This window comes from Erythrobacter sp. S259 (assembly GCF_057364965.1).
In genome coordinates, this window is the sequence record NZ_CP200286.1 from 2483187 (window position 1) to 2710704 (window position 227518).

The 227518-nt window shown below is 56.8% G+C and carries 221 protein-coding genes, 2 tRNA genes and 6 pseudogenes (2 of these 229 only partly in view); 106 read left to right on the plus strand and 123 right to left on the minus strand.

Features of this window, described 5'->3' with window-relative positions; translation table 11 throughout:
* Window positions 1–216: the start of a CaiB/BaiF CoA transferase family protein gene (locus AC0V60_RS11705; RefSeq protein ID WP_486178634.1), read on the minus strand. Its footprint begins 864 nt before the window's first position; 216 of the gene's 1080 nt are visible here — the first part of the coding sequence; it begins with the start codon at window positions 214–216; the stop codon falls past the left edge of the window.
* Between the two features lie 187 nt (window positions 217–403).
* Here AC0V60_RS11705 and AC0V60_RS11710 point away from each other — a divergent pair, with 187 nt between their 5' ends.
* A complete protein-coding gene (locus AC0V60_RS11710) occupies window positions 404–862 on the plus strand; it encodes a glucuronosyltransferase (RefSeq protein ID WP_486178635.1) in 459 nt (152 codons plus the stop codon).
* Window positions 844–1341 carry a glycosyltransferase gene (locus AC0V60_RS11715; RefSeq protein WP_486178636.1) on the plus strand — a complete coding sequence of 166 codons (498 nt, stop codon included), beginning with the start codon at window positions 844–846 and terminating at the stop codon, window positions 1339–1341. Before AC0V60_RS11710 ends, AC0V60_RS11715 begins: the two co-directional genes overlap by 19 nt.
* 10 nt (window positions 1342–1351) lie before the next feature.
* Here the strand turns inward: AC0V60_RS11715 and AC0V60_RS11720 are convergent, their stop codons facing one another.
* Window positions 1352–1924: a hypothetical protein gene (locus AC0V60_RS11720; protein ID WP_486178637.1), complete on the minus strand. Its 573-nt coding sequence runs from the start codon at window positions 1922–1924 to the stop codon at window positions 1352–1354.
* Between the two features lie 252 nt (window positions 1925–2176).
* Here AC0V60_RS11720 and AC0V60_RS11725 point away from each other — a divergent pair, with 252 nt between their 5' ends.
* The 3 genes from AC0V60_RS11725 to AC0V60_RS11735 all read left to right on the plus strand — a co-directional run bounded on the left by AC0V60_RS11725 (window position 2177) and on the right by AC0V60_RS11735 (window position 6362).
* Window positions 2177–2899: a polysaccharide biosynthesis/export family protein gene (locus tag AC0V60_RS11725; protein WP_486178638.1), complete on the plus strand. Its 723-nt coding sequence runs from the start codon at window positions 2177–2179 to the stop codon at window positions 2897–2899.
* Between the two features lie 6 nt (window positions 2900–2905).
* A complete protein-coding gene (locus AC0V60_RS11730; protein ID WP_486178639.1) occupies window positions 2906–5107 on the plus strand; it encodes a GumC family protein in 2202 nt (733 codons plus the stop codon).
* A gap of 82 nt (window positions 5108–5189) precedes the next feature.
* Complete coding sequence (locus tag AC0V60_RS11735; protein WP_486178640.1) at window positions 5190–6362, plus strand: glycosyltransferase family 4 protein; 1173 nt, start codon at window positions 5190–5192, stop codon at window positions 6360–6362.
* Here the strand turns inward: AC0V60_RS11735 and AC0V60_RS11740 are convergent.
* The gene (locus AC0V60_RS11740) at window positions 6356–7300 is read right to left on the minus strand and encodes a glycosyltransferase family 2 protein (RefSeq protein ID WP_486178641.1); all 945 of its coding nucleotides are present in this window, start codon (window positions 7298–7300) and stop codon (window positions 6356–6358) included. The genes AC0V60_RS11735 and AC0V60_RS11740 overlap by 7 nt on opposite strands.
* Window positions 7301–7496: 196 nt before the next feature.
* Here AC0V60_RS11740 and AC0V60_RS11745 point away from each other — a divergent pair, with 196 nt between their 5' ends.
* Together AC0V60_RS11745 and AC0V60_RS11750 are read left to right on the plus strand one after the other, a co-directional pair.
* Window positions 7497–7763 (plus strand): spike base protein, RCAP_Rcc01079 family, encoded by a 267-nt coding sequence (locus AC0V60_RS11745; protein WP_486178642.1) that lies wholly within the window; start codon window positions 7497–7499, stop codon window positions 7761–7763.
* A complete protein-coding gene (locus tag AC0V60_RS11750; protein ID WP_486178643.1) occupies window positions 7763–10717 on the plus strand; it encodes a hypothetical protein in 2955 nt (984 codons plus the stop codon). The genes AC0V60_RS11745 and AC0V60_RS11750 overlap by 1 nt, the downstream gene beginning before the upstream one ends.
* A gap of 28 nt (window positions 10718–10745) precedes the next feature.
* On the opposite strand, the gene AC0V60_RS11755 is transcribed toward AC0V60_RS11750, so the two are convergent.
* The 9 genes from AC0V60_RS11755 to rfbA all read right to left on the minus strand — a co-directional run bounded on the left by AC0V60_RS11755 (window position 10746) and on the right by rfbA (window position 20338).
* Window positions 10746–12212, minus strand: a complete 1467-nt coding sequence (locus AC0V60_RS11755) for an oligosaccharide flippase family protein (RefSeq protein ID WP_486178644.1) — start codon at window positions 12210–12212, stop codon at window positions 10746–10748.
* Between the two features lie 22 nt (window positions 12213–12234).
* On the minus strand, window positions 12235–13542 hold the full coding sequence (locus AC0V60_RS11760; protein WP_486178645.1) for an O-antigen ligase family protein: 1308 nt from the start codon (window positions 13540–13542) through the stop codon (window positions 12235–12237).
* A 155-nt stretch (window positions 13543–13697) separates the two neighbouring features.
* Window positions 13698–15026, minus strand: coding sequence for a polysaccharide pyruvyl transferase family protein (locus tag AC0V60_RS11765; RefSeq protein ID WP_486178646.1), 1329 nt, complete (start codon window positions 15024–15026; stop codon window positions 13698–13700).
* A gap of 53 nt (window positions 15027–15079) precedes the next feature.
* Window positions 15080–16060 carry a hypothetical protein gene (locus AC0V60_RS11770; protein WP_486178647.1) on the minus strand — a complete coding sequence of 327 codons (981 nt, stop codon included), beginning with the start codon at window positions 16058–16060 and terminating at the stop codon, window positions 15080–15082.
* A gap of 91 nt (window positions 16061–16151) precedes the next feature.
* On the minus strand, window positions 16152–16955 hold the full coding sequence (locus AC0V60_RS11775; protein WP_486178648.1) for a hypothetical protein: 804 nt from the start codon (window positions 16953–16955) through the stop codon (window positions 16152–16154).
* A gap of 24 nt (window positions 16956–16979) precedes the next feature.
* Complete coding sequence (gene rfbB, locus AC0V60_RS11780) at window positions 16980–18035, minus strand: dTDP-glucose 4,6-dehydratase (protein WP_486178649.1); 1056 nt, start codon at window positions 18033–18035, stop codon at window positions 16980–16982.
* The gene (gene rfbD, locus AC0V60_RS11785) at window positions 18028–18885 is read right to left on the minus strand and encodes a dTDP-4-dehydrorhamnose reductase (RefSeq protein ID WP_486178650.1); all 858 of its coding nucleotides are present in this window, start codon (window positions 18883–18885) and stop codon (window positions 18028–18030) included. The genes rfbB and rfbD overlap by 8 nt, the downstream gene beginning before the upstream one ends.
* Window positions 18885–19427 carry a dTDP-4-dehydrorhamnose 3,5-epimerase gene (gene rfbC / locus AC0V60_RS11790; RefSeq protein ID WP_486178651.1) on the minus strand — a complete coding sequence of 181 codons (543 nt, stop codon included), beginning with the start codon at window positions 19425–19427 and terminating at the stop codon, window positions 18885–18887. The genes rfbD and rfbC overlap by 1 nt, the downstream gene beginning before the upstream one ends.
* Window positions 19424–20338 (minus strand): glucose-1-phosphate thymidylyltransferase RfbA, encoded by a 915-nt coding sequence (gene rfbA / locus AC0V60_RS11795; RefSeq protein WP_486178652.1) that lies wholly within the window; start codon window positions 20336–20338, stop codon window positions 19424–19426. Before rfbA ends, rfbC begins: the two co-directional genes overlap by 4 nt.
* Before the next feature lie 248 nt (window positions 20339–20586).
* On the opposite strand from rfbA, the gene AC0V60_RS11800 reads away from it, so the two are divergent.
* Genes AC0V60_RS11800 through AC0V60_RS11810 form a run of 3 tightly spaced genes read left to right on the plus strand, consistent with a single transcriptional unit; the run spans window position 20587 to window position 23404 of the window.
* A complete protein-coding gene (locus AC0V60_RS11800) occupies window positions 20587–21246 on the plus strand; it encodes a nucleotidyltransferase family protein (RefSeq protein WP_486178653.1) in 660 nt (219 codons plus the stop codon).
* Entirely contained in the window at window positions 21243–21752 is a 510-nt protein-coding gene (locus AC0V60_RS11805; protein WP_486178654.1) for a hypothetical protein, read from the plus strand. The genes AC0V60_RS11800 and AC0V60_RS11805 overlap by 4 nt, the downstream gene beginning before the upstream one ends.
* Window positions 21749–23404: an ABC transporter ATP-binding protein gene (locus AC0V60_RS11810; protein ID WP_486178655.1), complete on the plus strand. Its 1656-nt coding sequence runs from the start codon at window positions 21749–21751 to the stop codon at window positions 23402–23404. The genes AC0V60_RS11805 and AC0V60_RS11810 overlap by 4 nt, the downstream gene beginning before the upstream one ends.
* Here the strand turns inward: AC0V60_RS11810 and AC0V60_RS11815 are convergent.
* The 3 genes from AC0V60_RS11815 to AC0V60_RS11825 all read right to left on the minus strand — a co-directional run bounded on the left by AC0V60_RS11815 (window position 23401) and on the right by AC0V60_RS11825 (window position 27118).
* Window positions 23401–23682, minus strand: coding sequence for a PqqD family protein (locus AC0V60_RS11815; RefSeq protein ID WP_486178656.1), 282 nt, complete (start codon window positions 23680–23682; stop codon window positions 23401–23403). The two genes, AC0V60_RS11810 and AC0V60_RS11815, sit on opposite strands and share 4 nt — an antisense overlap.
* 23 nt (window positions 23683–23705) lie before the next feature.
* The gene (locus tag AC0V60_RS11820) at window positions 23706–24584 is read right to left on the minus strand and encodes a hypothetical protein (RefSeq protein ID WP_486178657.1); all 879 of its coding nucleotides are present in this window, start codon (window positions 24582–24584) and stop codon (window positions 23706–23708) included.
* Window positions 24585–25189: 605 nt separating this feature from the next.
* Window positions 25190–27118 (minus strand): asparagine synthetase B family protein, encoded by a 1929-nt coding sequence (locus AC0V60_RS11825; protein ID WP_486178658.1) that lies wholly within the window; start codon window positions 27116–27118, stop codon window positions 25190–25192.
* Between AC0V60_RS11825 and AC0V60_RS11830 the strand changes: the two genes are divergently transcribed.
* The 6 genes from AC0V60_RS11830 (at window position 27099) to AC0V60_RS11855 (ending at window position 31604) form a co-directional block, all read left to right on the plus strand.
* A complete protein-coding gene (locus AC0V60_RS11830; protein ID WP_486178659.1) occupies window positions 27099–27680 on the plus strand; it encodes a lasso peptide biosynthesis B2 protein in 582 nt (193 codons plus the stop codon). The genes AC0V60_RS11825 and AC0V60_RS11830 overlap by 20 nt on opposite strands.
* Before the next feature lie 164 nt (window positions 27681–27844).
* Entirely contained in the window at window positions 27845–28153 is a 309-nt protein-coding gene (locus tag AC0V60_RS11835) for a hypothetical protein (protein WP_486178660.1), read from the plus strand.
* Window positions 28154–28362: 209 nt separating this feature from the next.
* Window positions 28363–28812, plus strand: a complete 450-nt coding sequence (locus AC0V60_RS11840; RefSeq protein WP_486178661.1) for a hypothetical protein — start codon at window positions 28363–28365, stop codon at window positions 28810–28812.
* Between the two features lie 20 nt (window positions 28813–28832).
* Window positions 28833–29753 carry an O-antigen ligase family protein gene (locus tag AC0V60_RS11845; protein ID WP_486178662.1) on the plus strand — a complete coding sequence of 307 codons (921 nt, stop codon included), beginning with the start codon at window positions 28833–28835 and terminating at the stop codon, window positions 29751–29753.
* Complete coding sequence (locus AC0V60_RS11850; RefSeq protein WP_486178663.1) at window positions 29750–30469, plus strand: hypothetical protein; 720 nt, start codon at window positions 29750–29752, stop codon at window positions 30467–30469. The genes AC0V60_RS11845 and AC0V60_RS11850 overlap by 4 nt, the downstream gene beginning before the upstream one ends.
* 166 nt (window positions 30470–30635) lie before the next feature.
* Window positions 30636–31604, plus strand: a complete 969-nt coding sequence (locus tag AC0V60_RS11855; RefSeq protein WP_486178664.1) for a complex I NDUFA9 subunit family protein — start codon at window positions 30636–30638, stop codon at window positions 31602–31604.
* Between the two features lie 171 nt (window positions 31605–31775).
* Here AC0V60_RS11855 and AC0V60_RS11860 read toward each other — a convergent pair whose 3' ends face one another.
* Window positions 31776–32657: a dienelactone hydrolase family protein gene (locus tag AC0V60_RS11860; protein ID WP_486178665.1), complete on the minus strand. Its 882-nt coding sequence runs from the start codon at window positions 32655–32657 to the stop codon at window positions 31776–31778.
* Between the two features lie 137 nt (window positions 32658–32794).
* Between AC0V60_RS11860 and AC0V60_RS11865 the strand changes: the two genes are divergently transcribed.
* Window positions 32795–34975 (plus strand): PQQ-dependent dehydrogenase, methanol/ethanol family, encoded by a 2181-nt coding sequence (locus tag AC0V60_RS11865; RefSeq protein WP_486178666.1) that lies wholly within the window; start codon window positions 32795–32797, stop codon window positions 34973–34975.
* Window positions 34976–34978: 3 nt separating this feature from the next.
* Window positions 34979–35437 (plus strand): protein tyrosine phosphatase family protein, encoded by a 459-nt coding sequence (locus AC0V60_RS11870; protein ID WP_486178667.1) that lies wholly within the window; start codon window positions 34979–34981, stop codon window positions 35435–35437.
* On the opposite strand, the gene AC0V60_RS11875 is transcribed toward AC0V60_RS11870, so the two are convergent.
* A complete protein-coding gene (locus AC0V60_RS11875; protein ID WP_486178668.1) occupies window positions 35434–35946 on the minus strand; it encodes a DUF2306 domain-containing protein in 513 nt (170 codons plus the stop codon). The genes AC0V60_RS11870 and AC0V60_RS11875 overlap by 4 nt on opposite strands.
* A 159-nt stretch (window positions 35947–36105) precedes the next feature.
* Between AC0V60_RS11875 and AC0V60_RS11880 the strand changes: the two genes are divergently transcribed.
* Window positions 36106–36873, plus strand: a complete 768-nt coding sequence (locus AC0V60_RS11880) for a LytTR family DNA-binding domain-containing protein (RefSeq protein ID WP_486178669.1) — start codon at window positions 36106–36108, stop codon at window positions 36871–36873.
* Here AC0V60_RS11880 and AC0V60_RS11885 read toward each other — a convergent pair.
* From AC0V60_RS11885 to AC0V60_RS11920, 8 genes are all read right to left on the minus strand, one after another.
* Window positions 36870–37274, minus strand: coding sequence for a VOC family protein (locus tag AC0V60_RS11885; RefSeq protein WP_486178670.1), 405 nt, complete (start codon window positions 37272–37274; stop codon window positions 36870–36872). The two genes, AC0V60_RS11880 and AC0V60_RS11885, sit on opposite strands and share 4 nt — an antisense overlap.
* Before the next feature lies 1 nt (window position 37275).
* Entirely contained in the window at window positions 37276–38130 is an 855-nt protein-coding gene (purU, locus tag AC0V60_RS11890; protein WP_486178671.1) for a formyltetrahydrofolate deformylase, read from the minus strand.
* A gap of 11 nt (window positions 38131–38141) precedes the next feature.
* The gene (locus AC0V60_RS11895) at window positions 38142–38942 is read right to left on the minus strand and encodes an SDR family NAD(P)-dependent oxidoreductase (protein ID WP_486178672.1); all 801 of its coding nucleotides are present in this window, start codon (window positions 38940–38942) and stop codon (window positions 38142–38144) included.
* A 9-nt stretch (window positions 38943–38951) separates the two neighbouring features.
* A complete protein-coding gene (locus tag AC0V60_RS11900; protein WP_486178673.1) occupies window positions 38952–39962 on the minus strand; it encodes an NAD(P)H-dependent flavin oxidoreductase in 1011 nt (336 codons plus the stop codon).
* Window positions 39963–40000: 38 nt separating this feature from the next.
* Complete coding sequence (gene purT, locus AC0V60_RS11905) at window positions 40001–41176, minus strand: formate-dependent phosphoribosylglycinamide formyltransferase (protein ID WP_486178674.1); 1176 nt, start codon at window positions 41174–41176, stop codon at window positions 40001–40003.
* A 71-nt stretch (window positions 41177–41247) separates the two neighbouring features.
* Window positions 41248–42246, minus strand: a complete 999-nt coding sequence (locus AC0V60_RS11910) for a GGDEF domain-containing protein (RefSeq protein WP_486178675.1) — start codon at window positions 42244–42246, stop codon at window positions 41248–41250.
* Between the two features lie 241 nt (window positions 42247–42487).
* Complete coding sequence (locus tag AC0V60_RS11915) at window positions 42488–43207, minus strand: helix-turn-helix domain-containing protein (protein WP_486178676.1); 720 nt, start codon at window positions 43205–43207, stop codon at window positions 42488–42490.
* Between the two features lie 142 nt (window positions 43208–43349).
* Window positions 43350–44603: an aspartate kinase gene (locus tag AC0V60_RS11920; protein WP_486178677.1), complete on the minus strand. Its 1254-nt coding sequence runs from the start codon at window positions 44601–44603 to the stop codon at window positions 43350–43352.
* A gap of 119 nt (window positions 44604–44722) precedes the next feature.
* On the opposite strand from AC0V60_RS11920, the gene ubiG reads away from it, so the two are divergent.
* Window positions 44723–45472, plus strand: coding sequence for a bifunctional 2-polyprenyl-6-hydroxyphenol methylase/3-demethylubiquinol 3-O-methyltransferase UbiG (ubiG, locus tag AC0V60_RS11925; protein WP_486178678.1), 750 nt, complete (start codon window positions 44723–44725; stop codon window positions 45470–45472).
* On the opposite strand, the gene AC0V60_RS11930 is transcribed toward ubiG, so the two are convergent.
* The 6 genes from AC0V60_RS11930 to AC0V60_RS11955 form a co-directional block, all read right to left on the minus strand.
* Complete coding sequence (locus AC0V60_RS11930; RefSeq protein WP_486178679.1) at window positions 45469–45774, minus strand: hypothetical protein; 306 nt, start codon at window positions 45772–45774, stop codon at window positions 45469–45471. The two genes, ubiG and AC0V60_RS11930, sit on opposite strands and share 4 nt — an antisense overlap.
* A 176-nt stretch (window positions 45775–45950) precedes the next feature.
* On the minus strand, window positions 45951–46394 hold the full coding sequence (locus AC0V60_RS11935; RefSeq protein ID WP_486178680.1) for a thiol-disulfide oxidoreductase DCC family protein: 444 nt from the start codon (window positions 46392–46394) through the stop codon (window positions 45951–45953).
* Entirely contained in the window at window positions 46384–47433 is a 1050-nt protein-coding gene (locus AC0V60_RS11940) for a glycerophosphodiester phosphodiesterase family protein (protein WP_486178681.1), read from the minus strand. Before AC0V60_RS11940 ends, AC0V60_RS11935 begins: the two co-directional genes overlap by 11 nt.
* On the minus strand, window positions 47412–47774 hold the full coding sequence (locus AC0V60_RS11945) for an ArsC family reductase (RefSeq protein ID WP_486178682.1): 363 nt from the start codon (window positions 47772–47774) through the stop codon (window positions 47412–47414). The genes AC0V60_RS11940 and AC0V60_RS11945 overlap by 22 nt, the downstream gene beginning before the upstream one ends.
* A 342-nt stretch (window positions 47775–48116) precedes the next feature.
* Window positions 48117–48587: a crossover junction endodeoxyribonuclease RuvC gene (gene ruvC, locus AC0V60_RS11950; RefSeq protein WP_486179490.1), complete on the minus strand. Its 471-nt coding sequence runs from the start codon at window positions 48585–48587 to the stop codon at window positions 48117–48119.
* A 103-nt stretch (window positions 48588–48690) separates the two neighbouring features.
* Complete coding sequence (locus AC0V60_RS11955; protein WP_486178683.1) at window positions 48691–49437, minus strand: YebC/PmpR family DNA-binding transcriptional regulator; 747 nt, start codon at window positions 49435–49437, stop codon at window positions 48691–48693.
* Window positions 49438–49507: 70 nt separating this feature from the next.
* Here AC0V60_RS11955 and AC0V60_RS11960 point away from each other — a divergent pair, with 70 nt between their 5' ends.
* Window positions 49508–50344, plus strand: a complete 837-nt coding sequence (locus tag AC0V60_RS11960) for a CPBP family glutamic-type intramembrane protease (protein WP_486178684.1) — start codon at window positions 49508–49510, stop codon at window positions 50342–50344.
* Here the strand turns inward: AC0V60_RS11960 and AC0V60_RS11965 are convergent.
* Together AC0V60_RS11965 and AC0V60_RS11970 are read right to left on the minus strand one after the other, a co-directional pair.
* Complete coding sequence (locus AC0V60_RS11965; RefSeq protein ID WP_486179491.1) at window positions 50341–50658, minus strand: heavy metal-binding domain-containing protein; 318 nt, start codon at window positions 50656–50658, stop codon at window positions 50341–50343. The two genes, AC0V60_RS11960 and AC0V60_RS11965, sit on opposite strands and share 4 nt — an antisense overlap.
* A gap of 103 nt (window positions 50659–50761) precedes the next feature.
* Window positions 50762–50998: a DUF2312 domain-containing protein gene (locus AC0V60_RS11970; protein WP_223073326.1), complete on the minus strand. Its 237-nt coding sequence runs from the start codon at window positions 50996–50998 to the stop codon at window positions 50762–50764.
* A gap of 192 nt (window positions 50999–51190) precedes the next feature.
* Between AC0V60_RS11970 and AC0V60_RS11975 the strand changes: the two genes are divergently transcribed.
* On the plus strand, window positions 51191–52363 hold the full coding sequence (locus AC0V60_RS11975; protein ID WP_486178685.1) for an adenylate/guanylate cyclase domain-containing protein: 1173 nt from the start codon (window positions 51191–51193) through the stop codon (window positions 52361–52363).
* Here the strand turns inward: AC0V60_RS11975 and AC0V60_RS11980 are convergent.
* Entirely contained in the window at window positions 52360–52671 is a 312-nt protein-coding gene (locus AC0V60_RS11980) for a DUF1244 domain-containing protein (protein WP_486178686.1), read from the minus strand. The genes AC0V60_RS11975 and AC0V60_RS11980 overlap by 4 nt on opposite strands.
* 78 nt (window positions 52672–52749) lie before the next feature.
* On the opposite strand from AC0V60_RS11980, the gene pyk reads away from it, so the two are divergent.
* On the plus strand, window positions 52750–54231 hold the full coding sequence (gene pyk / locus AC0V60_RS11985) for a pyruvate kinase (protein ID WP_486178687.1): 1482 nt from the start codon (window positions 52750–52752) through the stop codon (window positions 54229–54231).
* A gap of 154 nt (window positions 54232–54385) precedes the next feature.
* Here pyk and gltX read toward each other — a convergent pair whose 3' ends face one another.
* The gene (gltX, locus tag AC0V60_RS11990) at window positions 54386–55711 is read right to left on the minus strand and encodes a glutamate--tRNA ligase (protein ID WP_486178688.1); all 1326 of its coding nucleotides are present in this window, start codon (window positions 55709–55711) and stop codon (window positions 54386–54388) included.
* A gap of 63 nt (window positions 55712–55774) precedes the next feature.
* Here gltX and AC0V60_RS11995 point away from each other — a divergent pair, with 63 nt between their 5' ends.
* Window positions 55775–56905: a serine hydrolase domain-containing protein gene (locus AC0V60_RS11995; protein ID WP_486178689.1), complete on the plus strand. Its 1131-nt coding sequence runs from the start codon at window positions 55775–55777 to the stop codon at window positions 56903–56905.
* Here AC0V60_RS11995 and AC0V60_RS12000 read toward each other — a convergent pair.
* From AC0V60_RS12000 to rpoB, 5 genes and pseudogenes are all read right to left on the minus strand, one after another.
* Window positions 56902–57342 carry a DNA-directed RNA polymerase subunit beta' gene (locus tag AC0V60_RS12000; protein ID WP_486178690.1) on the minus strand — a complete coding sequence of 147 codons (441 nt, stop codon included), beginning with the start codon at window positions 57340–57342 and terminating at the stop codon, window positions 56902–56904. The two genes, AC0V60_RS11995 and AC0V60_RS12000, sit on opposite strands and share 4 nt — an antisense overlap.
* An 80-nt stretch (window positions 57343–57422) precedes the next feature.
* On the minus strand, window positions 57423–58148 hold the full coding sequence (locus AC0V60_RS12005) for a hypothetical protein (RefSeq protein ID WP_486178691.1): 726 nt from the start codon (window positions 58146–58148) through the stop codon (window positions 57423–57425).
* A gap of 131 nt (window positions 58149–58279) precedes the next feature.
* Window positions 58280–62588 (minus strand): annotated as a pseudogene (gene rpoC / locus AC0V60_RS12010) (DNA-directed RNA polymerase subunit beta').
* Between the two features lie 69 nt (window positions 62589–62657).
* Entirely contained in the window at window positions 62658–62870 is a 213-nt protein-coding gene (locus AC0V60_RS12015) for a hypothetical protein (RefSeq protein WP_486178692.1), read from the minus strand.
* The gene (gene rpoB / locus AC0V60_RS12020; RefSeq protein WP_486178693.1) at window positions 62867–67054 is read right to left on the minus strand and encodes a DNA-directed RNA polymerase subunit beta; all 4188 of its coding nucleotides are present in this window, start codon (window positions 67052–67054) and stop codon (window positions 62867–62869) included. The genes AC0V60_RS12015 and rpoB overlap by 4 nt, the downstream gene beginning before the upstream one ends.
* 506 nt (window positions 67055–67560) lie before the next feature.
* Here rpoB and AC0V60_RS12025 point away from each other — a divergent pair.
* The 5 genes from AC0V60_RS12025 (at window position 67561) to rplL (ending at window position 69844) form a co-directional block, all read left to right on the plus strand.
* Window positions 67561–67692 (plus strand): hypothetical protein, encoded by a 132-nt coding sequence (locus tag AC0V60_RS12025; RefSeq protein WP_486178694.1) that lies wholly within the window; start codon window positions 67561–67563, stop codon window positions 67690–67692.
* A 26-nt stretch (window positions 67693–67718) separates the two neighbouring features.
* The gene (locus tag AC0V60_RS12030; protein WP_486178695.1) at window positions 67719–68258 is read left to right on the plus strand and encodes a DUF2975 domain-containing protein; all 540 of its coding nucleotides are present in this window, start codon (window positions 67719–67721) and stop codon (window positions 68256–68258) included.
* The gene (locus AC0V60_RS12035) at window positions 68258–68485 is read left to right on the plus strand and encodes a helix-turn-helix domain-containing protein (protein ID WP_486178696.1); all 228 of its coding nucleotides are present in this window, start codon (window positions 68258–68260) and stop codon (window positions 68483–68485) included. The genes AC0V60_RS12030 and AC0V60_RS12035 overlap by 1 nt, the downstream gene beginning before the upstream one ends.
* Before the next feature lie 386 nt (window positions 68486–68871).
* Window positions 68872–69387: a 50S ribosomal protein L10 gene (gene rplJ, locus AC0V60_RS12040; protein WP_486178697.1), complete on the plus strand. Its 516-nt coding sequence runs from the start codon at window positions 68872–68874 to the stop codon at window positions 69385–69387.
* A gap of 79 nt (window positions 69388–69466) precedes the next feature.
* Window positions 69467–69844 carry a 50S ribosomal protein L7/L12 gene (gene rplL / locus AC0V60_RS12045; RefSeq protein WP_486178698.1) on the plus strand — a complete coding sequence of 126 codons (378 nt, stop codon included), beginning with the start codon at window positions 69467–69469 and terminating at the stop codon, window positions 69842–69844.
* A 102-nt stretch (window positions 69845–69946) separates the two neighbouring features.
* Here rplL and AC0V60_RS12050 read toward each other — a convergent pair whose 3' ends face one another.
* Both AC0V60_RS12050 and AC0V60_RS12055 read right to left on the minus strand, forming a co-directional pair.
* On the minus strand, window positions 69947–71308 hold the full coding sequence (locus tag AC0V60_RS12050) for a serpin family protein (protein ID WP_486178699.1): 1362 nt from the start codon (window positions 71306–71308) through the stop codon (window positions 69947–69949).
* A gap of 97 nt (window positions 71309–71405) precedes the next feature.
* Complete coding sequence (locus AC0V60_RS12055) at window positions 71406–72791, minus strand: hypothetical protein (protein WP_486178700.1); 1386 nt, start codon at window positions 72789–72791, stop codon at window positions 71406–71408.
* 249 nt (window positions 72792–73040) lie between these two features.
* Between AC0V60_RS12055 and AC0V60_RS12060 the strand changes: the two genes are divergently transcribed.
* Window positions 73041–74432 (plus strand): MATE family efflux transporter, encoded by a 1392-nt coding sequence (locus tag AC0V60_RS12060; RefSeq protein WP_486178701.1) that lies wholly within the window; start codon window positions 73041–73043, stop codon window positions 74430–74432.
* A gap of 8 nt (window positions 74433–74440) precedes the next feature.
* On the opposite strand, the gene AC0V60_RS12065 is transcribed toward AC0V60_RS12060, so the two are convergent.
* Window positions 74441–75274: a mechanosensitive ion channel family protein gene (locus tag AC0V60_RS12065; protein WP_486178702.1), complete on the minus strand. Its 834-nt coding sequence runs from the start codon at window positions 75272–75274 to the stop codon at window positions 74441–74443.
* A 239-nt stretch (window positions 75275–75513) separates the two neighbouring features.
* Between AC0V60_RS12065 and AC0V60_RS12070 the strand changes: the two genes are divergently transcribed.
* The 4 genes from AC0V60_RS12070 to AC0V60_RS12085 all read left to right on the plus strand — a co-directional run bounded on the left by AC0V60_RS12070 (window position 75514) and on the right by AC0V60_RS12085 (window position 81017).
* The gene (locus AC0V60_RS12070; protein WP_486178703.1) at window positions 75514–75801 is read left to right on the plus strand and encodes a co-chaperone GroES; all 288 of its coding nucleotides are present in this window, start codon (window positions 75514–75516) and stop codon (window positions 75799–75801) included.
* 70 nt (window positions 75802–75871) lie between these two features.
* Window positions 75872–77527: a chaperonin GroEL gene (groL, locus tag AC0V60_RS12075; RefSeq protein WP_486178704.1), complete on the plus strand. Its 1656-nt coding sequence runs from the start codon at window positions 75872–75874 to the stop codon at window positions 77525–77527.
* 471 nt (window positions 77528–77998) lie between these two features.
* Window positions 77999–79057, plus strand: a complete 1059-nt coding sequence (locus tag AC0V60_RS12080) for a BLUF domain-containing protein (protein WP_486178705.1) — start codon at window positions 77999–78001, stop codon at window positions 79055–79057.
* A 121-nt stretch (window positions 79058–79178) separates the two neighbouring features.
* The gene (locus AC0V60_RS12085; protein ID WP_486178706.1) at window positions 79179–81017 is read left to right on the plus strand and encodes a DUF885 domain-containing protein; all 1839 of its coding nucleotides are present in this window, start codon (window positions 79179–79181) and stop codon (window positions 81015–81017) included.
* A gap of 81 nt (window positions 81018–81098) precedes the next feature.
* Here AC0V60_RS12085 and AC0V60_RS12090 read toward each other — a convergent pair whose 3' ends face one another.
* Window positions 81099–83465: a DUF305 domain-containing protein gene (locus AC0V60_RS12090; RefSeq protein WP_486178707.1), complete on the minus strand. Its 2367-nt coding sequence runs from the start codon at window positions 83463–83465 to the stop codon at window positions 81099–81101.
* 281 nt (window positions 83466–83746) lie between these two features.
* On the opposite strand from AC0V60_RS12090, the gene AC0V60_RS12095 reads away from it, so the two are divergent.
* Window positions 83747–84802 (plus strand): serine hydrolase, encoded by a 1056-nt coding sequence (locus tag AC0V60_RS12095; RefSeq protein WP_486178708.1) that lies wholly within the window; start codon window positions 83747–83749, stop codon window positions 84800–84802.
* A gap of 103 nt (window positions 84803–84905) precedes the next feature.
* Here AC0V60_RS12095 and AC0V60_RS12100 read toward each other — a convergent pair whose 3' ends face one another.
* Window positions 84906–85229: a hypothetical protein gene (locus AC0V60_RS12100; protein WP_486178709.1), complete on the minus strand. Its 324-nt coding sequence runs from the start codon at window positions 85227–85229 to the stop codon at window positions 84906–84908.
* Between the two features lie 267 nt (window positions 85230–85496).
* Between AC0V60_RS12100 and polA the strand changes: the two genes are divergently transcribed.
* On the plus strand, window positions 85497–88364 hold the full coding sequence (gene polA / locus AC0V60_RS12105) for a DNA polymerase I (RefSeq protein ID WP_486178710.1): 2868 nt from the start codon (window positions 85497–85499) through the stop codon (window positions 88362–88364).
* A 54-nt stretch (window positions 88365–88418) separates the two neighbouring features.
* Window positions 88419–88595, plus strand: a complete 177-nt coding sequence (locus AC0V60_RS12110; RefSeq protein WP_486178711.1) for a hypothetical protein — start codon at window positions 88419–88421, stop codon at window positions 88593–88595.
* A gap of 4 nt (window positions 88596–88599) precedes the next feature.
* Here the strand turns inward: AC0V60_RS12110 and AC0V60_RS12115 are convergent.
* Window positions 88600–90914: pseudogene (locus tag AC0V60_RS12115) on the minus strand (CDC48 family AAA ATPase).
* A gap of 614 nt (window positions 90915–91528) precedes the next feature.
* Between AC0V60_RS12115 and AC0V60_RS12120 the strand changes: the two are divergent.
* The 5 genes from AC0V60_RS12120 to AC0V60_RS12140 are packed head-to-tail and all read left to right on the plus strand — an operon-like array spanning window position 91529 to window position 95227.
* Entirely contained in the window at window positions 91529–92251 is a 723-nt protein-coding gene (locus AC0V60_RS12120; RefSeq protein ID WP_486178712.1) for a CoA transferase subunit A, read from the plus strand.
* Window positions 92252–92686, plus strand: a complete 435-nt coding sequence (locus tag AC0V60_RS12125; protein ID WP_486178713.1) for a hypothetical protein — start codon at window positions 92252–92254, stop codon at window positions 92684–92686.
* Window positions 92686–93369: a hypothetical protein gene (locus AC0V60_RS12130; protein WP_486178714.1), complete on the plus strand. Its 684-nt coding sequence runs from the start codon at window positions 92686–92688 to the stop codon at window positions 93367–93369. Before AC0V60_RS12125 ends, AC0V60_RS12130 begins: the two co-directional genes overlap by 1 nt.
* Window positions 93370–93403: 34 nt before the next feature.
* A complete protein-coding gene (locus AC0V60_RS12135; RefSeq protein WP_486178715.1) occupies window positions 93404–94069 on the plus strand; it encodes a CoA transferase subunit B in 666 nt (221 codons plus the stop codon).
* Window positions 94070–94075: 6 nt separating this feature from the next.
* On the plus strand, window positions 94076–95227 hold the full coding sequence (locus AC0V60_RS12140) for a CaiB/BaiF CoA transferase family protein (protein WP_486178716.1): 1152 nt from the start codon (window positions 94076–94078) through the stop codon (window positions 95225–95227).
* On the opposite strand, the gene AC0V60_RS12145 is transcribed toward AC0V60_RS12140, so the two are convergent.
* From AC0V60_RS12145 to hisS, 7 genes are all read right to left on the minus strand, one after another.
* A complete protein-coding gene (locus AC0V60_RS12145) occupies window positions 95224–96465 on the minus strand; it encodes a DUF418 domain-containing protein (protein WP_486178717.1) in 1242 nt (413 codons plus the stop codon). The genes AC0V60_RS12140 and AC0V60_RS12145 overlap by 4 nt on opposite strands.
* Window positions 96466–96483: 18 nt before the next feature.
* A complete protein-coding gene (gene metK, locus AC0V60_RS12150) occupies window positions 96484–97731 on the minus strand; it encodes a methionine adenosyltransferase (RefSeq protein WP_486178718.1) in 1248 nt (415 codons plus the stop codon).
* Between the two features lie 96 nt (window positions 97732–97827).
* Window positions 97828–99498 carry an apolipoprotein N-acyltransferase gene (gene lnt / locus AC0V60_RS12155; protein WP_486178719.1) on the minus strand — a complete coding sequence of 557 codons (1671 nt, stop codon included), beginning with the start codon at window positions 99496–99498 and terminating at the stop codon, window positions 97828–97830.
* A gap of 31 nt (window positions 99499–99529) precedes the next feature.
* Window positions 99530–100171 carry a DUF4167 domain-containing protein gene (locus AC0V60_RS12160; protein ID WP_486178720.1) on the minus strand — a complete coding sequence of 214 codons (642 nt, stop codon included), beginning with the start codon at window positions 100169–100171 and terminating at the stop codon, window positions 99530–99532.
* Window positions 100172–100426: 255 nt separating this feature from the next.
* The gene (gene prmC, locus AC0V60_RS12165) at window positions 100427–101251 is read right to left on the minus strand and encodes a peptide chain release factor N(5)-glutamine methyltransferase (protein WP_486178721.1); all 825 of its coding nucleotides are present in this window, start codon (window positions 101249–101251) and stop codon (window positions 100427–100429) included.
* Window positions 101252–101332: 81 nt separating this feature from the next.
* Entirely contained in the window at window positions 101333–102400 is a 1068-nt protein-coding gene (gene prfA / locus AC0V60_RS12170; protein ID WP_486178722.1) for a peptide chain release factor 1, read from the minus strand.
* Complete coding sequence (hisS, locus tag AC0V60_RS12175; RefSeq protein ID WP_486178723.1) at window positions 102397–103761, minus strand: histidine--tRNA ligase; 1365 nt, start codon at window positions 103759–103761, stop codon at window positions 102397–102399. Before hisS ends, prfA begins: the two co-directional genes overlap by 4 nt.
* Before the next feature lie 144 nt (window positions 103762–103905).
* On the opposite strand from hisS, the gene ppa reads away from it, so the two are divergent.
* The gene (gene ppa, locus AC0V60_RS12180; protein ID WP_486178724.1) at window positions 103906–104433 is read left to right on the plus strand and encodes an inorganic diphosphatase; all 528 of its coding nucleotides are present in this window, start codon (window positions 103906–103908) and stop codon (window positions 104431–104433) included.
* A 30-nt stretch (window positions 104434–104463) separates the two neighbouring features.
* On the opposite strand, the gene AC0V60_RS12185 is transcribed toward ppa, so the two are convergent.
* Window positions 104464–104841 carry a hypothetical protein gene (locus AC0V60_RS12185; protein ID WP_486178725.1) on the minus strand — a complete coding sequence of 126 codons (378 nt, stop codon included), beginning with the start codon at window positions 104839–104841 and terminating at the stop codon, window positions 104464–104466.
* Window positions 104842–105100: 259 nt separating this feature from the next.
* Between AC0V60_RS12185 and lptB the strand changes: the two genes are divergently transcribed.
* On the plus strand, window positions 105101–105886 hold the full coding sequence (lptB, locus tag AC0V60_RS12190) for an LPS export ABC transporter ATP-binding protein (RefSeq protein WP_486179492.1): 786 nt from the start codon (window positions 105101–105103) through the stop codon (window positions 105884–105886).
* A gap of 11 nt (window positions 105887–105897) precedes the next feature.
* Window positions 105898–107421, plus strand: coding sequence for an RNA polymerase factor sigma-54 (gene rpoN, locus AC0V60_RS12195; RefSeq protein WP_486178726.1), 1524 nt, complete (start codon window positions 105898–105900; stop codon window positions 107419–107421).
* A gap of 112 nt (window positions 107422–107533) precedes the next feature.
* Here rpoN and AC0V60_RS12200 read toward each other — a convergent pair whose 3' ends face one another.
* Complete coding sequence (locus AC0V60_RS12200; RefSeq protein ID WP_486178727.1) at window positions 107534–109963, minus strand: tetratricopeptide repeat protein; 2430 nt, start codon at window positions 109961–109963, stop codon at window positions 107534–107536.
* Window positions 109964–110357: 394 nt separating this feature from the next.
* Between AC0V60_RS12200 and AC0V60_RS12205 the strand changes: the two genes are divergently transcribed.
* The 4 genes from AC0V60_RS12205 (at window position 110358) to ctrA (ending at window position 113602) form a co-directional block, all read left to right on the plus strand.
* Entirely contained in the window at window positions 110358–111074 is a 717-nt protein-coding gene (locus tag AC0V60_RS12205; RefSeq protein ID WP_486178728.1) for an RHS repeat-associated core domain-containing protein, read from the plus strand.
* Window positions 111075–111083: 9 nt separating this feature from the next.
* Window positions 111084–111617, plus strand: coding sequence for a hypothetical protein (locus tag AC0V60_RS12210; protein WP_486178729.1), 534 nt, complete (start codon window positions 111084–111086; stop codon window positions 111615–111617).
* A 257-nt stretch (window positions 111618–111874) separates the two neighbouring features.
* On the plus strand, window positions 111875–112567 hold the full coding sequence (locus AC0V60_RS12215; protein WP_486178730.1) for a transglutaminase family protein: 693 nt from the start codon (window positions 111875–111877) through the stop codon (window positions 112565–112567).
* 339 nt (window positions 112568–112906) lie between these two features.
* Window positions 112907–113602 carry a response regulator transcription factor CtrA gene (gene ctrA, locus AC0V60_RS12220; protein ID WP_247270830.1) on the plus strand — a complete coding sequence of 232 codons (696 nt, stop codon included), beginning with the start codon at window positions 112907–112909 and terminating at the stop codon, window positions 113600–113602.
* Window positions 113603–113678: 76 nt separating this feature from the next.
* Here the strand turns inward: ctrA and AC0V60_RS12225 are convergent, their stop codons facing one another.
* A complete protein-coding gene (locus tag AC0V60_RS12225; RefSeq protein WP_486178731.1) occupies window positions 113679–114890 on the minus strand; it encodes a mechanosensitive ion channel family protein in 1212 nt (403 codons plus the stop codon).
* 95 nt (window positions 114891–114985) lie between these two features.
* Here AC0V60_RS12225 and trmB point away from each other — a divergent pair, with 95 nt between their 5' ends.
* Window positions 114986–115690, plus strand: a complete 705-nt coding sequence (gene trmB / locus AC0V60_RS12230) for a tRNA (guanine(46)-N(7))-methyltransferase TrmB (protein WP_486178732.1) — start codon at window positions 114986–114988, stop codon at window positions 115688–115690.
* Between the two features lie 46 nt (window positions 115691–115736).
* Here the strand turns inward: trmB and AC0V60_RS12235 are convergent, their stop codons facing one another.
* Window positions 115737–117998: an NADP-dependent malic enzyme gene (locus AC0V60_RS12235; protein ID WP_486178733.1), complete on the minus strand. Its 2262-nt coding sequence runs from the start codon at window positions 117996–117998 to the stop codon at window positions 115737–115739.
* 180 nt (window positions 117999–118178) lie between these two features.
* On the opposite strand from AC0V60_RS12235, the gene mutS reads away from it, so the two are divergent.
* On the plus strand, window positions 118179–120818 hold the full coding sequence (mutS, locus tag AC0V60_RS12240; RefSeq protein WP_486178734.1) for a DNA mismatch repair protein MutS: 2640 nt from the start codon (window positions 118179–118181) through the stop codon (window positions 120816–120818).
* A 58-nt stretch (window positions 120819–120876) separates the two neighbouring features.
* Entirely contained in the window at window positions 120877–121344 is a 468-nt protein-coding gene (locus AC0V60_RS12245) for a hypothetical protein (RefSeq protein ID WP_486178735.1), read from the plus strand.
* 65 nt (window positions 121345–121409) lie between these two features.
* On the opposite strand, the gene AC0V60_RS12250 is transcribed toward AC0V60_RS12245, so the two are convergent.
* The 4 genes from AC0V60_RS12250 to gluQRS form a co-directional block, all read right to left on the minus strand.
* Window positions 121410–122279, minus strand: coding sequence for a 3-hydroxyacyl-CoA dehydrogenase NAD-binding domain-containing protein (locus tag AC0V60_RS12250; protein WP_486178736.1), 870 nt, complete (start codon window positions 122277–122279; stop codon window positions 121410–121412).
* 67 nt (window positions 122280–122346) lie between these two features.
* Window positions 122347–122922 (minus strand): cob(I)yrinic acid a,c-diamide adenosyltransferase, encoded by a 576-nt coding sequence (locus AC0V60_RS12255; RefSeq protein ID WP_486178737.1) that lies wholly within the window; start codon window positions 122920–122922, stop codon window positions 122347–122349.
* A gap of 13 nt (window positions 122923–122935) precedes the next feature.
* Window positions 122936–123175: a hypothetical protein gene (locus tag AC0V60_RS12260; RefSeq protein ID WP_486178738.1), complete on the minus strand. Its 240-nt coding sequence runs from the start codon at window positions 123173–123175 to the stop codon at window positions 122936–122938.
* Between the two features lie 22 nt (window positions 123176–123197).
* The gene (gluQRS, locus tag AC0V60_RS12265; protein WP_486178739.1) at window positions 123198–124040 is read right to left on the minus strand and encodes a tRNA glutamyl-Q(34) synthetase GluQRS; all 843 of its coding nucleotides are present in this window, start codon (window positions 124038–124040) and stop codon (window positions 123198–123200) included.
* A 180-nt stretch (window positions 124041–124220) separates the two neighbouring features.
* On the opposite strand from gluQRS, the gene AC0V60_RS12270 reads away from it, so the two are divergent.
* On the plus strand, window positions 124221–124829 hold the full coding sequence (locus tag AC0V60_RS12270; RefSeq protein WP_486178740.1) for an HNH endonuclease: 609 nt from the start codon (window positions 124221–124223) through the stop codon (window positions 124827–124829).
* An 84-nt stretch (window positions 124830–124913) separates the two neighbouring features.
* Here the strand turns inward: AC0V60_RS12270 and AC0V60_RS12275 are convergent.
* The 4 genes and pseudogenes from AC0V60_RS12275 to dksA all read right to left on the minus strand — a co-directional run bounded on the left by AC0V60_RS12275 (window position 124914) and on the right by dksA (window position 128018).
* Window positions 124914–125385, minus strand: a pseudogene (locus AC0V60_RS12275) (DUF4112 domain-containing protein).
* A gap of 19 nt (window positions 125386–125404) precedes the next feature.
* Window positions 125405–126862 (minus strand): ABC transporter substrate-binding protein, encoded by a 1458-nt coding sequence (locus AC0V60_RS12280; RefSeq protein ID WP_486178741.1) that lies wholly within the window; start codon window positions 126860–126862, stop codon window positions 125405–125407.
* A gap of 100 nt (window positions 126863–126962) precedes the next feature.
* Window positions 126963–127340: a PilZ domain-containing protein gene (locus AC0V60_RS12285; protein WP_486178742.1), complete on the minus strand. Its 378-nt coding sequence runs from the start codon at window positions 127338–127340 to the stop codon at window positions 126963–126965.
* Between the two features lie 219 nt (window positions 127341–127559).
* Window positions 127560–128018: an RNA polymerase-binding protein DksA gene (gene dksA / locus AC0V60_RS12290; protein ID WP_486178743.1), complete on the minus strand. Its 459-nt coding sequence runs from the start codon at window positions 128016–128018 to the stop codon at window positions 127560–127562.
* Between the two features lie 315 nt (window positions 128019–128333).
* Here dksA and AC0V60_RS12295 point away from each other — a divergent pair, with 315 nt between their 5' ends.
* Window positions 128334–128660: an SEL1-like repeat protein gene (locus tag AC0V60_RS12295; protein WP_486178744.1), complete on the plus strand. Its 327-nt coding sequence runs from the start codon at window positions 128334–128336 to the stop codon at window positions 128658–128660.
* Window positions 128661–128673: 13 nt separating this feature from the next.
* Here the strand turns inward: AC0V60_RS12295 and AC0V60_RS12300 are convergent, their stop codons facing one another.
* The 5 genes from AC0V60_RS12300 to AC0V60_RS12320 are packed head-to-tail and all read right to left on the minus strand — an operon-like array spanning window position 128674 to window position 131931.
* Entirely contained in the window at window positions 128674–129810 is a 1137-nt protein-coding gene (locus AC0V60_RS12300) for a GNAT family N-acetyltransferase (RefSeq protein WP_486178745.1), read from the minus strand.
* Complete coding sequence (locus AC0V60_RS12305; protein ID WP_486178746.1) at window positions 129807–130535, minus strand: glycerophosphodiester phosphodiesterase family protein; 729 nt, start codon at window positions 130533–130535, stop codon at window positions 129807–129809. The genes AC0V60_RS12300 and AC0V60_RS12305 overlap by 4 nt, the downstream gene beginning before the upstream one ends.
* Window positions 130536–130547: 12 nt before the next feature.
* Window positions 130548–131003 (minus strand): RidA family protein, encoded by a 456-nt coding sequence (locus tag AC0V60_RS12310; protein ID WP_486178747.1) that lies wholly within the window; start codon window positions 131001–131003, stop codon window positions 130548–130550.
* The gene (locus AC0V60_RS12315; RefSeq protein ID WP_486178748.1) at window positions 131000–131629 is read right to left on the minus strand and encodes an HAD family hydrolase; all 630 of its coding nucleotides are present in this window, start codon (window positions 131627–131629) and stop codon (window positions 131000–131002) included. Before AC0V60_RS12315 ends, AC0V60_RS12310 begins: the two co-directional genes overlap by 4 nt.
* A complete protein-coding gene (locus tag AC0V60_RS12320) occupies window positions 131629–131931 on the minus strand; it encodes a DUF3572 domain-containing protein (RefSeq protein ID WP_486179493.1) in 303 nt (100 codons plus the stop codon). Before AC0V60_RS12320 ends, AC0V60_RS12315 begins: the two co-directional genes overlap by 1 nt.
* A 62-nt stretch (window positions 131932–131993) precedes the next feature.
* Here AC0V60_RS12320 and AC0V60_RS12325 point away from each other — a divergent pair, with 62 nt between their 5' ends.
* Window positions 131994–132362, plus strand: coding sequence for a response regulator (locus AC0V60_RS12325; RefSeq protein ID WP_486178749.1), 369 nt, complete (start codon window positions 131994–131996; stop codon window positions 132360–132362).
* Between the two features lie 10 nt (window positions 132363–132372).
* On the opposite strand, the gene AC0V60_RS12330 is transcribed toward AC0V60_RS12325, so the two are convergent.
* Window positions 132373–132984 carry a Pycsar system effector family protein gene (locus tag AC0V60_RS12330; protein ID WP_486178750.1) on the minus strand — a complete coding sequence of 204 codons (612 nt, stop codon included), beginning with the start codon at window positions 132982–132984 and terminating at the stop codon, window positions 132373–132375.
* A 170-nt stretch (window positions 132985–133154) separates the two neighbouring features.
* Between AC0V60_RS12330 and AC0V60_RS12335 the strand changes: the two genes are divergently transcribed.
* From AC0V60_RS12335 to AC0V60_RS12345, 3 genes are read left to right on the plus strand one after another with little or no spacing between them, the layout of a single operon-like run.
* The gene (locus AC0V60_RS12335; RefSeq protein ID WP_486178751.1) at window positions 133155–133397 is read left to right on the plus strand and encodes an acyl carrier protein; all 243 of its coding nucleotides are present in this window, start codon (window positions 133155–133157) and stop codon (window positions 133395–133397) included.
* 14 nt (window positions 133398–133411) lie between these two features.
* Window positions 133412–134644 (plus strand): serine palmitoyltransferase, encoded by a 1233-nt coding sequence (gene spt, locus AC0V60_RS12340; protein WP_486178752.1) that lies wholly within the window; start codon window positions 133412–133414, stop codon window positions 134642–134644.
* Window positions 134645–134655: 11 nt separating this feature from the next.
* Window positions 134656–135450: an enoyl-CoA hydratase/isomerase family protein gene (locus tag AC0V60_RS12345; RefSeq protein WP_486178753.1), complete on the plus strand. Its 795-nt coding sequence runs from the start codon at window positions 134656–134658 to the stop codon at window positions 135448–135450.
* A gap of 56 nt (window positions 135451–135506) precedes the next feature.
* On the opposite strand, the pseudogene AC0V60_RS12350 reads toward AC0V60_RS12345, so the two are convergent.
* Window positions 135507–136128, minus strand: a pseudogene (locus tag AC0V60_RS12350) (YqaA family protein).
* 316 nt (window positions 136129–136444) lie between these two features.
* Between AC0V60_RS12350 and AC0V60_RS12355 the strand changes: the two are divergent.
* The 18 genes and pseudogenes from AC0V60_RS12355 to AC0V60_RS12440 all read left to right on the plus strand — a co-directional run bounded on the left by AC0V60_RS12355 (window position 136445) and on the right by AC0V60_RS12440 (window position 151764).
* On the plus strand, window positions 136445–136918 hold the full coding sequence (locus AC0V60_RS12355; RefSeq protein ID WP_486178754.1) for a hypothetical protein: 474 nt from the start codon (window positions 136445–136447) through the stop codon (window positions 136916–136918).
* Window positions 136915–138257, plus strand: a pseudogene (locus tag AC0V60_RS12360) (DNA-packaging protein). The gene AC0V60_RS12355 and the pseudogene AC0V60_RS12360 overlap by 4 nt, the downstream one beginning before the upstream one ends.
* A 30-nt stretch (window positions 138258–138287) precedes the next feature.
* A complete protein-coding gene (locus AC0V60_RS12365; protein ID WP_486178755.1) occupies window positions 138288–139445 on the plus strand; it encodes a phage portal protein in 1158 nt (385 codons plus the stop codon).
* Window positions 139442–139747: a DUF6127 family protein gene (locus AC0V60_RS12370; protein ID WP_486178756.1), complete on the plus strand. Its 306-nt coding sequence runs from the start codon at window positions 139442–139444 to the stop codon at window positions 139745–139747. The genes AC0V60_RS12365 and AC0V60_RS12370 overlap by 4 nt, the downstream gene beginning before the upstream one ends.
* Entirely contained in the window at window positions 139747–140166 is a 420-nt protein-coding gene (locus AC0V60_RS12375; protein WP_486178757.1) for an HK97 family phage prohead protease, read from the plus strand. The genes AC0V60_RS12370 and AC0V60_RS12375 overlap by 1 nt, the downstream gene beginning before the upstream one ends.
* Before the next feature lie 75 nt (window positions 140167–140241).
* Window positions 140242–141402: a phage major capsid protein gene (locus AC0V60_RS12380; RefSeq protein ID WP_486178758.1), complete on the plus strand. Its 1161-nt coding sequence runs from the start codon at window positions 140242–140244 to the stop codon at window positions 141400–141402.
* A gap of 174 nt (window positions 141403–141576) precedes the next feature.
* Window positions 141577–142134: a head-tail connector protein gene (locus AC0V60_RS12385; protein ID WP_486178759.1), complete on the plus strand. Its 558-nt coding sequence runs from the start codon at window positions 141577–141579 to the stop codon at window positions 142132–142134.
* A gap of 165 nt (window positions 142135–142299) precedes the next feature.
* Window positions 142300–142692 carry a DUF3168 domain-containing protein gene (locus AC0V60_RS12390; protein ID WP_486178760.1) on the plus strand — a complete coding sequence of 131 codons (393 nt, stop codon included), beginning with the start codon at window positions 142300–142302 and terminating at the stop codon, window positions 142690–142692.
* A gap of 23 nt (window positions 142693–142715) precedes the next feature.
* Entirely contained in the window at window positions 142716–143123 is a 408-nt protein-coding gene (locus AC0V60_RS12395) for a phage tail tube protein (RefSeq protein WP_486178761.1), read from the plus strand.
* Complete coding sequence (locus AC0V60_RS12400; protein WP_486178762.1) at window positions 143120–143434, plus strand: gene transfer agent family protein; 315 nt, start codon at window positions 143120–143122, stop codon at window positions 143432–143434. The genes AC0V60_RS12395 and AC0V60_RS12400 overlap by 4 nt, the downstream gene beginning before the upstream one ends.
* Window positions 143431–143643 carry a phage tail assembly chaperone gene (locus AC0V60_RS12405; RefSeq protein WP_486178763.1) on the plus strand — a complete coding sequence of 71 codons (213 nt, stop codon included), beginning with the start codon at window positions 143431–143433 and terminating at the stop codon, window positions 143641–143643. The genes AC0V60_RS12400 and AC0V60_RS12405 overlap by 4 nt, the downstream gene beginning before the upstream one ends.
* A complete protein-coding gene (locus AC0V60_RS12410; protein ID WP_486178764.1) occupies window positions 143636–144223 on the plus strand; it encodes a tail tape measure protein in 588 nt (195 codons plus the stop codon). Before AC0V60_RS12405 ends, AC0V60_RS12410 begins: the two co-directional genes overlap by 8 nt.
* 19 nt (window positions 144224–144242) lie before the next feature.
* Window positions 144243–146564, plus strand: a complete 2322-nt coding sequence (locus AC0V60_RS12415) for a DUF2460 domain-containing protein (protein WP_486178765.1) — start codon at window positions 144243–144245, stop codon at window positions 146562–146564.
* On the plus strand, window positions 146561–147379 hold the full coding sequence (locus tag AC0V60_RS12420; protein ID WP_486178766.1) for a DUF2163 domain-containing protein: 819 nt from the start codon (window positions 146561–146563) through the stop codon (window positions 147377–147379). The genes AC0V60_RS12415 and AC0V60_RS12420 overlap by 4 nt, the downstream gene beginning before the upstream one ends.
* Complete coding sequence (locus tag AC0V60_RS12425) at window positions 147376–147789, plus strand: hypothetical protein (protein ID WP_486178767.1); 414 nt, start codon at window positions 147376–147378, stop codon at window positions 147787–147789. The genes AC0V60_RS12420 and AC0V60_RS12425 overlap by 4 nt, the downstream gene beginning before the upstream one ends.
* A gap of 20 nt (window positions 147790–147809) precedes the next feature.
* Window positions 147810–149987, plus strand: a complete 2178-nt coding sequence (locus tag AC0V60_RS12430) for a GTA baseplate fiber-binding domain-containing protein (RefSeq protein ID WP_486178768.1) — start codon at window positions 147810–147812, stop codon at window positions 149985–149987.
* Between the two features lie 17 nt (window positions 149988–150004).
* Window positions 150005–150466: a DUF2793 domain-containing protein gene (locus AC0V60_RS12435; RefSeq protein ID WP_486178769.1), complete on the plus strand. Its 462-nt coding sequence runs from the start codon at window positions 150005–150007 to the stop codon at window positions 150464–150466.
* Window positions 150467–150642: 176 nt separating this feature from the next.
* On the plus strand, window positions 150643–151764 hold the full coding sequence (locus AC0V60_RS12440) for an OmpA family protein (RefSeq protein WP_486178770.1): 1122 nt from the start codon (window positions 150643–150645) through the stop codon (window positions 151762–151764).
* 230 nt (window positions 151765–151994) lie between these two features.
* Here the strand turns inward: AC0V60_RS12440 and AC0V60_RS12445 are convergent, their stop codons facing one another.
* The 7 genes from AC0V60_RS12445 to AC0V60_RS12475 all read right to left on the minus strand — a co-directional run bounded on the left by AC0V60_RS12445 (window position 151995) and on the right by AC0V60_RS12475 (window position 158948).
* Window positions 151995–153644, minus strand: a complete 1650-nt coding sequence (locus tag AC0V60_RS12445; protein ID WP_486178771.1) for an MFS transporter — start codon at window positions 153642–153644, stop codon at window positions 151995–151997.
* 47 nt (window positions 153645–153691) lie between these two features.
* Window positions 153692–154375, minus strand: a complete 684-nt coding sequence (queC, locus tag AC0V60_RS12450) for a 7-cyano-7-deazaguanine synthase QueC (protein WP_486178772.1) — start codon at window positions 154373–154375, stop codon at window positions 153692–153694.
* A gap of 60 nt (window positions 154376–154435) precedes the next feature.
* The gene (locus AC0V60_RS12455; protein WP_486178773.1) at window positions 154436–154849 is read right to left on the minus strand and encodes a hypothetical protein; all 414 of its coding nucleotides are present in this window, start codon (window positions 154847–154849) and stop codon (window positions 154436–154438) included.
* A gap of 85 nt (window positions 154850–154934) precedes the next feature.
* Window positions 154935–155831 (minus strand): Hsp33 family molecular chaperone HslO, encoded by an 897-nt coding sequence (gene hslO, locus AC0V60_RS12460; RefSeq protein WP_486178774.1) that lies wholly within the window; start codon window positions 155829–155831, stop codon window positions 154935–154937.
* 67 nt (window positions 155832–155898) lie between these two features.
* Entirely contained in the window at window positions 155899–156837 is a 939-nt protein-coding gene (argF, locus tag AC0V60_RS12465; protein WP_486178775.1) for an ornithine carbamoyltransferase, read from the minus strand.
* A complete protein-coding gene (locus AC0V60_RS12470) occupies window positions 156837–158036 on the minus strand; it encodes an acetylornithine transaminase (RefSeq protein WP_486178776.1) in 1200 nt (399 codons plus the stop codon). The genes argF and AC0V60_RS12470 overlap by 1 nt, the downstream gene beginning before the upstream one ends.
* A 123-nt stretch (window positions 158037–158159) precedes the next feature.
* Window positions 158160–158948, minus strand: a complete 789-nt coding sequence (locus AC0V60_RS12475; RefSeq protein ID WP_486178777.1) for a cold-shock protein — start codon at window positions 158946–158948, stop codon at window positions 158160–158162.
* Window positions 158949–159253: 305 nt separating this feature from the next.
* On the opposite strand from AC0V60_RS12475, the gene AC0V60_RS12480 reads away from it, so the two are divergent.
* From AC0V60_RS12480 to AC0V60_RS12495, 4 genes and pseudogenes are all read left to right on the plus strand, one after another.
* Window positions 159254–159685, plus strand: a complete 432-nt coding sequence (locus AC0V60_RS12480) for a protein tyrosine phosphatase family protein (RefSeq protein ID WP_486178778.1) — start codon at window positions 159254–159256, stop codon at window positions 159683–159685.
* Window positions 159686–159719: 34 nt separating this feature from the next.
* A complete protein-coding gene (locus AC0V60_RS12485; protein WP_486178779.1) occupies window positions 159720–160118 on the plus strand; it encodes a hypothetical protein in 399 nt (132 codons plus the stop codon).
* An 11-nt stretch (window positions 160119–160129) separates the two neighbouring features.
* Entirely contained in the window at window positions 160130–161116 is a 987-nt protein-coding gene (locus tag AC0V60_RS12490; RefSeq protein ID WP_486178780.1) for a sterol desaturase family protein, read from the plus strand.
* Window positions 161117–161126: 10 nt separating this feature from the next.
* Window positions 161127–162714: pseudogene (locus AC0V60_RS12495) on the plus strand (GMC family oxidoreductase).
* A gap of 151 nt (window positions 162715–162865) precedes the next feature.
* On the opposite strand, the gene AC0V60_RS12500 reads toward AC0V60_RS12495, so the two are convergent.
* From AC0V60_RS12500 to glpX, 18 genes are all read right to left on the minus strand, one after another.
* A complete protein-coding gene (locus AC0V60_RS12500; RefSeq protein ID WP_486178781.1) occupies window positions 162866–164188 on the minus strand; it encodes an ammonium transporter family protein in 1323 nt (440 codons plus the stop codon).
* A gap of 19 nt (window positions 164189–164207) precedes the next feature.
* Window positions 164208–164546, minus strand: a complete 339-nt coding sequence (locus AC0V60_RS12505; RefSeq protein ID WP_223072075.1) for a P-II family nitrogen regulator — start codon at window positions 164544–164546, stop codon at window positions 164208–164210.
* A 243-nt stretch (window positions 164547–164789) separates the two neighbouring features.
* Entirely contained in the window at window positions 164790–165362 is a 573-nt protein-coding gene (locus AC0V60_RS12510; protein WP_486178782.1) for a pyridoxamine 5'-phosphate oxidase family protein, read from the minus strand.
* A gap of 19 nt (window positions 165363–165381) precedes the next feature.
* Window positions 165382–166251: an alpha/beta fold hydrolase gene (locus tag AC0V60_RS12515; RefSeq protein ID WP_486178783.1), complete on the minus strand. Its 870-nt coding sequence runs from the start codon at window positions 166249–166251 to the stop codon at window positions 165382–165384.
* Window positions 166252–166287: 36 nt separating this feature from the next.
* Window positions 166288–167808 carry a peptide chain release factor 3 gene (locus AC0V60_RS12520; protein ID WP_486178784.1) on the minus strand — a complete coding sequence of 507 codons (1521 nt, stop codon included), beginning with the start codon at window positions 167806–167808 and terminating at the stop codon, window positions 166288–166290.
* Between the two features lie 21 nt (window positions 167809–167829).
* Complete coding sequence (pheT, locus tag AC0V60_RS12525) at window positions 167830–170208, minus strand: phenylalanine--tRNA ligase subunit beta (protein WP_486178785.1); 2379 nt, start codon at window positions 170206–170208, stop codon at window positions 167830–167832.
* Window positions 170205–171305 carry a phenylalanine--tRNA ligase subunit alpha gene (pheS, locus tag AC0V60_RS12530; RefSeq protein WP_486178786.1) on the minus strand — a complete coding sequence of 367 codons (1101 nt, stop codon included), beginning with the start codon at window positions 171303–171305 and terminating at the stop codon, window positions 170205–170207. The genes pheT and pheS overlap by 4 nt, the downstream gene beginning before the upstream one ends.
* A gap of 78 nt (window positions 171306–171383) precedes the next feature.
* Window positions 171384–172283, minus strand: coding sequence for a helix-turn-helix domain-containing protein (locus AC0V60_RS12535; RefSeq protein WP_486178787.1), 900 nt, complete (start codon window positions 172281–172283; stop codon window positions 171384–171386).
* Entirely contained in the window at window positions 172274–173230 is a 957-nt protein-coding gene (locus AC0V60_RS12540) for a helix-turn-helix domain-containing protein (RefSeq protein WP_486178788.1), read from the minus strand. The genes AC0V60_RS12535 and AC0V60_RS12540 overlap by 10 nt, the downstream gene beginning before the upstream one ends.
* A 169-nt stretch (window positions 173231–173399) precedes the next feature.
* Complete coding sequence (gene rplT, locus AC0V60_RS12545; protein ID WP_486178789.1) at window positions 173400–173759, minus strand: 50S ribosomal protein L20; 360 nt, start codon at window positions 173757–173759, stop codon at window positions 173400–173402.
* Between the two features lie 24 nt (window positions 173760–173783).
* Window positions 173784–173987: a 50S ribosomal protein L35 gene (rpmI, locus tag AC0V60_RS12550; RefSeq protein WP_486178790.1), complete on the minus strand. Its 204-nt coding sequence runs from the start codon at window positions 173985–173987 to the stop codon at window positions 173784–173786.
* A 280-nt stretch (window positions 173988–174267) separates the two neighbouring features.
* Window positions 174268–174699, minus strand: coding sequence for a gamma-glutamylcyclotransferase family protein (locus tag AC0V60_RS12555; protein WP_486178791.1), 432 nt, complete (start codon window positions 174697–174699; stop codon window positions 174268–174270).
* Window positions 174696–175526, minus strand: coding sequence for an inositol monophosphatase family protein (locus AC0V60_RS12560; RefSeq protein WP_486178792.1), 831 nt, complete (start codon window positions 175524–175526; stop codon window positions 174696–174698). The genes AC0V60_RS12555 and AC0V60_RS12560 overlap by 4 nt, the downstream gene beginning before the upstream one ends.
* Before the next feature lie 9 nt (window positions 175527–175535).
* Window positions 175536–175895: a ribose-phosphate pyrophosphokinase gene (locus AC0V60_RS12565; RefSeq protein ID WP_486178793.1), complete on the minus strand. Its 360-nt coding sequence runs from the start codon at window positions 175893–175895 to the stop codon at window positions 175536–175538.
* Window positions 175895–176830, minus strand: a complete 936-nt coding sequence (locus tag AC0V60_RS12570; protein WP_486178794.1) for a ribose-phosphate pyrophosphokinase — start codon at window positions 176828–176830, stop codon at window positions 175895–175897. The genes AC0V60_RS12565 and AC0V60_RS12570 overlap by 1 nt, the downstream gene beginning before the upstream one ends.
* A 110-nt stretch (window positions 176831–176940) precedes the next feature.
* Complete coding sequence (locus tag AC0V60_RS12575) at window positions 176941–177612, minus strand: hypothetical protein (protein ID WP_486178795.1); 672 nt, start codon at window positions 177610–177612, stop codon at window positions 176941–176943.
* A 106-nt stretch (window positions 177613–177718) separates the two neighbouring features.
* Entirely contained in the window at window positions 177719–178240 is a 522-nt protein-coding gene (locus tag AC0V60_RS12580) for a hypothetical protein (RefSeq protein ID WP_486178796.1), read from the minus strand.
* A gap of 3 nt (window positions 178241–178243) precedes the next feature.
* Entirely contained in the window at window positions 178244–179293 is a 1050-nt protein-coding gene (gene glpX, locus AC0V60_RS12585) for a class II fructose-bisphosphatase (protein ID WP_486178797.1), read from the minus strand.
* A gap of 78 nt (window positions 179294–179371) precedes the next feature.
* On the opposite strand from glpX, the gene AC0V60_RS12590 reads away from it, so the two are divergent.
* A complete protein-coding gene (locus AC0V60_RS12590; RefSeq protein WP_486178798.1) occupies window positions 179372–180028 on the plus strand; it encodes a hypothetical protein in 657 nt (218 codons plus the stop codon).
* Window positions 180025–180330: a hypothetical protein gene (locus AC0V60_RS12595; RefSeq protein ID WP_486178799.1), complete on the plus strand. Its 306-nt coding sequence runs from the start codon at window positions 180025–180027 to the stop codon at window positions 180328–180330. The genes AC0V60_RS12590 and AC0V60_RS12595 overlap by 4 nt, the downstream gene beginning before the upstream one ends.
* A 7-nt stretch (window positions 180331–180337) precedes the next feature.
* Here AC0V60_RS12595 and AC0V60_RS12600 read toward each other — a convergent pair whose 3' ends face one another.
* Together AC0V60_RS12600 and AC0V60_RS12605 are read right to left on the minus strand one after the other, a co-directional pair.
* Window positions 180338–181711 (minus strand): homoserine dehydrogenase, encoded by a 1374-nt coding sequence (locus AC0V60_RS12600; protein WP_486178800.1) that lies wholly within the window; start codon window positions 181709–181711, stop codon window positions 180338–180340.
* Window positions 181712–181819: 108 nt separating this feature from the next.
* A complete protein-coding gene (locus AC0V60_RS12605; RefSeq protein WP_486178801.1) occupies window positions 181820–182656 on the minus strand; it encodes a hypothetical protein in 837 nt (278 codons plus the stop codon).
* Between the two features lie 702 nt (window positions 182657–183358).
* Here AC0V60_RS12605 and AC0V60_RS12610 point away from each other — a divergent pair.
* The 5 genes from AC0V60_RS12610 to AC0V60_RS12630 all read left to right on the plus strand — a co-directional run bounded on the left by AC0V60_RS12610 (window position 183359) and on the right by AC0V60_RS12630 (window position 186396).
* Complete coding sequence (locus tag AC0V60_RS12610; protein ID WP_486178802.1) at window positions 183359–183814, plus strand: energy transducer TonB; 456 nt, start codon at window positions 183359–183361, stop codon at window positions 183812–183814.
* A 71-nt stretch (window positions 183815–183885) separates the two neighbouring features.
* Window positions 183886–184665, plus strand: coding sequence for a MotA/TolQ/ExbB proton channel family protein (locus AC0V60_RS12615; protein ID WP_486178803.1), 780 nt, complete (start codon window positions 183886–183888; stop codon window positions 184663–184665).
* Window positions 184666–184795: 130 nt separating this feature from the next.
* Entirely contained in the window at window positions 184796–185332 is a 537-nt protein-coding gene (locus AC0V60_RS12620; RefSeq protein ID WP_486178804.1) for an ExbD/TolR family protein, read from the plus strand.
* Between the two features lie 25 nt (window positions 185333–185357).
* Complete coding sequence (locus AC0V60_RS12625; RefSeq protein WP_486178805.1) at window positions 185358–185795, plus strand: ExbD/TolR family protein; 438 nt, start codon at window positions 185358–185360, stop codon at window positions 185793–185795.
* Between the two features lie 175 nt (window positions 185796–185970).
* Window positions 185971–186396, plus strand: coding sequence for an ExbD/TolR family protein (locus AC0V60_RS12630; RefSeq protein WP_486178806.1), 426 nt, complete (start codon window positions 185971–185973; stop codon window positions 186394–186396).
* On the opposite strand, the gene AC0V60_RS12635 is transcribed toward AC0V60_RS12630, so the two are convergent.
* The 7 genes from AC0V60_RS12635 to AC0V60_RS12665 form a co-directional block, all read right to left on the minus strand.
* Window positions 186393–188873, minus strand: coding sequence for a ligase-associated DNA damage response DEXH box helicase (locus AC0V60_RS12635; protein WP_486178807.1), 2481 nt, complete (start codon window positions 188871–188873; stop codon window positions 186393–186395). The genes AC0V60_RS12630 and AC0V60_RS12635 overlap by 4 nt on opposite strands.
* Window positions 188873–189379, minus strand: coding sequence for a DUF2059 domain-containing protein (locus tag AC0V60_RS12640; protein ID WP_486178808.1), 507 nt, complete (start codon window positions 189377–189379; stop codon window positions 188873–188875). The genes AC0V60_RS12635 and AC0V60_RS12640 overlap by 1 nt, the downstream gene beginning before the upstream one ends.
* The gene (locus tag AC0V60_RS12645; RefSeq protein WP_486178809.1) at window positions 189376–189696 is read right to left on the minus strand and encodes a hypothetical protein; all 321 of its coding nucleotides are present in this window, start codon (window positions 189694–189696) and stop codon (window positions 189376–189378) included. Before AC0V60_RS12645 ends, AC0V60_RS12640 begins: the two co-directional genes overlap by 4 nt.
* An 83-nt stretch (window positions 189697–189779) precedes the next feature.
* Complete coding sequence (locus AC0V60_RS12650) at window positions 189780–190580, minus strand: hypothetical protein (RefSeq protein ID WP_486178810.1); 801 nt, start codon at window positions 190578–190580, stop codon at window positions 189780–189782.
* On the minus strand, window positions 190528–191964 hold the full coding sequence (gene pgmG, locus AC0V60_RS12655; protein WP_486178811.1) for a phosphoglucomutase/phosphomannomutase PgmG: 1437 nt from the start codon (window positions 191962–191964) through the stop codon (window positions 190528–190530). The genes AC0V60_RS12650 and pgmG overlap by 53 nt, the downstream gene beginning before the upstream one ends.
* A 134-nt stretch (window positions 191965–192098) precedes the next feature.
* Window positions 192099–192419: a J domain-containing protein gene (locus tag AC0V60_RS12660; protein WP_486178812.1), complete on the minus strand. Its 321-nt coding sequence runs from the start codon at window positions 192417–192419 to the stop codon at window positions 192099–192101.
* 3 nt (window positions 192420–192422) lie between these two features.
* Window positions 192423–193247: a division plane positioning ATPase MipZ gene (locus AC0V60_RS12665; protein WP_486178813.1), complete on the minus strand. Its 825-nt coding sequence runs from the start codon at window positions 193245–193247 to the stop codon at window positions 192423–192425.
* 116 nt (window positions 193248–193363) lie between these two features.
* Here AC0V60_RS12665 and panC point away from each other — a divergent pair, with 116 nt between their 5' ends.
* From panC to AC0V60_RS12695, 6 genes are all read left to right on the plus strand, one after another.
* Window positions 193364–194230, plus strand: a complete 867-nt coding sequence (gene panC / locus AC0V60_RS12670; protein ID WP_486178814.1) for a pantoate--beta-alanine ligase — start codon at window positions 193364–193366, stop codon at window positions 194228–194230.
* A gap of 25 nt (window positions 194231–194255) precedes the next feature.
* Window positions 194256–195296, plus strand: a complete 1041-nt coding sequence (locus AC0V60_RS12675) for a DUF475 domain-containing protein (protein ID WP_486178815.1) — start codon at window positions 194256–194258, stop codon at window positions 195294–195296.
* Window positions 195297–195356: 60 nt separating this feature from the next.
* Window positions 195357–195430, plus strand: a tRNA-Gly gene (locus AC0V60_RS12680).
* A gap of 108 nt (window positions 195431–195538) precedes the next feature.
* Window positions 195539–196450 carry a sulfate adenylyltransferase subunit CysD gene (gene cysD / locus AC0V60_RS12685; RefSeq protein ID WP_486178816.1) on the plus strand — a complete coding sequence of 304 codons (912 nt, stop codon included), beginning with the start codon at window positions 195539–195541 and terminating at the stop codon, window positions 196448–196450.
* A complete protein-coding gene (cysN, locus tag AC0V60_RS12690; protein ID WP_486178817.1) occupies window positions 196450–198366 on the plus strand; it encodes a sulfate adenylyltransferase subunit CysN in 1917 nt (638 codons plus the stop codon). Before cysD ends, cysN begins: the two co-directional genes overlap by 1 nt.
* A complete protein-coding gene (locus AC0V60_RS12695; protein WP_486178818.1) occupies window positions 198363–199139 on the plus strand; it encodes a 3'(2'),5'-bisphosphate nucleotidase CysQ in 777 nt (258 codons plus the stop codon). The genes cysN and AC0V60_RS12695 overlap by 4 nt, the downstream gene beginning before the upstream one ends.
* Here the strand turns inward: AC0V60_RS12695 and AC0V60_RS12700 are convergent.
* From AC0V60_RS12700 to pepN, 8 genes are all read right to left on the minus strand, one after another.
* Window positions 199113–199700 (minus strand): OmpA family protein, encoded by a 588-nt coding sequence (locus tag AC0V60_RS12700; protein WP_486178819.1) that lies wholly within the window; start codon window positions 199698–199700, stop codon window positions 199113–199115. The two genes, AC0V60_RS12695 and AC0V60_RS12700, sit on opposite strands and share 27 nt — an antisense overlap.
* Before the next feature lie 14 nt (window positions 199701–199714).
* The gene (locus AC0V60_RS12705) at window positions 199715–201523 is read right to left on the minus strand and encodes a cation:proton antiporter (RefSeq protein WP_486179494.1); all 1809 of its coding nucleotides are present in this window, start codon (window positions 201521–201523) and stop codon (window positions 199715–199717) included.
* Between the two features lie 39 nt (window positions 201524–201562).
* Window positions 201563–202114, minus strand: coding sequence for an adenine phosphoribosyltransferase (locus AC0V60_RS12710; protein ID WP_486178820.1), 552 nt, complete (start codon window positions 202112–202114; stop codon window positions 201563–201565).
* A gap of 89 nt (window positions 202115–202203) precedes the next feature.
* Window positions 202204–203067 carry a cytochrome c1 gene (locus AC0V60_RS12715; protein ID WP_486178821.1) on the minus strand — a complete coding sequence of 288 codons (864 nt, stop codon included), beginning with the start codon at window positions 203065–203067 and terminating at the stop codon, window positions 202204–202206.
* 38 nt (window positions 203068–203105) lie between these two features.
* On the minus strand, window positions 203106–204404 hold the full coding sequence (locus AC0V60_RS12720; protein WP_486178822.1) for a cytochrome b: 1299 nt from the start codon (window positions 204402–204404) through the stop codon (window positions 203106–203108).
* 56 nt (window positions 204405–204460) lie between these two features.
* Entirely contained in the window at window positions 204461–205015 is a 555-nt protein-coding gene (gene petA / locus AC0V60_RS12725; RefSeq protein WP_486178823.1) for a ubiquinol-cytochrome c reductase iron-sulfur subunit, read from the minus strand.
* A gap of 248 nt (window positions 205016–205263) precedes the next feature.
* Window positions 205264–206037, minus strand: a complete 774-nt coding sequence (locus AC0V60_RS12730) for a purine nucleoside phosphorylase YfiH/LACC1 family protein (protein ID WP_486178824.1) — start codon at window positions 206035–206037, stop codon at window positions 205264–205266.
* The gene (gene pepN / locus AC0V60_RS12735; protein ID WP_486178825.1) at window positions 206027–208675 is read right to left on the minus strand and encodes an aminopeptidase N; all 2649 of its coding nucleotides are present in this window, start codon (window positions 208673–208675) and stop codon (window positions 206027–206029) included. Before pepN ends, AC0V60_RS12730 begins: the two co-directional genes overlap by 11 nt.
* 53 nt (window positions 208676–208728) lie before the next feature.
* On the opposite strand from pepN, the gene AC0V60_RS12740 reads away from it, so the two are divergent.
* Window positions 208729–209523 carry an NAD-dependent epimerase/dehydratase family protein gene (locus AC0V60_RS12740; protein WP_486178826.1) on the plus strand — a complete coding sequence of 265 codons (795 nt, stop codon included), beginning with the start codon at window positions 208729–208731 and terminating at the stop codon, window positions 209521–209523.
* Here AC0V60_RS12740 and AC0V60_RS12745 read toward each other — a convergent pair.
* Window positions 209506–210417 (minus strand): DMT family transporter, encoded by a 912-nt coding sequence (locus AC0V60_RS12745; RefSeq protein ID WP_486178827.1) that lies wholly within the window; start codon window positions 210415–210417, stop codon window positions 209506–209508. The two genes, AC0V60_RS12740 and AC0V60_RS12745, sit on opposite strands and share 18 nt — an antisense overlap.
* 31 nt (window positions 210418–210448) lie before the next feature.
* Complete coding sequence (locus tag AC0V60_RS12750) at window positions 210449–211456, minus strand: threonine aldolase family protein (protein ID WP_486178828.1); 1008 nt, start codon at window positions 211454–211456, stop codon at window positions 210449–210451.
* Window positions 211457–211529: 73 nt separating this feature from the next.
* Between AC0V60_RS12750 and AC0V60_RS12755 the strand changes: the two genes are divergently transcribed.
* Entirely contained in the window at window positions 211530–211823 is a 294-nt protein-coding gene (locus tag AC0V60_RS12755) for a GNAT family N-acetyltransferase (protein WP_486178829.1), read from the plus strand.
* Here AC0V60_RS12755 and AC0V60_RS12760 read toward each other — a convergent pair.
* The 5 genes from AC0V60_RS12760 to AC0V60_RS12780 form a co-directional block, all read right to left on the minus strand.
* A complete protein-coding gene (locus tag AC0V60_RS12760) occupies window positions 211820–213358 on the minus strand; it encodes a PH domain-containing protein (RefSeq protein ID WP_486178830.1) in 1539 nt (512 codons plus the stop codon). The genes AC0V60_RS12755 and AC0V60_RS12760 overlap by 4 nt on opposite strands.
* The gene (locus AC0V60_RS12765) at window positions 213355–214122 is read right to left on the minus strand and encodes a PH domain-containing protein (protein WP_486178831.1); all 768 of its coding nucleotides are present in this window, start codon (window positions 214120–214122) and stop codon (window positions 213355–213357) included. The genes AC0V60_RS12760 and AC0V60_RS12765 overlap by 4 nt, the downstream gene beginning before the upstream one ends.
* Window positions 214123–214193: 71 nt before the next feature.
* Window positions 214194–215333 (minus strand): acyl-CoA dehydrogenase family protein, encoded by a 1140-nt coding sequence (locus AC0V60_RS12770; RefSeq protein ID WP_486178832.1) that lies wholly within the window; start codon window positions 215331–215333, stop codon window positions 214194–214196.
* A 108-nt stretch (window positions 215334–215441) separates the two neighbouring features.
* Entirely contained in the window at window positions 215442–215921 is a 480-nt protein-coding gene (locus AC0V60_RS12775) for a VOC family protein (RefSeq protein ID WP_486178833.1), read from the minus strand.
* A gap of 56 nt (window positions 215922–215977) precedes the next feature.
* A tRNA-Thr gene (locus AC0V60_RS12780) sits at window positions 215978–216052 on the minus strand.
* A 133-nt stretch (window positions 216053–216185) separates the two neighbouring features.
* Here AC0V60_RS12780 and AC0V60_RS12785 point away from each other — a divergent pair.
* Genes AC0V60_RS12785 through AC0V60_RS12830 form a run of 10 tightly spaced genes read left to right on the plus strand, consistent with a single transcriptional unit; the run spans window position 216186 to window position 225059 of the window.
* Window positions 216186–216344 carry a hypothetical protein gene (locus AC0V60_RS12785; protein WP_486178834.1) on the plus strand — a complete coding sequence of 53 codons (159 nt, stop codon included), beginning with the start codon at window positions 216186–216188 and terminating at the stop codon, window positions 216342–216344.
* A 51-nt stretch (window positions 216345–216395) separates the two neighbouring features.
* Window positions 216396–217082: a 2,3-diphosphoglycerate-dependent phosphoglycerate mutase gene (gene gpmA / locus AC0V60_RS12790; protein WP_486178835.1), complete on the plus strand. Its 687-nt coding sequence runs from the start codon at window positions 216396–216398 to the stop codon at window positions 217080–217082.
* Complete coding sequence (gene purE / locus AC0V60_RS12795) at window positions 217082–217564, plus strand: 5-(carboxyamino)imidazole ribonucleotide mutase (protein ID WP_486178836.1); 483 nt, start codon at window positions 217082–217084, stop codon at window positions 217562–217564. Before gpmA ends, purE begins: the two co-directional genes overlap by 1 nt.
* Window positions 217561–218634 (plus strand): 5-(carboxyamino)imidazole ribonucleotide synthase, encoded by a 1074-nt coding sequence (locus AC0V60_RS12800; RefSeq protein ID WP_486178837.1) that lies wholly within the window; start codon window positions 217561–217563, stop codon window positions 218632–218634. The genes purE and AC0V60_RS12800 overlap by 4 nt, the downstream gene beginning before the upstream one ends.
* A complete protein-coding gene (locus AC0V60_RS12805; RefSeq protein WP_486178838.1) occupies window positions 218631–219149 on the plus strand; it encodes a dihydrofolate reductase in 519 nt (172 codons plus the stop codon). The genes AC0V60_RS12800 and AC0V60_RS12805 overlap by 4 nt, the downstream gene beginning before the upstream one ends.
* Window positions 219146–220075, plus strand: coding sequence for a bifunctional riboflavin kinase/FAD synthetase (locus AC0V60_RS12810; RefSeq protein WP_486179495.1), 930 nt, complete (start codon window positions 219146–219148; stop codon window positions 220073–220075). Before AC0V60_RS12805 ends, AC0V60_RS12810 begins: the two co-directional genes overlap by 4 nt.
* The gene (locus AC0V60_RS12815; protein ID WP_486178839.1) at window positions 220072–221124 is read left to right on the plus strand and encodes a glycerophosphodiester phosphodiesterase family protein; all 1053 of its coding nucleotides are present in this window, start codon (window positions 220072–220074) and stop codon (window positions 221122–221124) included. Before AC0V60_RS12810 ends, AC0V60_RS12815 begins: the two co-directional genes overlap by 4 nt.
* Before the next feature lie 41 nt (window positions 221125–221165).
* Window positions 221166–224114 carry an isoleucine--tRNA ligase gene (ileS, locus tag AC0V60_RS12820; RefSeq protein WP_486178840.1) on the plus strand — a complete coding sequence of 983 codons (2949 nt, stop codon included), beginning with the start codon at window positions 221166–221168 and terminating at the stop codon, window positions 224112–224114.
* On the plus strand, window positions 224107–224649 hold the full coding sequence (gene lspA / locus AC0V60_RS12825; protein WP_486178841.1) for a signal peptidase II: 543 nt from the start codon (window positions 224107–224109) through the stop codon (window positions 224647–224649). The genes ileS and lspA overlap by 8 nt, the downstream gene beginning before the upstream one ends.
* Complete coding sequence (locus AC0V60_RS12830; RefSeq protein WP_486178842.1) at window positions 224649–225059, plus strand: DUF3035 domain-containing protein; 411 nt, start codon at window positions 224649–224651, stop codon at window positions 225057–225059. Before lspA ends, AC0V60_RS12830 begins: the two co-directional genes overlap by 1 nt.
* 130 nt (window positions 225060–225189) lie before the next feature.
* Here the strand turns inward: AC0V60_RS12830 and AC0V60_RS12835 are convergent, their stop codons facing one another.
* Window positions 225190–226497 carry a hemolysin family protein gene (locus AC0V60_RS12835; protein ID WP_486178843.1) on the minus strand — a complete coding sequence of 436 codons (1308 nt, stop codon included), beginning with the start codon at window positions 226495–226497 and terminating at the stop codon, window positions 225190–225192.
* Between the two features lie 204 nt (window positions 226498–226701).
* Here AC0V60_RS12835 and AC0V60_RS12840 point away from each other — a divergent pair, with 204 nt between their 5' ends.
* The gene (locus tag AC0V60_RS12840; protein ID WP_486178844.1) at window positions 226702–227397 is read left to right on the plus strand and encodes a YiaD family glycine zipper/OmpA-like lipoprotein; all 696 of its coding nucleotides are present in this window, start codon (window positions 226702–226704) and stop codon (window positions 227395–227397) included.
* 57 nt (window positions 227398–227454) lie between these two features.
* On the opposite strand, the gene AC0V60_RS12845 is transcribed toward AC0V60_RS12840, so the two are convergent.
* Window positions 227455–227518 carry the 3' end of a 3'(2'),5'-bisphosphate nucleotidase CysQ gene (locus AC0V60_RS12845; protein WP_486178845.1) on the minus strand. Its footprint extends 722 nt past the window's final position, so only the last 64 of its 786 coding nucleotides appear in the window; its start codon lies off the right edge, out of view; it ends in the stop codon at window positions 227455–227457.

Below are 227518 nucleotides of genomic sequence, written 5' to 3' on the forward strand. Positions count from 1 at the left end.
GCGGCAAAAGGCAAGGCCCTCTTCGCTTTTCAGATCGACCATAACGCGGTGACGCGCACGTTCGACTACAGGGTTGGACACGCCGCCTCCGGGACGGTCGATGCGCACCACATCAGCGCCAAGATCGGCAAGCAGCATGCCGACGTGCGGGCCCGGCCCAATTCCTGCAAATTCCAGTACCTTGAGACCGGTCAGCGGCCCTTGCGAGCTGGCCATATGCCTCTCTCCCTCTTGCGTTGGTCGTTTGGGCGCTGTGTGGCGCGAAGCGGAGGTAAGAGCAAGCCTTCCTACTCTATTTGGGCTGGTCATCAATGCTAGGATGCTGGATATCGTTCGCGTTGTGAAGCGCGCTGAAGGCGATTAAAACGGTGAAACATCACTTCGTACAAATGGTAAAACAAACATGAGAAATTCCAGCTGCACGGTGCTAGCGGTTGCTTCTGGCGGAGGGCATTGGGAGCAGATGATGCTGCTTCGCGAGACGTTAGAAAATTACGATGTGCGGTTTGCAACGACCGATACCAAAATCGCTCAGCAACGCGGGATTGAAAATGCTGAGGTCCTGCCTGACTGCAATCAAAATACACCGTTCAAAGCGCTATTGTGCGCATTGATAGCGGTCAAAGTCATCCTCAAACACCGCCCAGATATTGTGCTCTCAACCGGCGCTGCACCGGGGTATCTTTGCCTGTTAGCTGGCCGTCTTCTTGGCGCAAAAACGCTTTGGATTGATAGCGTTGCCAACAGCGAAGAATTGTCGATGTGCGGCAAGCTTTCCCGGCACACTGCTCATCAATGCCTTACCCAATGGGAGCATCTGTCAGATGGGCAGTCGGTGAAATATTGCGGAGCGATACTTTGATCCTCGTGACTGTTGGCATGCAGCTCGGGTTTGATCGCTTGGTTGAGGCAATGGATAGGCTGGCCCCTGACCTTGGCATGGAAGTCGTCGCGCAGGTTGGCCGCGGCGAATATCTGCCAAAGAACATGGATACTCGCATCAGCATCGCGCCTAATGAGTTTGAAAGCTTGGTTGAGCGATGCAAACTGATCGTCAGCCATGCAGGCATCGGTACTGTGCTGACTGCTCAGCGTTTTCGAAAGCCGATTGTGCTGATGCCAAGGCGCTTTGATCACGGCGAGCACCGCAATGACCATCAGGTGGCAACAGTGCACCATTTACAGGGTCGCTCGGGGCTCTTGATCGCGATGGATGCAACCGAGCTGAAAGGACGAATTCGGGAAGGATTGACGCTATCTTACGAACAGCCGGAGGTCTCAGCAACAGCGCAGCAACTGCGGACTGCCATTGCCAGCTTTATCGAGGAAGGCAGGCTCTAAAGCCGCATTATCATTGGCCTCGGTAGGCTTTGCCGCCGAGAACGCGGATGTAGAAGATTGCCGCGACCAGCACCGCCAAACTCGCACCGATATCTCCCACCCAATTAAGTTTGAGGGGGCCAAACAAAAGTCTGTCGAAGGCATGCAGAGAAATTGCGCGCATGGCGATTGTCGCAATCATAACACCGCAAGCTACAAGGGCGACCGCAAGTGCGATGTTGCGCCGTCCGCGTACATTCTGGGCTATCCAATAGACAGCAAACATCGCCGTTCCAGCAAAGGTGACGATAACTGCCGCTATGACGGGCCTTTGGATCGAACGGCGCTCGGCAACCAAATCGCGGGCTTCGAGAAGCGCGCGGAGGTGCTCCTGGACCAAGTTTTCTGCCTCGGTCAGGCGCAAGATAATGAGGAGCATGAAGAAAGCGGCAATCAACCACCAATTTCTGCTGTGAGAGGACGATTGGCCGGCGACGCCCGCTTGCTTACCAGCGGCCCACGCCGCGCCCGCAACGATCGCATAGAGGATGCACGCAGCGAAACTCAGTGTTGAGATTTGGAGCGTGGAAATCTGCTCAAGCACCGTGGTGATCCTGATTGGTTCGCTAGTAATCTATGCGTAAAATCTTCGCGAACTGGCCTTAGCGGCAAGGTTTGTTCAGTGGCAACAATCGGCTCCTGAATTGGTGTAAAGCGGCCTCATAGAAGCAGGCCGAAATGCGCCCGCCCCGACATAGGACTGAGCGGTTTGGCAGGGGTATACGCCCCCCGCAAACCGGTTGCGCTGTAATCATGCCGCCTTTAAGAGGGGCAAATGGGGGACGAAGATTAGCGTATGACTATCTCAAGACAATATGGCGCGATGCTGGCTATGAGTGCATTTGGTCTCTCAGCCTGTGCCTCAACACCCGCTCCGATCATTGGGCCAGCGGTTGCACAGCCGCGAGCAGATTTGGGACAAGGCATTTATTCGCAAGCCCGTCCATCGACTTACTCACTGCGTCCATCTGATCAAATTTCCGTGAATGTTTTTCGTGAGCCCGATCTGTCCCTTGAAGAAGTGATGCTGGGCGTTGATGGTTCGGTTTCTCTGCCGCTTTTAGGCACAATCCCGGCCGCTGGCCTTACAACGCGCGAGCTTGAACAGGATATTTCCAAACGCCTGCTTGCCGCTGGTTTGCGTACACCTATGGTCAGCGTCAACATCGCCAACTACGCATCGCACCTTGTGACCGTCGAAGGTTCTGTCGAAGATCCGGGCGTTTACACGTTCCAGCCAGGTTCGCGTCTCTCGGCTGCGATTGCGATGGGCGGCGGCCCAACCCGAACTGCTAACACTCAACAAGTCGCTGTCTTCCGCGAAAGCGCAAATGGCGTGATGATTGCACTGTTTGACTATGGTCAAATGCGTCAGGGGACCATGCTTGACCCGGTTCTGGCGCCGGGTGACAGAGTTGTTATGGGCACAGACGGCCTGTCAGTTTTTTATCAAGACGTCTTGAAAACCCTTCCCGCTCTTGGCGTCTTCGCCACGGTCGCGGTGCAGAGTGGCAACTAAACCGTCATGAACGACCGTTCGCTAATGCAGGCCCCGGGCCACGACCCGCGACAAGGTTGGGTCGATGCCTATATGCCGGAAGGCCAACTCGGCCCGGTGGAAGCACCGCGGCCGCTGCTCGATCTTTCCACCATCAGAGGCATGCTCTATCGCCAACGCTGGCTTCTTGCTGGCGTCGTGGTCGCATCGCTTATCGCTGGCCTGGTTATCACCCTGCTCTCGACCCCGATGTATGCGGCAAGCTCGACTGTCCAGGTCGAACCTTACGGCCAATATATTGTCGAGGGTCAGGACATCGAGGCCGGTATCGCAAGCAACCAGGTCTACGATTTCCTGCAAACCCAGATCGCTGTGATCGAATCGCGCAACCTTGCAGGGACAGTTGCACAAAACCTCAATCTGGGTGAGCGCTCCGCATTGCTCGGGCCGGATTTTGACGAATCGCGCCCGCCCAATATGAGCGATGAAGAGTGGCTGCAAACCAAGACAGACGCAGCCGCAGGCCTTCTGCAAAGCCAGGTTTCTGCCACTATTCCAGACGACAACTGGATCATCACAATCAGCTATCGCTCCTCTGACCCGGTGCTCGCAGCGGAACTTGCCAATGGCTTCGCCGACGCCTTTGCGGCCTCTGATACCCGCAGCTCGATTGAGACCAATGAATATGCGCAGGAGTATCTGCTCGAACAGATCACACAAATTCGCGGACGCCTTGAGGAAGCCGAATCAGCTGCCAATGACTATGCCCGAGGCGCGCAGATCATTTTGCAGCCTGGCGAAGGCGAAGGCGCTGCACCAACGACATTGACCAGCACAAATCTCGGCTCCGCCAATGCGCGTTACTCGGCGGCACGCGCCGATCGCATTGCTGCTGAGCAAAAGTGGCGCGCGATTGAAGACGCGCCTGCTGACCAATTGCCTGCGGTGCAGACAAACTCGGTCCTTCAAAGCCTGGTCTCAGACAAGATTTCCAAAGAGAGCGAACTGATTGAGCTGCGTCAGCGCTACAACGACGAATTCCCGCAGATCCAAAATTTGCTGCAACAAATCGCTGTCCTAGATCGGCAAATCGAACAGCGCGGGAATGCAATCAAAGCTTCGGTGCGCAATGACTATGTGGTTGCCCGCAATCAAGAGCGGGCCCTGCAAGCCGAGCTCAACAGCCTGACCGGCGAGACTTTGAGCGAGCAGGACGATAAAGTGCAACTGAGCGTCCTTGAACGCGAGGCTGAGGCCCTCCGAGGCCAATTGGAAGCATTACTGACGCGGTACAACCAAGTCAGCAGCGCAGCGAATGTGGACGCAGGCTCATTCAACAAATTGGATAGCGCAGTTGTACCTTCCAATCCTTATGCCCCCAGCCTTTCAGTAAATTTGACGATGGCCTTAGTGGCGGGAATTGCCCTTGCTGGCGGTCTTGCCCTCCTGCGCGAGACGTTCGATGACCGTATTCGTTCGCTCGAAGAGGTTGAAGACAAACTCGGCCTGCCATTGTTTGGGCAAACACCTTACGTGGATGAGCGCGATATCGAAGTTTTTGGCAATGACTTCAGCACGCTGATGGAATCCTATGCCTCGATCCGTTCGAGCATCGACTTCTCTCTCGCGCGCGACCGCAATGTGCTTCAGTTTACCAGCACCGAGGCATCGGAAGGTAAATCAACAACCGCTGTAATCTTGGCGGAGCTTTTCGCCCGCATGGGCCGTAAGACCTTGCTCATAGACGCCGATTTGCGCCGTCCGACCATTGCTAAGCTGCTCGATATTGAGAAACCAAAAGTGGGCCTCGTTGAGGTGCTTCTTGGACACACCGAACTTGAGAATGCAGTTATCAAAGGCGTGCATGAGAACCTCGATATTCTCGCAATCGCTGAAATACCTGCCAGCCCGACCGAGCTGCTGGCTGAATCATACGTCGGCGAACTCATTGCAAAGCACCGCCACGACTACTCGCTCATCATCTTCGATTCGAGCCCAGTCATGGGTCTAGCAGATGCCCCTATGTTGTCCCGTGTAGTCGATGGAACGATCTTCGTTATGGAAGCCAACCGCATCCAGTTCGGTAAAGCGAAAGCTGCAAAACGGCGATTGCAGGCAAGCGGAGCGAAGATGCTAGGCGTTATTTTGACCAAGTATCGTGCTTTGGAAGCGGGGCAGGACTACAGCTATCAATACAGCTATTATCAGTACGGCGATACCAAGGAATAACGCATCTGCGCTTTGTTTTGCAATTGTAGCGAAACTGGCTTTGGTATCAGCGAGCAGAGGCGACTAAGGGCAAGCGGGCACTATGACCAGCCGAATTCTGCACCTGAGCGGCGATTTTCCTGACCCTATTGAGCCTTTCAAAACGCCGGTCATCAAAAGCTTGCTGGAGCTGACCAGCGCTGCGTTTGACCATCAGGTGGTGTCGATCAACCGAGTATCACCTGGCTTTATTGGGACTGCCGCAAGCCTGACCCGCTCGTCTGAGTTGGTGCGAAACGAACAAAGCTTTGAGCACGGCACTGCCCTTGAATATCTCGCACCGGGCAGGGGCATTTTTCACCGCACGATGCTCGAGCGGCTTGGGGACGATCTTGCCCGCCTGATTGAGGAGGACAGCCAGGCGATTGACCTGATTGTCGGTCACAAGCTCACCATTGAAGGCATCGCGGTTGCAAGAGCGGCCAAGCTCACCGGCATCCCTTATGCTCTGACGATCCAAGGGAATACGGACAGGCGGATATTGAAGGCCCGGCCCGATCTTATGAGCTTGTTTGAAGAGATTTACCTGAATGCAAGCTCGGTCTGTACGTTCACGCCGGTCGCGCGAATTGCGGCCGAAAATCAGCTTGGCAAGCGCAAAGAACGCATTCATCTCATCCCCTGCCCCACAGACCTCGATGAAGTCGTTGCGCCCCGTGTGACAGGCGGCGATATCATCTCTGTTTTTCACCTCAAGAACCATGCCCTGAAGAATCTCGGTGGGCTGGCCAAAGCCGCAAGCCAGATCGGCGGAGCAGAGGGTGAACGCCCCATTGCTATTATTGGCGGCGGGGATGACGCCGCGCTTGAACACTGCCGCGCGCTCACTGCGAGTGCGCCGCAAATTTATTTTGCCGGGCCAGCCGAGCGCAGCTCCATGCAGCAACGCTTGAATGACGCTTGCGTGCTCGTGGTGCCTTCACACGCCGAATCCTTCGGTTTGGTGTTTATCGAGGCGCTGTTCGCAGGGCTGCCGGTCATCTACCCCAAGGGCACTGCGATCGACGGCTATTTCTGCGGCCTTCCTTTTGCCCAAGGTGTCGATGCGAGCTCGCCTGAGGCAATCGCAATAGCGATAAGAGACGCCGTGCGAGAGGAAAGCGAGCGCAAGGAAGCGCTGGCGACGTGGCAGATATCCGGAGCCGCTAATGCCTTTACGCGCGAAGCAATTTCAAAGAAATATGAAACGGCCCTGCGCAGCGCTCTTGCTCAATAGCCCTTAAGCCATTCCTCGCGGGCGTCCCATATCTTTGACCATTCCGCTGCAGCGTCTGAGTTTCCTTTAAGCAGCGACCGAATGGCAGAGGCAAACCTGCGGTTTGCAATCCAAAACCACATCAGCGTCCGGCCCAGCGGCACTAGCGCTGATGGCCAGTGGTCTTGGATAAGGCTGACTTTGGCACGCATCAATTTGATCTGCTTTTGGCTGCGCAAAGTGGTGGAGGCGCCAACCAAATGCATGATCTGTGCATCGGGGGTGATCATTGGTTTATAGCCCATTTTGGCCGCCCTAAGGCACATGTCCGCCTCTTCACCATACATGAAATACTTACTGTCAAACCCGCCCAGTTCATTCCACAATTCTCGCCTGAGCAAAAAGAAGCAGCCAACAACGATATCAACCTCGCGCACACTGTCCCGCTTCCATCCTCCGATTGCCTCAGCATTCCAGATGGGTGAATTGGGAAACATCCGGCTCAGACCGAAAGCGCTGCAGAACAAGCTCCACGGCGACGACTTTTTCCAGCACGATGCCGGGTTCAACGAACCATCAGGATAGACCGTCCGGCCGCCCACAATGCCCGCCCCAGGGTTCGCTTTCCCAAAGGAGAGGAGATTTTCAACAGCCTTGGGCTGCGTCTCAGTGTCGGGATTGAGCAAAAGGAGCCAGTCGGTCTTCGCAGCGGCTGCGACACGGTTATTTGCCTCTGCAAATCCGAGGTTCTTGTCATGGGCGACAAGCTCAATTTCGGGGAACCGTTCAGCCACAGCTTTTGCTGAACCGTCAGCAGACGCATTATCCCACAACACCACGTGCATCCGCACATCGCCAGCGTTCTCAAGCAAGGTCTCAATCGCCTTTAGGGTCAGTTTCCGCGTGTTCCAGCTCACGATGATAACCGTGACATCTGCGCTTTCGGGTGGAACTAACATGCGGGAGGTTGAGCCTATTGTGTTAAATGCAGTGCCAAGCTTTAGCGCACACGACCGGCCAATCAACTTCTATCAGAACAACGCTTCTCAAGTCGCGGAACCTATTCTTTTGATTTGCGGTTTTGGTCTGAAAACAAAGACTTTCCTACATCATATGTTCTACTTATGTTCGCACTCGAATCTAAGGAGAAAACGAATGCCTGAAGACCCCTTTTCAAGCTCAGACAGTGTAACTTCGCCGTCGCGTGATTGGTTTGACATTGTTCCAAGCGACAATACCGACCTCAGCTTCATCCCGAAAGCGATCTATGTTGGCACCGGCGGCGATCTTGTCGTCTCGAGCGCGCGCACCAACACCCAAATCGTTTTCCGCAATGTCCCGAGCGGTGCCGTGCTTGATATTCGGCCCGCTTCCGTTCTGGAAACAGGGACCACTGCAGCGGATTTGGTGGGGCTGGTCTAATGGTTGGGTTCGGTTTCGGAACTGGCTTTGGCAATGAATTCTCGCGCTTTGCCCAGTTTGGGCCGGGCCAGCCGAACAATCATAGCCTAAAGCCATCAAGCAGCTGGGATGGCACACCTTCAAGCGGATTTGCAAATGTGCCAGAGGACCCAGTCCGCACAACCGCAAAACCTGTTTGCCGGCTGCTCACCCCGCCCAATCAAACGGTACGAATTGCCAGCACAATCGGCGCATTTGCTGCGGCCAATGATAGCGGTTCGCTGCTTACAAACCTCGGCCTCTCGCATGTGAACTTTCACTGTGAGGGCAATTTCGTCAAAGTCGATGAGCCCACGTTCAGGACTTTCGAGCGACCAGACGGAACAAGCTATCAAGTGCTTGGATGGTGGGTGACCCTGAGCCGCCCTTCCGCCAAAGACGGGATCGCCGACGTCTATGTGGAAGCGGTCCCAAACGATGCGTCAATGCAACCGCGCATCTCCGGCCCGTTCAGCTTTATCATGGCGCCGAATGATTTTGATCATGACGTCTCGGTAGCTGCAAGCGGCGGTGCTAACTTCCTCACAATGGAAGCGGCATTCACCTATCTTCGATTGCAAGACGCCCAGCATCCGCGCATTCGTGTGCTCGAGGCGGGCGACTACGAACTTGGCAATGCCCCTCGCCATTCACCTGCTGGATGGTGCCGTATTGAGGCGTCGGAGCCCGTCACCTTCCTCCAAGTTCCTCCGGCGATAGAGGGCGACTTCACGCGCATGCGTCCGGGCATGGACAGCCTGCACTTTAAGGGCTCTGAGATCACCATCGACTTTGTCGAAACATTGGAATTCTATACCGAACTGGAAGGCGGCGAACACTGGCTTGATGGCATCAATCTGGCACAAAGCCGTGGGCGAGAGGACTTATGGCGAAAAGTTCCCCGCAACATCATCCCCGGACTGTTCCGATTTGGCGGTTGGTTCACAGATTGCAACGTCAGCAATGTGAACGACGTCTTTGATAAAGCGTCGCTCGTCCGTGGTTGCAGAACAAGCTCGACTTGGGCTGATTTGGCGCAGGATACGGTGTGTTTTGTTGCCAATGAAGTGCAAGATCACTCGAGTGCATCCTATTACAATAATGTTGATGCCTTAAGCCTTGCGTATTCCGGGTCAGGCATTCCCACAGTTTCGATCCGCAATTCGCCCCGCAGTCTCGTGCTTCGCGTGGATGGCAGTGATGTGGCCAGCTTTGCATTTGATGGCAGCCAGCAGGGCTTTATTGATGACACGAATTACCGTGTCGCCAGCGCTGCTGATTGGGTGAATTCGCAGGCTGATTGGTCAGCGCAAGTCATCGATGACACCCGCTCAGGATTAGCGCTTTCTTCTCCAGACACCGCGACCGGCGGACCAGCCGAAGACATTGCGGTTCCAACCACGTTGCCAACCCACTTTGATATCCACTCGGATATTTATCAGCTGCCAATTTTGCCCGACTTTCGGGAAAACATAGTCTTCGCGTTTAATCGCCTCTGGCAAATTGATGCACAGAATATCTTTATTCAAAATCGCCCTGGTGTGCTTGATAGCATGGTCATCGGCAATGCTCTTTACAACAATCTGGGCACGGCTGATGAGGGCCTCCAATCTGATTTGGGAGGTATGATCAGTCACGGCGTGTTTGCTCACAACACAATGGCGACGCAGCGAACCTTGATCCCTACCGATGGCCAAGGCGGCGATGCCTATTCGTTGATTGCAAACAATGTCGTGCAGCGGATGACTGTGAGAAACGGCGATCCGATCCCAGCTACACTTACAGTCAAAGATAACCACGTCATTCAAGACGTCGGATTGCCCGCTGGATTGGAGGGGACGTCTAGCGGAGGCGACAGTTCGGCACTGTTTCTTGACGCTCCCAATGGTGATTTCACACCCACAGGTGCGCTGCTCAACAAGGGAGCTGCGCCTTCAATTGCACATGATTTGCTTGCGGAGGAATTTCCCGAAATCGCAAGTAAGGGCGCGATATCGGCCTTTGCATCGCCGGATTCTGGCGATCCTTCGCCAAGCTGGAGCGTCGCACCATCAATCACAGGCACACCCGAAGTTGGCCAAACCCTGCTGGGCGATGATGGCGTTGTCGAAAACGGTGCCGTCAACGATCGAGTGTGGCTGCGTGATGGCTTGGCGATTCCCGGGACATTCGACAATTCTTACACTTTGGTCGGCGATGATGAAGGCGCACTTGTCGCCTATGAGGTCGAAGCAACTGGTCCTGGCGGTGTAAACTTGGCCGATAGTCCATCGGTTGGTCCTATCGCTGCGGGGCCTTCTCCGAGCCTGTTGCCTTCTCTCATCGACAGCATCCAAGCTGGCAACAGCGGTGATACTGTCAGCGCTAGCGCTCTGATTGCAACCGGCAGCAACCGCCAAATCATCGCAATGGTGGGTGCAGGCACGAGCGTGTCGGTGGATGACATCAGCTGCTCGGTCACAGGTACTGACGGCACCGTGTCTATGGCGCGGGTCGTGTTTTCAGGCACACAGGCCGAAGATCCGGCCAACTCGCTCGAAGCCTTTGCTGCATTCCTTATCGAAGAAGATGAACTGCCAGGTGATGGACCTTATGAGCTGACCGCGGCGGCATCAGGCTCAAACGCTCCGACCAAGATCGGAATTGTCGCGGGCTCCGTCGCAAATGCTCCGAACTCGGCTGTAGTGACATTCGAGCGCGGCCTCACGGTATCCGGGACGGCGCTCTCCGATGGAAGCTTAGCCCTCGTGACACTTGGCAACAGCACAGCATCCAGTAACGCGTCTATGACTGGAGCCACGCAGGCCGAGAACCTCTTCTCATATGGGGATGGTATACAGCTTGGCCAGACGATTGCGGACACCGGGCCGATTTCGGTCACGAGCAATGCGATTGGCAGACCGGTGAGCGCGATGTTTGTCTTTGCACCCGCGTAATCCAGCGGCAACTGACTCAGGCTGAGTTTCAGTCAATAGAACCATGGTTCTTGGGCGGTGAGCGTCTGCGCACTTGCTCAAGGATCATGGTTCTCAGCTCGCGCGGCGCAACAATAGTGGCACCCAGAAGCACTAAACCCGCGACAAAACAACCAGCGATCAGCAAGGCGATCGGGTCTTGCAATAGGCTGGCGGCCATTATTGCCACCAGCAATCCTGCCACGGCGGGCAGCTGTGTGATCCAGAAGTTTCGATTGCCAAATTCGGACTTGGCCACAAGGAACAGCGCCTCGACTGTCCGCCTTGTCAGAAAGGCCGCAACGACCCCCATCAAACCATAATGTTGCGCGCTAAAAAGCAGCAGCGCCAAATAGGGCAAAATCAACGCAATCTGGAACTTTGCAACGAGGTCTCCGCGCGATTGTGATTGCAGGAAGACCGCCACTGTTTGCCCGATTGCCGTGACATAAAATGCACACAGCAACCAAGTCCCAATCGCGACCGAACGGGGGTCGAGATTTTCACCCAACCAAGCCTGCAAGAGAGGCTCCATCAAAAAGATAAAGCCTACGATCATCGGTGCAGAACAAGCAGACATCACAATCGCATAGAAAAGGGCCATACGCCGCGCCTCTGCTCCTTCGGAAATCGAGAAACGCGGGAAGAACACCTTTACCAGCGATTGGGGAATGAGCTGAAGGCGGCTGATGATCTGGAATGGGATGGTATAGGCGGCAACCGCAATCGCGCCCAATTGTGCACCAATGACCATGCGGTCCATGGTAAGAAGAAGGGGAGCAATGACTGCTGCGGCAATAATCCAAAAGCCGAACTGCAAAAGCATTCTGGAGCGATCCCAGCTCACGCTAGCGCCTTTACCGCGAAATTGTGAGCGCCAAAGGTCGAGCAAAAGCAGCGAGAAACCCAGACAATAGGAAATTAAGCTTGCCCACATGAGGACCGTCATACTCACGCCAAATTGGCATGCGAAAATCAGCGATAGGAGTGGCAGTCCCCCATTGCTTACCATCATCGCAACCGAAGCGCTCGGAAAGCGCTCTTTCCCGATTAATGCGCCATAAACCGCGCGCGATAGGCCGCTCACAAAACTGCACGCACCGATAAGCCATAGCGATGCGAGAAGTTCCTCGCGAACAGTCTCGCTTACGTCGAAGAACTGCCCAAAAAACACAAAGGCAATTGCGCCTGCCAAGATTGCTGTCGCAGGGCTGACCACCATTGCCGTGGCAAGGCCAGAGATCATTGTATCACGGGCTGCTTGCTGATCGGAGGTCAAGCGCGCGACTGCGTGAGTGATAGCAGTTCCAACGCCGTCAAGAATATGCGCTGAATAGATCAGGATAAGCCAGCACAAGGCGAGGGCTCCATATCTTTCTGCACCGATTAGGCCCAGCAAGAATGGCAAGGTCGCAACCGTCACCAGCACAGGGACGATGCTTGCCGAGATTGAGAAGAGGCTATTTCTGGCTAACATGACAAGCAGCTATGGCGCAGCCCTAACGGCTATCCGGCATGCGCTGTACCGCTCGCGGGGCAGCTTCAGGATGTGTCATGGTGCCCGGCCGCATCTGCGGGCGTCCGCGCATCCGCATAGAGCCAGGCTGGGCCACAGCAATCATGCAGCTTGTTGTAACACCCATCGCAATCATGAAAAAGACGTTGGCTTCCGAAAAGAACGTCACGGTCATCGAAATTAAGATCAGTACCGCCAGCATGATGTTCAATCCAACAACAAAGTTCCGGTCTGCTCGATGCAGCAAAGGGGCGCTGCGACCGAGAGAAACCATCACGATGAGCAGCCCGGTTGCGAACAGGACCGGTGTGACAAGACCGTGACGCAGAGCCAATGCCAAAAAATGTGCATCAATCGCATCGGTTAGCCAGGATGGCTTATCATAAACCGCAAATCCAATCCCAAATAAAGGATTGTCCATAACCGTTTCGCCGCCATACTTCCATTGCATGCGCCTGATGTAAGCGGTCGCAGGGTTCAGCGTGAAACGACCGACAACACTGACAATGCCTCCTTGCAATGCAATCTCAGCCAGAACTCCATAGAAGGCAATGCCAGCTACGATAAATGGCCAACGCAGTGGGCGCAGATAAGGCATAAATCGATCTGCAACGACCAACCCAATGGCCAACGCCAAACCAATCAGGGCGGCAGAAGACAGCGAAAAGAACCCTGCAGCCGATGCAGCTACCCCTATATAAAGTGCGCGCGATCGAAGGCCGCTCATCAGGTAGAGGGGCAATAGGCTCGTCAGGATAGCACCTCCCAAAATGGGGTAGGAAAACACGCTATATGCCCGCAAAAAACCAAGTCTGGTGTCATACAGGAGATTGAGATTTCCCTGTGCTACGCCGCCTTCGTAGCTGATGGCGCTACCAAAAATTGAGCTGAAAAAGGGCCGGATAAGAAGTTGGCCAGACAAACTCTCAATCGCAAAGAAGAGCGAGGCAAAACAAAGGCCAGGTATGATAAGAATAAGAACGCGGCGAAGGTCATTGAGGCTGGAGACAGATCCGCGCGCAATCAAGTACCCGCCGAACGTATCGAGCACGATTGCGAGCGACCTGATCAAGCCTTCATTCGGCCCGTAGATCTGCACAAAGGCAATCATTATCCAGATGCAGCCTAGCGCCACGAGCAGATCGACAAGATTAAACGACCCGCTCCTGCGCGGAGCCAAATAGATGAGCAGCGGAACTGCGGCAATGATGGCAATCCGATATGCATACAAATTGAGGCCAGATACAACGACCTTCACCTCAATTGGCAGCAAGAGAAACGAATAGATCACAAAGACCAGCGGTAAAACCTGCAGTGTCGGGCTCGTTTCTCGCCGGGGGGCTGACACATGTGCGGCATAGGCTGAATCGGCCGAATGGGCCGCGGGGGTGGGATGCGCCGAAGATCGCCCGGTGTTGTCATGCGCCGTCCCTTAGCACCAATTGGTCAAACAGTGCCGCGCTTTACGCGGGCCCTTCGTCTAGCGACAAGAACCGCCTCCAAAAAAGTGGATTTCTTCGCCCACCGCAGGATCGTGCGTTTCATCTCGAAACGCAAGTCTCCGGTAGGGGCTGTATCACGAAGAAGCACGGCCTCGATAGTCGATTGAGAAAGTGGGTGGCCTGATCCTTGATCCTTTTGAAAGGACGATGCCAAATCATCAAATCCGCGTAGAGCGCGAGAAATCGCCTCGGAGCGGCTGGCGGCACGGTCCTGATCAAGCGCATTAGCGAATGTTTTCGATATATCAGTAATGTCTACCGACATGCCATAATCAACACCTGCCGCGAGCAGAGTTTGACGGTGCTTGCCGTTACCCTTGCCTTCGCCAATATAGCCAGCGAACGGCACGCCAAAAGAAGTCGCGGTGACAAGGGCGTGAAGAGAGCTGGTGATTACGCCTCCGCTCATTCCAAGCAATGCAGCCGTTGCGACCACATCCTTGCTTTCCATCGGCGGCAACTGAACACGGTATGCATCAACGCCAAGCCCGATCAGCATCTCGCGTGCCGTTCCAAGGGTATGGCGATCATCCATGAAATGGCACACCGGTACGAGCAAAATTGGTAGGTCCGCATTTCTTGCTACCGCCGCAACTTGGTCGCACCATGCACGCAGGTCATTGTCCAGATACGGCGAAGAGATGTGCGCAGCGATATAGGCCTTCAATTCATAGGCCTCCGGAAGCCAGCGCCTGGCTTCAGCTACCCATTCATCCTGCGATTTAAGGGTCGAGAGCGCAAACACGGGGTCCGCCACGACTGGAAAATGCCCTCCAAGACGCTGAGCGGTAACAGCGTCGCGCACGGTTACTTTCGTAGCGGATTGAAGCGCCTCTGCGATCTCCGGTGGTGCCTCAAGATGCGCATGGGGCATACCGGCACAGTGGACGTAAAATTCGGTCACCCCTCTCGATGCCGCTACAACCGGTCCAAGCCAGAGCCGCGCAAAGGCGCTCAAAGTGGTAGCGGGGAAATTAAACGTGCCAGCACTATGGCCAAGCCAAAGCGTTTCGCCTCCGCATAAGATGAGCGCATCCTCTTCAAAGGAAACGTTCGAAAGTCTGTCAGGCAAGGGCTTGATCGGCCCATATTCCATGATCTCAGCCGACCGAGCGAGCGGCGAATAGAATGTGAATGCAAGGTCCGCAAAGCGCTCGCGCAGGAGGTGCATATAGACCTCTGGGAACAGGCAATCGCCATAATTGGCGACATCAAAAGTTCCCACAAAACCAATTTTGGGCACTGGCGATTTGGCAGGAATTTCCGTCGTCAATGTGTTTACCCCTGAAACCGAACTTCTCAAAATCGAGAGCGCGGCTCACCCACTTATTGGTAATTGCGCGTCCCGACATCTGCGGTTTCATTGGTCTTCACACCGCGCCCCCTCGCCTTTTGGACAAGCGAGAGCATCGGTTCGGGCAGTTTACTACGCAGCTTTTGCTTGATCCCGCCCCACGTTAGGTTGCCGCGTTCAAGATCGAACAGTTCCCAATCATGCGGGGGCAAATCACCCACATCCTTGTACCAAAGATTACCGTAAAGCTGCGTGCGCTGCCCGCCCAAATGGTCATAGTGAGCGCGCACGGCATGCATGGTGTCATTGCCGGGTGCGAACAGAACAATGGAGTTGTTCGCAGGCTGAGTTTTCACGTCATCGCACCAATCCCAAGGGACCCAGCAGCGCTCTATCTCAGCGTTCGCGTCCCAAAAATAGCGCACGCAGGCGTGATCATCTTTTAGCTTTAGATAATGGGTATGATGGTCAAGCGCTTCGGAACCATCATGCGGGTTGATGTTGACCATGAAGGTTGCCGCCTTGCGCCGGATATCGGGGTGCGGGCTGATCTCATATCCATCAAGGTACTTTTGAATGCCGTTGTCGGTCTTGCAGCGATCAAAATCGAGATCGAACTTGTCAGCAAGTGCCTTGTTAAAGGCATCGCTTGAGAGAAATTCGATGAGATCGTTGAGGATTGGCGTCTCGGGACCATAGAGCCTCAACGTAATACCAAACCCTTCGCACGCTGAGCTGTGGTAGCGATTGGTCCTGCCGGTTTTGTGCCAATCAATGTAGTCCTGCTTTTCGGTGATGCAGCCCGGAAATTCGATGATCTTATAGCCCGCACCCTCAAGCGTTTCGAACAGCTCTTCGTCGCTATTGACGGCTGGCAGGTTGATTTCAGGCGAGCATACGATGGCTGCGAAATCTTCCGGCTTTAGAAATTCCGCGATGTAGACATGACGAAAAGGATCGCCGGAAAAAGGTGCGTTTGCAATTCGGTCCAGCAAATAATCAAAACGTGACATGGTACTACATGGCCTTCAAAATCCCGGACACATATACCCCCGCATCTCCTCGCTGACCATGGGTAATCCGGGTCAGGTGGCGGGTTCCTGTTTAGGTGTCCAAGGGGAGCTGGTTGTCTGTTTCCAGGATGTAGTCGCTAAAGCGCGGATGGTTGAAATCGGCAAAATTATAAAGACGATGGTGCCACGGCTGCTTGGGCGCGTAATGGTATTCCATATGGCGCAAAGGTGAGAGTGCGCGCGAGCCTTTGTTGGCAGCGTTGAAGTTATCAATCGCAAGCGGCATGCCCATGCCTATACCAATTGGCGCCAGGTCGTGACCGGTTATGTCATCGAAGTAGCATTGAATGCGGGGCAAGCGATATTCGTACGGCACATCAAAGATTTTCAGCGCGTCCATCGTCGATGAATAGTAATCAACGTCGAAAGCCGCCGCACCAATCGGCGCGGGGTTGAAATTCTGGACAAAATCAGTGGTCGTTTCCGCTACATCGCCGATGACCAGCTTGGCGCTCGTCAAACGCGCATCGAGGGCTGCCCGGTCCATTTTATAGTGAGCGCTTTGCCAGAAGAATGGCACATCGCGGTAATCGCGTGGTGCCGGCAGGCCGCCGCCTGTGTCAAAACCGTAGATTTCGAAAGAAACGCCTGTAATTTTGCTCACGCGCTTGGCGTGATCCTCAAGGCTCAAAAGGCCGTTACCTCCCGCAACACCGAATTCAATCAGGCTAATACGGTCGATATTGAGCCGCCTTGCTAGGTCCGCGGCCCAATAGACGATATAACCATAATGAGGCCGCTCAACCGCGCGATATTTGATGAGCTTTGGATAGTCATTGCCTGCCCTTGCAGCGTTGAATGCATTGCGAAGCGCGCGGACTGCCGATTTCAACATGGCTAGCTCCCTGTTAAGCGAAATTCAGTGTGTTTGGACGAGCGGCCTCCACCACTCTTCATGATCGAGATACCAGCGCAAAGTCTGGCGAAGGCCCTCATCAAAACCGCGCGCCGCGGTGTAATCCAACTCCCCTCGCGCTTTGGTCTCATCAATAGCATAGCGGCGATCATGGCCAGCGCGGTCGGTCACAAAGCTCTTTAGCGTTTCGCTTTTTTGACCTTTGGCGGCTGGCGCACCCGGATAGCGCTCGGCAAGGCCCTCCACTTCCTCAAACGCCAGATCAACTTCGCGGCAGATTGCGGCAATCACTTCAAGGTTGGGCAGCTCTGCCCCGCCGCCGATATTGTAAGTCTCACCGGGTATGCCTTTTTCAAGGCATGCTTCAATCCCGCGGCAATGGTCCTCGACATGCAGCCAATCGCGCACATTCATTCCATCTCCATAGATCGGAAGGCTTTTGCCCGACAGCGCATTGAGGAAAAATAGCGGGATCAGCTTTTCGGGATATTGATAAGGCCCATAATTGTTCGAGCAATTGCTGGTCGTCACATTCAAGCCGTAAGTGCGGTGGTAGGCGCGCACCAGATGATCCGATGCCGCTTTAGAAGCCGAATAAGGCGAATTTGGCGCATAGGCTGCCGTTTCGCTGAACGCCGGGTCCTCTGGCCCAAGTGACCCATAAACCTCATCGGTCGAGATATGGTGAAAGCGGTGGTCTTTACCGCCACCATTAAGCCAAACCGCCTGCGCCGCTTTCAAAAGCGAATTGGTGCCAAGGATATTGGTGTCGATGAACGCATCGGGCCCTGTGATAGAGCGGTCCACATGGCTTTCCGCCGCAAAGTGCACAATGGTGCTGATATCTCGCTCTCGTAGGAGATTTTCGGCCAATTTCTGGTCGCGAATATCGCCTTCGATCAGCTCCGATGACGGCGCGTCCGCAATAGTCGAGGCATTGCCAGCATAGGTGAGCGCATCGAGCACAGTGATATGATCGTCCGGGTGATGCGCATTCCAATAATGCACAAAATTGCCGCCGATAAATCCGGCGCCGCCAGTGACCAGCAGATTAGCCAAGAGCCCTTTCCTCTCTCAGCATGGTCCGCAAATTCTCGCGCCATGGTGTGTGCGCATCGCCCAAAAGCGCGCGCGTGGCGCTGCTGTCGAGAAGTGCGTGCGCGGGCCGCGCGGCAGGCGTGGGATAGTCAGACGTAGTGATAGGCTTGATCGTAGGGATGCGGCCGATCAGGCCCAGCTCGTGCGCTTCTTCGGCGATAGCCACCGCAAAATCATACCAGCTGATCTCACCTGCATCGCTGTGGTGGAAAGTTCCAGAGGCCTCTTTTGCAAGCAAACCCCAAATCGTCTCAGCCAAGCCTGTGGCCCAAGTGGGCGCGCCTATCTGATCGGCAACCACCTTAAGTTCATCACGCTCGTTCATGAGGCGGATTATCGTGCGCACAAAGTTTGCGCCGCCTGCGGCATACACCCAGGACGTCCGCACAAGAATATCGCTGTCCCGCAAATGGTCTTCACCAGCCGCTTTGGTCCGGCCATACGCGCTGATCGGAGCGCGGGGATCGTCCGGCTGGTATCCGGCTTTAGAGGTTCCATCGAAGACAAAATCGGTCGAGACGTGAACGAGCTTGCCGCCCGTTTGCTCCAAGGCGCTGACCATGACGGCCACTGCGCCCGAATTGATCGCGAGGGCCATGTCCTCTTCTTCCTCGGCCTTATCGACCGCAGTGTAGGCGGCCGCGTTGATGATCACCTCTGGCCCTTCGACTGCAATCCGCGCGGTGAGCATAGCGCTGTCGGCAAGGTCCACGTCATCGACATCAATGGCCGTGATATCGGCGTGGTTTGGCGCGGCCGCCTGAAGCGCCCTGCCCAATTGCCCGCCAGCCCCTGTGATGAGAACTCGCATCAGAACGCCGCCACATCTGCAAGCACCAGACCCTTAGCGTCTTTTACGGAGATGATCGGATCAAGGTCAGACACCGGCCATTCAATCCCGACAGTTGGGTCATTCCATGCCAGCGTGTGCTCTGACGCCGGGGCATATGGCGCGGTGCATTTGTAGAGAAAATCGGTGTCGTCGGCGAGGGTCAGGAAACCGTGCGCAAAACCTTCGGGCACAAAGTACATGCGCTTGTTTTCAGCCGAAAGCTCAACGCCTGCCCATTTGCCAAAGGTTGGCGAATTTTTGCGAAGATCGACCGCGACATCGAACACCGCGCCATTCGTCACACGCACCAACTTTCCTTGCGGGCCCGGATTTTGGAAATGCAGCCCCCGCAGCACCCCTTTGTGCGAGCGGCTGTGATTGTCTTGAACAAATGCAAGGTCCAGACCCGCTTCTGCGAACGCCGCCTCATTCCATGTTTCCATGAACAACCCCCGCTCATCCCCGAACAGTCGCGGCTCAATAATCAGGAGGCCCTCAATTTCGGTCTGTACAATGTTCACGGCAAAACCTGGTTTTCCAAAAGCGCGAGCAGATATTCGCCGTATCCTGATTTACGCAATGGCTCTGCGATATCCGCTAGCTGCGCATTGCTGATGAAACCCTGACGCCATGCGATTTCTTCAGGACAGGCTATCTTAAGGCCCTGCCGCTCTTCAGTAATGCGCACATACGTCGCGGCATCCAAAAGCGAGGCGTGGGTGCCGGTATCAAGCCAGGCAAACCCGCGTCCCATGATCTCAACAGACATCGACCCCTCGCCGAGATAGAGCCGGTTGAGGTCCGTTATCTCCAATTCGCCGCGCGGTGATGGCTTCAAATCACGCGCCCGGTCTACTACCGTTTCGTCGTAGAAATATAGGCCAGTGACCGCGTAATTCGATTTGGGCTCTGCCGGTTTTTCTTCGATCGAAATCGCCCTGCCCGATGGGTCAAACTCTACTACCCCAAAGCTTTCTGGATCGGTCACACGGTAGGCAAAAACACTCGCGCCTTCTCTACGGGCATTCGCATTTCGAAGGATGTCAGGCAGGCCGTGCCCATAAAAAATATTGTCGCCCAAAATGAGCGCGCTTGGACCGCCCGCGACAAAATCGGCACCAATGCGAAAGGCTTGCGCAAGTCCCTCTGGCTGGGGTTGCTCAGCATAGGAAAGGTTTACCCCAAAATCCGATCCGTCGCCGAGCACACGCTGGAATTGAGCTGCATCCTCAGGCGTCGTGATGATCAAGATATCCTGAATCCCGGCGAGCATCAAAGTGCTCAGCGGATAATAGATCATCGGCTTATCGAAGATCGGCATCAATTGCTTAGAGACGCCTTTGGTGAGCGGATAAAGCCGTGTGCCGGACCCGCCTGCGAGGATGATGCCCCTACGCTTACTGGTGCGCTTTTCGGTGCGCGGTTTGATCACGTTGGTTGCCCTGACTGACCCTGACCCGGAAACGGGCTTTGTGCTTTGCAGCATGCCTTTTGAGGGTCAAGACTTAATGTCCTCCTGTCTGACGGTGAGACCGCTATCGCTGGTAAATACGAATCAATTGCCGCATGGGTCGCGAATGCGGGCACAGCTGCAGTGCCGCACTTTAGCAAGGCCAGCGAGCAACAAGAGCAATGAGCAACAGGGGCAATGAGTAACAGGGCGAATGGGCAACAGGGCGAATGAGCGACACTGTATCCATAGATGACTTTCTCAGCCGGTCCTTGCGCGCGGTTCGAGCGCAGCAGAATGCGGCCTGGGCCTTTGCGCAGGACGCAGAATGGGAAGCGGTCTGGGCCCGCATCGAATATCACGGGATCGCCTATTTAATGAACGCCCATGCTAAGCAGCTGGAGGCATGGCCACAAGCGTTGCAGAACCGTATCGCGGAAGAGGCAAGACTGATTGCATTGTGGGAGACCACCCATCATCATGCCCTTATCAAAGTGTTGGATGCCCTTTCGAAAGTGCAGACCGAAACAGTGCTGATGAAGGGGACCGCTCTTGCCTATTCGCTTCATGATGAACCTGCGACACGGCGCCGAGGCGACACTGATCTGTTGGTCCAACCAAAGGATCTAGCGGCGTGCCGCGAAGTTTTGAAAAGCCTTGGATGGTACAAAAAGAAGACCCGCACGGCCTCTACTACCAGGAAGGTTGGCTGCATGAAGTTGCTGGTTTCTTCGTGCACTCGATCGACTTGCACTGGCAACCGTCTGATCGCCCCGTATTGCAAGGCGTTTTGCCGATTGAAAAGTTCTTTGAACACAGGCGCGCCATGCCCCGGCTGCATTCTTCTGCTTACCGCCCGGACCCTGCTCTCATGGTCGTGCATGCGATGATTAACCAAAAATGGCATGCCTTGCATGGCTATCATTCGGAAAGCGGGAGGCTTTCGAGCCCGAGGCGTCTGATTTGGTCGGTCGATCTCGACTTGCTCTACAAAAGCATGGAGCCAAAAGAGTGGGACCGGCTTGAACTGCATTGCAAGACCCACGGCATCGGGCCGCTCATCGCTGAAGCATTGAGGGGCATGCAAACCGATCTTTGCAGTGACTTACCCGAAGAGAGAATTGAGAGGATTGAGAGGATTGCCGAACTTCCGCTCGGCAATGCGCTTGCTTCGTACTTCGCCAATCCGGACAGTTTGAGCCAGTTCTGGATCGACCTTAAGAATGCGCGCTCTGTGCGAATAAAAATCCGCCTGCTTATGACCCGTGCCTTTCCGCCTAGACAGCATCTCTTGGCAAAATATCCTGCCTCGAAAGCATGGCCGACTGTCCTTTTGCAGGGGCGCATGCAGATCGAAACCGCAGCCCGCGCGGTGCGAAAGGTTGCACGCCGATGAGCGTCAAATTCTGGACCGAGTGGGCTTGGCGCTTTCGCTGGCAACTGATCACTATCAGCGTTCTGACCTTGCTGAGCTCGCTTGCAGCACTGGCGGTTCCTTGGCTTGCCGCAGAGGCCTTGGGCGGGATCGTCACGCAGGGCAATAATGCCCCGGATTTGGGGCAAACTCTGATAACACTAATCACGGTTCTGACGCTGCTTACGGCGCTTAACATTGCCGCTGCCATTCAGTCCGAACGCGCATCGACGCGCATCCTGACCGATCTTCGCAAACGCATTTACGAGCATGTGCAAGTGATGCCGCTTGCCTTTCATGACGACCAGAGATCGGGCGATGTGCTCGCCCTTACATCCTACGAGGTTGGCAATCTGAGCGAATTTCTGGCCAGCACCCTTGCCAATGCACCCGCGATTCTGCTGACCACGATTGGCGCTATCGTCATCCTCTATTGGATCGACCCGGTTATGGCTTTCATCGTGCCGCTGCTGGTGCCTGCTTTTGCGATCATGGTCAGGCTGACATATCGCCAATTGCGCGGCCTTTCGGGCAAAGTGCGTGCAGCCGAAGTGGAATTGGTGGCTATTGCAGAGCGCGATCTGGAAATCCTGCCCGCGATCAAGGCCTTTGCAACCGAAGAACACCACAAATCAGAATTTGCAAAAGCGGCTGAAACCGCGCGGGGCCATGCGGTTGAGCAAGCTCAGCTGCAAGCGATCATCGGCCCCGTGATGGCCTTCATTGCGGCGATGGCTGCGATAGGCGTGCTCATTATCGGAAGCGGCTATTTGAGCGGCGAGGCTTCGTCTGCCTCCGATGTTTTTGCATTCCTCCTCTATGCAGCGCTCCTGACACGGCCAGCAGGCGCGCTCGCCGCAATGTACAGTTCCTATCAGATGGCGCGCGGGACACTAGAGCGGCTGGAAACCGTGTTTGCCCAAGAACCCGAAGCAGGCCACGACAGCGGCATCCCGATTGAGCGGGCCGCCGGGGCAATTGTCTTTAAATCAGTAAGCTTCGCATATCCCACCAGAGCGCCGGTTCTGTCTGAATTGAATCTCGACATTTCGCGCGGTGAAACCATCGCGATCACTGGCGAAAATGGGGTCGGCAAATCAACTTTGGTGCGATTGCTGCTGCGCTTTTATGAACCCGATTCCGGCACGATCTCCTTGGACGGCACCCCCATCGACCAATTCCATATCCGCGAGTTTCGGCGTCAATTCGGATACGTACCTCAGCGCGCATTGCTCTTCAACGGGTCCATCGCAGACAACATCGCCTTCGGTCAGGGCGCTGATAGGCAGGATAATCGGATCAAAAAAGCAACACGGCTGGCGCAAGTGGACCGGTTTGCAAGCGATCTACCCGAGGGCCTCGATACGCAGATCGGCGATCACGGGATCAAACTGTCAGGCGGGCAAAGGCAGCGTATCGCATTGGCGCGCGCGCTCTATCGAAACCCGCCCATCATGATCCTCGATGAAGCGACCAGCATGTATGACCTCGAAAGCGAGGCGGCATTTGTCGAAGATTGCGTAGGTATCTTGGAGGATCGGACCGTTATATTGATCACACACCGCCCCGCCAGCCTATCGCTTGCAGACCGGGTGATTAAGCTTGGAGCAGACGGCGTGACGAAAGTGCGCTAAGCCGGTTTTGCGGTGATCAATTCCTGATCTTGGAGCTGCGCTGCTAGTGCCAGCAGGTCGGCTTCAATTTGATCGCGCGGTGCGTCAAACTCCTTCTCAATCCTGTCGCAAAGTTCACCCAGATTGTGCGGCGCCTCGGACAAAAGCTCCCAGATGCGTCCACCCACGGCATCGAGGCCAAAATACTGGCCCGAGTTTAGGTCGAGCAGCACAAGCTCTCCGCTCACCTTGCGGGTCACAACATCTTGGGACACTGTAAACCGATCAGTGAGTTGCATGGACCATCCTCAAATACATCAGATTACTCTTTCGGCAGGTTCGAAAAATGCGTCAGAACTGCCTCCCGCACACGGGGCAACTCCTCATACACGCGGGTAAAGTCAAGGGCGTAGCAAGGGATGTCCTGAGACAGGTCAGCAATACGGCCGAAATGGTCTCGCAGCCTCGTTTTGTCCGCAACATCGAGGATAAAGGCATGCGGCAACAGCGCTGTTAGCGCCTCCTGGGCAGAGAGTGGCCGGATCGAGAGCGTTGCGTGGTGATCGGTGCCAAGCAAGAAAATCTGTTTCAAGGGTGCAGGATCTTTGCCAAAAGGCAGCGCGCTACCAGCATCGAAGTCTTGTTTGAGGTCATCGCCGGTAAAGCTTGTCTCGGCGCCGAGAAGGAAACGAGCGCTATCGGCAAAGAGGCGCAGTTTCGGCCGCTTGGGCTGGAGCCAATACGCATTATCGTCAAGCTTAAGATCAATCACGTCCTCTGTGAGGAAAGGATAACCAGCGCTTGCAAACGAGCCAGCCAAGGTGGTCTTGCCGCCTCTCGACAAACCGAGAAATGCGATCACACCTTCGCCAGCGGTAGAAACCTTATCGCCAGGCACGACAACCGCGCTTCCGTGGAGAAACAAACCGCCGCGATGATTGCCAAGAATGGGCTCAATCGCATTGTGATACAGATTGGTAAGGGTCGCTGCATCGCATTCGGGCGTGGGCCACGCTGTCACACGAAAATGATCGCCATCTGCGGCAAGGTGAAAGTCTGCTTGGCCCGGAAAACGAACCAAGAAGTCTGAGCCGTCCTTGTGGAACTCCGCCATGCAATACCCTTGCGGCGAAACCCAGCGGTCGTAAGGCTCGCTTGCGAACGCGGTTTGCTCGCGTGGGGATTGGGGCGTCCAATTCATGCCTGCGGGCTCTAACCCTAACTTTGTGCAGTGACAAAGGGGGCTGATGCGAAGCCAGTGACATCTGGCGCCCAATCAATCGCCAGGTTAGCCCGGTTTCTCGCGGGAAAGTCGCAATTGGATGGGTTCAACAATGGCGCACGCGCGGGGCCCAAAACCGCGCAGCGATCTCGCGGCGAGGCAAATGTGCCATCAAACGATCAGCTATCCAGGACCCGTCTGGGCAATTGGCGGCTGGGAATTTGGAACCCAGATGCTCGGCATCATTCGGCAGAGCAGCGCGCGCTGGCGTTAATACCCCGGGACGCGCTGCCGCCTCACTATCCAATGTCCCAGTCGTGACATCAGCAGCGATCTACCCTGACGAAATTTCGCCAAGAGGCTGCTTTAAAACAAATGCTTATTATGAAAAAGAAAAAGGGCACCCACAATAGGCGCCCTATTTATCTGCTAAAGCGCCTAGCGGGTCTAATCGGCCCGCTTAACACTTAAATCAGACGCGTGTATTACCAGCCAAGCCATCACGGAGGCGGGCTTGGCTACCACCGGTGAGGTTGCGAACTGAACCGAAAGTGGTGAGCTTCGGAGCTACATATTCCGCTTTTTCAAAAGTCTTTGTCATTGTTTTTCCTGTCCAGCTGCACCCCTGTGGCAGGGTTATTCACGCGTATACCGTTAGCCTGATACAAAAATGCCGCCGAAGCGTAAAGGCCCCAAATCTCCCAGGCCCAATAGTCCCCATCCGGCCCCTCAAAATCCACGCCGAGAAGCCGGGGAAGCCCTTGAAAATCGCACAACTCCCCCAGCACTCGCGGGGCATGCTCCCTTGCATACTCAGCGAATTGGTGGTCGATTTTGGTGTTAGTGAAGTTAGCCTTCGTTACCCGGTTGAGCACCTTATCGCTCAGAAATGGCGCGACCGCTTTACGGTGGATCACTTTGGTCAAAGCGCCTCTGCGTTTGATATGGACAGGTGTCGCAAGCGAAAACTCGATAAACGCTTTGTATAGCATCGGATGGCGCGATTCGAGACCAATCCTGTTGCGCTGACGGCGCATCATCGTGTGGGAAAGATCGCCGCGCGGCGTTGTAGCAAGGTTCACCTTCGACCAGGCGATCGGATCGGCTGGCAAAGATGCTTCGAACTCCTCCTCGGCCTCTTTCAACGCTTGCCGCAGCTCAGGGGCAAGCCAAGTCAGTGCAACATCATTGCGCCGACGTTTTTCGCGCATACTGCGCCGAATACCGTCTCGTATCCCATCTGGAGCAAGCCATCCTACGGTTTGCCGAAGACACTGTTTAAGCGCTGATCCAGCGCCTTGAAATGATATCTCCCGGCGTAGAGTGCGCAGGAAGCCAACCGGGTCTTTGTCATCGAGATATTCGGGAAAGCTATGGGTGTGTCCCTGAAGCCATTCATCGCCGCCAACACCGTTGATGATTACACTCGATCCATCGTCGATGACTTGCTGGTCAATTGTCAGCATCATAGCGCCATTGGACGGAATTGGCATATCGCAATGCCACTCAGCGTCCTTGGTGTAGTAATCAATGTCTGGATCGAACAGCGGCGTCTCGGTTATTTCACGTCCGATATGAGCGGCCGCAGCCCTGGCGTAGGGAAGCTCGAACGCATTGCTGCCATCGGCGGCCGCAAGGCTGTATCCGCGAAAACCGGGCGCTTGCCAAAGCCCGTCACGCTCCAAAACATCAGCAATCGAGAAGATGGCGGACGAATCGAGGCCGCCGCTTACTGCTACACCGACGGATTGATGAGAACGCGATGAGCGGCGAACACAATCAAACAAAACCTCGCGGTAGTGCTCAGCATAGTCTTCATCGCTATCGTAGCGGATTGTTACCTGCGTCGGCGGTGACCAATAGCTTGTTTCAGCAAAAGAGGCGCCATCGCAGATCAAGAAGTGCGCCCGCTTCAGACGGTTGATCTGTTTCCAGGGCGTGTCTTCGCGCAGATACCACCGATTGGTCAGCGTTTGCGCAAGGTAACGTGCATTGGGTTCCATCGCCTCGGGGTTCAGCGCGAGGATAGTGCGGAAATCCGAGGCGATGATGACACGGCGTTCCTTGCGCATGAAATAGAGCGGAACAAAGCCAATGTGATCTCGGGTCGCGAACAAGCGCCCTTTGCGCTGATCGGCTATGATAAGAGCGTATTCGCCTTCAAGGCGCTCTGCACAACCCTCGCCCCAAAGCTCGTAGGCGCGCAAGGCAATCTGAGCATCGGATCGATTGCGCAGCACCCCGCCAACAGCCTCGATATCGCGGGCCACTTCCTCGTGATTGATTAGATATCCATCAAACACACAGGCCACCTGCCCGTCATCGGTCACAACGGGTTGCCTTTGTTCTTTCGATTCGCTGGTGGTGTGCACAATACAGCCAGCCAGAGCGAAATTGCCCGAACGCCAACTTCCCGCGTCATCATGCGGATAAGCCTTCAGAGAACCTAACGCGGAATCGAGATCATCCTTGCCAACGCCGTCGAGGGAAAAGATGGCACAGATTACAGACAAAGCGGTGTCCTTGGATTTCGGTACGCAAATGGATGGCAGCGATCTGTTCGCTGTGGCATGGGAGCGGCGGAATGGAAAGATGATGAAATTGGCACAATCTCGGCATGTCCCGCCTCAAGGGAAGCGTCCAATCGTCAGTGACGCTGGGTGGCTCATCCCTTTTGCAGTGCGGGGCCTTGCAGAGTTGGTGCGCGCAAGAGTTGTTTTTCAGAAATTCGAAGCCAAGCAAATACGCGCTCGCAACCGTGCCTCTAAAGCTGCTTCACTTGCAGCCCGTAGCGCGCCGGAGGCAACCCTTGCGCGGATTGCTTATGTCATCCCGCGCATTGCCGCCAGACTGCCTTGGCGTTCAGATTGCATGGTCCAAGCAATAGCAGGTCAGAACTGGCTGATGTCTTTCAAGGTCTACGCCGAGATACAAATCGGGGTAGAGAATCCAAAGGACGGCAAGTTCGGCGCACACGCTTGGCTGATCCATGAAAAGAGCGTCGTTACAGGCGGCGATATCAGCCAATATCACTTGATCCTCAGCGAATCGGAGGATTCGGAAGAATCATGCTGAGACGAGACGTCGATAAAGCATACCGCACCTGTGTGACCCGCCTGATAGAAGTGCGATAAGGGCGCGGTTAGCGATTTATTAGCCTTTTTTCGCGGTCTGGTTGTCAAGCGTGCTGCACTGCAGTAGCAAGCTAGGTCAAATCATTCATCAAGAGGGCAGGATTGATGTTTCAGAAAATTTCTAAGGTTATTGTGACCGCTGCGGCAGCAAGCTTGGCTTTCGTCCCGGTTGCAGCGCAGGCGAACACTCGCGCTGGCGATCAGACACCGGTTTACACCAGCAGCTCAGCCGCACAGCCTGGCCTTGGCCGTTCGGCTGAAGGTGAAGGCGTGGTTGGCGTACCGTACATCATTGTTGGCCTCTTCGCCGCTGCTGCTGTTATCGGCGCTATCGTCATCGCAGGCAGCGAAGACAATGACGATGCTGATGATGTTGTAGATGATGCTGACACCACACAGTCTCCAGGCACCTGATAGCCTTCAAGGCTGCCGGCTTAGTTTAAAGAATAAGCGCGCGGGATTCCCGGGCGCTTTTTCTTTGCGTTGAGGGCTTTACTTGGCGGCTCCTTCGATCTGATTACCTGTCTTGTTGAATGAATGTGATCGAGCGCAAGGCGGACCAAATGCAGGGAGTACGAAGGCAGGGCGTACGAAGGCAGTCCTAAAACACAATGTCACGGATCATGATGTCACGAATCGCGATGGAAAACTCTGAACCGAGTGCGAGAGGTCATCTTCTCGCTTTGTGCATAATTTTGTTTGTCGCAGTCGCCTTCGGGGGCGGCGGTTCGCGCTATGGCCTCGCCAATCTTCTCGTCCAACTCACCGCGCTGGCGGGCCTCGCTTTTCATCGGCGCAGCTTTTTGAAGTTCTGCGCAGATGCGCCTTGGTATCTGAGCGCGCTTGTTTTTGGCTCAGCGCTCATCCCTGCGGTGTTTCTCATTCCCCTTCCGCCAGAGATTTGGACCGCACTTCCCGGGCGCGAATTGGTTGCCCGCTCGCTTGAGCTTGCCGGGGGCTTTCATGGAGGGCGGCAAGCGTCGACCCGGTCCGTACAGGCCTCGCACTCAGCGCCCTTACTACCCCTTTCGCAGTCCTGGCTATCGGTTGGGCAGCGGGCCGCGCGAAGCTGATCACTGCCGGTTGGGTTATAGTGGGTTTGGGCTTTGCCAACCTCTTGATCGGCGCAGTGCAGGTGCTTTCCAATGGGGAGACGGGCCTCTTCTATCCGGAAAATCCGATGCCCGGCGTGCTGTTTGGCACATTTGCAAATCGCAATTCGGCTGGTCTTTTTCTGGTGGGATGCCTCAGCTTCGCCGCTTTGCTCCCCGTCCCAGGACCGCTTGATCGCGCGCAGCTTCCTATTCGCATCTCTCTTTGCATCCTTCTCATCCTCGCGGTTATCCTGACCCGTTCGCGCACCGCGCTGGTGCTCGCAGCAGTGCCGCTCGTATTGGTTGCTGTGAAATTCGCATCAGTACGAATGAAAGGCGGTAGACGCGCCAGGCGCCATGGGCACATCCCTTCAGCACGCCCGGCAACAAAATGGGCTATGCCAGCCGCGATTATTCTCGGCGTTGTAACGCTCGCAACTCTTGTGGTTGCCGCGCCGGGGCGCTTAGGAGACCTTGCCGAGCGTTTTCAGAGCGAGCGAACCGATGCACGAACATACATTTGGGAAGATGGCGCCTATTCGGCCGACCGTTATTGGCCGGTTGGCGCTGGAACGGGCACATTTGATGACGTCTTCCAGATTGACGAATCGCTTGAGAACATCACACAGCGGCGCGCTGGGCGCGCGCACAATGACTATCTCGAGGTTGTGATTGAGGCGGGCTTGCCGGGCATTGCGCTGGTTGGCGCTTGGCTGATGGTGCTTGCTTGGCTCAGTTGGCGTGCACGCGGTTCTCGGGACCGCTGGATTGCATGGAGCGGCAGCGCTGCCTTGCTGGCAATCGCTTTGCAGTCGGTCACAGATTATCCGCTGCGTAATCACACCATGTTGGCGTTCGCTGCATTCGCTTTGGTTATACTTGCGCGCTTCGGCGTACCGGCAAGGGCTGGCGAGCAATGATTGGCCGGATACTCTGGATCGCGCTGATCTTAGGCGCAGCGATTATGACAACAGGCGTGCAATTCGACCGGCAAGCTCGCAAGACACCCGAAATCGCACCACATGTGCCTGAGGTCTTTCGTTCAGCAGCGCAGCCAAGAGTGGCAGCGCTTGCCATTTATGGGGGCCGCGCTGAACTTGGGATCGAAGAGGCGCAAAGATTGGTGAGACGCCGCCCGATGCCAGCGCGCAGTTTGCGTCTGTTGGCGCAGGCACATTTCGCAGCGGGAGACACCGATGCGAGCGGTCTTGCCATCCAGTACGCGGCGCGGCGCGGATGGCGCGACCGGCTCGCCCAAGAATCGGTAATGCAAATCGCCATTGCCGCAGGAGATCGCTCCGAGGCCGCGCGCCGATATGCCGCGCTTTTCTTGATCCGGAGCACTGAAGACGCGCTTCTTCAAGACGTTGGCCCTGCGATCTTTCCAAAGGCCGGCGGCGAGGAACGCGCAGTGTTTGCTGCGATCGTGAGCGGTGCAGACAGGTGGCAGAACCGGTTCCTGACCAAAGGCGCGCGGGTGATGCCGCCCGGTGCGTTTGTCGAGGTGCTTGAATTGAGCATCGCTGAGGATGCGAGCTTCCCTTGCCCCGCGCTTGAACAGGCACAGGCCATAATTGCCCGCACCAATAAAGCCGCCTCCGCAAAGCTGGACCGCTTGATCGGAGCAGAATGCTAAGCTCACCGCTGGCAAACGCGCGGCGATAGTACGCTAGGTCTGGGTCGATTTTGGGCCACGGCTCGACAATGGGTACAGGTCACCTCTTGCCCAATGCTTCGCTTTCGAGCATGGGATCGGCGTCTTTTCGTTTGCAGATTGATCAGCTCCGCGGGATTTTAAAGCCATGTCCAACCCTTCTGTTTTGTCCAACGCTTTGGTCACTATTTTTGGTGGCGGCGGCTTTATCGGGAACTACGTCGTTCAGGCTTTGCTTGCACGCGGTGCGCGGGTGCGGGTGGCCAGCCGTAAGCCTGAGAAAAGCTGGCCTTTGAAGCCGCTTGCCAATCTGGGTCAGCTGCAATTTGCGCAGTGCGATATCACCGATGAAGCCCAAGTAGACAAGGCGCTGAGCGGTGCGGATTACGTGGTCAACCTCGTTGGCGCGTTTGACGGTGACCTCTCCAAGCTTATGGGTGAGGCTCCTGGAACGATCGCGGCGAAAGCCAAATCGGGCGGCGTGCGCGGCTTTGTCCATATGAGCGCGATTGGCGCTGATGAAAACTCGCCCACCGCCTACGCCAAAGGCAAGGGTTTGGGTGAACGGCTCGTTCTTGAAGCTTTTGCAAACGCCACAATTCTTCGCCCCTCCATCGTGTTTGGCAAGGATGACAATTTCCTCAATATGTTCGGCGGCCTCATTGAGATGGCGCCGGTGCTGCCCGTCTTTGGACCGGATGCTGAGCTCCAACTGGTATACGTAGACGACGTTGCCGAAGCGGTTGCCGCCGCACTTGAAGACCCAGCAGCCCACGGCGGCAAGACCTTCGAACTTGGCGGACCCGAAGTCCTCACCATGATGGAAATCAACACCCGCATCGCCGAGGCCGCAGGGCGCGATCCCAAGTTTATCGCCATGCCTGATGGGCTCAGCGGTCTTTTTGCCGCCCTGCCCCTGACGCCGATGAGCCGTGATCAGTGGACCCTGCTCAAAGCCGGAAGCGTGGTCAGCGACGATGCAAACACCCTGGCTGACCTTGGTATCGACGCACGCCCGCTTGGCCTGTTCCTTGACAAGTGGATGACCCGGTACCGCCGTTTTGGCCGCTTTGGTCTTGCCAATGAGCGTAACAAGAAGCGCGAAGCTGCGGGCTGATTCGCAGGCGCTGATGGCACCGCCTTCAACACATTTGGCAGACTTGGCATACTGTTCAGGGGCGAAAAACCCTGCCCTCTGACCTGCTGAAATCAGCGGATCAAAGGCACAGGTTTCAACGACTTGCAGACCCTCGGCCTACAGAGCGAGGGATGAGTAGGACATGGAGGCCTAAAGCTGCGCCTCATACAAAGTCAGCAGATCCGCATAAGCCTTTTCAGCCGGAGCCTCCGCAAATGACGGGCTGTCTGGAACCGTCCAGCCGTGATCACCCGCATAGACCTCAACCGTAGCGGGTCGCCCTGCTGCTTCGGCGGCGGCTGCAAATTCGTGCTTGTGCGTGGGCGCTGCGGCGTCATCATCCTGCGCCACTGCGATCAGATATCCAGCCGTGCTTGCAGGAAGAACCTTATGCGGGCTCTTCTCATAGTCATCGCGCACAAGTCCCCCGCCGTGGAAGCTTGCCGCCGCTTTGATCCGCTCAGGGACGGCCGCCGCGCTCCATACGGTGAACGGCCCGCCCATGCAGTACCCTTGCGTGCCGATGCCTTTGGATGTGTCCACCGCGTCCTGACCATCAAGCCACACCACTGCAGCGCCCGCATCGCGGCCGATGGAATCAGCGTCGAGCTTTTCGCGGTAAGGGGCAACGGCCTGCAAAGCGCCTGCTTCCACCCAGCCTGCGAAATCTTCGAACTGCTGACCCGCAACATCGCGGTAATATGGGTTCATGATGAGCACCGCGAAGCCTTCTTTGGCAAGACGCGTTGCCATGTCGATTTTAGCCGGGCGGATTGAGGCAATGTCAGGCCAGAAGATAATCGCTGGGTGCTTGCCTTCGCTTGGGTGGATAAACACACCGTCCATCACGCCATCGGCGGTCTCAAAGGTGATTTCGGTCTGTGTGACGGCAACCTCTTGCGCGCTCTCACCGATAGCCGTTACAGCTTCTGGCGCGCACGCAGTGATCGCAGCAGCGCCTGCCAAAACGCCGAGTTCGCGGCGGCTCACTTGGCCTCGCGCCCATTCCTTGAGATTGGCTTGATCACACATTGCTCGCTCATCCTTCTAAGTCTTTGATCTCACCAATTTGATAGGCCCGCCTGCCCCCCATAGACAAGCGGCAATTTGCAAGGCAGACTGCTTGGCAAGAGAGGGAACTTTACAAGGTCCCTTGGGGAGAGAGAACCATGAAAAAACTATTTTGGGCAGCGCCGGTCTTGGCGCTGGGCACTTTGGGTCTGGCATCTTGTGAAGATATGGCCGGCACCAGCGAGGGCGAGATTACCTCTGCAATGCTGCTTGGCGCGGGCGAGGACGACGCCAATTGGATCACCCATGGGCGCACCTATGATGAGCAGCGCTTCTCTCCGCTTGAAAACATCAACTCCGAAAACGTGGGCGATCTGGGTCTTGCATGGTTTGCCGATATGGACACAGCGCGCGGGCAAGAAGCGACCCCGCTTGTTATCGACGGCAAGATGTACCTCACCACCGCATGGTCAAAGGTAAAGGCGTTCGATGCGACCACGGGTGAGCCGCTGTGGGATTACGACCCAGAGGTCCCCGGCGAAACCGGCGTCAAAGTGTGCTGCGATGTGGTCAATCGGGGCCTCGCTGCATGGGGCGACGACCTGTTCCTTGGCTCGCTTGATGGGCGGCTGATCTCGCTTGACCGCGATACGGGCGAGGTGAATTGGGAAGTCGTCACCGTTGATCAGGACATGGCCTATTCCATAACCGGCGCGCCGCGCATCATTGATGGCAAGGTTATCATCGGTAACGGCGGGGCAGAATTTGGCGTGCGCGGATATATCGCGGCGTACGATGTCGAGGATGGCAGCGAGCTATGGCGTTTCTATACCGTGCCTGATGGGACGGAAGGTGACGATGCACCAGAGCATTTGAAGGCCGCCGCTGAGACGTGGAATATGGAAGTTCTCGCCGGTTCCGATGCAATCGGCGGCGGGGGCACGGTCTGGGATTCCATGGCCTATGACCCCGAACTCGATCTTCTCTATTTCGGCGTCGGCAATGGATCCCCGTGGAACCAAGCGTACCGTTCGCCGGGCGAAGATGGGGCGGGAGAGGGCGACAACCTCTATCTTTCCAGCATCGTCGCGGTGCGTCCCGATACGGGCGAGTATGTCTGGCACTATCAGACAACCCCGGGCGAAACATGGGACTACACCGCGACACAGCACATCATCCTCGCCGATATGGAGATCGAGGGTGAAGAGCGTCAGGTTCTGATGCAGGCGCCCAAAAACGGGTTCTTCTACGTCATCGACCGGGCAACGGGCGAGTTTATCTCTGCCGAGGAATACATCCCGCAAAACTGGGCTGAGGGGATCGACGAGAACGGTCGCCCGATCTTCAATCCAGAAGCGCGGTTCGACAAAACCGGTGAGACTGCCTTGGTGATGCCGGGGCCGCTTGGCGGGCACAACTGGCACCCGATGGCGTTCCACCCGGGCGAAGGCCTTGTCTATATCCCAGCGTTCGAGGCTGCTGCCGCCTATGCGCCAGAAACCGATTGGAAGCCCGACCGCGCGCGCGGGTTCAACGTCGGGATTGACCTTGGCGCAGGCGATCTGCCGCCTGATCTGCGCGTTCGCAAATCCATCTATGGCACGGTCAAAGGCAAGCTGATGGCGTGGGACCCTGTGGCGCAAGAAGCGCGCTGGACGGTGGAGTTCCCCGGCCCATGGAACGGCGGCCTTCTGGCCACCGGCGGCGGGCTTGTCTTCCAAGGCAATTCGTCGAGCGAATTTGCCGCCTACAATGCAGGCTCTGGTGAGAAGCTTTGGAGCTTTGCCGCACAGACTGGCATTGTCGCGCCTCCCATCACCTACACCGTTGGCGGTGAGCAATATGTCGCGGTTCTGGCCGGTTGGGGCGGTGCATATGCGCTCGCAGGCGATGGTCATATGATCAAAGACCAGGGGCCAGTGCGCAATATTTCGCGCCTTCTGGTATTCAAGATCGGCGGCGAGGCTGTGCTTCCCGATATGGTGACGCTGGCGGAGCTCCCGCTTGACCCGCCTCCTTCGCGTGCGAGCGCTGAGACGATTGCGCTGGGTAAGGTCAACTACGCCCGCTATTGCGCCGTGTGCCATGCGCCGGCTGCTGTGGGTTCAACGACGCTGCCTGACCTCAGGCGTTCGGGAACGCTCGGCAATGCGACAAGCTGGCAGGCGGTCGTTCACGACGGCATCCTTGCTGACAACGGCATGGCAAGCTTTGCAGGATCAATGTCAAAAGATGAGATCGAGGCGATCCGCGCCTATGTCATCCAACGCGCCAATGAGGATAAGGCACTTGAGGCAGCAAATCAGGCCGCAAACGCGGAGCAGGTGGCGCAGCGCTGAGGGATGACAGGCGATCCAGTCGACATCCGCAATTGGCAGCGGCGCGATGACTTGGTCACCACTTCGGGTAAGCTGTCGCCAAGCGATCCCATTCGGCTGGTGACATTGGGGGTTCGCCATGTCGTCAATCTCGCGCTTGACGATCATGCCGACGCCTTGCCGGACGAGGCCGGTATCATGGCCGCACACGGCATCCAATACACGCATATCCCGGTGCCCTTTACCGCCCCGACACGTGCTCATGTCGCTGCTATGCAGGAGGCCATCACGGCGGGTCCAAAACCGGTGCATATTCATTGCATTATGAACTATAGGGTGACGGCCTTCTTCTACGTGCTCGATTGCAACACTGGACTGACCAAACGTGAGGCAAGAGCGCGCATGGCCAAGGTCTGGGACCCTCTCGCAAGCGATGACCCGCGCGCCGAACCGTGGCGCAGGTTGCTTCTCGACGAACACTAGCCGAACACCAAATTGCCGAGCAGCCTGCCCGGGATCAGCGTAAACGCGCCTGCGATGCATAGCCCGACATAAAGGCCGATCATCGCTGAGCGGTGCTGCGCGATTTTGCCGGTTCGCGCGCACCAAACGGCTATCGGCACATTGATAATCGTCCACACAGTGAAAATGTGGATCGCGCTGTAGCCTGTGCCAGCGATCCCGCCTCCGGGTGCTCGAATAAAGGCGGAGGCAATTGCTGTGATCAGCATCAAAACTGCCCAAATCCGCCCCAAAAGCTTGTGGCGCGCATCGCCTTTTTTGCCCCAAAGGATGAGTGGCCCAAGCAGGAGAGCCGGTATTACGGTGGCCAAGTGAACAGCAACCGGCAAAGTGATCCCTTTTTCGGCCTCCAAGCTCGATGACGCTGCATACCCGCCGGTTTGTGAGACCACGACCATCAATCCAAAGGTAAAGAACACCGTGATAACGGCGGTTATTGCAATATTCCGGGCCAAAACGCGATCTGACATGGTTTGCTTGTCTCCTGACCAAAATTGACGTTACATGTGAGCATTCATGAGCATCGCGTTTTCCCTTGGTCCAGCAATTCAATCTACGCGAGGCGTCGCGAAGATGCGTGGGCGGTCCGACCTTTGCGCGAGGTGTCCGCAAATGGACCGCCCGGGCCAATGACGCAAAGCCGCCGCCTTTCGCGTCCTGAAAGATGGATGGCCGAAGCCGCCATTGTAGCGATCATCGGCTGCCTGATTGCGCTCCTGGGCATTTTTACGCCCGGCGATATGCCTTTGGGCCTGCGCATGGCGTTCTGGATTGTCGGAAGCATCATCGCATGGGGACTGATGAAGGGGCTAGCCCAGTCAGGATCTGCCGCAGCAAAGCTTGTCGGACTGCCAGAGGTTTGGGGCTATGCCATCGCTATCCCAGTGGGATCAGCGCTGATTTCATGGGCCGTTTTGTGGTGGTTTGGAGGGCCAAGCGAGGCATTGGGCGCGAACTTTGCCCGAATTTGGCCTTCGACAATCCTTGTAGGGCTCGGCTTTTTCGGCGTGTTCTATGTCATCTATGCACGGGCCGATTTCAAGCCGATGGGAGAAAATGAGGAATCTGCCAAACCTTGCAATGACGAAACAAAGCTCCACGAACGGCTGCCCGCAGGGTTTCCTGCCATCATCGCGCTCTCAGTGGAGGACCACTACACCCGGGTGCATGCAGCTGGGCGTTCGCAGATGGTGCTAATGCCGCTTAGCGAAGCTATTACTCTCATGCCTGAGGGACACGGCCAGCAAGTCCACCGCAGCTGGTGGGCCGCGCGCAGTGCGGTGGTCAGCCAAAGACGTGAGGGGCGCGACATCAAGCTGATCCTCGAGAATGAACTCGAAATCCCCGTCAGCCGTAGCAACGTCAAAACACTGCGCGAGGATGGCTGGCTAGGCTAGCCTTCCGCGAAGAAGTTGAGTTCCAACAGCACGTTGTTGGGGTCTGTCGTGAAAATCTGGGTGAGGCCTATCGCGGGCACTTCATTGACGGTGAAGTCAGCCCCACGCGCCTCTAGCCGCGCTTTGACCGTCTCCAAACCCTCACACCGCAAAGCCACATGGTGGATCGCCCCGGTTGCTGCGCCAGACTCCAGCGGGCGCTTATAAGTGCTCGGGAAATCGACCGAGTTGATGTGCAAGATCGCCTGACCAACTGCATCATACATCCAGCGCACCTGATCAGGGCGCATAGAAGGCGGTCCATCGCGTTCTTCAAGGTCGAGAAGGTCTGCATAAAACCGCGCAGTGCCGCCAAGGTCTTGGGTGACGATGTTCACATGGTCGAGGCGCTGAACGATCATATTACCCCCTAAAAACCACCGTTCGATTGCCGTTCATCAGCACGCGCTCGCCTGCAAACAGGCGCACCGCTTCGGCAAGCACGCGGCGTTCGATATCGCGGCCTTTGCGCACCAGATCGGCAGGGCTGTCGGCATGGGTGATGCGCTCCACGTCTTGGTGAATGATCGGCCCTTCATCAAGGTCAGCGGTCACAAAGTGAGCGGTCGCCCCGATGATCTTGACCCCGCGCGCGTGAGCTTGGTGATAAGGCTTTGCACCTTTGAAGCCGGGCAAGAAAGAGTGGTGAATGTTGATGCACTGTCCCGAAAAATGCGCAGACTGTTCGTCCGACAGGATCTGCATATAACGCGCGAGCACGATCAACTCTGCTTGCGTTTCCTCAGCGATTTCACGCACCCGCGCTTCGGCCTCGGGTTTTGTTTCTTTGGTCACCGGCACATGGTGGAAAGGGATCTCGCCAATATCGGTGCGGATCGCCACCTCGCGCGGGTGGTTCGAGATGATTGCCACCACCTCGATATTGAGCTCTCCCATGCGCAGGCGATAAAGCAGGTCGACGAGGCAATGGTCGCCTTTGGAGACCATGATGATCACACGGCGCGGACGGCTTTCCGCTACGATCTCCCAATCCATCGCATATTCGCCTGCGAGCTTCGCAAACGCCCCGCGCAGTTCGTCAGAGGTCGTGCCGGTAGGGTCGAACGCCACGCGCATAAAGAAGCGGTCAGAGGTCTCATCGCGAAATTGCTGCGCATCAAGGACGTTGCAGCCGCGCTCGTAAAGAGAGGCGGTCACGCGGGCGGTGATGCCCGGCTGATCAGCGCAAGTTAGCGTCAGGACTAAAGGGTCACTCATCCCGGGTTCGATCACATCTTCATGCGAGCAGACTGGCCGTCGTCGACTTTGATGACAGCTCCGGTCACGCATTCGCTCGAAGGGCTCACCAGATAGAGCAGCGTTGAGTCCATTTGCGCCGGGACCGGCACTCTCTTGCGTGCCAGCATAGGGCGCGGGTCGCCGATGCGTTCAAACATGCCATCAGTCATTTCGGTCACGAACATTCCGGGGCAAATCGCATTAACATTGATATTGGCATAGCCCCATTCGACGCTGAGCGTTTCAGTCATCCGGGCAAGCGCGGTTTTGGTGGTCGCGTAAAGCGCGGCGCCCCCGCCATCATAGCGATAGTGCGCGGTCGAAGAGATATTGACGATGCGCCCCGGTTTCTTGGCAGCCAAGAGCCGCCGCGCCACTTCGCAGGACAGAATCCATGGTGCACGAAGGTTCACGCCGAGTACCCGGTCGATCAGCTCAAGCTCCATTTTGTGCGCGCGCTGCGCATCGGGGATACCCGCATTGTTGATAAGGATATCGACAAGGCCGAGTTCGCGCTCAGCTGTCTCAACCGCATTCACCAAGGCGTCCGCATCGGTCGCATCCATGGCGATGGCGACGGCCTTACCGCCGCCTGCGTTGATTTTCGCTGCAAGCGCTTCGAGCCGGTCAACACGCCGCGCGCACAGGGCGACAGCCGCGCCCTGGCTCGCCAGCACGCGGGCAAACCGCTCGCCAAAACCTGAGGAGGCACCGGTGACCAAAGCCACGCTACCCGAAAGATCGGTCGATGCATTGGGGAGAGGAAAATCTTCGGGCTGGTCGTCACTCATCGGCGAAATCTACCTTCCTGTCAGAGCCGCTTCGCACTGGTCCATCAGCTCAGCGATGATGTCAGCGACAGGCTCTTCCTTGGTCACCATGCCGACCGATTGGCCTGCCATGATCGAGCCGTTTTCAATGTCGCCATCGACGACCGCGCGGCGAAGGGCGCCTGCCCAAAAGTGTTCGATCTCAAGCTGCGCTTCGCCCATATCCACCTCTTCGCGGTCGAGCATTCCAGCGACTTCGATCTGCTTTTTCGTGAACTCTTCGGTGCCTTTGTTCTTAAGTGCGCGCACCGGGATCACGGGAAGGCGCGGGTCAACTTGAACGCTAGCCTCGGCATCGCGGGCTTTGGCGCGGAAAAAGGCCTTTTTGAAATGATCATGCGCGATGCTCTCAGACGCGCAGGCAAAACGGGTGCCGAGCTGAACCCCGCATGCGCCCATCTCGAGATAGCTCGCAATCGCCTCGCCCCGGCCAATGCCGCCTGCGACAAAGACCACGTGGTCTTGCGCCAGAGCGGGCAAAAATTCCTGCGCTAGCACGCTGGTGGCGACCGGACCGATGTGGCCGCCTGCTTCCATGCCTTCGATCACCACTGCGTCGCCGCCGGACCGCAAGAGCTTTTTCGCAAGCGCCAGCGTTGGCGCGAAAACGATGACCTTGCCGCCAAACGCCTTGATCGCCTCGACGCTGCCCTTTGGCGGGATACCGCCTGCGAGCACGACATGGCTCACCGCATATTTTTTGCAGACTGCGACAAGATCAAACAGCTGCGGATGCATAGTGATGAGGTTCACGCCAAAGGGCTTGTCCGTCATCGCCTTTGTCGCAGCGATTTCTGCGTCAAGAAGCTCAGGCGTCATTGCACCGCAGGCAATCACTCCAAAACCTCCTGCATTAGAAATAGCAGAGACAAGGTTGCGCTCTGACACCCAGCTCATCGCACCGCAAAGGATCGCGGTTTCGCAGCCTAGAAATTCGGTGCCGCGCTGCATCATGGCGCTGGTTTTTAAATAGTTTGTCATAGGTTTGCTCGCTTAAGGGTCGCGCGTGCAAAGATCAATCACGAGTAGGTGATGCGCACCTTGTGTGCCGTAGCGGCAGCGAGGCGGCGTGCCTCGTCAGTGTCACTCCCCGTTGCCAAGGCGGTGGCCATGCGGCGATAGGCTCTTGTGCTTGGTTTGCCGAAAATGCGGATATCGCTTGCAGGGTCTGTCCTGAGGGCATCCGCGACGCCCTCAAACGCAAAATTTGCGCTTTCCCTGTCGGCAAGAATGACAGCGGAGGCCGCTGGCACCGCTTCGATGGCGCTGGGGACCGGGAGGCCAAGAATTGCACGGGCGTGAAGATCAAACTCGGTGAGGCTCTGGCTTGCAAGCGTCACCATGCCGGTATCGTGAGGTCGCGGGGAAAGCTCAGAAAAGATCACCTCTTCGCCGCGAATAAAGAACTCAACTCCAAACAGGCCCCAGCCTCGGCCAGCCCCTTGCAGCGCTTCGACCACGCTAACAGCCATTTCTTGCGCTTTGGCGATTGCACCTTGCGACATTGCGGCCGGTTGCCAGCTTTCCTGATAATCGCCGCGTTCCTGGCGGTGACCGATGGGCGGGCAAAAACTTATGCCACCCGCATGACGCACGGTGAGGAGCGTGATCTCATAATCGAAGGCGATAAATTCCTCGACGATCACCCGCGCCCGGTCGCCGCGCATATTGGCCTGAGCCTTGTCCCATGCCTCTTCGAGCGCGCCCTCACCATCGACCTTGCTTTGGCCTTTGCCTGAGGAACTCATCACGGGTTTGATGACACAGGGGAACCCCGCGTAATCAGCAGCCGCGCGCACCTCTGCAAGTGTCGCAGCATAGCGATAGCGCGAGGTCGTCAGACCAAGCTCTCCAGCAGCCAGGTCTCGAATGGCATCGCGGTTCATGGTAAGCTGGGCGGCGCGTGCGGAGGGAATGACGTTAAACCCTTCGCTTTCAAGTTCGCCCAAGACCTCAGTTCGGATCGCCTCAATCTCAGGGACAATCAGGTCGGGCTGGTGCTTTTCAGCCGCAGCACGCAGTGCAGCGCCGTCGAGCATGGAAAAAACCTCGCGCGCGTCCGCAACCTGCATGGCGGGCGCATCATCATAGGCATCGCAGGCGATTACCCTCGCGCCCAAACGCTTAGCTGAAATGACAAATTCTCGGCCCAGCTCGCCCGAGCCGAGCAAGAGGATAGTGGCGGTAAAGGACATGGCTCCCCCGTAGCGCAAGGGAGGCGCCGCTGACAAATCTTGGACGCGCAATGCCTGATAGTCGAAGCGCGTTATGGGAGCCTTTTGACCGAGCGGTGAATCACCTTTTCCATTGCGCGCTCGACCAGATGCCCGCTCGACAAACAGGAATGCGGCTGGCAAATTGCCGCCTGCATTCCGCCCGCAGCCCGTGCCATAACAAGGCCCAGCTCTGCCTGGCGAATGCTCCATTCTGCGCTCAATTCTGCCCGCGCGACCCCTGCACTTGCGCAAAGTTCAGGCGTGTTGCCATTGGCAGGCATAGCAAGCTTGGCAAAAATGTTCAGCGCATCATTGGCCCATTGCCGCGCTTCCTTGGGAAGCATTCCGGGCAGGACCACGCCGAAGCGCTCTTCATCAATTTGGCCAAGCGTGTGGTGATTGTCCGTCATCGTCTCGAGGAACCGTGCGAACCCCCAGCGGATTTCATCAGCGGTTCCTTGCCCATATTGCATAAAGATCGAGCGCATCCCGTCGATCGCAAACACGGCAAGGCTCACCGTATCGTTCATCGTAATGCTACCGATCAGACTGCTTACGAAACAGCGCCTGTCAGCAAGTCCTGTAAAGGGATCGCTGATGCCGCTCACAACTCTTTTACGCGGGGCTTGGTATTTGTGCTGCACCGATTGCAATACACCTACCGCGCCGAGTTCAGCAGAGCCGTCATTGCCGCTGCGGCGCAGGTCGAGCGCATACCACTGCTCTTGGCCATTGCAGTCTTGCTCTTCTGGCAGCGGGTCCAGATTGTGTACGGGGAACTCAATCGCCATGCCTCCGCTTCTCCCGGCGACGACCTGCTGGAAGTATCTTGAAACCTCAGCCCGGTAGTCCGGCATCGCGATATCGGCGATGTGCGGCATCAACAGAACAGACTGCGGGTCAATGCCCAATAGATTGGCATTGTGTGATGCATCGACCACAAAACCAGCCCGGTCCAAGCGCACCGAAATATCGCGTGCAGCGTCGCCATGCGCCCCGTGAGGCCCTTCCGGCGCGTGACAGCCTTTGTCGAAAATTTGCGTATTCATCTCAGTAGCCCCCGGCAACTCAGCAACAACCCTTGCCAATTCGCTCAACAGGAGAGGCCACGCGTAAACTAACGTTTAACGGTTTTCCTAAGAGAAATCCCTCTCTCTCAAAGATGTAGCCCCACCCCTGTTAGCCATCGTTAAGTAACTGAACTAATTAACGAATCAGCATTGCCTGTGTTTACCATAAAGTTGAGTTTTCGCAGGTTTTTTCCAAAGCCTCGGCGACTCGTGAGAGGCCTTAAACTTCTATCATAATACGTACACTATCGGGGCTCGTTCTAAATTCAGATGCAATACGTAAGCGACATTCCTCAATAAGGTCACTGCCTGTCTGCTCTTCGCCAGAGCCGATAAGTTCGGCCTCCGACACGCCCAAAACCTGCGCGATTGCCGCTAGTCGTTCTTGTAGCGGCCGCGCTTTGCCCTTTTCCCAGGCCCATACCGTTGGCTTGCTGACACCCAGCGCCGTTGCCATCTGATCCAGCGTCAACGAGCGTTCGCGGCGCAAACGGTTGAGGGTCGGTCCAAGCTGGCTGCCGAGGGATGATCGTCCCAAAGAGTGCAGACGTTTCTGCTCTGGCTCAGATTGAGGTTGAGGTTGGTTTTGAGGTTCGGATTGAAGCTGAGAGGCGGCGATCACGCTATCGCTGAGCGCCTCTTCAAATGCGCAGCCATAAAGCCGTTCGCTCACCCAAACGATTTGCGCTGCCACTGAACCGGCATTGGGCAATCCAATCGCCAGCCGTTCGCCTGGCACAAGCTCTAAATCCGTTTCGATCAGGAGACCGGCGGCGGACAGATTGTGGATCGTTACATTGGCTGGCCAGGTGTCTTGGCTCGCACGGCTTTGAGAAACGCCGCTTGTATGGAGCTTCAACGCACGGCGGGGGCGGCTCCTTCCTTCCAGCGTGAGGGCGTCGTTGCTCTGAGTGGAATCGAGATAGGCTTTGAGCGCCATTGCGTAAGGCTCCTGTGTGAGAGCCTCATGTACCGGTTACAATTGTAAAGACTGGGTTAGCAAACAGGGTTAAAACCGGTGAGTTGCAGCTAAGGTAGGCGGATCGGTGCCCCGCCCCAAATGCGCCGGAGGCCAAACGCCCTCAATCCTCCGCATCAAGCCCGTATGCTGTGTGCAGCACGCGAACAGCAAGTTCGGTCTCATCTTCGTCGATCAGCACGCTCACCTTGATCTCAGAGGTCGAGATCGCCTGAATGTTGATGCCGCGGTCCGACAATGCGCTGAACATAGTGCTGGCAACGCCTGCGTGGCTTTTCATGCCCACGCCAACGACGCTGATTTTCGCAACCTTGCTATCGGTGATCACCCGGTTAAAACCAATGCCTTCGCGCTTATCCTCAAGCAGAGCCTGAGCGCGCGCGAGGTCAGCCCCCGGTACAGTAAAGGTCACATCGGTCTCCCCCTTATCGCGCCCGACGTTTTGGATGATCATATCGACGTTGATCGACGCATCGGCGAGCGGGGCAAAGATATCCGCCACAGCGCCCGGTTTGTCCGGCACGCGTGTGAGCGTCACTTTGGCCTCATTTTTGTCGTGAGCGATACCTGTGACCAATTGGCGTTCCATTTCGCCCCTTTCGACCATTTGTTCCATTTCTTCATCCGATACGATCAACGTACCGGGCAGTTCATCGGCGGGCACCGCATCGTCGCCCACAAAGCTGGAGAGCACCTGGATGCGCACGCCCTCTTTCATGGCAAGACCCACAGAGCGCGTCTGAAGAACCTTTGCGCCCACGCTCGCAAGCTCAAGCATCTCTTCGTAAGTGACCGCCTTTTGCTTGCGCGCCTTGGCAACGATGCGCGGGTCCGTGGTGTAGACCCCGTCCACATCGGTATAGATATCGCAGCGATCCGCTTTAACCGCTGCCGCGACCGCCACCGCAGAGGTGTCAGAACCGCCCCGGCCAAGCGTAGTGATACGTCCATCCTCGGATATGCCTTGGAAACCGGGGCAAACCGCGATCTCGCCGCTTTTCATCGAAGCGACCATTTCAGGTGCATCAATAGTGCTCACCCGCGCTTTGGAGTGAGCCTCGACCGTCTTCACAGGCATTTGCCAGCCGAGCCAGCTGCGCGCTTTGCACCCCAGCGATTGCAAGGTGAGAGCCAAGAGCCCGCTGGTCACCTGCTCTCCGCTGGAGACCACGACGTCATATTCAGCAGGGTCATAAAGCGCATTGGCTTCGCGGCAGAAACCCACAAGGCGGTCGGTCTCGCCGGCCATGGCGCTGACGACAACGCCGACTTCGCTGTTTTGCGCCTGCGCGCGCACGATATTGGCGACGCGGCGAATCCGCTCGGTCCCCGCCATCGAGGTCCCGCCGAATTTCATGACGACACGCTGTCTTTTTCTGGGTCTAGCTTCGGCCAAGGCCCTAAAGCTCCTGCTGGTTAGTTGTCCTTATTGATGTCACACTAGTTATGTGGTCGGGGCGCTGCTAACGGGTGATTATGGGAAACGCAAACACACAAAGCACGCAGAACGTAACAATCCGTCCTGAAGAAGCTGCTTTCTTTGCTGATCTTGCGAAAGATTGGTGGAATCCCAAGGGCAAAATGGCGAGCCTGCACCAGGTGAATCCGGTGAGGCTCCGCTTTATCCGCGAGGCGGTGGATGCTCATTTTGGAAGTGACGCACGCGGGATTAAGCCGCTGGCGGGCAAGACGGCGCTCGATATCGGGTGCGGCGCAGGGCTTGTATGCGAACCTCTGGCGCGGCTTGGCGCTGAGGTTACCGGTGTTGATGCGGCGGGCGACAATGTCGCGGCGGCCAGCGCGCATGCCGAGGCAAGCGGGCTCGATATTCGCTATATGATGGGCGAGGTGGCCTCGCTTGATATCGGAACCTTTGACCTCGTCACCAGCCTTGAGGTGGTCGAGCACGTCGCCGACAAGCGCGCGTTCCTTGCCGATGTCACTGCACGGCTTGCACCCGGTGGCCTTCTGGTACTCTCCACCCCCAACCGCACCGCAGCTTCGCGACTCCTTTTAGTGGGCGCTGCCGAAGCGGTCGGATATGTCCCCAAGGGCACGCACAATTGGGAAGACTTTGTGACCCCCGAAGAGCTTGAGGAGATGCTAACCGAAGTCGGCCTGGAGGTGATCGAACGGCGCGGCATTGCATGGCGTCCGGGCAAAGGACTGCACCTGAGCGATGACGAGGCGCTCAACTACATCTTGAGCGCGCGGGCGAAGGACTAACCAGCGCAGGTTGCGAGATGTATCGCCGGAAGCTCGACGCCCATATTGGAGCGCATTTCCACCCTAAAACGCAAGCCGCGCTCCAACAGGTCCGCCATTTCGCGATCAGTACAAAACCCTTTCCTAAATTCTCGGGCCATCGGTGTTGGATCGACAGCCATTTTACCGGTAGGTACGTTCAAAACTTCGATAACCACGGTGTTTTCGCCTTCGGTGCGAGCGCTGGCTGTTGCCCCCGGTAAGCTATCGAGAAGCAGCTCTTTTGCTTCTGAATTGAAGCGTTTTACGGCTTGCTTATTCATTTCTGCCAGAGGCATTTGCGTTTGAACGCCGCAGGCTGAGAGTCCAAAGAGAATTGGTGAAAGAAAAATCCAGCGCATAGTAATCAACCCCAAGACGAACAGTAATTGGGGTCTAGCTATTGGGCATTAAATTTAGATTATACTGGTTTATGAAAATCTGTGTGCGCTCTTTAGAGCTACAGTATTCGCGGCGCCTGCTCCGCGCTCGGCACCCAGCACTCCTCGCGCTTGCCGAACCATTTGTAGCGATTGCGCGCGATCATCTTGTAGACGGGGTCGCGCAAAGTCCGCGGAATGAGCTTAAAGATCAGACTCGCCTTCCAAGGCCATCCGAGCCCCGACCACAAATGCAGCACCGCATCGCTGTTCATCCAAATGCGGCCTCCCTCATGCTCGGGGTCGAGCAGAACGAAGCTTACAGGATCAGCAGGGTCAAGCCCAGCATAACGCATGATCGCGATACCCGGCGCATCCTGCATCGCGGCGAGGCGAAAGCGGCCCTTGACGTCATGCTTCAGAACAAAGCGCGCATTGGCGGTGCACAGGACACACACGCCATCGAATACGATGATTGGCTTGTCGCGCGGGATGCCCGCCGGAAGATCGGCGTCAGTCGCCACCCTCTTGCTCCACTAGCCCAACAAACTCCTTCACATTGTCGGTGAAGAAACCATCTGCCCCGCTCTTAAGCGCGGCTCCCCATAAAAGGCGCCATTGGCCATCATCAGCAGGCCCGCCTTCGCTTTGCAAGGCGGCAGGCAGAAAGCCGTTTTCCTTGCGCAGCGTCCATGGATGCACCTTCAGGCCAACGCTGTGTGCGTCAGCAACCAGAGTGGTCTCAGCCATGGTTTGGGGGTCGAGGACATAGCCAAGCCAAGGGCCAATCCCGTCGGCGTAAGTCGCGAGCTCTTCAAGACCGCTCGGCGTCACCATGTCGGCATAACGCATCTCGGGCTCGTCCACCGGGCCACCTTCTGGGTGGATCAGTTGAACCAGCTTATAGTCGCTGCGCTGGTTAAGGCGGCGAAGCGTGGTCACTTCAAAACACTGGATGAAGATCGGATCGCTGGGCTCAATACCAAGATCGCGCAGCTCGCGCAGCATGAGATCGACCATGTCGATCCCTTCTACTTCGAGCATGAAATTGGGGTGCTTGAGCTCAGGATAAAGGCCAATCTTGCGCCCCGTTTCGGCCTCTTTCGCACGCACCAGCTTCACGATCTCCTCAAAAGTCGGGACCTGATAAAGCCCATTATAGCGGGTGTTCGCCGGGCGGCTGGCGGGCACGCGCTCTTTCGCGCGAAGGGTGCGCAGCTCAGCTAGGGTGAAGTCTTCCGCAAACCACCCCGCGACCCGCTGACCGTCGATGGTTTTTTCGCGCTTGAGGTGCTCAAATTCTTCGCGGTTTGCGACATCGGTCGTGCCCGAAAGCTCGTTCTCATGGCGAGAGACGAGTTTCAGGTCCTTTGTCACCACCAGATCAGGCTCAATGTAATCCGCCCCTTGCTCAATCGCGAGCTCATAGGCCGCGAGCGTGTGCTCAGGCCGGTCGCCGCTCGCCCCTCGGTGCGCGATAATCAGAGGATCAGTGTTAGCCATTGCCGGTATCGGGGCCACCATCAACGCCGCAAGCGCGGTTACAAAAGTAAAGCGGACCATTCATCTTCCTTGAAACCCACGAGGATACCGCCCCCATTTTCGGTGTCGTGTTCAACCACTGGGCGTTTTATCATGGAGGGGTGCTGAACGAGAAGCGTGACGGCCGTGTTACTGTCGGCGGCGCTTGCCTTCTCTTCATCGCTGAGTTTGCGAAAAGTCGTGCCGCGCTTGTTCAGCACCGTGTCGACGCCTTTTGCCGCGATCCAGCTTTCCACTTTGCTCTCGGCTGCGCCTTCTTTTTTGTAATCGTGAAAGGCATATTCCAGCCCCTTCGCATCGAGCCATTTTCTTGCCTTTTTGACCGTATCGCAATTGGGAATGCCGTATAGGTGAATGGTCATAGCCGCTGTCACATCCTTTAGCGGGGCGTTTGATAATGCCCTAGCCTCTATCGCAATCTTGCCCCATCGCCCAGCCTTGAATACGCGGCGCGTGAAGATGCCCGGGCTCGCTCGGTACACGCCGCAGGGAACTTGACGCGGTCCTTAGTGAATTTCGCTAAGACGCGCTCAGAGGTGTAGGGATATCCATAACCGGCCAGCTATCCACAATCACCCTTGCGCGTTATTCTGGCGCTTGCAATCGGCAGCTGGGCGGCGGCTTTCCTGGCAAAGTGTTCGGACGTTTTGTTAGGCGATCCATACGAACCTGGGGTTCGGTAGGCAGCGATCCAATCCGCCGGGCTAATGGCGCCCCAAATGCGCATCGGCGATTGCCACTGCTAACGCATCAGCGGCATCTGATCCGGCGACCTTTGCGCCGGGCAACAGCACTTTGATCATGGCGCCGACTTGCGCTTTATCGGCAGCGCCTGCTCCCACCACAGCTTTTTTGACACGCCTTGCTGCGTGTTCATTCACGCTCAGCATGGCCGCGCCGCAAGCCGCCAGCACCGCGCCGCGCGCCTGAGCCAGTTTGAGGGTCGATTGCGGGTTTTCATTGACAAAAACCTCCTCGCAGGCGGCACGCTCAGGAGCGTAAAGCGCAATCACCTCGGCCACTTCGGTATGAAGTAATGCCAGCCGGTCGGCCATCGGCGCTTTCGAACTGGTTTTGATCTGACCGTTGGCAATATGCGAAAGGCGCGAGCCTTCGCTGCGGATCACGCCCCAACCTGTGCATGTGAGTGAGGGATCAAGGCCAAGGATGATCATCGTTCTTCGATCACTCAAAGCCCTACCAACCAACCAAGTCGCCACGCGACTGCGAGCGCGAAAGCTCCAAGAAGCGCGGCCAGATAGAGCCACTCAAGCTTTATCAAGCGTCGAGTTTTTCCATCACCTCATCGGCGATTGCATAATTGCCCCAAACCGTCTGGACATCGTCATCATCCTCTAGCGCGTCGATCAGTTTGAGTAGCGTGCCAGCCCCCTTCTCATCCATATCGACGGTGAGGTTGGGTTTCCATGCGAGCTTGACCTCTTTGGCCTCACCTAAGGCCTTTTCAAGCTCTGATGAGACACCGTGAAGGCTGTCTGCTGCGGTCCAAATGGTGTGGCCATCTTCGCTGGACTCGATGTCCTCTGCGCCAGCTTCCATCGCAGCTTCAAGGACGGTGTCTTCATCGCCGGCCTCGACCGGATATTCGATCAAGCCGACGCGTTCAAACCCGTGTGCGACTGAGCCTTCCGTGCCTAGATTGCCGCCATTCTTGGAAAAAGCAGTGCGCACAGCGGTTGCAGTGCGGTTGCGGTTGTCAGTCAGCGTTTCGACAATGATCGCGCTGCCGCCCGGGCCGTAACCTTCGTAACGGACCTCTTCGTAATTCTCACCGTCCGCCGCAGCCGCTTTGTCAATCGCGCGCTGGATATTGTCCTTCGGCATGGATTGGCCCTTGGCGGTGTTGACGGCCAAGCGCAGACGCGGGTTCATATCCGGATCGGGCGTGCCCATTTTTGCCGCCACGGTGATCTCGCGGCTAAGCTTAGAAAACAGGTTCGAGCGTTTCTTGTCCTGCGCACCCTTGCGGTGCATAATATTCTTAAATTTGGAATGGCCTGCCATTGAAAAAACTCTTCTTTCGGGCGCTTTCTTAAGCGTGAATTAGTGGGCCTGCCTTAACCCCATGAGCGATATGACGACAACCCCAAACTCTGAACCGTTTGCCGCGCCTCAAAACGAAACCGTATTTGATGGCGAAGGCACAATGGAAGCGGGCCCAATGGAAACGGGCCCAATGGAAACGGGCGCTCTGCAAACAGACGCCGCCCCAGCAGACACCATCACAAGTGAATGGCGGCGCTTGGGTGCGTTTTTGAAGCGCCCCACCCTTGCGGTAGGCTCTCAAAACGAAGGCGCGCTCAAAGTCCTCGCCCGGATTTATGCGCTCGATATAGCGGCCATGGCAGTGCTGATCGGCCTTGCTGGCGCTTTGATTGCGGCGGGGGTTTACATTCCCGAAACAGCGCTTGCCGGGATGGAGTTCACTTGGGAAATCATCCTGCTCGTGGTGATCGGAGCGCCCGTCATGGAAGAAATCGCCTTCCGCGGTTGGCTTTCAGGCAAACCCGCGCCCGTAATTGCGCTGCTCTTGCTAGGTGCAGGTGTCATCGGTGCCGGAGCGCTTCACGTCGCAAGCCCCGCTGTAGCGGGGCTTGCAGGAGTGGCCGGGATTGTCGGCGCGGGCCTTGCTCTATTCTTCCTTTGGAACAAACCAGCCATGGCCTGGTTCGCCAGCGCCTTCCCGTTCTTCTTTTGGTTTTCGACGGTTGCCTTTGCCCTCGTCCACCTTGCCAATTTCGAAGAGGGCTCGCTGGCAATGCTCCTGCCGCTCGTCCTGCCACAATTCATCCTGGGGATGATGCTGGGCTATGTCCGGGTGCGCTTTGCTCTGTGGGCGGCGATCCTGCTTCACGCAGCGCATAATGCCACCGCCCTCAGCGTAGCAGCCCTCGCCGCTCAGTTGGGTTAGATCTTCACAGCCGTCCCACTTGCGCTCACCATCAGCATTGATCCGGTGTCGCCGACCACCTCGTAATCAAGATCAATCGCGACCACCGCATTGGCGCCTTTGCTCGCGGCTTCTGCCTGCAATTCGGCAATTGCTTCATCGCGCGCGTCTTTCAGAATGCGCTCATAGCTGCCCGAGCGCCCGCCCACAATATCGCGGATATTGGCGAACAGATCGCGAAAGAGGTTTGCACCCACGATCACTTCGCCAACGACGATACCGCAATATTCCTGGATCGGGCGGCCTTCAACGCTTGGCGTCGTGGTCACCAGAATGCCGCTCGTGTCTTTCGATGATCCTGCCATCAAAATTCTCCCTGTTTGAATGTATTATACAGATGAAACACGCTTCGAAATTATCAACGGCAGAAGCGCCCGCCTACATCATGCCAAGCGCAGACTTATAGGTCTCCAACACCATATCCTGTTCAGAGCGCTCATCAGGCTTCATCTTCCGCAGCTTGATGATCTGGCGCATGATCTTCGTGTCATAACCAACGGCCTTCGCCTCTGCGTAAACATCGCGGATATCGTCAGCGATGCCCTTCTTCTCTTCTTCAAGACGTTCAATTCGTTCGATCAGCAAACGCAGGCGGTCATCGGTGGCTTCGGCCATCGTATCAATACTCCAGGAGAATCAGTTTCAAGATTTGCCGCTCCCTCTAACAGGCACGCGCAAAGCTTGCAGCTTTTGCTTTGAGGTTTCTCCACCGGTCTACCCACAGCTTGCGCGCCTCTCACGATATTGTAGGATTACAAGCGTGCGAGCGAAGAAACTGGTCAAGTGATGGGGAAACAGCCGGTGGTTATGAGTCCAGATGAATTAGAGGCCGTGCCGACAGAAACCGGAGATGGCGGAAATGTCGCGGTCTTTTGCGGGCACATGTTCAATTCTGGCAGCGAAGCGGAAATCTCGCTGACACAGCGGATCAGCAACCATCTCGACGAGCTCAATATCGCGGTCGCCTATGGCCCGCTCGCGTGCGGCGCGGACATTGTGATCGCAGAAGAACTGCTGAGGCGCGGGGCCGAGCTTAATGTCGTTCTTCCCTTCTCTGAGGAGGACTTCATTGATGAGAGCGTGACATCGGGCGGGCATGATTGGGCAGAACGTTATTGCGCTTGCCGCAACGCTGCCAAATCCATCAACTTTGCAACGCCCAGCGATTATGTCGGCGATGACAATCAATTTGCCTACAACACGCTCTATGCAATGGGCTTGGCGCTCTTGAGGGCGACAAAGCGCGAGTGTGATGCCTACCAAATCGCTGTTGTTTCAAATGAATTTGCAAGCTTTTCTGAAACCGGCAAGGCTGGCACCAAAGCGGATATGAAGCTGTGGCAGGATTTGGGCCGTCAGACCGTCACAATCCCTGCTGGCAACGTCCCGCGCAACTTGCGCTTTCCCACGCGCGGTAAAATCGGGGATGGCACCAAACGCGAAATCCGGTCGATCATCTTTGCCGATTACAAGGGCTTTTCAAGGCTGGGGGAGCGTGAACTGCCTGAATTTATGCATCTTATTATGGGGCGCATTGCCGGGGTGCTGCACGAATACGGCGATCATGTGGAGTTTCGCAATACGTGGGGTGATGCGGTGTATGTGATCGTCGATGAGCCCCGAAAGGCAGCGGCGATTGCGCTCGCACTACAGGATGCGCTTGATGACATCCCCCGCGGGCTCGTTCCCTCTGGTGCGGTAGCGGGGATGCGGATCGGTGTGCATTACGGCCCCATTTGGGTGGGGACTGACCGGATTACAGGCAACCGGCTTTGGTATGGGGGCGAAGTTAATCGTACTGCCCGGATTGAACCAGTGACCCCGGTGGGCGGCGTCTATTGCACTGAGAGCTTTGCCGCAGCGCTGCTTATGGACAATTGCAACGAATGCGCTTTTACCTCTGTGGGCCGCGTCTTGCTTCCAAAGAAATACGGCGAGGTCGAACTTTACCGCCTCGAAAGCGCTGGAGAAGACACTTAGGTTTTGTTTTTGGCTACGCTCGCTTCCATCGCGGCAAGCTGTTCCTCGGTTGCCGGTGTTTGCCTTGTGGCCTTCCATTCATCCACCGGCATGCCATGAATAATCTCGCGCGCGGCCGCCTTATCGCCTTCAAACCCCGCATCGCGAATCCAGTCTGCCAAACAATTGCGGCAAAACCCTGCAAGGCCCATGAGTTCAATATTCTGGGCATCGTGACGGTGCTGAAGATGTCTCGCAAGGCGCCGAAAGGCGGCGGCCGCAATGGCATCATCCAATTGGTCCAGATCATCTTGTGGTTTCGTATGCATGCGGGCTTTTCCTTGAGTTGCAATATGGCTGTGTCATAGCAAAGTCCTCAAGAGGATCGACCAAGGGTTCGAAAAGCGATGACCAGCAAAGATAACACTAGAATCGACCCGCGCGGACGCAAGGTCAAGATATTGGCGACCATCGGCCCGGCAAGCCGCTCGCCAGCCATGCTGCGAAAGTTGTTTAGAGCGGGCGCCGACGCTTTCCGCGTAAACATGAGCCACGGCACGCACGCCGATCACGAGGCCGCGATCAAGGCGATCCGTGCTCTCGAAGAGGAGTTTGCCCGCCCTATCGCGATCCTTGCCGACCTTCAGGGACCGAAACTGCGCGTCGGCGAGTTTAAAGAAGGCCGCGCCGTTATCCGCCACTCTGCGCACTTCACTCTGGACCGTGATCCCGCTCCCGGAGATGAAACCCGCGTGTGCCTGCCCCACCCGGAACTCTTCGGGATTTTGGAACGCGGACAGCGGCTTTTGATCAATGACGGAAAGATCAAGCTGGTGGTAAAGGAAGCGGAAGATGACCGCATCTTTTGTACAGCGGAGGTCGGCGGCGTGATCTCTGATCGCAAGGGCGTTAATGTGCCCGATGCCGAAATCCCTATCCCCGCGCTTACCGAAAAAGACCGCAAGGATTTGGCTTTCGCCGTTGAGCACGGCGCGGACTGGATCGCCTTGAGCTTTGTCCAGCGCGCCGAAGATCTGGCAGAAGCGCGCAAATTGATTGCCGCTCACAAAGGTTCAAACACCGCGCTTTGCGCAAAAATCGAAAAGCCGATGGCGGTCAATCGCCTGTCAGAAATCATCCACCAATCGGACGGTATTATGGTGGCGCGCGGGGATTTGGGCGTTGAGCTTGAACCTTATGAAGTGCCCCCGCTGCAAAAGAAGATCGTCAACGCAACACGGCGCGCTGGCAAGCCGGTGATTGTGGCGACGCAAATGCTGGAGAGCATGATTGAGAGCCCGATGCCGACGCGGGCGGAAGTCTCTGACGTCGCCAATGCGGTCTATGACGGTGCGGATGCGGTGATGCTCTCTGCGGAAAGCGCGGCTGGTGAATGGCCTGAAGAATCGGTTGCAATGATGAATTCGATCGCCCTCCAGATTGAAAGGGACGAGGGTTACAAGGAGCGCGTGCGCCTTCTTGAGATGCTTCCTGATCCAACCACTTCAGACGCGCTTGCTCACTCGTGCATGACCATCGCCGACACGGTGCCGATCACCGCGATTACGGTCTTCACCATGAGCGGCTCGACCGCCCGCCGCGTCAGCCGTGAGCGCCCGCGCACCCCGCTTTTGGTCCTCACCCCCAGCACCAGAACAGCGCGCCGCGTTGCGCTTCTATGGGGAGCGCACGCCGTGGTGACCAAGGATATCGGCAGCTTTGAAGAGATGATCGCAAAGGGCAAACGCATGGCTCTGCGCCATGGGTTTGGTGAGGCAGGGTCAAAGCAGATTGTGCTGGCAGGTGTGCCTTTTGGAACGCCGGGATCGACGAACCTACTGCATGTGGTGACGCTGGCAGGAAATGAACTGGAGAAGCATGAGGGTTAGCGAGGTGTTTCGCGTGTCCAAGTTTCATGGAACACTGTTTGACCCAATTGATCTCTGCCATTTCGAAGATGCACCGAGAGAAACTTGCCATCCTCTTGTCCGGCGATAGTTTTCAGGATGGAGACTATGCGCAGGTTTAGGTAGAACCTTCTCATCACGCCGCCTTCAAAAGCCGCGCCCTCGCCTCATCCTCGCCAATCAGCGGCAGCAGTTCCCCCATATCGGGACCGTGGTTCATGCCTGTTAGCGCTTGGCGCAGTGGCAGGAACAACTGCTTACCCTTGCGCCCCGTTGCCTCCTTCAAAGCCCCGGTGAGTGCCACCCAAGGATCATCACTCCACGTCAGCGTGTTAGCCGCCTCTTTGAGGTAAGCTTTATCCTCGTCCGAAAACTCCGGCTGCTCAATCGGCCCCGTTACCAGCCGCCACCATTCGGCAACCTCGCCAACGGTCGAGATATTGGGCTGCACCGCATGCCAACCGGCCTCATCCATGCCTTCAGGCAAGCGGTCCTGTACCGCATCAAACGGCATTTGGTGGACAATCGCGGTGTTGACTCGCTCGAGTTCGGCATCGTCAAACTTCGCAGGCGCTCTGCCGAAAGTGCCAAGGTCAAAGGTCGCAAGCAGCTTCGCACGATCCGCGATAGGCTCAACCGGAAGCGAAGTGCCAAGGCGCGAGAGAAGCGCGATAATCGCGGCCGGCTCAATGCCCTTTTCCCGGAACGCATCGCAGCCAAGTGAGCCAAGGCGCTTGGACAATTTGCCCTCTTTGCCCACCAGAAGCGCCTCGTGCGCAAAGGCCGGAGGGGCCGCTCCTAGGGCAGTGAACATCTGAATCTGAACCGCGGTGTTAGAGACGTGGTCCTCTCCGCGAAGGACTTGCGTCACACCCATGTCAACATCGTCGACTGTCGAGGGAAGCATGTAGAGCCATGACCCATCCGCACGCCTGATCACAGGGTCAGACAGGAGTTTCGGGTCGAATTTGGCTTTACCTCGGACACCATCGACCCATTCCAGGGGTTCATCATGATCGAGCTTAAAACGCCAGTGCGGCTGAACACCTTCCGCCTCTTTTGCTGCGCGCTCTTCATCGGTCAGCTCCAAGGCACCCCGGTCATAAATCGGCGGAAGACCGCGACCGAGCAGGACCTTGCGCTTAAGCTCCAACTCCTGCTGCGTCTCATAGGCTGGATAAATCCGGCCCGCCTCGCGCAATTTTTCAAACGCCGCCTCATAAGCATCGAGCCGAGTGGATTGACGCTCTTCGCGTGTCCACTCAAGGCCAAGCCATGTGAGGTCAGCGCGGATCGCCTCAACGTATTCTTCTTTGGAGCGTTCAGCATCCGTATCGTCGATGCGCAGGATAAACTCGCCGCTGGAATTTTGGGCGATCATCCAATTGTGGAGCGCTGTACGGATGTTGCCAACATGGAGCCGGCCCGTGGGCGAAGGAGCAAAGCGTGTCGTGGTCGTCATAAAAGTTGCGCTAGCGCCAAAAGCGCTCCAGTCCTAGCGGGAAAAGAGGGAGAAATGCGCAAAATGGATACCGCAACATTTGAAGCTGCCGTCGAGGCCGCGAACCTGCCTGGCGCCGCTGCGATTGTGGTCGACAAACAGGGCGCGATTTTCAGCCATGCCGTAGGCGCTGCGAGCACTGCGACTTCCGCGCCGATGACGCTGACCACTAAGTGCCAGATCGCTTCTATGACGAAGGCTCTGGTCTCTGTCGCCGCAATGCAATTGGTGGAACAGGGCAAGCTTGCGCTTGACGAGCCGATTGGTACGCTTTTGCCTGATTTGGCTGAGCCCGATATTCTTACAGGGTTTGACGAGGCAGGCGTGCCGCAGCTTCGCAAAGCCACCAAACCTGTGACCTTGCGCCACCTTTTGACGCATACAGCAGGGTTTGGTTACTTGTTCGTCCAGAGCGATATTCAGCGCTATTATTTGCACGTCGGTATTCCGGCACCTGGCGAGCGAGCGAGCGTGGAAATGCCGCTGATGTTTGAGCCGGGAGAACGCTGGGAATATGGCGCTGCGACCGATTGGGTGGGCTTTGCCGTCGAGGCGGCGAGCGGTATGCGGCTGCGCGATTACTTGACGACCCATGTGCTTGCACCGCTTGAGATGAACTCGACCGCGTTTCATGATACGCCGCCGGAAGGGCTCGCCAGCGTGCATGTGCGCAGGCCTGAAGGCGGTTTCGATATCGCGCCTGTGTTCTTGTCCAACGCCGAGTTTGACAATGGCGGCGGCGGGCTTGTTTCAACTGCTGAAGATTATGCGCAGTTCTTGCGCGCGATGCTTCGCGGCGGCGAGCTTGATGGAACGCGCATTTTGAAAGCGGAAACGGTTGCAGAAATGGGCCGCAATCAGATCGGGGATTTGCGCGCAGGCTACATGGCCTCAAGCATGCCCGAACTTGCCGGGGCCTTTGACAATTTCCCCGATATGCACACCGGCTGGGGCCTTGGGTTCTTGTTGAACCCGGAAGCTGGCCCCAATGGCCGCGCGCCGGGAAGCATGGCGTGGGCAGGCATATTCAACTCCTATTACTGGATTGATCCAACTTTCGAGAAGGCCGGGGTGTTCATCACCCAGATGTCACCCTTTGGCGATCCGGACGCACTCGAAGCGTTTGGTGCACTTGAGCGTATAGCCTACAGTTAAGCTGCTGTGAGTTCCGCCTCGACCAATCCAAGAACATCCTCCCACAGACGTTCAGCGCGCTCGGTCCGGATCAGCCCGTCCACCGCGCCATTGAAAGCGGCGTAATCTCGCGTAGCGGCGGCTTCTAATGCAGCTGCTATCGTTGCCTCATCATGGGTGAGTTTGGAGCAGCAAAAGCGCGAGACATGAATGTTTTCGGGCCAGATCGCGGAGATAGTTTGGCTCAGAGCGAGCGCTTTAGCCGCCACACTGACACTGTTCAGCCGCAAGGCAAGTTCAGAAATAGGATCACGCCCGGCCCTCTGGTGGAGAGCAATAAGCCGCAGCGAATAGACAAACCTTGCCGCAATCGGGCCGAAGTCTTCGATAGCGTGCGGCTGCGCCAGATTAGCGATGACGGCTTTGGCCTTATCGCTCGATACGGGTTTGCTTTGCATAATGCTCCTCACAGGTCGGCGGGGTGACTATGGGGAGCATTATGACTTAATTGCAAATGCTTCGCAAGAGCGTTTATCTCCTATTTGGGCGCAATGTCGAAAGTGTGCTCGATATAGAGGAACACCTCAGTCTCGCTCGACTGCTGGAAATAGAGATCGCTGTGCAGCCCCTTGATCGAGACGCCGTAATCATTGCCGAAGAGCTTGGCATAGGCTCCTGCTTCCTTGGCGATGTGAGCGACCACATCCTTGCGGTATTGCTCAGGGTCATCAATCGCGAGGCCGGTCGTGCCGATGTCGATGAAGGAGCGCCCTGTCGCGGGGATTGCTTTGACGAATTCCTTGATCCGCTCCGCTGTCTTGCTCACCTTGGGATCGTCCCCTCGCAAAGGAATGCGCGCATAGATCTGGACGCGGTTAGTATCAGGCCGATTGCCTCCGGCCAGGGGAAGCTCGAACATATTGGCCTGCGTCACAGGCTCAAGACCATAACGCCCAGCGACAATATCAATCCCCTCAGCCTCGGCCTGCTTGAGGGCCTCTCCCAGCATTTTGAAGAGCTCGGACCTGCGCTCATCGAAATTGCGCGAATCCGAACTGACGAACAGCGGGGTCACAAAATAGTCGGCGCGGCGAGTGACACCGATGGCAGAAGGACCGCTGCCTCCCCGGCTTGGTGCGAGGTAAGCGTTGAGCGAAGAGCGGTCCTGGCGTGCGCCAGTGACGACCACAGTGTCTTGTGCGGTGAGCGGTAAGACGGGCATGGCAACGGCGATTGCAGCGGCGAGTAGAATTGGCTTTTTCATGGATCAGTCCCTCCAAACTTGAACAGCGTAGACGTTATGAAACGCAAATGGACTGCAATATGAACAGCCAACAAAAAGGCCCCGAAGGATCGCTCCTCCGGGGCCTTTTGATTTATCGGCAAAAGTTGCGTTTATTCGCCTGCGTCACCCGCATCTGCTTCGGGAGCGGGCGTTGGCGCTGCCGCCGCCATTGCCGCCTTCATCGCCTCCTCAGAAGAAACCGGATCAGCAGCTGGCTCTTCTTCTTTGACGCCAGCAGCAGCGAGTTTCTCTTGCTGCTTTTTCCAAGCGGCCTTGAGAGCAGCATCACGGCTAGAGGCTGTCACACGCATGCGGTTCATGCCTGCGCCCGTCCCGGCTGGGATCAGGCGGCCGACAATCACATTCTCTTTAAGACCGATCAACGTATCCTTCTTACCCTCAACCGAAGCTTGGGTCAGAACGCGGGTCGTCTCTTGGAATGATGCAGCCGAAATAAAGCTGCGCGTTTGCAGAGAAGCCTTAGTGATGCCAAGCAAGATCGGCACGCCCTCAGCAGGCTCCTTATTCTTGCCAAGCTTAGCGTTGACTTCGAGCATTTCAGCAAAGTCAACTTGCTCGCCCGGCAGGAGCGTCGTGTCACCGCCTTTAGTGATCTCAACTTTTTGCAGCATCTGGCGAACGATCACCTCAATGTGCTTATCGTTGATCTTCACGCCTTGGAGCCGGTACACCTCCTGAATCTCATTCACGAGATATTCGGACAGCGCCTCGATGCCCATCACTTCCAGAATGTCGTGCGGGTTCGGCGCGCCGGAAATCAGGGTGTCACCCTTCTTCACGAAATCGCCTTCTTGCACGTCGATCACCTTGGTTTTGGGGATCAGGTACTCAACCGCATCGCCTTCCTCCGGCACAATCGCGATCTTGCGCTTCGCTTTGTATTCGCGAACAAACTCGATCTTGCCTGAGATCTTGGCGATAACCGACATGTCTTTCGGCAGACGCGCCTCAAACAGTTCGGCCACACGCGGCAGACCGCCCGTGATGTCGCGGGTTTTGGCCGCCTCACGCGATGCACGCGCAAGAATGTCACCGGCTTCAACCGTTTGACCATCCTCGACCGAAAGGGTTGTGCCCGGTGCCAGCATATAGCGCTGCGCATCGGTCTCATCCTCAATCGTCTGGCCTTCGCCTTGAAGGATCATGCGCGGACGCAGCTCTTCCTTCTTCTTGCGGCCCGTCGCGCGGTTTTCGGTGACCACGCGCTGCGCGATACCGGTTGCATCGTCGGTCTGTTCTTCGAGCGTCGTGCCCTCGACCAGATCTTGATACTTCACCACGCCCGATTGCTCGGTGATGATTGGCAAAGTGAACGGGTCCCATTCAGCGAGACGATCGCCCTCTTTGACCTTCGCGCCGCTTTTGAACTTGATGACCGTACCGTAAGGCACTTTGTGCATCTCGCGCTCACGGCCCTCGGCATCAATCACCGCGATCTCACCGTTACGAGCGAGCGACAGGATGTTGCCCTTCTTGTCGGTGATGGTTGGCATATCGCGAAGTTCGACCTTACCGTCCGAAATCGCCTCAAGGTGCGATGTTTCGTTGAGCTGAGCCGCGCCGCCAATGTGGAAGGTCCGCATGGTCAGCTGTGTGCCAGTGCTCACCGATGGACTGCGCAGCGATAACACCGACAGCTTCACCGATGTTGACCGGCGTACCGCGTGCAAGGTCACGGCCATAGCAAGTTCCGCAAACACCCTGATCGCTTTCACAAAGCAGCGGCGAACGAATGCGTGCAGACTGAACCTCAGCCGCCTCGATTTCCTTCACCATCGGCTCGTCAACCATGGTGCCAGCCTTCACGATCACTTCGCCGGTTGCGGCGTTGATGATGTCCTCGGCCACCGTGCGGCCAAGAATACGCTCACCAAGCGATGCGATCACGCTACCACCTTGAACGATGGCGCGCATTTCCATGGCGTTTGTTGTTTTACAATCCTGCTCCACGATAGTGCAATCTTGCGAGACGTCGACCAAACGGCGCGTCAGATAACCTGAGTTTGCCGTCTTAAGAGCAGTATCCGCGAGGCCCTTACGAGCGCCGTGGGTTGAGTTAAAATACTCAAGAACCGACAGGCCCTCTTTAAAGTTCGAGATAATCGGCGTTTCGATGATCTCGCCCGAAGGTTTAGCCATAAGGCCGCGCATACCGGCAAGCTGCTTCATCTGAGCTGGCGAACCGCGCGCGCCTGAGTGGCTCATCATATAGATCGAGTTGATCGCCTTCTCACGGCCATCATCGTCGATGGGCTGCGCTTTAATCTCGGCCATCATCGCGTCAGCAACTTGGTCACCGCATTTCGACCATGCGTCGATCACCTTGTTGTACTTCTCTTGCTGGGTGATGAGGCCGTCCTGATATTGCTGTTCGTAATCAGCAACCAGCGACTTGGTCTCTTCGACCATGCCCTCCTTGGCGTCAGGAATGATCATATCATCCTTACCAAAGGAGATGCCCGCCTTAAATGCGTGGCGGAAGCCCAGCACCATGATGGCGTCAGCGAACAGGACTGTGTCCTTTTGCCCCGTGTGACGGTACACTTCGTCGATTACATCGCCGATGTCCTTCTTCGTCAGAAGGCGGTTGATGATGTCGTAAGGCACCTTGTGGTTCTTAGGCAGACACTCACCGATCAGCATCCGGCCCGGCGTCGTTTCGAAACGCTTAAGCACGATCTTGCCATCTTCATCAGCCTGCGGAACGCGGGCGAGGATTTTGGTGTGAAGCGTCACAGCCTTAGTCTCAAGCGCCTGGTGCACTTCGGCCATATCAGCAAAGCGCGGCAGTTTTTCGACTTTGGTGCCATCTTCGTTTTCGAGGAATTCGGGTGTTTTCTCCTGCCGCTCCATCGAGAGGTAGTAGAGGCCCAGAACCATGTCCTGCGAAGGCACGATGATCGGCTTACCGTTAGCAGGCGAGAGGATGTTGTTGGTAGACATCATCAAAACGCGCGCTTCGAGCTGCGCTTCGAGGCTGAGCGGCACGTGGACCGCCATTTGGTCGCCGTCAAAGTCAGCATTAAAGGCCGAACACACCAGCGGGTGAAGCTGGATCGCCTTACCTTCAATCAGCACGGGCTCAAACGCTTGGATGCCAAGCCGGTGAAGCGTGGGTGCGCGGTTCAGAAGAACCGGGTGTTCACGGATCACTTCGTCAAGGATGTCCCAGACTTCCTTACGCTCTTTCTCAACCCATTTCTTGGCTTGCTTAAGAGTCATCGAAAGACCCTTTGCGTCAAGACGAGCGTAGATGAACGGCTTGAACAGCTCGAGCGCCATCTTCTTAGGAAGACCGCACTGATGCAGTTTCAGCTCAGGACCGGTCACGATCACCGAGCGGCCTGAGTAGTCGACGCGCTTACCAAGGAGGTTCTGGCGGAAGCGGCCCTGCTTGCCTTTGAGCATGTCAGACAGCGATTTCAGCGGACGCTTGTTCGCGCCCGTAATCACGCGGCCGCGACGGCCATTGTCGAACAGAGCGTCGACCGCTTCTTGCAACATACGCTTTTCGTTGCGGACAATGATGTCAGGCGCGCGCAGTTCGATCAGGCGCTTCAAACGGTTGTTGCGGTTGATCACGCGGCGATAGAGATCGTTGAGATCGGACGTTGCAAAGCGGCCACCATCAAGCGGCACCAGCGGGCGCAGCTCTGGCGGGATCACGGGGATCACTTCAAGGATCATCCACTCAGGACGGTTGCCCGAATCGATGAAGCTTTCGACCACTTTGAGGCGCTTGATAATTTTCTTAGGCTTGAGCGTCGACTTGGTGGTCGCCAGCTCTTCCATCAGGTCGTCGCGCTCTTGCTCCAGGTCGAGCTCCATGAGCATGACTTTGACCGCTTCTGCGCCGATATCGGCCGAGAACGCATCTTCGCCGTACTCGTCTTGCGCTTCCAATAGCTCGTCTTCGGTGAGCAGTTGGAATTTCTCAAGCGGGGTCAGACCCGGCTCAACCACCACATAGCTTTCGAAATACAGGATACGCTCAAGCTGCTTCAGCTGAATGTCGAGCAGAAGGCCGATGCGCGATGGCAGCGATTTGAGATACCAGATGTGCGCCACAGGAGCAGCAAGCTCGATGTGACCCATACGCTCACGGCGCACCTTCGTAACGGTGACTTCAACGCCGCATTTCTCGCAAACGACGCCTTTGTACTTCATCCGCTTGTACTTGCCGCAAAGGCATTCGTAGTCCTTTACCGGACCAAAGATACGCGCACAGAAGAGGCCGTCACGCTCAGGCTTGAACGTACGGTAATTGATCGTCTCCGGCTTTTTAATCTCGCCGAAAGACCACGAACGGATGCGCTCTGGCGAGGCGATGCCGATCTGGATCTGGTCAAAGGTTTCCGGCTTTGCGAGCTGGTTGGTGAATTTTGTCAGTTCGTTCATTTTTCAAATTCCCATTTGGGGATGAAATCTCAGGGCGGAAGATTGGGAGGGGTGGCTAGCCCCCTCACCTCATTCCGCAGCCTCCGACGATGTAGAGATCGACCTTGCGAGCAATGCGATAGCAAGCATCAAGAAGACGATGCAGGGCACGAACGCAACGATTGCCATCGCATCGTTTTCGATACGAGTGCCAATTAAGCCCAGTGCGCCGCCTGCGAAGAATGAGCCGAGACCTATCTGCTTCAGTTCCGCAGACGTTTTGTCCTTCAGAAAGCCCATCATTCCGCAGCCTCCGCGAAGCCGTCGTCGTCCTCTTCGCCGTCGCCCAGCGAAGTCAGTTCGACGTTCATACCCAGCGAGCGCATTTCCTTGACGAGAACGTTGAAGCTCTCCGGAATGCCTGCCTCGAAGGTGTCGTCACCTTTGACGATGGCTTCGTAGACTTTCGTCCGTCCGACAACATCGTCCGATTTGACGGTGAGCATTTCCTGAAGCGTGTAGGCAGCGCCGTATGCTTGCAGTGCCCAGACCTCCATCTCACCAAAGCGCTGACCACCAAACTGCGCTTTACCACCAAGCGGCTGCTGGGTGACGAGCGAGTATGGACCGATTGAGCGGGCGTGGATTTTGTCATCGACCAAGTGGTGCAGTTTGAGCATGTAGATAATGCCCACGGTCACCTTGCGGTCAAACGCTTCACCCGTGCGCCCGTCAAACAGAGTTGACTGGCCCGAGCTATCGACACCGGCTTTCACCAGATAGTCGGTCACGTCGGGTTCGCGCGCGCCATCAAAGACCGGCGTACCCATCGGCACACCCGCTTTGAGATTGGTTGCAAGCTCGACGATGTTCGAGGTCGAACGGCTTTCAAGATCAGCGAAATACTGCTCGCCGTACACATCCTTCAGACGCTCAACCACAGCTTCGGGAGGCTTTACATCGGCGTAGTCTTCGGCGGCATTTGGATTGGCAAGTTTCCACTCTTCGAGCTTCTCCGCAATGTCCATGCCAAGGCCGCGCGCGGCAAAACCAAGGTGCGTTTCAAAGATTTGCCCCACGTTCATACGCGAAGGCACACCCAGCGGGTTCAGCACAAGGTCGACCGGCGTACCGTCCTCAAGGAACGGCATGTCCTCTGCGGGAAGGATGCGAGAGATCACACCCTTGTTTCCGTGACGGCCCGCCATCTTATCGCCTGGTTGCAGCTTGCGCTTCACCGCGACGAAGACTTTGACCATTTTGAGAACGCCAGGGGCCAGCTCATCGCCGCGCTCCAGCTTCTCTTTACGGTCTTCGAACTTAGCATCAATCAGACCAGCCGCTTCGTCATATTGCGACTTGATCGCTTCAAGCTGCGTTTGGCGCGCATCATCGGCAACCGCGAACTGGAACCATTCGTGACGCTCAACATCGGTGAGCACTTGCTCGGAAATGTCGATGCCCTTCTTGATGCCTTTGGGACCTGCCGCGACCACTTGGCCCATCAGCATGTCGCGCAGACGGTTGTAGGTCGCACGGTTCAAGATGTTGCGTTCATCCGCCGCATCCTTGCGCAGGTTCTCAATCTCCCGCGCCTGGATTTCCTTGGTACGATCATCAATTTCGATGCCGTGACGGTTGAACACACGAACCTCGACAACCGTGCCGGCCACACCCGGCGGCAGGCGCAGAGAGGTGTCACGAACGTCGCTGGCTTTCTCACCAAAGATCGCACGAAGCAGTTTTTCCTCCGGCGTCATCGGGCTTTCACCCTTTGGCGTGATCTTGCCGACGAGAATGTCACCGGGATGCACTTCTGCGCCGATGTAGACAATGCCGGCCTCATCCAAGTTGCGAAGCGCTTCTTCGCCCACGTTTGGAATATCGCGGGTGATGTCCTCTGGGCCAAGCTTGGTGTCGCGGGCCATCACTTCGAACTCATCAATGTGAATCGAGGTGAAGACGTCGTCTTTCACAATACGCTCTGAAATGAGGATCGAATCCTCATAGTTATAGCCATTCCAAGGCATGAAGGCGACGAGGCTGTTTTTGCCCAGCGCCAGCTCACCCAGGTCCGTCGAGGGACCATCAGCGATGATATCACCCGGCTCAATCGTCTCACCGACTTTTACCAGCGGACGCTGGTTGATGCAGGTGTTCTGGTTCGAGCGCTGGAATTTCTGAAGCGTGTAGATGTCAACGCCGGACTGGCCCGCTTCAACATCGCCGATTGCACGGATCACGATACGGGTTGCGTCGACCTGATCGACGATACCGCCGCGTTTCGCTGCGATAGCCGCACCGGAATCGCGCGCCACGGTTTCTTCCATGCCGGTGCCAACCCAAGGCGCTTCGGCCTTAACCAGCGGCACAGCCTGACGCTGCATGTTCGAGCCCATAAGCGCGCGGTTCGCGTCATCGTTCTCAAGGAACGGGATAAGCGAGGCCGCAACGGATACAAGCTGTTTTGGCGAGACGTCCATCAAAGTGATCTGGTCGTTCGGCGCCATCAAAGCGTCGCCTGCTTGACGTGCGGAAATCAGATCTTCGACGAAAGTGCCATCATCGTTGAGCTCAGCAGATGCCTGCGCAACGGTGTGCTTTTGCTCTTCCATAGCGGAGAGATATTTCACTTCGCCTGTGACTTTGTTGTCGACCACTTGGCGATATGGCGTTTCAATAAAGCCGTACTTATTGACCCGGCTGAACGATGCCAGCGAGTTGATCAGGCCGATGTTTGGACCTTCCGGCGTTTCAATCGGGCAGATCCGGCCATAGTGCGTTGGGTGAACGTCGCGGACTTCAAAGCCAGCACGCTCCCGTGTCAGACCACCTGGCCCAAGCGCCGACACGCGGCGTTTGTGAGTGACTTCGGACAGCGGGTTGGTTTGGTCCATGAACTGCGAAAGCTGCGAGGAACCAAAGAACTCACGCACGGCTGCAACAGCGGGCTTTGCGTTGATAAGATCGTTTGGCATCACAGTCGACACATCGACGGAGGACATACGCTCTTTAACCGCACGCTCCATACGAAGCAGACCAACGCGGTATTGGTTTTCAAGAAGCTCACCAACCGAACGAACACGGCGGTTACCAAGGTTGTCGATGTCATCAACATCGCCCTTGCCGTCCTTCAGATCGACAAGCTCTTTGACCACCGCAAGGATGTCTTCTTTGCGCAGCGTCGTCACAGTGTCTTCGGCATCAAGGCCAAGACGCATGTTCAGCTTCACGCGGCCAACAGCGGACAAATCATAACGCTCACCATCGAAGAACAAGCCTTCGAACAGAGCTTCTGCGGTTTCCTTGGTGGGCGGCTCGCCCGGACGCATGACCTTGTAAATTGCCTCAAGACCCTCATCGCGGTTCTCAGCCTTGTCGACTTTGAGCGTGTTGCGGATCCATGGCCCTGTATTGATTTCGTCAATGTCGAGAAGTTCAAGCGTATCAAAGCCAGCTTCATCAAGCGCCTCGATGTGCTCAAGCGTCACTTCATCGCCAGCCTCGATGTAGATCGAGCCGGTTTGCTCATTAATCATATCGTAAGCGGCATAGCGGCCAACGGCTTCCTCGGTTGGGAGGAGCAGGTCGGTGAGGCCATCCTTGGCCGCCTTGTTGGCGGCACGCGGGCTGATCTTTTGACCCGCCGCAAAAATTTCTTCGCCGGTTTTCGCATCCACAAGCGGGAAGGCAGGCTTCGCACCGCGCCATGCTTCTGGGGTGTATGGGATTTTCCAACCATCTTTGGCGCGCGACCACGTCATGGTGTCGTAGAAGTGGTGCAAAATGCCTTCGCTATCGAGGCCAAGAGCATAGAGAAGCGCGGTCACCGGCAGCTTGCGCTTACGGTCGATGCGGACGTTGACGATGTCTTTGGCGTCGAACTCAAAATCGAGCCATGAACCGCGATAAGGGATAACGCGCGCTGCGAACAGAAGCTTGCCCGATGAGTGCGTCTTGCCGCGGTCATGGTCGAACAGAACGCCTGGCGAACGGTGCATTTGGCTGACGATCACGCGCTCTGTGCCGTTCACGATAAAGGTGCCGTTATCGGTCATGAGCGGCATGTCGCCCATGTAAACGTCCTGCTCTTTGATATCGAGAACCGAACGCGTCTCAGTTTCCTGATCGACTTCAAACACAATCAGGCGAAGCGTCACCTTCATCGGCGCTGCATAAGTGATCCCGCGCTGACGGCACTCAGTGGTGTCGTACTTTGGCTCTTCGAGTTCATAGTGAACAAAGTCGAGCTCTGCGGTGCCTGCAAAATCGCGGATCGGAAAAACGCTGCGCAGGGTCTTTTCCAGACCCGACACGTAGCCCGTTTCCTTGTTCGAGCGCAGGAAGAACTCATAGCTCTCCCGCTGCACTTCGATGAGGTTGGGCATGTCGACGACTTCGTGGATGTCGCCAAAAATCTTACGGATGCGCCGCTTTGCGGTACCCTTTGCCTCGCGGCTGCGGGTGGCTTTCGCTTTGGTTGCCATGGAGGAATTGTGCCTCTTTGCCTGTGTGCTCTGGGCTTGAACCGCCCAAAGCCAAGTTGGTTTCAGTCATCACGCGCAGGACTGCGATGCCATATGTCGATACGCAAACAAGCCGCACTCCAACATGGTCCCTTCGGCGGGTCCAAAATGGATGCAGCTTAAGCGTTCGCGAATATGGCAAAGCACCGCTTCTATCCTTGGCCCTGTCCGTCGCGCATGGACAAATCCGTCTCGAAGTCGGTGTGTGACGAGGCATGTAGGAATACAGGCCAGATCTCGTCAACAGACTTCCTTAGTCACCCGCATCGATTCGGATCGCGAAGAAGAATGACCCCTCTTTAAGTGCGATCCCAGCGCTCACAGCCTTATCGAGAAACAATATCCTCCAAAATATCGCTTTTCGATCAGCATATTATCGTTTTTCAATATTTATTGATTGACGATAAACCGTGCTGCATCTACTTAAAAATTATCGCAATTCAATAAATCATATCAAGGAGAACGATATGTCACTCGGATTCACCAACACGCTCGCCGCCCTTGCAGCAGTTGTCCTCGCCTTCACATCCATTGGAACAATCGTGACTGTGCCGCCCGCTGAGACGAACGACGCCATCGTCATGCCTGAGTTGGCTTGAGCCACGCTCAGAAAGGGAGAATAGATATGACGGAAAGACCCAATGACTTATTGCTACTCGCAGGAAAACTGCTCACCATCATTATGCAAGCTGCTTGTGCAATAGCTTCGGTTGTGATTGCTGGCGTAGCCCTTTGGGCGGTCATCGAACCCGACTCGATAAGAACCACGAGTTTTGAGGATAGTCTCGGAAATACCGAACCAATCATCGGCCTACCGATACTCTTCCTTCTGATCGCCGTTTTTTTAGGCCTTGGCTTTTTCTTTTTCCACAAGCTCAAGCAGATCATCGAGACAGTCAGTGAGGGAAAACCTTTCGAAAAGGAGAATGCCAATCGTTTAAACATGATGGCGTGGCTTCTTCTGGCGATGCAATTCCTGATTATGCCCGCCGCTGCGCTCGGCGCATTCCTGTCTCCATGGATCAACGATCAGGACGCCTCCTCGCTGACGATAGAGATGGGTCCGGACGTCGAGGGCATCCTTATGGTCATCATCCTCTTCATCCTTGCACGCGTGTTCAAACACGGCGCTGCGATGCGCGAAGATCTCGAAGGAACGGTCTGATGCCTGCTGATGATGAAGGAGCAACAATCATGGTCAAACTCGATGACATATTGCACGATCGGCGCATGACACTCACCGAATTGGCCGAAAGAGTGGGCCTCACTCTTGCCAATCTCTCAATCCTCAAGACCGGCAAGGCAAAAGCAATCCGGTTCACGACGCTTGCCGCGATATGCCGGGAACTGGACTGCCAGCCGGGCGATCTGCTGAGCTACAAGGCTAATTGAATGTTCTAGTGGGTTTGAATGTTCTAGTGGGTCCTCGCGAAGGCGGGGACCTCTCGCGACCGGGCGCCAATCCGATGGAGGTCCCCGCCTTCGCGAGGACTCGCTATACTCCTTGACTCTCACGCGCCTTCCGCTAATTGCGCCCCTCGACCTGCCCGTCAGGTCATCCGTCCGAGACCGTTGGTGAGAGGAATTTGCCTCTCTTAATTTCCAGCCTAGACGGGGAAATGAGATTATACGCTTGGTGTTTGGCACCTTGTAAATGACCCCTCGGGTCCTCCTTCCCCATTGATGGACTTGTCTCACGTCGATGAACGGCGCGAGATGATTTGAGCCGGTTGTGCGCGAGGCCTTCTCGCACACAGCCATAGTGAAGGAGCAAATGCATGGATCGTTCGCAAAAAGCCGATGCGGTTGCGCAGCTCTCGCAAGTCTTCAACGAAGTTGGCGTGGTGGTTGTCACCCGCAACCTCGGCCTTACGGTGGATCAGTCTACCGACCTTCGGGGCAAGATGCGTGAAGCAGGGGCAACTTATAAGGTTGCGAAGAACCGTCTTGCAAAGCTCGCCCTGAAAGACACCGATTACGTTGGCCTCAAGGAATACCTTAATGGTCCAACCGCGCTTGCATGGTCGCAGGACCCTGTAGCGGCTGCAAAAGCAGCTGTTGAGTTCGCCAAGTCGAACGACAAGCTGGAAATCGTCGGTGGCTCAATGGGCAGTCAGGTGCTCGACGAAGCTGGGATCAAGGCGCTTGCCTCGATGCCAAGCCTTGACGAGCTGCGTGGCACGATTGTTGGTCTGGTAAATGCGCCTGCGACGAAAATCGCTCAGGTTGCAACGGCCCCCGCCAACAAACTGGCCCGTGTCATTGGTGCGTATGCCGCCAAAGATGCCGCCTAAGCTTAAGACGCTATTCGCACGATAAACGAAACATCATGGGGTTCATTGAAAAGCCCCGCTTAATTTTGGAGTTAACATCATGGCCGATATCGCCAAGCTTGTTGAAGAACTTTCTAAACTGACTGTCCTTGAGGCAGCTGAACTTGCCAAAGCACTCGAAGAAGAGTGGGGCGTTTCTGCAGCGGCTGCTGTTGCTGTTGCTGCACCTGGTGCTGGTGGCGGCGGCGAAGCTGCTGCTGAAGAAAAAGACGAATTCGACGTCATCCTCACCGGCGACGGCGGCAAGAAAATCCAGGTCATCAAAGAAGTCCGCGCCATCACTGGCCTGGGCCTCACCGAAGCCAAAGGTCTCGTCGAAGGCGCACCAAAGCCTCTCAAAGAAGGCGTTGCGAAAGCAGAAGCCGAAGAGATCAAAGGCAAGATCGAAGCCGCTGGCGGTACTGTCGAACTCAAGTAATTGGGCTCGCTCAAGTAACCCTTGCGCAAAGTTTTGTAAGTGTCTTGAAGCGCTCGCAATCAGGGGGCGGTGTCAGCAATGGCGCCGCCCTTTTTGTTTGGGCTAAAACTTCTCCGGGCAAGGAGGCCGATAACGCTCGGGCGGGCCTTTGTAAGGCTGGGGCCCGGCGCTTTCTTCCTGCGTCGGATCAAGCATACGCCCCATAAACAAGACTGCGCCGGTTCGGTTGTCGCGCAAAAGGAACATGAACGGGTGATCGGCGCGGAATATGAAAGGCGGTGGCGGAGGTGGTCCTCGCCGGGCGGATGTAATTACAACACCTCCGATTACCACGGCCGTAGCGGCGGCAGCCTCGGAGCCCTTTTCATCGACATCAATGTTAGCCTGATGAATGATATTGGTGATTTTCAAACCGCACCAGTCGGACAATTCAGCCTGGGGGAATGTTGCCATTCGGTCGAAGTTGGCATGCTTGGAAAAGGGCAACGGCGCGCCCATCCCTTCGATCACTGTCTTCAGATCGGCATTCCAGTCCATGCTCATTTTGGGCAGTGTTAGAACAGTGTCATAGGGTTCGGCTTCATCGAGTGCCTTGAGCCAGCGCTCCAACTTAGAGGCGGAAAGGCTCCGTTCCAGCCGTTCTAATCCCTCGGGCTTATCAGGAAGGATGGCAACCATGCTCACCTCCTCGCCTTTGTAGGGCAACTCCACGAGCTTCACCGAACCGCGCTTGAGGCCGCGAAGATCATGCCACGAATTCATAAGCTCGGCCGCAATCTCGCTGCCATCGGCAAGATAGAACGGCTCTTCTTTGGTCGCCCGTGGTGAAAATGGCTTCTGCCAATCAGCCTTCCAATAAATCGCATTAACGAGCACGGCGGCAGTGAGCGTGTTCAACACCCTTGGTGGTATCAACTCCTCAATCCGGTCGTTTGTCTTTCCCGCAACCCAGCCGTTGATCTCTTCGCGCGCACCTTCGGGATCGCCGCCAAAATCAGCCTTGCGAAAAGAGTTCGATGCCTCGCGTTCCAAATCCGCTTGGAACTCCGGGACCAGCTCCAGCTCATTGCGCACCCAAAACGCATTCGCACTGCGAAGCTCGCGGCCCTCACCGGAGATACTCATCATCCGGTCAAGCTTGCCCGCCCCGCTCAAATACTCCTCTGGCCCCGCTGGGAACCGCATCACCTTGCGCATCTGCTCGGCCGTTTGCCCATCGGCGCCGCGATATGCGTACCCCATGGCCAAAGAGATGCTGGCGGGAGAGAAAAATAGATTTTCACCGGGCTTTGCGACCTCGCGGTAGAGATCAAGCGCGAAGGCATTTGACCCTTTCGCGACCTCTTCGACGGTGGCCGGACTGTCAGAGACGGCGCTGCTAACAGGTCCGTTTGCTGCGCAGCCTGCAAGGATGGGTAAGGCAAGCAAGCTGCCTATGGCTGTCAACGTTGAAAAGTACCGCATTTCGTCCCCTCCTCACAATATTCACCCGCAAAACCCGCGCCAAAGCGGACCGGTGAATAAGAGAAGCTAAGCTAGAGCTGCCCGATGGAACGGCGGATTAACGCGGGATTTGCTCGATAGCAGTCAGTTCTGTGCCCAAGGCAGGGACTGAAATCTGGTCGACCTGCACCTTCTTGGCATTGGGCGCGTCTTGATAGTCGATGCCGAATTCAATCTCATCATAGGCGGGATTGTAGCTCACCGGAATGCCAGCGTCTTGCAGCTGCGCCAGTGTCACATAGCTGTCGATGGCTGACCCGCGCGCAATATTGGCAAATTCGGTCTTGCTAAACTGATCGCGCATCATCTCTGCGACCGAACGCAGTTGGATCGCAATTGTACCATCCAACTGCTTAAACTCGACGCTGCCCGTGCGGACACCGTTCACACGCGCATCCAGCTTCGACTTTGCCACCAAAACGGCCTGCGATGCGGCAAAGGCGCTCACATCAGGCGATGGAGCACCGACTGCGATGGCCCGCCGCGTATCAGCAGAGCGAGCATCAGATTGATTGGACCTTGGATTTGGCAGGGGGCTCGGTACGTTGTTCGGGGTAGGGACCGTTGATGCGACAACCGCCGCATTAGTCGCCGTACTGCTCTGAGCCTGGGACGCGATCGGAAGCGAGCTGCGCATTGAAGATGTTGCATCTATCGCGCCTGCAAACGCGGCCTCAACCGAATGGTTGGCAATCGCGTCGATCCGCACGGCTGATGAACCGGCGGCAAGTTCTTCTTCGCCAGTGCCGACATTTTCAGGGGTGGCTCTGACCGCAAGATCGAGGTCTGTGATTGGCTCAATCGCAATCGTATCGATCGCAATCTCTCCGGAGCGCTCGCTCAGCAGCATCACCTCGCTGGTCGGAACAGTCCCCGCCACAAGGGCTGTCAGCCCAGTGGATGTTTGGACATCCGCAAAGGCGAGATCAAAACTCTCCGAAGGCGTGTCGGTCACGCTTATCGGCATCTTGCGCCGGAACGAATCCAGCCGCGACTGATCGGTAAACGGAGCCGCAGCCTCTTGGGCCGCCAAAGCCTGCGCATAAACATGGCCAAGGGCTTGGTCGGCCGGTGTCCAGATTTCCGTAGCAAGGCGTGTTTTGCTGCCGCTTGCGCCCGGCACCTCCGGCTTATCGTCGCTCGCGGCACGGATTTGCGCCGCCTCGCCTGCTACCGGGCCAATGCCGATTGGAGCGCCAAGCGTGCTCACCATCGCTTCAAGTGAGAGATTGGGTACAGCCGCAGCAGCAGCAACCACCGCCGCGCCCACACCCAGACGCGCTTTGGTGAGCGCTTTTGCCGCTGGCCGCGCGCGCAGGCTCGCTGCAATGGCCGCTTTTTGCTCGGCAGTATGAGGCGAAGGTATGAGGCGCGCTGACGCGAGCCACCAAGTCCGCGGCTCGTTGCCGTCCAGTCCCTCAGCAATGATAGGATCTTTGTCCAAAAGAGCATCCCCCCGTCACTCAAACGCGCTTATGGAGATTTTTACATTTGAGATAAAGGATTTTGTAAAACGGGCCAACGAACGCGCCGCGTTCAGGACTTTCTTGAACCCGAATACCTGTCTCAAATGTTCTGACAATCCATGCCGCGGGCCATACCAAGAGCCATGCAAAGGGCGAATTTGCTTCCCCATCGCACCGGCAACTCGTAGTCGGGCGGGCTCGCTTGAGCGAGAAGCGATAAGAGTGTGATGCAAGACAGGCCAAGCAACAAAACACCCAGTTGGGGTCAAGAGTTTCGAGCGACCTTTGCGCTCGCAGCGCCCCTTGCTGGTGCCAATCTGCTGCAAATGCTGACCTATGCGGTCGATGTGATATTTATCGCAAGGCTTGGAGATGAGCCGCTCGCAGCGTCGGCTCTGGCGGTTTCACTTTTTGGGCTCGTGCTGTGGGCGATGACGTCACTTATCGGAGCTGTGGCACCGCTAATCGCCGAGGCGATTGGTGCAGGCGGCCCTACGCTGCGCCCCGTACGCCGCTCGGTGCGCATGTCACTATGGCTTGCGGTCATAACGGGCGTCATTGGCATGGGCATCTGCCTCTTGCTCGAACCGGTCATGTATGCGACCGGCCAGCAAGCCTCGATCATCGCGCTCAGCGTTCAATACAATTACATCATCATCTTTTCGCTGATCCCGATGCTACTCGCCGCAGCGCTTAGATATTTTGTGTCAGCCCTTGGCCGTCCGATATTCGCAACGGCAATCACAGGTCTAGGCATCATCGTGAATGCCTTTGCCAACTATACGTTGATTTTCGGCAATTTCGGAGCGCCCGAGCTTGGCCTTCAAGGCGCAGCGATTGCGACAATTATCACCTCACTGGTGATCCTTGGCGCTTATGTGCTCGCGATTGTCTCAGACCCGCGCCTTCATCGCTATGCCGTATTTGGCAAGTGGTGGTCGCCTGACTGGCCAAGGTTTTGGCAGATCGTGCGGATCGGCACGCCCATTGGCCTGACAGTAACCGCAGAAGCCGGTATCTTCGGTGCGGCGGCGTTTCTCATGGGGCGGTTTGGGGCAAGCGAGCTTGCAGGCCACACGGTTGCCTTGCAGCTGGCCGCCCTCGCCTTTCAGGTGCCGTTTGGCGTGGGTCAGGCAGTCACAATCCGCGTCGGCTATTTCCACGGCGCACGCGATCCGGTTGGCGTTAAACAAGCTGGCTGGGTGGCGCTTGCAATCTCAGCTCTTTTTATGAGTTTCACCGCGAGCGCCATGGTCATCGCGCCTTATTCTCTGCTTTCGATTTACGTGGATCCCTATGCCGCTCATAACGCAGCGCTTGTCGGGTTTGCGCTTCAGTATCTGGTGCTCGCCGCAGCGTTTCAACTGGTTGACGGCATTCAAGCTGTAGCAGCAGGCGCGCTACGCGGTCTTCAAGACACCCAAGCCCCAATGTGGATCGCGATATTCAGCTATTGGGTGCCTGGCATAGGCCTTTCCATCAGCCTTGGGTTCTTCACCCCGCTCGCGGGCGTGGGGGTCTGGGTCGGTCTTGCAACTGGCCTTGCCTTTGCAGCGGTCCTCCTCACTTGGCGATGGATGGCGCGAGAGCGGCTGGGACTGGTAAGGCACTCCATCTGAGATGGCCTTTACGCTGCCCGGGTTGTAACTTCGCGCTGCGGGAAGGGTATCGTGATCCCCATCTCGTCGAACTTGGATTTCGCTGCTTCTGTAAGGTCCCAGGAAAGTCCCAGATAATCAGGTGTATCGCACCAAACCCTAAGGCCGATCCCGACAGAGCTGTCATCCAGCGAGGCCACAAAAGCAATCGGTTCAGGGTCAGCCAGAACACGGCTATCACCGGCAGCCAGCGCCAAGAGGCTTTCTCGCGCCTCTTGCATGCTGTCGTTATAACCGATCCCCACGATAAGTTCGAAGCGGCGCGTGGGGTAGCGGGTGAAGTTGATGATAGGCTGGTTCCACAGCTCATTATTGGGCATCATCACAAACAATCCATCAGGCTGCTTTAGCTGCGTCGTGAACAGTCCAACCTCCTCTACGGTTGCAATGATGGAACCCACGCTGATCACTTCGCCGACGCGAAATGGGCGCTGCGACATGATCATTACGCCCGAGGCAACGTTGGAAAGGGTGCCTTGAAGCGCGAGACCAACAGCCAGCGCGACGCCGCCGAGCGCTGCGATGATGCTGGTCGTCTCGACCCCGAACTGGGTGAGTACGGTAAGCGCGATCACCGACCAGATGGCGTATTTTGCAGCCTTTGCGATCACGCGCGCGACAGTGATATCGACGCTGGAAGTGTGAGAGAGACCTCTCAATATCCAGCGTGAAATCAGATTGCCGATGAAAATTCCAATGACCAGAACGGCGATCCCGCCGCCGATGTCCATCAAGTTCATGCGCAGCCAGATGAGGCCTTGTTCGGCATAGGTCAGGTCAGTGATTTCAGGATTAAAGCGCATGATCGGGCTCGCAATAACAAAGCAGGAGCGTGCATGGTCAAACGCGCGCCGGGCTTTGAGCGTGTGGCGAATGCTGGAGCAATGTTCAAGCGCGAAACATTGCAGGGGCGTTTCGCAAATTTTTTGCGCTCGCCGCCTTGACTCTCACATACGCGGCTACCATCTGCGCCTGCGTTGGCACTCTGTATACGAGAGTGCCAAAGTTCATTATCAACCTAAGACAAGAAAGGTCATCAATAATGGCATTTCGTCCACTTCACGACCGCGTTTTGGTCCGTCGCATCGAAGCCGACACAAAGACCGCAGGCGGCATCATTATCCCTGACAGCGCACAAGAAAAACCATCCGAAGGCGAAATCGTCTCCGTTGGCGAAGGCGCCCGCGATGACAGCGGGAACCGCGTCACGCTCGACGTCAAAGCAGGCGACCGCGTTCTCTTCGGCAAATGGGGCGGCACCGAGGTTAAGATCGACGGTGAAGACCTCCTCATTATGAAGGAAAGCGACATCATGGGCATCATCGGCTGAACCCGAAGGGTTTCGGCCGATCGTTTGATCGTTTCCTAACTAAATTTCAGAATTCTCAGGAGAAAACACAATGGCTGCTAAGGACGTAAAGTTCGGCCGCGAAGCGCGCGAAGGTATTCTTCGCGGCGTAGATACGCTCGCTAACGCTGTTAAAGTCACCCTCGGCCCGAAAGGCCGTAACGTCGTCATCGACAAAAGCTTTGGCGCACCGCGCATCACCAAGGACGGTGTGACCGTTGCAAAAGAAATCGAACTTTCTGACAAGTTTGAAAACATGGGCGCGCAAATGCTCAAAGAGGTCGCTTCAAAAACGAACGATCTTGCTGGCGACGGCACAACCACCGCAACCGTGCTCGGCCAAGCGATTGCCCGCGAAGGCATGACCGCTGTTGCTGCTGGCATGAACCCAATGGACCTGAAGCGCGGCATCGACACAGCAACCGCTGCAGTGGTCGCTAACCTTCAAGGCCGTTCGAAAGAAGTCGCCGGTTCTTCGGAAGTTGCCCAAGTTGGCGTTATCTCTGCAAATGGCGACAAAGAAGTAGGCGAAAAGATCGCTGAAGCCATGGATAAGGTCGGCAAAGAAGGTGTGATCACTGTCGAAGAAGCCAAAGGCCTCGAATTTGAGCTCGACGTTGTTGAGGGCATGCAGTTCGACCGCGGTTATCTCTCGCCATACTTCATCACCAACCCGGACAAGATGCTGGTTGAACTCGACAACCCATACATCCTGATCCACGAGAAGAAGCTCTCCAGCCTGCAAGCCATGCTCCCGGTTCTCGAAGCTGCAATGCAATCAGGCCGTCCGCTTCTGATCATCGCTGAAGACATCGAAGGCGAAGCGCTCGCGACCCTCGTGGTCAACAAGCTGCGCGGCGGCCTCAAAGTTGCGGCTGTTAAAGCCCCCGGCTTTGGTGACCGGCGTAAAGCCATGCTGCAGGACATCGCGATCCTCACCAAGGGTGAGATGATCAGCGAAGACCTCGGCATTAAGCTGGAAAACGTAACCCTCGGCATGCTCGGCGAAGCCAAGCGCGTCACCATCGACAAGGACAACACCACCATTGTCGACGGTGCTGGTAGCGAAGACGACATCAAAGCGCGCGTGGGCGAGATCAAGGCCCAAATGGAAGCCACGACCTCAGACTACGACCGTGAGAAACTGCAGGAGCGTCTTGCGAAACTCGCAGGCGGCGTTGCTGTGATCAAGGTTGGCGGCGCTTCGGAAGTCGAAGTGAAAGAGCGCAAGGACCGCGTGGATGACGCGCTTCACGCCACGCGTGCAGCGGTTGAAGAAGGCATCGTCCCCGGCGGCGGTACAGCGCTTCTTTACGCCACCAAAGCTCTCGACGGCCTCAAAGGCGACAATGACGACCAGACCCGCGGCATTGACATTGTCCGCCGCGCGATCATGGCACCTGTTCGTCAAATCGCTGAGAACGCTGGCCATGACGGCGCGGTTGTTTCTGGCAATCTGCTTCGTGAAGGCGATGAGACCCAAGGGTTCAACGCTGCAACCGACGTTTACGAAAACCTCGTGGAAGCCGGCGTGATCGACCCGACCAAAGTGGTTCGCACCGCTCTTCAAGACGCAGCTTCTGTAGCTGGCCTCCTGATCACCACCGAAGCGGCGATCACCGACGCTCCGGAAGACAAGGCTGCTGGCGCACCGGCAATGCCCGATATGGGCGGCATGGGCGGCATGGGCGGCGGCATGGGCTTCTAAGAGCCCGCCAAAGCCTAAGCTTGTGAAGCTAACAAAAACGGCCCCGCTGGACTCAGGTTCGGCGGGGCTTTTTTTGCATTTTGCGCAACTCATTTTCCGAAATGAGAATGCATGGAATGAAACTGACCCGAGAATAGCGCGCCATAAGGAAAGCCGGCCATGCCAAAAGGTTAAATTGGGTTGACGCAAACAAGTGTATAATGGAAAATACACTTGTTCTGGTTCCACAGAGTCGGTTGGCTCATGGAATTGCTGATGTCGGACGCTCAAATTGAGCCGAGTAATGCTTTTGGATCTGGCTTGCTTGGTGCTTGAACCCCGCCTTGGCGAGAGGCCTTTGGCCCGCGGGAACACTGGGATCTGCGGATGGGAATGTGCAGACAGAATTGAAGGATAAACCGGGCCTCTTAAATGGCTCCCTCAATGCTGGATGCTGGTTCCTCGGTTTGTCTGCGTAGGGAGGATAAAGCGATGCACTCGTATGAGCACGGCGATGGGCATTCCAAGCTGATCGGTTGCCTGACTTATCAGAGCAAGGCATCCGGTGCGCAGTCTGAAACCACTCTCAACGAACTCGTCCAAAAGGCTCGCGCGCGCAACCAAAGCGTCGGTGTTACTGGCATGCTGCTGTATGAAGGCGGGCGGTTTTTGCAAACACTTGAGGGACCGCCTGAAGGGCTGAGTTCCGTTTGGCAGTCCATTCAGCGCGACGAACGTCATAAGGATATCGAGCTCCTGAGCGAGCATTATGTCGAGGCGCGGTTGTTTTCGGATTGGGATTTGCTTCTTTACCGAAAAGCCGAGCAGGCCCCGGCCAGCCTATGGGACAGGCTGCGCCGCAAACATCCCCTCGGCCAACACATCCAGCGCGCCATGAGAGATGCCTTTGAAGCCAATGAGGTTGGCCTGTCTGACCTGCTGGCAAGGCTTGCGGCATCAGGCTGGCATGGCGATGAAATCATCAAGCAGCTTCTTGAACCGGCTGCGCGTGCGATGGGCGATGCTTGGCTGTCTGATGAATGCAACGAGTTTGATCTCACGCTTGGGCTTGGGATTCTCCAAATGGCAGGCCATGCCGTGCGCTATACCAAAGACGCAGAGGCATTGCGGGCAAAGTCCTATTCGATCCTCCTCGTTGCTGCACCTGGAGAGCCCCATGTCATGGGCCCCAGCCTTCTTGCCGATCAGTTTGAAGACGCCGGGTGGTCGGTGGAGATGGCATTTCCCGGAAGCGATCAGGCTCTTGCAAATCAGCTCGAGCACCAGCGTCCCGATGCACTGGATATTGGCCTGTCAGAGGCTCTTTCGCGCCCAGGCCGAATTGCTGCTTTACGCGAGACGGTGAAGCACAGCCGGTTGGTGGTTCCTGACCAAAACCTTGTGGTCTCCGTCGGCGGCAGGTTGTTCGCGGAAGCCTCTGCAACCGCTGAACACGTCGGCGCTGATCATTCGCGTCAGTCTATGGCCGGGACACGCCTGCGGATTGCTGAATTGGTGGCCCATGCCCATTCGGTGCACGGCCAATGCTGATAGGGCAGCATGAAATCGCCTAAGCGGCGCTTTTCCAGATGAAGCAGACTTTCCTTAGGGCCTTGTGCGCTTCATTTGTCTGCTTCATTGAAGCGGCAAAATATCAATAAAGGGAACTCCCATGAATACCAAATTCGCAGCGCTGCTGCTGGCATCCGTCGCGCTTGCCGGATGCGACGCAATGACCCCGGTCGAAACCGTTGAGTGCGGCGACACGGCTCAAACCGAATGCCTTAATACCTGGTTTGATGAAAAATTTGAAGAACAGCTCGCCTTCTCGCCTATCTCCCAAACGAGCCTTGGCCGCAAAACCGACTACGACAAGATCGACGATCTGAGCGAAGAGGCTCAGTTGGAACAGCTTGAGTGGATGCGCGGTGCCACCGCTCAGATGGAAGCAAGCTTTGATTACGATGCGCTGACGGATGCGGGGAAACTTTCCTATGATATGTGGAAGTTCCGCCTTGAGCAGGCAGAGCGGTCATATGAGTTCCGCGAGCAGGCCTATATCTTGCACCAAATGGGATCGGCACAAAGCGGTTTACCAACCTTCCTTTTGACCCAGCACACGGTCGAGGATGAAAGCGATATGCAGGCATTTATCGCGCGTATCGGCGGGATTGGCACTGCGATGGATCAGCTCCTCGCCCGTACCCAGGCCAATGCAGAGGCGGGAACACGCGCGCCCCGGTTTGCTTATGATGCGGTGATCTTGGAATCAAACAACCTGACCACTGGCGCACCGTTTGATAACGGTGAGCCTTCTGCGATGTGGCAGGGCGTTGAGCGGCACCTTACCAGCCTTGTAGAAAGCGGTGTGATTACGCAGGAACGCGCTGAAGAGCTTCGCGCCGACGCCAGCGAAGCCTTAACCGGTGCATTCGCGCCCGCTTATGGCCGCGTCGTTGCCTGGTTCGAGGAAGATCGCCCGAACACCAGCGAGGAGACCATTGGCGTCACGGCACTCCCGAACGGAGAGGCATTCTACGCGGCCTCCCTCAAGGAGATGACCACCACTGATCTCACTGCGGATGAAATCCACCAGATTGGTCTGGATGAAGTGGAGCGCATTCAAGCGGAAATGCGCACAATTATGGAGCAGGTTGGATTTGAAGACGACTTGCAGGCGTTCTTTGAATTCACACGGACCGACCCGCAGTTTTTCTATCAGGATAATGATGCGGGCGCGGATGAATATATTGCGCAGGCCAAGGCGCATATTGATACGCTCACCGCGCGGCTGCCTGAGTTTTTTGGCACGCTTCCCAAGGCGCCCTTGGAAGTGCGCCGGGTGGAACCTTTCCGCGAGCAAGACGGCGCGGCTCAGCATTACCGTGCGGGCACGCCTGATGGCTCGCGCCCAGGTATCTATTACGCGCACCTTTCCGATATGACGACGATGCCGATCCCTGAGCTTGAATCCATCGCCTATCATGAGGGCAATCCGGGTCACCACATGCAGATCTCTATCGCGCAAGAGCTGGAAGGCGTGCCCAAGTTCCAATCCCAAGGCGGCTTTATCTCTGCTTACGGCGAAGGCTGGGCGCTTTACACCGAACTGCTCGCCAAAGAGATGGGCGGTTATCAGGACCCCTATTCCGACTTTGGCCGTCTTTCGAGCGAGATTTGGCGCGCGATCCGGCTGGTTGTGGACACGGGCATTCACGCCAAGGGATGGAGCGAGGAAGAGGCGGTGCAATATGCGCTTGCGAACTCTCCCAACCCAGAAGGCGCAGTCCGCAGCGAAGTGCAGCGTTACTATGTGCTGCCGGGCCAGGCGACGTCTTACAAGATCGGCATGATCCGCATTCAAGAACTGCGCGCTAAGGCCGAAGAGGAGCTGGGCGAAGACTTCGATATTCGCGGTTTCCACGATACGATTCTGGGCGGCGGCGCAGTGCCTTTGTCGATCCTAGAAACGCGCATCGAACAGTGGATCGCGAGCGTAAAGGCAGGGTAGAATATCCAATTTCAGCAAACAAAAAGGGCGGAGTAGCGACATGCTACTCCGCCCTTTTTTGCGTTTTACTTCCAAAAGCGCTTAGCCGCCTTTGCGGCTTGCCGCTGCTGCTTCAATCACACTTTCGTCCCACGTCACCTGTGTCTGGGTCTGCGGGTTGAAGCGGGTGTTGGCGTAAGACGCTGCTTCTGCGGCGGCGATCTCTTCAGCGGTAAGGTGCTCTGATGCTTCGAGCGCAAACACATCGACACCGCGAGTGATCTCTGTGCCGTAAATGCGGCCATTGTACCAATAGCTCGACCAAAAACCGCCAACGACGAGCTGCTTGTCATCAATCGGACCGCGGTCGAAGAACGCGATCTCTTGCGGGTTGGCGCTGTCGGTGAAGTCCATCACGCTGATGCCGCCCTGATACCAGCTTTGCACAAAGATATCGCGGCCAGGGACCGGAATGATCGAGCCGTTGTGTGCAACGCAGTTTTCATGCTCGGTTTGCGGTCCAGGCATCTTGTAGTGGCTGCGGAATTCAAGTTTGCCGTCAACAATGTCGTAAATCGCATTCGCGCCCCATGTCATTGGGTCCGATGCCTTACAACGCGGACGGCCGCCCCCGCCCCACTCGTCGGTGAAGATCACTTTGGTGCCGTCATTGTTAAAGGTGGCTGAGTGCCAATAGGCAAAGCCTTTGTCGAACACGCTGTCGGTGCGCACAGGGTTATAAGGATCAGAGATATCCATGATGATCCCGTTGCCCGAACACGCGCCCGCTGCGATTTTCAGAGCCGGGAACACCGTGATGTCGTGGCACTGATTGGTCTGGCGCGTTTCCTGCGCGCCTTCCTCTGAAACGCCGCCTTTCCAAAGGCCAGCGATCTCGCCGGTTTCGTTGTCAGCAAACACGCGGGGCGAACTGGTGATGCGCGCCTTTGAAGGGTCGTTGATGGGAATTTCAATCACGTCGATGCTGAACAAAGCCGTGCGGCTGTCAGACCGGTTGTCGATGCAGCGCTCAAGCTCTTCCTGTTTACGCACGCGCGAGGTGCCCGAGTTGTAAACGATGAGTTTTTCGGCATTCGCACTTACAATCGAGTGCGTGTGGCTACCGCGGCAGGTTTGCACCTGACCCACCTGTCGCACAGCAGTCAGATCAGAAATATCGAAGATACGAAGGCCGCGGAAACGCTCTTCGCTTACGTCGCCCTCGACACCTTGAAGCCCGCAATCGACACGGCCGCGGGTTTGCTCGACGCTCATGATGAGAAGGTTCTCGTGGACCGAGACATCGCCCTGACCGCCGGGACACACAACCGATGACATGAGGTCAGGCACGCCGTCATCGCCCAGCTTGTAAATGTTAAAACCGTGATAGTTGCCCGCTATCATGATGTCGTCGAAGAACGCCATATCGGTGTTTGCAAAATCAAGGAGCGGTGAGCGCTCAGCAAATTCGGTCAGGCTTTCATCCTCTTCGTCATCGCCGCGCTCCGCTGCAGCAGCTGCCTCGGCATCTTCAAGGGCCTTGCGTGCATTTTCGACAGCCTGCTGTGCGGGAGTAGGCTCAGTCTCTTCCTGTTCAGCCTCTTCATCCTTTTTAGACTCGGCTTTTGCGGGGCGCAGATCAGCGGGATTGTCGGGATCAAAAAAGCCAGCAGGCTTGGACAGTGTCACAACCTTACGCAGGTTCATGATGGCCTCGCCCGCATTATCAAAGCCAACGGCCAGATTTACGCGTGGGTCGGTGGAGAGAGCCGCGAGCATCACGTCCATCTGGTCGATTTCAGACTGCTGGTCGTTTTCAATATCGCTGACAAACTGGAACAATACGGGATCAGCGGCGCTACCGGGCTGTTCAAGGAGGTCGTCGACCATAGTGATCGCACCTTCATGGTGCGCGATCATAAGCGTCAGGAACAAGCGATCAAACTCGGTGCCCTCAAGTGTTGCCAGCTTGGCCAGGTCCTCAGCGCTCGCCATGCCGGCCATTTGTGAGTGATCCATGGAGTGGCCCATTACATGACCCGAATGATCCATATTGCTATGGTCCATATTTGAGTGGTCCATTCCGGTCATGACTGTCTTCTCACCGCGCGCGGCGAGCCATTCGTTCATGAACTCAATCTCGTCAGCCTGGCTCGACAAGATGCGGCCTGCGATCGTCACGACCTCTTCATTATTGGTGCGCGCCTCGACCAGCTTCGACATATCGACCGCTTGCTGATGGTGGACGATCATACCTTGCATAAAATCAACATCGGCATCGGTGTAGCTCGATTTGGCGATTTCGGTCGCCTCAGATGCACTCAAGGTTTTGCTCGCCTCTCCTGGCGCACCAGGCAGCAAGATTGGCGCATTTTGTGCCATGGCGAGGCTTGAGCCTGTGAGAAGAAGGCCTGTCAAAAGGCTGCGTGTCAAAAGGCTGCGTGAACCCAGAGCTAGAGTGCGTTGCATGGTTATCATGTCCCTCATGTTTTAAACTTTGACGCCACTCCTGCCCAATTGACCGTATCAGTCAAGACTGCGCTTCAAAGGGCGTATAGATACGCAACAAGGGAACAATCGAAGGGTTCCTCGCATTATAATTAGTGCCCCAACTGATAAATGAGCCGCGAATCGGTCGTAGGGCTTGCACAATTCGCCGCATGAGATGAAACGAGAGGTTGTCGGGGCGAATCGTAAGACTTTAGGGGGGCTTAAGCCAGCGCTAACCTTGACCGGAGTATGCTTTTTCAATGGCCATCAGAAATCTAATTCCTTGTACGATCCGTGCTCTTGCCCCTCTCGCCGTGCTGATCGCAGCCAGTTTGGCACCCGCACACGCTCAGGCTGAGCAAAACAGACAGGGCAAGGAGCTTGAGGCGAATTTCGATAGCGCCTTTGGCACACAGATGCGCGAACCCTCGACCTTTGAGGCGATCTATGCGTCCTCGTTCGAACAGCGCATCGCGCAGCTTGCCGATGGCAGTCAGGGCCGTATTGGTGTGGCCGCATGGGATCTTGCCACCGGTGAACAAATCACGGTTCTGGGCGACCAGCTCTTTCCGATGGCCTCCACAAGCAAGATTGCTGTGGCCGCCAAATATCTGGAGATGGTGGAGCAAGGTCGATATTCGCTCACCAGCGAGTTCCCGCTGCTCATCCCGGTCCGCTCCAGGAAATTCTCATCAGCCGCAGCGCCTGTACGCAATGGCAATTCGATGGCCGCAATTGATCTCATCGAAATCATGATCACAAGATCAAGCAACCCGGCGACCGACGCCTTATTGAAAGCCGTGGGCGGTCCTCAAGCCGTCAACGACTGGATGCGCCGTCAAGGAATCTCGGATTTTTCAATCGACCGCGATATTGCGACACTTGTGCGCGATGATGGCGAATATGATCCGGCCACTTGGATTGATCCGCGCGATTCAGCAACGCCCAAGGCAATGGTGCGCCTTCTGGGAGGCCTTTATCGGGGAGAGTATCTCTCCAACGAAAGCCGGCGAGTGCTCCTTGGCGCGATGAGCCGAACGGTCACAGGCAAACGCCGGATTGTTGCCAATATGCCAGGCGAGGCAAAAGTAAGCCACAAAACAGGTTCGCTAAACAACACATCGAGCGACGTCGGAATTATTGAAAGCCCTGATGGACGCGCGGTCGCCGTGGCGATTTATGTGACGGGTCAAGGATCACGCAGAGCCCGTGAGGGACGGATCGCCAGCATCGCGCGCGCGCTTTATGACGGGTTCAACGTCAAAGCCCGCGAGAATCGCAACTGGGTGAACGCACCGCGGCTGGGCGGCGGCTAATAACCCTCAAGAGTAGGCCTCCTATTTCGGAACAGAAAAAGGCGGCACCCCTGACCGGGACGCCGCCTTTTCTCTAGCCAGCTTTCAGCCAGCGGTTGGCGAATTACTCGCCTTCCACCATAGCTTCTGCTTTGGCAGCTGCATCTTCAGCAGCGGCTTTGACACCGTCAGCTGCGTCGCCAGCAGCATCTGCGGTCGCGTCAGCTGCATCGCCGGCAGCATCTGCGGTCGCGCTAGCCGCACCGTCAACAGCTTCGCTGGTCGCGTCAACAGCGCCTTCAGCGGTAGCAGTTGCATCGTCAGCGATTGAAGCAGCGTCAGCAGCCATCGCATCGCCAGTGTCAGCAACAGCGTCAGCGGTTTCCCCGCACGCAGCAAGGCCAAGAGCCGAAGTTGCAACAGCAGCGGCAAGAACGATCTTACGCATAATATAATTCCTTATTCAGCGAATAAAACACGCACCCCCCTCCTATGAGGAACGCGCCATAGCCAGACGAGATTACGTCGTGCTCGCTGTATCAAATAATGGCCGAAATGTGGCAATTCAAGTAAAATATGGCAAAGCGCCTCTTTTTTGCCTTATTTCCGCCACATTTGGCCGCCGTCCCGGATAGAAGGCTAAACGGCAATTCCGGAGGGGGTTAATGCGTTAAACTGACTTACGCGGGCCCTTTCGCAATGCTAGCAACGCCTTATGTCCGATAAAAAGCAGCACCTTTATCTCGTCGATGGCTCGGCCTACATTTTCCGCGCCTACCACCGCCTGCCCCCGCTCACCAATCCTGAAGGAACGCCGGTGGGCGCTGTCTATGGTTACACCACCATGCTGTGGAAGCTGGCGGATGATCTGGATGCTGCTGATGGGCCGACACATTTGGCCGTGATCCTCGACAAGGATTCCAAGAGTTTTCGCAATGACATTTATCCCGAATATAAGGCCAACCGTCCTCCGCCGCCAGAAGATCTACGGCCGCAATTCCCGCTGATCCGCGATGCTACGCGGGCCTTTAGCCTGCCTTGCATTGAGGAACAGGGGCTGGAGGCGGATGACCTTATCGCCTCTTATGCCCGGGAGGCACAGCGCAGGGGCTGGAACGTCACAATTGTATCTTCGGACAAAGATTTGATGCAGCTTGTGGGCGAAGAGAACGGCGCGCACATAGACATGCTCGACACAATGAAGTCGCAGCGGATTTATTTGGATGAGGTGCACGAAAAGTTCGGGGTGACGCCCGATCTGGTCGGCGATGTACTGGCGCTGATGGGTGACGCGGTTGACAATGTGCCGGGCATTTACGGCGTTGGGCCCAAGACCGCCTCCAAGCTGATTGCAGAGCATGGCTCTCTTACCGCTGCGCTCGATCAAGCGCCAGATATGAAGAAATCGAAGCTCAAAGAGCGCCTCCTTGAAGGCCGCGAGGATGCCGAATTGTCGCGGGTTCTCGTGACGCTCAAAGAGGATTGCGACCTGCCCGTGGCGATTGAGGAGATGGCGCTCACCAAAATCCCCGAAGAGCCGCTCGCCGAGTTCCTGCAAACCCACGGGTTCAATTCGCTTTTGAAGCGCCTAGGCGCTGGTAGTGGGTCGCCGGATCGTCCCAACAATCTCAATCCGGCCAAGGCTGACAAGGGCGGTGATGCGGGCGGTGATGCAGGCGATGCGCTCGGCAATCGCCAGCCGGTTCCCGAGATGCCAAAGGTTGATCGCAGCGCCTATAAAACGGTGCAAACGCTCGGAGAACTGCAGGATTGGGTAGCCCGCGCGACCACTGCGCGACTGGTCGCAGTGGATACCGAGACTTCTTCTTTAGATGCGATGCAGGCCGATTTGGTCGGGGTTAGCCTTGCGCTCGGTCCCAATGAAGCGTGCTACATCCCGCTTGCGCATTATACAGGTGACGGAGGCGGCGACGATATGTTCGCCGAAAAGCCGGAACAGATCGCGATGGAAAATGCCATCGCTGCATTGAAACCAATGCTCGAAGACGATGCAGTTCTCAAAGTCTTCCAGAACGGGAAGTATGACTTGAACGTCCTTGAACGCTCTGGGATCAGCGTTGCGCCGATCGAGGACACAATGGTGATGAGCTTTGACCTCGATGCGGGGCGCGGCGAGGGCATGGGCGGAGGCCACGGTATGGACGAGCTGTCCGAACGCCACCTTGGCCACACGCCGCTTTCGTTCAAAGAGGTCTGCGGAACCGGTAAAAAGGCAATCCCCTTCGGCGAAGTGCCTCTGGACCGCGCGACCGAATACGCCGCCGAGGATGCCGATGTCACCTTGCGGCTCTACCGCATGCTCAAACCGCGCCTATCCGAAGAGGGCGGCAGTGCCATTTACGAACGCGTGGACCGCCCGTTGATCCCATTGGTCGCTGGTATGGAACGCGAGGGCATCAAGGTGGATCGCGCACGCCTCGCCAAGCTTTCGGAGGAATTTGCGACCGAAACGGCGTCGCTCGAGAAAGACATCCACGAGATTTCGGGTGAAGAGTTTTCGGTGGGTTCGCCAAAACAGCTCGGCGAAATCCTGTTCGACAAGATGGGCTTTAAGGGCGGCAAGAAGGGCAAGAGCGGGGCCTATTCAACCGATCAATCGACCTTGGAGAAGCTTAGCGCGGACCCAGAGGCGGCGGCGATCACCAAGAAGGTGCTCGAATGGCGGCACCTCTCGAAACTGAAATCGACCTACACCGACGCTTTGCAGGGGCAGATCAATCCGAACACGGGCCGGGTACACACCAGCTACAGCCTTGCTGGAGCGCAGACCGGGCGGTTGTCGTCCACTGATCCGAACCTTCAGAACATCCCGATCCGCACCCCGATCGGACGGCAAATTCGCGAGGCTTTTGTGCCCGAAGACGGCAATGTGCTTCTCGCGGCGGACTATTCGCAAATCGAGCTGAGGCTCGCCGCGCATATGGCCGATGTGGAAACGCTCAAAGACGCGTTCGAACAGGGCGAAGACATCCACTCACGCACCGCCACCGAGATGTTTGGCGAAGTTACGAGAGACACCCGTGCACAGGCCAAGACCATCAACTTCGCGATCCTGTATGGCATCTCGCGCTGGGGGCTCGCAGGGCGGCTGGAGGTCGAACCGGACGAAGCGCAGGCCATGATCGACACCTATTTCCAGCGCTTTCCCGGCATCCAGCGGTACATCTCTGAGACCCTAACCAGTGTTGGCGAACTCGGCTATTCCGAGACGCTGTTTGGCCGCAAAACATGGTTCCCCCGGATCAAGTCCAAGAACCAAGCCGAGCGCCAAGGCTCAGAACGCGCCGCGATCAACGCGCCTATCCAAGGCACCAGCGCCGACATTATCAAGCGCGCCATGGTACGGATGCTGCCAGCCTTGCGCGATGCGGGTCTGGGCGATGTTCGCATGCTTCTACAAGTCCACGATGAATTGGTGTTTGAACTGCCCGAGGGAGACGTCGCCGCCGCCGCGCCGATTATCGAGCGGGTGATGGCAGAAGCAGCCCTCCCCGCCGTGACGCTCGATGTGCCGCTTGCGATTGATATCGGCACGGGAGCGAGCTGGGACGCGGCCCATTGATAATGCGCACCGCGCTGAGGTGCGGCAGCGCTTCTGCTGCTCCTTGGCGCGGGGGTGAGCGCTTGGACTTGGAACACGCGCCGCACCCTGCCTTACAATGAGCAGGGCCGGTATTTTGAGGTGAACAGCGCGGTTGTCCTGCACGCGAAATCTGTCACGGTTTACGGGGTTCTCGCTGCGGCATTGGCCATTATCGGCGCGGTCTGCTGGTTAGCTATCCGGCGAGAATAGCTTGCTAGCCGTCCTCATCATCATCCTTGTGCTTGTGCAGGTTCTCAGGCGCAAAAAACCCAATCGGATTGGCCTCCACCGCGCGCTTCTTGAGCTCTCCTCGCATCGCACGGTATTCCGCCTCCATACGCGGCGTCACTGTGGCACGGCTGTCTTCAAGTGCATCGTCGAAGTCCTGCATCTCCACCGCGGGCACATCGCCGCCCATCCGCCGAAGCGCGCCCAAACCAGCACGGCGGACTACATCTTCTAGGTCTGCGCCCGTAAACCGGTCGGTTTTGGCCGCCACCTCGCCGAGATCCACGTTGCTTGCAAGCGGCATGTTTTCTGTGTGAATGCCAAGGATATGGCGCCGCCCGTCAAGGTCAGGCGTGCCTACGTAGACCAGCTCATCAAACCGGCCCGGACGCAGCAACGCAGGGTCCATCAAAGTCGGGCGGTTGGTCGCGCCAATCACGATCACCGATTGCAGCTCTTCGAGGCCGTCCATTTCGGCCAGAATCGTGTTTACCACGCGCCCTGTGACTTGGGGTTCGCCCTGTCCCGAGCCGCGTGCGGGCACGAGGCTGTCGATCTCGTCGATAAACAGAACGCACGGCGCAACCGCCCTAGCGCGGGCGAAGAGTTTCGCGATCTGTTGCTCGCTTTCGCCGTACCATTTGCTCAATAGGTCCGATGACTTCATCGAGATGAAATTGGCATCAGCCTCCTTCGCAACCGCTTTGGCAAGCAGCGTTTTGCCGGTCCCAGGAGGACCATAAAGCAGGAAGCCCTTGGCAGCGCGAATGCCCAGCCGACGGAACCCTTCGGCGTTTTTGAGAGGCAGTTCGATCCCCTCTTTAAGCTTCTCTACTGCATCGCCAACGCCCCCGATATCGTCCCAACCCACATTGGGCATTTGCACCATAACTTCGCGCATGGCGGAGGGCTGAATGCGTTTCAATGCGCCTTGGAAATCATTGCGAGTGACACGCAGGTCTTCGAGAACCTCTGGCGGGATCTCGCGCGCATCAAGATCAAGCTTGGGCATGATACGCCGGACCGCGTCAATCGCCGCCTCGCGTGCAAGGGCGGCCAAATCAGCCCCTACAAACCCATGGGTCATCCGGGCGAGCTCAGCCAGATTGACACCCTCTTCGAGCGGCATGCCGCGGGTGTGGATCGTCAAAATTTCGCGCCGACCGTTTTGATCGGGCACGCCCACAACGATCTCACGGTCGAACCGGCCCGGACGTCTGAGCGCTTCGTCGATGGCATCGGGGCGATTGGTCGCCGCGATAACTACGATATTGGCCCGCGCCTCAAGCCCATCCATAAGGGTGAGCATTTGCGCAACAACGCGCTTTTCAGCCTCACCGGGAACCTGCGTGCGTTTGGGAGCGATCGAGATCGATCTCATCAATGAATACAATCGCCGGGGCTGCGCGGGCTGCCTCTTCGAAAACCTCGCGCAACCGCTTCTCGCTTTCACCATAGCCTGAGCCCATGATTTCCGGGCCATTGATGATGAAAAACTCTGCATCGCTCTCATTCGCGACCGCCTGCGCAAGGCGGGTTTTACCAGTTCCAGGGGGTCCGTGGAGAAGTACGCCCTTGGGCGGATCAACACCGAGCCGCGTGAAAAGCTCAGGATAGCGCAGCGGCAACTCAACCATTTCGCGAAGGGCCTGAATGGTGTCTTCCATCCCGCCTACATCGTCATAATTGACCGCGCCGCGCCCATCACGCGGCTCTTCAAAATCTGTGCGAAGTTCAACCTCAGTGTTCTCGTCAATATGGACGATGCCCTTGGGGCTGGTCGCATGAACGCTCAGACGAATTTGGGTGAGAGCAAAAGCAGGCGCGCGCAGCATTTGGCGCACATCAGAGGGCATATTCTGCACCGGCTGCTGGCCTGTGGTTGCAACGAGGTCTCCTGCCACCAAAGGCTTTTTAAAGAAATTGCGTTTCAAAGCCTGCGTCGGGCCTTGCAAACGCATATCGCGCTGAGCAGGGGCAAAGACTACCCGCGTGGCAGGGCGCGATTGTGCCACTTTGATGTCGACGTGCTCGCCTGCTCCGGCCTCTGCATTTCCGCGTTGCAGCCCGTCGAGACGAGATCACACCGAGCGTTTCATCCTCAGGGTGAGCTGGCAAAGCAATCGCGGCGGTTAAGCGTTTGCCCTCGATCTCGACCACATCGCCTTCGGTAACGCCAAGTTTTTGGAAAGCGCTGCGAGGCATTCGGGCAATGCCCTGCCCTGATTCTTCTTGTCGCGCCTGAGCGACCTGGAGCCGGACTTTGCGGCTGGTCGCTGCGTCTGTGTCGGCATCTGCCATGGCTAGGGTCCTTTGGTCTGGCGGGGGAGCGCGGGAATCATATGGTTTGCTCTCAAATAGCTAGGGTGGACAAAGGGCGATTGCAAACCGGACTTTTGGCGATGCGGGTGTCCATCAGTTGTAAACCGGTCGGGCTAGCACGGGTGAGCCTTCGATGCGGCAGGCCCCTCTAGGGCGCCCCAAGGTACTGCGGGCCGAGAGCGACCTTAAAGGCGGCACAAAAAAAGCCCGGCACAAGGGCCGGGCTTAAAAGTTTGGGAGAGGATGCCTGTAAGGCATGAGATCGTTTTGCCGCCAAGACCATTTTTGTGCAAGTGCGAAACCCGCATTCGCAATTGCGTAAAATGCATCAATAGTCCGGACGCCAATTAAGTTGATACAATTTGGTGCACACTAGAGAGCCTATATAAAGTGCAACTGCACATTTTTTGAGCATTTTGCGGGTTTCTTCTCATAATGTCGCAAAACCGCCCCGCCCCTAGACCCGAGACTGATTGCCTGTAGATGGTTTCTTATGTCACCACTTGCTGAACAAGGTCTAGCTCTGCTTTGCACGCGGCAAAGTGTGGAGTAGAGACAGGCAGACGGATCTCAATCAGGTAAACCATTCGCTTATGTCAAAACTATTTCCGACCGCAGCCGCAGCGCTTGAAGGTGTGATCGCCAACGACCTTTTGGTCGCAGCGGGAGGCTTTGGCCTTTGCGGTATTCCAGAACGCTTGCTTGACGCTATCAAAGACAGCGGCGTTACCGGGCTCACATTTGCCAGCAACAATGCTGGCATCGACAATGAGGGGATCGGCAAGCTGCTGCGCACGCGCCAAGTCAAGAAGATGATCTCCTCTTATGTTGGCGAAAACAAAGAGTTTGAGCGCCAATTTCTTTCAGGTGAGCTAGAGGTTGAGTTCTGTCCTCAAGGCACACTTGCTGAGAGAATGCGGGCAGGCGGTGCGGGAATTCCGGGCTTTTATACTAAGACAGGCGTGGGAACGCAGGTCGCTGAAGGGAAAGAGCATGCAGAATTTCCCGATCAAGATGGCATCATGTCGGCCTATATCCTTGAACGCGGAATCTTCGCGGACTTATCCATTGTGAAGGCTTGGAAGGCGGACGAAACCGGCAACCTCATCTTTCGCAAGACCGCGCGCAATTTCAATCAACCCGCCGCGACATGCGGCAAGGTTTGCATTGCCGAGGTGGAGGAGATCGTGCCCGCAGGCGCTCTGGAAGCAGATGAGGTGCATTTGCCCGGTGTTTTCGTCAATCGCCTGATCCTTGGAACACCTTACGACAAGAAGATCGAGTTCCGCACAGTTCGCCCGCGCGAGCATGCATAAGTGAATGATAAAACCAACAACCGTGCCGATTGGCCCGCCCGAAAGCTTGCGCAAACCGCTCTGCTGATCGGGGCCGCTGTATGGGCGCAGGGTAGCGCTGCTGCAGCGTTTCCTATTGCTGCTGGCGGCTTTATGGGAGAACGGACGGTATCGCGCGGCGAGGCTGGGCTGCAAGGCGCTGATCCGGCCCCAGAAGTTGCCGCGTCCAGCGAAGGCAAGACGGCGCAAAACACCGATATTTCCCCCGTCCAAGAAGCGTCCTCAAGCGCCGCATCCCCTTCCTCGTCCGCATCCCCAGCTTCGTCCGCTAGCGCAGACTTTGACGCCGCCTTCGCGCCGCCTTCCGCAACATCTCCGGCATACCCAGCGCGCGCATACTCAGCGCGCGCTTTGCCCCCGCAAACACCAACGTCCCGCCAATACCAAGGCCAGTAGTGACGCCGGACACCTCAGCCGCCGGAGGACCAATTTCAGGACCAATTTCAGTTTCGGCACAAGGCTTTAAGGCAACCACAAGTGACGTGGTCCGGCCCTTACCTACGTCCGTGCCGTTGCAGCGCGAGGCAATTGGGTCTTCTGGCATCAACCAGCTATTGTCCTATGCAAGCAGCAGGAATATTGGTTCTGACACTGAGCCAGAGGCTGCGATGCTGAGCGACCGTGTGGCGCTTGAACCGGTCAAAAGCCAATGCGTGGGCGTTTCGCCGACCGTTCTCATTGATCTTGATCCAAGCAGCGGTCTGTTCGATCCAGCCGCAGCCTCTCGCCCGCCCTCTGGTCTTGCGCGCGGGCTTTCCCGGCTGCGCGAAGGCGGTGTTAGCGTTGCATGGATTTCCGGCAATGGCGTCGACAAACTGCACGCGGTCAAGCGCGCGCTGACTTACAGCCGCCTTGATCTAAACGGTGAGGACCGCATCCTTCTCATCCGCACTCCCGATGACCGCAAGCAAACCTTGCGCGAGGAGCTTGCGCAGATAAGCTGCCTGATCGCTATTGCAGGCGATACGCGCTCTGATTTTGATGAGCTTTATGACTATTTGAAAAACCCGGCGGATGCAGAAACGCTAGAGCCACTGATCGGCGATGGCTGGTTTATTATCCCGCAGCCGCTGCTTTAATCTCCGATTTTAGTTATGACGAAAGAACAACCTCATGAGTGACCAACCCAAAGGCTGGACCAGAGACCAAATGGCAGCGCGCGCTGCACGCGAGCTCAAAGATGGCTATTACGTCAACCTTGGAATCGGCATCCCAACTTTGGTCGCCAACCACATTCCCGAAGGCATGCTGGTCACTCTGCAAAGCGAGAACGGGATGCTTGGGATCGGGCCTTTCCCCTACGAGGATGAGATTGATCCGGACCTCATAAACGCTGGCAAGCAAACCATCAGCGAGCTTCCTCACAGCGCCTATTTCGACAGCGCCACCAGCTTTTCGATGATCCGCGGCGGGCATATCGACCTTACCGTGCTGGGCGCGATGGAAGTGGCTGAGAATGGGGATATTGCCAACTGGATGATCCCGGGCAAAATGATCAAGGGCATGGGCGGCGCAATGGATTTGGTCGCAGGCGTCAAAAAGATCATCGTGGTGATGGACCACGCCGCAAAAGACGGCTCTGCCAAATTTATTTCTGAATGCACGCTTCCTCTAACAGGAGCAAATGTGGTCGATATGATCATCACCAACCTCGGCGTGTTTCATCGCCCCTCCAAGGAGGTGCCCTTCCGCCTTATCGAATTGGCGCCGGGTGTGACTGAGGAGGATATCGCGGCAAGCACGACCGCTGCATACGAAGTGGCGCTGGAACCGGTGTAAAGCATTATGTGGCTTGATGCCCCGCGCAATCCCAACGCCCCACTTGCCGGGCTCAAAGTGCTTGAACTTGCGCGCGTGCTCGCGGGGCCTTGGGCAGGTCAGATTTTGGCGGATCTTGGCGCGGATGTGATCAAGGTCGAAAGCCCTGAAGGCGACGGGACACGCCAATGGGGCCCCCCTTGGGTCGAGCGCGTGGGTCTAGATGGAACGGCGCGCCGCGAGGCAGCATATTATCACGCAGCGAACAGGGGTAAGCGCAGCATCATTGCCGATTTTGGCAGAAGCGGCGATCTTGACCGTGTGCGCAGCCTCGCAGCGGATGCAGATGTCCTGATCGAGAATTTCAAGACCGGCGGCCTTGCTAAGTTCGGTCTTGACTTTGCGAGCATGAACCCTGCCAACCCCGCCCTCGTTTATTGTTCAATCACCGGGTTCGGCCAGACGGGGCCGCGTGCGCATGAGGCGGGCTATGACTTCGTGATTCAGGCCATGAGCGGATTTATGTCGATAACAGGTGAGCCTTCGGGCGTGCCGGTAAAGATGGGTATCTCGATCAGCGACCTTACCACCGGCGTCTATGCTGCCAACGCTATTCAAGCAGCGCTCATCCAGAGGGGCCGGACAGGCACGGGGCAGCATATTGATGTCAGTCTGCTTGATTGTTCAGTGGCATTGTTGGCGAACCAGGCAACCTATCACCTTACAACCGGCGAAAATCCGCCGCGCATGGGCAATGCGCATGCCCAGGTCGCGCCTTATGGCGTGTTCCCTGTGAGCGATGGACACGTGGTCCTTGCCCCTGCCAATGATCGCCTCTTTGTCCGCCTGACGCAGCTGCTTGATCGCAGTGATCTTGAGCAAGATCACCGCTTTGCCTCCAATGGCGGCCGTATTGAGCACGCAGCTGCACTCGATGCTGAAATTGCCAAGACGACGGCGTATTGGACCAAAGAGACGCTGCTCAAAGCGTGCGCGCAAAAGGGTGTGCCCGCAGGGCCAATCAACCAGCTTGATGAGGTGTTTGACGACCCGCAGGTGCTTGCGCGCGGTCTTCGCATCGATCTTGGCGGGATGCCCGGCGTGCGCAGTCCCTTTACATTCTCCGATGCGGAATTGGCTTTGGACCGCCCCTCTCCGATGCACGGCGAAGACAGCTAGGATAGAAGCCGGGCGGCCGCTCTCCAAACACGCTCAAACAGGCCTTTGCCCGCCCGCTTTACCCACAAAGGCGACCAAATGAGCATACCAGCAATGGGCACAAAGCTAAGGCTAAAGGCCTGAGTGCGGGACACCCCGCCAAACAGACCCAGCCCCCAACTTGCAAAAATCGCAGCAAATATCAGCGAGGTCATCAGGTAGTTGGTAAGTGACAGTCGGCCCACGCAGGCCAAAAGATTTCCCGCAGCACTCTCTTGCCTCAAAAAGGCCAACGCCAAGGCGGCATAAGCAATCCCAAGCAATGTATCGAACGGTGCCGATGCGACCAATCCAGCCGCGCCTACAACAGGACCTGCAAACCCGTTTTCTGACACCCACCAGGCAAGGGCAAACAGAGGCGGGATCGCGATTAGAGCCGCAATCGCCGCGCAGCGCTGAAGAAGGAACACACGCCATTCGCCGGAGAGCATCCGGGCCTTCCACAGCCCCATGCCAAGCGCCATTGCTGCAAGAGTAATGGGCAGGCTGCTGCCGATGACGGACAATTGCGAGAAAAAGCCGGTCAAACGCCGTGGTATGCGCTGGGCCATCCCTTCCCGGCCTTGGTCGAGCATATATTGGACGGCAGCGGGGTTCGCGCCAAAATTGCGTTCTGCGAACAAATATGCATCGCTTGCAGTGCGCAGCTTATATTGGTCGGCAACCCCGCCTCCAAGAATGATCATTCCGCTCGCCAGATGGACCACGACTAGCCCGACGCAAATCGCAAAAAGCGCCCTTGCACTCAGCCCGCTCATCAAGGGCAAGATGCAGCCCGCAAGCGCGTAGGCGCGCAAAATATCATTGCTCGCAAAGACAGTCGCATGCACCAAACCAATCACAAAAAGCACCGCCATACGCGCATAGTGTGCACGCAACGGCCGCTTTGCGCCGCGCTCCAACAGGATCAGGCAGCCAGCACCAAAAAGCATCGCAAACAGAGTGCGAAATTTGTCTTCGATAAAGACAAAGCTGATAACCCAAATCAGCCGATCAAGGTCGGATGCTTGACCAAGGCCCGGGCCCCAGACATTGGGATTGTAATACCCTTGTGCAGGAAGCGCGAAAGCATAGACATTCATCCACGCGATGCCGATCACGGCGAGCCCGCGCAGAGCGTCGAGTTCAGTGATACGTTTCGATGATTGAGCCGATGAAGAGCCCGATGTACCGGCTGAGGGTTGCTTTGGCGCACCCACAAATAGCGCCCTTATCGGTCAGCCCAATGCCGCTTTCAGATCACCCGCCAAGTCGGTGCGCTCCCAAGGGAAGCTATCCGCATCGGCCGTGCGGCCAAAGTGACCGTAGGCCGCGCTGATCCGGTAGATCGGCTTGTTCAGGCCCAGATGCGTGCGGATCGCCCGCGGTGTCAGACCGCCGAGTTTTCCGATCGAATGAATAGCCTCCTCAAGGCTCGCATCTGTGACGCCGGTGGCTGCGGTGCCATGCGTGTCAACGTAAAGCGACAGCGGCTCAGACACACCGATTGCATAGGCGATCTGAATGGTGCAGCGGGTCGCAAGCCCTGCGGCAACCACGTTCTTGGCAAGGTAGCGCGTGATGTAAGCAGCGCTGCGGTCAACCTTGGTCGGGTCTTTACCGCTAAACGCGCCGCCGCCGTGCGGGGCCGCCCCGCCATACGTGTCGACGATGATCTTGCGGCCTGTGAGCCCCGCATCACCGTCAGGACCGCCGATGACAAAGCTGCCGGTCGGGTTGATGTGCCACTGGGTCTCGTCCGAGATGAAACCGTCTGGCAAAATCTCGGCCACAACGCCTTTAACATAAGCGTGCAATTCTGCCTCTTGCGCGCCCTCGTCATACCCTTCTGCATGCTGGGTACTCACCACAAGGGCGGTACAAGCGACAGGCTTGCCGTTTTCATAGCGCAGCGTGACCTGGCTTTTTGCGTCAGGCTCAAGGAACGGCGCGGCGCCCGAATGGCGGTCCTTTGCGAGGCGTTCCAAAATCTTGTGACTGTAATCAAGCGTCGCTGGCATCAGGTCCGGCGTCTCGTCGCACGCAAAACCGAACATGATGCCCTGATCGCCTGCGCCTTCGTCCTTGTTCGAACCCTCTGCACCTGCATCAACACCCTGCGCGATATGAGCAGATTGGCCGTGGAGGTGGTTTTCGAAGGTCAGTGTCTTCCAGTGAAAGCCGTCTTGCTCATAACCAATGTCGCGCACGGTCGAGCGTACAGCCTGTTCAATCTCTTCTTTTGCGCCCGGCGCCCAGCCGCCATTGACGGCCCATTCTTCATTGCCCTCGTCATACATCGGGGCGCAGCGAATCTCGCCTGAGAGGATCACGCGCTGGGTCGTGGTCATGGTCTCACACGCGACACGCGCCTCGGGGTCTTTTGCCAGCATCAGATCGACAATTGCGTCCGAGATCTGGTCAGAAACCTTGTCGGGGTGGCCTTCGGAAACGCTTTCAGAAGTGAAAAGATAGTGCTGGCGCATGATTGTGTGGGGCCTCCAAAGCCTGTGATCCGGTTGCGCCGAGGTGGCGCTTGAATTAGAGATATAAGGATATCTTTATGTGCTACCTGTGAGGCTCTAGCTGCGTCGCTCTCGCAGCGCAAGAAGTCTTGGCAACCCAAGGCCTAAAACTGCCAGCAATGCAGCCCACATCAAGGGAAGAGCGTTGCCAAGCTTTGAAAAGAGCGTTGGGGGTTTGGCTTCGGGGATCTTACCCTCAATCGCTGCCGCCTCGCCGCTCGCGATGTGCTGAACGACATTTCCGTTGGCATCGATCACCGCGCTAATTCCGGTGGTGGTAGAGCGAAGAACGGGGATACCCTCCTCAATTGCACGCATCCGCGCCTGAGCAAGGTGTTGCGGCGGGCCCCATGAACCAAACCAGCCGTCATTCGAGGGGTTGAAAAGATAATCGGGGCGGTTTGCTTGGTCCACGACTTGGCCTGAAAAGACAATCTCGTAGCAGATTTGAACGCCAGCTTTTCCGTGCTCGCCAAGGTCTAGCGTTTCGGGACCGGGGCCGGGGATATAGGGGATACTACCAGACGTCAGACGCGAGAGGCCTACCGCGCCAAGGACGCTTTCAAGCGGCAAATACTCGCCATAAGGCACTAGGTGTTCCTTGGCATAATGGTGGGTGATCTCGCCCTCTCCGTTCATACCAATGACCGAATTGCGAGCGGAAAGCGCACGCGGGATGCCGTCAGTGCCGGGTCCAATATTGAGGTTCACCACTCCAGTGAGAAGAGTGGATTCCGGCCCAATCACCACGCCGATGCGGCGGCGCGCAAAGTCAGGATCAGCGCCTGCCGTCATGCGGGTGTAGTAGCGCTGCGGATAGCCGTCTTCGAGATAGTCCGGGACCGCGCTTTCGGGCCAAAGGACGAGGCGCGATTGATCGGAGTTCTTTTGTGTGAGGCGCGCGATGCGCTGGAACTGCTCCTCAAATTTGGAGCCGTCGTTGATCTCCTCTTGCAGGATGAGAGGCTGGACGAGGGTGTAGTTGATGTCGGTCTTCCTGTCAGCGCTCGCACCCCAAAACATAGGGATTGCAACGATAAACACGCCGATCAAGTTCAAAGCCACCCGATGAAGTTCGTTGTGTCTTGCTGTCTTCACCATCGCGAAAAGATAGCTCGCCAACAAAATCGTAACACCTGAAAGAGCATAGGTTCCAAGCCATGGCAAAAGCCTTGCCCAGCCCTGGGCTTCCCACCCCCCGAGCAGCATCAGCCCCAAAGGTGGCCATGGATAGCCTGTGAATACCCAACTCCGCAGCCATTCAGTGACAATCCAAGCCGCCGCTAACACCGCTCCAAACGCCAGCGCACCACCGCGCCGCGCCAACAAATGCGTCACAAGCGCTGCAAGCGCAGGATACACCGCCAAGTAAATGCACAAGAGCGGCACCGCGGCCCAGCCCAGCATCTCAGGCATATCACTTTGATAGGTAAAGGCGGTCGCGATCCAGTTGTTGGCTAGCGTCAAATGCGCCCAGCCAAAGGTCCAGCCGATCCACAACGCGCCCCGCCATCCGGTCGCCCCGCGCAAATGAGCCACCCAAAGCGCCAACGCCGGGAGCGCGATCCACCAGGCATGAATAGGAGGAAAGCCAAGTGCTGTGACAAGCCCCAAAAGCCCCGAGGTGAGCCCCGGCCACTTTTGCGAAAATTCACGCACGCGGGTTATCGTGCGAGTGGCCGCCCCCTCTTGGCCACCATGCGTATCATTCTCCGCCTGCTGAGACATCACCTCGTGATCCTACAGGAAAATCGGAGGATTATCCGACCGCTTCGAGATCATCATCGCCGGATGAAGCACTGATTGCAGGAGGCAGAACCGAGGAATCAAATTCAGCGGCATCGCCTGCATCATCAGTCTTCTTGCGGCGGGTGCGCCGTTTCGGCGCTTCATCGCCAGTATCAGCTTTCGCATCGTCCTTGGGCTTGCGCGCCCGGCGCTTGGGCTTAGGCTTAGCGTTTTCTTCATCCTGCCCAGCCGGCTCGCCCTCGACGCCTGCATCGCCCTGATCGGCCGAGGCGTCTTCTTGCACATCGCCTTCTTGCGCATCGCGGCGTGAACGGCCCCGGCGATTGTTCCGGCGGCGGGTGTCCCCTTCGTCCTCATCGCCCTCTTCACCTGAACCGCCGCGCTCTTCATTGCGTTTCGCACGCGCTTCGTCCTGGCGCGCTTTGTTGTCGGCAATCACACGGAAATAATGATCGGCAAATTGGAGGTAATACTCTGCCTGAACCCTATCGCCATTGTGCTGCGCGTCCTGGGCAAGCTTTTTATACTTGTCGAGCAGCTGAGGCGCATTGCCCCGCGCGCGGCTGTCGATCCGGTTTTGGTTATTGCCGCCGCCTTGATTGTTGCGATTACCGCGTCCGCGGCGACGATTGTTATTACGATTGTTATTCAAGGAAAATCTTCCTGTTACCGACCTTGGCGTCTTTCAGAAGCCAGGCACCTTTGGCCCATAGACCTTTTGTCTTTGTGCCGCATATGCAGCACGCTTCTAGCCCGGGTTGCCTGACCTTTGGGTTCGCCCCCAGTAAGGCCGTTCAACATGGAATTAGGAGCTTGGTTCAGCGTTTCGCGTATCTTCGCAAAGCGGTGTTCCGACTCAATAGCTAACGAGCCTTGATGCTTTTGCCAAGCCCTTATGACTTTTTCGTCAACGAAGGATTAGCGCGCGCGCTCGTCCTGCAAGGTCATTGCGCAAGGATACCTCGAAGCCTTGGGTTTGCGCGATGGTGGTTACCGCATCAGCTTGAGTGTGACCAATCTCGAGAATAGCGATTGCGCCATCGGTCATTATTGCGCGCAGTTGCGGGATCAATATGCGGTAATCGTCGAGGCCCTCTGGCCCTGCAAAAAGCGCCGAGGCCGGTTCATATTCGCGCACATCTGGCTCAAGCACGGCGGCCTCTTCGACATAGGGCGGGTTGCAAACGATGAGGTCAAACTGTCCCAGACCATCGGCCCAGCCCGGTTTTGTCCAATCGCTTAGGGCAAAGTGCGCGCGGTGCTCATCCAATCCGAGCGCGCGTGCGTTTTCTTCAGCCACCTTAAGCGCCTCACGCGAACAATCCACCGCGAGCCCGGTTGCCGCGTCCAACTCCAGCAAGGCGGTAATCAAAAGCGCGCCCGTGCCAGTTCCAAGGTCGAGGACGCGCTTTGCTTGAGAAGCAAGATCAAGGCCCGCCTCGATTAGCGTCTCGCTATCGCCGCGCGGGATAAGAACATCAGGCGTGACCTTAAACCCGCGCCCATAGAATTCTTGCGTTCCGGTAATGTGCGAAACTGGCTCGCGTGCTGCCCGGCGATCAACAAGCGCTTCGCAACTCGATGGTTGAGGGTTAGCCATATGCCGCAAAAGCATCTCCGAGCGACTCACCCCAAGCGCATGCGCCATCAGCAATTCGGCATCGAGGCGCGCGGTATCACTCGTGGCTTCAAGCTTTGCGGTGGCGGCGCGAATGGCCTCTGAAACAATCATACGTTCTCCGTTCGTGCTGAGCTTGTCGAAGCACGTGCGCGCCCTTCGACAAGCTCAGGGCAAACGGGGTTGGGATGCGAATTACTCCGCAAGCGCCGCCAGCCGCTTGGCTTCGTCTTCTGCAATCAGCGCGCTCACCAATTCATCAAGCCCCGTGCCCGCCAGCACCTCTTCGAGTTTGTGCAAAGTCAGCCCAATCCGGTGATCGGTCACGCGGCCTTGCGGGAAATTATAGGTGCGGATGCGCTCGGAGCGGTCGCCAGAACCCACCATCGCTTTGCGCGCTTCGGCCTCTGCACCTTGCGCCGCATCGCGCTGCGCTTCGAAAAGCCGTGCGCGCAGGACCTGCATCGCCTTTTCCTTGTTCTTGTGCTGGCTGCGCCCGTCTTGGCAGGTCACCACGAGGCCGGTTGGCTCGTGGGTGATGCGGATGGCCGAATCGGTGGTGTTGACATGCTGACCGCCCGCACCCGAAGCGCGATAGGTGTCGATTTTGAGGTCGCCCGGATCAATCTGCACATCGACTTCATCGGGTTCGGGAAGCACTGCGACAGTCGCCGCTGAGGTGTGAATGCGCCCTCCGCTTTCGGTGACGGGCACGCGCTGCACCCGGTGGACGCCGCTTTCAAACTTGAGCTTGGCGAACACGCCTTGTCCCGTGACGTTGGCGACGATCTCTTTGAAGCCGCCGACTTCCGAGGCGTTCATGGAGACAGGCTCGACCCTCCATCCCTGCTCGCCTGCGAATTTCTCATACATGCGGAAAAGGTCGCCCGCGAACAGCGCCGCCTCATCACCGCCCGTGCCAGCGCGGATTTCGAGCATAGCGGGTTTGGAGTCCGCCCGGTCGCGCGGGAGAAGCGCAATGGCCAGCGCGCGCTCTTTGTCAGGTAAAGCCTCATTGATTGCGGCCAATTCCTCCTGTGCCATGTCCTTCATTTCAGGGTCGGCGAGCATCTCTTCGAGCCCTGCGATTTCCTCGCGCATCGCGGTGACTTCGGCGGCGACCTTGGCCACAGGGTCAAGCTCTGCGTAATCGCGGCTGGCTTGAACAAAAGCGTCGCCTTCGAGTGTGCCGGAGGCCATGCGCGCTTCAAGTTCAGCAAAGCGGTGGGCGATCTGGTCAAGGCGTTCTTGGGGGATGTTCATTGGCTGAGAAACGGATGGCTCACCGTCCCATTTGCGAGAAAACCACCGTCCTCTTTTATCTGCTCAGCCACCCTTTCAAAGTTTTCCTTTTCGATGGCTTCAAGCAAGTTAAGGTCAACATCTTCAAACGAAGAATCAAACTGCTCACCCGTACGGAGATTTTTGATCGCAACACGCCTATCCCGAATCTCTTCGTCTCCGAGGATTAGGGCAAAGAACGCGCCAGAATCATTAGCTCGATTCATTCGCTTCTTAACATTACCACGAAACCCGACATCGACGGATACCCCACTCAACCGCAAATATGAGGCGAGGCCCATAGCTCGTTCATTTGCGGCATCGCCCATTGGAATTATGGCCGCATCCAGAACTGGCGGCATAGCCGCCTCCCCCACCAACATAGCCAACCGCTCAATACCTGCTGCCCAACCTACCGCCGGTGTCGCCGCACCGCCAAGGCTCTCCATCAAGCCATCATAGCGCCCACCGCCAAGCACGGTCGATTGCGAGCCCAAAGCGCCGGCCGCCGCAGAGCCCTCATCCGGAATGAACTCAAAGGCCGTGTGACGGTAATAGTCGAGGCCCCGAACAAGGCTTTCGGCTCGCTCCCATTTAACGCCTGCCGCATCAAGGCCGCTGGTCACGCTCTCAAAAAACGCGAGCGCCTCATCGGACAAAAACTGATCAATCTTGGGCGCATCGGCCACAAAGGCCCGGTCACGCGGGTCCTTACTGTCGAGAATGCGCAGTGGGTTTTTGTGGAGGCGCTCCCGCGAATCCTCAGACAATTCACCCGAAACCGCCCCAAAATACTCGATCAACCCCGCGCGCCAGGCATCGCGGCTCGCCGCATCACCAAGTGTGTTGAGATGCAAGGTCACGCCCTCTATCCCAAGCTCCTTCAAAAGCTGATCGGCCATCGCAAGCAGCTCGACATCGGCCTGCGGTTCGCCCGCGCCCAATATCTCGGCATCAATCTGGTGGAATTGGCGATAACGGCCTTTTTGTGGGCGCTCATACCGAAACAAAGGCCCATGCGTTGCAAGCTTTAAGGGCGCGTGTTGCTGCCAGCCATTGGTGAGGTAGGCGCGGGCAATTCCGGCAGTAAACTCAGGACGCAGCGTGAGCGAATCCCCGCCGCGATCCTCAAACGAATACATCTCTTTCGACACCACATCGGTGGTCTCGCCAATCGCGCGGCTGAACACTTCGGTCTTCTCAAACACCGGCATTTCCGCCCGCCTGAAGCGATAGAGTTTCCTCACACGCTCAAAGGTCTCGACCACAAAGGCGAAGGCCTCCGCGTCGGGTCCGAAAATATCCTGGGTGCCGCGAATGGCTTTTGGTGTGTTCTTGCTCATAATGTTCCTGGCTCGTTGAGGCGCGATTACGACTAAGGAAGGGGTTTCGCAATCCTAAGAAGGCCGCTAGAGGGCGCGCTGTTAAGCCTTTTGGGAGAGGGGCCGATATAAACCGCGCAACAAACTATCATCAGGAAGCCTCATATGCGTATCGACATGATCCCCACAGGGGACAATCCTCCCGAGAGCCTTAATGTCGTCATCGAAGTGCCCACCGGCGGTGAACCGGTCAAATACGAGTTCGATAAAAGCAGCGGTGCGCTTTTCGTCGATCGCATCTTGCATACCCCGATGCGCTATCCTGCAAACTACGGCTTTGTGCCGCACACGCTGTCACCCGACGGCGACCCATTAGACGCGTTGGTGATTGCACGCTCGCCCTTTATTCCTGGCTGTGTCGTGAAATCGCGGCCGATCGGGGTGCTTAATCTTGAAGACGAACACGGGGGCGATGAGAAGCTCATTTGCGTGCCCATCAACTCGACATTCCCATATTATTCAGATGTGGGTGAGACCAAAGATCTGCCCTCGATCATCCTGCAACAGATCGAGCACTTCTTCACCCACTATAAGGATCTGGAAGCTGAAAAGTGGGTTCGGATCGGCAAGTGGGGCGATGCCGCTGAGGCGCGCGAGGTCGTTACCGAGGCCATTGAACGCGCAAAAGCGTAACGCTCGCCCTCGCGAATTCGCGGTTGCCGTTTAGATGACCGCGAAGATGGCTTTGCAAATTCCTGTGAGGATAAGCGGCAGGCCGATCGCTAATGCCCAGAGCATCACTGCGTCGCGGCGAAATGCGCTGGCCAAAGCAGGATCAAAAGCGTCCTCATCCGGCATTCCTGTCCAGCGTCGCTCGAACCAGCGGCAGGCCGGAATGATCGCAGCGACCAAAATGACGAGCGCTACATAAGGCAGGATTGACGACACGCCGTTACTAAGCGCTTTGACGGTCATAAAAATCTGAAGGCCTGTGTAGACCAAAAGGGCGTAAGCGACATGATCGCTCATCCGTTTGCGCCAGTCGCGCGTATTCGTATCAGCGTCCTGTGCGACCTGGTGGCTGTTCATCAGCTCTTTCATAGTTGCGTTCCCCAACGGCATCTTCTCTCAAGCGAGAGTATCTCAAAGAGTACGCAATGTTGCAAGCACAGTAACCACATTGAAATATTCGGTAAATGCCTGCTCGAGCTTGCCGAAAAAAGCCTGCAAAAACGGGGGCTTCTCACAGCCGGCTTGATCACTAATTTGGGTTTAAGCAAAAATCCTGCCAAAATGCATCAACTGACCCTTTCTTGTGAAAGAGACAGTGCTACATGAGAATCATATGAGCGAGACTTCGATGATCGACGAGACAGCAAATGCTGCTGGCGAGAGCAGCGCAGATGCCACAGCGCCCATGCCTGAAGGCGGGCTTGAGGTCATTTCGATTGCCAAGAGCTATGACAAGCGCGCGGTTCTAACCGATATCTCTCTTACCGTAGCGAAGGGCGAAGTCTTGGGTCTGCTTGGCCCCAATGGCGCTGGTAAAACCACCTGCTTTTATTCGATCATGGGTCTGGTGAAGCCTGATTCTGGCCGTATCTTGATGGACGGCGAAGACGTCACCAACCTGCCCATGTACCGGCGCGCGATCCTTGGACTTGGCTATCTGCCCCAGGAAACCAGCATTTTTCGCGGGATGACGGTGGAGCAGAATATCAACTGCGTTCTGGAGATGGTGGAGCCCGATGCCGCGACGCGGGCGCAGGAATTGGAGCGTTTGCTCGAAGAATTTGGCCTCACCCGCCTTCGTACAAGCCCAGCCATGGCGCTATCGGGCGGTGAGCGGCGGCGGTGCGAGATTGCACGCGCGCTGGCAGCAAAGCCTTCGATCATGCTGCTGGATGAGCCTTTCGCTGGGATCGACCCCCTTTCGATCAGCGACATTCGCGACCTTGTGAAAGATTTGAAAGGACGCGGGATCGGCGTGCTTATCACCGATCACAATGTGCGCGAGACTTTGGATATCGTGGACCGGGCCTGCATCATATATGGCGGCCAAGTGCTGTTTGCGGGCACCCCGCAGGCGCTGGTAGCAGACGAGAATGTGAAGCGGCTTTATCTCGGGGAAAGCTTTACGCTTTAGACCGCCCGAAGATGGCATTAGGCCCCCGCCTCGACTTACGCCAATCGCAGCAGCTGGTGATGACGCCCCAGCTCCAGCAGGCGATCAAGCTGCTGGCAGCCTCAAACCTTGAAATTGAAACCTTCATCGGTGATGCGCTGGAAAGCAATCCGCTGCTCGAAAGCGGCGCGGTTTCAGCGGATGATGCCGCACCGTCCAGCGAACCTGATGACATCCCGCGCGAGGAGTTCACTGCCGACCAATTGATGGCGCAGGGCCAAGGCGAGAGCGAGGCACCGCTCGATATTGATGCCGGCGCGCTGGACCGGGACCGTGACACCGGCGAGGCGAGTATTGGGGGCGCGGGGCCATCTGGTGGCCATGCTGATGCCGAATGGGGCGCGGCGGGCGGAGCAGGCGGCGGACTTGACGATATGCCGGGGATCGAGGCGACCAAAGCCGCAGAGCTCACCCTCGCCGAGCATCTTGATGTCCAGATCGGCGGGCTCGCCTGCAACCCCAAAGAGGAGTTTGCCGCGCGCCATATTGCTGGGCTTCTTGATGACACCGGATATTTGACCATGCCTTTGCGCGATGTCGCCTATGACCTTGGGGTCGATATGGACTGCGCGGAAGATGCACTGGAAGTGGTTCAAATGTGCGATCCCACCGGCGTTGGTGCGCGCGACCTTGGCGAGTGTCTTACCCTTCAAGCCAAGGAAGCGGATCGCTACGACCCTGCAATGGCCACCCTGCTCGCCAATCTTGAACTGCTGGGCAAAGGCGAGGTTGCACGGCTCAAGCGCCTTGCCCGCGTCGATGATGAAGATTTTGCCGATATGCTGAGCGAAATCCGGCAGTATGACCCAAAACCCGGCCTCGCCTTTGCTTCATCTGCGGGCGAAGCGGTGGTTCCTGATGTGATGCTGGGTTCAAAAGATGACGGGGGCTGGGAGATCCAGCTTAACGAAGACACGCTCCCGCGCCTGATTGTGAATCGCGATTATTATGTGGAACTTGGCGGTGAGAGCAACAGCGCGGACTCTGAAACGCAAGGGTGGCTCAAGGAAAAGCTGGCCGATGCGCACTGGCTGATCCGCGCGCTCGACCAAAGGCAAAAGACGATCCTTAAAACCGCAGCTGAGATCGTGAAGCAGCAGGACGGGTTCTTCCGGCGAGGGGTGTCTGAGCTGCGCCCGCTGACTTTACGCGAAGTCGCCGAGCAAATCGACATGCACGAAAGCACGGTCAGCCGGGTGACGAGTAATAAGTACCTTCACTGCGACCGGGGCACATTTGAGCTCAAATACTTCTTCACCAGCGGAGTTTCATCCTCCGACGGTGAGGGCGCATCCTCTGAAGCGATCAAGGCACGCATCAAAGCGCTGACCGATGCCGAGGACCCCAAGAAGGTGCTCTCTGACCAAAAACTCGCAGACCTGCTGAACGAAGAAGGCTTCGGCCTGGCGCGCCGGACGGTTGCGAAGTACCGCGAGGCGATTGGGGTGGGGTCGAGTGCTGAGAGGCGGAGGGCGAAGAAGCTGGCGGGGCTTTGAGGGGTTCGTGCGCGGAAGCGGCCATTCCGCTCTCGACCCAGTTGCGGACTATCCAGTCCGGGGGCGTAGACATCATTTTCGGATTACCTTCTGCCTATTCGAACTGTCTTGATCAGTGGTCAGGTCGGGGATCCAGGGTCAGTTTCCAGCGGGTTCCGGTCTCATTACTGGTTGCTTCGGTGGTCGCCTCAACCTGAGACGCTAGGTCGTCGACCAAAGACATGCCGAGCGATCCAGAGTTGCTCATCGCTTCTTCTTTATCAAACCCCGCCCCGTCATCCTCGACAATTAGCACTACCTTGCCATTGTCACTGCTCAAAATGACATTGATCGTACCCCCCTGCTCATCAAAGGCGTACTTGAAGGCATTCGTAACCAGTTCGGCAACAATCAATCCCAGCGGGGTTACACGATCAACATCAACTGGAGGTGCGCTAAACTCGCCAGTGAGCAGAACTTCCTCGCGGCCAAGGCTCTCTTCCAGAAGCTTGAGTAAATCCTTCAGAAAGGCATTTAAATCGGTTTGGCGGTCCTCACCCAGCGAGTGATGATAGATGTGGTCATGAACTAGGGCCATCGTTCGAGCACGATTGGCCGCATCCTGTGTCGCAACTTTGCCCCTTCCGGCATCGCGACTGCGGCGTGCATCCAGGCTCAGAAGGCTAGAGAGAACCTGCAGGTTATTTTGAGTCCGATGATGAATCTCAGAGAGAAACACGCCTTTCGTGTGAGCCAGTTTGCGCTGCGTACGATAAAACCAGAACAGCAGTAAGGAAAGCAGCAGGGCAACGACAGCGGCCAGAGCGCTCAGGATCATTCGGCTTCGAGACTTATCCAATTGAAGACTCGAAACGAGCGCCTCTTGACGCATGAGCTCCATATCCCGGTCACGATCGCGCAATTTGATCAAAACATCCGCGTTGGCAAGGCTTTCCAACTTGTCTGACTCAAACCGTTGTTCGCTCAATTTCAAAGCCATTTCGGAATATTGCCAAGCCTCGTCTGCCTTTCCGAGCCGGGCCAGCATTTGCGCCATGCCTCTGGCATAGTCCATCCGCCAAAAAGTGCTTGTTTCCAGTGTTAGCAGATAGGGGGCGCCGCGATTGTCGGGGTCGACGAGCTGCTGTGCGCGCTTAAGGGTGTTCTCCGCTTTATCGAAATCATCCATCTCCAGATACCGCGCAGCAAGCCAACTCAGCGTTGCTCCCGCCTCGATATCAAGCCCACTCGCCAAGAAGTCCCGAGCCGACTTTTCGGCCATACTCAAAGCCTTCTTGGGATGACCCAGGGTGTACAAAGCCTCGGCGTGGCGCCGGTCGAGAAAGGCCAGACTGCGTTGCTGACCAGATTTGGCGTAGACCTCTTTGCCGAGTTCCAGAAAATAAATCGCCTCTTCAGTCCTACCCTCTTTGACATGCGCTTCGCCAATATTGGCAAGCAAAGTGCCTTTGATCGACATGTCTGTCGGGTCATACTTCTCCAGAATTTCGAGACCGGTTTCATAATACTCGATTGCGCGGTCACCATCACCCAAGTTGTAGTAGACGATGCCAATCCGGCTGTAGGAAGGGGGCCTCAAGGCATGCTGGCCATACTCTTCGTTAAAAGCCAGAGCTTTCTCATAATATTCAAGTGCTTGTCCATAATCGAGCGCGTCCACCGCATTGTCACCCAACTTGTCGAGCAGCCTAGCTTCCATCGTTATGAACTGTTGTGTACGCGCCTGATCGAGCGACCTCCTGAGATAAGCGACACGGTCATCTTCGCGGAATTTGACGATTTGAGAGGCGGCCAAGTTGAGGCAAGCCTGAACAGGACTGTTCGTTCTCTTCGCTTCCGCAATCTCAGCGACAATGCTCTCTTCAGATGCATCTTCGAGTAGCGGCATCAGCAAACCAATGTTCTCACATGGCAGTGAAGCTGCCGCAGGCCAACCAGCCGTCATGTATCCGTTGAACGATTGATGATTTAACTCCAAAGCCCGCTGTTCATCTCCTTGTCGATATGCATGCACTCCGAGAAGAGAGAGAATGCCCGACTGAGGACCTTGCAGTTTTTCCGCCTTTGCGAGGGAAAGGCCCTGCTCAAGCAATTCCTTCATGTAATCATCATCGCTGTCATGCATGGCAACATAGGCTTGCGCTCGGCGAATATTTGCGATGGCAATAGTGTCGTTTTGCGCCTCAGCCTGTCTAGCTAGACTACGCACCTCATCCTGGACGCCATCGACATTGTCTTTGGCTTCCTGCCAAATGGACGCTGTACCCAGTCGCAGCAGAGCCTTGCTGGAGACCTTCCCTTTAAGCTTCTCGCGAGCGCCTTTGTCGATGAAGGTGTACCCAAATCGCGCGTAACGCTTGGCAAACCGCAATTGCTCCGCCCTTTCCAGTGCGGGTATCTGTCTGATGCAAGCAGTAATTAAGGCTTGATCGCGCCGCGCTTTACTGGACAAAGGTTCTAGCAGGCGGCTGCAAGCATTCTCCGCGTTTCCCATATCCGGTTGCGCGAGACCGCGCGGAGCCAACAATGCGGTACCAGCCAAGAGCAAAGTCAAGATGAGTATGCGGGTCCAGATTTCTCAGCAAGCTCCTTCAACATGCCTCCAATTACAGTAAAGAGTTTGGATTGAAAGCCGGTTTCGTCAATCAGCTTTGCCAATCCCATCTCATTGCCTGCGGATGGAATAGGCCAAGTGCGGGGTGGGATCGAGTGCTTAGAGGCGAAGGGCGAAGAAGATGGCGGGGCTTTGAGGGGTTCGTGCGCGGCCATCGGCTTCCCAGCCTGTCCGGCATGCAAAACAATACCAAATCACAAATTCGTTCCTCAAATATCCTAGCGGGGTGCGGGGTCGGCAATGAGACCCCGCAAGCAATATTCGCAATAGTTTTTACTTGCCAATGTGTTAGATCTGTTCCCAACATCAGGGGAGACGAGTCTTGCAGAAGCCGATTTTCACCACCGCAGCAGCGGCTATCGCTCTAACGGCCGTCACCGCCTCGCCAGCACAGGCGAGGTTTTTGCAAACTGATCCAATAGGATATGAAGACCAATATAATCTATATGCCTATGTCGGTAACGATCCAATCAATGGTATCGACCCGACTGGCTTAAAATGCGTGACGGCTGAAAGCGGTGAGGGTTACTCATGCTCTCCTTATGATATAGGGGACTTATCAGATGATGGGGTGGCTGAAATCAATTCCGCATATAAAACAGCAGTCAACGAGTTGATGAGCAATCCCGATAGAGAAGTTCCTGTAACCATGACATTGGTCGGCGAAGAGGTGACTTCTACATTTAGCGCTGGAGACGTAGGCCAGCGGCTGATTGATGCGGAAGTTGTCGCAAGACCACCAAGTACGGATCAACCACGCAAAAGGCGAGCCTTTGCTAATGCAGTCGGAGGTCCGGGTCGTCGAAGGTCTGATGGCTCTCAAACCATTACCGTCTTCAGAAAGCTCTTCCAGAAAAGCGACTCTGGAAGGCAAGAAACCTTCGCTCATGAAGGAATGCACCTGACAGAAGCAGAGGCCGCTTTCGTTGAACCTTTTGGTCGAAACGATGTGCGCAACAGAATGTTCAGAGGGCAAGCGTGGGGAAATCGGCATCAGGGACATTATGGTCGAGAAGCGCGAAGGCTTCTGGGTAGGTAGGCCTTCAACATGAGAGCTTGGGCAATTTTACTCGCTGCTATTCCATCAGTGATAGGCTGCCAAGCCAATGAACCCAATAGTCAAGACGCGACTGTGCTCGGTGGTCAAGTCGCATATGTATCAGAAATCGCGCAAGAAGTAGCTTTGTTTGAACTGGATGTAGAATCCTATTCTTATGGTGTCTTGAGTGATGATCCTGAAACTCGTTACGAAGCTACCGATATTGGAGGAGAGCAAATCCAATGCGGAGATGAGAATTTCTTTTGCACAAAAGGCTTCGTGGATATCGTTGTGCCGAAGGGAGAGATCGAACCGCAAGGCAAGCTGCGTGGCGAATATGCACATGCTGGGGTCACATGCCAGTTTATAGGGAGTCGATCCGGTGAGTTCAGATATCTGATTGAGTGCTCGGGCGAGGACCAAAAGACGAGTTTCCTGTATGGAAAGCGAGGGGTGGAACGGTTCCAGATTTTCTGTGAAGTCTGCGATTCCTCACTTTACTTTCTCGATACGCCGACTGGCCTGTTTCCTCCATCGTCCTAAGAACCAAGGTAGGAGATTTCTCAAGGCTTTCGGGTGCGCAGCAATTTTCATCACTAGTATATTTTCGATCTCAGCGTTTGCTCAATCCCCTGCTGATACCATCCGCGCCGTCTTAGCTGCACCTGATAGCGAATTGAACTACGAGCGGACGAAACTGACCTTTGACCGCCTCATCGCCCCAGAAATGGACGAGGCAGCCGTTACAGCTGAGATTAACCAACTCGCCAGTGCCGCGACACGCATAGCGGCTAACGGCAGTGGACGCGGACAAACTCAAAGCAATAGGACAGGTCATTCATGAAGCCGGTGCATGGAATGCGAACAAGCCGTTCGTTTACGACCATAACGACCCCTATGGCCAAGACCTGCGCAATAAGCTCCTCTCCACCTATCTCAACTCACGGCGCGGCAACTGCGTCTCAATGCCGATCCTTCAGCTTATCGTTGCTGAAAGGCTAGGGTTGAACGTCTCGCTATCGACCGCACCGCTTCATGTGTTCATGCGCTACACAAACCCGACCAACGGGCGCAGCATTGCCATTGAGTCCACGAACGGAGGCCATCCCGCCCGCGAAGCTGAGTATTTCGAGCAGATGGGCCTCACACAGGCGCAGGTTGATAGCGGAATCTATCTCGGAGTGCTGACCAAGCGGGAGAGCATTGCTGTGATAGCCAGCACGGTCACCGAATGGCTTATGAGCCAAGGCCGCTATGATGAGGCTATCGCAGTCGCAGACATGCTTCTCGAATATTATCCCACTGATGTTCACGCCATACTGACACGCGGCTCTGCGCATGGTGAGCTGCTCCGCACCGAGTTTATCGAGCGATTTCCGAACCCGCGGACGATCCCGCCCGCTTTGCGGCCGCGCTTTCAGATGCTCGCAAGTCAGAACGCCGCAGCTTTCAAGCAAGCGGAGGCGTGGGGCTGGACACCAGTAGCGCAATAATGGTGATCAGCTTGCAATAGGCCAAGACCTTTTCCTACAGCACCGCTAAAAGGCTTTGGCGCACTCATGATCGTAACCCTTTCTTCGTCAATCCTAACGCGCCTCACCACCCCATTTCGCCGGAGAAGGTTTTCGCCCCTTGGACAGTGTCTCAAACGGCCCGAGCACCCGCCGCCCCAACACTACGTATAACCCCTGCGACTCGCCGGAATTGCTGGGTTTACGCATAATTAACCTTTTCCGTTCAGAACTTGTGTGGTTAATAGAGGGCAACATCTCTTAGCGAGACGTTACCAAACACCTTTCCGTCCAGCCGATGGGGCAACTAGGGGACCTGAAATGCGAGTGTTGTTGATTGAAGACGAGCCAACAACGGCAAAAGCCATCGAGCTTATGCTCACAACAGAAGGCTTTAATGTCTACTCAACCGATTTGGGCGAAGAGGGCCTCGATCTGGGTAAGCTGTATGATTATGACATCATCCTGCTCGATCTGAACCTGCCTGACATGCACGGCTATGACGTGCTTAAGAAGCTGCGCGTTGCCAAGGTGCAAACGCCGGTTCTCATCCTCTCAGGCATTGCCGAGATGGACAGCAAAATCCGCTCCTTCGGTTTCGGCGCGGACGATTATGTGACCAAGCCTTTCCACCGCGAAGAGCTGGTGGCGCGTATTCACGCTGTTGTGCGCCGCTCGAAAGGCCACAGCCAATCGATCATCCGCACCGGCAAGCTTGCGGTTAACCTCGATGCGAAAACCGTCGAAGTTGATAGCGCCCGTGTGCACCTCACTGGTAAAGAATATGCGATGCTCGAGCTTCTCTCGCTTCGCAAGGGTACGACCCTTACCAAAGAGATGTTCCTCAACCACCTATATGGCGGAATGGACGAGCCAGAATTGAAGATCATCGACGTCTTCATCTGCAAGCTGCGCAAGAAGCTCAGCCACGCATGCGGCGGTGAGAACTACATCGAAACAGTTTGGGGCCGCGGCTATGTGCTTCGTGACCCACAAGAGGATGCTGAAGCTGCGTAAGCTTCGCCGCCTTCAAAGTTCAGCGAGAAACGCCCGGCAGCCTCCCAGCTTCCGGGCGTTTTGATTTCTTACACCGCTATTGGTGATCTAGGACCTTGGCGTAGTCGCTTCCTGAGGGTTCTTGGAACAGGCTCAAGTGGAACTCGGGCACGATTGCGATCAGGTGATCGAAGATATCGGACTGGATACCCTCATAGGTGTTCCAGTCGGTGGTGTCGGTGAAGCAATAGATCTCAATCGGCAGCCCCTGCGCGCCGGGTGGTAGCTGGCGGACCAGAAGCGTGAAGTTCTCGCTGATCCGGGGGTGCCATTTGACATAGGCGGCGATGTAGGCGCGCAGCGTCCCGATATTCGTCATCCGGCGCGCGTTCACAGGCGCATCGTCCTGGCCAAGCTCGCTTTTATTCCATTCTTCCAGCTCCTCGCGGCGCTGCGCCAAATAGGGCTTGAGGATCTTGAATTTCTTGAGGTCCAGCACCTCATCATCGGAAAGGAACCGCACAGAATTCTGGTCGATTTGCAGCGACCGCTTGATCCGCCGCCCCCCGCTCTCACTCATCCCGCGCCAATTGCGGAAACTGTCTGAGACCAGCCGGTGTGTGGGAATGGTGGTGATGGTCTTGTCAAAGTTTTGCACCTTCACGGTGTGAAGCGAGATGTCGATCACATCGCCGTCCGCGTTCATGCCCGGCATTTCGATCCAATCACCGACGCGCAGCATATCATTGGTGGTCAGCTGAACCGAGGCGACGAGGCTCAGGATAGTGTCCTTGAAGACCAACAATAAAACTGCGGTGATCGCGCCCAAGCCGCTCAAGAGCAGCAGCGGGGATTCGTTGATCAAAATCGAGATCAGAACGATCGCCGCCCCGCATAGGACGATGATCTTGACCACCTGAAGGTAGCCTTTGATTGGCTTGTTCCTGGATTGCGGCCGCCGTTCGTATACCTCGTTGGCGTAAGTGAGAGCCTTGACGATACCCATCGCGATGGAAAGGACGATTATGGCCTGTGTGATATTGGCGATGAGCGTAATGACCCATTCCGGAAGGCCCGGTACAAGGCCTATCCCGTTCGACACCACAAGCAGCGGGGCGACGGTTGCGAACCAAGTGGCTGAGGCGTCAATCGTTTTGGTCTTCTGATCGAAATAAGGGCTCGCCACCCGCAGGATCACGTCTTTCAAAATGAAGTTGACCGCAAGCGAGGCGATAAGAAGCCCTGTCACACCGATGATGCTTTGCACCCACACGGGCTGGCTAGCGAAAAGGGCACTGAGCTGTTCCATAAGCCTTGCGATATAGGAAGAGCCCCGCGTGCCTCAAGCGCCCCCTTCGATAAGGACTGGACAACTGTGTCTCTTGCCCGTTAGCGAGCGCCCCCATGAGCGCATATAAAGACGGTGATCCGACCACGCTAAGCAGACTGTATGGCCGCAGCATTGGCAAACCTCTAAGTGCCAAGCAACAAGGGCTGTTTGACGATCTGCTCCCGCAAATCGCTGTACCCGATGAAGGACCTGTTACGGCTGAACGTCTGTTTGGCGAGGATTGCCCGATGCATTTCGAGATCGGCTTTGGCGGAGGCGAACACCTTGCGTACCGCGCTGATCTGCTGCCCAACCACGGGTTTATCGGGGCCGAACCATTTATCAACGGGGTGGCCCAAGCGCTGACCCATGTAGAGGAAGGCAAGCTTTCCAATGTGCGGCTTCATGCAGGCGATGCTTTGGAAGTGCTGGGCCGTGTGCCTGATAGCTCGCTTTTGATGGTGTACCTGCTTCACCCCGACCCATGGCCCAAGAACAAGCACGCCAAGCGCCGGATGATGAACGATGGCCCGGTGAAAATGATCGCGGACAAGCTCAAACCGGGCGGCGAATTCCGGTTCGGGACTGATCACCCGGTCTATGTGCGCCATGCGATGATGGTGATGCAGCGCTTCACCGACGAGTTTGAATGGATCTCTGAGAACCCAAAGAGCTGGCAAAACCGCCCCTCAGGCTGGTGCGAGACACGCTACGAAACCAAGGCGCGCAACGTGTTTGAGCACGAGGTGTGGTATTTTAGGTATCGGCGCAAAGGCTAGCAGGGCGCTCGCTTACACTGTGGCAAACGAGCGCACGGCGACATCTCTAGGCCACAATTCCCGCGCTGGCCAGAACGGCCAAGGTCAGCACGTCGGGTGCAAGCGCTGTCATAGGGGCGATCTGAACCGGTTTCTCCATACCCAAAAGCATCGGGCCAACGGTCGTGTTTGAGCCCCGCTCACGCAAGAGTTTCGCAGACAAATTCGCCGATTGAAGGCCAGGCATCACCAACACATTGGCAGGGCCAGACAGGCGGCTGAACGGGTACAGCTTCATCACTGCCGGGTTGAGCGCTGCATCAGGCGCCATTTCGCCTTCATACTCAAAATCGGCACCTTCCTCATCGAGGATCGCGACCGCCTTGCGAATATCATTCAGCCATTGGCCCGAAGGATTGCCGAAGGTTGAGTATGAGAGGAAGGCGACGCGCGGTTCATGACCCATGCGGCGGGCCACAGCAGCTGTTTCGCGGGCGATGTAGGCGAGTTCACTTGCGCTTGGGCGTTCGTTGATCGTGGTGTCGGCAAGAAACGTCGTGTGGTTCTTGGCGATCATCATATGGATGCCAAACGGAAGCGCGCCCTCTTTTTTATCAAGCACCAGGTTCACCTCGCGCATGGTCTGCGCATAGGTGCGTGTGAGACCGGAAATCATGCCGTCAGCATGGCCCAGGGCCACCAGAAGAGCCGCGAAAACGTTACGTTCTTGGTTCACCATCCGGCGAATGTCGCGCTCGGTATAGCCTTTGCGTTGCAGGCGATTGTAGAGGTAATCCGCCATGGCGGGCACGTGCTCGCTGTCGGCTGAGTTTTGTATCTCGAAGCTGCCCGGATCAGAGACCGAAAGCTGGTGGAGCTTGTCCATCACCGCTTTGGTGCGGCCTACGAGGATTGGTGTGCCATAGCCAAAGTCGCGGAACTGGATCGCAGCGCGTAGCACCACTTCTTCCTCGGCCTCCGCAAAGACCATCCGCTTGGGATTGGCGCGCGCTTCGTTGTAGACGCCGGTAAGCACCGAAGTTGTCGGATTGAGGCGCGACTTCAACGCATGCTTATACTCATCGAAGTCTTCGATGGTGGTTTTCGCAACGCCTGAGTCCATCGCCGCTTTTGCGACGGCAGAGGATACCACTTCGATTAGGCGCGGATCAAACGGTGCTGGGATGATGTAGTCGGTGCCGAACTTTTGGTTTTTGCCATATGCGCTCGCCACTTCTTCGGGCACTTGCTTACGGGCGAGTTCAGCGATCGCGGTGGCAGCAGCCACTTTCATTTCTTCATTGATCGTGGTCGCCTGCACATCAAGCGCGCCGCGGAAGATGAAGGGGAAGCCCAGCACATTGTTCACCTGGTTCGGAAAGTCACTGCGTCCCGTAGCGATAATGGCGTCTGGACGCACAGCCTTCGCCTCATCCGGCATGATTTCCGGTGTTGGGTTTGCCATCGCAAAGATGATCGGGTTTTTGGCCATTTTGGCGACCCATTCTGGCTTTAGTGCGCCAGCAGCCGACAGCCCCAAGAATATGTCAGCGCCGTCCAGCGCCTCTTCAAGCGAGGTCGCATCAGTAGCGACTGCGTGCGCGCTTTTCCATTGATCGACATTATCGCGGCCAATTGTGATCGGACCTTTGCGGTCACACATGATCACATTTTCTTGGGCCACACCCATGGACTTGATCAAAGCCGTACACGCGATCGCAGCCGAACCAGCCCCGTTCACGACGACCTTTACATCCTTGATATCCCGGTCGGTAAGATAGCACGCGTTGAGAAGGCCCGCGGCGGTGATAATCGCCGTCCCATGCTGGTCATCATGCATGATCGGAATGTTCATGCGTTCGCGAAGCGCTGCCTCGATGATGAAGCATTCGGGCGCTTTGATGTCTTCAAGGTTGATCCCGCCAAAGCTCGGCTCCATCAAAGCAACCGCTTCGATAAAGGCTTGGGGGTCTTCGGTAGCGAGCTCAATATCAATCGAGTCGACATCGGCAAAGCGTTTGAACAACACCGCCTTGCCTTCCATCACGGGCTTCGATGCCAGAGCGCCGAGATTGCCGAGGCCCAGAATGGCTGTGCCGTTGGAAATCACCGCCACAAGATTGGCTTTCGCGGTATAGCGCGTTGCCAAAGCTGGATCGGCGGCAATTGCCTCAACGGGGACCGCCACACCGGGGGAATAGGCAAGCGACAGGTCGCGCTGCGAGGTCATCGGCTTGGTCGCGACGATCTCCAGCTTACCTGGGCGGATAGTCTCGTGGTAAAAAAGCGCCTCTCGGCTGGTAAAGCCGCCCTTTGGTTCGTCTGTCATGTGGGCCCCCTCAAATGATCTTCAATTGCACAATCTTCAAAGTGCCTTAGCCCGCGTTTGCTCCAGATGAAAGTGGGCGAATGCACATTGGCCCGAGAATGGCTTGTCGGCGGCACAAGAGGGCGGATAAGTCTGTGTCCGCTCTTCCCGAATCAGGCACCCGCTGGCACCCCAAAACCAATGGCTGCCCAAACCAAATCCTCTGCCAAACCCACTCCGATGATGGAGCAATATCTCGCCCTTAAAAGAGAGGCGGAAGGCTCGCTTTTGTTTTACCGGATGGGTGATTTCTTTGAGCTGTTTTTCGATGATGCCAAGGTCGCCTCTGACATTCTTGATATCGCTCTCACGGCGCGCGGCGAACATGATGGTGAGCCGGTCGCGATGTGCGGTGTGCCGGTGCATGCAGCGGAAAGCTATCTCGCACGGCTGATCAAAGCTGGCCAGCGCGTCGCGATTGCTGAGCAAACCGAGACACCGGACGAAGCAAAAGCGCGCGCCAAACGCGAGGGTCGCCCGGCGTCCAAGGCACTGGTGGCGCGCGATATCGTGCGCTTTGTCACCGCCGGAACCCTTACGGAAGAGGCTCTGTTGGAGCCGCGCCGTGCTAATTTGCTCGTCGCTCTTGGAGAAGTGCGCGGGGTGATCGGTATTGCCTCTTGCGACATTTCCACCGGCACCATGGTCTTGGAGGAATGCACGCCTCAGCTTGTGGGCGCATCGCTCGCCCGGCTGGGAGCGAGCGAAGTGGTGGTCCCGGAAGGGTGGGAGCACGGCCCCGAAGACGCTGCCGAACAGGCCCGTACCACATTTGCCAGCAATGAAGGAGCAGAGCGCCTAAAGTCTCTTCACGGCGTCTCCACCCTTGACGGCTTTGGCGAATTTTCGCGGGCCATGCTCGCCGCAGCGGGAGGGCTCATCGCTTATCTTTCCCATGTGGGGCGCGGGCAATTGCCATTTCTTTTGCCTCCCACTGCGCGCGAACAAGCGCTGGGCATGGCGATGGATGAAGCGACGCGCACCAGCCTTGAAATCCTTGAGGCATCAGGCGGCGGGCGCGCTGGGAGCCTTGTGGCGACTTTGGACAGGTGTTCGACGGGAGCCGGATCGCGGCTCCTTGCGGAGGACCTTGGTGCACCGCTGCTCAACCAGCAGGTCATCGAAAACCGGCTGGCGCTGGTGCAGTTCTGGCTGGACCGGCCTATTGAGCGGGCGAACCTTCGCGATTGCTTACGCGCGCTTCCCGATTTTGGCCGCGCATTGGGGCGGATTGTTGCAGGGCGCGGGTCTCCACGGGATTTGGGCCAAGTGCGCGATGGCCTAGGTGAGGCCGCGCGGGTTTATCATTGGCTCTCTGGCGAGGCGGACCGCCCTGCCCTGCTCGACTTGCTCTTGCCCAAACTCACAGGGCACGGCGCACTGGTCGATCAATTATCGCAGGCGCTTGTCGCCTCGCCGCCAACAGAACGCTCAAACGGCGGCTTTATTGCCGAGGGCTATGACGCCAGCCTTGACGAACTGCGCGAAATGTCAGGCAATGCCCGGCGGGCGATTGCTGCGATGGAAACGCGTTACCGCGCAGACACCGGCATAACTTCGCTCAAGATCAAGCACAATGGCGTGCTTGGCTATTTCATCGAAGTGCCCAGCCGCCACGCCGATGCGCTTATGGCGCAAGACAGCGGATTTACCCACCGCCAGACCATGAAAGGTGCGGTGCGGTTCAACTCGGTTACATTGCACGAAGAAGCCTCGCGCGTGTCGGAAGCAGGCGGGCGCGCACAAGCCGCAGAAGAAGCGCATTTTGAGCAGCTCACCGCGCTTGTCAGCGCGTCGCGCGAGGCGATTGCAGCGACGGCTGCGGCCTTGGCGCGGATTGATGTGTGCGCTGGCAATGCTCAGCGCGCGAGCGAAGGCGATTGGTGCAAACCTTTGATTTCGCAAAGCGGCGCTCTCACCATCAAAGGCGGGCGTCATCCCGTGGTCGAAGCCGCCTTGAACAAGACCGGCGAGCGCTTTGTCGCCAATGACTGCGTGCTTCATGACCAAGATCGCCTGTGGCTTATCGGCGGCCCCAATATGGGCGGTAAATCGACTTTCTTGCGGCAAAACGCACTGATCGCTTTGATGGCGCAGGCCGGGTCCTATGTACCCGCTGATGAAGCGCATATTGGCCTTGTGGACCGCTTGTTCAGCCGGGTGGGCGCCTCGGACAACCTTGCCAAGGGCCGCTCCACCTTCATGGTCGAGATGGTGGAGACCGCCGCCATATTGTCGCAGGCCACCGCAAACAGCCTCGTGATCCTTGATGAAGTGGGCCGTGGCACCTCGACCTATGACGGGCTGGCGCTCGCATGGGCAGTGGTCGAGGCGGTGCATTCCAAGATCGAATGCCGGTGCCTGTTTGCCACCCACTATCATGAGCTTTCACGCCTTGCTGAAACCTGTGACCAATTGTCGCTCCACCATGTTCGTGCGCGGGAATGGAAGGGTGATCTGGTCCTGCTCCATGAACTCGCAGAGGGACCGGCCGACCGCTCCTACGGTCTTGCCGTTGCCAAATTGGCAGGCGTTCCTGGGCCAGTTATCGCCAGAGCAGATCAAGTGCTCGCCAAACTTGAAGCCGCGCGTACTGAAACCGGGGGATTGGCGGCAGGTTTGGGAGAACTTCCTTTGTTCGCCGCCGCAGCAGCAACGCCTTCGCCAGAGGAAACTCCCGAGCAGGCATTGGCAGCGAGGTTACAAGAGACAGACCTGGATGCACTCTCACCCCGCGATGCGCTTGATCTGCTCTATGACCTCAGGCGATCACTTGATTAATTTTGCTTTACCCTGCTGTCATACCAATCTTTAATCATCTTCGGGCATAGCTTCCCGCATGTTTTTATCGCTGTTCGATTCTCCCAAAGTTGCGCTGGGCTTTTCCGGTGTCGTTCTTTCCATTGCTGTGGTTGCCAGCATCGCTTTCCAAGAGTTTTCTTCAGATGAGGAAGGAGACCTTCAGGCATCTGCCTCAGCAGAGCAGCAGCAAGCAGCCGCACCGGCTCCTGTGCCACAACCGCAAAGCGCAAATGCTTCAACGGCGGCATCTGGTTGGGGTGATGCGGGCGGCGCGAACGATTGGGGCGCTCCAGTGGCACCGGGCCAGGGCAGCGACTTTGTCGGGGCCCCCGAGGTAACCAATGATGCCCCTGTCTTTGACGATCAAAAATCACGAATGGTTGCGCGCGAGGACCGGTCAAATCCCAGCGGGCCCAAGATCACTTCAAGAGCTGCCCCGGGCGCGCCAGAAGTCCGCCCGCCACAAAGGGGTTTCCAGCCTCAAATTGTGGCGGAAGGGAACTGAACTTCCCGAATTCGCGGACCGTGTTTCCCCTGAGCGGTTGAACACGCTTTAACCTGTGCGCTTGCTCACCGTGTAGGCACTGGGGTCTCCCCGCTGTAATCGTAAAAACCGCGCCCCGTTTTGCGGCCAAGCCACCCTGCTTCAACATATTTCACCAACAAAGGAGCGGGGCGATATTTGGTGTCGCGCGTGGTTCTGTAGAGCACGTTGATAATATCAAGACAGGTATCAAGCCCTACGAAATCCGCCAGCTGCAGCGGTCCCATGGGGTGATTGAGACCCAAACGGCACCCCTTGTCGATATCCTCAATCCCAGCAGTCGATTGGCCGAGCACAAACACGGCCTCGTTGATCATCGGCAAGAGAATGCGGTTGACGACGAAGCCCGGTTCATCCTGGCTCAGAACAACCTCCTTCCCAAGGCCGCGCGCAAAAGCAACGATCTGGTCGGTTGTCGCTTGCGAGGTCGCAAGGCCGGGGATCACCTCAATCAGGCCCATAACAGGCACCGGATTAAAGAAGTGAAGACCAATAAAGCGGGCGGGATCAGGCGATTGGTTCGCCATGCGGGTGATAGGAATTGAGCTGGTGTTAGAGGCGAAAACCGCATCGTGCGCCAGTACCTTGCCTGCGCTTTCGAAGATCAGATTCTTGATCTCCTCGCGTTCGGTCGCAGCCTCGATAATCAGGTCCGCTTCGGCCATCGGCGCATAATCGGCAACAGGGGTGATACGCGAAAGCAGCGCTTCGGCCTCCTCCACCTCGATTTTGCCGCGCCCTACAAGCTTCGAAACTGCCTTGTCGATCTTGCCCTTACCCCCTTTAGCAGTGGCCAGATCCACGTCCGAGAGCATCACCTGCATCCCGTGGGTTGCAACAGTTTGAGCAATGCCGGTGCCCATTTGCCCGGCTCCGATTACGGCGATTTTCTGCATGGCAATATTCCCTTCGCAAGTGCAGCATACCTAGCTGGGAAGTCAGCGCGTGGCTAGCGCTAGTAGTCTATCGATTGGCGCCCGGCACCCATTTGACATCCGCTTTGCCACTGTCATTAAGCACGCGGGCCATCACAAAGAGAAAATCGGACAACCGATTAATATAGCAAAGCGCCTCCGGGTTGATCGCAGTCTCACTTGCAAGCTGCGTCAAGGCGCGCTCTGCTTCTCGCGTCGATGCCCTCGCGATATGAACCCTGGCCGCCGCCTCTGATCCGCCGGGAAGGACAAAGCTATTGAGCGGCTCAAGGCTTTCATTGAAGTCGTCAATACGTTCTTCGAGCCAATGAACCTGAGAGGCGGCAACACGCAGCGCCATCTCCTTGGGCGTAAAGTCCCCATCAGGCGCAGGCGTTGCAATGTCAGCGCCAAGGTCAAACATATCATTCTGTGTGCGGATGAGCATCGCCCGCTGCGCCTCATCCTCCACCGCGCACACGGCGAGGCCTATCGCGCAGTTTGCTTGATCTACGCCACCGATCGCATTGATGCGGGCCGAATGCTTGGCCGTGCGTTCATCGCCGACAAGGCCCGTCGTACCTTGATCGCCTGTTCGGGTGTAAATCTTGTTGAGTTTGACCACCGGTGCGCCGCCTCTAGCTGCCAGCGCCGGCCACCAGAGCAATCACAGCGACCACCGCAATTGCCGCCGCCTGATACTTGATGCGCGAAAACATTGCCTTGTTCTGCATCTCCTGCATTTCGGGGACGGTTTCCGCCTCGCCTGTTTCAAGGTCGATCTTGGTCGTCTTTAGAAAGGCAATGATCCCGCGCACAAGCGACACCACAACGAGGATGCACAAGATGATGAGCACCGGGATAAGAATGTAGTTCATGACAAGCTAAATGGTCCTATTGCTACGAAGTTCCAAGCTCGAAATTGTGCTGTGAGATTTTTCGGCGCAATTGCTTTGCAAGTGTTAATCCGTCTTCCCCCGCCTCGCGCCGAGCACAAAGCGATGGAGAGCCGCGGCGTTTTGCAAGCTTTTGTCCCTTATCATCCAGCAACAGCGGGTGGTGATGGTACTTTGGCAAAGGCAGGTCCAAAAGAACTTGGAGCAAGCGGTGTATGTGTGTGGCCTCGAACAGGTCCCGCCCCCTCGTCACCAAGGTCACGCCGTCGGCTGCATCGTCCAAAGTCGCAGCCAAGTGGTAGCTGGCTGGTTCATCGCGCCGCCACACAACAACGTCGCCCAATTGGTGAGGGTCGCAAAACTGTACCCCGTCAAATGTGTCGCACCATGTGAGCTGACCGACCGCTTGATCCGCCTTTGCAACATTAAGCCGCCATTGGACCGGCCCGTCCGCGGATACATCTGCGCCTCTACAGATGCCGGGATAGATAAAACCCATTGGCCCGGTCTTCGCACCAGCGGCCTGAATGTCTGTGCGCGAGCACTGGCAGGGGTAGAGCAACCCTGTGTCTTTGAGCTTTGAGAATGCCGCTTCGTAGGTTTCCAGCCGCTCTGATTGCTGCGGCACCTCTTCCCATTTGAGTCCCAACCATTCCAGATCGCGGCGAAATTCATCGGCGAGCTCTGGGCGCGAGCGGGCTCCGTCTATGTCCTCAATCCGCAAAAGAAACCGGCCGCCTGCCGCTAATGCAAGGTCATGCGCGGCAATCGCCGAATAGGCATGCCCCAGATGGAGCGGCCCGTTGGGGCTTGGCGCAAAACGCGTTGTAACTGGTAGGTCGCTCATTGATCGTCCCATGCCATAGCCGCCGCGCCCGCGCTATCAGTAAGCGATGCAGGTGAGGCTCGCAGCCGATCTTCATTGCATGCGCACAATGGGCCTGTGGAAAGCCGCAGTGTCACCGCTTTGACTCTTCCAGCCCTTAAGTCATGTTTGCATCAATCAGAGAGGGAGCTTTACGAACCCATGTTCAAAGCCGAACTGATAGAACAAGCCGTGCGCTATCGCAGGGCTGAGGAAGACGCCTCGAGCCACCTTGAGGCGTGTCCAGCCTTGGTGCTCAATGCCGATTACACACCGCTATCCTATTATCCATTGAGCCTATGGCCATGGCAAACCGCTATCAAGGCGGTGTTTCTCGACCGGGTAGATATTGTCGCCAGTTATGAGCGCGAAGTGCACTCGCCCAGCCTCGACATGAAAATCCCCAGTGTCATAGCGCTGAGGCAATATGTGAAGCAGAGCGAATTTCCCGCTTTCACTCGCTTCAACGTGTTCCTGCGCGATAAATTTGAGTGCCAATATTGCGGGTCTAGAGAAAATTTGACCTTCGACCATGTGATCCCGCGCCGCCTTGGGGGCAAAACCACGTGGGAGAACATCATCACCGCTTGCGGCACGTGCAATATGAAAAAGGGCGGGCGCACGCCGAAGCAAGCCGCAATGCCTGTTCAAGGTCGGCCTATCCGCCCCACCAGCTGGCAATTGCAGCAGCAGGGCAAAATGTTCCCACCAAATTACTTGCACGAAACGTGGCGTGATTGGCTCTATTGGGACATTGAGCTGGAGGCTTAAGGAGCGCGGTTGCTCACAGGCTTTGCAATTTGCCATCACTTGGCGCGCCCATTGTGCGCGCGAGAGGGCCCTCGAAAACGCTTATCACCCTTCCAGAATGCGGGTCTCTGGATGATGCTTGTCGAGATGCTTTTTGACGATCCGCAGGTTCTTGGTGTTGGAACGATAAAAGAAATCAGCCGCGTCGCCAACCACCGGGATAAGCCCCAGAAGCGTATCAACGGCGACATTTGCGCCCATTCTGGTGAGGTGCCATTTGGAAAGGCCCAAATTGCCCGCCTCCCAAACGATATAAGCGCCGAGCGCGGTTGTAACGATATCGCCGATGACCGGGACAAGCCCGATGAGAGCATCAAGGCCAATGGGCATATTGACGCCGGGAATACGAAAGCTGCGCTCCAGCAGGATTTCAACCGCCTCGATTCTGCGCTCTTACCGCATGCGGATCGGTGCCGGAGGGCAGAGAAAACTGGAGACCTTCGGGTCGATCTGCACTGGATGACTCATCCGCACTGGTCGGCGTCAAAATGGATGGTTGCTTGCCAGAAATCGTCATTGTTGCACTCCTACCTCTTCTAATTGGTGGGCGATGCAAGCGGTGGCAAGGGGTGAAGGCCCCAAGGATTGGCCTGGTACCCGTCGACGGAACCTCGAACAAGCGACCAGCGAACGGGCGCTCCAAGGGGAACAAATGCCTCGGCCTGCGTCAAAACATCGAGCGCCTGAAGCAAGAGTTCTTCTTTTGCTTGCGGATCGCGGACGGTGAGAGACTGACGGACCAACGCGTCTGCTTCTTCAGAACAAAGGCCGATCTCAATGGTGCAATTGAGCTGGTTTAAAAACCAACGGGGCGAGGAATAGCGCGCGAGGCGATCACGCAGTTCGAGATCGCCTCCTTCTCCAAGACCCAGCCTTTCGGTGCGAACACCAATGGTCTGCCAGGCCTGTGCCAAAGAAGTGTAAAGAATATCGCCTCCTGGACCTTCAGGAAGACCAATGCGAATGACTGCCTCCTCGCCGCTTTGTGCCTGCCATCCAGCAATTCGCTGGCGTGCAAAATTGCGGCGACCTTCAAGGTCAAGCTCCGGCCAGCGGCTTGAAGGGACCGCACCAGATGCAAATAGCTCCGGCGGGACAATCCAAGTGGTCGAGACCCAGCCGCCAATGCCAAAGGGCTGTATCAGCGTCTCCCGATCAATCGCCATCGAGAGCGCCTCGCGCTGCTGGGGATCGGCAAGCAATCCGCTGTCGCTGCGCACGATCAGCCCGAACAGGCCAAGTGTCGGATCAATTTGCACAGCGCCGCGCGACAATGGCCCCAGTTCAATCCGCGGGAAATCAGCCAATGTGCCATTGAGCAAAAGATCGAAATCGCCATCTGTAAAGCTATCCACCGCAAGCGCTGCGGGCAAAACCTGAAAGGCGAGATCGCGCGTTTCCTCCTGCCAACCCTCACGCGCAGGCAATCCGCGCTCTTCAGGAGGCAATAGGGTTAGCCGGGTAGCCGGATTTTCTGCACTGCGCTCCGCTATCATCGGCCCAAGGCCGCTGCCCCCTAAAGCCAGGCCGAGTTCAGGCTGTGCCAAGAGCCGTAAGAACTCGGGCATCGGTCCCGATAACCTAAGTTCGATCACGCGCCCGGTCATAGCGCGGACTTCTACAACCTTATCAAGGTCGAGGCCCAATGAGGTCCCGTCAAGCTGCCTGATCCTATCTTGGAGCAGCCGGCGAATTTGCGGAGCTGTGATCGCTTCGCCGCCAGGCCAGGCCGAATTGCGCAGGCGGAAAATATAACTCATCGCATCGTCTGTAACGATCCAGCGCTCGGCAATCGCGGGAACCACTTGCCCCGATGCATCAAGCGTCACCAGCCCTTCGTGGGAGGCGGCGCGCAGATGTTGAGCAGCCGGTGAGAGCCTCACACCGGGATCGAATTCTGCGCCTTCTTCGCCAATAATCGCAACATCAACCGGGCCGCGGTCCGCAGCGGGACCGCAACCCAAAAGAAGGAGCACACATAGTGATGAAAACACGCCTCTGGTCACGCAGATAGCGTTACCATCAATTCGCGGCGAAGACAGTGCTTAGTGACGCTTGGCCGCTTCGCGCTTTGTCGAAACCGGTCAGAAGGCCTTAAATCTTGCGGACGTTCGCAGATGTTTTGGGCGTCGGCGGACGGTGGACGTACGACACGTCAGAGGCGATGTTTGAACCCTGGCCGCCCGGATTTGAGGGGGCCCTTGCTGCTTGCGAATCGATCTCTTCATCAAAGGCAATACCGAAGCGCTGGTCCTGAACCCAGGCAACCGTTCCTTTGACAATGCCAACATTGCGCAGTTCCACCTCGACGCGGTTGCCCCGGTTGATCTTGATTGTGGCCTCACCCATCATGCCGCCATCAGAAAGGTTGCGAACACGGACACGGCGCTGCTCGCTTTGCTGTTCAACACGCACATTGGCCAAGAGAAAAAGGCTGTCGCGCGATACACTTCTCGTTTCGACACCTGTCATTGTCGTAACGTCTCCGACTTGCTTTAGGATCATTGCTGATCGAGGCTTGAACTATACCGCGCGTCCTGTTTTTGCCCCTAAGGCGGCGCGATAACAAGTTAGGTACAAGTGCTCAGTTAAAGGGTCGTAAAATTTGCCGCCGCAATGGCTGCAAATGTAAAAGCGTCCCCAATTGGGACATGTTAGCGCAAAGCAGCTAAAAAGACGCAAACGCTGTGCTTAATCGTCGCGGGACACTTTTTCGCGCCGCTCATGCGCTTCTTGCGCTTCGACGGTCATGGTTGCCACTGGGCGAGCGATAAGACGCTTAAGACCAATCGGATCGCCGGTTACCTCGCAATACCCATATTCGCCTTGCGCTATGCGGCGAAGCGCAGAATCGATCTTTGAGACAAGCTTGCGCTGACGGTCGCGCGTGCGAAGTTCGATACCCCAATCGGTTTCGCTCGACGCCCTGTCGTTTAGATCAGGCTCGCGGATAGGGCCATTAGCCAAAGACTGAAGTGTCTGTCCGGCCGCACTATGGATTGAACGTTTCCATTCGAGGAGAAGCATTTGAAAATACGCCTGTTGGCGTTCACTCATATACTCCTCGTCGTCGCTTGGGGCATAGTCTTCCCCCAGCAAACGCTTGGTTTGTTCGATAATTTCGATCTCTTCAGACGCCGCCGCTGACATGTGGTCCTCTAATCCCAAAACCCGTGTTGCTGACGACCAGGTGATCTTGCAACGTTACCTGCAAAACGCACCCGGCTCTCCCATCCATCCGCGCCCTATAAGCAAGGCACCAATCCCCCGCAAGACAGTTTACGGCGAAGCTCCACTGCAATCGGCAAAACACGCCGGTTCGCGCCAGTTTCACGCCCGAAATCGCAGCAAGCCGTTCAAGAAAATGCAATGTCGTTAACGATTTGTTGACCATGATCCTTGAGGTCTTGTGGCTGCACGGTCCGAAAACAGGGGTGTGGACTTTGGAACAACAGGGAATGTGAAATGGAATGGAAGTCAATCAGTGAGAACGAGGCAAGCCAAGCCCAAAGCGGCGAGATTGATCTCGCAATCGCAGGATATTTGGCGGACGCAGTTGCAGGCGACATTTCTGCGTTCTTCAATTTAGGCGTTGCATATTCGACCGGATCAAACGGCGTTGCGACTGATCTTGTCGAGGCGCACAAGTGGTTTAACCTTGCCGCCTCACGCGGGCATGAAGACGCTGCGTTCTGCAGAACCGATGTTTCCGATGAAATGACAGCGCGCGAAATCGCCGAAGCTCAGCGCCGGGCACGCCGCTGGCTCGCTGAAGAACGGCGTGCGGCATAAGGCACTGATTGGCCTAACCCTTTTTGAACGGTGTTCTTTTATCAAAAAGCACTTGATCGGCCGCAACGCCTTGACGCTCGCGCTCGAGAAAATCGGCAACGGCGTCGCGGAAGCCGGGTTCGGCCAGGTAATGCGCTGAATATGTTTTCACAGGCTCATACCCGCGCGCCAACTTATGACCGCCCTGAGCGCCTGCCTCAACCCGGGGCAAACCGCGCTCAATCGCGATATCTATCGCTTGATAATAGCACAGCTCAAAATGCAAGAAGCGCACATCGCGCGTGCATCCCCAATATCGCCCGTAAATTGCATCGGCGCCGACAAAGTTAAGCGCGCCTGCCACAGGTTCACTTCCGTCAAACGCCAAGATTAACACCAAGCGCTCGCCCATGCGCTCGCCCATCAGGGTAAAGGCCTCGCGCGTTAAGTAGGGCGTGCCCCATTTGCGCGCACCCGTGTCTTGATAAAACACCCAGAACGCATCCCAGTGCTCTTCCTTTATATCGTCGCCAGACAGCCTCTCTATGCGCAAGCCTTGGCTTGCCGCTTCTCTTTCCTTGCGCAAATTTTTGCGTTTGCGCGACGCAAGATCAGCCAAAAAATCATCAAAATGGCCATAGCCCCGGTTGATCCAGTGGAATTGGATATCACTGCGGATAAGCCATTCTTCCGCCTCAAAAAGCGGCAATTGGTCCTCATCAACAAAGGTTGCGTGGGCTGACGATAAACCGTTTTGCTCGCAGACGACTTCTGCGCTTTTCAAAAGATGCGGTGCAAGGCCGGGGTCAGACAACAACAACCGCGGTCCATTGGCTGGGGTAAAGGGCGCAGCGATCTGGAGCTTGGGATAATAATTCCGGCCGGCGCGGTGCAATGCATCGGCCCACGCGTGATCAAAGACATATTCGCCCTGAGAGTGCCCTTTTACATAGCTTGGCATAGCGGCGAGCAGGCGGTCGTCCGCATCGGTTATGGTGATGGGAACAGGGTCCCAGCCGGTACCAGGACCGACGCTGCCAGAATCCTCAAGAGAGGTTAGAAATTCGTGGGATACGAACGGGTTTCGGTTGCCGCCCAAAGCGTTCCACTGCGCCGCGCCGAATTCGCCCACACCGGGCGCCAATCGGACAGTAAGCTCCCTATCGCTCATCCAAGTCCCTCACCCTCGCAAATAAGCGCATCAGCCAGGCGCAGCGCCGATTTGCGTGATTGCGGGGAATCGACCGTCCAAGTGAGGACAGGCAAGCCATTTTTGCGCAATTCTTGCACCCATGGATTGGGCAAAGACATGGTATGATAGGCAAGAAAGTCAGGGTTTGCGATTTCAAACGCAGCCTCTCGCTCCCTTGCGGTTTGCGTCTGACCGTATTCATCCTCGCGCATAACAAGACCGCGCGGCGTTTGCGAAGAATGTGCCTCAAACCAAGCCGAGACACGCGGGTCGAAACTCATGACAGCGTGATCGCCTGAATAGCTCGTAAGAGCCCGCGCGACCCCTTCACAGCTTTGCTCAACATCATAGCCAGGCTTCGACTTTACCTCGATCAACACGGGTACGGCGGCATCAATCACACTGAGAAAAGCTTTGAGGCTGGGAATTGGCTCCTCGGTGGGACGCAAAAAGACAGCCTCAAGCTGGGCCTCGCTAAGATTGCTGATCGGACCTGTCCTTTGCGTCAGCCGCTCAAGCTCCCAATCGTGAAATACCATTGAAGCACCATCACGCGTGCGCTGAATATCGCATTCTACGCCCATTCCCGCGTCGATGGCGGCCCGGGCCGCTTCAAGTGAATTTTCCGGAACTGCCGAAGAGTGCAGTCCCCGGTGAGCATATTCCCACTGCGTCAGCCAATCGGCAGGTTGCTTGGTTGTCATGGGCGTTACGGATTAGTCCGACAGCGCGATCACTGCGTCGACTTCGACCGCCGCACCCAGCGGCAGCGATGGAGCGCTGACAGCCGCGCGGGCATGGCGCCCAGCATCTCCGAAGACCTCGAGCATGAGGTCCGATGCACCGTTGGCGACTTTGGGTTGATCGACAAAGTCGGGGGTAGAGTTCACAAACGCCCCCAACTTCACCACACGCTCGGCATCTTCCAAAACCCCTGCGTTCTTAAGCTGCGCAAGGATCATAAGACCGCATGCACGCGCTGCTTCCATACCCTCGGGCAGATCGACACCCTCGCCCAACTTTCCTTTGACGAGCACGCCGTCGATGAAAGGCAATTGGCCAGAGACATAAGCAAATCCGCCGCTTACAACCACCGGCACATAACTTGCGACAGGAGCCGCTGCTTCGGGCAATACAACTTTAAGCTCATTCAAGCGCTCTTCAATGCTCATTGATTTGATCCTTTGATGTGCTGGGTGAGCCAGGGCAGTGCCCTTTCCCATTGATCAATGCGCGCATGGGCATCGCCCGCTTTGTGCGCGCACGTAATCGCAGAGGAAATCATCGGTTCACCGCAAAGATGCAGTCTTATCACTTCAGGCGTCGTCTCTTTCACTGAGGCGTGATGCTGCGCCAGATCATCAATGAAGATCGCTTGGCTGGGCTTGTACTCCTCGATGATCTTGGCGAGTGCAGGGCCTTTAGGGCCCTGATTAGTATATACTTTTGCATTGAGGCCATGGGCTGCCAATTGCTTGGCGCGTTTGTCTCGTCTGAAATCAACTAGGTTCGTCAAAATGACAAGATCGGCATCTTCAGCGACAGTGTTCAGCGCATTGATTGATCCTGCAATCGGCTTTTGATTATCCATCTGCGTATCAAAAAAGCCGCCCAGCTTTGTCCAAATCTCTTCAGGCTTTAGAAATTCACCATTTTCACGCCACTTCAATGCCTTGGCAAAATCGCCGCCCGATAGGTTGAATTCAATGCCCTGGGTCTCCTCCAGCCATACTTTAAAGGGCGCAACCATGTGCAGGATCACCTCGTCACAATCGCTTATCACCAGTGGGCGGCTCATCAGTGCAAAATCCTTCGCGTCGCTATCAACTCTTCGGCGGACACCGCCAAAGCTTCGCTGGCGCGTATAAGGTCTGGTTCGTAATTGGCCAGAAAATCCAGTGCCGATGCCAGAATTACGGGGTCATCAAGCCCTGCGCGCAAGGTGTCAGGGGCAAGCCCTGTCAGTTCCAAATAGCGCTCAGCGCGCTCGGTATCCTGCAAAACCCAGCCGAGCACAGCAAGAGCAAGCGTCTTGGCGCGGCTGATTTCTTCTGAGGATGCAGATTGGCCCGAAGTATCATTGGGATCAGGGATTGTGATGGCGTTTCCCCGCGATTAGGTCAAAGAGGGTTAAGGATGAATTGGGTCAGGCAGGCGCGTTAATGACAAAACGAATTATGGTTGTTGAAGACAACGACCTCAACCGGAAATTGTTCTGCGATGTTTTGAAGGCCAAAGGATATGACGTTGAGCCTATCGCTGATGGCAGTGCAGTTCTGCCAGCCGCGCGCGAAGTTCTGCCTGATCTGATCATCATGGACATACAGCTTCCTGGCATTTCCGGCGTCGATTTGATTGCTGCTGCGAAAAAGGAAACCGCGCTGCAATCGATTCCCATCCTTGCTGTGACGGCTTTTGCCGCCAAAGGTGACGAAGAGCGTATTCGAAATGCGGGTGCTGCGGGCTACTTGGCAAAGCCTGTTTCCATCATCCCGTTCATGAACGCTGTGACAGAGCTTTTGCCTGATTAAGCCGCACGATCTAAGCGACGAGATTTTCGTAAGCGAAGACAATCCAGGTTACGAACACACCCCATACGAATGTGCGGTAAGCGTAGTTCAGATATTTGTACTTTTTGCCTGCCAGAACCTGCCCGCCCTGATGGATATCGGTGAGCATGGTGGTGAACAGCTTTTCGTCGGTTTCGAACCTGTCGAGCATGTCCTCAATCCACTCGTCAGACTCGAGGGCAACGTAGTGGCCGAAGAATAGATAGTTGAAATCACGCTTATCTTCGGGAGCAGTTGGCACGCTGGGGATGACCGAGAGAACGGCGAACAGCGAGGAAATAAAGGCGGTCGCCGCCAAAGTCACGACCGCCCAAGTCGCCCCGCCGCCAAACAGATTGGTGATCGACATGGAGAACACAACAAAGGTCGCACCGATGAGGATGGAGGCTTTGTTATCGGCCATTGATGAAAGCGATAGGGTCTGCACCTGCGCTGTCCGCACAAGATGTATCGAATGATTGGAAAATTTGCGCTCTGGCTTGCTTGGAACAGCTTCGCCGTTCGTATCGCCGCCATCCAAAGCTTTCTCTTTCGAAGCACCACCCTTCATGGGAATGGCAGTCTCAGCCCTCGCTTGTGCCACGCTTAATATCCCCCCATAACATCGCGAAGCCAACCTGCCACTTTGGGGAAAGCTTGACAAGCTTGTCCCCGCTCAGCTTGTGGCACATGAAACTATCCGCCAAAGCGCTCTGTAAACACAGCAGGCGCGGCAACCGCAAGCCGCAGTGAAAATAGAAAGCAGTTCTAACCATGACCGAAGCTGAAGTTGATGAACGCATCCGCGCTTTGATTGAGCCCTTTAACAAAAAGGGTGTCGCTATTGAGAACGCGACGACATTTGCAGGCGACCTCGAATTTGACAGCCTCACTGTTATGGATTTCGTGGCTGAGATTGAGGATGAGTTTGATATCATCATCAGCATGAACCAGCAGGCTGAGATTGAGAATTACGGCCAATTGGTCACCGCAGTGCACACGCTGCAGGATAGCTGATAAGAGTTTCCCTTATGACTGACACTGCGACAACCACCGCACGCCCCAAAGGCGACCTTTTCTCCAAATTCGATGATATGATCGAACTGCGCGAGACGATCCTCGCGACAGGGGTTGAGGATCCCTACAATCTCGTCATGGAAAAAGTGCTCTCGCCAACCCGTGCGATCTGCAATGGCCGGGATACAATCTTGCTTGGCACTTACAATTATATGGGCATGACGTTTGACCCAGATGTGCTCGATGCGGGAAAAGATGCGCTGGAAAATTTCGGGTCTGGCACCACGGGTAGCCGCGTTCTGAATGGCACCTATCAAGGCCATAAGGAATGCGAGGACGCGCTCAAAGAATTTTACGCGATGGACCATGCGATGGTCTTCTCAACAGGCTATCAAGCCAACCTCGGCATCATTTCCACGATCGCAGGCAAGGGCGACTATGTCATTCTTGACATCGACAGCCATGCCTCAATCTATGACGGCTGCGCGATGGGCAATGCCGAGATTGTCGCCTTTCGTCACAACAATATTGAAGCGCTAGAAAAGCGCCTTCGCCGCCTGCCAGAAGATGCGGGCAAGCTGGTTGTGCTGGAAGGTGTGTACTCGATGCTCGGCGATGTTGCACCTCTTAAGGAGATGGTTGCGCTGGCCAAGCAATACGGCGCAATGGTGCTTGTCGATGAAGCGCATTCCATGGGTTTCATCGGTGAGAACGGGCGCGGTGTGTGCGAGGAACAAGGCGTTATTGATGATGTTGATTTCATCATCGGCACCTTTTCGAAAAGTGTCGGCACAGTCGGCGGCTTTTGTGTATCGAACCACCCCAAATTTGGCGTGATGCGGCTTGTATGTCGTCCCTACGTCTTCACCGCTTCACTTCCGCCCAGCGTTGTTGCAACAGCTGCGACCTCGATCCGCAAGCTCATGCACGGCGCGAACAAGCGGGCCCATCTTTGGGAAAATTCCAAAACGCTTCATAAGGGCCTTACCGATCTTGGTTTTAAGATCGGCACCGAAACCCCGCAAAGCGCCATCATCGCAGTCATCATGCCTGATCTGGAACAAGGCGCGATGATGTGGGAGGCGCTTTTGAAGGAGGGGCTTTACGTAAACCTCGCTCGCCCGCCCGCCACGCCAGCGGGCATGACTTTGCTGCGTTGTTCGCTTTGTGCAGAGCATTCGGCCGAAGAAGTGCAGACCATTTTGTCTATGTTTGAGCGAGCTGGTAAAGCCGTCGGCATTATATAAGGTACGACAGCATGACAGACCCGGTCCTGATCGCAGAAGAGGGTCCCCTTGCGGTCATTACGCTCAACCGGCCAGAGCGGCTCAATGCAATGGATGAAGCGCTCATCTTCGCGCTTCAAGACTATTTCAGAGCGCTGCACGACCGCCACGATATTCGGATCGTCATCCTAAAGGCTGCGGGCCGGGCCTTTTGTGCAGGGCTCGATTTGGAGGCTTGGGGTAACGAGAACGACGCAGGAGCCTTGCAGCACAGTTGGCGCACGCAGCGCAGCATTGCGACGGTGATGCAATTGATGCGGTCATGCCCGCAGCCGATTATTGCTTTGGCGCAAGGGGCTGCATGTGGCGGCGGGCTATCGCTCCTCTTGTCGAGCGACATTCGCTTTTGCACTCCGGATTTTCGGATGAATGCTGCCTACATCAAAATCGGCCTCGGCGGCTGCGATATGGGCTCCAGCTATTTCTTGCCGCGGCTGGTGGGATCGTCATTGGCGAGCGAAATGATCTTGACCGGCCGGTTCATATCGGCCGATCGCGCCTTATCTTCCGGATTCGTGAGCGAGATTGTAGGCGCGCATGAGCTTGAGGGCGCAGCGCAAAAAGTCGTCGATGAGATGCTGCTCACAGCTCCTATGGGCTTGAGGCTGAGCAAAGATGCTTTGAACCGAAATATTGATGCCCCAGGGTTCGAAGCAGCACTTGCTCTTGAGGACCGCCAGCAAGTTCTTTTGGCACAAACTCAAGATTCAAGAGAGGCACAATCCGCTTTTCTGGAGAAGAGAGCGCCACACTTTCAAGATCGGTGAGCCGTTCTGGTTATTTTCAGATAACGTGATAACCAAAACAAACGGGGATAGGGGGTCTACGCAGTGGTCACATCGGCGGCGACATCGCACACGTGAGCATCGTTATCCGAGCTTTCATTACTACCCGCTAGCTGGGTAAAAGCAATAAAACCGAGAGCGATCGTGATCACGAATAGGGTTGTGAGCAGTCCCAGATATTTGTCGATAATGCGCTTGATCGGCGCGCCAAAAACCTGAAACAGCACGCCGACCACCATGAACATCAATCCTCGTCCAGCAAGGGATGCGAGCGTGAAGGTGATCAGGTTCATTTCTATAAAGCCGGCTGTGATCGTCATCAGCTTAAAGGGAACCGGGGTGCCCGCCGCGAAAAAGACGGCCATTGCTCCTTGCTCGCGGATGTAGCATGCCGCAACGGGAAAGCTCTCGGTAAGGCCCAGCGCTGCGATGACCGATGCGCCAACCGCCTCATAGAGGAAATACCCGATTCCATAGCCGAACAGCCCGCCCAGCACCGATGAGACGGTCGCGACGATCGCGAACCATATCGCCCTTTTTGGCTCAGCAAGGCACATAAGCCCGAGCAATGGATGCGGTGGGATCGGGAAAAAGCTTGATCTCGATAAAGCAGAAGAAAGCCAACCACCACACCGCATGAGGATGCGCAGCCTTCGCCATCGTCCAATCATAAAGCGCGCGCAGCCAAGTCACTAAATCTTTGCTCCCTTGCCGAACCTCAATTTACCGCACCCCCAAAGGCGCACCAACCCGAGGCGGAATACAATCGCGCCCTATGCCAGCGCTATGCACCATGCAAACTCTTATTTATAACCTATTTGGTGATTTTGCTTGACATCGTCACGCTATTTGGTACTAATGGCACATCATCAGGAAATTGTGATTCGCTTCAGGGTGGTTTGGGACAAACCACGCAGGGCCGCACCCATCTCGGGAAGCGCGCCCTGTTTGGTCACTCTTTGACGGGAGACGACCAATGACAAGGAACAAGAACATTGTTGCACAAAAAATTGAATACAACCCGCAGGGCGCTTCGTTTCTAAAGGACGCCAAATACGACGCATTCTTGGGCTTTTTGGCAGAAAGCTCCAATGTCACCCGCTCAGCAGAACGGGCCCGCATCAGCACAGGCGCTGTGTATCAGAAAAGGCGGCAGGATGCTGTTTTCGCAAGAAAATGGCTTGCCGCTTTATACGAAGGATACCTGCACCTCGAATTGGAGGTTTTAAGACGGCTTCGTGAAGGTGAAATGCAGGCGATGAACAACGACAAATATGATTTCGCCAATGCGATCAGACTGCTTTCAGCCCACCGCGACAATGCGGCGCGCGCTCAGGCTGAACAACGCAATGTGACTGCCGAAGCTGTGCGCGCCTCTATCGACCGCAAGGTTGAAGCAATCAGAGAGCAGGTTCGGCAGGAAAAAGGTCAGGAAAGTAAGTTACCGTGACCAGCCGCTTGGAATGGCTCGCCCATGAGGATGAGTCCGTTCGTCAAGAAGTCGCAGATGCTTTGGATCAGGAAGAACGCAATGAATGGCGTTTTCACTGGGAATTGCAGGCCCGCGATGCGCAAATCGCGCCGCTTGGAGATTGGCGCACATGGCTGATCTTGGCAGGGCGCGGGTTTGGAAAAACCCGGGCAGGCGCTGAATGGGTAAAGATGCTTGCTGAAAGCAATTCGGGGGCCCGGATTGCTCTTATTTCGGCCTCACTCAACGAGGCGCGAGCCGTGATGGTGGAGGGCGAAAGCGGGCTGCTTGCTTGCTGCCCGCCCGAACGAAAACCCACCTTCGAGGCCTCGCTTAGGCGTGTTCGTTTTCCCAATGGGGCGCAGGTTCAGCTGTTTTCTGCAGCGGAACCAGAATCTTTGCGAGGCCCACAATTTAGCCACGCCTGGTGCGATGAAATCGGCAAATGGCCGCTTTCGCATGACCGGGCGACGCGGACTTGGGATAATATGCTCATGGGGCTAAGGCTGGGAAAAGACCCCCGCATTGCAGTGACAACAACCCCGCGCGTGGTTCCCATTGTGCAAAGGCTGGTTGATGGCGAGCGCGACGGAAGCGTTGTGATCACGCGGGGCTCTACATTTGATAATGCGGCTAATCTGCCGATGCGGTTCTTGGCTGCGATTGATGCCGAATTTGGCGGAACACAGCTTGCACGGCAAGAAATCGCGGGCGAAGTGCTCACCGATATTGATGGCACTTTATGGCCCCGCGCGACAATCGAAAAAGCGCGGATTATGGAACACGCCCAATCGGCTAACCCGATGTCGATCTTGACCAGGGTGGTTGTCGCAGTTGACCCGCCAATCTCGTCCTCGGGCGATGAGTGCGGCATTGTGGTTGCGGGAGTAGGACATGACGGCATCGCCCGCGTGCTCGCAGATTGTTCGGTGGGACAAGCAACGCCAAGCGAATGGGCGAAGGCAGTCGCGGTGGCCGCAGAACAGTGGGAAGCGGACCGCGTTGTTGCAGAAGCCAATCAGGGCGGAGCCATGGTGGAAAGTGTGCTTCGTGCAGCAAACGCAAATCTGCCAGTCAAGCTGGTGCACGCCAGCCGTGGCAAAGTTGCAAGAGCCGAGCCGATTGCGGCGCTTTATGAAGGGGGAAGGTTCGCCACAGCAGCCCCTTCCCGCAGCTCGAAGACCAAATGTGCGGCATGCTCACTGGCGGTGAATACGCCGGACCCGGCCGTTCGCCTGATCGCGCTGATGCGCTGGTGTGGGCGCTGACTGAACTGATGCTTGGCCAAAAGGCCAAGCCCAGCGTGCGCTCAATGTAGCGCTCGAAAGCAACACAAAGGAAATTGCCGATGGCATTGCTTGAACAACTGCTCTCTGCCTTCAAAGGCGGGGAGGAATCCCGCATGCCTTTAGCGCCAGGGATCGCGCAAGGGTGGACGCCGGCCTTTAGCCAGATGGGCAGCTCGAAACCGTATCAATATGAGCGCTGTGTGAAGGAAGGGTTCTTAAGCAACCCGATCGCACAGCGCGCCGTTCGGATCGTTGCAGAAGGCGTTGGCCAGGCGCCCGTTGCGAGCAATAATGAAAAGCTTAGCGCGCTGATCAACGCGACCAGTGCAGGCCAGTCGCTCATTGAAACCCTGGTTTCTCATTTGCTTCTGCACGGCAATGGGTTTGTCCAAATTGTGAAAGATGCCGGCGGTGAGCCCGTTGAGCTGTTTGCTTTACGCCCTGACCGGGTAGACGTTGTGCCGGGCCCTGACGGCTGGCCATGCGCCTACACCTACAGCGTCGTCGGCGACAAAATCACCCTTCCCCTCGATGACGAGGATGGGTGGCCCAATATCATTCACATCAAAGCCATGCACCCGCTCGATGACCATTGGGGTGCAAGCGCTCTTGCGGCTGCTCAGCAAGCCGTTGCCATTCATAACGCCGCATCGGAATGGAACAGGGCGCTGCTTGAAAATGCAGCTCGCCCATCAGGCGCTTTGGTTTACGAGCCCGGAGACGGCGTGGGGCTGACCAATGAACAGTTTGACCGGCTTAAAGCGGAGCTTGAGGCCGCATTTTCAGGTTCAGGCAACGCCGGACGGCCTATGCTTCTGGACGGGGGACTGCGCTGGCAATCAATGGCCATGTCACCGGCCGATATGGATTTCGCAACTCTCAAAAGCGCCGCAGCAAGGGAAATCTCTCTGGCTTTTGGCGTACCGCCGATGCTGTTGGGGCTGCCGGGGGACAACACCTATTCAAATTACCGCGAGGCCAATCGTGCGCTTTGGCGGCTGACGCTTTTGCCGCTTTCAGAGAAACTATTCTCAGCCTTGCAGGAAGGGCTTGCCCCTTGGTTTGCCGGAAGCTCGATTGCGGTCGAGCTCGATAAGATCACAGCGCTTTCAGAAGACCGCGAACGGTTATGGAAGCAAGTTTCTGATGCTGATTTTCTCTCCCGCGATGAAAAACGCGCACTCTTGGGCTTTGGACCTGCGGAGGACAGCCAATGACGCCATCAGATACCCTGGCTAGCCTTATGTCACAGGCCAATGAAGCCGGAGCCGATATCGTGACTTTGCGAGCAATCGTGGAGGAGACAACGGAGATCGCAACCGGCCGCGTGCTCGACCGGCTTGGCCTTGCTGACCCTGGCGCTGAAAACGATTTGGACGAACTTCGCGAACTGCTTCAAGCTTGGCGCGATGCAAAGGCAAGCGCATGGAAGGCTCTTATCGAGTGGATCATTCGCGCGCTTCTAGCGGTGCTTTTGGTCGGGATCGCCGTACGCCTTGGCGTTTGGGAGATGCTGTGATGAGGACCGCCGCACACTCCAAACAGCCTGTCCGTTTTGCCGGATATGCGGGTCTCTTCAATATCCCCGATGCCGATCGCGACACAATTCTGCCCGGCGCGTTTGCCGCCACTCTGGCGTCTCGCAGGAAGGCCCTTCCTCTGCTTTGGCAGCATCGCCCTGATCAGCAGATCGGTGAGATCGAAAGCGTCACGGAAGATGAGCGCGGTCTTCGCGTTATCGCCCGCATCGACTGCACAAACAGCCGCGCTGCACGTTTGCTGGCACAAGGCGAGGTCTCCGGCCTTAGTTTTGGCTACCGCGCGCGTCAGGCACGCCATAACGACAAGGGCCGCGAACTGGCTGAGATAGATCTGTTTGAGGTCAGTCTCGTGACACATCCCCTTCAACACGGCGCCCGGGTTCACCTCGTTTCCTAGCCGCCCATCACAGATCCCCTCGGGCCGCCATGTTGGGCGGCCTTTTTTATGCCAAACAGAAAGGCCAACTACCCCATGGATACCAACACAACACCGGCTGCCACCCCTGCTGTTGCAGATACGCAAATGGAAGAGAGCTTTGACATCGTTGCTCGGCAAGATCAGGCCGAAGCTGATATTCAAACCCTGCGCGGCGACGTTGACGAAGTGAAAGCGCGTCTCGACAAGGTTTCCCGTGCGGCCTCACGGCCAGCCATGGGCGGAGCCGCCGTTTCCGATCAGGAAGTGAAGGGTTTCATCGACGGATACCTGCGCCGCGGGCGCGAAACGCAGGTCAAGTCGATCAATGGCTCCTCCCCTTCCGATGGCGGATTTGCGGTGCCTCAAAAAATTGACGCAATGATCACAAGCGAGCTGGTTGAGACCAGCCCTATTCGTGCCATTGCTCAAGTCGTCCAAACGGGCACGTCAGGCTACCGTAAGCTTGTTGCAACCGGCGGCACAGCATCAGGCTGGGTGAGCGAGGTTGCCCCGCGCCCAGAAACCGACGCTCCCAATTTTGCAGAGATCGCGCCCCCGTCTGGTGACCTTTTCGCAAACCCAGCGGCAAGCCAGGGAATGCTCGACGATGCGGCATTCGATCTTGAATCATGGCTTGCCAGCGAAATCGCGACTGAATTTGCACGGGCTGAAGGCTCTGCCTTCGTCGATGGCACAGGCATCAATCAGCCAGAAGGCTTCCTGCGCTCGCCCACCAGCACCGCAGAAGATGGTGTGCGCGCCTTCAAGACGGTTCAATACATCGGTTCAGGCGATGCGAACGGCTTTGACAGCGCGCCAGAGGCCAAAATGATTGACCTTATCCATTCGCTCAAATCTGGGCACCGTCAAGGCGCAAGCTTTGTCATGAACTCAGCGACCCTTGCAACTGTCCGCAAACTTAAAACAGCTGATGGCGCATTCCTTTGGCAGCCCGGCATGGTCGAGGGCCAACCAGATCGTCTGCTCGGCTATCCAGTGGTTGAAGCTGAAGATATGCCAGACGTCGCCTCGGGCGAATTCCCGATTGCCTTTGGTAACTTCCGGCATGGCTATCTGATTGCAGAACACAGCACGACACGCGTGCTGCGCGATCCGTTCTCTAACAAACCGTTTGTCCACTTCTATGCGACCAAGCGTATCGGCGGCCAGGTGCTCGATTCAAACGCGATCAAGCTGTTGAAGATCGAAGCCTAACGCTCCTGCAGGTGCCGCTTAGCGGCGGCATCATCTGCTCCCGGCAAGGTCGAGTTCCCCCTTTACTCCCTTGCCGGCACCCCTCACCCGCGCCCCGCAGACCAAGCTTCACTCCAGCTGGCTGCAATGGGCGCGGGTGCACCTTGATCCATTTCTCAAATTTGGGAGACCGCTATGCAGCGGAAAATTGTGGAGCCAGCTGACTTGAACGGCGGAGCGCTTGCTGAATTGAAGAGCTGGCTTGGAATAACCCGGCCCGATGAAGATGCCCTTCTTACTGACCTTTTGCATACCGCGCTTTCCATGTGCGAGAGCTTCACAGGTCAGTCCCCATTGTCGCAGCTCATAGAAGAACGTCTCCCGATCCAAGTCGGGCAATCCAAGCTGGCCTCGCGGCCTGTAAACTCCATTTCAGGTGCCGAGCTCATATCGGAAAATGGTGATCGAACAGCGCTCCAAGCCGCGCAATTTGAGACCAAAATTCAGCCTTGCGGCAATATGGTTTTTCAATTGCTCGGCAGTTTAGAGGGCCAAGCGTTGGTGGTGACAGCCAGAGTTGGAATCGCCGAGACATGGGAAACAGTCCCAGCGCCGCTAAAGCAGGGCATCATCCGCCTGTGCGCCTATGACTATCAGGACCGTGACCGCCCAGGCGATGGCAAAAAACCGACCTCGCCGCCAGCGATCGTCAGTGCCCTATGGCGCCCTTGGCAGTCCCCACGCCTCACATGATTACCGTCCATAGCCCTAGCGATGAGTTGATCCGGCGTTTGCGCACAAACGCCGAGCGCATTGGCCAAGACATCGCGATAAGGCGCAAGCGTAAGCGGCACGCTGGCTCACCCAACTGGCATTCAGCGCAGGCCCTGTGGCCCGGCTTCACGAGAGGTTGATCATATGGAAAATCATTTACGCGCTGAGCTAATTAGATGGCTGCGCGATGACCCCGAACTTGCTGCAATCAACGCAATAGAGGAGGAGGCTCCTGTCAAAGCAAGCGCGCCGTGGCTCGGTATAGCGGCCAGCGCTTCCATTGATTGGGGCACAAAAGAACGGCCCGGCCGCGAGGTTCGTATCGCGATTGAACTCGAGAGCCGCGCGGATGAGCCCGATGCCGATGGACCATTACTCAACGCTATCGAGCGCCGCGTGCTTGATCTGCCCCCATTTCAAAGCGGATTTGAGCTTGCCTCCATACGTTTCCTGCGTGCTCGCAGCGAAGAGCGTGCGGGCAACCTTCGCGCAGCATTGCTCGAATTCCGTTTCCGGATTTTCACCCCACAAACCTGAACACTCACAATTGGAGAGACCTTATGCCAGCGCAGAATGGATCTGCTTTCTTGCTCAAAATCGGAGATGGCGGCTCGCCCATTTCCTATGAAACCGTGGCCGGCATGCGGACCACACAATTGTCAATCAATGGTGACCTTGTTGCGGTGACCAACAAAGAATCGGGGGGATGGCGCGATCTTTTATCTGGGGCGGGCACACGGTCTGTTTCGGTCAATGCGGCTGGAATATTCCTTGGCAGCGACGCGGAATCCTCGGTTCGCGCCCATGCTCTTGGAGGCACTATTGATGAGTATGAATTGTCATTCGAAGATGGCGAGCGTTTGCGCGGTCGCTTTGTGGTTCAGAGACTCGATTATTCGGGCGATTTCAATGGCGAGCGAAATTACACGCTTCAGCTTGAAAGCTCAGGTCCGATTGTTCCGGCATGACCCAGGCCGCTAACGCGCTGAGGGGCGAGGCCCATTTTGAGATCGGCGAGCGTCCGTTCCGATTGCGTCCAAGCTTTGAGAACCTCGTTGCTGCTGAGGCGGAAATCGGCTCGCTCTTTGCTCTTGTCGAACGCGCGTCTGATGGCACGCTAACACTTTCTGAAGTCAGCGCATTGATTTGGCACTGCATTGAGACCGATGATCGGCCCGCGCGTGAAGAGGTTGGGAAGGCGGTCCTTAAACGCGGACTGATCGAGACGACAAAGCCTGTGCGCGCAATCCTCTCACAGGTTTTGCAAGGTCAATCATGACCGAAAGCGATCCGGGCGAATTTGCCGCCTCTGCCCCGCAGTGGTGGAGCATCGCTGCGCGGTGGCTTGGCTGGCGCCCCGATGAATTTTGGAAAGCCACCCCAGGGGAGCTCAGAAGCGCGGTCACTGACCCCAATGGGCTCGAGAATGCACAGGGCCCTTCGTTGGAAACAATAGCCGAAATGTTGGAGCGTGAACGCAATGGATGATGAGTATTTTGAAGAGCTGGTGATTGATGTTCGTGCGACGACCGACAGGTTCAATGCCGACATTGAGGCGGTCAGAGGCACGGTAGATTCCTCTTTGCTCAATAGCTTTGACAGGGCAGGATCTGTTCTGGAACGCGGCCTCTTGTCAGCGGTGCGGCGGGGCTCTCTTGGCTTTGATGACCTGCAAAAAGTGGCATTTCGCGCGCTCGATTCTATCGCATCTCGCGCAATCAGCTCAGGGATTGGTTCCCTTTTCAGCGGCATCGGCTCGGGCTCTGGCTCAGGGCTAGGCGGGCTATTGGGGCAGACTTTTGGTGCGCTACTTGGTGCACCGGGTCGTGCAATAGGGGGGCCGGTCTCACCGGGGAGAGGATATCTGGTCGGCGAGAACGGTCCTGAATTGTTCGTGCCAACGTCTTCGGGGCGCATCGCCGCTAATCAAGGAACAGGCGCACCTGGCGGTGATGTTCGCGTCGCAATCCAGCTTGCCTCTCCTCGCGGAACAGCCGCACCGGCCGCCATGCAGCGCTCCTCACGCCAGGTCGCGAGCGCCGTTCGCCGCGCCTTGCAAGACCGCTAGAACACAAAGGGGATAAGCTATGGCATATTGGCTAGCGCGCGAACGCCGCGGGCAGGAATCCAGCTTTATTCAGCGTTTCGATCCTCGCTTCTGGAGAGTGAACTTCCCGCGCCCCGCGATGGCTTCAGTGGTCACGACCGGCGCTGCATCAATGCAGATTGACGTTGAGCTTCATCACGAAGGTGAGCTTGTCGGCCTTATCTGGGAGAGCGAAGATACTGTTGATCACCCCCTGCTCGCTTACGAAACGAACCGCGATTACTCAAACACAATCCTGAAGTTCAGATGGCAATCGGAAGGGGTCATCGCTCTTGATGAGGTCAACGGCCCCACGCTGACAATCGAGGGACGTGACGCGCAAGGGGATCCCCAAGCGTGGTATATCAGACTGTGGAACTACGCTGACGGTACGCCGACAGATGCGGTGATCACACTGGCGTTTTCAGAGCTGGAAAGCGGGTTTTCTCTGCCGGGCACAGCAATCTATCCCGCGGATATTGACCGCATGTTTATCTCGCTTGTTGCGCCCGATTTCGCAGCAGGCAGCACAGCTTCTCTACCAGCCCGTTTTAACGGGAAAGTGACAGTTTCCGAAGTCGCGGCAGATGGCCGGCATGGGATGCTCGAAATCGGCGATGTTAGGCTCCCCATTCATGGCGAGCGGCTCGCGACTGCGTATGACGACGCCTATGATCAAACGCCCGCGCGCATATTGCGCAATCTTATTGGTCTGGGCTACCGGGAAGACGTGATCCATTATGTCGGCATGAGCCATTTCATGCGGCTTGGACAACTGGGCGGAGAGTTGCTGGTATTGCCTTCCGGTGACCTCTGCGCGCCGTGCGAGGAATGGCATCGCAATTTCTTCGCTCTGGCAAAAGCAGATGAGATCGAGATCATCGCGTCGATTTCCTACGAGCTATTCAACGCTTATTGCCCGCAAGATTGGAAGCAGCGCACATTGAACGGTGATCCGGCGTTGACAGGTTGGGTGCCGCCTTCGAGCTTGTTGTCCCCTGCCAACACGGATGCCATGGCGTGGCTTCGGGCAAGCGCAAGCGCGTTCGTCGATTTGTTGGCCCAAGCTTCCTTGCCGGTGCGATTCCAGATCGGTGAGCCATGGTGGTGGACCACAGCGCAAGGCGAAATCTGCATCTACGATGATGCAGCAAGGGCAGCGTTTGGCGGAAATCCGCCAGATATTCCCGATATTCGCGACCCGCTCGACAATGATCAAACAGCACTTCTCGATGCAGCAGGCGCACTTTTGGCCCAGTCGACAGCAGATCTAACCGCGGCAGTGAGAGCCGCCGCTCCGTCTGTTGCCGAAGTCTTGCTGCTCGCCTTTACTCCCACGATCCTCAATCCTGAAATGCCGGAACTGCAGCGGGCAAACCTGCCCATTGGCTGGGCAAAACCTGCCTTCGATCGCTTGCAACTCGAAGACTATGATTGGCTGACCGATGGCGCCGATGCGCTGCGACGCGCGGCCTATGTTTTTGCCGATACACGCCTGCAATATCCTCTTGAAGAACAAGACTATCTCGCAGGCTTCGTTCTGCAAGAACAAGATGATGAACCCTACTGGGCCCGTATTGATCGCGGGTTGGATGAAGCCGCAGCACGGCACATCGAGCGCAGATATGTGTGGGCTCAGCCGCAAGTCAATCGTGACGGCTACACCCGTATTCCTTCAAATCGAGAGGACGCAATGGAAGCCTTTGACGATATCATTTATCCCTTCGCTCTTGGTCGCAGCGCATCGGTTGCCCCCGAATTCTCTACCTCGATAGCGGTCACTTCCTCAGGCCATGAACGGCGAAATTCGCTGTGGTCTGATGCTAAGGTCCATTTCGATGTGGGCCCCGGCATACGCTCAGAGCAAGAATTGTGTGAGCTGATTGGCTTCTTTAGAGCGAGGCGCGGTGCAGCTCGCGGTTTTCTGATCAGCGATCCTACTGACCACAGTTCAAACGGTATGACGGGCACGCCTACGATGCTTGACCAACTTATCGGCCTAGGGGACGGTGTCGCAGCAGAATTCCAGCTTACCAAATCGTATGGCAGCAGCACCGAACCTCAAATCCGCCCCATAACGCGGCCAAGGGCAGAGACGCTCATTGTAAGCGTGGACGCAGAGCTCTCAACTGGCTGGTTCCTAGGCGACAAGGGCAAGTTGATCTTCAACACAGCGCCGGCAATCGGGGCAGAAATTCGTGCGGGTTTCCTCTTTGATGTACCGGTTCGTTTTGCCGAGGACAGGGTTGATATCTCCGGTGTCAATTTTGAAGCCGGTGAGGCTCCAAGCATTCCATTAATCGAGCTGCGGGAAGAGTTATGACTCGCGTTTTCTTTGAACGCGAGCTCGATACTGCAGCAACATTTTGGCGAGTGTTTCGAAGGGACGGCGTAGCGCTCGGGTTTACCAGCCATGACCAAGATCTTGGATTTGATGGCATTGTCCACCGCGCAGCGCCCGGCATGGTGCCGACAGCCATTCGGCTCACTTCCGACCTAACAGAAGAAAACGCTGGCGTTGAAGGCGCGCTCAGTCACGATGCGATTAGAGAAAGCGACCTTGCCGCTGGCCTTTTTGACGAAGCCGCGATCGAAGTGGGGATTGTCGATTGGGAAAGCCTTGAAAACCGCGTTCTTTATTCCGGCACGCTTGGCCGCGTCGAGGATGATCGCAGAGCATTTTCCGGAGAGCTCAGATCGTCCAAGAGTATTCTTGAGAAAGATCTTGTGCCGCGCACGAGCCCTACATGCAGGGCCATGTTTTGCGGGCGAGGCTGCGGATTGTCCGCCACCCATTTTACAAGCCGGGTTAAGGTCAACGAAATCGACATTGATCTCAATCGAATCCGGGTCGCCGGGATTACAGCGCAGAATTATCTGGATGGCCAAGTCCGCTTTCTTGATGGGCCCCAAACGGGGCTCGCATTTGTGATTGTTGGCATTGAAGGCGAATGGTTGGCTCTCGACAGACCGCTAGCCATCGGGCTTGAGGAAGGCGTTCCAGCTGAGCTGCGCGAGGGCTGCGACCATACGTTGACCACATGCTCGGACAGGTTCGCAAATGCTGTGAATTTCAGAGGTGAACCGTTTCTACCTGGTAACGACCTGCTGGCGCGATATGGCCAAGGTTTGGGATGACCAAAACCAACCTACGCAGCAAAGAGCTGGCAAAGGCGGCCGCTCGGCTTGTTGGAGTGCGCTTTGTATTGCATGGCCGCGACCCAGCTCAGGGGCTGGATTGCATCGGATTGCTCGCATGCAGCCTCAAAGCAATAGGCTTCGAGCCCAAAATCCCGGCAGGCTACCGGCTTCGTGTGTCTGATCCATCTGTATGGATCGGTTACGCTGCTGAAACGGGGCTGATCCAAGTGACTGGCCCGATCAAAACGGGGGATGTTCTTTTGCTGAGACCGGGCCCCGCCCAACTTCATGTTGTGATTGCCGCCAGCTCCCGCAGCGCGATTCATGCGCATGCCGGGCTACGTCAGGTTGTCAAACAACCAATGGCATTGATTGACAACCAAATAGCTCACTGGCGCTTGCCTTAGAACCTTGTGAGGAAAAAGTTATGGCAACTTTGCTTTTGACAGCGGTGGGCACTGCTGTGGGCGGTCCGATTGGAGGCGCGGTTGGCGCTTTCATCGGCCAACAGGCGGACCAAGCCGTTTTTGGCTCCGGCCAGCAGGGCCCACGTCTTAAAGAGCTAACCGTGACCACATCGAGTTATGGACAACCGCTCCCGCGCAATTTTGGCCGTATGCGCGTGGCAGGATCAATAATTTGGTCCACAGAACTAACGGAGACCCAAAATAATGAGGGGGGCAGCAAGGGGCAGCCCTCCACGACCACATTTTCTTACTCAGCGTCTTTTGCCGTTGCTCTTTCGAGTACACCAATCGACCGAATTGGACGAATTTGGGCGGATGGCAACCTACTACGCGGGGCGGCCGGAGACCTTAAAGTGGGCGGGGTAATGCGCAGCTACAAGGGCACTGGCGATTCCGGCGTTGACCCTCTCATCGCTGCTGACAAAGGCGATCTTGCGCCTGCTTTTCGCGACATCGCTTATGTTGTTTTCGAAGAATTGCAGCTCAACGATTTTGGCAATCGTATTCCGGCCCTGACTTTCGAAATTTTTGCACCCGATGATGAAACCGTTTCAGTCGGCCAACTGGTGCCAAGCGCGTTACCCGGCGAGGGGGACCTAGTGCTCAAGAATGCACGCGGATTTTCAGATGAAGGCGGACCGATCGGCTCTACACTTTCAACAATCAATCAGGTGTTTCCTCTCGTCTGCACCACAAGCGCCCATGGCCTTCAACTTTCGTCCGCCTACTCAAGCGCAGGTTCAATCCCGGTTTTACCTGAACAAATTTCGCTGCGTGACAGTGAGGACGCTAGCGAACAAAATAGACAGCGCGGCGAACGGGTCGGAAGCGAACCGCTTGCACTTCGGTATTATGACGAGGATCGCGATTATCAGCCAAGTGTGCAGCGCGCCCTTGGCCTTAGACCGGACGGGCGAGAAATCATGGTGGACCTGCCCGCCGCGATGAACGCACAAGGCGCGCGCCAGCTGGCCAACTCGAATGCCCACCGCGCGCGTTGGAGCAATGAACAGATCGTTTGGAGGACAGGCGAACTCGATCCCTCGATTGCACCAGGCACTCTGGTCCGCCTCCCGAATGCTCCAGGTATTTGGCTTGTTAAGAGCTGGGAGTGGTCAGATCTCGGGGTGGAATTGGGTCTCGATAGACTATCGCCAGAAATTGCTGGTGGCTTGATCGCAGATGGCGGGGCTTCCAATGCCCCGGCCGATAACCCCATCACACCCACGCAACTTTTCGCGATTGAAACGCCGCCAACGGACAGAACGCCGCAAGCCAGCCGTACGATTTTGGCGGCAGCAACTTCAGAAAGTGCCGGTTGGAGAGGTGCTGCGCTCTTTGTTGAAGAGGGCGCGGCCCTCGCAGAGGCGGGGAGCACCGGAAATGGCCGTACAGTGGCGGGCAGACTGACATCTTCGATCGGTCTATCTGGATGCGCGGTAATCGAGCGCAATTCAGAGATTCTCATTCACCTTGATGCGCCTGACCTAAGCTTTCAAAGCACGGATGTTGCAGGCCTTGCAGCAGGCGCGAATCGCTTGATGGTTGGCGGTGAGCTGATCCAGTTTCTTAATGCTCAGTCACTTGGCAATGGCGATTGGCGCTTGCTCGGTTTGCTGCGAGGAAGAGCTGGAACCGAACCCGCTGCCGCGCTGGGCCACCCGAGCGGGACAAGCGCAGTTCTTCTGGATGAGCGTCTCACAGCGATTGACCCTCTGCTGGTTCCCTCAGGCGCCCCCGCGCGGCTCGCGGCGATTGGCCTTGCTGATGAAGAACCGGTTTTCGCTGACCTTCAAAATCAAGGGCTCTCACAGCGCGCAATCATGCCGATCGCACCGAAAACGCGCATGCATGCCGACGGGAATTGGCGCCTTTGTTGGACCCGCCGCGCAAGAGGGCAGTGGACGTGGCCAGACGGCGTTGAAGTGCCGCTGGTTGAGGAACAGGAACTCTACAAAGTGGGCTTCGGACCATGCGACAACCCTCACGAGGCTTGGACAGTAACCGAGCCTCGATTCGATCTTGCACAATCCGCCAGAGCTCAGCTCTTAGCAAGTTATGGACCGGGTCAAGTTTGGGTAAGCCAAATTGGCACATTCAAAGAATCACCACCTCTTTTGCTCACTTCGCTTGCGTAAAGACTAGGAGACCAACGATGGCAAACCCGATCAATTTCCCTTCCACCAGCACGAATTTCTCCTTTCCACTTCTATTCGCTGGACAGGCGCAGAAAGAACCCTTCATCAATCATGCGTTTTCCTTGATTGACGGATTGTTGGCGGGAACGGTTGTCGCTTCGCTTTCTGAACCACCTAGCGCGCCGGGAGAGGGATCTGCCTATCGGATACTTAAGAATGCTTCAGGCCAGTGGGATGGCCATGACCACCAGATCGCGGTGTATATCGCAGGTGCATGGGATTTTGCGGATCCGAGCCATGGTATGACGCTCTTCGATCAATCCGCAGGCGTTCAAATGCGCTTTACGGTCGAGTGGCAAACCGCCGCCGAGCCTGCAGAGCCGAGTGGGGGTACGACCATTGACGCGGAAGCACGAGTCGCAATTTCGGACTTGATTATCGCTTTGCGCACAGCAGGCATTCTTGGAAATGGGACGTAGCACGCAGCTTCTGACACGCTAAACGAGCCGGAAATCAATTTATTGCACTACTTTTCGGTTTTTGAGATGAATATAGAGGCAAACATGCAACAGTTAGGTCAATTGACTGCTTGCGTGTGCAAAATCGAGAAGTTAGACAACAATCGCGCCTCAACTCAAAAAAGGGGAATTCCACAATGCGCAATATCGTCATTGGTTTTGCGATGGCTTCGACCGCTCTTGCAACACCGGCCATGGCCCGCGATGGTCAATGGTACATCCAAGGTGATGCGGGTGCGATGATCGTCGAAGACATCGACTTTGATATTAACGGCACTCCTGATCAGGCAGTTGCAGATCACGACATCGGATTTGATGTCGGTGGCGCCGTGGGTTACGATTTCGGTGTATTTCGGCTTGAAGCTGAAGCCAGCTATCGTCGCGCTGATCTTGATGATGTGGGTGCCGCTGCTGCGGGACTTCCACTCGACACCCCAACTAACCTATTCACGAATGAAGTAAGGCCAGCGAGCGGCGAAAGTGACGCTCTCAGCTTTATGCTAAACGGTCTTGTGGATTTCGGTCCTGATGATGGGATTCAAGGTTTTGCCGGAGGCGGTGTTGGCATCGCTCGTGTTGATGTTGAAGGTACAACTTTCGCACCAGGACCAGGCGTTTGGAACGATTCGGACACAGGGTTTGCTTGGCAAATTCTCGCAGGCGTACGCGCGCCGGTTAGCGATAAGTTCGATGTAGGATTGAAGTATCGCTACTTCAGGGCCGAAGACGTTGATATTATTGATCCGATTGGCCGCGATCTCAGCGGGTCTTTCGAATCGCACTCGATCCTGGGCACACTGACTTACAACTTCGGTGGTGAGGCACCGCCTCCACCTCCACCTCCACCACCTCCACCGCCACCTCCACCGCCGCCGCCTCCACCGCCGCCTCCACCGCCGCCGCCGCCGTGCAATACCGGCCCGTACATCGTCTTCTTTGATTTCGATGAGTCAGTGATCACAGCTGATGCTGCTACGATCTTGGACAATGCGGTGACGGCATATGCGAACTGCGGTACTGCAGCGGTGATGCTTGCCGGTCACACTGACCGTTCAGGCAGCCTTTCGTACAACGAGGCTCTTGCTGAGCGTCGCAACGTAAGCGTGTCGGAATATCTTTCCGGTCGGGGCATCCCGATGGGCCGTATTTCCAGCCAAGCATTCGGTGAAACGCAGAACCGCGTCCCAACCGAAGATGGAGTACGCGAGCTGCAAAACCGCCGCGTTGAAGTCACTTACGGGCCTGGTTCGGGCATGTAAGGGGAGGCTTCATTGCCAAACTTTAAGGAGGGGCTGGAGAAATCCAGCCCCTTTTTTCGTTTATTGAAACGAGTGAGCTGAATAGAGCATGCTCAAGAGCGAAACACCCGTTTGAAACAAAGCTGAAAGCTCCAGCGCAACAAAGCGCACGTGACGCAGATCGAGGATCGCCGTCTAGGCAGAATATCGCTCGAAGGCCGAGCTGCAGCTTTCCCAAACGTCTTGTAGAGTCAGTCTCGGCCGATCTCTTCACCGGCAGCCTCAGCTCGCTCGATAACGGAAGAACTAGCCTTTGGTGTGAGCCTAATCGCTGCCATGAGAATAATTAGCCCAATCGGCGCAATCCAAAGCGTAGAAAGTACCCCCATGCTCAGGTCGTCGCTATTCTGAGCAGAAACGTAACCCGCTGTGTATGGCCCGAGCGCCAGTCCCACGAGCGTTGTAGCGAGAAAGAAAGTTGCAGTCGCCGTACCACGCATCCTTGGAAGCACTAGCGCCTGACTGGCGGCTGCTGCTGCACCCAGAGCAGACGCTGCCAAAGCGCCGACAACGATATTCAGCAAAATGAACAAAGTGTAACTCTCAGTCGTGTACTGAACGAGCGCAAATGGGATTGGGCTCAAAAGTCCAAAGAGCACAACCCATACGCGTCCTGCGCTTGTGCGACTGATCAAAGCGTCCGCCATTCGCCCACCCAGTATTACGCCAAGAAAGCCGCCCACAGCTCCCCCACCGCCAAGGAAAAAGCCCAGATTACCTTTCGAAACATCGAATACGCGTTCTGCATAGGGCGCGCCCCAATAGCTTGCAGCATAAGCCATAAATGCGACCGTCCCATAGCCCAGAATAGTGCATAGAAATGCAGGCGAGCCCCAGGTCAGTGCGAAGGTAGGGTAATCGCGCAAGCGTAGGGAACTTGCCCAACTGAAAACTGCGTAGTACCCAAGAGCCAACAAGAACCACTGATCGCTTACGAACGGTAGGCTTACGCCAACCGCATTCTCGATGGCCTCCATAATAAAGCCTTGGCCGGTGCCGAGAATAAGTGTGAGAAAATGCCCCGCCACAAACGCCAAGACGAAGACGGCAATGTTAATCGCTAGTGCAATCGGACCTCGCGATGCTGCACCAAAGAAAGTGAACCCTGGGATCACAGTCGTCAGCTCTTTCACAAAACCATGAAATGGCGCGGGATCTTCAGCTGTAGGAATGCCATCAATCGCACCGCGAATGGGCTCACGAAGCGTCGCGACCCATACCGCAAGAAGCAACCCCGGAATACCGACAGCGATAAAAGCTGCTTGCCAACCAGCTATACCGAGCGGTCCACCGGCTGGAAAAGTATCGTTCCATTGGTCTACGACCAACCCGCCAATTGCTAACGAAATTCCGCCGCCGATGTAGAGGCCTGAACTGTAAATCGCTAACGCGGTCGCTCTCAGGCGCGCGGGGAACCAGTCAGAAATAAGAGAATAAGCGGACGGGCTAGCGGTCGCTTCACCAACTCCTACCCCAATTCGCGCAACGGTCAGCTGGCCTGCGTCTTTTGCAAATCCCGACAAGGCCGTCATTGCCGACCAGAGGCTGAGCCCCAAAGTCATTAAGCGAATTCGCTTCCAGCTGTCCGCAAGCTTTCCCAGTGGGATCCCGAAGAGCGCATAAAAGATCGCGAAAGCAGTCCCGTAAAGAAAGCCTAAATAGGCGTCATCAACGCCAAGGTCGGCCTTGATGTCATTGGCGAGAATTGAGAGAATTTGCCTGTCGATGAAGTTCAGCACATAGACTAGGACCAATACGCTGAGCGCGTACCAGCTGTAGGTTGGGACGGACGCATTTTCTTGTTCAGCCGCATGGGGCCGCGCTTCAACATCTGCACTCAATGAACACTCTCCCAACGCCCTATTGCGAGCGACTTCTGTCGCTCACCTTATGCTGCGTAAGCAGTGCTATCGGCAATTCCCGCTTCGGCAAAACCCTTTTTGCGCAAACGACACGAATCGCACTTTCCGCAGGCGAGACCATCGCCTGCCGGGTCATAACAGGACCAGCTCAAGGCCGGATCCAATCCTAACCTTGCGCACTCAGCTGCTATATCGGCCTTGGTCATCTCTTGAAGCGGTGCATGAATAGTAACGGGGTCCCCCTCGACGCCAGCCTTAGTCCCCAAACGTGCCGTCTCTGCGAAACTCTCGATGAATTCTGGCCGACAATCGGGATACCCTGAATAGTCGAGCGCATTCACCCCAATGAAAATATCTTTGGCCGCTTTCGCTTCAGCGCAAGCCGCTGTGAGAGCGAGGAAGACGAGATTTCTTGCAGGAACATAAGTGACAGGAATAGCGTCTCCGACCCCGCCTTTGGGAACGTCAATATCATCGGTGAGCGCTGAACCGCCGAAAGCGCGTAAATCGAGCGCGATCTCGGTCCGGCTGGCTAGCCCCAACCGTTTAGCTATCTGCTTCGCGCGGTCGAGCTCAATCCGATGTCGTTGACCGTAATCGACGGTCAGCGCGTGGACCACGAACCCCTCTTCTAGGGCCCGAGCAGCCGAGACCATCGAATCCAAGCCACCTGAAAGCAGCACGATAGCTGAAGATTTTGAAGATGCCATGCTGCGGCGCTAAAGTTCTATCTACCGATTGGCAATATTCAGATGCGGCAGAACGGTTTTCTAGCAGCTGCCGGTGCGCCGTGCTTCCGCTGCAAACTGGAACGGCAGGCCAGAGGCAATGCCCTGACTTTCTATTTGGACCAAATCACGCGTTTCCATGCGAACGTTGGTGCGACCATATCCATTGCCGGGACAAGTGTACTGGACAGCCACTTTACTCGCCGCATCCTCAACCACAAAACGACTGCAATCTGGCTCCTCATGACGAAGCTGAATGAGCTCACGTCCGGTCTTCAAGCAGATTTTGCGATCAGCCGACCCATCCCGGTGCTTTAACGTCCATTCACCTTTGGTCAGACCTTCAAGCATGGAAAGGCTATCTGACTGCGCAGCGGCAGGCAGTGCCAATCCCAGGGCCACCATACCGGCGGCCGCAGCGATCCCGATCGGTGAAACTTTTGCATTCAAAGCCATTTGCAATACCTCGGACTTTCGGGTGACGGTTTCTTGTCGATTTATACTCTCGCACGATGAGCCGTTGCTGAACGGCGACAAAGCGTTAAATTGGCAATGCGAATGTCTTGGCACAAAAGGCGCAATCAACGCTTATCACGCCCGAATCATCGCGCATCTCATCCCGCTCCTCTTCCGGAAAACGAGAAATTACCGATGTGTAATAATTCGCGCTGCACCGGCATCCACGCGATAGTTCGCTGCCCGCCGACACGCGCACTTCGCTTTCTTCGTGAAACAGGCGCCAAACGATAGTCTCGAGCGGCAAATCCTCGTCGAGCAGCTCGTCGTGGCTCACAGAGCCTGCCATTGTCGCCACGTGCTCCCAATCAGGATGGTCCAACCTCACGTGGAGCCGCTCCCGTCCTTCCTCTCCATCCGCCAAGTGCTGGATAAGAAGTCCCGCTGCTGTCCCGCCGCTCCTGTCAGACCGGCTTGCAACGCGGATTAGTGTTGGGATTTGCTCTGATTGGCTGAAATAGGCTTCGCACGCCTCGGCGAGACTATCGCCTTCGAGCGGAACAATCCCTTGATAACGCTGGCCCGCACCGGTCTCGAAAGTGATCGCAAGATAGCCTTCACCAAAAAGCGATTTGAGCGAAGGGTTTGCTCCAAGATGTGCAAGCCGTTCGGCATCAAATTCGGCGTAACCCCGGATGCTCCCCGCGCGGAAATCGCACACTAACAGTGATACGGGGCCCACTTTGGTCTGCGCCTGCATGGTGAGCTGCGCATCATCCCCTTCACTTTTGAGCAAGCCGCCCATCAACGCGGCAAGGACTAGCGCTTCTTCCAAAAGGTGGGTCACTGGCGCTGGGTAGTCGTGGGCCGCCAGTACATCATCAATCACGCGGTCCAGACGCACCAAGCGCCCGCGCGCGCTGCGGTCTGGCACGGTGAAGCCAAGAAGTTGGTCAGCAAAAGTTTCAGTCTGTGTGCTCATGCAGGCTCATATGGTGATGGCTTTACCGCTCGATAAGAGCCAAAATGCTGCTCATGAGGACAATCGCCTAGGCAAGCTTTCCAAAGCACCACAAAAGCACCGACTTCTGCGCGTGAATGCGGTTTTCGGCTTCGTCAAAAACAACCGATTGCTTGCTCTCAAAGACGCCCTCGCTCACTTCGTCGCCGACATGTGCAGGCAGACAGTGGAGGAAAAGCGCATCCGGCTTTGCCTTGGCCATGAGCGCCTCATTGACTTGGAACGGTTCCATGGCCCGGCGCTTTTCATCAGCATCATCCTGACCCATTGATATCCATGTGTCAGTGACGAGCACATCGGCGCCGTTTGCCGCTTCCTCAGCAGATTTGGTCAATGTCACCCTAGCCCCGCCTGCGCGCGCCATCTCAACAAATTCTGGTGAAGGTTCGAATCCGCTAGGTGTTGCCACGCGCACATTGAACTTCATCAAGCCAGCGGCTTCAAGGACCGAGTGCAGCACATTGTTGCCGTCACCAAACCAGGCGAGTTCAAGCCCGGGTAGAGGTTTGCCGTGCTCGATCACAGTGAGCAGGTCAGCGACGATCTGACAGGGGTGAGAACGGTCCGTCAGTCCGTTGATCACCGGCACTGCCGCGTGACGCGCCATCTCCTCGATCTTTGCGTGATCATCGGTGCGCAGCATAATTGCATCGACCATACGGCTCAGTACACGGGCGGTGTCCGCAATGGATTCGCCGCGACCAAGTTGGCTTGAGCCTGCTTCGAGGATCAGGACCGTGCCTCCCAATTGCCGCATGGCAATGTCGAAGCTGACCCGGGTTCGCGTAGAGTTTTTCTCAAACACCAGAGCCAGAACACGTCCAGCGAGTGGAGCATCGCGATCTGCTGCGCCTTTTGGCTCATCTTTGCGCGCGGCCTTGCGATCAATCGCATCGGCAATCATCGCAGCGATTGCGTCTGGACCTGCATCGCCCAGGTCGAGAAAGTGTTGAGTTGTTTTTGACATTACGCAGGTTCCGGCACTTTGAAGCTGGCAGCGCCCGCAGAGAGCTTTTCGAAGAATTCGTCAATCTCAGCATCGCCGATCACAAGCGGCGGGATCACACGCAAAGTCTGATCCCCAGCAGCGACTGTAAGAAGTTGATGATTGTCGCGCAGGTGCACGAAGAACGGGCGGCTCTCCACCTTCATCTTGATGCCGAGCATAAGACCCTTGCCGCGGACAAGCTCAAACAAATCAGGGTAATTGCCGATAAACTGCTCAAGCCGCGTGCGAATGCGTTCGCCTTTCTCGGTGACCGCTCCCAAAAATTCGGGGTTGGCCACAGCCTCAATCACAGCGCTTCCCGCTGCCATTGCAAGCGGATTGCCGCCATAGGTCGAGCCGTGCGTGCCAAAGGTCATGCCCCGCGCCGCCTTTTCAGTGGCAAGAACGGCGCCGAGAGGGAAACCGCCCCCCAGGCCCTTTGCCGTGGCGACAATGTCAGGTTCGATCCCGTAGTGCTCATGTGCATACATTTTGCCAGTGCGCGCGACACCGCACTGCACTTCATCGAGCACCAGCATAAGATCATGCTCATCAGCAAGCGCGCGCAGGCCTTTCATGAAGGCGTCCGATGCGGGACGAATGCCGCCCTCGCCTTGGATCGGTTCGACGAGGAAGCCTGCTGTGTTGGGGCCCATCAAGGCTTTCGCAGATTCCAAATCGTCGAACTCTGCGTATTTGAAGCCATCGAGTAGCGGCGAGAAACCGTGGTGCATCTTGGTTTGGTTGGATGCACTAATCGTCGCCATTGTGCGGCCGTGAAAGGCATTGGCGAAGGTGATGAGCTCAAAACGCTCTGGATTGCCTGCATCGCCGACATTTTGGTGATACGCGCGCGCGGCTTTAATCGCTCCCTCCACCGCCTCAGCACCGGAATTGGTGAAGAAGACCGTGTCGGCAAAAGTCGCATCAACCAATTGCTGCGCCAGCTTTTCGCCTTGCGGGCTACCATAAAGGTTTGAGACGTGCATGAGATCGGCGGCTTGTGTTTGGATAGCCTCGATCAGCCCTGCATGGGAGTGACCCAAGAGGTTCACCGCGATACCGCTGGCAAAATCCAGATAACGCGTGCCGTCCTCATCAATAAGGTGGCAATTCTCTCCCCTAACCGGCCGGACCCCGCACCTCGGGTAAACAGGCATAAGCGGCGATATCGTCATAATCTGAATTCCTAGATTCTTGTCTAAGGGCCCAAATGCAAAAGGCGGCCCACAATTGAGCCGCCTTTCGTGAATTTACAAGGCCGCTCGATCAATCAGTCAACGGCCATAGTGCGCTGGAGATTACTCCTGAACAGGCACCAGATTGACCGCAGAATATTTCCCTCGTCGGTCTACCTCGAGGTCGAACTCAAACCGTTCGCCTTCGTTGATTTCGGTAAGGCCTGACCGCTCAACCGCACTAATGTGTACGAACGCATCTGGCTGGCCATCGTCACGCACGAGAAAACCAAAACCCTTCATCGAATTGAAGAATTTCACCGTTCCTGTCGCTTTATCGCCTGTAAGCTCGCGCTTGGGCGGGCCCGCGTCAGCCTTCTCGACTGCGATGACGTCGCCCACAACCTGAAGGTCTTGCGCGGAGACTTTTCCGCCGCGATCGACCAGGTTGAATTCGAGTTCTTGACCCTCAGCAAGGCCTTCGAGACCGGCGCGCTCTACCGCACTGATGTGAACGAACACGTCCTCACCCCCGGTTTCTTGCTGGATGAAACCGAAACCTTTTTGGCCATTGAAGAATTTGACTGTGCCTTTGCCGGTGCCAACGACCTGAGCGGGCATGCGGTTAAAACCGCCGCCTCCACCAGCACCGCCGCCACCGCGAGGACCACCGCCGCCGCGCGGGCCGCCACTAAAGCCGCCGCGATCACCGCCGCCAAAACGGTCACCACCGCCTCCGCCGCCGTAACGATCGCCGCCGCCGAAGCGGTCGCCGCCACGGTCATTTCCACGGTCATTTCCGAAGTCGCGCGGGGGCTGGAAACCATCACCGCCGCCAAATGGGTCAAACCCTTCTTCGCCGAATCCGTCGCGCTTGTCCCGGCCGCGCCGACGTCCCCTGTCGTATCCCATAACTGAGCAAATACCTTATAGCGCTGCCCAACTTCCTGAATGCCAAAACGCGAGGGCAACGAGCCGCGCCAGACACTGAGTACACGTTCGGGGAATCCAAACGTAGCTCTTTCCATTTCGCTCTATAGCGCACATAGCCTCCGTATGCGAACGATTTAAGCGCTTTACTGGACGTCTCGGAAAAACGTGATGGATTCTAGAGCAATCTGGACACGGAAAATCAGGTCATGAATGCCGGTTTCCGACCGGGTCACTTGGGTTTACCGAGCCTTAGAAAAGCGGAAGAAAACGGAAGGCTTGTTGCTGTGTCGAACTTTAGAACTCTTTCAGATTCGGTATTTGCAAGCGTGCAAATTTCCTTGGAAGATATCGTTGCCGCAAAGGCGGCAGGGATCACAACAATCGTCAATAATCGCCCCGACGGCGAGGACCCAGGCGCCCCTCAAAGCGATGCTATAGAGGCCGAAGCGAAGGCGGCGGGCTTGGGCTATGTGTCTATTCCTATTGGACATTCTGGTTTCAGTGAGCCGCAAATCGACGCGATGATCGACGCAATGGAAGCAGCCCCGGGGCCCGTACTCGCCTATTGCCGGTCAGGCACGCGGTCCACATTCCTATGGGCGCTTTCGAGCGCGAAGATGGGCGCTGATCCTGATGAGATTGTTCGAGCAGCGATGGCGGCTGGATATGATGTTAGCCCGGTCCGGCCCATGATGGACATGCTTGCAGCCCGCTGATTGGCGGTTGCACACACGAGCATAAGACAAGGCCATGGAAATACCCGCTCTGCTGTTGCAATTTGGCGGCTCTTTGATCGCTATATTTTCGCTTTTTGGCCTCGCAAAAGCGCTGAAACTGGGCGGCAAGCCTAAGCTTGCGGGTAAAGAATCGGTGAGGTTCGCGGCCAGCGAAGCAGAGGACGGCTTTTACGCCGAACTTGTCGCAATTGGCCGCACGGGAGAGGCCGCCCTAGCCTCTGACCCCAAGGGCAGGATCATGGTCATCAAGCGGCACGGCAACCGTTTTGCAGGGCGCATGTTAGACAGCGGCGCGCGCGTGCACGAAGAGGTCGACGCCATCGTCGTAGATTGCCGCGATGCGCGTTTTGGCAAAGTTCGTCTCTCCATCGACAATCCCGGTATTTGGGTTGATGCGATCAACCGGCTATAACCTGCCAAACCATGCCTGATTTTTCGCCCACCCAATACGCTGTGCCGCTGTTTGTGGTCGCCGTGCTCTCTGAGATGATCTGGGCAAGGTTTCGCAGGCCTGAAGTGTATGAGCCCATGGACACGCTGGTTAGCCTTGGGTTTGGGCTTGGTTCGACCGTTGCAGGCGCTTTGTTCGGCGGGTTTTCCGCGTTCGTTTTCATCGAAGCCTATGAGTACCGCCTCTTTGACATGGGCCCGCAATGGTGGAGCCTTTGGTGGGCATGGCCCTTGTGCTTCATTCTTGATGACCTCAAATATTATTGGGTCCACCGTGCAGGGCACCGCATTCGCTGGATGTGGGCCTCTCATGTGAATCATCACTCTTCGCAGCACTACAATCTATCGACTGCCTTGAGGCAAAGCTGGACTGGCTCATTCACCTTTGGGTTGCTCTTCGCGGTTCCCCTTGTTCTGTTAGGCTTCCACCCGGTCATGATCGCGATCTGCGGCGGGTTTAACCTCATCTATCAGTTCTGGATCCATACTGAGGCAATCGGCCGGATGCCACGCTGGTTTGAGGCAGTGATGAACACGCCAAGCCATCACCGGGTCCATCACGCCACAAACCCGCGTTATCTCGACCGCAATTATGCCGGCGTCTTTATCGTTTGGGATAAGATGTTCGGCACCTTTGAAGCGGAGCGTTCAGCAAGGGAGGGCGGCGAACCCATCCGCTATGGCATCGTCAAGCAGCTCGGCAGCTTTAATCTGCTCTATGCAGTGTTCCATGAGTGGACCGGGATGCTCACCGACATTTGGCGTAGCCCCTGGAAGCATAAGCTTTCCTACCTCCTGCGCGAGCCGGGTTGGACCCACGATGGTAGCCGCGACACCTCTGACATGATCCGCGAACGTTGGCGTCAGCGTGAAGTGAACACTTCCTTCGTGGAAACCGACCAAGTGTCTGATCAAAACCCGATTGCAGGCAACGGGGAAACTGCTAACTCTCCTCTCTAAAGGAGAGATCATGGAGAGTTTTGACTACATCGTCATTGGCGGTGGCAGCGGGGGCAGCGCAGTTGCGGGGCGGCTGGGCGTTGATGGCACGCGGCGCGTGTGCTTGTTGGAGGCTGGCGGCCGTAACAACAATATGATCATCAAGACGCCGGGCTTCATGCCCTTCATCCGAAATTCCTCGAACTATAAATTCGATACAGTCCCGCAAAAGGGCCTCAACGGCCGGATCGGTTACCAACCCCGCGGGCGCGGCCTTGGCGGGTCCTCTGCGATCAATGCCATGGTCTATATCCGCGGCAACCGCTGGGACTATGACAATTGGGAAGCCATGGGCTGCTCTGGCTGGGGCTATGACGATGTGCTCCCCTATTTCCGCAAAGCCGAAAGCAATGAGCGGGGCGCCGATGACTACCACGGCGGCGGCGGTCCGCTGTTTGTATCAAACCAGCGCGGCATAAATCCGGCGAGCGAAGCCTTTGTCGATGCGGCAGGCGAACTTCAGCTCAAGCGCAATGATGATTTCAACGGCGAGACCCAGGAAGGCTTTGGCCTTTATCAGGTGACCCAGCGCGACGGTGAACGCTGGTCGGCAGCGCGCGCTTATGTTGAGCCGATCCGTGAGCAGGGTAACATTGATATCCGCACCGACACTCTGGTTAAAAAGCTTATTATCGAAGAAGGCCGCGTTACCGGCGTTCAAATCCGGCGCGGCAAGAAGTCTGAGACGCTGCATGCACGCAAGGGCGTCGTACTCTCAGCAGGAGCCTTTAACTCCCCGCAAATCTTGATGCTTTCTGGTATCGGGCCTGCTGAGCATTTGAAAGAGCACGGCATTGATGTGGTGCTGGATAAACCGGCGGTTGGTTCAAACCTGCAAGACCATATTGATTATGTATCGGGCTGGGAGACGGAAAGCGATGTTCCGATTGGCGGCACGCTAAAAGGCACGCTCAAAATGGCCGCCGCAATTCTTGAGCACCGCAAAAGCCGCACTGGACCTATGACCACCCCCTATGCCGAAGGCGGCGGTTTTTGGACCGTCACAGACGGCGCGCCCGCGCCTGATGTACAATGGCATTTTGTGCCCGCTATTCTCGAGGATCACGGGCGAGAAAAGGTCAATGCGCATGGCTTCTCTCTTCACGCCTGCGTACTGAGACCCGAAAGCCATGGGACAGTGCGCCTTGGGTCGCGGGATGCAGCCGCTCCGCCTGTGATCGACCCCAATTTCCTTGATGATGACCGCGATATCGCGGTTATGCGGGGGTGTGCGCTTATCTCACCGCATCGTGGATGCGCCCGCTATGCAGGCTTACGGCCCGACGGACCGCCACCCGATTAACCTCGATAATGACGACGAACTCGATCATCTGATCCGTAATCGTTCTGATTCGGTCTACCATCCGGTGGGCACCTGCCGAATGGGCACAGATGATGATGCAGTGGTTGATCCGGCGCTGAAAATGCGCGGGCTCGAAGGGCTTTGGATAGCGGATGCGAGCATCATGCCTAAGCTTGTCAGCGGCAACACCAATGCCCCAAGCATCATGATCGGCGAGCGCTGCGCGGACTTTATCAAGGCAGCCGAAACCGCCTGATCCCAATCTGCCAGTGACCAACAAAAAGAGGCCGGAGCGTATAGAGCGCTCCGGCCTTCACTAGTTTGTTCGTTCGCAGGAGGAACGTCGGTTGGTGGGAGAAGGGAGGGATTGGAGAGAAGTCCCTTCCCCCACCAAACTGTTTGCGCTCTTACCGAGCGAATTCAGGATAGGCTTCGACACCGATTTCAGCTTTGTCGAGGCCGTTCATCTCGTCTTCTTCCGAAGGACGCACACCGATGGTGTATTTGAGAGCGAGCCAGACGACAGCCGATGCAGCCGAGACCCAGACAGCGGTGAGAAGAACACCGACTAGCTGACCCACAAAGGTCGCATCACCCGTCCAAGCAACGATCAGCGTGCCCCAGATACCCGCGATGAGGTGGACAGGGATTGCGCCGACAACGTCGTCGATTTTGAACTTGTCGAGAAGCGGAACGGTGAAGACCACGATCGCGCCGCCGATACCGCCAATAAGGATCGATTGTCCCACGGTTGGCGCCAAAGGTTCAGCAGTGATCGATACGAGGCCAGCCAGCGCGCCGTTAAGCGCCATGGTGACGTCCGCCTTTTTGTACATGACCTGAGTAAGGATGATTGCGACGACCACACCGCCGGCTGCTGCCATGTTGGTGTTGACGAAGATCTTCGAGACATCAGAGGCATCGCCAACAGTGCCCATCGCAAGCTGCGATGCACCGTTAAAGCCGAACCAACCGAGCCACAGGATAAATGTACCCAGCGTTGCAAGCGGAATGTTCGATGCAGGGAAGACGTTCACTTTGCCGTCTGCGCCATAGCGACCAGCACGAGCGCCGATGATAAGTGCGCCAACAAGAGCTGCCCAGCCGCCGGTTGAGTGGACGAGGGTCGAACCCGCAAAGTCGCTGAAGCCGTGCACGCTATCAAGATAGCCGCCGCCCCACTCCCAGCTGACAACAACTGGGTAGATGATGCCGGTAAGGACTGTCACAAAGATGAAGAACGGAACGATCTTCACGCGCTCTGCCACGGTGCCCGATACAATCGAAGCGGTGGTCGCACAAAACACCATCTGGAAGAACCAGTCAGACGCGACCGAATAGCCGGTGCCAGTGTCTGCTTCGCTGACGCCTTGCATGGCGTATGGGAAGCCAGCAACGCCGAAGAGGCCAAGCGACCCTTCGGCAAAGCCAGGATAAGCGATCGAATAACCAATGACCCAGAACATCAAACCGGCAATCGAATAAAGCCCGATGTTCTTAAGGCACTGAGTGGAGGTGTTCTTGGCGCGAACAAGGCCAGCTTCGAGCATGGCAAAGCCAGCGGCCATCCACATCACAAGAAAGCCGCCAATCAAGAACAGCAGAGTGTTGAAAATGTAAGCCGTACCAGCGGAAACGACTTCCGCATCTGGCACAGCAGCCATTGCGGGCTGTGCGACAAGCGCAGATGCACCAAGCAGTGCTGCGCCTTTTAGGAGAGTTGTTTTCATGTTTCTGTTCCCCGAAAGCTTAAAGTGCGGTTTCGCCAGCTTCGCCCGTGCGGATGCGCGTTGCGGAGGCGAGGTCGAGAACGAAGATTTTGCCATCACCGATTGCTTCGGTGTTGGCGGTTTGCTGAATGGTTTCGACCACTTGGCCAGCGATCTCATCGCTCACCGCAATTTCAAGCTTCACCTTGGGAAGCATGTTCGTGGAGTATTCTGCACCGCGGTAAATCTCGGTCTGTCCCTTCTGTCGGCCAAACCCCTTGACCTCAGAAACAGTCATTCCAGCGACCCCAATGGCGCCCAGCGCTTCGCGGACCTCATCGAGCTTAAATGGTTTTATGATGGCGATGATGAATTTCATCCTTGCCCCCTCTTTAGGTTTTAGCCGGCCTTTCCGGCTCGCTTGAAAAAGCAAGGAGCGTGCCAGTTCTAACAAGAGCGTGATCGTCGCTAGGGAATCCAAGCCAAATCCTCCCCGGAACCCGGGGTTGCCCGAGTGCTACACACAACAGCGTGCCCTATTTTTAATCTTCTGTTTATTTTTTAGGCAGCAGTGAGTGCAATGCAGCGATTCTGGGGCCCTCGCGCAATATTCTAACTACACCTAGGCGTCGCCGGCAATATAACGATCAGTGGGCCGCGTTAGGAGGCCATCAATACTCGAAGTGCGTCCAGCCATTTTGGCTTCCCAATCGGCAGGGTCAGATTGGCGGTGCGCTTTCTTAAGCGTCTCACGCTCGCCCTCAAACGTCATGAAGGGGATGCCCCAACCGCACGAGGTTTGTACACTCTCAACCTCGATCACAAAGATCTGCCTCGTCCCGGGAAGCAAGATGAAATTCGCAGCCAACTCTTCCCACTGGGCATCTTGAGGAAGAACAGGCCGCCCTTTGCCATAGATGCGCAAAATCAAGGCAGGCTGCTGAAAATTACAGACCATTAGCGTGATGCGGCCCTTGTCAGGCTGATCAGCCATCACGTGGGCATGTGTTTCATTGCCTGAACCGCCCAGATCCAGATACGCCACCTGTGTGGGTGAAAGCACGCGGAAGGCGTCATAGCCCTTGGGACTAAGGTTGATCCGGCCCTCGCTTGCAGCGGTCGCCACAAAAAACACCCCCTGCGCCTCGATCATGGCCACATGCTTTTCGTTCAATGCATCGAAAAATTCAGCCATGGATCAAACCTCCTGAAACTTAGAGAAAATCGCGCAGAACGCTCATAAAGCGATCGAATTTGTCATGGTGAAGCCAGTGCCCCGCCTCTTCGAATTCGATCACGCTGGCCGTTTTGAAGTGCTCTAGCCGCCCATCCTTTGCAGGGTTGGAGGCCCAGCTCTTCTCTCCATAGAGCAACAATGTTGGGCACGTTATCGCGCCCCAGACCGCCTCTATAAACTCGTCCGCCACATCTTCGACTTGCCACACATTGAGGTGCGGATCGAATTTCCAGCTGTACGTGCCGTCCTCATTACGGTTGACCCCGTGAATGGTAAGGTGGCGCGCCTGTTCCTCGGTGAGGTAGGAGTTCTCGTCAATCATTCGGGCGAACGCCGCTTCGATACTCTCATATTTTCGCGGAATGCGCCCTGCGGCCCCGCGTTTCTTCTCGATCCATTCGCGCATACGCTCAGCATAAGGCGTCTCGCGCTGCTTTTCCTTCCTCTCTGGTGAAGGTCCAAGGCCTTCGATCGCCGCCAGCTTCGTGACCATGTCGGGGAACATGCCGGTGTAACGTAGAGCTACATTTCCGCCCATAGAATGCGAGACGATAGAAACCGGTCCCCGGCCCAGCTGGTGGACCAATTGCGCGAGGTCATAGACCATATCGTTCGAGGTGTAGTTCCCGTCAGATACCCAGTCGCTATCCCCATGTCCCCGGTGATCCATGGCCACGACGTGATAATCGTTGGCCAGCTCTTCGGCGGTCCAATCCCAGCTCCTCGCATGATCGCGGCCGCCATGGACGAGTACCAAAGGCGGCGCATCGTGATTTCCCCAATCAACGTAATTCAGTTTGAGACGCTGCGAGATGAAGCTTTGTGATGTGGGGCCTGAGTGGGTCATGGCTCCCCATTGCCGCGAACGGCTGGCTCTCGCAAGCTACCTTTCCTTAGTGGCGGAAAATGTAAGCTCAGGGTTCTTTTCCATCTGGTAATTCACATCCCAAGGTGACTTGGCCATAAAAACCAGATCGCCGTCCCGGTCACGGGCCAGATTGGCGCGGTTGAAGCCTTCGAATTCATCCAAAGCCTTCGCATCGCCTTTAAGCCAGCGCGCAGTCGCAAAAGGAGAGGCTTCGAGCGCTGCCTCAACTTTGTATTCCGCCGAGAGCCTCGAAATGAGCACGTCGAGTTGCAGCTGTCCAACGACGCCGACGATGTGCTGTGCGCCAATCTCGGGGTAAAAAACCTGAATCACGCCCTCTTCTGAGAGATCATCCAGCGCTTTGCGAAGTTGCTTTGTCTTGGTCGGGTCCTTCAATTGCACCCGGCGAAGGATTTCTGGCGCAAAATTGGGCAGCCCTGTGAAACGCAGCTGGTTCTTCTCAGAAAGCGTATCGCCCACTCTCAGCGTTCCGTGGTTGGGAATACCGATAATGTCGCCCGCTTCGGCTGTATCGGCAATCTCGCGGTCCTGCGCAAAAAACAGGATCGGTGAGTGGATCGCAATCGGTTTACCCAGCCCAGACGGAGTCAATTTCATGCCGCGTTTAAACGTGCCCGAGACCTGCCGCATAAAGGCGATGCGGTCGCGGTGGTTGGGGTCCATGTTGGCCTGAACCTTGAAGATAAAGCCCGAGACCTCGCCGTGATCGGGTTCGATCTGTTCACCTCCGGCAGGCTGCGAACGGGGCGGCGGCGCGATCCTGGCAATCGCTTCAATCAGCTCGGTCACGCCGAAATTCTTGAGCGCCGACCCGAAGTAAACCGGCGTCAGATCGCCGCTTCGATAGGCTTCAAGATCGAACTCAGGATAGCCCACTTGCGCAAGTTCAGCCTCTTCGGCGAATTCTTCGGGGATGGCTGGATCGCTGTCCCGCTTGCCGAGAAATTCTTTGGACGGCCCCTCAGGACGGCTTACTGCGCCAGTGGCGAAATCGAGGATACCCTCAAACTGTCCGCCCATGCCAATCGGCCAGCCTTGCGGGCTCACATCAAGCGCGAGCATATCGGCGACTTCGTCCAAGGTCTCAAACGGGTCGCGGCCTTCGCGGTCCACCTTGTTGACGAAGGTGATGATCGGGACATTGCGCAGGCGGCAGACTTCGAAAAGCTTGCGCGTCTGAGGCTCGATACCTTTGGCCGCGTCAATAACCATAACCGCGGAATCCACGGCGGTCAGTGTGCGGTAGGTGTCCTCGGAAAAGTCTTCGTGACCCGGTGTATCGAGCAGGTTGAAGGTCACGCCCTCACGCTCAAAGGTCATCACGCTGGACGTGACCGAAATCCCGCGCTGCTGCTCGATCTTCATCCAGTCCGAACGCGCACGCCTTTGATCCCCGCGAGCCTTTACCTCGCCTGCCAAGTGGATCGCGCCGCCTTGCAGCAGCAGCTTCTCGGTAAGCGTGGTTTTACCAGCGTCAGGGTGCGAGATAATCGCGAAGGTGCGGCGATTGGACATAGAAGTTCAGATGCGCGAGCGTTAGCCGCGCAGCTCAGCCCCCAATTTGGCCGCAGCCGCCACAACGGTATCGGCAATCGCTTTAAGGTCTTTGTCCTTAAAGCTCTTATCCTGCGGCTGAAGCGTCACTTCAATCGCGAGTGACTTTTGCCCCTCGGGAACGCCCTCGCCGGTAAACACATCGAAAACGCGCGCGGCGGTGATGTTCACCTTGTCCGAACCGCGCACCGATTTGAGCAGGTCCTCCGCCGCCAGATCGGCAGGAACCAGAAATGCAAAATCGCGCGTCACCGTTTGGAGCGCAGGCGGAGTGAAACTCGGGCGGGCAAAGCTCACCGCGCCCTTACCCGCTTTCTTCGCAGGGATCGCATCAAGATGTATACCGAGCGCTGCCACTGGCACATCAATCCCAAATTGCTTGAGCAGTGTTGGGTGGATCATGCCAAAACTTGCCAGCTGGTTCTTTGGACCAAGGCGCAAAGTGGCGGATTGCCCCGGGTGATAGAGATCACCGGCATCACCCATGACTTGCAGCTTTCCGGCAGGCGCGCCAGCAGCCTCTAGCAGGGTCAAACACATAGCCTTTACATCATAAGCATCAAAGCTTTGCGCCTTGCCATTGGCCCAGCCGCGCGGGGTCTTATCTCCCGCAAGCACTGCGACCAGAGAGGGATGCTCGCCGTCTTTCAAATAGCGCCGACCAAGTTCAAACAGGCGCACGCTGGAAAGACCGCGGTCGAAGCTGCGCTGTGCGGCGGACAAAAGCCCAGGCAATAGCGAAGGCCGCATGACCTTCATGTCTTCGCTGATCGGGTTGCCGAGCGACCACTCACCGCCGCCCACAAGCGCCGCCTCTTCCTCGCTGATGAACGACCAGGTGATCGCTTCATTGAGGCCAGCACCCGCAGCAGCGCGGCGAAGTTTGCGCTCCATTTTCTGCATAGGGGTGGCCGTGGGGCGAGCAACGCCATCAAGGCGCGGCAAAGGTACACTTTCGACTTTATCAAGGCCGTGAATACGCACGATCTCTTCGACAAGATCAGCTGGTCCTTCGATATCGTTGCGGCGAAGCGGGCATGTGACTTGCCAATCGCTCGCGACATCAAATCCAAGGTTCGTGAGGATAGTGCGCTGCTCCTCATCCGATACGTCCACGCCGCCAAGGCGCTTGGTCAGGACCGTGTCGAAGGCCACGACTTTAGCCTCGCTTGGAGGAGAGCCCGCCTGCACCGCTTCGCTCGGCGTGCCGCCAGCAAGCTCGGTGATAAGGCCTGTCAGCAGATCGAGCCCTTGGCTGAGGAACTCAGGATCAACGCCGCGCTCAAACCGGGTGCGTGCATCGGTTGCAAGGCCAAGCTTGCGCCCCGTGATGCCCGTGCGGGCTGGATCAAAGTACGCGATCTCGAGCAGCACATCGGTGGTCTCATCCGAAACACCCGTCTCTTCGCCGCCCATAATGCCGCCAATGCCTAGCACTCTTGCCTCATCGGCAATTGCCGTCATGGTCTCATCGAGGGTGTAAGTCTTCTCGTTAAGAGCCAGCAGCTCTTCGCCCGCCTTTGCGCGGCGCGCGGTGATCGAACCTTGAAGCTTTGCAAGGTCATAGACATGACTCGGGCGGCCAAAAGCCAGCATCAGATAATTGGTGAGGTCGACCAAGAGCGAGATCGGCTTTTGACCAGCCGACTTCAATCGCTGCTGCATCCAATCGGGCGATGGACCGTTTTTAACGCCCTTCACCACCCGGCCAAAGAACGCAGGGCAGCCCTCAGGATCGTCGGTACGAATTTCGATAGGGCAAGCGCCAGAGGCGTCGAAAGATGGCACGGCGATAGGCTTCAGAGTGCCAAGCCCAGCAGCCGCGAGATCGCGCGCAATCCCGTACACGCCCATGCAATCGGGACGGTTGGGGGTAATGGCGACGTCAACAATTGGCGAAGAACCTTGATAGTCGGCAAAGCTGTGACCGACGCTGGCATCCTCTGGCAATTCGATAATGCCATCGTGATCGTCACCAAGGTCTAGCTCGCGCGCGGAGCACATCATGCCGGTGCTCTCGACCCCGCGAATGGCCGCTTTGCGCAGCTCCATTCCGTTGGATGGGACCACAGCGCCGGGAAGACCCAAAACGCCCTTCATGCCAGCGCGCGCATTGGGAGCGCCGCAGACAACCTGCACTGGCTCACCTGCCCCTGTGTCGACACTGAGCACTTGAAGCTTGTCGGCATCAGGGTGCTTTTCAGCGGTGAGGACATGCGCAACGCGGAAGCCTGCGAGCAGCTCAGAGGGGTCTTCAACGCCTTCGACCTCAAGGCCGATAGCGTTCAGAGCATCGGTGATCTCTTGGAGACTTGCCCCGGTTTCGAGGTGATCTTTCAGCCATGTGAGTGAGAACTTCATGGGCGCACTCCAACACCTGCAGATAGGGTCGGCTGATCATAGGGCGAGAAGCCGTAGTGACGCAGCCAGCGCGGATCACCATCGAAGAAGGCGCGCAGATCGTTCATCCCATATTTGAGCATGGCAATCCGGTCGATGCCGAGGCCAAAAGCGAACCCTTGGTATTTGTCGGCATCAATGCCAGCAAATTCGAGCACGCGGCGGTTGACCATGCCCGAGCCGCCCAGCTCCATCCAATCATGGCCCTCGTCATCACCGTGGCCTCCAACGACGCGGCGGTCCCCTTCATTGGAGTAACCAACGTCGACTTCGACGCTAGGCTCGGTGAAAGGGAAGTAGGATGGGCGCAGACGCAGCACGATATCTTCGCGTTCAAAGAAGGCTTTGAAGAAGGTCTCCAGCGTCCATTTGAGATGGCCCAAGTGAATGTCCTCATCCACCACAAGCCCTTCGACCTGATGGAACATCGGCGTGTGCGTTGCGTCTGAATCTGAACGGTACACCCGGCCTGGCGCGATCAAGCGAATGGGCGCCCCTTGATCCTTCATGCTGCGGATTTGGACCGGCGAGGTGTGCGTGCGCAGCAACATCGAGGCACCATCCGCCGCCTTGTCCGGGAAGTAGAACGTATCATGCATCGCACGCGCTGGATGGCTTTCATCCATGTTGAGCGCGGTGAAATTGTGCCAATCGTCTTCGATCTCTGGCCCGGTCGCAACCGAAAAACCCAGGTCAGCAAAGATCTCCGCCAGCTCGTCCATCACCTGGCTCACCGGGTGGACCGAGCCTTGCGGTTGGTCAGGCGCAGGCAAGGTCAGATCAATCGTCTCACTCGCCAGCTGCGCTTCCAACTCCGCTGCTTCAAGCGCCGCTTTCTTCGCATCAATCGCACCGGCCACTTCGCCCCGCACCGCTTGGATGGCAGGCGCGGCTTCTTTGCGCTCATCCGGGCTCATTTGCCCAAGCGTTTTTAGCGCCAAACTCACCCAGCCCTTTTTACCAAGGGCCGCCACGCGCTGCTCTTCGAGCCGCTCAAGGTTCGCTGCCGCTTCAATCGCCGCAAGGGCCGCTTGTTTCTGATCTGTCAATTCGGTCATGAAATCCGCTTTCCGGTGAGCGGGTCCGCTAGCGAGAATCGCGCGCACATGCAAAGTGCGTTTCGCATTCAGGAGCGATTAGTCGGTCTTCGGATCATGAAGTGCCTGCACCGCCTGTCCTGCAATCGCCATGCGAGCCTTTGCTGCTGCCATCAAAAGGGGCTTATCAAGCTTAGCATATGCGCTCGGGCGCATTCCCATGAAGTACCTGAAATCTCGAACAAAATGCGCCTGGTCGTGATAGTGTTGGTCCAGCGTACTCAACCAATTGAGCGAAGGATCGAGCATGAATTGCGAGAGGCTGCGCAAAAACCGCTGCCGCCGCAGCAACAGCTTTGGCGAAAATCCGAAAGCGCGTTTAGAAAGTCGTTCAAGTGAACGCACGTTCATGCCGGCTTCCTCTGCCAGCGCGGTCACGGTCCCAATCTTGGCGTCAATCAAAGCCGAGTTCACCCGCAGGATTGAGCGCATTTCGTTGGTTTGGCGCAAAGGTAACGCCTCGATATGCGTCTCGATAAGAGCCAGCTCCTCGTCAAAGCCGCCATCGCTATTGGAAAGCGCGTGAGCCAATGGGTGGAAGGCTGCGAAAACAGGATCCTGCCTACCGTCTGCAACCCGGTCTGTGTAATCGCTTACCGGTGCATCAAACAGCGCCGCCCAGCCGAGCGGCAAAAGACCTATGCCCCAGCTTCGCCCTGTTCGCATGCGAAAATGGGGCGCGCAGGACGTGGGACCTGTGACAGAAAATTCGGGGACCGGCTCAAATGGCTCCCCGTCCATCGAGCATTCGGACGCTCCGGCATTGATAAAACGCAGATTGGCCCATTCAGGGTGCAGCCGGTCTTCAATCGGGGGGGCAACGCCGGGCGAATAGGCCTTTATGCGATAATAGGTTGTGACATATGAGGCGAGCCTTTCGCTCGGGAGCGCAAAACGGATTGCCACCTGGTTGCCCGTCTCACTCTCCATTACCGGCATTTATGCGGCTCTTTGCTGCACCGGGTTTTGTGCGGTTTATCAAGAGCCTGTGCAGCGCTGCCCCAAATGCGTTCCCGCGCTTCCATAAAGGAGGCGAGAACGGGGTGGTCCAAACTTGCATATTTGGTCGGTGTCATCGTCATAAATTCGGTGAATTCGCGGGTGAACTGGGCCTGGTCATGGTATTCCTCATCCATAGCCTCGGTCCATAAAGCACCCCGATGAAGCATGTAGCTTGCAAGACTGCGCGTGAAGCGCTGTCGCCGCATAAGGCGTTTAGGGGTGAAGCCGAAATATCGCCGGCATACGCGCTCAAGCGTGCGCATGCTCATCGCGCAGGCATCCGCCAAATTGGCAACGGCAAGATTATCGCCCTCTACAAGGGCCCGGTGGACCCTCACGATCTTATCCTCATCCCGGCTTGGCCGCATCAATTTTGCCATTGTTTCGCTGAGTGCATGGAGCTGTTCACCTTGTTCGGCGCCGGGGTCGCACAGGATATCGGAAAGCGCGTCGAATTTTGAGAACACCGGGTCTTTGCCGCCATCCAACAGAGCATTGCTGTAATCAAACGCATCCGCCTCCACCAATCGCGCCCAGCCAAGCGGCAAAAGGCCAATGCCCCACATACGCGCCGGGCCTACTCTAAACCGGCAAGCAACCGAGCTTGGTCCAGTCACGACAAAGCGGGCGCCTGCAAGCTTGTGCTCACCAATGTGCGATACCGGGTAAGAACCGCCAAAGAAGCGCAAATTGGCCCATTCTGGCTGGAGATAATCCTCAACGACGCCGCCATCAGCAACATCAAGCTTCAATTGATAGAATGTGGTGAAACAATTTTCGAATTGAGGGGACGGCGGATGGAAAGTCGCGCGAACCGAATGCGCAGCGCCGTCGTCGTCTGATGAAGTGCCTTCACCACTTTTTGAAATTTGCCTCTCACCCATACGCCTTGATTGGCTCAATTGTCGAAAAACTACAAGTTTATCGTCGGGTTTTTACAAGTAATCAATTGATCCATTTTGGATGCAAAAGGGGCCGGAGCACCTCAATTAGCGCCCGGCCCCTTTTGTCATTACCTTTACTTGGCGCGAACGCACAGCTCAGGAAACCGGCTTACGCCGGAAGCGCGTCTTTCGCCTGAGCGATGATCGCTTTGAATGCTGCTTCTTCGTGCATTGCAAGATCGGCCATAACCTTACGGTCAAGTTCGATCCCAGCCAGTTTCACGCCGTGCATGAACTGCGAGTATGTGAGGCCCTCGGCACGAACCGCCGCGTTAATGCGCTGGATCCAAAGCGCGCGGAAGCTGCGCTTTTTCGCCTTACGGTCGCGGTAAGCGTATTGGCCTGCCTTCTCGACCGCCTGACGGGCGACGCGGATCGTATTCTTGCGGCGGCCGCGGTAACCTTTGGCCTGATCAAGAAGACGCTTGTGTTTCTGGCGCGTGGTAACGCCGCGTTTAATGCGTGGCATATCTTAAATCTCCTGACTATTCGATCAGTTGAGGCCGTAAGGCGCCCACTTTTTGACTGTCTTTGCATCAGGGTCCGCTGCGACCGTGGTGCCGCGGTTCTGGCGGATATACTTTGCATTGTGGCTGATCAGACGGTGACGCTTACCAGCAACACCGTGCTTCACTTTGCCAGTTGCGGTGATCTTAAAGCGTTTCTTCACACCGCTTTTGGTCTTAAGCTTGGGCATTTTCATCTCCTTATTCGGAAGACACGTTTGACCAGCCCTGGCAGCCCTTGTCGCCAGGCCGGACTCGCAAATTCGTGTCGGAAGCTGCGCCACATAGCGACTTGACGCAGAAGTGCAAGCGATTCGGTGGCCCGCCGCAGGAGATGAGTTAGTTCATAAAACACCTCCTTGCCCCCGGACATTGGACACAGCCTGGTCCAAGAAGACAGCAACACCAAATTGGGGCGCGCCCGGCTGCAAGTGTGACAGGCGTTTGCCATGTAGGAAAGCGCGGGCTTGCTTATCCGCCCGAGTATGCGCGGCGTCCCGTCTCCTCCAGCCACTGCGCAAAGTTGCCGTTTGCGATGGGCTCCGAGCCTTCGGGCAATTCATCGGTCCAGATGTAGGCATCGGCAGTGGTGTCACCGTAGCCATCCCAGCCATCAACCGGCACGGCCTGCCTTGTGTAGCTGTCACCCTCAAACTTATCGACTGGGGCCATATCGACGTGGCTCGCCTCATGGATCATGCCATGAACCACGGTGGAGTAGCGCGCCTGTGTGACGATGAGAGCGGGATGCCAGCCATGCTCAGTCGGGATCGCATAAAGCGCCCCTTGCGTCGTCGCCGCTGCTCCCATGCCGAGCCCCCTCAAGAACGGCCAATCACCGCCGTCAGGGCCGAGACCTTCTTGGAGGACGCCGTAGAAGAAGAGGTGGGCGGGCTGGGTCAAGGCAGCTTAAACGTATCGGGCGAGAGCTGCGCATTCGCGGGCATCTCCGATGATCCCATCGCCGCCAGCACATCTTCGAGCCGGGCCGGATCGCCCAGCGCAATGACCGAACCATCGCTATCCGCATCCAATGGGTTGCCTTGCCAATCGCTCATCATGCCGCCTGCGCCCTCGACCACAGGGACCAATGCCGCATAGTCGTGGAGCTTAAGGCCGCTTTCCATCACGAGGTCGATGTGCCCGCTCGCCAGCAGAGCGTAGTTATAGCAATCACCGCCATAGATCGGGAAAGGCATTTTGGGATAGGCATTGGTGACGACGTTCAGCCATGCGTCCGCCTCTCCTGCGCTAAAGCAGTGAGGCGAGGTGGTGGCCATGCTCATGCCTTCGACCGCGCGGCAGGGCCTCGTCTTGACCGCTTTGCCGTTGAGGGTCGTGACCTCGCCCACACGCCCTGCCCAGCGTTCGCGCTGGATTGGTTGGTCAATAATGCCCAGCACCGGCCAGCCGTCTTGCATCAGAGCAATCAGCGTGCCGAAAATCGCGCGGCCAGCGATAAAACTTTGCGTGCCATCAATCGGGTCGAGCACCCATTGACGCCCTGCGCCCTCGTTCGTGCGGCCATATTCCTCACCGATGATCCCATCATCGGGGCGCTCTTCTTCGATCATTTTGCGCATGACCGCCTCCGCGCCGCGATCAGCCTCAGTGACGGCTGAGGCGTCTTCCTTGGTCTCCGCCTCCCAGTCGCCGCGAAATAGCGGGCGGATGACGGAGCCGGCAGCATCAGCAAGGCGGTTGGCGAAGTCGAGATCAGCAGGGGTCATGAGCGTTCTTTAGCGATCCTGCCAGTATTCGAAAGCCCGCTTTTGGTGGAGCGTAACATAGGCTTTCGCCTCCGGCCCTTTCCAGTCCAGAGGCCACTTACCGGCCATATTGTCTGCCAAGGGTGAGCGGTTCACAAACCAACCCTGCCCCGGAAGCCCGTCGGACTGGCGCACCACCAGAACCGCGAGGTCTGGCTCGCCATCTTGCCTTCCGTTTTGGTCAACAGCATCAAGAACCGAGCACAGTGCACGCATCTTTGACCGCGTGAAGCGGTAGCCGAGCAATTGCAGCATTTGCGAATAAGTCAGCGCATTGCCAGCGCGCGCTGCGCCAATGAGGAGTTCCCGGACTTCACCGGGATCAAACATCAATCAAAGAGGCTCGAAACCGAGCTTTCATCCGCAATCCGGCGGATCGCTTCGCCCACCAATGGCGCAATCGGCAGAGCGCGGATTTTGCCTGAGGCCTCGGCGGCTTCAGTCAGCTGGATCGAATCGGAGATCACCAGCTCCTTCAACTTAGAGCCGTCGATGCGCGCCACCGCGCCGCCTGAAAGGACGCCGTGCGTGATATAGGCTGCGACCGACTTTGCGCCGTTTTCCAGCAGTGCTTCGGCCGCGTTGCACAAGGTGCCGCCCGAATCGACGATATCGTCAATCAGGATGCAGTGACGGCCAGAGACATCACCGATGATGTTCATCACCTCAGATTCGCCAGGCCGGTCACGGCGTTTGTCGACAATTGCAAGCGGTGCATTGTCCAAACGCTTGGCTAGAGCCCGCGCGCGGACCACGCCGCCCACATCAGGCGAGATAACCATCAGGTCATGGTCGCCATAGCGCGCCTGAATATCGGCGGCCATCACGGGCGCTGCGTAGAGGTTATCGGTTGGGATATCGAAGAAACCTTGGATCTGCCCTGCGTGCAGATCGACAGCGAGCACTCGGTCAGCGCCTGCCTCTGTGATCAGGTTCGCGACCAGCTTGGCTGAAATCGGAGTGCGCGGGCCGGGCTTTCGGTCCTGACGCGCATAGCCAAAGTAAGGGATGACCGCTGTAATCCGCTTGGCCGACGCACGTTTGAGCGCATCAATGCAGATCAGAAGCTCCATCAGATTGTCATTGGCGGGATAGCCTGTGGGCTGCACCAGAAAGACATCTTCGCCGCGCACATTTTCGTGAATTTCGACGAAAATCTCTTCATCGGCAAAGCGGCGCACGCTTGCATCTGTCAAAGGGATTTCAAGATAGGCCGCAATGGCCCGGGCGAGCGGCAGGTTTGAATTGCCTGACATGATCTTCATGTGTGCGAATCCCCGTATTCGGTCTGGAAGTCCCGCCTAATGGAGCGTCATTGAATTGCAACATGCGAACTGGCGATTGCCCTCAGTTTCGGTGCATGGTGGCCCCAAAATCACTCATCGTGGACGAAGATCACCTGATCTGCATCGTCCACCCTGACCCAAACCTGATAGTAGCCCGCCTCGTGTTCGCCGCGTTTGTTGGCATCAGGTTTAGGAAGCCCGGTGCGCGCATCAATCCACTGCAACGTGGCTTCTCCATCAACAGCGATGCGCTTTCCGCCCAGACGCTGTATCATGGTGAACATATTGAGGTCGAAATTGGCATCCTGACGGCACCCACGCACATTTATCCGGCCCGGCCTAAATTCGCCCGGGTCACAGACCCGCGCGCGGCGCAGAATATTGTAAAGCGCATCGGGCTCAATCGCGATGGTCAAGGTTCCAAACCGCGCATAATCGGTACGGGAGCTAACGAAAAACAGCTGTTCCAGCGATCCGCTAATGCTTTGCCCGCCGCCCTTGATATCCAGCAAGAAACGGCCTGCGCGCGCCTCGCCCTCGCCCGCCTGAAAGGCCCTCTTCAACGCTTCGCTGGGCGTGATACAGCCGCCTTCGCAATCGGGAGAATGCTCTAATGCTGCGCTGAGCGGAGCGTCCTGCGCGGCAAGCTCTGCCAAGCGGGCGTCAAAGACAGGACCAGCCGAAGGGTTTGCATTCTCGGCGCTCAGCAAGGCGCCTTGCGCGAGGAATAGCGATGCCAAGAATACGCGGGCAGCAATCAAGGGACAGGTCCGTTAGGTGTTTGCGAAGTCGGCCAAGCTTTCGGGTCCAAATAATGAACCGGCGCTGAGCAGATTTGCGTCTATTGGGCGCTTCTGAGCGAACACGTCAGATTTTGGCGATTAGCTTTTTGGCTCGGCCTGCAACCGATTTGCGAGTATCTTTGGCGAGGCGCTCGAGATGCGGGATCAGCCAATCACGCAGATCCGCATCCGTTTTCGACCAATTGAACAGAGCTTCCATCGTGTTGTTGAGCACTATCCAATCGTCGTGCTTGGCCAGGTTGCGCTGCATGATGGATAATGCACCTCGTTCTTGCGCGGGCGTCATATCAGGCCGGAGGGCTCCGAACAGATTTGCCAAAGTCCACTGCGCTGAGGGCTGATCGAGCGCGCCGATCTCTTCGATAAAGCCGCCGATGTAAGGGACGAGCAGGTCGTGTCGTTCAGCCTCAATTCGGCGCATCGCATTGGAGACGCGCAGGCGCACAACTTCGTCGTCACTGCGGTAGCATAGGTAAAGTTCATCGAAGCGTTCCGGGCTCGCAAGGACCGTATCGACAACTTCAATGGTGCGGCCCAGCGAGTTCGAGTGGCCGCCGGTCAGCATGGTCTCGAAGCTCTCTGCCATCCCTCACCCCCGGTGCGGCGTGATCCGGTGCTCACCCGTGATCCACCTGACCGTGCCGGACGAAGCACGCATCACCACGCTGTCGGTGGTCATGATGGTCGCGCCGGTCGACTTCTTGCGCTTCTTGACGCCTTCCAACAGCGATCCGTCTGTCACACCGGTCGCAGCAAAGATGCAGTCTGTTTTCGCCAGCTCTTCGAGCTTGTAGATTTTGTTGAGGTCGGTGATGCCCCATTTCTTGGCGCGGGCTTTTTCATCGTCATTGCGAAAGACAAGGCGCCCGTTGAACTGGCCGCCAACACACCGCAAAGCCGCTGCCGCCAGCACGCCTTCAGGCGCGCCGCCTTGACCCATATATATGTCGATGTTGGTGTCCTGATCGGTCACCGCAATCACGCCGGCCACATCACCGTCACCGATAAGATGAACGCCGCAGCCAATGCCGCGAAGTTCCGCAATCAGATCAGCGTGGCGCGGCCGGTCAAGTACGCAGACATTGATTTCGGATGGCTTCACCCCTTGGGCCGCCGCAACCGCTTCGACGTTGTCTGTGGGGCTTTTTGCAAGGTCGATTACGCCGGCTGGAAGTCCGGGACCAACGGCGAGCTTATCCATGTACACATCAGGCGCGTTCAAAAGGCCGCCTTTTTCAGAGGCTGCAAGAACGGCGAGCGCATTAGGGCCTGCTTTGGCCGTTATGGTGGTGCCTTCAAGCGGGTCCAAGGCGATATCAATCTCAGGACCTTTGCCCGGTGCACCGCCCACTTTCTCGCCGATGTACAGCATGGGCGCTTCGTCGCGTTCCCCTTCGCCGATCACCACCGTGCCGTCCATGTAGAGTGTGTCGAATGCGCGGCGCATGGCCTCAACCGCTGCTGCGTCCGCTGCTTTTTCGTCGCCGCGTCCAATCAATTGCGCAGCAGCCACAGCCGCTGCTTCGGTGACACGGACCATCTCAAGCACCAACACACGGTCAATCGCATTTTCGGCGTCTGCCTCTTTTGCGGCCAAAACATCTGTGCCATTAGCAATACTGTTATCGGTAGTGTTCATGGGGAATTCAGTCCTTATGCGCCCTTAAGGGTTGGGGCTCTCTAATACCCTTCAGCGCTTAGCCATGAGGATACAGGCTTGTCGAGCATTCCTATGCAAAACCCACAGGTTGTGAGCCATTGTCGGGCCGGCGGCGTTATCGCAATTGGTGCCCTTCTTGCCGTGCTTGCAAATCCCTTGGCAGCGCAAGATGACGAAGGTGTGACCGCTTCTGGGGATGGTAATGGCAGCCCTTTGCAGGCGCAGGGGGCAAGTTCGCCAGCTCCGGTGACATTACCCGAAAGACGCGTTCTCGATTTAACGATCACCAAGCCGCGGAGCGAATCTGACCAATTGCTCGAGGAAGATTGCGAAGAGGAAGCAGACGCAGGCCGTATTGCAGGGGAGATCGTGGTCTGCCGCCGACTTGGCGAGGACACCGATGGTTCCTGGAACAAGGAAGAATTTGAGCGCGCCTATGCTCAGCGCACTCAGGGCGGACAACCGGTCGATGTGGCAGGTGGCGGGATATTCAAAGGGCCAGCAACCGTCAGCGGACTTTGCGTTATTCCGCCATGTCCGCCTGAAGCTGCGCTTATCATCGACATTGAATCGCTACCACAAGCACCTGAAGGATCGGATGCAGACCGAATCGCCCGCGGCCTTCCTCCTTTGGGACGAGATGGTGAATTGAGCCCGGAGGAAATCCAACGGCGCCGGCGTGCCGCAGGATTGGACGCGCCCGATCTTCCATGAATGCGAAGGGCCACATCTCCGAAGGTATTAAGCTCAAAGCCTTTGCGAAAGCCGCAGCGTTGGTCACGCTTTTACAGACATCCTCGCCATTGCTTGCTCAGGGATTGGCGGAAGAGCGCGCGAACTCCGGGCCAGAAGAGCCTGAGTTTGCCCTTGATCTGACCCTGCCCGACAGGCGCACTGCTGCGGCCACCAGCCCAGAATGTGAGGCACAGATAGATGCAGCGCGCATTGCCGGTGCACCTGCGGGGTCAGATGCGGACCGGATCGCTCGCGGCCTCCCGCCTTTACGCGGCGACTAAACGCCGATCAATTCGGCAAAATCGGGAGCACCAGCGGCGCACCCGTCAAGCTGTCAGAGCCCTCAAGAAGCTCAAGCGCGCGCACGATGTTCGCCTCTGGCCCTTCATGCGTAACCATTGCGACAAGAACCTCGCCATCTTCACCCCCGCGCCCCTTTTGAATGAGGCTTTCGATCGACACATCCGCATCGCGCATCGCCGCTGTGATCTCTGCAAGGACGCCGGGGCGATCATTCACTGTGAAACGCAAATAAGTGCGCTCTGTGCGGCCTCCCGGCTCAGCAGGGCTGAGCGCTGCCAGTTCGCCGGTTGGCATAGAGAAAGGTGCACCCACATCGCCGCCTGTGACACTTGCGCGCGCGATATCAATTATATCGGCCACCACCGCGCTTGCCGTTGGCCCGTCACCGGCCCCTGCGCCCTGGAAGAGCAAGCGGCCCACGAAATTGCCTTCTGCAACAACAGCATTGGTCGGCCCATCAACAGAGGCAAGAGGGTGATCCTTTGCCACAAGGCATGGCCGCACACGCTGAAGCAATTTTGGCCCGTCCGCGTCTCGTTGGACATCTGCTTCACCGATCAGGCGAATAACGAAGCCAAGCGTATCAGCTTGCGCAATGTCAGCTGCACGCACCTGGACAATGCCGGTGGTCCCAACATTGGCGAAATCAAGCTCGACCCCGAAGCCGATGGTCGCAAGGATGGCAAGCTTGTGCGCTGCATCAATGCCTTCAATATCAAATGTCGGATCAGCTTCAGCGTACCCAAGCTTTTGCGCCTCGGCGAGCGTCTCGCCGAAATCTGCGCCTGTGGCCTCCATCGTGGTCAGGATGTAATTGCAGGTGCCGTTCAAAATACCGTACACCTTGGTCAGCGCATTGGCACTTGTCCCTTCACGAAGGCCCTTCACCACTGGGATACCGCCTGCCACAGCTGCTTCGAATTTAAGCGCAAGACCTGAACCCTCGGCCGCTTTGGCAAGCTCCATTCCGTGATGCGCGACCATCGCTTTGTTGGCTGTCACAAGGCCCTTGCCGCCATTGAAGGCCGCCCGCGAAAGAGTGAGAGCAGGGCCGTCAGACCCGCCGACCAGTTCGACCACCACATCCACATCACCGCGCGATGCGAGAGCGGTCATGTCGTCTTCCCACGCAAAACGCGTGATATCGACGCCGCGGTCCTTGCCGCGCTCGCGTGCACTTACAGCCGTCACCTCAATGGCCCGGCCTGCGCGCGCCTCGATCAAATCGCGGTTGGTGTCGAGCAAGCGGATGACACCGGTTCCAACGGTGCCGAGCCCGGCGATACCAATTCGAAGGGGGCCTACGCCATCAGAACCGGAGCTATCAGGTTTGAGACGTGGAGGGGTGTTCGTGGCCAAAGGAGTGCTCCGATTGCAGTTGCCAGCAAAGAAGCGCCCCGCTTAGGTCCGCGCCGCTCAAGGTCAAGCCTCAAGGTGATGGCCTCAGGCTAATCAAGGGTTGGCCGCTTATGTCTCTTGCGCTTCGGTTATTGCTCGCTCGCAAGGCCCAAGCGCCTCGATCACAAAGCGGTAATCGGTCTCGGCAAGCTGCCGCGTCTCGGGCTCGCGCGCCAAATTGGCGCTGGAGGGAAGCTGCGGCGGAAGCGAACAGGCAAGGCGGTACCAGCGCAACGTTTCACGTTGAGGCGCGCGCGCGGCCGAATCAATGATCTCGCCCCAGGACACGCCCCAGACGGGCCGCTGACCTGGGCGGCGCAGAACAGTTATCGACACAGGCGAGCGATCCTTTGTTGCCACAAAAATCTGAGTTTCCGATTCGCCCACCAACGTGCCGCGCACCGCCAGCGCATCGCCAATGCCCGTGATCAGCGGCGGCACATCGCCGCTAGCAAGGTCGGTCAAAATCGGGCGCAGCCGCGCCTCGAGCTGGGGCGTGTAATCCAGCATCGCCTGCTTTCCCGTGAGGCGGATAGATCCGCGGTCTCCCGCCACACGGTCAGCAAACAGCAACACCTCACGTCTTTTATATTTGTCAGGCTTACCCTTCTGATTGAGCGGGACGTCAACCAGAAACACCAGCGATTCGCCCACCGCCGAAGAACCAGCGATCAGCGCAAGGGTGCGCGCTTCGACATAAAGCCTTGCAAATCCAGGCCGCAAACCCGGTGCGCGCTCGGGCTCTACCACGGCCTGGCGGCGAATCTCTGCTTTGATGACCATGTCACTTCGCTCAGCCAAATCGGTCAAATCGGCATAAGTTGCCGCTTCAGAAGGATTGATCATTTCTGGGACAGGGTTTTGTGAAACCGCCGGCGCACCCGCAATCAGGAGTGATCCCGCCAATATGGTGCATACGCCTAGGCGTTTGAAAGAATTAATTAAATTTGTGTTAATGCGTGCCAGCATGACAAGTTCCTAATCCGGGTGCCCACAAGATATTTGGCCCATTCCTATTGCAAACCTATCGCAATGAATCACCCCTGAATGGATAAAGCGTTTGATTGCCTTAGTGTTGACCGTTAAAGCGGGCACCTCGTGTTGAGGTTGGGGACAAAGTCAACGCGAAGAGCGCTGTATCAGTTCTGATCCGAAACGGAGAGAATTTATACGGTCGATTGGGATGGTTTTGAGCGAGCGCCTAACGGGTTGACGGGTGTCGCTGCGAAATATCGGACCGGTCGGAAGTTCAAGATTCTGGGAGTCATGCCCTGGGACTGGTTTGAGCACGACGCGTATTTGATCAAATGCGAATCGGCGTTGCTTGCGTTGGCCCGGTGTGTGAAAATTTGTGTCGAACGCCCCGGTTCGACTTAGACTATGGAGTGAAAGCGACTGGATGGCCTACGCTGACCAACAAATGGGTGGAAGCCGTGTGACTTCCATTATCATCGTCGCGGTGATCCATGTGGCGATTGGGTACCTGCTCATTTCCGGACTTGCCATTTCGGCAGTGAAAGAAATCGCGCAGCGGGTTACCACTGTCGACATTGAGGAACCCGAGGAACCCCCCGAAGAGCCGGAGGAGCCCCCTCCCCTGAGGAAATCGTGGAGCCGCCGCCCGTCGTGCCGCCTCCGCCGATTGAGAACCTCAACCAAAACAACAATGTTGAGCGGGAACAAAACCCTGATCCCGAACCGCAGCCGTCGCCGCAACCGACGCCTCGTCCAACAGCGACACCTGAGCCGACACCAACAGTGGCGTCTCAAGCGCGCGGTCCACGCACCCGCAATGAACGGCGGTGGGCTGGTCGGATTCAGGAGAACTACCCTTCACGCGCCCTCAGGGAAGAGGTCGAAGGAACGGTAGGCGTGAGTGTGACAGTTACGGACAATGGCCGCGCGACCAATTGCCGGGTTACCGCATCGAGTGGGTCTGACGTTCTCGATAAGGCAGCTTGCCGGGGTATGGAGCGTTATGCACGCTTTGAACCGGCGCTCGACTTTGGTGGCAACCCGACAACCGGAAGCTACAGCACACGGATTACCTACCGTCTGAACTGATCGATTTTATGGCGCCTGCGGGTGGGAAAACCGCAGGCGCCAAGGACAATATTTCAAGAGGATTACTCGCAATGAATCTTTATCAACTTGCTGCGGCGGCTGCCGAAACTGAAGCACCCGTCAACGAATTCGGCTTTTGGAAAGCGATGGAAGAGGGCGGCCCTGTCGCTTGGTCGATCCTCGCGGTCATGGTCATCATGTCCGTTGGCTCGTTTTACATCTTGTTCACCAAATATTTCGAACAAGCCAAAGTGATGCGTCAGTATAAAGGCGTTCAAACCGCGTTCTGGCGCGCTAACTCGCTCAAAGAAGGTGCAACCAAGCTCGAGAAAAACTCAGCATGGCGCCAGCTTGCTGACGATGCCGTCACCGCTCAAGACCACCACGGTAAGATGGACGGCGCAGGCAACGAAATCCACTTCGTTGAAGAAGAGCTCGCTCACTCACAAAACACCATCAACCAAGCGCTTTCGGGCGGCCTGTCGTTTCTCGCATCTGTGGGCGCGACTGCACCGTTTATTGGTCTGCTTGGCACTGTGATCGGTATTTACCGCGCGCTCATCAACATCGGTATCGAAGGTTCTGCTTCGATTGATAAAGTTGCTGGCCCGGTTGGTGAGGCGCTCATCATGACCGCTATTGGTCTGCTTGTGGCTGTGCCTGCTGTGCTTGCATTTAACTGGCTCCAGTCACGCAACCGCCGTATCGACGCTCTCATGACTGACTTTTCGAACAACATCGTGGCCTACATCGGCTCAGACGGTGTGATCAAACCAACTATGGCTGCGGCTCCTGCTGCGGCGAAAAAGCCTGTTGCTAAGCCTGCTGCTGCGGCTCCTGCGAAGAAGTAAGCATTATTGATCCGGCCGTTGGGTGCGCTTCGCGTTCCTGATGGCCGGATGCTTACCCAAACGCAGCGTGCCTGATTTTAGGTCGCAGTTTTGAGAAACGCTCAAACTTTGAGCAAATAAGGAATTCACAATGGCGATTTCGACGGGAGGCGGGGGCGATACCCCAATGTCCGACATCAACACTACGCCGCTCGTGGACGTGATGCTGGTTCTCCTCATCATCTTCCTCATCGCGGTTCCAGTGGCGATCCAAACGATCGAAAAGCTTGAGATCCCTGTGTTCGAATCCGTAGAGTCGAAGAACAAGGTGGAAAACCTTCAGCTGACGGTCAGTACGACCGATGCCGACGGGAATACGCCGCAGCTCACTCGATCAGGTTATGGCGGGGCGACCCGCGGTGGTGAATGTCGGATATATTACAACAACACCACACCGGTCGATTCGGAAGAACTTCGCAAGGATGCTTTCGAGCGCCTTGAGAATATCATCGAACGTGCTGGGGGTATCGACGCTGTTCTGGCTGATCCGGAATTGATCCCACAGGTCCACATTCGCGCTGACGTAGAGGCCCCATGGCGCTGCGTTGCGGGTGCGATCTTCAACATTCAGGCAGCGGGCTATCCGACGGTTGGGTTCATCTCCAACCCGGTTGATCCCAACGGCTGATCGGCGATTATAAGGAGTAACTGACATGGGTATGGCTGGAGGTAAACTCGACGGCGAACCGATGATCGACATGAACATGACCCCGCTGATCGACGTTCTGCTCGTTCTGCTGATCATGTTCATCATCACCATTCCGGTGGCAACGCACTCGGTGGATATTGATCTGCCATCAGGCGATCCACCGCCAACTGACAGCATAGTCGATCCGGTGAAAAACAAACTGTTCATCACCGAAACTGACGAGCTTCTTTGGAATGGTGAGCCTATCACCACTGGCCAATTGGTCACATTGCTTCAGCAAACCCTCGCTTTGGAGGTTGAACCTGAACTGCAATACGAGCCGGTGGGCCAGGCAAGCTATGACCGCTCGGTCAAAGTGCTGCAAATCATCAAGCAATCGGGCGTGACCAAATTCGGCTTTGTCGGAAATGAGCGCTACCGCGTGTTTGGCAAGGGCGAGTAAGCCTTTAACAAGATTGGGACTTTGGTCCTGAAAAAAGGCGCTGCGAGGAAACTTGCAGCGCCTTTTTTGTTGCCCTGAGGGCTGTGAGTTGCAAAGCAGATACCCGTGTGCGTTAGGCAACCTATTGGTTTTGCTATACCTTATGCTTCTGTCCTAGGAGAGAAGGAGAAAGACTATGGCTTTTTCGCAAACCCATAATGGTGACGAGTCCGTCAGCTCCATGAACATGACGCCGCTGATTGATGTGCTGCTTGTTTTGCTCGTGATGTTCATTGTGACGATCCCGATTGCCAATCACTCGGTCGAGGTGGATGTCGGCACCGGTAAAGGCTTGGCGCCGGACCCTGTCATAAACAAAGTTGTCGTCTTGAAAGATGATACTGTTTTGTGGAACGGCAATGCAGTGTCGAAAACCGAGCTGGCTGGGCTTCTCAAAGCCAGCACCCTCATGGTGCCAGAACCAACGCTCCAGTTCGAACCTGAGGCACAAGCCAGCTATCAAACGTCTGCACAGGTGCTGCGAGAGATCAAATTTTCAGGCGTCACGAACTTTGGCTTTGTCGGGAATGAGAAGTACCGAAGTTTCGCTTCGGGCAATTAATCCTCCTCGCCATGCGCCGGGTCTTTCGGGTCGATGCGCATGGCTTCTCCCGCAAGGCTCTCCGCCTCGATGAGGAGTTCATCGTCCACCGCTCCTTGCGGCACAGCCTCGCGGCCGATCATGGTCATCACCGGCACCGCCAAAGGCGAGACCCGCTCAAGCTCCACATGGACAAGCTCGCTTTGTGAGCGCTCAAGCAAATCGGCAAGACGCCCCACATCAGTCATTCGCGCCCGCGCATCGGCCCACGCGGCTTCGAGCAAAACATGGCCGGGCTCATATTTCCTCAGCACATCGTAGATCAAATCCGTTGAGAAGGTGACCTGCTTGCCCGTCTTGCGCTTGCCGGGAGTTTGGCGCTCGATCAGGCCACTGATGACCGCAACCTCGCGGAACGCGCGGCGCAAAAGGTGGCTTTCCGTCACCCAATCGGTGAATTCCTCGGTCAGGATATCAGGCGAGAGCAGTGGTTTAGGGTTCTCCACCGGCTTGAGACCCCAAACCGCGAGCGTGTAGTCATTCGCCACGAACCCGGCGGGCATAAGTCCAAGGCTCTCCATCCGCCGTGTGATCAGCATGCCCAATGACTGGTTCGCGTTCCACCCTTCGAAAGTGTAGTACACGGTGTAGTGCTTCTTCGCATGCGGGAAGCTCTCGACCAGCAATTCGCCCGGTTTTGGAAGTCGGCTGCGGTAATCCTGCACCTCGAGCCACTCGCGCACATCATCAGGAAAACGCCCCCATCCCGCGCGGTCGTCAAGCATCGACTGAACCCGCGTCGCGAGATGGGTGGTAAGCGGCAAACGCAGGCCGCCGTAAGAAGGGATTGTCGCTGATTTCTTGGCCGCGCGCACGATAACGTCCATGTCACGCACGCTCTCAACTTCAAGGCTCATACCCGCAAAGAAGAACGTGTCGCCCGCGGACAATTGCGCCGCAAAGCGCTCCTCCACTTTGCCGAGTTGCCGTCCATTCTTGAAGCGCACTTGGAGCATTTCGCTATCAACAATGATACCAGCGTTCATCCTGTGGCGCTGCGCCTGATTAGGATGAGTGATCCGCCAAACCCCTGTTTTATCGCGTGTTATCCGCTTGAATTTGTCATAGGCTTTAAGCGCATATCCGCCGCTTTCGACAAAATGCAGCACACGATCAAATGTCTCAGGGTCGACCCAGGCATAGGCCATGGATGAGCGGATTTCGGCGAGAAGCTCGTCCTCATGAAACGGCCCCGCACACGCGCAGGCCATCACATGCTGGGCGAGCACATCAAGCCCCCCTGCGCGGAAATCCTCACCATCGCGCATGCCTTCATCGACCGCGTCTTTGGCCGCCATTGCTTCGAGAAACTCAAACCGGTTGCCCGGAACCAGCACCGCGCGGCTCGCGGTGTCGAGCCTATGGCCCGCTCGCCCGATGCGCTGAAGCAGCCGCGACGACCCCTTGGGCGCTCCCATTTGGACCACCAGATCAATATCGCCCCAATCGACCCCCAGATCGAGCGAGGCGGTGCACACAAGCGCGCGAAGCCCGCCCGCCGCCATCGCGTCTTCGACCTTACGCCGCGCCTCTTTGGAAAGGCTCCCATGATGCACACCGATAGGCAGGTTCTCCTCATTTATCTCCCACAGGCACTGGAAGATAAACTCGGCCAGAAAACGCGTGTTGGTGAAGATCAAAGTGGTGCGGTTATCGCGGACCGCCTCCATCAACTGATCCACGGCCCAGCGCCCCGCATGCCCTCCCCATGGCACGCGTTCTTCGATGGGCAGAAGAATATCGACCTCGGCAGGCGCACCATCTTCGCCCAGCACCAAATCGGCGGCGTGGATCTCTCCTTGTGCATCGGCGGGCTGCGGGGCGAGCCATTCTTGAAAGCTTAAGGGGTTTGCCAGCGTCGCCGACAAAGCCACCCGCTGCATTTGAGGCGCAAGGGTTTGCAGCCGCGCCAAGGAAAGCGCCAAAAGGTCCCCGCGCTTGCCAGTTGCGAAGGCATGAACTTCGTCAATGACCACCCGTTTGAGGGTGCGGAACATGTCCAAACTCTCTGGATAAGAGAGCAGGAGCGAGAGGCTTTCCGGCGTTGTGAGCAAGACATGCGGCGGCTTTGTGCGCTGGCGTTTCTTGCGGTCCGAAGACGTATCGCCAGAGCGTGTTTCCACCCGAATGGGTAAGCCGATCTCCTCAATCGGTGTGAGCAAATTGCGCTTCACATCGTGCGCCAGCGCCTTTAGCGGCGAGACGTAGAGCGTGTGCAGACCATCCTCGGGAAGCTCGCCCTCAGAAGGCGCAAAATCGCACAAGGTCGGCAGAAACCCCGCAAGCGTCTTACCAGCGCCGGTGTCCGCAACAAGCAGCGCATCGCGGCCTTCACGCGCCTTGGCAAGCATGCCGAGTTGATGGCGTCTGATCCGCCAGCCTCGGTCACCGAACCAAGTTTTGATTTCAGCCGGAACCAATGCGGCAGATGAGTTCATTAGTAATCGCTGTCTACCGCTGCAGGTTCCATTTCCGCCAATTCCTCTTCGCTCAACCCCAAAAGAGACGCGAGTTTAGCCCGCTCTTTTGCATCAAGCGCAGAAAAACGGCGGCCTTCCGGGAATTGTGCAGCGGCAGTTTCCATCGCCTCTATTAGCGCGGGCATACGCTGCATCATCACGGGCATCACCTCATTCATGGATGCCATGACTTGGGGATCGGCAAAAATAAGGAAGCTTTCAGCAGCATATTTCTTGCCCACAGGCGTCGCAAAATACACCGCGAGATCATCCAATTCCGCCTCCGTAAAACGAATGGCATAGGCGCGCGCAAGGCCTGCACGGTACGCCGGTTCAACGTCGACCACCACTTCGCTAAGAAGGCTGAACATCGCCTCGCCCACGGCGGCATTGCGTTCGGCAGCGGCCGGATCAAGCACTGCAATCGCTGCCTCAAGCTTATCGCCTTCAATGCCGCTTAAGGTGATGGGATCAAGGCCTGTCAATGCAGTGAGTGTGATGGCCGGTGAACCGCCAAGCCCCCCATCATGCCCTCAAGTACAGGGGCAAGGCTCTCCTCCATCATCCTGGCATAGGTGCCTTCGGGGAAAAGCTTTGTGACAACTTGCTCAGCGGCGCCAAGACGCGCCTCCTCTTCGGGCGACAGCGGCTCAGCGCTGCCAAAGATATCGCCGAACAAATTGCCCACGGCTTCCAGTTCCTGCGCAGTCGGCTCGGTCGGATCGGCGGATTGTGCAGCTGCGGGCGCAGTGGCAACTGTAAAACTAAGGCCTGCAACAGCAGCCAGAACGAAGCGCTTCATTGGGAGATCCTTTCGCTGGTTTACTTATCTATGCCTGACTAAGCGCAGGCGTTCCAACTTCATCTTTGGGCACGAATTTCACCTCACGTACAGGAGCGGAAAAGAAAAACGGCCGCAAGGGCGTACAAGAACCAATAGGTCTTGACAGGATAGCGCTCGAAGAAGGTTCGTACAGCGCTTCGCACCCGGCGATCGAGTTCACTCGCTTCTTCCATTGCGCTTGGTGCATTGACGAATAGTTCAGGCTCAATTTTCTCTTCTGAGTCAGGAGTATAAGAACCCGCGTGGCTCCACTCCTCTTCAGGATCGGGATCGAGCCCCGGTTCGGCCCGCGGATGATGATGCGAGCGGCCATCCTCGGGCATCTCATAGCTGGGCTCATATTTGCCTCCATGCTGCCAAGGCGACGCAAATTCTGGCTCTAGCTCTGGCTCTGGCTCTGGCTCTGGCTCTGGCTCTGGCTCTGGCTCTGGCTCTGGCTCTGGCTCTGGCTCTGGCTCTGGCTCTGGCTCTGGCTCTGGCTCTGGCTCTGGCTCTGCAGGACCGTCCTGTCGAAGCTCTGGCTTGTCAACCGGCGGCGGCCTTGTCCCTGCACCCTCACTTGGCGCAGAGTCATCAGAGACATTCTCCCCGCCTTTGCGCGCCGCCTCGCGCTGCAATTCAGACGCCAGAAACAGCGCCTTTTCTCGTGCCTCGGTCAGTTCAGCAAATGCGGATATGCGCATTGCCTCTGCATCAAGCGCAGCGCGTTTAGTGGCATAGGCAGCATGGATAGCATCCTTATCGGACGTGACCGCAAGCCCCAGCTTTTCCCAAGCCCAATCTTTACCCTTAGTGCCCAACGCTCTCCCCGCGTTCGAGACCTGAGAGCGCCAACTGTTCATCAATCTGTGCGATCAGCCTCTCGAGACCAGCCTCAGTGTCGCTTTCCGCGCGCGCAACCAGCACATCTTGCGTGTTGGACGCCCGCAGGAGCCACCAGCCATCGGCTGTATTGACGCGCACACCATCTGTCGCATTGACCTCTTCCGCAGCAGGACCTGGATTGGTGGTGAGCCTCTCGGTTATCTCAGCCATCGCCGGGAATTTGCGAACCTCATCGACCTGGAACCGCATCTCCGGCGTGTTGAGCATATCGGGCACTGCGCCGCGCAGCTCAGTCACCGATTTGCCGAGCCGTGCAGTGGCTGCAAGCAAGCGAACACCAGCATAAAGCGCGTCGTCAAAGCCGTAGTAAGTGTCAGCAAAAAACACATGGCCGCTCATTTCGCCCGCTAAGGGAGAGCCTGTTTCCTTCATTTTGGACTTAATGAGCGAGTGTCCCGTCTTCCACATCAGTGGCTTTCCACCATGCTCTGCGACGTGATCAAACAGCGCGCGGCTCGCCTTCACATCAGCGATAATTGTTTGACCTTGATGAGTTTTCAGAACGTCCTCGGCGTAAATCATCAGCAGTTGATCGCCCCAAATCACGCGGCCCTCGCCGTCAATCGCGCCGATCCGGTCCCCGTCACCATCAAAGGCCACACCAAAGTCGAGGTTCTTGGCCGCGACGAGCGCGCGCAAATCCATCAGGTTCTCTTCAACAGTTGGATCAGGGTGGTGATTAGGAAAATGACCGTCAACTTCAGTAAACAGCAAATGATGCTCACCCGGCAGTCTCGCCGTCAACGCCTCGAGGGCAGGTCCGGCCGCGCCGTTCCCGTTGTCCCAGCCGACCTTGAGGCCGCTGAGCTTTGCCTCGTCAATACCGGCAAGGCCCTCAAGCATGCGCTCGACATACTCGCCAAGGATGTCGCGCGAGGAGACCTCTCCCGCCCCGTCACTCCAATCCCCAGCGGCGGACATAGTCCCCAACCTCTGGATATCGGCACCGAAAAACGGTCGCCCCTGAAATACCATTTTGAAGCCGTTGTAATTGGGGGGATTGTGGCTGCCAGTTATCTGAATGCCGCCCTTCACGTCTTCGGCTGAGGCTTCGGCGTAATACAGCATTGGGGTCGCGCCCATGCCGACCTTGACCACGTCGCATCCGCTTGCCGAAAGCCCTTCGACCAGAGCGTGTTCAAGCATGGGCGAGCTTACTCGTCCGTCATATCCCACAGCCACTTTCGGTGCGCCGCTCGCTCCATCGGCGTCTTCAGCCCGGCGAAGCAATGTGCCGAACGAGCGGCCAATCGCACGCGCGTCATCTGCGCCAAGCGTCTCGCCGATAATCCCGCGGATATCGTATTCGCGAAGAACGGTGGGGTGGAAAGTATGGGACATGAATTTCTAGGGCCTCAATTTTGAACTCTATGGGAAGCGCGAGGGGGCTAACACTCACGGTCTTGAAAGACAGCCTTCAACCTAGCGATGGTTTGCAATAAATTCCACGACGAGGCGCATTTGTCCGGCTCTGACTATTCAGCGCGCGTGTCATCATCGTCGCGCCCGCCCTTAATCGGGGTCAGCTCAGACAAAAGTAAGTCTCGCGCATCATTGGCTGCATGGACCAGCTCACTTGACCCGCCGCGATCAGGATGGACCTCAGCAATCAATTTCTTGTGAGCGCTTAAAATATCGTCCCTGCTGGCAAAACGCTTAACCCCCAACTCTTTGCGCGCTTTTGCCAATTTTTGCGCATGAGAAGGCGGCCCTGCGAGGAAATCCCAAGGCCATCTTCCCACTGCCCAGCGAAACAAAAGCGTGACGACAGCCAAGATAATCGCAAACTTTAGCATCGCTTAGGCAGGCTCCATCTTGGCCTTTGGCTGGGTAGGTTTCGGAAGCTTTAATGCCATAACCAAGTTGCGCAATTCCTGACGTGCAACCAGATGACTTGTGCCAAGATCACCCAAATGCCCTTTATCGAGCAAAGTCAGACCGGATGGGAAAAGCTCGCGGTAGATCACGCGTTCAGAAAGGCCATGGGTCACGCGAAAGCCCACGCGTTTTGACATCTCACCCAAAGCTTTATTGATCCGCGCCATGTTGCGCGCTTCGGTATGACCTGTGCGATTGCGCACCACGATCCAGTCCATTTCAGGCCGCTCGCCATTGGCGGTCGCACGGCTGCGTTTCATGCGCGCCTCCCAGATAAGCTCTGCGAAAAATGAAAGTTTTCTAACCTCGAAGCTCTCCGGATCAACCTGTCCGATAAGGTCGAAGTCCACAAAGCTGTCGTTCATAGGCGTCACAAGCGTATCAGCCTGCTCCACCGCAGCCCGCGCAAGTTCATCATCGCGCCCTGGGTTGTCGATAATGAGAAAGTCGCAGTCCTTCTCAAGCTTGTCGATTTTCACCAAAAGCGCCGAATCGCTGCGCCCTTTGAAGACTTCGCATGCAGGCGTCGGCAAATGGAGCCCGCGCCGCTGCATCGTGTGAAAGCGATTTTCCATATAACGATGCGAGGTGCGTTGACGCGGGTCGAGGTCAAGCATAGTTACTCTCGCGCCCAGATAAGACATAGCAACAGCGACATGCACAGCCGTGGTTGATTTGCCCGTGCCGCCCTTTTCATTGGCGAACACAATACGGTGCGTTCGCGTTGTAGCTGGAGCGACGACCATTGACGTTTATCCTTATCCTTTCAACGCATCCGTTGACCCTTTTGCGCCTGACGTCTTGTGAGAGATGCGCGCATCAGTCTATCGAATAGATGAACGTTATCCGAGGGGAGACCTGCGTGCAAACGGCGCATACACTCGATGTGTTGAGAACGGCCATTGCCAAGCTGCGAGCGGGCGGCGCGCGCATTGGGCTGGTGCCGACGATGGGGGCGCTGCATGAGGGGCATTTGACGCTTGTACGCCGGGCTTCGGAAGAATGCGATGCGGTCGCGGCCTCAATTTTTGTGAACCCCACGCAGTTCGGGCCCGGCGAAGACCTCGAGGCCTATCCGCGCCAATTGGCTGATGATGCAGCGATGCTGGAGGCAGAGGGCTGCGCGTTTTTGTGGGCGCCTCATACAGCAGAGATGTATCCTGATGGCCCAGAACGCTTCGTCACCAGCATTTCAGTAAGCGGTGTGAGCGAGGGGCTGTGCGGGGCTGCACGGCCGGGACATTTTGACGGCGTTGCCACGGTCGTGAACAAGCTTTTTAATCAGGTTCAACCCGACATGGCCTTCTTCGGGGAGAAGGATTTTCAGCAGCTCGCCGTGATCCGCGCAATGGCGCGCGATCTGGATCTCACACTTCCCCATGCGCATTCGATTATCGGCGTGCCAACGGTGAGAGAGGCGGACGGCTTGGCGATGTCGAGCCGCAACCGGTATCTGTCGAGCGAGCACCGCGCTGCTGCAGCGACGCTGCCCAAAGCGATGAAGCACGCGATTGCTGAGATCGAGGCAGGTGCGGATATCGCCGGCGCTCTTACTGCGTTTGAGCACGCCCTTATGCAGGCCGGATTCGACAGGCCCGATTATACCGCGCTTTGCGATGCCGCTTCCCTTGCGCCCCTTGAACGCCTAACCGGCTCACCCGCGAGGCTTTTGGTGGCGGCGCGCATTGGCGGCACTCGCCTGATCGACAATATGGCCGTCAACGGATGAGCCGCTCGAAGGATTTTGAACACCCATGCTAAAGCATTTCTGGGGCTCTTTGCTGTTCACCGCCATTTGTATGGCGCTGGGCGGCTGGTATGGCTGGACCGTATCCGGCACGGTCGAAGGCACGCTTTCGATCCTTTGGATTTGCGCGGTTTTGGCGGTGCTGGAGGTTTCGTTATCTTTCGACAATGCAGCCGTAAACGCCTCTATCCTCAAAGACATGGACCCCGTGTGGCAACAACGCTTCCTCACATGGGGGATTGCGATTGCCGTGTTTGGGATGCGGATTGTCTTTCCGATTGTGATCGTCATGGTGGCAGCCTCGCTTGGCCCGGTTGACGCGGTGCGCCTCGCTCTAAGTGAACCAGCCGAATATCAACGCATCGTCAGCGACGCGCATATTGGCCTCATGGGCTTTGGCGGCGCGTTTCTTGGCATGGTCGGGCTCAGCTTCTTTTTCGACGGCGACAAGGAACTCAACTGGATTGAGGTGATTGAACGCCCACTTTCCAAAGTCGCCGACCTCGAAGTGCTCTCCATTGGTATTGTCCTTGCGGGCACTTGGGCGACCTCAACCATGCTGGCGGATGCCGATGCGCTCACCTTCATTATCGCTGCGATTGGCGGGCTCTTGACCTTTATGGCGGTCGAAGTCGTCAATCACGTGCTTGAGCCGCCCACACCATCAACGGGCGACGTTGCAAAGGCAGGCTTCGGCGCATTTCTCTATCTCGAAGTGCTCGATGCCAGTTTCTCATTCGACGGCGTGATCGGAGCATTCGCGCTTACCAACAATCTGATCATCATCGCCATAGGCCTTGGCATTGGCGCGATGTTTGTACGCTCGATGACGATCTTCCTTGTGCGCAAGGGCACGATGTCGGAATACCGCTATTTGGAACACGGGGCGTTTTACGCGATCCTCGCGCTCGCGGTGATCATGTACATCAACACCTTCGCGCATATCCCAGAGGTCATCACGGGGCTAATCGGCGCGGTTCTAATCGGGCTTGCCTTCTGGTCATCTCTTCGCGCGAATAGAGCAGATGAAGCTTTGCAAGCTGCCTAGAGGACTGACAGCTTGACGAATTGGCGGCTTTAGTGGCAAAGGCGCGCCACCAAGAGACAAGCGGGTATAGCATAGTGGTAATGCTCTAGCCTTCCAAGCTAGCTAGAGGGGTTCGATTCCCCTTACCCGCTCCAGACCTCCCGCGAAATGGTCGCCTTGGCCAGCAAGCCAATAGACAAAACACCCCCGCATATAGCTTTTCTAGTTTTGCTTGACGCTGTTCAAGGCTTAGCTGCGCATCCATGACGACGCTTACCCACCTTCAGCGGCTTGAAGCCGAGAGTATTCACATCCTGCGCGAAGTTGTGGCTGAGGCTGAAAACCCGGTCATGATGTATTCGGTGGGCAAGGATAGCGCGGTTATGCTCCACCTCGCTCGCAAGGCCTTCTACCCTGCGCCCCCGCCTTTCCCACTCCTCCATGTCGATACAACCTGGAAGTTTCAGGAGATGTACGCCCTTCGCGACGCGGTCTCTGAAAAGACCGGCATGAAGCTTCTGGTATGGCAAAATGAAGAGGCGAAAAGCCAAGGGATCAACCCGTTCGACCACGGACCGCTGCACACGGATATGTGGAAGACTCAAGGGCTCAAACAAGCGCTTGACCACTATGGTTTTGACGCTGCCTTTGGCGGTGCGCGCCGCGATGAAGAAAAGAGCCGCGCGAAAGAGCGGGTCTTTTCCTTCCGCACAGCCTCGCACAGTTGGAACCCCAAAGATCAGCGGCCAGAGCTTTGGAACCTCTACAACGCCCGAAAAAGCAAGGGTGAGAGCATCCGCGTCTTCCCGCTCTCCAATTGGACCGAGCTTGATATCTGGCAGTATATCATGAGTGAAAAGATCGAGATTGTGCCGCTCTATTTTGCAGCTGAGCGTCCCACTTTTGAATGGGAAGGCGGCCTGTTTATGGCCGACGATATCGAAAGACTGGAGAAGGTCCTGGGCAAAAAGCCTGAGATCACCATGAAATCGGTGCGCTTCCGCACGCTTGGGTGTTTTCCATTAACAGGCGCAGTGGAAAGCACCGCTTCGACGCTTTCTGAAGTCGTGCAAGAGACGCTTCTGACCACGACCAGCGAGCGCCAGGGACGCGTCATCGACAAGGATGCAGGCGGTGCCGGCATGGAGAAGAAAAAGCAGGAGGGGTATTTCTGATGGAAAAGAACCGCCCAGCTTATGAAACGGATGCTCTGATTGCAGAGGACATCGACGCCTATCTCGACACGCACCAGAACAAAAGCCTGCTGCGTTTTATCACCTGTGGCAGCGTGGACGACGGCAAGTCGACGCTGATTGGGCGGCTGCTTTACGATTCCAAGATGATCTTTGAAGACCAGCTCGCGAGCCTTGAAGCGGACAGCGCCAAACACGGGACACAAGGCGAAGAGATCGACTTTGCGCTTCTGGTCGACGGCCTTGCAGCAGAGCGCGAACAAGGGATCACGATTGACGTCGCCTACCGCTTTTTCACGACAGAGAAACGCAAGTTCATCGTCGCCGATACGCCGGGGCACGAACAATACACACGCAATATGGCCACCGGCGCCTCGACCGCTGACCTTGCAGTCATCCTGGTTGATGCGCGCAAAGGGGTGCTGCAACAGACCCGGCGGCATTCTTTCCTGGTCCACCTGCTTGGCATCAGGCACGTCGTTCTGGCAGTGAACAAGATGGACCTTGTGAACTACGCCCAAGAGACCTTTGACGCGATTGTGGCGGACTATACGGATTTTGCCAAAGAGGTTGGGATTGAGGCGTTCACGCCGATCCCCATTTCTGGGTTTAAGGGCGACAACATCACCTCCGCGCCTTCTGCGAACACACCTTGGTATCAAGGCCCCGCGCTCGTTGATCACCTTGAGACGGTGGAGCTTTCAAGCACTGCTGCTCGGGAACGCTCGCTGCGCATGCCGGTGCAATGGGTGAACCGCCCGAACCTCGATTTCCGCGGGTTTGCTGGCCAAATCGCCACCGGCATTGTCAAGCCCGGCGACACGGTGCGCATTGTGCCTTCAGGCAAGACCAGCACGGTCAAGAGCATCACCACATTCGGCGGCGATTTGGACGAAGCGGTTGCAGGGCAATCTGTAACGCTCACCCTCGAAGACGAGGTCGATTGCTCGCGCGGCGATGTGATCGCGGCGGCTGATGATCCGCCAGAGGCCTCCGACCAGTTCTGCGCAAAGCTCGTGTGGCTCGATGAAACCGCACTTAAACCGGGCCGCGGGTATTGGCTCAAACTTGGCTCGCAAATGGTCACGGCAACGGTTCAAAGCCCCAAGTTTGAGATCGACATCAACAGCCTCGACCAATTGGCTGCCAAGACCCTTGACCTTAACAGCATTGGCGAGGTCGAGCTGGCCACGGACAAACAGATCGTGTTCGAGCCATATGCAAACAATCGTCAGCTGGGCGGGTTCATCCTGATCGACAAATTCACCAATGCAACCGTTGGCGCCGGCATGCTCGATTTTTCATTGCGCCGCGCCCAAAACGTCCATTGGCAGGCGACAACGATCACCCGCGACGAACATGCAGGCCTAAAGAACCAGCGCCCCCGTGTGCTTTGGTTCACCGGGCTTTCTGGTTCGGGCAAAAGCACAATCGCCAATGAAGTGGAGAAGCAGCTTGCTTTGATGAACCGGCACACATTCTTGCTGGACGGGGACAATGTGCGCCACGGCCTCAACAAGGATTTGGGCTTTACCGAGACCGACCGGATCGAAAACATCCGCCGTATTGGCGAGGTCGCCAAACTGATGGCGGATGCAGGTCTTATTGTCCTGACAGCCTTTATCTCACCCTTCCGGGCCGAACGGCGAATGGTGCGCGAGATGCTGCCTGCGGGAGAGTTCATCGAGATTTTTGTCGATACGCCCTTGGATGTCGCAGAGGAGCGCGATGTGAAGGGCCTTTATAAGAAGGCGCGCAGCGGTGAGCTAAAGAACTTTACCGGGATCGACAGCCCTTATGAAGCGCCCGAGGCACCGGAGATCCGCGTCAACACCGTGGATATGAGCGTCGAAGAGGCTGCCGAATATATCATAGCCCAGATACTGCCTCTCAAATGAACGCTGAAAAGACCGCCCCATTGGACCCTGCTGATCTCACTGACGCACAGCTTGCTGCCCATCTCGCGCAAGTGACGGGCCGCATTCTCTTGCAGGTGCGCGAAAGCGGCGTGTTTGAGGGCAAGGCACTGGGCAAAGCGGGCGATGAGACCGCGAACGCGTTTCTGTGCCAAGCCCTAAAGGCCGCTCGGCCCGATGACGGCCTTCTTTCTGAAGAGGAAAAGGACGATCTCGCGAGGCTTGAAAAGTCGCGCGTATGGATCGTTGATCCAGTCGATGGGACGCGCGAGTACGGAGAAAGGCGAAGCGATTGGGCGGTGCATGTGGGCCTTGCTGTTGACGGCGCGGCGACCGCGGGCGCGGTGGCGCTTCCCGGGCTTGGCAGCGGAATTGTTCTCCAATCAAGCGAAGTGGCACCGCTACCTCAAGCCGCCCAGAAGCCGCGCTTCCTCGTCAGCCGGACCCGCCCTGCAAAAGAAGCCGTCGCGGTCGCCGAGGCGATGGGTGGTGAGCTTGTCGGCATGGGCTCTGCGGGGGCGAAAGCCATGGCCGTGGTGCGCGGAGAGGCCGAGGTCTACCTTCATTCGGGCGGGCAATATGAATGGGACAATTGCGCACCTGTCGCCGTCGCACAGGCGCATGGCCTGCATTGTTCACGCATTGATGGCTCGCCAATGCGCTACAACCAGGCCGGCACCTATCTGCCAGACTTGCTGATTTGCCGACCTGAATTTGCAGAGCAAGTCCTACGGCTTGTCGCTAGCCTTAGCTGAAGGCGGCGGGCTTTCGGCAGGGACCGCTGCAAGAATTTCGATCTCGACCCGGCGATTGCTTCTGCGCCCTGCTTCATTGGCACCGCCATCAGGCAGCGCATTAGGCGCAGCCGGGTTCTGCTCGCCAAAAACGATGACGTCGATGCGGCGCGGGTCGGCTCCTGCCCAAATGAGCCACTCCGCGACGGCTAGACCGCGCGCTTCGGAGGACTGCACATTTGCTTCATCACTCCCTGCGCTATCGCTATGGGCACGAAGAATAATGGCACCGTTCAGTGGGAACAGGTCTGAGGCTGCGACCTCTTCGAGCGTCGCCACCGCTTTTTCATCGAGCGCGGCTCCCCCTTCCGGAAAGCCGATGATCGCGGTGTAACTCTCATCAGGCTTGGAAACTGTCACCTCGGAATTCCCCTCGACATCGGGGCGCAAGATCGACACCGGCTCCCCGGTGCCGCTTGGTGCGGAGGTGGGCTCAGTGTCCACGCTGCTTTCTTCCTGCTTACAAGCGCTAAGAGGAGCGAGGGTCAAGACCAGAAGGGCGGGCAAGAATTTGGGGCTCACGGGGCTCGGCTTTTCTACAGTTTCTTGGGTGGTACATAAGAAATGACGGTATCGCCAGCAAGCGGTTGCGGGCGAACAGCGTGGGTGAAGAAACGCAAAGCGCCGCTTTCGCGAATGAGCAGAAGCAGGGATGCATCATCGGGAAGCTTGTCACGCGCATCGTCAAAATCAAACTCGTCGGAAAGCTTGGTCTTTTTAAATTCCCAGCCATCTTTCAGACGGGCATTGACTTCATCCACGCCAAAGCCATCATCGAACAAGGCGCGTCCCCTGATGCCTTCTGGCAAAGCGGTGCGGCTTTCCTTGTCTTGGTCTCCGCCCAGTTGATAGACCATGTCCCGGCCAACTTCATGCGCGAATTCGTTGCAAACAAGAGCGTTATAAGCCTCGTTCTCAGTCGCTGCGACAAGGACCTGAAAGGGTGCAAGGTCAAGGTTATGTTCGGTCGCCTCGTTCAATATCTCACCGTGGTAATGCGGTAGGCCTTCAAGGCGGGCCGGGCCTAAGCGCTGCCAGCTTGGATCAACGATCATTACCGGCGTTCCAATGGCGTCCAGTTCACGGGCAAGTCCAACTGTCCACGCGGTCGATCCAACGATAAGGACACCGGGCCGTGTATCGCCTTTCACCTTCAAAAGGCGCGCGACGATGTTGATGCTGAAGCCATGGGCGATGACAGTGGCGACAACCACAGCAAAGCTGAGACCGATGAGGAGTTGCCCCCCGCCAATACCGAGGTCGCCAAGGCGCAGCGCGAACAGACCTGATATGGCGACCAGGACAATGCCGCGCGGCGCGATCCAGGCGACGAATAGGCGCTCATTCCAGGGGATGTCGCTGCCCAGCAGGGTCACCAGCACTGTAATGGGGCGCACAAGGAACAGCAGGACGAGAAGGAATGCCCAAGGGCGCCAGCTTGTCTGAAGGTAGGTTAGCTCCTCCCATTTAAGCGATGCGGCAAGCACGATGAAAATGCCCGATACAAGGATGACGGCGATGTTCTCCTTAAACGGATGGATCGAGCGCATGCTCGACACATCGCGGTTGGCCAAGGTTACGCCCATAACCGTCACGGCGACGAGCCCGGCTTCGTGCTCGATCTGATTGGTCAGAACAAAGACGGCAATCACGGTTATGAAAAGGACGGGAACTTTCAGGAATTCGGGAATCGCACCGCGAGGAAAAGCCCACGCGATAAGCCGCGCCGCAGCATAACCCACGAGGCCTGCCAAAACCGCGGCGATGACAAGCGGAGGGGCTACGTCAAAAAGACTGGCATCGGGGAACTCATTGACGCGGCGGAAATATTCATAAGCGAGCACCGCACACAAAGCGCCGGTAGGATCGTTGACGATGCCTTCCCATTTGAGGATTGAATTGGGGCGAGTTTGAATATTGGCTTGGCGAAGAAGCGGGATGACAACGGTCGGCCCAGTTACGATTAATATGCCGCCGAAAAGAACCGCAACTGGCCACACAAGGCCAGCGATATAATACCCAGCGAGCGCGCCAAGGGTCCAACCCACAGCAACGCCTACAGTGGCAAGCCGCCACACGGCTTTGCCCGAGTGCCTGAGCTCTTTGAGATCAAGGCTGAGACCGCCCTCGAACAGGATAAGCGCAACCCCGATACTGATCATCGGATCAAGCAGATCCCCAAAGGCCGCCTCTGGATCAATCAAACCGGTGATGGGCCCAGCGATGAAGCCTGCCGCCAGCATGAGGACGATCGCTGGCCACCCGGTGCGCCACGCGGCCCACTGTGCGCCAATGCCCAAGGCACCGACAGCAGCGATTGTTATGGCTTGAGTTTCAAGGGCGATGGTGAAAGTCTTTCCGAGAGAAGCAATGACAAGAGCGGCTTAATCGCCCTCAAATTCCATGAGTGATGCAACTTCAACGCCCTGCCCGCGCAATTGATCCGCACCGCCCAAATCGGGTAGGTCGATCACAAACAACGCGCTGTTCACCAAGCCGCCCGCCTGACGTAGAAGCTTAGCGCTCGCGGCCGCAGTACCGCCCGTGGCGATGAGGTCGTCAACGATAACGACAAGTTCACCATCAGCCACGGCATCGGGGTCCATTTCAAGCCGGTCGGTGCCGTATTCAAGGGCATAATCGACGCCAATCGTCGGTATCGGCAGTTTGCCCGGTTTTCGCACTGGCACAAAGCCGATGCCCAATTGAACGGCCACCGCCGCGCCAAAGATGAAGCCGCGCGCTTCCATCCCGGCGATTTTTTGGGCGCCCTTCGCCCGCGCAAGCTCAGCCAAATGATGGACGCTTGAGGCGAGGCCTTCATTGTGACCCATCAGCGTCGTGATATCGCGGAACTGAATTCCCTCCTTCGGGAAATCAGGCACGGTGCGCACCAAGGCTTTCAATTCATCGGGGGTTAGGAGGGGTGTGCTCACGGGAACTTTCTGTGGTTTGAAATCAAATGCAAAGCGCCCCGTCATCCCAACGCGGAAGACGGGGCGCTTTCGATCCCATTAGCCTTTGATCAAACGAGATCAGCATTGCCTTTCTTGCCCTTCTTGGTGGCCCAGACAGTCTTATAAGACATAAAGCCGAGGAAGGTCGCGAAAAGCAGGAAGCCAATCACGAAGAAACCGGTCTGCTTACGCTTGATCAACGAAGGCTCACCTGCCCAAGTCAGGAACGCGGTGATGTCCTGAGCCATCTGCTCTTCGGTCGCTTCGGTGCCGTCGGAATAGGTGATAATCCCATCCAGAAGCTGCGGCGGCATGGCGATATTGATGTTGTAGAAATACTCGTTGAAATAAAGGCCGGGAGGCGTCTCAAAATCGGGTGATTTTGCCACGTCCGCTGGATCAGGCTCGTTATAGCCCTGCATCAGTGAGTAAACATAATGCACACCGTCGTTGCGCGCTTTGGTGATGAGCGTCAGGTCGGGGGGAAGCGCATTGTTGTTGAATGCACGCGCTTCAACTTCGTTCGCATATGGCGATGGGAACAGATCAGTCGGAAGGCCAGGACGTTTGACCACAGAACCGTCCTTGGGGTCGATACCCGGAACCTGCCAGCTTGCCGCCTCAGCGCGCACTTCAGCTTCAGTGTAGCCGAGTTCCTGTAGATTGCGGAACGCGACGAACTTCAGGCTGTGGCATGCTGAGCAGACCTCTTTGTAGACCTGATAGCCGCGTTGAAGCTGCTGGTAATCCCACTTGCCCATAGGCCCGTCGAACGAGAAACCGCCTTCAGGAGCGATATTCGCTTCCTGAAACGCGTAATAGTCCGGCTTTACAGGGGACGCGTAGTTGAGGGCTCCGGGCAAAAGCGACCACAGGATCAAAACTCCCGTAATCCCTAGCCCAAAAAGGATGCCTCCAAGACGTATGGTCATGACCTAACTCTTTCTCGTTATCGGGTCAGTGGAACGGTTTATTCAGCAGGCTCTGCAGCCGGCTCATCTTTTCCGAGAACAGCCTCGGTGATTGAGAAGGGCAGCGCCTTTGGCACTTCGATCTGGCTGATGATCGGAAGGATCACCAGGAAGTGAAGGAAATACCACGCCGTCGCGATTTGCGAGAGCACGATGAAGGGTTCTTCTGCTTTCGCACCGCCAAGATAGAACAGCGCAGCCATATCGACGACGAAGATCCAGAAGAAGATGCGGAACAGCGGACGATAGGAGCCTGAGCGAACCGGGCTCTTGTCCAGCCATGGAAGGAAGAACCACAGAAGGATCGACCCGAACATCGCAATCACGCCGAGCAGTTTCGCCTCGATCAGCACGATGCCGGTAAACGGAATGGTGAGATCGCCGGTGAAGGCGCGAAGGATCGCGTAGAAGGGGTAGAAGTACCACTCAGGCACAATCAGCGCAGGCGTGGAAAGCGGGTTCGCCTCAATCCAGTTTTCAGCATGACCCAGAGCGTTCGGCGCAAAGAACACGACGAAAGCAAAGAGCGAGAGAACAAGACCCAGGAACCAGCCATCTTTGGCGGTATAATATGGGTGGAAAGGAACCGTATCGCTTTCCTTCTTCACTTCGACGCCCGTTGGGTTCGAAGAGCCCGGAATGTGCAATGCCCAAATGTGCAGGATCACTGCGCCAAGGATCACAAACGGCAACAAGAAGTGCAGCGAGAAGAAGCGGTTCAGCGTCGAGTTGTTCGGCGCATAACCGCCAACCAGCCACACCTGAAGCGGCTCACCGATGAACGGGATAGCGCCAAACAGGCCTGTGATCACTTTCGCGCCCCAGAAGCTCATCTGACCCCATGGAAGCACGTAGCCCATGAACGCGGTTGCCATCATGAGAAGGAAGATAACCACACCCAACAGCCAGATCATCTCGCGCGGTGCTTTATAAGATGAGTAATAAAAGCCGCGGAAAATATGGAGGTAGATCACCAGAAAGAAGAAGCTTGCGCCATTGGCGTGCGCATATTTCATGAGCCAACCATAGTTCACATTGCGCATGATGTGCTCAATCTGACCAAAGGCGACGTCGGTGTTGGCCGAATAGTGCATCGCCAGCACAATGCCGGTGATGATCTGGAACATCAGGAAGAAACCGGCGAGAACACCGAAATTCCACATATAATTGAGGTTGCGCGGAACCGGATAGCCTGCACCAATCGCGTTGTAGACCAAACGCGGTACAGGAAGTTTTTCGTCGATCCACTTGGTGAAATCGTTCTTCGGTTCGTAAGAGTTTGCCCAGGCGAAGCTCATAATGCTCTCTTGCTCTTCTCAGCTGTTAATCGGTTGCTGCTCAGAAATACGACAAATTAGCCGACGCGGATGACGGATTCGGATGCAAATGCGAATTCGGGAACGGCGAGATTGGTCGGCGCAGGGCCTTTACGAATTCGTCCAGCCGCATCGTAATGCGAACCGTGGCACGGACAGAAGTATCCGTTGAACTCGCCCTTGTCCTCGCCTTCACCCGCGCCCAGCGGCACGCAGCCAAGGTGAGTGCACACGCCAAGTTGCACCAGATATTCCTCATTGCCCTCGCCAAGACGCTCTTCCAGCGTTTGCGCATCGCGCAAGCCAGCCGCATCAACAGCCTTCATCTCAGCCACTTCTTCCGGGGTCATGCGCTTCACGAAAAGCGGCTGATCCCTGAAGACACCTTTGATCGACTGACCCGGCTCAAGCAAAGACACATCAACGTCAGTGGTTGATGCCGCGAGCACGTCAGCGGTTGGCGCCATCTGGCTCACCAAAGGAAACAGAACGGACGCGCCGCCAACACCTGCGGTGCTTACAGCGGCAATGTGGATCCAATCGCGACGACGAACGCCTTCTTCAGTGTTCGCATTGTCTGCAGTCGTAGCCATTACTCGATACCCTGCTCTTATAGCCGCAGAAGGGATAGGCCCATCGCGGCGGTAAAAATAATCTCACTGACTGCGCGAGGCCCGCGCACGCTGTCCCAGTTTCTGTGACATCCAACGCGTATGTTGGATTTCGGTTCCACGCGCCAAGGCCACAACACGCCGCCCCTATAATAGGATTATGGATAATGCCAATGGTGTTTTAGGCACGATTGGTTCTGCCGCGTGCAATCCCAAAGTTTTTCGGGAAGCTAGCCTACCGCGATCGCGCTTAGTTGACGCCCGTAATCCGGCGATCCTTCATGGGTTGCGAGCCTGTAAGAATAATAGATGTCCCGCATGGCGTAGGTATCATGGCCGAGCGCCGAATAGCCCGCAATCGCGCAGCTCTCGAGCCGGGCGAGGATATATCCGGGCAAATCAAACTGCCAGCGATTCGCCCCGCCGCGCACACCGGCATCCTGAAAATGCACTTCGTCATCGCTTGAAAAGTTTTCGCGAAAACCTTCGTCGACTTCATAGCTTGGCCGCGCAATCGTTGGGCCTAACACTGCGGTGATCCTGTCACGCTCAGCGCCAAGGCCCTCCATCGCCAGAACCGTGTTTTCCAAGACCCCGCCATGTGCGCCGCGCCATCCGGCATGAGCAGCGCCAACGACGCCTGCCTCCCGGTCCGCAAAAAGTACCGGACCGCAATCTGCAGTCACTATGCCAATGGTAATATCCCGGCGGTCCGTGACCAAAGCGTCTGCCACCGGGCGATCCCATTCGTGGTCAGGCCACTTTCTGCTGGCTTGCGCGCTGATCGTAATGACTTGAGGGGAGTGCACCTGCCGCGGTGTTTGCAGCGGAGAACCCGGCAGGACAGCGCTGGCCGCAGCGTTTCTCAGGGCGCGAATTTCTTCCGCATCGCCCGGGCCGCCATAGCCAAATTGGTGCAAGCCTCCGGCCGAGCCGAAAAATCCGTGGGGGACGCCCTTCAAAAGCGGCGAGCGCTCAATCTGGAAGGGCGTGTCAGCCTTCAAGGCTTCTGCTCACCTGCTCAAAGGTATCGCGGGACAGATTGTCCTGCGCCGCGACCCTCTCAAGCTCAGCTTTCATCAGCGCAGCGCGCCCCGGTTCAATCCGCCGCCACCGGCCTAATGCTGGTACGAAGCGAGCAGCGGTCTGCGGGTTAATCGGGTCGAGCGCAATGATGCAGTCCGCAATCATCCGGTAGCCTGCTCCGTCTGCTGAGTGGAAGGCAGAAGGATTGCCAGTAAGCGCCATGTACAGCGAGCGCACCCGGTTGGGGTTCGACATGGTAAAGTCTGGATGCTCCGCAAGCTCTTCCACATGCGCAAGCACATCGGGGTGGAGCGAAAGCGCCTGAAGCGTGAACCACTTGTCAATGACAAGCTCATTGCCAGCAAATCGCTGATAGAATGAGGCAAGCCTCTCTTCGCGTGCAGGGGTCTCCAAACTGGCGAGAACCATAAGCGCGCCCTGACGGTCGGTCATATTGTCGGCGGCATCGAATTGCTCCGCTGCAAGCTGAGCGGCTTTGCCAGTGTCAAAGGCGGCGACATATCCAAGGACCAGCGTTTTGACTTTGCGGGCGCCCACGCCTGCTGGATCGGCGAATGGCACTTTTGAGCACCGTTCATACGCGCCGAGCAATGCCTCTGATTGCGCCTCCCCGATAGCCTTTTTCATCGCCTCACGCGCGGCGTAGATCGCACCCGGATCAGCTTTCCGTTCGCCGGTAGCCATCGCCTCGAAGAGATAGCTCTCAGACGGAAGCATAATCAACTCGCCGCGCATGGCATCATCAAGAGCGGGGTCTGCGATCACCGCGCCCACCGCCTCCACGACCGCCTCACGGCCAGCATCGATGGCGCTCTTGTCCGCCTCACCGCTCGCCTCAGCGATGAGAGCATCCACGGCCAGCTCCTGCATAGCTTCATAGCGTGCAAATGGATCATCATCCTTGGCTGCAAGGAACAGCAGCGCATCGCGGTCAAGCGAACGCTCAATAATCACAGGCGCGCTGTAGCCCCGGTTGATCGAAACCACGGGTTTGGGGCCCGCAAGAGGAAGGCGCAGCTCAGCCTTTGCCTCGGTGAGAACAACGGTCTGCTCAGTGCCCAGCGCGCCGCTCTCACGGTCGTGCACGGCTAGACGCAAGGGTATCGGCATGGGGCTCTTTTCAGATTGGCCCGGCGTCGCAGGAACAGTTTGCCTCAGGCTCAGCACGAGCTCGTCGCCCTGAACTGCCTGGTTCACTTCGACGCGCGGGGTCCCAGCCTGTGAATACCACAGGCGGAATTGCTCAAGATCGAGCCCTGCCCCCTCTTCGATAGCGCGCACAAAGTCCTCGCACGTCGCTGCCTCGCCGTCGTGGCGGTCGAAATATAGGTCGGTGCCTGCCCGGAACCGCTCGGGTCCCGCCATGCTCCGCATCATGCGAATAACTTCGGCTCCTTTGTTGTAGACAGTTGCGGTGTAGAAGTTCGAGATTTCGCGGTAGCTGTCAGGCCGAATTGGGTGCGCCAAGGGCCCGGCATCCTCGGGGAATTGCGCTGCGCGAAGGATGCGCACCACCTCAATCCGTTTGACCGCTTCCCCGCGCATATCTTGGCTGAACAATTGGTCACGAAGAACGGTAAAACCTTCTTTTAATGACAGCTGGAACCAATCGCGGCAGGTGATGCGGTTACCCGTCCAATTGTGGAAGTATTCATGCGCAATCACTCCTTCGACGCCGTCAAAATCGGCATCGGTCGCGGTGTCGGCGTCTGCGAGCACAAATTTTGTGTTGAAGACGTTGAGGCCTTTGTTTTCCATCGCCCCCATGTTGAAGTCTGAAACCGCGACGATGTTGTAAAGGTCGAGATCATACTCGCGCCCGAACACCTCTTCATCCCACTTCATCGAACTGTGGAGCGAGGCAAGCGCGTGGTCGGTGCGGCCCAGATCCTCCGCACGCACCCAGATATTGCATTCGACCTCGCGGCCCGACATCGTGGTGAAAGGCCCGCTTTTGGCGACTAGATCGCCTGCGACCAGCGCGAAGAGATAAGATGGCTTGGGCCATGGATCGAACCACTCGGCAAAATGACGCCCACCCTCGAGATCGCCGGTGGCCTCCTTATTGCCATTGCACAAAAGGATCGGGAAAGCGGTCTTATCGCCTTCCATCCGCACCCGGTATGTCGAAAGCACATCGGGGCGGTCCGGGAAGAAGGTGATCCGCCGAAACCCTTCGGCCTCGCACTGGGTGCACAGCATCCCGCCCGAGGCATAAAGGCCCATCAAGGTCGTGTTCTTGTCGGGCGCAATCTCAGTCGTGATTGTTACCTCGTGATCTTCACCCTGGAGCGTCACGAGAAGGTCAGGTCCCTCCATAACCCATTCATCACAGGCGGCACCATCGACCATCACGGCTTTAGCAGTGAGGCCGTCACCGTTCAGCCGCAGCACTTGCGCAGCGTCTGCTTTTGCGTTGCGCCGGACCGTGAGCGTCGCGGTCACTGTTGTCTTTTCAGTGCCAAGCTCGAAGTGAAGCCTCGTCTCGGGCACGTTCCACGCAAACGGCTTGTAATCCTCACGTCGGATCACAGGTGGTTCGGCTGGCGGTGGGGGTGCGTCGGTCGCGCTGATCGAGTCGTGTGCAATATCCATGGCAACAAGATTTAGGTTGATTTGCGCCCGCGTCCAGCGGCACAGCGACAAACATGTCGCATTTGTTGATTTTCGGCCTTGGCTACACCGCAAAACGGATCGCTTCTTCACTCCATCAATTGGGGTGGAGCGTTGAGGCAACGGGCAGCGATGGGACGATTGAATTCGGTGACGAGGAGGCGGTGGGAGAGGCGCTCGAACGCGCGGCGCATGTGCTGTCATCTGTGCCCCCTGACCGCAGCTCCGGCGATGATCCCGTGCTTGCGAAATATCGCAAAGCTTTGGAGGGCCGCAAGCTCTACTACCTCTCCTCGACCGGAGTGTACGGCGATCAAGAGGGCGCTTGGGTCGATGAGGCTACGCCAACGGTGGTCCGAACGGGCGCTGGCCGCCGCAATGCCCGCGCAGAAGCCGATGCCGCTTGGCTGGGCATGGGTGCACGGGTGTTCCGCTTACCCGGTATCTATGGTCCCGGGCGCAGCGCGCTCGACCGGGTGCGCGATGGCAGGGCACGGCGCATTGATTTGCCGGGTCAGGTTTTCAGCCGCTGCCATGTCGATGATATCGCGGGCGGAGTGGTGGCCGCTCTCACCCAAGGTGCGCCAGCGGGCGCGTACAATCTGGGGGACGACCTCCCCATCAGCGGCAATGCGGTCACAGAGCACGCCTGCACGCTCCTAGGGATTGAGCCGCCCAAGATGGAGACGTTGGAAGAAGCCAAGCTGTCGCCAATGGCCCGCGGTTTTTACGGCGAGAACCGGCGTGTTGCGAACGGGAAAGCCAAACGCGTGCTTGGCTGGCGGCCGCAATACCCCACTTACGTCGAAGGGTTAGCCAGCCTTCTTTGATCCCATCTTCGAACGAAGCGCGATAATCATACCCAGAACCGCCAATCCCATCCCTCCGATGGTGAGCGGGGTCCACTCATAGCCCTCAAACAGGGTCGAGATCACCATCGCCACTGAGATCGTCAGAATCGCATTATAAGCTGTCTTGCCCGCCCCAATCTCGCGCACAAGATTGTAATGCAGCGGGAAGGTGATGACCGATCCGATAAACGCCAGATAAACAATGCCTCCCCAATATTCAGGCGCTCTCGGGAAAGGCGGCGGTCCCGCTGTGACAAAGGCAAAGCCAAGGTCGAAAATCGTGCCATACAGCATGGCCCAAGCCAGCAAGCTCACCATTGGCACCGCGCGCCCTGTTGGGTTTGCCTGGATCACATTGGCGATGGAGGCGGACAAAATGCCCAGCATCGCCAGCCCGATCCCCAGGCCGACATTGCCCCCGATGACGCCGGCATCCGGGTTTGCATCCCATTCGTGGAACAGCAGGAACGACACGCCGGCAATCGCAACCAGACTGCCGATCATAAAGCCTGTGGGCACTCGCTCGCCTAAAAATAATCTGCCTAGAAGCGCATTAGGCACCATCATAAGACCAAACATCAGCGCAACTATCCCAGAGGTCACATAAAGCTCTGCGTGATAGACAAAGAGGAAGTTGCCGCTGAACTGGAACAGGCCCACCAGCACCGCAAGACCGTGCTCTGGCCGAGTGAGACCAAGCCGCCGTTTCATAAGGAATGCCACCAGAAACAGCGCCGGGGTCGCAAGCGCAAAACGGTAGAACACCGACCAAGCGGCGGGTACGCCGTCGATCTGGCCCGTGATCACAAACCATGTTGAGCCCCATATCGTGCCGGTGAGGATAAAGGGGATGATCACCCGTGCGCTAAGCATGGAAGGAGGCTGAGAGCTCATATGCGAGAGATTACAGGCGCGCTATCGCGCGCCCTAGGGCAGCCGCGTGATCCTCGCGCGTGTCCCAGGCGGTCACAAAGCGCGCGGCGTCCTCGCCCCAGTCATAGAAGGCGAAATTCTGACCTCTCAAAACCTCGCGTTCTGCCGGGGAAAGCTGCACAAACAGCTCATTGGCCTCAACCGGGTGCATCAACCGGTCACCGCAGCCACTTGCCACTTCCTGCGCCGCTGCATTGGCGTGGGCTGCATTGGAAAGCCACAGATCCCCCTCAAGCATGGCGAGAATTTGCGCTGCTAGATAGCGCCCTTTGCATTGCAGATGGCCTGCCCGCTTGCGGCGGTATTTGACCATATCGGCCTGCTCAGGATCAAAAAGCACCACGGCTTCTGCGCTCATTGCTCCGTTCTTGATGAAGCCAAAAGCAAGGCTATCGACACCGTGAGCGGCACCGGCTGCTGATCCTCCCAAAAACGCCGCCGAATTGGCAAAGCGCGCGCCGTCCATATGGAGGCCAAGGCGGCGCTCCTTGGCAAATTTGCTCAAGGCGCTGAGTTCATCTTTCGAATAGGTACAGCCATATTCACTCGCCTGCGTGATAGCGACGGCGTGCGGCTGCACTTGATGCACATCATCGCGAATGGGGTCGATCAGAGCCGTTATCCCCTCAGGCGTTAGCTTGGCACTGTCGCCCGAACACAGCATAAGCTTTGCGCCGTGAAGGTAGAACCCCGGCGCGCCGCCCTCATCGGCCTCGATATGCGCTTCTTCATGACACACAACGCCCCCATGCGGCTGAACCATAGTGGCAAGCGCGAGACAGTTCGCAGACGTGCCGGTCGCCGTCCAAAGCCCCGCGCATGGCCGCTCAAACAGATCGCTAAACCGCTCATCGAGCTGCGCAGAAAGGGCATCGCCGTCGTATGGGTTATCGGCGCTATCAGCGGCCTTCATCGCCTCCCAAACTTTGGGGTGGACGGGCGCTGCATTGTCAGAAAGGAAGGGCATGGGTTCAGGCATAGAATTACGCCTCTAATGCGCTTGGCACGCATGTCTAGCATCAAGGAACACCAGAAACACGGGGAATTGCATTATGGGAGACGTTACCATTACCCATCACCCGGAGGCGCAAGGGGGACAGTATGTCGCCGCGATCTCCGATGAAAGCGCAACCGGCCGCCTTGAGTGGGAGCCTCGCGGCGAGGACGTGCGAGTGGCGACACACACCATAGTCCCTAAGGAAATCGGCGGGCGCGGAATTGCGGCGCAACTGGTGGAGCGGTTAATCGCTGATGCTAGGGAGCAGGGATTTAAGATCGCCCCGCAATGCTGGTATGTCGCCAAGAAGTTTGATGAAAACCCGGAATGGGCAAACTTGCGCGCCTAAGCCTTTTCAAGCTGCGAGAAATCGGTCGCAGCAATCGTCTCTAAGACCTTGCGCCGCACTTCCTGAGCGCGGTCAATGGGAACGCCGGGCACCGCAAACGTCCCGCCTGCTTGCCCCAAATGAACCGTCGCATAGCCGCGCCATCTTGCGATCGGCCCTTGCGAAATTTCAACCGAGTGCAGTTTCAGCCGGGTTGCGATCTGGCTTCGCGGCGAAAGCACGCCCCGGGTTGAGACGATTTGCGAATGATCCAGAGCATGGCGCTGATACTGCCATGCAAGCACGTTGAGCCCTGCGGAAATTCCTGCGAGCACGAAAAGCGCGCCAACCACAACATAGGTCCATTCAGGAGAGTAAATGCTTGAGCCTATGCCAGCGAAAACCGCGGGCACTAAAAACATCAGCGCATCGCGCAGGGCGCTATCAAACAGGAATTTCTCGCTTGCCCGGCGCCAATCTGCGTTTTCACCAGGCAAACTAAAGCCCGCTGTCTCGGCAATCGGCGCGATTTCATGAAGCTTCGCGAAAGGGGCCACCACATGGCTTGATGCGCCCATATCCTGTGCAAGGCTGACGAAGCTGAGAGAATGCCAGCCAAAGCGGTAGCGAATGAGGCGCGTGCCAATTTTCACGCCTTGAACCCGGTGGATCGGCATTACCACGTCGGTCTTGGTGAAGAGCCCCCGGCGGCGGCGGAAACCGCGCGCGGTTCGCTCCAGCAGGAAACCCCATTCGCGGTTGAACACGCGGACCATCCCCGTCAGCGAACCGATCACAAAGATCACTGAAACACTCACCAGAACGCCAATGACCTGCATCGTGCGGTCCAAGCCGCTTACATTGGGAGCATAGTCATCAATCAGGCCCCGCCAGACATCAAACTCCCAAAAGTCGAACCCCAAAAGGCTGTCTGCGTATTGAACGAGGCCGGCAAGAACAGCAAAAACCGCAAGCGAAAACTCAAACAGACCAAAAGTGAGCAAACGCCCTGGCCCCATGGTGAAAAGCGGCTCAGCTTCCTCTGGCTTGCGATCAGTCTGCGGCTCATCACTACCCGCACTGCTCACTTCTTGGCCATCGCGGCGTTCGCGTACCAACTGGCGCAATTCTTCGCCGCGCTCTTCCGTAAGGTAGGAGAGGCTGAGATCTTCCCCGCCGCCGGCGCCAGTCTCAAATTTAACCGAAACAAGACCGAGCAGGCGCGGGAGCAGTTTCTGCTCCAAGCTCACATCTTGGATGCGCTCATAAGGCACAGAGCGCGCTGAACGGCTCAGCACCCCGCTTTCTACGCGGATGTCAGCAGCGCCAATTGTATAGGTCAGCCGCTTCCAGCCGATATAGGCAAAGAGTGTCCCGATGATGACGATTGCTGCCGCAACGGGAATTGCAACGAATGTGCCTATCCCTCCGGTGCCGAAGGTAATGGCGAGGGTTGGCAGGATAGCATTTTGCACACTTGCCAGCATGCCCACCACCACCGTCTTGGGATCGGTGTTGCGCGGCTCGGGCACGTCCGAAGAAAGGTCCTCGTTCACATGCTCTCGCGCTTAATGTGCTCGCGTATTTCCTCGCGCATTTGCCCCGCCAGCTCATGACCTAGCCCCGGCAAGCTTACAGAGGCATTGTGGCTTCCAGCGGTGTGCAAAGTCATCGTTGCGATACCGAGCGCGCGTTCCACTGGGCCTTGATCAACATCAATATGCTGAATGCGGCCAAAAGGGACAATCGTGTCTGAGCGCCACATAATCCCGCGCACCACGCGAAGCCGGTCGCGGCTGATTTGATAGCCGCGCGCATTATACCGCGCGAGCGGAATGCGGATTATGATGAAGAGCGCCAAGAGAACGGCAATGCCGGTGACTATGCCGAAAGGTATCGGGACCTCTTCTGCTTGCATTGCGCTGTCAACCGACAGGCCAACAACCGTCAACACAAAGCCGGCAAAAACGGCAACAATGCGCATCAGCAGTTTATAATTCGGGTGGAGCTTGGTTAGCTCTGCCTCATCATTGACATCGCTAAAGATTGAAGGGTCTGATTGCACACTTGAGGCAGGCTCTGGCATTTCTCCCAAGGGCCTTGGCGCGTATTGAGCATCGCGCGGATAGGGCGCCGACGAGGCTGATGCTGGCTTTCGCGGCGCTGATGGCGATGGCACTTTAACACGCTCGCCCGGCTCCCATGGTTTTGCACCGCCTCTGTGGCCAAACAGCTGACGCGTAGCATCAGTGCCGGGGCTTGCCTCACCCTTCGCATCAACGCTTTTGCCAGACTGATCCTGTTGATCCCCATCACTCATGACGCGAACATTGCTAAGAGGATGCGCTGGGTGCAAGCACAATCTTGCACCTTTTGCCTCAGCATCGTCATTTAGCGCCGCGGCACATCCATTGAATTGCGTGCAATCACCATGCGGTGAACCTCAGATGGCCCATCGTAAATCCGCATATTGCGCACGCGCCCTGCCAGCATATGGAGCGGCATTTCCTTGGTCACACCCATCCCGCCAAGACATTGCATTGCGTTGTCGATGACTTCCTGAGCCATCTCGCTGCAATAGACTTTGATCATGGAAATTTCAGAACGCACATCGCGCCCCTCATCCAATTTCCATGCACAATCATAGGCCATAAGCTTAGCCGCGTGGATTTTCATCTTGGCGTCCGCCACCCACCACTGCACCGCTTGGCGCGAAGAGAGAGGCTGTCCAAAGGTCACCCTTTGGGGCGCGTGTTCGGTCATAATGGAAAGCGCGCGCTCGGCAGCGCCAATACACCATGCCGCCATCTGCATCCTCCGCGTGCCCAAGCGCAATTGCATGGGCGCAAAGCCGTCACCTTCAGAGCCCAAGAGCTTCCAATCCTCGACCTCGCAATCTTCGAGCGCGATTTCATAGGTGTATTCGCCGCCCAGCATCGGCACTTGTTTCACAACATTGAAGCCGGGTGCGTCGCGATCCACAAGGAAACATGACATACCGCCCGATCCCTTAGCCTCCGGGTCAGTGCGGGCAAGCAGGATAGTGAAGTCCGCTTCTTTCGCAGACGTAATCCAGATCTTGCGGCCATTAATGATCCATTTATCGCCCCGCTTGACGGCTTTCGTCGTCATGCCGCTGGGATCAGCGCCTGCGCCCGGCTCAGAAATGCCGATTGCCGACAAAGTGCCCTCATTTACATGCGGTTCAAGATAGGCCTTGCGCTGCTGCTCATTCGCGTAACCGGCGAGCATCTTGAGGTTCGGGCTGTCAGGTGGCAGGTTATACTTTGTAACCGTGCTGCCCATCGCGAGATTGACCCCGACAAGCGCCACATGCGGCAGACCCATTCCGCCAACATCTTCCGGCGCATCAAGCGCCCAAAGCCCCATATCCTTGGAGACTTTATCAAGCCGCTGCTTTTCCTCCGGCGTCACATATCCACCCTGCCCCGCCGCATCGCGCTCCAGCACGCCAGCTTCCAATGGCATCAATTCATCACGCACGAACCTTTTCACAAGGTCTTCGAGCATCTGATACTCTTCGGGAAGTTCGAAATTAATGGCGGCACCTCTTAAGTGGGTTGATGAGCGCTTTTGTAAGGCCGCTTGGTATCTGCAAGCAGCCGGTCTGCAAACCCATCAATTTGGAGGTACAGCCGCCTCCCACAGCTGGATGGGATTGCCTTCCGGGTCGTCCAACGCGGCAAACCGTCCATTAGGGTAGGTCTCAGGATCTACTGTGACTTTGATATCGTCCCCGCGAAGCTGAGCGACAAATGCATCAAGGTCGGCGACCCGGAAATTCAAGACTATCGGCTTGCCCGGATTGCCCATTTGGGTGGAGGCGGCAGGGAAAGGAGAAAAGACCGTAGGACCTGCTTCCTGCGACCAGGGCTCAACTTCATAACTGGTCGGTACCGGATTGATTCCAAGGTGTTTGTCATACCACGCTGCAAGACCAGCCGGATCTTCAGCGCGGAAGAACAATCCGCCTAGGCCCAAAACCTTGTGCCGGACTTCGATGCTTTTTGCTTCATCATCCTTTTTTCCCTCATCGGCCAGAACCGGTGCAGCGATAAGGCCTAAGGACACACACATGAGTGACGCAAAGCCGCGCATAACAAACCTCCTAATTTACGAAGGAGCGCTATATCATTATTCGCGTGATGGGAGAATGGTGCTGCTGGAGAGAATTGAACTCTCGGCCTCACCCTTACCAAGGGTGCGCTCTACCACTGAGCTACAGCAGCCAACCGAGGCGCGCCTATCGTCAGATGGGGTCCGATTGTCAAGCCGCGAATACCATGCATGTGTGCCGGGCGCGCGCCGTGATGTGCGACTTGCCTCTTGAGCTTCACCGTTTCTAGCGGCAGAGCGCTAAGGATGAGTGAAGATAAGGCCTCTGGTGCATCCCGCGAAGAACGCTTGGCTGCCAAATTGCGCGAAAATCTGCGCCGCAGAAAGTCTCAAAGCCGTGAAATGCGCGATGAAATTGGCGATTCGGGCGGCGAAGACCTTCCCAAACCGGACAAGCCGAGGTAACCCCGCGCTTCTTTTATCGGGGCCTTGGCGGCCCGGTTCATCGGAGCGAAGATGCCTAAACTTATTCTTGTGCGCCACGGCCAGAGTCAGTGGAACCTCGAAAACCGCTTCACCGGCTGGTGGGACGTTGATCTCACCGACAAAGGCGTTGCCGAAGCCAAAGCGGCAGGCACTTTGATGAAGGAGAAGGGGGTCATTCCGACCACCTGCTTCACCTCGTTTCAGACCCGCGCGATTCGGACGCTCAATCTAGCACTCGAAGAGGCGGCGCTCTTGTGGCTGCCAGTGACCAAGGATTGGCGGCTCAATGAGCGCCATTACGGCGGCCTCACAGGGCTCAACAAACAGGAAACGCGCGAGAAGCACGGCGATGAACAGGTCCACATCTGGCGTCGCAGCTTTGACACGCCTCCCCCACCGATGGAGCCGGGCAGTCAATATGATCCAGGCGCAGACCCGCGCTATGACGGGATCAATGTGCCCTATACTGAGAGCTTGAAGCTCACGATTGAGCGCGTGCTGCCCTATTGGGAAAGCGATATTCTGCCTGTGCTTGCAAGCGGTGAGACGGTGATTATCTCGGCCCACGGCAACAGCTTGCGCGCGCTGGTGAAGCATCTGTCGCAAATCTCAGATGAGGACATTACGGGGCTGGAGATTCCCACGGGTCAGCCGATCATCTATGACTTTGACGACGCTATGGTGCCGGGTGAGCGGTATTATCTGAAGGATTCCTAATGGGAAAAGTCGCAATCATCATGGGGAGCCAATCTGACTATCCTACGATGGAAAAGGCTGCCGAGGTCTTGGCTGAGTTGGACGTCGAACACGATATCCGTATTGTGTCTGCCCACCGCACCCCTGACCGGATGTATGACTTCGCCAAGGGCGCGGCGGATGAAGGTTTCGATGTAATTATCGCAGGCGCTGGCGGGGCCGCTCATCTGCCCGGAATGGTCGCGGCGCTGACCCATCTCCCTGTCCTTGGCGTACCCGTACAGTCGAAGGCACTTTCTGGCTGGGATAGCCTGCTTTCCATCGCGCAAATGCCGGGCGGCGTTCCCGTCGGTACCCTTGCGATTGGCGAGGCTGGCGCGAAGAACGCAGGCCTTATGGCAGCGAGCATCTTGGCGTTGCAGGACGAAGCACTGTCGCTGCGACTACAGGACTGGCGCGCCGCGCGCACAGCTGACGTGGCGGAGCGTCCGGTGGCTTCATGAACACGCTTCCACCTGGATCAACCATCGGCATCCTTGGCGGGGGCCAATTGGGCCGGATGATGGCGCAGGCCGCCTCGCAGCTTGGCTATCGCGTGATCGGTTTTTCGCCCGCTGGAGACAATGTCGCAGCCGATGTGTGCGCCGATTTCTTTGAGAATGGCTGGGGCGATAAGGCCGCGCTCGCCGCGTTTGCGAGCCAGTGCGATGTTATCACTTGGGAGTTCGAAAACGTGCCCGTGTCGGTGATCGACGCGCTTCCGACGCAATTGGTAGTACCCGGACGGCGCGCTTTGGAAGTGGCGCAGGACCGGCTGAATGAGAAAAGCTTTTTGTGCGAGCTGGGGGCGAATTGCGCACCCTACGCCCGGGTCGATAGCGACGAAGAGCTTACCCGCGCTGTCAACACAATCGGCACGCCCGGCATCCTCAAAACTGCGCGCGATGGCTATGATGGCAAGGGCCAGTGGCGAATCGCCTCAGCCCATGAGGCAGAAGGCGTGCGCTTTCCCGGACGCACCTGCATCTACGAAGGCTTCGTCGACTTTGAGGCCGAGTTCTCCGTCATTCTCGTTCGCAGCGCGGATGGCGATGTGCGGTTTTGGGACAGCAGCGCCAATGTCCATGATGGCGGAATGCTTGCGGTTTCAACCCTCCCCGCAGGCGCTTTGATCGAGGGCCAAGTCGAGGAAGCCCGCGAAATAGCGCGGCAGACCGCTGATGCGCTGGGCTATGTGGGTGTTTTGACCCTAGAGTTCTTTGCAACCTCAGCGGGGCCGATTTTTAACGAGATGGCACCGCGCGTTCACAACTCCGGCCACTGGAGCATTGAGGGCGCAGCGACAAGCCAATTTGAAAACCATATCCGCGCGGTGGCGGGGCTTCCCTTGGGCGGGACTGAGACGCGATTTGCCACGATCGAGATGCGCAACATTGTTGGCGAAGATGCGCTCACCGCGCACCAAGTCCTTGCCGAAGAAGGCGAACCGCACCTCCATCTCTATGGCAAGCGCGAGGCACGCGAGGGCCGTAAGATGGGCCATGTGACGCGGGTTTCTAATACCGCCTCATGAGCCACGAGATTTTCCTCATCTACGCCCGCGCAGCGAATGGCACGATAGGGTTTGAGAACCGTCTGCCCTGGCGGATCCCCGCCGATTTCAAGCACTTCAAGGCTCACACCATGGGCCAAAAAGGATTGGGGGTGCCTATGGTCATGGGGCGTAAGACCTTTGAGAGCCTCCCCGGTATGCTTCCCGGCCGTCGCCATATCGTGCTTACCCGGCATGATGATTGGGCCAGCGGGGGGGCTGAGGTCGTGCACTCGGTCGATGAAGCCTTAGCTGCTGCACGCGAAGGCAATGACACTGGCGAGATAGCAGTCGTTGGCGGTTCAGCGATCTACGATGTGTTCCGCCCTTTGGCCGACCGCATCGAACTCACCGAAATCCACGAGAATTACAAAGGCGACGTGTTTATGAAACCGCTCGGAGACAAGTGGGCTGAAGTAGCGCGCGAGGATCACGAGGCTGAAGGCGGCATGCCCGCTTTCTCGTTCGTCACATACAAACGTGCAGAAGCCCAATAGTACGCTGGCTCGACCATCGTTTACCAGTCACCGAGGCCCTTCGCGGCGCGGTCATTGCGCTCGGCAATTTTGATGGCTTTCACCAAGGCCACCAAGCGGTCGCAGGCGAGGCTATCCGCTGGGCTCAGGAAGAGGGCCGCCCCTCGATCATCGCGACATTCGACCCGCACCCCGTGCGCCATTTCAAACCCGGTGCACCGCCCTTCCGCCTGACGACCTTGGAGCAGCGCCAGGAACTCTATCTCGCAGCAGGGGCCACCGCCATGCTGGTGTTCCATTTCGGCGAAGAGCTTGCGAGCACCAGCGCCGAGGACTTCATCACGCAGATCCTGATCGAGCGCTTTGGCGCATATGGAGTGGCGACTGGCGGCGATTTCTCCTTCGGCAACCGCGCAGCTGGCAATGTTGACCTGCTGCGCGCCTTCGGCGGCAAGCACGGCCTCAAATCGCGCGTGGTGGAGCCGATTGAGGGGCACGGAGATGTCGTTTCCTCCAGCCGTGTGCGCGAAGCCTTGCGCGGCGGCGATCCGGGGCTAGCAGCTGAGCTTCTCACCCGGCCTTTTGCCATTCGGGGCATTGTCGAACACGGCGACAAGAACGGACGCAAACTCGGCTACCCCACAGCGAACCTTTCCATCGGCACCTATCTGCGCCCCAAATACGGCGTCTATGCGGTGACCGGCACAATCCTAGCGACAGGGGAAAAGCTCAAAGGCGCGGCCAACATCGGCATCCGCCCACAGTTTCAGCCGCCCAAAGAATTGCTTGAACCGTACTTTTTTGACTTTTCCGGCGACCTGTATGGTCAGGAAATCGAGGTTGCTTTCAATCATTTCCTACGCGGAGAAGCGAAGTTCGAAAGCTTGGATGAATTGATGGTTCAGATGGAGAAAGATTGCGCCGAGGCAAGGGAACTGCTCAGGTGAGACGCTGGCTGAAATGGCTGGGCTTAGGCCTTGCACTCGCTTTTCTCATTCTAACTTTCGTGAACGCAAGCTGGCTCGCTCCAGCGCCTGAGGGGTCTCCCAAGCTCATTGCCCATCGTGGCCTCTATCAGCTTTACGACCGGGAGGGGTTGGAGCGCGACACCTGCACCGCCGACCGGATTTACAAGCCCTATCACGGCTACCTCGAGAACACCCCGCAGAGCATTCTGCGCTCGTTCAAGATGGGCGCACATATGGTCGAGATCGACATTGCTCCCACCAAAGATGGCGAAGTCGTCGTGTGGCACGATTGGACGCTCGACTGCCGCACGCAAGGCTCAGGCCCCGTGCGCGACGCCACGCTTGAGGAGCTTCAATCGCTCGACATAGGCTATGGTTACACCGCTGATGGGGGCGAGACTTACCCCTTTCGCGGGGGCGAATTTGTGGGCGCTATGCCGACGTTTGAAGAGCTTGGTGCGCAGTTGCCCTCCGACGCTCGCTTGATGATAAATTTCAAGTCAAAGGACCCGGAAGAGGCCAACCTTATCGCTACAAAGTTTGCCGCTATAGGCCGCGACCCTACCCAAGCGGGCGATGCATTTTATGGTCACGAAGGCCCCATTGGCCGTATCCGCGAACTCTTCCCCGAGGCATGGACTTGGAACACGCAAAACGCGAAGAAATGCTCTCAAGATTACGTGCTTTATGGGTGGAGTGGCTATCTGCCTGAAAGCTGCCGAGGCGAGACTTTGCTCGTTCCGCTTAACTACCAATGGGCGTTATGGGGCTGGCCCAATCGGCTTATCGCGCGGATGGAGGAATATGGCGGGCGTGTGGTCGTAATCGGCCCCATCGGCCACAACTTGCCGCGCGGGCTTACACTCCCAGAGCAAATCGAGGAAATTCCCAGCAGTTTCAACGGGTACGTCTGGATTGAGGACGCCTTCACGATCGCGCCCGCCCTTCATTCGAACCTTGATGATCGCGACGCTGCCGAGGTCGAAGCGAGCAAAGCTGCGCTTGATGCGCGCAGAGCGCGTCAATGAGGCTTCCAACAAAGCGCTCAATGCACTAACGCGCTTCGCCTATGTCTGACGATACTGCCAAACGAGACTATAAGGACACCGTCTTCCTGCCTAAGACGCCCTTCCCGATGAAAGCCGGCCTTCCGCAGAAGGAACCGGGCATTGAGGCGCGCTGGCGCGAGATTGATCTGTACGGCAAACTGCGCGAGGCGCGCGCTGGCCGCGAGAAGTTCATCCTCCACGATGGCCCGCCTTACGCCAATGGCGACATGCATATCGGCCATGCGCTCAACCATATCTTGAAAGACATGGTCTGCCGCACGCAGAACCTCATGGGCAAAGACGCGCCCTATGTGCCGGGCTGGGATTGCCACGGCCTTCCGATCGAGTGGAAGGTCGAAGAGCAATATCGCAAGAAAAAGAAGAATAAGGACGAGGTTCCCGCCAAGGAATTTCGCGCCGAATGCCGCGCCTACGCGCAAAAATGGGTCGACACCCAGCGCGAGCAGCTGAAGTGCCTTGGCATTTTGGGGGATTGGGACAATCCCTACCTCACCATGGATTTCCAGGCCGAGGCTACGATTGTTGCGGAGCTTTGCAAGTTTGCGGAAAGCGGAAACCTCTATCGCGGGTCAAAACCGATCATGTGGTCGCCGGTTGAAAAGACCGCGCTGGCCGAGGCTGAGGTAGAGTATGAAGACCTGACCGACAGCCCGCAGATCGACGTAGCGTTTGAGATCACCGAGAGCGCGGTGCCGGAATTGGTCGGCGCGCATGCGGTGATCTGGACGACAACGCCTTGGACGATCCCGGTGAACCAGGCGATCGCTTATGGGGCTGATGTCCGATATCTGCTATTGAATGTCGTCGACGGCGACAAACAGCCCATGTGGCTTGTTGCGGAAGACCTAGCACCTGCTTTTCTCGCGCGTGCAGGATTTCCACCACTCGAAAGTGGCATGATCAATGGCAAAAGCGTTATTTATGAGCGCCTTGTCCGAGGATCCGAGCTAGCTGGAACCAAAGCCCGCCACCCGATGCACCATCTCGGTGGGTTCTACGCGACCCCGCGCCCCTTCCTAGAAGGCGATTTTGTCACCACCGATTCAGGCACAGGCCTTGTCCATATGGCGCCCGACCATGGTGAGGACGACTTCGACCTTTGCAAAGCCAACGGTCTCAATCCGCAATTCGCAGTGATGGACGATGGCCGTTATCGCGACGATTGGCTGTGGCTGGGCGCGGATGACAAAGACGACGAGGGCAAAGAGCGCCGCCGCTCGGTCATCAACAAGCCGTTCAACTCGCCCGAAGGCCCGATCTGCTCGGACCTTCGCGAAGCCGGCGCTCTGCTCAGCGCGTCTGCCGATTACGCGCACTCCTACCCGCACTCATGGCGCTCCAAAGCCAAGGTGATCTACCGCTGCACACCGCAATGGTTTGTGCCGATGGACAAAGAGCTGGAGCCGGTTCCGGGTGCCAAGGCTTCTGCCTTACATGAAATGAGCCTTGATGATATCGAGGCAGCGGCGAAAGACGGCGCGGCCCCTCGACAGGCTCAGGGCGAACGGGATACTTTGAGAGCCCGCGCCATGTCGGAAATCGACCGGGTCGAATTCATCCCTGAAAAAGGCCAGAACCGCCTCGGCTCTATGGTCGAAGGGCGGCCCGATTGGGTACTATCGCGCCAACGCGCTTGGGGCGTGCCGATCACGCTGTTTGTGCGCCCAGACGGCACCTACCTGCAAGACTCCGCAGTCAACGCGCGGATCGTCGCAGCGGTCGCAGAGGAAGGCGTCGATGCATGGGAAGAGGCGCGCAAGGCTGAATTCCTTGGGCCCGACTACAACCCCGACGAATTCGAGATGGTCACCGACATCCTCGACGTCTGGTTCGATTCGGGCTGCACCCATGCCTTTGTACTGGAATCTGATCGCTGGCCCGACCTGCAATGGCCAGCCGATATCTATCTTGAGGGCTCGGACCAACACCGCGGCTGGTTCCAATCCTCGCTCCTGCAAAGTTGCTCAACGCGGGGCCGCGCGCCTTACGATCAGGTGCTTACCCACGGCTTCACCATGGATGCCAAGGGCAAGAAAATGTCGAAATCGCTCGGCAATACGGTCAGCCCGCTCAAAGTCATGGAGCAAACCGGCGCGGATATCATCCGGCTGTGGGCGCTGAGCGTTGATTTCACCGAGGATCACCGCATCGGCGATGAAATCCTCAAAGGTGTGGGTGACCAATACCGACGGCTGCGCAACACTTTCCGCTATCTCTTAGGCGCGCTTGACGGGTTTGTCGGCGATATGTCCGACGGGGGAGAAATTCCCGAGCTCGAACTCTACGTCCTATCGCTTGTGGGCGAGCTGGACGCTAAGCTCAGACAAGCCGCGACCGAGTACGACTTTAACACCTACACGCGCCTGCTGGTGGACTTCTGCAATGAAGACCTCTCCGCCTTCTTCTTCGATATTCGCAAAGACACACTCTATTGCGACGGCGATGATAGCACCGCACGCAACGCTTACCGCACAGTGCTGGACCTCCTGTTCCATGCGCTCGTCCGCTATGCCGCGCCGGTTCTGGTGTTTACGTCTGAAGAAGTCTGGCAAACCCGGTATCCCGAAGACGGCGAGCAAGAGGGAAGCGTTCACCTGCTCGAATGGCCAAGCGTGCCAACGGTCCCTGCCGACCGTGCCAAGTGGGAGCAGTTGCGAGCTTTGCGTGAGCGCGTGACGGAGGCCATCGAACCGCTGCGCCGTGACAAAGTGATCCGTTCCAGCAATGAAGCGACCGTCACTGTGCCAGCCTCAGCTGTACCCGAAGGCGTCACCGACGAACAACTCGCCGAATTGTTCATCACCGGGACAGTGACCAGAGGCCAAAGCGATGAGGTGACAGTCACCAAATCCACCGACCACAAATGCGGCCGCTGCTGGCGCTTGCTTCCCGATGTTGCGGAAGACGGCGCGCTGTGTGGGCGCTGCGCGGAGGTCGTTGGTGAGTAACCTGTTCACCCGCAACCGCCTGATCGGGCTTGGCTTTGCGGCGTTCATCGCTGCAATTGATCAGTTGGTGAAGTGGTATGTCACCGGGCCTTTGGACCTGCGCAATGTGCGCAATATTGAGCTCGTACCCTTCTTTGATCTGACTTATGTTGAGAACCGCGGGATATCTTTGGGTATGCTGCAGGCGACCAATATGGAGATGCGCTGGCTACTCGTGGGCATGACCGCCCTCATTGGGCTTGTTGTGCTCATATGGATGATGCGCGAGAAGATCCTGGGCGACATCCTAGGCCTATCGCTCATTTTGGGCGGCGCGATTGGCAATATCTACGACCGATATGTGTTTGGTTACGTCATCGACTACGCCGATCTGCACGTCCAAGTTTCTGGGGCAACCTTTCGCCCCTTCCTTATTTTCAATATCGCCGATGCGGCTATTACCATTGGCGTTGTGATCATCCTTGCGCGCAGCCTGTTTGTGCGCGAAAAGGATGACGAAACGCAGGCCCAAGAGCCTCAAGCGGAGAATTCCTGATGCGTAACGTAAAAACCGCCATTCTTCTTGTGTCCGGCAGCGCGATGCTCGCCGCCTGCGGGGGCAGCGGGATTTTCAACCGTGATCGTCCCGATGAGTTTGCAGTGCAGCGTCAGGCGCCGCTGGTGATTCCGCCAGACTTCACGCTTACCCCTCCGGCACCCGGTGCACCGCGCGCTGCGGAAGGAACGGCGCAAGAGCAGGCGCTTGATGCCTTGTTTGGCGGTCCAGCACCGCGCAGCGAAATCGAGACGAGCGCTCTCGACCGCGCTGGCGCCGCTGCACCCAGCATCCGTTCGCAAATTGGCGATGAGGGCACCAATACAGTGGCAAAAGGCCGCGTTACCCGCGACATTATCGCAGCCCCCGAAGGCGACGGGCAAAACGCCAGCACGGTGATACCCTCTTAGTTTTGGGTTCGCCCATCCGGGTGAACTCCTAGGCGCTGCTCTCTCCACACACACTGCAGAGCAACTGCGGACGCACATCACAGCGAAGGACGGCTAGTCAGGACGCGCGCCCGGATGGAAACGCGAGACCCTAAGCCTCATTCTCTTCTAGTTTGCGCACCAGGATCTTATCAATCCGGCGGTTGTCCATCTCGGTAACGGTGAATTCCCAGCCTTGGTCGGAAAATTTCTCGCCCGGCACCGGAAGCCGCTTCAGCACATAAAGCGCATAGCCCGCTGCCGTCCCAAATTCGCGGTCATCGCCGTAAGTCAGACCGAGGCGGTCCGCGAGCCCGTTGGCAGAAAATGTTCCTGACACGAGCAGCGAGCCATCAGAGCATTCGATCACCTCAGGCGCATCGCCCTCATCCTGATCGCTCAGAAAATTGCCCGCAATCGCAGTGAGCAAATCCACCGGGGTCACAATTCCCTCAAAGTGGCCATACTCATCATGGACCAGCGCCATCGCGATTTCTGCCGATTGCAGCACCCGCAGTGCGTCCATCGCGTCAAGCTGGTCGGGAACGACCTCGGCTTTTTGCATGATCTTGCGCACAGCAACTGTCTCGCCTGCGACCATCCGGCCCAGCAAGTCGCGCGCTTTGACCACGCCAAGGATGCTATCGGGGGACCCTTCTGCCACCGGCAACATGGAGTGAGGGCTGGCTTTAAGGGTCTGTTTGATCTGCAGCTCGTCTGCATCGGCATCGAGCCAGTCTAGCTCGGTGCGCGGCGTCATCATCTCGCGAACAGGACGTTCCGCGAGGCGGACAACCCCGGTGAGGATCTGGTGCTGATCCTGTTCGATAACGCCGGAGCGCGTCGCATCAGCGAAAATCATCTGTAGCTCTTCAGCCGTGACCGAGCTTTGCCCCTTGGAGCGTATCCCGAACAAGCGGATGATCCCGGCAGATGAGCGATCGAGCAGCCACACAAGCGGAGCGGCAATAGTGGCAAGGATCGCCATGGGCCGTGCCATGACGACTGCGATCTGCACCGCTGCGCGTAGGGCAAGTTGTTTGGGGACCAGCTCCCCTACCACTACGCTGAAATAGGTGGTAAGTGCGATAACGGTCACGAATGCAACTTCGCCCGACACGTCCTCAGGCACACCAAGGGCCGCCAGCCGCTCACCAACAGGTTGCTCCAAACTTGCTCCTGAATAAGCGCCAGTGATGATCGCAATAAGTGTGATGCCGATTTGAACAGTCGACAGGAATTTGCCTGGGTCTGCAGCAAGGCCAATAGCGATGCGCGCGCCTGATGAACCCTGCTCTGCCTTGGCCTTGAGGCGGCTGGTCTTGGCAGAAACAATGGCAAGCTCGGACATCGCAAAGACGCCATTGAGCAAGATCAGGCCAAAGATAATAAAGAGTTCGGTCCAGGGAAAAGGTGTCACGCTTACTTCGCTAGCACAAAATACGCGCTTTGCCAGACGGCACTTGAGATCGCGAGGAATAGCCCCGCTGTTCAGGCAATCGCAATCCGCTTGGAACCATGGCTGATGAGGGGTGTAGTTGCTTTGTAAAAACAAGAAACTCACGATTGGCGCTAACCTATTGCACCTGTATGCAAGCGCCCAAGACCATCAACGGAGGACGGTATGAAACTATCAAAGATAATGCTTTCAGGCACAGCAGCGGTTGCCCTTTTGGGGACGAGCGCTTGTGTGACCGATCCAAACACAGGCGAACAAAAAGTGTCACGCACCGGAATTGGCGCTGTGGCAGGCGGCGTTTTGGGCACCGTCCTTGGCGGTGTGATCGGCGGCGATACGGCGCGGATCATTGGCGCAGGCATCGGTGGCTCGGCTGGCGCGATTATTGGTAAGCAGTTCGATGACCAAATCCGCGAGCTTGATGAAGAGCTCGAAGGAACAGGCGTCGACGTGGAAGAAGTGGGCGATCAGGATGCGATCCTTGTGCGCTTGCCTGACGGCGTAACTTTTGCACGCGGCTCGGCCAACATTAATCCTGGCTTTTATGATTCGCTCAACTCAGTCGCCAACAGCCTGATCCAATATCCGAACAGCCTGGTTGATGTGTATGGTTTTACCGACACCACCGGTTCAGATGCAGTGAACCAAAACCTGTCAGAACAGCGCGCAAGTGCAGTCGCAGATTATCTTGCGGCGCGCGGCGTTGCGCGCACACGCCTTGCAACACGCGGATACGGCGAAAGCTATGACTTCCTGCGCGTGAAGACGGCTGACGGCGTTGACGAGCCTTTGAACCGCCGGGTTGAGATCAAGATTATCCCAATCAGCCAGGATCAGGTCCAAGAAGCCCGGGCCCAATAATTCTGCGAAACGTAAAGCTGAGCGGGCCGCGTTTTGCGCGCGGCCCGCTTTTTCGTACTATTTTTTTGCTTTAAGCGTCTCTGCCCGCTCAGCAATCCGAGCCACTGCATCTGAGTGGATG

Bases quoted from the DNA above. Each gene is read 5' to 3' on its own strand.
- AC0V60_RS11710 (WP_486178635.1), top strand. From the start codon at position 404: ATGAGAAATTCCAGCTGCACGGTGCTAGCGGTTGCTTCTGGCGGAGGG.
- AC0V60_RS11725 (WP_486178638.1), top strand. From the start codon at position 2,177: ATGACTATCTCAAGACAATATGGCGCGATGCTGGCTATGAGTGCATTT.
- AC0V60_RS11730 (WP_486178639.1), top strand. From the start codon at position 2,906: ATGAACGACCGTTCGCTAATGCAGGCCCCGGGCCACGACCCGCGACAA.
- AC0V60_RS11735 (WP_486178640.1), top strand. From the start codon at position 5,190: ATGACCAGCCGAATTCTGCACCTGAGCGGCGATTTTCCTGACCCTATT.
- AC0V60_RS11740 (WP_486178641.1), bottom strand. From the start codon at position 7,300: ATGTTAGTTCCACCCGAAAGCGCAGATGTCACGGTTATCATCGTGAGC.
- AC0V60_RS11745 (WP_486178642.1), top strand. From the start codon at position 7,497: ATGCCTGAAGACCCCTTTTCAAGCTCAGACAGTGTAACTTCGCCGTCG.
- AC0V60_RS11750 (WP_486178643.1), top strand. From the start codon at position 7,763: ATGGTTGGGTTCGGTTTCGGAACTGGCTTTGGCAATGAATTCTCGCGC.
- AC0V60_RS11755 (WP_486178644.1), bottom strand. From the start codon at position 12,212: ATGTTAGCCAGAAATAGCCTCTTCTCAATCTCGGCAAGCATCGTCCCT.
- AC0V60_RS11770 (WP_486178647.1), bottom strand. From the start codon at position 16,060: ATGTCACGTTTTGATTATTTGCTGGACCGAATTGCAAACGCACCTTTT.
- AC0V60_RS11775 (WP_486178648.1), bottom strand. From the start codon at position 16,955: ATGTTGAAATCGGCAGTCCGCGCGCTTCGCAATGCATTCAACGCTGCA.
- rfbD (WP_486178650.1), bottom strand. From the start codon at position 18,885: ATGCGAGTTCTCATCACAGGGGCTGGCGGGCAATTGGGCAGGGCGCTT.
- AC0V60_RS11800 (WP_486178653.1), top strand. From the start codon at position 20,587: ATGAGCGACACTGTATCCATAGATGACTTTCTCAGCCGGTCCTTGCGC.
- AC0V60_RS11805 (WP_486178654.1), top strand. From the start codon at position 21,243: ATGATTAACCAAAAATGGCATGCCTTGCATGGCTATCATTCGGAAAGC.
- AC0V60_RS11810 (WP_486178655.1), top strand. From the start codon at position 21,749: ATGAGCGTCAAATTCTGGACCGAGTGGGCTTGGCGCTTTCGCTGGCAA.
- AC0V60_RS11815 (WP_486178656.1), bottom strand. From the start codon at position 23,682: ATGCAACTCACTGATCGGTTTACAGTGTCCCAAGATGTTGTGACCCGC.
- AC0V60_RS11820 (WP_486178657.1), bottom strand. From the start codon at position 24,584: ATGAATTGGACGCCCCAATCCCCACGCGAGCAAACCGCGTTCGCAAGC.
- AC0V60_RS11830 (WP_486178659.1), top strand. From the start codon at position 27,099: ATGGCACAGATTACAGACAAAGCGGTGTCCTTGGATTTCGGTACGCAA.
- AC0V60_RS11835 (WP_486178660.1), top strand. From the start codon at position 27,845: ATGTTTCAGAAAATTTCTAAGGTTATTGTGACCGCTGCGGCAGCAAGC.
- AC0V60_RS11840 (WP_486178661.1), top strand. From the start codon at position 28,363: ATGATGTCACGAATCGCGATGGAAAACTCTGAACCGAGTGCGAGAGGT.
- AC0V60_RS11850 (WP_486178663.1), top strand. From the start codon at position 29,750: ATGATTGGCCGGATACTCTGGATCGCGCTGATCTTAGGCGCAGCGATT.
- AC0V60_RS11855 (WP_486178664.1), top strand. From the start codon at position 30,636: ATGTCCAACCCTTCTGTTTTGTCCAACGCTTTGGTCACTATTTTTGGT.
- AC0V60_RS11860 (WP_486178665.1), bottom strand. From the start codon at position 32,657: ATGTGTGATCAAGCCAATCTCAAGGAATGGGCGCGAGGCCAAGTGAGC.
- AC0V60_RS11865 (WP_486178666.1), top strand. From the start codon at position 32,795: ATGAAAAAACTATTTTGGGCAGCGCCGGTCTTGGCGCTGGGCACTTTG.
- AC0V60_RS11870 (WP_486178667.1), top strand. From the start codon at position 34,979: ATGACAGGCGATCCAGTCGACATCCGCAATTGGCAGCGGCGCGATGAC.
- AC0V60_RS11875 (WP_486178668.1), bottom strand. From the start codon at position 35,946: ATGTCAGATCGCGTTTTGGCCCGGAATATTGCAATAACCGCCGTTATC.
- AC0V60_RS11880 (WP_486178669.1), top strand. From the start codon at position 36,106: ATGACGCAAAGCCGCCGCCTTTCGCGTCCTGAAAGATGGATGGCCGAA.
- AC0V60_RS11885 (WP_486178670.1), bottom strand. From the start codon at position 37,274: ATGATCGTTCAGCGCCTCGACCATGTGAACATCGTCACCCAAGACCTT.
- purU (WP_486178671.1), bottom strand. From the start codon at position 38,130: ATGAGTGACCCTTTAGTCCTGACGCTAACTTGCGCTGATCAGCCGGGC.
- AC0V60_RS11895 (WP_486178672.1), bottom strand. From the start codon at position 38,942: ATGAGTGACGACCAGCCCGAAGATTTTCCTCTCCCCAATGCATCGACC.
- AC0V60_RS11900 (WP_486178673.1), bottom strand. From the start codon at position 39,962: ATGACAAACTATTTAAAAACCAGCGCCATGATGCAGCGCGGCACCGAA.
- purT (WP_486178674.1), bottom strand. From the start codon at position 41,176: ATGTCCTTTACCGCCACTATCCTCTTGCTCGGCTCGGGCGAGCTGGGC.
- AC0V60_RS11910 (WP_486178675.1), bottom strand. From the start codon at position 42,246: ATGAATACGCAAATTTTCGACAAAGGCTGTCACGCGCCGGAAGGGCCT.
- AC0V60_RS11915 (WP_486178676.1), bottom strand. From the start codon at position 43,207: ATGGCGCTCAAAGCCTATCTCGATTCCACTCAGAGCAACGACGCCCTC.
- AC0V60_RS11920 (WP_486178677.1), bottom strand. From the start codon at position 44,603: ATGAAATTCGGCGGGACCTCGATGGCGGGGACCGAGCGGATTCGCCGC.
- ubiG (WP_486178678.1), top strand. From the start codon at position 44,723: ATGGGAAACGCAAACACACAAAGCACGCAGAACGTAACAATCCGTCCT.
- AC0V60_RS11930 (WP_486178679.1), bottom strand. From the start codon at position 45,774: ATGAATAAGCAAGCCGTAAAACGCTTCAATTCAGAAGCAAAAGAGCTG.
- AC0V60_RS11940 (WP_486178681.1), bottom strand. From the start codon at position 47,433: ATGGTCCGCTTTACTTTTGTAACCGCGCTTGCGGCGTTGATGGTGGCC.
- AC0V60_RS11945 (WP_486178682.1), bottom strand. From the start codon at position 47,774: ATGACCATTCACCTATACGGCATTCCCAATTGCGATACGGTCAAAAAG.
- ruvC (WP_486179490.1), bottom strand. From the start codon at position 48,587: ATGATCATCCTTGGCCTTGATCCCTCACTCACATGCACAGGTTGGGGC.
- AC0V60_RS11955 (WP_486178683.1), bottom strand. From the start codon at position 49,437: ATGGCAGGCCATTCCAAATTTAAGAATATTATGCACCGCAAGGGTGCG.
- AC0V60_RS11960 (WP_486178684.1), top strand. From the start codon at position 49,508: ATGACGACAACCCCAAACTCTGAACCGTTTGCCGCGCCTCAAAACGAA.
- AC0V60_RS11970 (WP_223073326.1), bottom strand. From the start codon at position 50,998: ATGGCCGAAGCCACCGATGACCGCCTGCGTTTGCTGATCGAACGAATT.
- AC0V60_RS11975 (WP_486178685.1), top strand. From the start codon at position 51,191: ATGAGTCCAGATGAATTAGAGGCCGTGCCGACAGAAACCGGAGATGGC.
- AC0V60_RS11980 (WP_486178686.1), bottom strand. From the start codon at position 52,671: ATGCATACGAAACCACAAGATGATCTGGACCAATTGGATGATGCCATT.
- pyk (WP_486178687.1), top strand. From the start codon at position 52,750: ATGACCAGCAAAGATAACACTAGAATCGACCCGCGCGGACGCAAGGTC.
- gltX (WP_486178688.1), bottom strand. From the start codon at position 55,711: ATGACGACCACGACACGCTTTGCTCCTTCGCCCACGGGCCGGCTCCAT.
- AC0V60_RS11995 (WP_486178689.1), top strand. From the start codon at position 55,775: ATGGATACCGCAACATTTGAAGCTGCCGTCGAGGCCGCGAACCTGCCT.
- AC0V60_RS12000 (WP_486178690.1), bottom strand. From the start codon at position 57,342: ATGCAAAGCAAACCCGTATCGAGCGATAAGGCCAAAGCCGTCATCGCT.
- AC0V60_RS12005 (WP_486178691.1), bottom strand. From the start codon at position 58,148: ATGAAAAAGCCAATTCTACTCGCCGCTGCAATCGCCGTTGCCATGCCC.
- AC0V60_RS12015 (WP_486178692.1), bottom strand. From the start codon at position 62,870: ATGATGGGCTTTCTGAAGGACAAAACGTCTGCGGAACTGAAGCAGATA.
- rpoB (WP_486178693.1), bottom strand. From the start codon at position 67,054: ATGGCAACCAAAGCGAAAGCCACCCGCAGCCGCGAGGCAAAGGGTACC.
- AC0V60_RS12025 (WP_486178694.1), top strand. From the start codon at position 67,561: ATGTCACTCGGATTCACCAACACGCTCGCCGCCCTTGCAGCAGTTGTC.
- AC0V60_RS12030 (WP_486178695.1), top strand. From the start codon at position 67,719: ATGACGGAAAGACCCAATGACTTATTGCTACTCGCAGGAAAACTGCTC.
- AC0V60_RS12035 (WP_486178696.1), top strand. From the start codon at position 68,258: ATGCCTGCTGATGATGAAGGAGCAACAATCATGGTCAAACTCGATGAC.
- rplJ (WP_486178697.1), top strand. From the start codon at position 68,872: ATGGATCGTTCGCAAAAAGCCGATGCGGTTGCGCAGCTCTCGCAAGTC.
- rplL (WP_486178698.1), top strand. From the start codon at position 69,467: ATGGCCGATATCGCCAAGCTTGTTGAAGAACTTTCTAAACTGACTGTC.
- AC0V60_RS12050 (WP_486178699.1), bottom strand. From the start codon at position 71,308: ATGCGGTACTTTTCAACGTTGACAGCCATAGGCAGCTTGCTTGCCTTA.
- AC0V60_RS12060 (WP_486178701.1), top strand. From the start codon at position 73,041: ATGCAAGACAGGCCAAGCAACAAAACACCCAGTTGGGGTCAAGAGTTT.
- AC0V60_RS12065 (WP_486178702.1), bottom strand. From the start codon at position 75,274: ATGCGCTTTAATCCTGAAATCACTGACCTGACCTATGCCGAACAAGGC.
- AC0V60_RS12070 (WP_486178703.1), top strand. From the start codon at position 75,514: ATGGCATTTCGTCCACTTCACGACCGCGTTTTGGTCCGTCGCATCGAA.
- groL (WP_486178704.1), top strand. From the start codon at position 75,872: ATGGCTGCTAAGGACGTAAAGTTCGGCCGCGAAGCGCGCGAAGGTATT.
- AC0V60_RS12080 (WP_486178705.1), top strand. From the start codon at position 77,999: ATGCACTCGTATGAGCACGGCGATGGGCATTCCAAGCTGATCGGTTGC.
- AC0V60_RS12085 (WP_486178706.1), top strand. From the start codon at position 79,179: ATGAATACCAAATTCGCAGCGCTGCTGCTGGCATCCGTCGCGCTTGCC.
- AC0V60_RS12090 (WP_486178707.1), bottom strand. From the start codon at position 83,465: ATGCAACGCACTCTAGCTCTGGGTTCACGCAGCCTTTTGACACGCAGC.
- AC0V60_RS12095 (WP_486178708.1), top strand. From the start codon at position 83,747: ATGGCCATCAGAAATCTAATTCCTTGTACGATCCGTGCTCTTGCCCCT.
- AC0V60_RS12100 (WP_486178709.1), bottom strand. From the start codon at position 85,229: ATGCGTAAGATCGTTCTTGCCGCTGCTGTTGCAACTTCGGCTCTTGGC.
- polA (WP_486178710.1), top strand. From the start codon at position 85,497: ATGTCCGATAAAAAGCAGCACCTTTATCTCGTCGATGGCTCGGCCTAC.
- AC0V60_RS12120 (WP_486178712.1), top strand. From the start codon at position 91,529: ATGTCAAAACTATTTCCGACCGCAGCCGCAGCGCTTGAAGGTGTGATC.
- AC0V60_RS12135 (WP_486178715.1), top strand. From the start codon at position 93,404: ATGAGTGACCAACCCAAAGGCTGGACCAGAGACCAAATGGCAGCGCGC.
- AC0V60_RS12140 (WP_486178716.1), top strand. From the start codon at position 94,076: ATGTGGCTTGATGCCCCGCGCAATCCCAACGCCCCACTTGCCGGGCTC.
- metK (WP_486178718.1), bottom strand. From the start codon at position 97,731: ATGCGCCAGCACTATCTTTTCACTTCTGAAAGCGTTTCCGAAGGCCAC.
- lnt (WP_486178719.1), bottom strand. From the start codon at position 99,498: ATGTCTCAGCAGGCGGAGAATGATACGCATGGTGGCCAAGAGGGGGCG.
- prmC (WP_486178721.1), bottom strand. From the start codon at position 101,251: ATGATTGTTTCAGAGGCCATTCGCGCCGCCACCGCAAAGCTTGAAGCC.
- prfA (WP_486178722.1), bottom strand. From the start codon at position 102,400: ATGAACATCCCCCAAGAACGCCTTGACCAGATCGCCCACCGCTTTGCT.
- hisS (WP_486178723.1), bottom strand. From the start codon at position 103,761: ATGAGCAAGAACACACCAAAAGCCATTCGCGGCACCCAGGATATTTTC.
- ppa (WP_486178724.1), top strand. From the start codon at position 103,906: ATGCGTATCGACATGATCCCCACAGGGGACAATCCTCCCGAGAGCCTT.
- AC0V60_RS12185 (WP_486178725.1), bottom strand. From the start codon at position 104,841: ATGAAAGAGCTGATGAACAGCCACCAGGTCGCACAGGACGCTGATACG.
- lptB (WP_486179492.1), top strand. From the start codon at position 105,101: ATGATCGACGAGACAGCAAATGCTGCTGGCGAGAGCAGCGCAGATGCC.
- rpoN (WP_486178726.1), top strand. From the start codon at position 105,898: ATGGCATTAGGCCCCCGCCTCGACTTACGCCAATCGCAGCAGCTGGTG.
- AC0V60_RS12210 (WP_486178729.1), top strand. From the start codon at position 111,084: ATGAGAGCTTGGGCAATTTTACTCGCTGCTATTCCATCAGTGATAGGC.
- ctrA (WP_247270830.1), top strand. From the start codon at position 112,907: ATGCGAGTGTTGTTGATTGAAGACGAGCCAACAACGGCAAAAGCCATC.
- AC0V60_RS12225 (WP_486178731.1), bottom strand. From the start codon at position 114,890: ATGGAACAGCTCAGTGCCCTTTTCGCTAGCCAGCCCGTGTGGGTGCAA.
- trmB (WP_486178732.1), top strand. From the start codon at position 114,986: ATGAGCGCATATAAAGACGGTGATCCGACCACGCTAAGCAGACTGTAT.
- AC0V60_RS12235 (WP_486178733.1), bottom strand. From the start codon at position 117,998: ATGACAGACGAACCAAAGGGCGGCTTTACCAGCCGAGAGGCGCTTTTT.
- mutS (WP_486178734.1), top strand. From the start codon at position 118,179: ATGGCTGCCCAAACCAAATCCTCTGCCAAACCCACTCCGATGATGGAG.
- AC0V60_RS12245 (WP_486178735.1), top strand. From the start codon at position 120,877: ATGTTTTTATCGCTGTTCGATTCTCCCAAAGTTGCGCTGGGCTTTTCC.
- AC0V60_RS12250 (WP_486178736.1), bottom strand. From the start codon at position 122,279: ATGCAGAAAATCGCCGTAATCGGAGCCGGGCAAATGGGCACCGGCATT.
- AC0V60_RS12260 (WP_486178738.1), bottom strand. From the start codon at position 123,175: ATGAACTACATTCTTATCCCGGTGCTCATCATCTTGTGCATCCTCGTT.
- gluQRS (WP_486178739.1), bottom strand. From the start codon at position 124,040: ATGAGCGACCTACCAGTTACAACGCGTTTTGCGCCAAGCCCCAACGGG.
- AC0V60_RS12270 (WP_486178740.1), top strand. From the start codon at position 124,221: ATGTTCAAAGCCGAACTGATAGAACAAGCCGTGCGCTATCGCAGGGCT.
- AC0V60_RS12285 (WP_486178742.1), bottom strand. From the start codon at position 127,340: ATGACAGGTGTCGAAACGAGAAGTGTATCGCGCGACAGCCTTTTTCTC.
- dksA (WP_486178743.1), bottom strand. From the start codon at position 128,018: ATGTCAGCGGCGGCGTCTGAAGAGATCGAAATTATCGAACAAACCAAG.
- AC0V60_RS12295 (WP_486178744.1), top strand. From the start codon at position 128,334: ATGGAATGGAAGTCAATCAGTGAGAACGAGGCAAGCCAAGCCCAAAGC.
- AC0V60_RS12300 (WP_486178745.1), bottom strand. From the start codon at position 129,810: ATGAGCGATAGGGAGCTTACTGTCCGATTGGCGCCCGGTGTGGGCGAA.
- AC0V60_RS12305 (WP_486178746.1), bottom strand. From the start codon at position 130,535: ATGACAACCAAGCAACCTGCCGATTGGCTGACGCAGTGGGAATATGCT.
- AC0V60_RS12310 (WP_486178747.1), bottom strand. From the start codon at position 131,003: ATGAGCATTGAAGAGCGCTTGAATGAGCTTAAAGTTGTATTGCCCGAA.
- AC0V60_RS12315 (WP_486178748.1), bottom strand. From the start codon at position 131,629: ATGAGCCGCCCACTGGTGATAAGCGATTGTGACGAGGTGATCCTGCAC.
- AC0V60_RS12325 (WP_486178749.1), top strand. From the start codon at position 131,994: ATGACAAAACGAATTATGGTTGTTGAAGACAACGACCTCAACCGGAAA.
- AC0V60_RS12335 (WP_486178751.1), top strand. From the start codon at position 133,155: ATGACCGAAGCTGAAGTTGATGAACGCATCCGCGCTTTGATTGAGCCC.
- spt (WP_486178752.1), top strand. From the start codon at position 133,412: ATGACTGACACTGCGACAACCACCGCACGCCCCAAAGGCGACCTTTTC.
- AC0V60_RS12345 (WP_486178753.1), top strand. From the start codon at position 134,656: ATGACAGACCCGGTCCTGATCGCAGAAGAGGGTCCCCTTGCGGTCATT.
- AC0V60_RS12355 (WP_486178754.1), top strand. From the start codon at position 136,445: ATGACAAGGAACAAGAACATTGTTGCACAAAAAATTGAATACAACCCG.
- AC0V60_RS12365 (WP_486178755.1), top strand. From the start codon at position 138,288: ATGGCATTGCTTGAACAACTGCTCTCTGCCTTCAAAGGCGGGGAGGAA.
- AC0V60_RS12370 (WP_486178756.1), top strand. From the start codon at position 139,442: ATGACGCCATCAGATACCCTGGCTAGCCTTATGTCACAGGCCAATGAA.
- AC0V60_RS12375 (WP_486178757.1), top strand. From the start codon at position 139,747: ATGAGGACCGCCGCACACTCCAAACAGCCTGTCCGTTTTGCCGGATAT.
- AC0V60_RS12380 (WP_486178758.1), top strand. From the start codon at position 140,242: ATGGATACCAACACAACACCGGCTGCCACCCCTGCTGTTGCAGATACG.
- AC0V60_RS12385 (WP_486178759.1), top strand. From the start codon at position 141,577: ATGCAGCGGAAAATTGTGGAGCCAGCTGACTTGAACGGCGGAGCGCTT.
- AC0V60_RS12390 (WP_486178760.1), top strand. From the start codon at position 142,300: ATGGAAAATCATTTACGCGCTGAGCTAATTAGATGGCTGCGCGATGAC.
- AC0V60_RS12395 (WP_486178761.1), top strand. From the start codon at position 142,716: ATGCCAGCGCAGAATGGATCTGCTTTCTTGCTCAAAATCGGAGATGGC.
- AC0V60_RS12400 (WP_486178762.1), top strand. From the start codon at position 143,120: ATGACCCAGGCCGCTAACGCGCTGAGGGGCGAGGCCCATTTTGAGATC.
- AC0V60_RS12405 (WP_486178763.1), top strand. From the start codon at position 143,431: ATGACCGAAAGCGATCCGGGCGAATTTGCCGCCTCTGCCCCGCAGTGG.
- AC0V60_RS12410 (WP_486178764.1), top strand. From the start codon at position 143,636: ATGGATGATGAGTATTTTGAAGAGCTGGTGATTGATGTTCGTGCGACG.
- AC0V60_RS12415 (WP_486178765.1), top strand. From the start codon at position 144,243: ATGGCATATTGGCTAGCGCGCGAACGCCGCGGGCAGGAATCCAGCTTT.
- AC0V60_RS12420 (WP_486178766.1), top strand. From the start codon at position 146,561: ATGACTCGCGTTTTCTTTGAACGCGAGCTCGATACTGCAGCAACATTT.
- AC0V60_RS12425 (WP_486178767.1), top strand. From the start codon at position 147,376: ATGACCAAAACCAACCTACGCAGCAAAGAGCTGGCAAAGGCGGCCGCT.
- AC0V60_RS12430 (WP_486178768.1), top strand. From the start codon at position 147,810: ATGGCAACTTTGCTTTTGACAGCGGTGGGCACTGCTGTGGGCGGTCCG.
- AC0V60_RS12435 (WP_486178769.1), top strand. From the start codon at position 150,005: ATGGCAAACCCGATCAATTTCCCTTCCACCAGCACGAATTTCTCCTTT.
- AC0V60_RS12440 (WP_486178770.1), top strand. From the start codon at position 150,643: ATGCGCAATATCGTCATTGGTTTTGCGATGGCTTCGACCGCTCTTGCA.
- queC (WP_486178772.1), bottom strand. From the start codon at position 154,375: ATGGCATCTTCAAAATCTTCAGCTATCGTGCTGCTTTCAGGTGGCTTG.
- AC0V60_RS12455 (WP_486178773.1), bottom strand. From the start codon at position 154,849: ATGGCTTTGAATGCAAAAGTTTCACCGATCGGGATCGCTGCGGCCGCC.
- hslO (WP_486178774.1), bottom strand. From the start codon at position 155,831: ATGAGCACACAGACTGAAACTTTTGCTGACCAACTTCTTGGCTTCACC.
- argF (WP_486178775.1), bottom strand. From the start codon at position 156,837: ATGTCAAAAACAACTCAACACTTTCTCGACCTGGGCGATGCAGGTCCA.
- AC0V60_RS12470 (WP_486178776.1), bottom strand. From the start codon at position 158,036: ATGACGATATCGCCGCTTATGCCTGTTTACCCGAGGTGCGGGGTCCGG.
- AC0V60_RS12475 (WP_486178777.1), bottom strand. From the start codon at position 158,948: ATGGGATACGACAGGGGACGTCGGCGCGGCCGGGACAAGCGCGACGGA.
- AC0V60_RS12485 (WP_486178779.1), top strand. From the start codon at position 159,720: ATGGAAATACCCGCTCTGCTGTTGCAATTTGGCGGCTCTTTGATCGCT.
- AC0V60_RS12490 (WP_486178780.1), top strand. From the start codon at position 160,130: ATGCCTGATTTTTCGCCCACCCAATACGCTGTGCCGCTGTTTGTGGTC.
- AC0V60_RS12500 (WP_486178781.1), bottom strand. From the start codon at position 164,188: ATGAAAACAACTCTCCTAAAAGGCGCAGCACTGCTTGGTGCATCTGCG.
- AC0V60_RS12505 (WP_223072075.1), bottom strand. From the start codon at position 164,546: ATGAAATTCATCATCGCCATCATAAAACCATTTAAGCTCGATGAGGTC.
- AC0V60_RS12510 (WP_486178782.1), bottom strand. From the start codon at position 165,362: ATGGCTGAATTTTTCGATGCATTGAACGAAAAGCATGTGGCCATGATC.
- AC0V60_RS12515 (WP_486178783.1), bottom strand. From the start codon at position 166,251: ATGACCCACTCAGGCCCCACATCACAAAGCTTCATCTCGCAGCGTCTC.
- AC0V60_RS12520 (WP_486178784.1), bottom strand. From the start codon at position 167,808: ATGTCCAATCGCCGCACCTTCGCGATTATCTCGCACCCTGACGCTGGT.
- pheT (WP_486178785.1), bottom strand. From the start codon at position 170,208: ATGAAGTTCTCACTCACATGGCTGAAAGATCACCTCGAAACCGGGGCA.
- pheS (WP_486178786.1), bottom strand. From the start codon at position 171,305: ATGACCGAATTGACAGATCAGAAACAAGCGGCCCTTGCGGCGATTGAA.
- AC0V60_RS12535 (WP_486178787.1), bottom strand. From the start codon at position 172,283: ATGCCGGTAATGGAGAGTGAGACGGGCAACCAGGTGGCAATCCGTTTT.
- AC0V60_RS12540 (WP_486178788.1), bottom strand. From the start codon at position 173,230: ATGGGTGAGAGGCAAATTTCAAAAAGTGGTGAAGGCACTTCATCAGAC.
- rplT (WP_486178789.1), bottom strand. From the start codon at position 173,759: ATGCCACGCATTAAACGCGGCGTTACCACGCGCCAGAAACACAAGCGT.
- rpmI (WP_486178790.1), bottom strand. From the start codon at position 173,987: ATGCCCAAGCTTAAGACCAAAAGCGGTGTGAAGAAACGCTTTAAGATC.
- AC0V60_RS12560 (WP_486178792.1), bottom strand. From the start codon at position 175,526: ATGACCCCTGCTGATCTCGACTTCGCCAACCGCCTTGCTGATGCTGCC.
- AC0V60_RS12565 (WP_486178793.1), bottom strand. From the start codon at position 175,895: ATGTTTGATCCCGGTGAAGTCCGGGAACTCCTCATTGGCGCAGCGCGC.
- AC0V60_RS12570 (WP_486178794.1), bottom strand. From the start codon at position 176,830: ATGAAGATCATGTCAGGCAATTCAAACCTGCCGCTCGCCCGGGCCATT.
- AC0V60_RS12580 (WP_486178796.1), bottom strand. From the start codon at position 178,240: ATGGCAGAGAGCTTCGAGACCATGCTGACCGGCGGCCACTCGAACTCG.
- glpX (WP_486178797.1), bottom strand. From the start codon at position 179,293: ATGAACACTACCGATAACAGTATTGCTAATGGCACAGATGTTTTGGCC.
- AC0V60_RS12595 (WP_486178799.1), top strand. From the start codon at position 180,025: ATGAATGCGAAGGGCCACATCTCCGAAGGTATTAAGCTCAAAGCCTTT.
- AC0V60_RS12615 (WP_486178803.1), top strand. From the start codon at position 183,886: ATGAATCTTTATCAACTTGCTGCGGCGGCTGCCGAAACTGAAGCACCC.
- AC0V60_RS12620 (WP_486178804.1), top strand. From the start codon at position 184,796: ATGGCGATTTCGACGGGAGGCGGGGGCGATACCCCAATGTCCGACATC.
- AC0V60_RS12625 (WP_486178805.1), top strand. From the start codon at position 185,358: ATGGGTATGGCTGGAGGTAAACTCGACGGCGAACCGATGATCGACATG.
- AC0V60_RS12630 (WP_486178806.1), top strand. From the start codon at position 185,971: ATGGCTTTTTCGCAAACCCATAATGGTGACGAGTCCGTCAGCTCCATG.
- AC0V60_RS12635 (WP_486178807.1), bottom strand. From the start codon at position 188,873: ATGAACTCATCTGCCGCATTGGTTCCGGCTGAAATCAAAACTTGGTTC.
- AC0V60_RS12645 (WP_486178809.1), bottom strand. From the start codon at position 189,696: ATGAAGCGCTTCGTTCTGGCTGCTGTTGCAGGCCTTAGTTTTACAGTT.
- AC0V60_RS12650 (WP_486178810.1), bottom strand. From the start codon at position 190,580: ATGAACAGTTGGCGCTCTCAGGTCTCGAACGCGGGGAGAGCGTTGGGC.
- pgmG (WP_486178811.1), bottom strand. From the start codon at position 191,964: ATGTCCCATACTTTCCACCCCACCGTTCTTCGCGAATACGATATCCGC.
- AC0V60_RS12660 (WP_486178812.1), bottom strand. From the start codon at position 192,419: ATGCTAAAGTTTGCGATTATCTTGGCTGTCGTCACGCTTTTGTTTCGC.
- AC0V60_RS12665 (WP_486178813.1), bottom strand. From the start codon at position 193,247: ATGGTCGTCGCTCCAGCTACAACGCGAACGCACCGTATTGTGTTCGCC.
- AC0V60_RS12675 (WP_486178815.1), top strand. From the start codon at position 194,256: ATGCTAAAGCATTTCTGGGGCTCTTTGCTGTTCACCGCCATTTGTATG.
- cysD (WP_486178816.1), top strand. From the start codon at position 195,539: ATGACGACGCTTACCCACCTTCAGCGGCTTGAAGCCGAGAGTATTCAC.
- cysN (WP_486178817.1), top strand. From the start codon at position 196,450: ATGGAAAAGAACCGCCCAGCTTATGAAACGGATGCTCTGATTGCAGAG.
- AC0V60_RS12695 (WP_486178818.1), top strand. From the start codon at position 198,363: ATGAACGCTGAAAAGACCGCCCCATTGGACCCTGCTGATCTCACTGAC.
- AC0V60_RS12715 (WP_486178821.1), bottom strand. From the start codon at position 203,067: ATGACCATACGTCTTGGAGGCATCCTTTTTGGGCTAGGGATTACGGGA.
- AC0V60_RS12720 (WP_486178822.1), bottom strand. From the start codon at position 204,404: ATGAGCTTCGCCTGGGCAAACTCTTACGAACCGAAGAACGATTTCACC.
- petA (WP_486178823.1), bottom strand. From the start codon at position 205,015: ATGGCTACGACTGCAGACAATGCGAACACTGAAGAAGGCGTTCGTCGT.
- pepN (WP_486178825.1), bottom strand. From the start codon at position 208,675: ATGGATATTGCACACGACTCGATCAGCGCGACCGACGCACCCCCACCG.
- AC0V60_RS12740 (WP_486178826.1), top strand. From the start codon at position 208,729: ATGTCGCATTTGTTGATTTTCGGCCTTGGCTACACCGCAAAACGGATC.
- AC0V60_RS12745 (WP_486178827.1), bottom strand. From the start codon at position 210,417: ATGCTTAGCGCACGGGTGATCATCCCCTTTATCCTCACCGGCACGATA.
- AC0V60_RS12750 (WP_486178828.1), bottom strand. From the start codon at position 211,456: ATGCCTGAACCCATGCCCTTCCTTTCTGACAATGCAGCGCCCGTCCAC.
- AC0V60_RS12755 (WP_486178829.1), top strand. From the start codon at position 211,530: ATGGGAGACGTTACCATTACCCATCACCCGGAGGCGCAAGGGGGACAG.
- AC0V60_RS12765 (WP_486178831.1), bottom strand. From the start codon at position 214,122: ATGAGTGATGGGGATCAACAGGATCAGTCTGGCAAAAGCGTTGATGCG.
- AC0V60_RS12770 (WP_486178832.1), bottom strand. From the start codon at position 215,333: ATGCTCGAAGACCTTGTGAAAAGGTTCGTGCGTGATGAATTGATGCCA.
- AC0V60_RS12775 (WP_486178833.1), bottom strand. From the start codon at position 215,921: ATGCGCGGCTTTGCGTCACTCATGTGTGTGTCCTTAGGCCTTATCGCT.
- AC0V60_RS12785 (WP_486178834.1), top strand. From the start codon at position 216,186: ATGAGTGAAGATAAGGCCTCTGGTGCATCCCGCGAAGAACGCTTGGCT.
- gpmA (WP_486178835.1), top strand. From the start codon at position 216,396: ATGCCTAAACTTATTCTTGTGCGCCACGGCCAGAGTCAGTGGAACCTC.
- purE (WP_486178836.1), top strand. From the start codon at position 217,082: ATGGGAAAAGTCGCAATCATCATGGGGAGCCAATCTGACTATCCTACG.
- AC0V60_RS12800 (WP_486178837.1), top strand. From the start codon at position 217,561: ATGAACACGCTTCCACCTGGATCAACCATCGGCATCCTTGGCGGGGGC.
- AC0V60_RS12805 (WP_486178838.1), top strand. From the start codon at position 218,631: ATGAGCCACGAGATTTTCCTCATCTACGCCCGCGCAGCGAATGGCACG.
- ileS (WP_486178840.1), top strand. From the start codon at position 221,166: ATGTCTGACGATACTGCCAAACGAGACTATAAGGACACCGTCTTCCTG.
- AC0V60_RS12830 (WP_486178842.1), top strand. From the start codon at position 224,649: ATGCGTAACGTAAAAACCGCCATTCTTCTTGTGTCCGGCAGCGCGATG.
- AC0V60_RS12840 (WP_486178844.1), top strand. From the start codon at position 226,702: ATGAAACTATCAAAGATAATGCTTTCAGGCACAGCAGCGGTTGCCCTT.